181 protein-coding genes, 1 other RNA gene and 1 pseudogene (2 of these 183 running past the window's edge) are annotated in these 230,686 nt (G+C 59.2%); 94 read left to right on the top strand and 89 right to left on the bottom strand.

Going from position 1 to position 230,686, the window contains the following annotated elements; translation table 11 throughout:
* Both panB and coaBC read right to left on the bottom strand, forming a co-directional pair.
* On the bottom strand, window positions 1-19 hold the beginning of the coding sequence (panB, locus tag GSQ81_RS15275) for a 3-methyl-2-oxobutanoate hydroxymethyltransferase (protein WP_158911537.1). Its footprint begins 893 nt before the window's first position; only the first 19 of its 912 coding nucleotides appear in the window; its start codon is at window positions 17-19; the stop codon falls past the left edge of the window.
* Between the two features lie 302 nt (window positions 20-321).
* Window positions 322-1,557 (bottom strand): bifunctional phosphopantothenoylcysteine decarboxylase/phosphopantothenate--cysteine ligase CoaBC, encoded by a 1,236-nt coding sequence (gene coaBC, locus GSQ81_RS15280; protein WP_158912268.1) that lies wholly within the window; start codon window positions 1,555-1,557, stop codon window positions 322-324.
* 389 nt (window positions 1,558-1,946) lie between these two features.
* Between coaBC and GSQ81_RS15285 the strand changes: the two genes are divergently transcribed.
* The 4 genes from GSQ81_RS15285 to GSQ81_RS15300 all read left to right on the top strand — a co-directional run bounded on the left by GSQ81_RS15285 (window position 1,947) and on the right by GSQ81_RS15300 (window position 9,990).
* A complete protein-coding gene (locus GSQ81_RS15285; RefSeq protein WP_254060226.1) occupies window positions 1,947-4,601 on the top strand; it encodes a TonB-dependent receptor in 2,655 nt (884 codons plus the stop codon).
* A 303-nt stretch (window positions 4,602-4,904) separates the two neighbouring features.
* Complete coding sequence (locus tag GSQ81_RS15290) at window positions 4,905-8,240, top strand: TonB-dependent receptor (RefSeq protein ID WP_254060227.1); 3,336 nt, start codon at window positions 4,905-4,907, stop codon at window positions 8,238-8,240.
* Between the two features lie 127 nt (window positions 8,241-8,367).
* Window positions 8,368-8,964, top strand: coding sequence for a Holliday junction branch migration protein RuvA (ruvA, locus tag GSQ81_RS15295; protein WP_158911538.1), 597 nt, complete (start codon window positions 8,368-8,370; stop codon window positions 8,962-8,964).
* Window positions 8,965-9,024: 60 nt separating this feature from the next.
* Window positions 9,025-9,990 carry a VWA domain-containing protein gene (locus GSQ81_RS15300; protein WP_158911539.1) on the top strand — a complete coding sequence of 322 codons (966 nt, stop codon included), beginning with the start codon at window positions 9,025-9,027 and terminating at the stop codon, window positions 9,988-9,990.
* Between the two features lie 33 nt (window positions 9,991-10,023).
* Here the strand turns inward: GSQ81_RS15300 and GSQ81_RS15305 are convergent, their stop codons facing one another.
* Both GSQ81_RS15305 and rnpB read right to left on the bottom strand, forming a co-directional pair.
* Entirely contained in the window at window positions 10,024-10,725 is a 702-nt protein-coding gene (locus GSQ81_RS15305; RefSeq protein WP_158911540.1) for a TIGR03435 family protein, read from the bottom strand.
* Window positions 10,726-10,954: 229 nt separating this feature from the next.
* Window positions 10,955-11,406: RNase P RNA component class A (rnpB, locus tag GSQ81_RS15310), an RNA gene on the bottom strand.
* A gap of 205 nt (window positions 11,407-11,611) precedes the next feature.
* On the opposite strand from rnpB, the gene GSQ81_RS15315 reads away from it, so the two are divergent.
* Genes GSQ81_RS15315 through hpnI form a run of 3 tightly spaced genes read left to right on the top strand, consistent with a single transcriptional unit; the run spans window position 11,612 to window position 15,320 of the window.
* Window positions 11,612-12,835 (top strand): ABC transporter permease, encoded by a 1,224-nt coding sequence (locus tag GSQ81_RS15315; protein ID WP_158911541.1) that lies wholly within the window; start codon window positions 11,612-11,614, stop codon window positions 12,833-12,835.
* Window positions 12,836-12,856: 21 nt separating this feature from the next.
* Complete coding sequence (locus GSQ81_RS15320; RefSeq protein WP_158911542.1) at window positions 12,857-14,110, top strand: ABC transporter permease; 1,254 nt, start codon at window positions 12,857-12,859, stop codon at window positions 14,108-14,110.
* A 43-nt stretch (window positions 14,111-14,153) separates the two neighbouring features.
* Entirely contained in the window at window positions 14,154-15,320 is a 1,167-nt protein-coding gene (hpnI, locus tag GSQ81_RS15325) for a bacteriohopanetetrol glucosamine biosynthesis glycosyltransferase HpnI (RefSeq protein ID WP_158911543.1), read from the top strand.
* A gap of 28 nt (window positions 15,321-15,348) precedes the next feature.
* Here the strand turns inward: hpnI and GSQ81_RS15330 are convergent, their stop codons facing one another.
* A complete protein-coding gene (locus tag GSQ81_RS15330) occupies window positions 15,349-17,337 on the bottom strand; it encodes a phospholipid carrier-dependent glycosyltransferase (protein WP_318523800.1) in 1,989 nt (662 codons plus the stop codon).
* Between the two features lie 106 nt (window positions 17,338-17,443).
* Between GSQ81_RS15330 and GSQ81_RS15335 the strand changes: the two genes are divergently transcribed.
* Complete coding sequence (locus GSQ81_RS15335; RefSeq protein WP_158911544.1) at window positions 17,444-18,553, top strand: aromatic ring-hydroxylating dioxygenase subunit alpha; 1,110 nt, start codon at window positions 17,444-17,446, stop codon at window positions 18,551-18,553.
* Between the two features lie 135 nt (window positions 18,554-18,688).
* Here the strand turns inward: GSQ81_RS15335 and GSQ81_RS15340 are convergent, their stop codons facing one another.
* The 7 genes from GSQ81_RS15340 to GSQ81_RS15370 form a co-directional block, all read right to left on the bottom strand.
* Window positions 18,689-18,913, bottom strand: a complete 225-nt coding sequence (locus GSQ81_RS15340; RefSeq protein ID WP_158911545.1) for a hypothetical protein — start codon at window positions 18,911-18,913, stop codon at window positions 18,689-18,691.
* A gap of 74 nt (window positions 18,914-18,987) precedes the next feature.
* Window positions 18,988-19,635: a hypothetical protein gene (locus GSQ81_RS15345; RefSeq protein ID WP_158911546.1), complete on the bottom strand. Its 648-nt coding sequence runs from the start codon at window positions 19,633-19,635 to the stop codon at window positions 18,988-18,990.
* A gap of 230 nt (window positions 19,636-19,865) precedes the next feature.
* Window positions 19,866-21,362, bottom strand: coding sequence for a hypothetical protein (locus tag GSQ81_RS15350; RefSeq protein ID WP_158911547.1), 1,497 nt, complete (start codon window positions 21,360-21,362; stop codon window positions 19,866-19,868).
* A 269-nt stretch (window positions 21,363-21,631) separates the two neighbouring features.
* A complete protein-coding gene (locus tag GSQ81_RS15355) occupies window positions 21,632-22,894 on the bottom strand; it encodes a sorbosone dehydrogenase family protein (protein WP_216846446.1) in 1,263 nt (420 codons plus the stop codon).
* Window positions 22,895-22,944: 50 nt separating this feature from the next.
* Entirely contained in the window at window positions 22,945-24,237 is a 1,293-nt protein-coding gene (locus GSQ81_RS15360; RefSeq protein ID WP_158911548.1) for a DUF4010 domain-containing protein, read from the bottom strand.
* A gap of 202 nt (window positions 24,238-24,439) precedes the next feature.
* Window positions 24,440-26,986 (bottom strand): DUF3536 domain-containing protein, encoded by a 2,547-nt coding sequence (locus GSQ81_RS15365; protein WP_158911549.1) that lies wholly within the window; start codon window positions 26,984-26,986, stop codon window positions 24,440-24,442.
* A gap of 107 nt (window positions 26,987-27,093) precedes the next feature.
* On the bottom strand, window positions 27,094-27,804 hold the full coding sequence (locus GSQ81_RS15370) for a DNA-3-methyladenine glycosylase (RefSeq protein WP_158911550.1): 711 nt from the start codon (window positions 27,802-27,804) through the stop codon (window positions 27,094-27,096).
* A 435-nt stretch (window positions 27,805-28,239) separates the two neighbouring features.
* Between GSQ81_RS15370 and GSQ81_RS15375 the strand changes: the two genes are divergently transcribed.
* The 15 genes from GSQ81_RS15375 to GSQ81_RS15445 all read left to right on the top strand — a co-directional run bounded on the left by GSQ81_RS15375 (window position 28,240) and on the right by GSQ81_RS15445 (window position 48,949).
* Window positions 28,240-29,163, top strand: coding sequence for a cytochrome c3 family protein (locus GSQ81_RS15375; protein ID WP_158911551.1), 924 nt, complete (start codon window positions 28,240-28,242; stop codon window positions 29,161-29,163).
* A 59-nt stretch (window positions 29,164-29,222) separates the two neighbouring features.
* Window positions 29,223-32,396, top strand: coding sequence for a TAT-variant-translocated molybdopterin oxidoreductase (locus tag GSQ81_RS15380; RefSeq protein WP_254060228.1), 3,174 nt, complete (start codon window positions 29,223-29,225; stop codon window positions 32,394-32,396).
* A 2-nt stretch (window positions 32,397-32,398) separates the two neighbouring features.
* Entirely contained in the window at window positions 32,399-33,841 is a 1,443-nt protein-coding gene (gene nrfD / locus GSQ81_RS15385; protein WP_158911553.1) for an NrfD/PsrC family molybdoenzyme membrane anchor subunit, read from the top strand.
* Window positions 33,841-34,383 carry a DUF3341 domain-containing protein gene (locus GSQ81_RS15390; protein WP_158911554.1) on the top strand — a complete coding sequence of 181 codons (543 nt, stop codon included), beginning with the start codon at window positions 33,841-33,843 and terminating at the stop codon, window positions 34,381-34,383. Before nrfD ends, GSQ81_RS15390 begins: the two co-directional genes overlap by 1 nt.
* Window positions 34,384-34,474: 91 nt before the next feature.
* Window positions 34,475-35,221, top strand: a complete 747-nt coding sequence (locus GSQ81_RS15395; protein ID WP_254060229.1) for a cytochrome c — start codon at window positions 34,475-34,477, stop codon at window positions 35,219-35,221.
* A gap of 33 nt (window positions 35,222-35,254) precedes the next feature.
* The gene (locus tag GSQ81_RS15400; RefSeq protein WP_158911555.1) at window positions 35,255-36,607 is read left to right on the top strand and encodes a hypothetical protein; all 1,353 of its coding nucleotides are present in this window, start codon (window positions 35,255-35,257) and stop codon (window positions 36,605-36,607) included.
* The gene (locus GSQ81_RS15405; protein WP_158911556.1) at window positions 36,597-37,280 is read left to right on the top strand and encodes a hypothetical protein; all 684 of its coding nucleotides are present in this window, start codon (window positions 36,597-36,599) and stop codon (window positions 37,278-37,280) included. The genes GSQ81_RS15400 and GSQ81_RS15405 overlap by 11 nt, the downstream gene beginning before the upstream one ends.
* Before the next feature lie 51 nt (window positions 37,281-37,331).
* On the top strand, window positions 37,332-38,234 hold the full coding sequence (locus GSQ81_RS15410) for an SCO family protein (protein ID WP_254060230.1): 903 nt from the start codon (window positions 37,332-37,334) through the stop codon (window positions 38,232-38,234).
* A 9-nt stretch (window positions 38,235-38,243) separates the two neighbouring features.
* Window positions 38,244-39,287 (top strand): cytochrome c oxidase subunit II, encoded by a 1,044-nt coding sequence (gene coxB / locus GSQ81_RS15415; protein ID WP_158911557.1) that lies wholly within the window; start codon window positions 38,244-38,246, stop codon window positions 39,285-39,287.
* On the top strand, window positions 39,284-40,957 hold the full coding sequence (locus GSQ81_RS15420) for a cbb3-type cytochrome c oxidase subunit I (RefSeq protein WP_158911558.1): 1,674 nt from the start codon (window positions 39,284-39,286) through the stop codon (window positions 40,955-40,957). The genes coxB and GSQ81_RS15420 overlap by 4 nt, the downstream gene beginning before the upstream one ends.
* A complete protein-coding gene (locus tag GSQ81_RS15425) occupies window positions 40,950-41,711 on the top strand; it encodes a cytochrome c oxidase subunit 3 family protein (protein ID WP_158911559.1) in 762 nt (253 codons plus the stop codon). The genes GSQ81_RS15420 and GSQ81_RS15425 overlap by 8 nt, the downstream gene beginning before the upstream one ends.
* Window positions 41,712-41,755: 44 nt before the next feature.
* Window positions 41,756-42,097, top strand: a complete 342-nt coding sequence (locus GSQ81_RS15430) for a cytochrome C oxidase subunit IV family protein (protein WP_158911560.1) — start codon at window positions 41,756-41,758, stop codon at window positions 42,095-42,097.
* 129 nt (window positions 42,098-42,226) lie between these two features.
* Entirely contained in the window at window positions 42,227-43,669 is a 1,443-nt protein-coding gene (locus GSQ81_RS15435) for a deoxyribodipyrimidine photo-lyase (protein ID WP_158911561.1), read from the top strand.
* A 300-nt stretch (window positions 43,670-43,969) separates the two neighbouring features.
* A complete protein-coding gene (locus GSQ81_RS15440) occupies window positions 43,970-48,400 on the top strand; it encodes a choice-of-anchor D domain-containing protein (protein ID WP_254060231.1) in 4,431 nt (1,476 codons plus the stop codon).
* A gap of 90 nt (window positions 48,401-48,490) precedes the next feature.
* Entirely contained in the window at window positions 48,491-48,949 is a 459-nt protein-coding gene (locus GSQ81_RS15445; RefSeq protein WP_158911563.1) for a c-type cytochrome, read from the top strand.
* Window positions 48,950-49,151: 202 nt separating this feature from the next.
* Here GSQ81_RS15445 and GSQ81_RS15450 read toward each other — a convergent pair whose 3' ends face one another.
* Window positions 49,152-50,318, bottom strand: a complete 1,167-nt coding sequence (locus GSQ81_RS15450; RefSeq protein ID WP_158912275.1) for an NAD(P)/FAD-dependent oxidoreductase — start codon at window positions 50,316-50,318, stop codon at window positions 49,152-49,154.
* 137 nt (window positions 50,319-50,455) lie between these two features.
* On the opposite strand from GSQ81_RS15450, the gene GSQ81_RS15455 reads away from it, so the two are divergent.
* Both GSQ81_RS15455 and GSQ81_RS15460 read left to right on the top strand, forming a co-directional pair.
* Window positions 50,456-50,659, top strand: a complete 204-nt coding sequence (locus tag GSQ81_RS15455) for a hypothetical protein (protein ID WP_158911564.1) — start codon at window positions 50,456-50,458, stop codon at window positions 50,657-50,659.
* A gap of 132 nt (window positions 50,660-50,791) precedes the next feature.
* On the top strand, window positions 50,792-52,072 hold the full coding sequence (locus tag GSQ81_RS15460; protein WP_158911565.1) for a class I SAM-dependent rRNA methyltransferase: 1,281 nt from the start codon (window positions 50,792-50,794) through the stop codon (window positions 52,070-52,072).
* Between the two features lie 73 nt (window positions 52,073-52,145).
* Here the strand turns inward: GSQ81_RS15460 and hslU are convergent, their stop codons facing one another.
* From hslU to GSQ81_RS15475, 3 genes are read right to left on the bottom strand one after another with little or no spacing between them, the layout of a single operon-like run.
* Entirely contained in the window at window positions 52,146-53,735 is a 1,590-nt protein-coding gene (gene hslU / locus GSQ81_RS15465) for an ATP-dependent protease ATPase subunit HslU (protein ID WP_158911566.1), read from the bottom strand.
* A 9-nt stretch (window positions 53,736-53,744) separates the two neighbouring features.
* Window positions 53,745-54,377, bottom strand: coding sequence for an ATP-dependent protease subunit HslV (gene hslV / locus GSQ81_RS15470; RefSeq protein WP_371715338.1), 633 nt, complete (start codon window positions 54,375-54,377; stop codon window positions 53,745-53,747).
* A 32-nt stretch (window positions 54,378-54,409) separates the two neighbouring features.
* Window positions 54,410-55,798, bottom strand: a complete 1,389-nt coding sequence (locus tag GSQ81_RS15475) for an Nramp family divalent metal transporter (protein WP_158911567.1) — start codon at window positions 55,796-55,798, stop codon at window positions 54,410-54,412.
* Window positions 55,799-55,905: 107 nt separating this feature from the next.
* On the opposite strand from GSQ81_RS15475, the gene GSQ81_RS15480 reads away from it, so the two are divergent.
* The 4 genes from GSQ81_RS15480 to GSQ81_RS15495 all read left to right on the top strand — a co-directional run bounded on the left by GSQ81_RS15480 (window position 55,906) and on the right by GSQ81_RS15495 (window position 59,436).
* Complete coding sequence (locus GSQ81_RS15480) at window positions 55,906-56,601, top strand: metal-dependent transcriptional regulator (RefSeq protein ID WP_158911568.1); 696 nt, start codon at window positions 55,906-55,908, stop codon at window positions 56,599-56,601.
* Window positions 56,602-56,688: 87 nt separating this feature from the next.
* Window positions 56,689-57,966 carry a phosphoribosylamine--glycine ligase gene (gene purD, locus GSQ81_RS15485; protein ID WP_158911569.1) on the top strand — a complete coding sequence of 426 codons (1,278 nt, stop codon included), beginning with the start codon at window positions 56,689-56,691 and terminating at the stop codon, window positions 57,964-57,966.
* A gap of 6 nt (window positions 57,967-57,972) precedes the next feature.
* Window positions 57,973-58,464, top strand: a complete 492-nt coding sequence (locus GSQ81_RS15490) for a DinB family protein (protein ID WP_158911570.1) — start codon at window positions 57,973-57,975, stop codon at window positions 58,462-58,464.
* A 93-nt stretch (window positions 58,465-58,557) separates the two neighbouring features.
* A complete protein-coding gene (locus tag GSQ81_RS15495; protein ID WP_158911571.1) occupies window positions 58,558-59,436 on the top strand; it encodes a VOC family protein in 879 nt (292 codons plus the stop codon).
* A gap of 321 nt (window positions 59,437-59,757) precedes the next feature.
* Here the strand turns inward: GSQ81_RS15495 and purF are convergent, their stop codons facing one another.
* From purF to dut, 4 genes are all read right to left on the bottom strand, one after another.
* A complete protein-coding gene (gene purF / locus GSQ81_RS15500; protein ID WP_254060308.1) occupies window positions 59,758-61,203 on the bottom strand; it encodes an amidophosphoribosyltransferase in 1,446 nt (481 codons plus the stop codon).
* A gap of 41 nt (window positions 61,204-61,244) precedes the next feature.
* The gene (purL, locus tag GSQ81_RS15505) at window positions 61,245-63,581 is read right to left on the bottom strand and encodes a phosphoribosylformylglycinamidine synthase subunit PurL (protein ID WP_158911573.1); all 2,337 of its coding nucleotides are present in this window, start codon (window positions 63,579-63,581) and stop codon (window positions 61,245-61,247) included.
* A 66-nt stretch (window positions 63,582-63,647) separates the two neighbouring features.
* The gene (locus GSQ81_RS15510) at window positions 63,648-64,550 is read right to left on the bottom strand and encodes a DUF5996 family protein (protein WP_158911574.1); all 903 of its coding nucleotides are present in this window, start codon (window positions 64,548-64,550) and stop codon (window positions 63,648-63,650) included.
* Window positions 64,551-64,604: 54 nt separating this feature from the next.
* Complete coding sequence (gene dut, locus GSQ81_RS15515) at window positions 64,605-65,045, bottom strand: dUTP diphosphatase (protein WP_254060232.1); 441 nt, start codon at window positions 65,043-65,045, stop codon at window positions 64,605-64,607.
* Between the two features lie 128 nt (window positions 65,046-65,173).
* Here dut and GSQ81_RS15520 point away from each other — a divergent pair, with 128 nt between their 5' ends.
* Entirely contained in the window at window positions 65,174-66,139 is a 966-nt protein-coding gene (locus tag GSQ81_RS15520; protein ID WP_158911576.1) for a glycosyltransferase, read from the top strand.
* Here the strand turns inward: GSQ81_RS15520 and GSQ81_RS15525 are convergent.
* A complete protein-coding gene (locus tag GSQ81_RS15525) occupies window positions 66,136-66,966 on the bottom strand; it encodes a class I SAM-dependent methyltransferase (protein ID WP_158911577.1) in 831 nt (276 codons plus the stop codon). The two genes, GSQ81_RS15520 and GSQ81_RS15525, sit on opposite strands and share 4 nt — an antisense overlap.
* A gap of 472 nt (window positions 66,967-67,438) precedes the next feature.
* Between GSQ81_RS15525 and GSQ81_RS19830 the strand changes: the two genes are divergently transcribed.
* Entirely contained in the window at window positions 67,439-67,807 is a 369-nt protein-coding gene (locus GSQ81_RS19830) for a hypothetical protein (protein ID WP_216846447.1), read from the top strand.
* Window positions 67,808-67,937: 130 nt separating this feature from the next.
* Here GSQ81_RS19830 and GSQ81_RS15535 read toward each other — a convergent pair whose 3' ends face one another.
* The 3 genes from GSQ81_RS15535 to GSQ81_RS15545 form a co-directional block, all read right to left on the bottom strand.
* Entirely contained in the window at window positions 67,938-69,068 is a 1,131-nt protein-coding gene (locus GSQ81_RS15535) for an acyltransferase (protein WP_158911578.1), read from the bottom strand.
* 166 nt (window positions 69,069-69,234) lie between these two features.
* A complete protein-coding gene (locus GSQ81_RS15540) occupies window positions 69,235-70,905 on the bottom strand; it encodes a M28 family peptidase (RefSeq protein WP_158911579.1) in 1,671 nt (556 codons plus the stop codon).
* Window positions 70,906-70,916: 11 nt separating this feature from the next.
* A complete protein-coding gene (locus tag GSQ81_RS15545) occupies window positions 70,917-72,083 on the bottom strand; it encodes an A/G-specific adenine glycosylase (RefSeq protein ID WP_158911580.1) in 1,167 nt (388 codons plus the stop codon).
* 60 nt (window positions 72,084-72,143) lie between these two features.
* Between GSQ81_RS15545 and GSQ81_RS15550 the strand changes: the two genes are divergently transcribed.
* Both GSQ81_RS15550 and GSQ81_RS15555 read left to right on the top strand, forming a co-directional pair.
* The gene (locus tag GSQ81_RS15550; protein WP_158911581.1) at window positions 72,144-73,511 is read left to right on the top strand and encodes an alpha-L-rhamnosidase; all 1,368 of its coding nucleotides are present in this window, start codon (window positions 72,144-72,146) and stop codon (window positions 73,509-73,511) included.
* A 45-nt stretch (window positions 73,512-73,556) separates the two neighbouring features.
* Window positions 73,557-73,964 (top strand): helix-turn-helix transcriptional regulator, encoded by a 408-nt coding sequence (locus tag GSQ81_RS15555; RefSeq protein ID WP_158911582.1) that lies wholly within the window; start codon window positions 73,557-73,559, stop codon window positions 73,962-73,964.
* Between the two features lie 191 nt (window positions 73,965-74,155).
* Here GSQ81_RS15555 and GSQ81_RS15560 read toward each other — a convergent pair whose 3' ends face one another.
* The gene (locus tag GSQ81_RS15560; RefSeq protein ID WP_158911583.1) at window positions 74,156-75,928 is read right to left on the bottom strand and encodes a murein L,D-transpeptidase; all 1,773 of its coding nucleotides are present in this window, start codon (window positions 75,926-75,928) and stop codon (window positions 74,156-74,158) included.
* A 119-nt stretch (window positions 75,929-76,047) separates the two neighbouring features.
* A complete protein-coding gene (locus GSQ81_RS15565; RefSeq protein ID WP_158911584.1) occupies window positions 76,048-77,250 on the bottom strand; it encodes a hypothetical protein in 1,203 nt (400 codons plus the stop codon).
* A 122-nt stretch (window positions 77,251-77,372) separates the two neighbouring features.
* On the opposite strand from GSQ81_RS15565, the gene GSQ81_RS15570 reads away from it, so the two are divergent.
* The gene (locus tag GSQ81_RS15570) at window positions 77,373-77,810 is read left to right on the top strand and encodes a DUF2251 domain-containing protein (RefSeq protein WP_158911585.1); all 438 of its coding nucleotides are present in this window, start codon (window positions 77,373-77,375) and stop codon (window positions 77,808-77,810) included.
* A gap of 448 nt (window positions 77,811-78,258) precedes the next feature.
* Here the strand turns inward: GSQ81_RS15570 and GSQ81_RS15575 are convergent, their stop codons facing one another.
* Entirely contained in the window at window positions 78,259-78,801 is a 543-nt protein-coding gene (locus GSQ81_RS15575; RefSeq protein WP_254060233.1) for a GNAT family N-acetyltransferase, read from the bottom strand.
* Between the two features lie 143 nt (window positions 78,802-78,944).
* Between GSQ81_RS15575 and GSQ81_RS15580 the strand changes: the two genes are divergently transcribed.
* A complete protein-coding gene (locus GSQ81_RS15580) occupies window positions 78,945-79,871 on the top strand; it encodes a LysR substrate-binding domain-containing protein (RefSeq protein ID WP_158911586.1) in 927 nt (308 codons plus the stop codon).
* Window positions 79,872-80,019: 148 nt separating this feature from the next.
* Here GSQ81_RS15580 and GSQ81_RS15585 read toward each other — a convergent pair whose 3' ends face one another.
* Together GSQ81_RS15585 and GSQ81_RS15590 are read right to left on the bottom strand one after the other, a co-directional pair.
* A complete protein-coding gene (locus GSQ81_RS15585; protein WP_318523802.1) occupies window positions 80,020-80,547 on the bottom strand; it encodes a 5'-3'-deoxyribonucleotidase in 528 nt (175 codons plus the stop codon).
* Between the two features lie 39 nt (window positions 80,548-80,586).
* On the bottom strand, window positions 80,587-81,366 hold the full coding sequence (locus GSQ81_RS15590; protein ID WP_158911587.1) for a zinc ribbon domain-containing protein: 780 nt from the start codon (window positions 81,364-81,366) through the stop codon (window positions 80,587-80,589).
* Window positions 81,367-81,777: 411 nt separating this feature from the next.
* Here GSQ81_RS15590 and GSQ81_RS15595 point away from each other — a divergent pair, with 411 nt between their 5' ends.
* From GSQ81_RS15595 to GSQ81_RS15625, 7 genes are all read left to right on the top strand, one after another.
* The gene (locus GSQ81_RS15595; protein ID WP_158911588.1) at window positions 81,778-83,073 is read left to right on the top strand and encodes a protein kinase; all 1,296 of its coding nucleotides are present in this window, start codon (window positions 81,778-81,780) and stop codon (window positions 83,071-83,073) included.
* Window positions 83,074-83,147: 74 nt separating this feature from the next.
* Window positions 83,148-84,800 (top strand): DHA2 family efflux MFS transporter permease subunit, encoded by a 1,653-nt coding sequence (locus GSQ81_RS15600; RefSeq protein ID WP_158911589.1) that lies wholly within the window; start codon window positions 83,148-83,150, stop codon window positions 84,798-84,800.
* 149 nt (window positions 84,801-84,949) lie between these two features.
* Entirely contained in the window at window positions 84,950-85,807 is an 858-nt protein-coding gene (locus GSQ81_RS15605; RefSeq protein WP_158911590.1) for a VOC family protein, read from the top strand.
* Between the two features lie 59 nt (window positions 85,808-85,866).
* On the top strand, window positions 85,867-86,076 hold the full coding sequence (locus tag GSQ81_RS15610; protein ID WP_158911591.1) for a hypothetical protein: 210 nt from the start codon (window positions 85,867-85,869) through the stop codon (window positions 86,074-86,076).
* 63 nt (window positions 86,077-86,139) lie between these two features.
* A complete protein-coding gene (prmC, locus tag GSQ81_RS15615) occupies window positions 86,140-86,994 on the top strand; it encodes a peptide chain release factor N(5)-glutamine methyltransferase (RefSeq protein ID WP_158911592.1) in 855 nt (284 codons plus the stop codon).
* A gap of 156 nt (window positions 86,995-87,150) precedes the next feature.
* Complete coding sequence (locus tag GSQ81_RS15620; protein ID WP_158911593.1) at window positions 87,151-88,071, top strand: lysozyme inhibitor LprI family protein; 921 nt, start codon at window positions 87,151-87,153, stop codon at window positions 88,069-88,071.
* Between the two features lie 38 nt (window positions 88,072-88,109).
* Window positions 88,110-89,963, top strand: coding sequence for a beta-galactosidase family protein (locus tag GSQ81_RS15625; RefSeq protein ID WP_216846448.1), 1,854 nt, complete (start codon window positions 88,110-88,112; stop codon window positions 89,961-89,963).
* A gap of 31 nt (window positions 89,964-89,994) precedes the next feature.
* Here the strand turns inward: GSQ81_RS15625 and prfA are convergent, their stop codons facing one another.
* Window positions 89,995-91,071: a peptide chain release factor 1 gene (gene prfA / locus GSQ81_RS15630; protein ID WP_158911594.1), complete on the bottom strand. Its 1,077-nt coding sequence runs from the start codon at window positions 91,069-91,071 to the stop codon at window positions 89,995-89,997.
* 366 nt (window positions 91,072-91,437) lie between these two features.
* The gene (locus tag GSQ81_RS15635; protein ID WP_158911595.1) at window positions 91,438-91,992 is read right to left on the bottom strand and encodes a PEP-CTERM sorting domain-containing protein; all 555 of its coding nucleotides are present in this window, start codon (window positions 91,990-91,992) and stop codon (window positions 91,438-91,440) included.
* Between the two features lie 273 nt (window positions 91,993-92,265).
* Here GSQ81_RS15635 and GSQ81_RS15640 point away from each other — a divergent pair, with 273 nt between their 5' ends.
* Window positions 92,266-94,053, top strand: a complete 1,788-nt coding sequence (locus tag GSQ81_RS15640) for an ATP-dependent DNA ligase (RefSeq protein WP_158911596.1) — start codon at window positions 92,266-92,268, stop codon at window positions 94,051-94,053.
* Between the two features lie 63 nt (window positions 94,054-94,116).
* Here GSQ81_RS15640 and GSQ81_RS15645 read toward each other — a convergent pair whose 3' ends face one another.
* Window positions 94,117-94,635, bottom strand: a complete 519-nt coding sequence (locus GSQ81_RS15645; protein WP_158911597.1) for a PEP-CTERM sorting domain-containing protein — start codon at window positions 94,633-94,635, stop codon at window positions 94,117-94,119.
* Window positions 94,636-94,856: 221 nt separating this feature from the next.
* Here GSQ81_RS15645 and GSQ81_RS15650 point away from each other — a divergent pair, with 221 nt between their 5' ends.
* Window positions 94,857-95,891 carry an aldo/keto reductase gene (locus GSQ81_RS15650; RefSeq protein WP_158911598.1) on the top strand — a complete coding sequence of 345 codons (1,035 nt, stop codon included), beginning with the start codon at window positions 94,857-94,859 and terminating at the stop codon, window positions 95,889-95,891.
* Window positions 95,892-96,183: 292 nt separating this feature from the next.
* A complete protein-coding gene (locus tag GSQ81_RS15655) occupies window positions 96,184-96,534 on the top strand; it encodes a DUF4440 domain-containing protein (protein ID WP_158911599.1) in 351 nt (116 codons plus the stop codon).
* Here GSQ81_RS15655 and GSQ81_RS15660 read toward each other — a convergent pair.
* Window positions 96,513-98,222, bottom strand: coding sequence for an NAD(P)/FAD-dependent oxidoreductase (locus GSQ81_RS15660; RefSeq protein ID WP_158911600.1), 1,710 nt, complete (start codon window positions 98,220-98,222; stop codon window positions 96,513-96,515). The genes GSQ81_RS15655 and GSQ81_RS15660 overlap by 22 nt on opposite strands.
* A gap of 221 nt (window positions 98,223-98,443) precedes the next feature.
* Window positions 98,444-100,564 carry a radical SAM protein gene (locus GSQ81_RS15665; protein ID WP_158911601.1) on the bottom strand — a complete coding sequence of 707 codons (2,121 nt, stop codon included), beginning with the start codon at window positions 100,562-100,564 and terminating at the stop codon, window positions 98,444-98,446.
* Window positions 100,565-100,943: 379 nt separating this feature from the next.
* Between GSQ81_RS15665 and GSQ81_RS15670 the strand changes: the two genes are divergently transcribed.
* Window positions 100,944-102,167 (top strand): MFS transporter, encoded by a 1,224-nt coding sequence (locus GSQ81_RS15670; RefSeq protein ID WP_158911602.1) that lies wholly within the window; start codon window positions 100,944-100,946, stop codon window positions 102,165-102,167.
* A gap of 280 nt (window positions 102,168-102,447) precedes the next feature.
* Here GSQ81_RS15670 and clpB read toward each other — a convergent pair whose 3' ends face one another.
* The 5 genes from clpB to GSQ81_RS15695 all read right to left on the bottom strand — a co-directional run bounded on the left by clpB (window position 102,448) and on the right by GSQ81_RS15695 (window position 112,232).
* Window positions 102,448-105,123 carry an ATP-dependent chaperone ClpB gene (clpB, locus tag GSQ81_RS15675; protein WP_158911603.1) on the bottom strand — a complete coding sequence of 892 codons (2,676 nt, stop codon included), beginning with the start codon at window positions 105,121-105,123 and terminating at the stop codon, window positions 102,448-102,450.
* Window positions 105,124-105,360: 237 nt separating this feature from the next.
* Window positions 105,361-108,684, bottom strand: coding sequence for a carboxypeptidase-like regulatory domain-containing protein (locus GSQ81_RS15680; protein ID WP_158911604.1), 3,324 nt, complete (start codon window positions 108,682-108,684; stop codon window positions 105,361-105,363).
* Window positions 108,685-109,200: 516 nt separating this feature from the next.
* Window positions 109,201-110,193: a transaldolase gene (locus GSQ81_RS15685; RefSeq protein ID WP_158911605.1), complete on the bottom strand. Its 993-nt coding sequence runs from the start codon at window positions 110,191-110,193 to the stop codon at window positions 109,201-109,203.
* Between the two features lie 108 nt (window positions 110,194-110,301).
* Window positions 110,302-111,105: a fumarylacetoacetate hydrolase family protein gene (locus GSQ81_RS15690; RefSeq protein ID WP_158911606.1), complete on the bottom strand. Its 804-nt coding sequence runs from the start codon at window positions 111,103-111,105 to the stop codon at window positions 110,302-110,304.
* Window positions 111,106-111,107: 2 nt separating this feature from the next.
* Window positions 111,108-112,232 carry a fibronectin type III domain-containing protein gene (locus GSQ81_RS15695; protein WP_158911607.1) on the bottom strand — a complete coding sequence of 375 codons (1,125 nt, stop codon included), beginning with the start codon at window positions 112,230-112,232 and terminating at the stop codon, window positions 111,108-111,110.
* 156 nt (window positions 112,233-112,388) lie between these two features.
* On the opposite strand from GSQ81_RS15695, the gene GSQ81_RS15700 reads away from it, so the two are divergent.
* Together GSQ81_RS15700 and GSQ81_RS15705 are read left to right on the top strand one after the other, a co-directional pair.
* Window positions 112,389-113,168, top strand: coding sequence for a helix-turn-helix domain-containing protein (locus GSQ81_RS15700; RefSeq protein WP_158911608.1), 780 nt, complete (start codon window positions 112,389-112,391; stop codon window positions 113,166-113,168).
* 72 nt (window positions 113,169-113,240) lie between these two features.
* Window positions 113,241-114,593, top strand: coding sequence for a glycoside hydrolase family 27 protein (locus GSQ81_RS15705; RefSeq protein WP_216846449.1), 1,353 nt, complete (start codon window positions 113,241-113,243; stop codon window positions 114,591-114,593).
* 21 nt (window positions 114,594-114,614) lie between these two features.
* Here the strand turns inward: GSQ81_RS15705 and GSQ81_RS15710 are convergent, their stop codons facing one another.
* A complete protein-coding gene (locus GSQ81_RS15710; protein WP_158911609.1) occupies window positions 114,615-115,058 on the bottom strand; it encodes a hypothetical protein in 444 nt (147 codons plus the stop codon).
* Window positions 115,059-115,184: 126 nt separating this feature from the next.
* Here GSQ81_RS15710 and ruvB point away from each other — a divergent pair, with 126 nt between their 5' ends.
* Together ruvB and GSQ81_RS15720 are read left to right on the top strand one after the other, a co-directional pair.
* Window positions 115,185-116,243 carry a Holliday junction branch migration DNA helicase RuvB gene (gene ruvB / locus GSQ81_RS15715; RefSeq protein WP_371715348.1) on the top strand — a complete coding sequence of 353 codons (1,059 nt, stop codon included), beginning with the start codon at window positions 115,185-115,187 and terminating at the stop codon, window positions 116,241-116,243.
* A gap of 8 nt (window positions 116,244-116,251) precedes the next feature.
* Window positions 116,252-116,728 (top strand): DUF4265 domain-containing protein, encoded by a 477-nt coding sequence (locus GSQ81_RS15720; protein WP_158911611.1) that lies wholly within the window; start codon window positions 116,252-116,254, stop codon window positions 116,726-116,728.
* 133 nt (window positions 116,729-116,861) lie between these two features.
* On the opposite strand, the gene GSQ81_RS15725 is transcribed toward GSQ81_RS15720, so the two are convergent.
* The 3 genes from GSQ81_RS15725 to GSQ81_RS15735 all read right to left on the bottom strand — a co-directional run bounded on the left by GSQ81_RS15725 (window position 116,862) and on the right by GSQ81_RS15735 (window position 119,231).
* Complete coding sequence (locus GSQ81_RS15725) at window positions 116,862-117,857, bottom strand: aldo/keto reductase (protein ID WP_158911612.1); 996 nt, start codon at window positions 117,855-117,857, stop codon at window positions 116,862-116,864.
* A gap of 198 nt (window positions 117,858-118,055) precedes the next feature.
* Entirely contained in the window at window positions 118,056-118,205 is a 150-nt protein-coding gene (locus tag GSQ81_RS15730; protein ID WP_216846450.1) for a hypothetical protein, read from the bottom strand.
* A gap of 81 nt (window positions 118,206-118,286) precedes the next feature.
* On the bottom strand, window positions 118,287-119,231 hold the full coding sequence (locus tag GSQ81_RS15735) for a TIGR03435 family protein (protein ID WP_158911613.1): 945 nt from the start codon (window positions 119,229-119,231) through the stop codon (window positions 118,287-118,289).
* 215 nt (window positions 119,232-119,446) lie between these two features.
* On the opposite strand from GSQ81_RS15735, the gene GSQ81_RS15740 reads away from it, so the two are divergent.
* Window positions 119,447-120,949, top strand: a complete 1,503-nt coding sequence (locus GSQ81_RS15740) for an FAD-dependent monooxygenase (RefSeq protein WP_158911614.1) — start codon at window positions 119,447-119,449, stop codon at window positions 120,947-120,949.
* A gap of 28 nt (window positions 120,950-120,977) precedes the next feature.
* Here GSQ81_RS15740 and GSQ81_RS15745 read toward each other — a convergent pair whose 3' ends face one another.
* Window positions 120,978-122,153 carry a glycerophosphodiester phosphodiesterase family protein gene (locus GSQ81_RS15745; protein WP_158911615.1) on the bottom strand — a complete coding sequence of 392 codons (1,176 nt, stop codon included), beginning with the start codon at window positions 122,151-122,153 and terminating at the stop codon, window positions 120,978-120,980.
* 331 nt (window positions 122,154-122,484) lie between these two features.
* Window positions 122,485-123,372, bottom strand: coding sequence for an N-acetylmuramic acid 6-phosphate etherase (gene murQ, locus GSQ81_RS15750; protein ID WP_158911616.1), 888 nt, complete (start codon window positions 123,370-123,372; stop codon window positions 122,485-122,487).
* A gap of 183 nt (window positions 123,373-123,555) precedes the next feature.
* Here murQ and bamA point away from each other — a divergent pair, with 183 nt between their 5' ends.
* The 3 genes from bamA (at window position 123,556) to GSQ81_RS15765 (ending at window position 128,439) form a co-directional block, all read left to right on the top strand.
* Window positions 123,556-126,516, top strand: coding sequence for an outer membrane protein assembly factor BamA (gene bamA / locus GSQ81_RS15755; RefSeq protein ID WP_158911617.1), 2,961 nt, complete (start codon window positions 123,556-123,558; stop codon window positions 126,514-126,516).
* Window positions 126,517-126,709: 193 nt separating this feature from the next.
* The gene (locus GSQ81_RS15760; protein WP_158911618.1) at window positions 126,710-127,135 is read left to right on the top strand and encodes an OsmC family protein; all 426 of its coding nucleotides are present in this window, start codon (window positions 126,710-126,712) and stop codon (window positions 127,133-127,135) included.
* 140 nt (window positions 127,136-127,275) lie between these two features.
* Window positions 127,276-128,439, top strand: coding sequence for an esterase family protein (locus GSQ81_RS15765; RefSeq protein WP_158911619.1), 1,164 nt, complete (start codon window positions 127,276-127,278; stop codon window positions 128,437-128,439).
* 199 nt (window positions 128,440-128,638) lie between these two features.
* On the opposite strand, the gene GSQ81_RS15770 is transcribed toward GSQ81_RS15765, so the two are convergent.
* Both GSQ81_RS15770 and GSQ81_RS15775 read right to left on the bottom strand, forming a co-directional pair.
* A complete protein-coding gene (locus GSQ81_RS15770; RefSeq protein ID WP_158911620.1) occupies window positions 128,639-129,583 on the bottom strand; it encodes a cation diffusion facilitator family transporter in 945 nt (314 codons plus the stop codon).
* Between the two features lie 56 nt (window positions 129,584-129,639).
* Window positions 129,640-130,116, bottom strand: coding sequence for a hypothetical protein (locus GSQ81_RS15775; RefSeq protein WP_158911621.1), 477 nt, complete (start codon window positions 130,114-130,116; stop codon window positions 129,640-129,642).
* 268 nt (window positions 130,117-130,384) lie between these two features.
* On the opposite strand from GSQ81_RS15775, the gene frr reads away from it, so the two are divergent.
* From frr to GSQ81_RS15790, 3 genes are all read left to right on the top strand, one after another.
* Window positions 130,385-130,969: a ribosome recycling factor gene (frr, locus tag GSQ81_RS15780; RefSeq protein WP_158911622.1), complete on the top strand. Its 585-nt coding sequence runs from the start codon at window positions 130,385-130,387 to the stop codon at window positions 130,967-130,969.
* Between the two features lie 461 nt (window positions 130,970-131,430).
* Window positions 131,431-133,386 carry a CotH kinase family protein gene (locus tag GSQ81_RS15785; RefSeq protein WP_158911623.1) on the top strand — a complete coding sequence of 652 codons (1,956 nt, stop codon included), beginning with the start codon at window positions 131,431-131,433 and terminating at the stop codon, window positions 133,384-133,386.
* Window positions 133,387-133,682: 296 nt separating this feature from the next.
* On the top strand, window positions 133,683-134,492 hold the full coding sequence (locus GSQ81_RS15790; protein ID WP_158911624.1) for a hypothetical protein: 810 nt from the start codon (window positions 133,683-133,685) through the stop codon (window positions 134,490-134,492).
* A gap of 33 nt (window positions 134,493-134,525) precedes the next feature.
* On the opposite strand, the gene GSQ81_RS15795 is transcribed toward GSQ81_RS15790, so the two are convergent.
* A complete protein-coding gene (locus GSQ81_RS15795) occupies window positions 134,526-135,494 on the bottom strand; it encodes an MBL fold metallo-hydrolase (protein WP_158911625.1) in 969 nt (322 codons plus the stop codon).
* 109 nt (window positions 135,495-135,603) lie between these two features.
* Between GSQ81_RS15795 and GSQ81_RS15800 the strand changes: the two genes are divergently transcribed.
* On the top strand, window positions 135,604-136,632 hold the full coding sequence (locus tag GSQ81_RS15800; RefSeq protein ID WP_158911626.1) for a beta-propeller fold lactonase family protein: 1,029 nt from the start codon (window positions 135,604-135,606) through the stop codon (window positions 136,630-136,632).
* A 22-nt stretch (window positions 136,633-136,654) separates the two neighbouring features.
* Here the strand turns inward: GSQ81_RS15800 and GSQ81_RS15805 are convergent, their stop codons facing one another.
* The 3 genes from GSQ81_RS15805 to GSQ81_RS15815 form a co-directional block, all read right to left on the bottom strand.
* Window positions 136,655-137,038: a YciI family protein gene (locus GSQ81_RS15805; protein WP_158911627.1), complete on the bottom strand. Its 384-nt coding sequence runs from the start codon at window positions 137,036-137,038 to the stop codon at window positions 136,655-136,657.
* A 115-nt stretch (window positions 137,039-137,153) separates the two neighbouring features.
* Entirely contained in the window at window positions 137,154-137,624 is a 471-nt protein-coding gene (locus tag GSQ81_RS15810) for a DUF4440 domain-containing protein (RefSeq protein ID WP_158911628.1), read from the bottom strand.
* Window positions 137,625-137,713: 89 nt separating this feature from the next.
* Window positions 137,714-138,313: a TMEM175 family protein gene (locus tag GSQ81_RS15815; protein WP_158911629.1), complete on the bottom strand. Its 600-nt coding sequence runs from the start codon at window positions 138,311-138,313 to the stop codon at window positions 137,714-137,716.
* A 398-nt stretch (window positions 138,314-138,711) separates the two neighbouring features.
* Between GSQ81_RS15815 and GSQ81_RS15820 the strand changes: the two genes are divergently transcribed.
* Window positions 138,712-139,644, top strand: coding sequence for a hypothetical protein (locus GSQ81_RS15820; protein ID WP_158911630.1), 933 nt, complete (start codon window positions 138,712-138,714; stop codon window positions 139,642-139,644).
* 173 nt (window positions 139,645-139,817) lie between these two features.
* Here the strand turns inward: GSQ81_RS15820 and GSQ81_RS15825 are convergent, their stop codons facing one another.
* The 9 genes from GSQ81_RS15825 to dnaG all read right to left on the bottom strand — a co-directional run bounded on the left by GSQ81_RS15825 (window position 139,818) and on the right by dnaG (window position 149,791).
* Window positions 139,818-140,240 (bottom strand): NINE protein, encoded by a 423-nt coding sequence (locus tag GSQ81_RS15825; RefSeq protein ID WP_216846451.1) that lies wholly within the window; start codon window positions 140,238-140,240, stop codon window positions 139,818-139,820.
* 92 nt (window positions 140,241-140,332) lie between these two features.
* Complete coding sequence (locus GSQ81_RS15830; RefSeq protein ID WP_158911631.1) at window positions 140,333-141,484, bottom strand: glycosyltransferase family 2 protein; 1,152 nt, start codon at window positions 141,482-141,484, stop codon at window positions 140,333-140,335.
* Between the two features lie 44 nt (window positions 141,485-141,528).
* Window positions 141,529-143,370, bottom strand: coding sequence for a hypothetical protein (locus tag GSQ81_RS15835; RefSeq protein WP_158911632.1), 1,842 nt, complete (start codon window positions 143,368-143,370; stop codon window positions 141,529-141,531).
* A 180-nt stretch (window positions 143,371-143,550) separates the two neighbouring features.
* The gene (gene rpoD / locus GSQ81_RS15840; protein WP_158911633.1) at window positions 143,551-145,263 is read right to left on the bottom strand and encodes an RNA polymerase sigma factor RpoD; all 1,713 of its coding nucleotides are present in this window, start codon (window positions 145,261-145,263) and stop codon (window positions 143,551-143,553) included.
* Between the two features lie 204 nt (window positions 145,264-145,467).
* Window positions 145,468-145,722, bottom strand: coding sequence for a hypothetical protein (locus tag GSQ81_RS15845; RefSeq protein ID WP_158911634.1), 255 nt, complete (start codon window positions 145,720-145,722; stop codon window positions 145,468-145,470).
* 52 nt (window positions 145,723-145,774) lie between these two features.
* Window positions 145,775-146,167 (bottom strand): type II toxin-antitoxin system death-on-curing family toxin, encoded by a 393-nt coding sequence (locus GSQ81_RS15850; RefSeq protein ID WP_158911635.1) that lies wholly within the window; start codon window positions 146,165-146,167, stop codon window positions 145,775-145,777.
* The gene (locus GSQ81_RS15855; protein ID WP_158911636.1) at window positions 146,164-146,388 is read right to left on the bottom strand and encodes an AbrB/MazE/SpoVT family DNA-binding domain-containing protein; all 225 of its coding nucleotides are present in this window, start codon (window positions 146,386-146,388) and stop codon (window positions 146,164-146,166) included. Before GSQ81_RS15855 ends, GSQ81_RS15850 begins: the two co-directional genes overlap by 4 nt.
* Before the next feature lie 43 nt (window positions 146,389-146,431).
* Window positions 146,432-147,826, bottom strand: coding sequence for a lipopolysaccharide biosynthesis protein (locus GSQ81_RS15860; RefSeq protein WP_158911637.1), 1,395 nt, complete (start codon window positions 147,824-147,826; stop codon window positions 146,432-146,434).
* A gap of 162 nt (window positions 147,827-147,988) precedes the next feature.
* Window positions 147,989-149,791 (bottom strand): DNA primase, encoded by a 1,803-nt coding sequence (gene dnaG, locus GSQ81_RS15865; protein WP_158911638.1) that lies wholly within the window; start codon window positions 149,789-149,791, stop codon window positions 147,989-147,991.
* A gap of 133 nt (window positions 149,792-149,924) precedes the next feature.
* Here dnaG and GSQ81_RS15870 point away from each other — a divergent pair, with 133 nt between their 5' ends.
* From GSQ81_RS15870 to GSQ81_RS15905, 8 genes are all read left to right on the top strand, one after another.
* On the top strand, window positions 149,925-150,314 hold the full coding sequence (locus GSQ81_RS15870) for a nuclear transport factor 2 family protein (RefSeq protein ID WP_158911639.1): 390 nt from the start codon (window positions 149,925-149,927) through the stop codon (window positions 150,312-150,314).
* Between the two features lie 101 nt (window positions 150,315-150,415).
* Window positions 150,416-151,192 carry a helix-turn-helix domain-containing protein gene (locus tag GSQ81_RS15875; RefSeq protein WP_158911640.1) on the top strand — a complete coding sequence of 259 codons (777 nt, stop codon included), beginning with the start codon at window positions 150,416-150,418 and terminating at the stop codon, window positions 151,190-151,192.
* A 135-nt stretch (window positions 151,193-151,327) separates the two neighbouring features.
* Window positions 151,328-152,047 carry an esterase family protein gene (locus GSQ81_RS15880; RefSeq protein WP_158911641.1) on the top strand — a complete coding sequence of 240 codons (720 nt, stop codon included), beginning with the start codon at window positions 151,328-151,330 and terminating at the stop codon, window positions 152,045-152,047.
* Between the two features lie 286 nt (window positions 152,048-152,333).
* On the top strand, window positions 152,334-152,531 hold the full coding sequence (locus GSQ81_RS19835; protein WP_216846452.1) for a DNA-directed RNA polymerase subunit omega: 198 nt from the start codon (window positions 152,334-152,336) through the stop codon (window positions 152,529-152,531).
* A 67-nt stretch (window positions 152,532-152,598) separates the two neighbouring features.
* The gene (locus GSQ81_RS15890; protein WP_158911642.1) at window positions 152,599-153,411 is read left to right on the top strand and encodes a VCBS repeat-containing protein; all 813 of its coding nucleotides are present in this window, start codon (window positions 152,599-152,601) and stop codon (window positions 153,409-153,411) included.
* 113 nt (window positions 153,412-153,524) lie between these two features.
* The gene (locus GSQ81_RS15895; protein WP_158911643.1) at window positions 153,525-154,895 is read left to right on the top strand and encodes a DUF2252 domain-containing protein; all 1,371 of its coding nucleotides are present in this window, start codon (window positions 153,525-153,527) and stop codon (window positions 154,893-154,895) included.
* A 90-nt stretch (window positions 154,896-154,985) separates the two neighbouring features.
* Window positions 154,986-155,744 carry an RNA methyltransferase gene (locus tag GSQ81_RS15900; RefSeq protein ID WP_158911644.1) on the top strand — a complete coding sequence of 253 codons (759 nt, stop codon included), beginning with the start codon at window positions 154,986-154,988 and terminating at the stop codon, window positions 155,742-155,744.
* A gap of 16 nt (window positions 155,745-155,760) precedes the next feature.
* Window positions 155,761-158,148 (top strand): DPP IV N-terminal domain-containing protein, encoded by a 2,388-nt coding sequence (locus GSQ81_RS15905; protein ID WP_254060234.1) that lies wholly within the window; start codon window positions 155,761-155,763, stop codon window positions 158,146-158,148.
* 64 nt (window positions 158,149-158,212) lie between these two features.
* Here the strand turns inward: GSQ81_RS15905 and GSQ81_RS15910 are convergent, their stop codons facing one another.
* Window positions 158,213-158,869, bottom strand: coding sequence for a hypothetical protein (locus GSQ81_RS15910; protein ID WP_254060235.1), 657 nt, complete (start codon window positions 158,867-158,869; stop codon window positions 158,213-158,215).
* 133 nt (window positions 158,870-159,002) lie between these two features.
* Window positions 159,003-160,322: a DNA polymerase gene (locus GSQ81_RS15915; protein WP_158911645.1), complete on the bottom strand. Its 1,320-nt coding sequence runs from the start codon at window positions 160,320-160,322 to the stop codon at window positions 159,003-159,005.
* Window positions 160,323-160,453: 131 nt separating this feature from the next.
* Between GSQ81_RS15915 and GSQ81_RS15920 the strand changes: the two genes are divergently transcribed.
* On the top strand, window positions 160,454-162,106 hold the full coding sequence (locus GSQ81_RS15920; RefSeq protein WP_158911646.1) for an acyl-CoA carboxylase subunit beta: 1,653 nt from the start codon (window positions 160,454-160,456) through the stop codon (window positions 162,104-162,106).
* Complete coding sequence (locus tag GSQ81_RS15925; protein ID WP_158911647.1) at window positions 162,103-162,450, top strand: cupin domain-containing protein; 348 nt, start codon at window positions 162,103-162,105, stop codon at window positions 162,448-162,450. The genes GSQ81_RS15920 and GSQ81_RS15925 overlap by 4 nt, the downstream gene beginning before the upstream one ends.
* A 71-nt stretch (window positions 162,451-162,521) precedes the next feature.
* Here GSQ81_RS15925 and GSQ81_RS15930 read toward each other — a convergent pair whose 3' ends face one another.
* Window positions 162,522-162,902 (bottom strand): carboxypeptidase-like regulatory domain-containing protein, encoded by a 381-nt coding sequence (locus tag GSQ81_RS15930; protein ID WP_158911648.1) that lies wholly within the window; start codon window positions 162,900-162,902, stop codon window positions 162,522-162,524.
* 39 nt (window positions 162,903-162,941) lie between these two features.
* A complete protein-coding gene (locus GSQ81_RS15935; protein ID WP_158911649.1) occupies window positions 162,942-163,142 on the bottom strand; it encodes a hypothetical protein in 201 nt (66 codons plus the stop codon).
* 248 nt (window positions 163,143-163,390) lie between these two features.
* On the opposite strand from GSQ81_RS15935, the gene GSQ81_RS15940 reads away from it, so the two are divergent.
* Window positions 163,391-164,218, top strand: a complete 828-nt coding sequence (locus GSQ81_RS15940; protein ID WP_158911650.1) for a rhomboid family intramembrane serine protease — start codon at window positions 163,391-163,393, stop codon at window positions 164,216-164,218.
* Between the two features lie 65 nt (window positions 164,219-164,283).
* Here GSQ81_RS15940 and aspS read toward each other — a convergent pair whose 3' ends face one another.
* Together aspS and hisS are read right to left on the bottom strand one after the other, a co-directional pair.
* Entirely contained in the window at window positions 164,284-166,104 is a 1,821-nt protein-coding gene (aspS, locus tag GSQ81_RS15945; RefSeq protein ID WP_158911651.1) for an aspartate--tRNA ligase, read from the bottom strand.
* Window positions 166,105-166,185: 81 nt separating this feature from the next.
* Window positions 166,186-167,838, bottom strand: coding sequence for a histidine--tRNA ligase (gene hisS / locus GSQ81_RS20110; protein WP_254060236.1), 1,653 nt, complete (start codon window positions 167,836-167,838; stop codon window positions 166,186-166,188).
* Between the two features lie 336 nt (window positions 167,839-168,174).
* Between hisS and GSQ81_RS15960 the strand changes: the two genes are divergently transcribed.
* Window positions 168,175-168,927, top strand: a complete 753-nt coding sequence (locus tag GSQ81_RS15960) for a DUF899 domain-containing protein (protein WP_158911652.1) — start codon at window positions 168,175-168,177, stop codon at window positions 168,925-168,927.
* A 47-nt stretch (window positions 168,928-168,974) separates the two neighbouring features.
* Here the strand turns inward: GSQ81_RS15960 and GSQ81_RS15965 are convergent, their stop codons facing one another.
* The 3 genes from GSQ81_RS15965 to GSQ81_RS15975 form a co-directional block, all read right to left on the bottom strand.
* The gene (locus tag GSQ81_RS15965) at window positions 168,975-169,487 is read right to left on the bottom strand and encodes a gamma carbonic anhydrase family protein (protein WP_158911653.1); all 513 of its coding nucleotides are present in this window, start codon (window positions 169,485-169,487) and stop codon (window positions 168,975-168,977) included.
* 18 nt (window positions 169,488-169,505) lie between these two features.
* Window positions 169,506-170,276, bottom strand: coding sequence for an SGNH/GDSL hydrolase family protein (locus tag GSQ81_RS15970; RefSeq protein WP_158911654.1), 771 nt, complete (start codon window positions 170,274-170,276; stop codon window positions 169,506-169,508).
* 166 nt (window positions 170,277-170,442) lie between these two features.
* Window positions 170,443-171,198: a GDSL-type esterase/lipase family protein gene (locus tag GSQ81_RS15975; RefSeq protein WP_158911655.1), complete on the bottom strand. Its 756-nt coding sequence runs from the start codon at window positions 171,196-171,198 to the stop codon at window positions 170,443-170,445.
* A gap of 299 nt (window positions 171,199-171,497) precedes the next feature.
* Between GSQ81_RS15975 and GSQ81_RS15980 the strand changes: the two genes are divergently transcribed.
* The 10 genes from GSQ81_RS15980 to GSQ81_RS16025 all read left to right on the top strand — a co-directional run bounded on the left by GSQ81_RS15980 (window position 171,498) and on the right by GSQ81_RS16025 (window position 181,151).
* The gene (locus GSQ81_RS15980) at window positions 171,498-172,190 is read left to right on the top strand and encodes a PEP-CTERM sorting domain-containing protein (protein ID WP_158911656.1); all 693 of its coding nucleotides are present in this window, start codon (window positions 171,498-171,500) and stop codon (window positions 172,188-172,190) included.
* A gap of 246 nt (window positions 172,191-172,436) precedes the next feature.
* Window positions 172,437-173,267: a sugar phosphate isomerase/epimerase gene (locus GSQ81_RS15985; RefSeq protein ID WP_158911657.1), complete on the top strand. Its 831-nt coding sequence runs from the start codon at window positions 172,437-172,439 to the stop codon at window positions 173,265-173,267.
* 69 nt (window positions 173,268-173,336) lie between these two features.
* Window positions 173,337-174,221: a TIM barrel protein gene (locus GSQ81_RS15990; RefSeq protein WP_158911658.1), complete on the top strand. Its 885-nt coding sequence runs from the start codon at window positions 173,337-173,339 to the stop codon at window positions 174,219-174,221.
* A gap of 28 nt (window positions 174,222-174,249) precedes the next feature.
* Window positions 174,250-174,684 carry a hypothetical protein gene (locus GSQ81_RS15995; RefSeq protein WP_158911659.1) on the top strand — a complete coding sequence of 145 codons (435 nt, stop codon included), beginning with the start codon at window positions 174,250-174,252 and terminating at the stop codon, window positions 174,682-174,684.
* 1 nt (window position 174,685) lies between these two features.
* Window positions 174,686-175,732, top strand: a complete 1,047-nt coding sequence (locus GSQ81_RS16000) for a dipeptidase (RefSeq protein ID WP_158911660.1) — start codon at window positions 174,686-174,688, stop codon at window positions 175,730-175,732.
* A gap of 27 nt (window positions 175,733-175,759) precedes the next feature.
* The gene (locus tag GSQ81_RS16005; RefSeq protein WP_158911661.1) at window positions 175,760-177,253 is read left to right on the top strand and encodes an asparagine--tRNA ligase; all 1,494 of its coding nucleotides are present in this window, start codon (window positions 175,760-175,762) and stop codon (window positions 177,251-177,253) included.
* 75 nt (window positions 177,254-177,328) lie between these two features.
* A complete protein-coding gene (locus GSQ81_RS16010; protein WP_158911662.1) occupies window positions 177,329-178,756 on the top strand; it encodes an IPT/TIG domain-containing protein in 1,428 nt (475 codons plus the stop codon).
* A gap of 110 nt (window positions 178,757-178,866) precedes the next feature.
* Window positions 178,867-179,538 carry a Bax inhibitor-1 family protein gene (locus GSQ81_RS16015; protein ID WP_254060237.1) on the top strand — a complete coding sequence of 224 codons (672 nt, stop codon included), beginning with the start codon at window positions 178,867-178,869 and terminating at the stop codon, window positions 179,536-179,538.
* Between the two features lie 105 nt (window positions 179,539-179,643).
* On the top strand, window positions 179,644-179,829 hold the full coding sequence (locus tag GSQ81_RS16020) for a hypothetical protein (protein WP_158911663.1): 186 nt from the start codon (window positions 179,644-179,646) through the stop codon (window positions 179,827-179,829).
* Window positions 179,830-180,008: 179 nt separating this feature from the next.
* Window positions 180,009-181,151, top strand: coding sequence for a TIGR03435 family protein (locus tag GSQ81_RS16025; protein WP_254060238.1), 1,143 nt, complete (start codon window positions 180,009-180,011; stop codon window positions 181,149-181,151).
* 281 nt (window positions 181,152-181,432) lie between these two features.
* On the opposite strand, the gene GSQ81_RS19840 is transcribed toward GSQ81_RS16025, so the two are convergent.
* Together GSQ81_RS19840 and GSQ81_RS16035 are read right to left on the bottom strand one after the other, a co-directional pair.
* The gene (locus GSQ81_RS19840) at window positions 181,433-183,004 is read right to left on the bottom strand and encodes a YXWGXW repeat-containing protein (RefSeq protein WP_254060239.1); all 1,572 of its coding nucleotides are present in this window, start codon (window positions 183,002-183,004) and stop codon (window positions 181,433-181,435) included.
* Window positions 183,005-183,133: 129 nt separating this feature from the next.
* Entirely contained in the window at window positions 183,134-184,165 is a 1,032-nt protein-coding gene (locus GSQ81_RS16035; RefSeq protein ID WP_158911664.1) for a ComEC/Rec2 family competence protein, read from the bottom strand.
* Window positions 184,166-184,513: 348 nt separating this feature from the next.
* Between GSQ81_RS16035 and GSQ81_RS16040 the strand changes: the two genes are divergently transcribed.
* On the top strand, window positions 184,514-187,414 hold the full coding sequence (locus tag GSQ81_RS16040; protein WP_158911665.1) for an aconitate hydratase: 2,901 nt from the start codon (window positions 184,514-184,516) through the stop codon (window positions 187,412-187,414).
* Window positions 187,415-187,594: 180 nt separating this feature from the next.
* Complete coding sequence (locus tag GSQ81_RS16045) at window positions 187,595-188,704, top strand: D-alanine--D-alanine ligase family protein (RefSeq protein WP_158911666.1); 1,110 nt, start codon at window positions 187,595-187,597, stop codon at window positions 188,702-188,704.
* A 9-nt stretch (window positions 188,705-188,713) separates the two neighbouring features.
* On the opposite strand, the gene GSQ81_RS16050 is transcribed toward GSQ81_RS16045, so the two are convergent.
* The 7 genes from GSQ81_RS16050 to GSQ81_RS16080 all read right to left on the bottom strand — a co-directional run bounded on the left by GSQ81_RS16050 (window position 188,714) and on the right by GSQ81_RS16080 (window position 197,033).
* Entirely contained in the window at window positions 188,714-189,946 is a 1,233-nt protein-coding gene (locus tag GSQ81_RS16050; RefSeq protein WP_216846453.1) for a threonine ammonia-lyase, read from the bottom strand.
* A gap of 52 nt (window positions 189,947-189,998) precedes the next feature.
* Window positions 189,999-190,868 (bottom strand): prephenate dehydrogenase/arogenate dehydrogenase family protein, encoded by an 870-nt coding sequence (locus GSQ81_RS16055; protein ID WP_158911667.1) that lies wholly within the window; start codon window positions 190,866-190,868, stop codon window positions 189,999-190,001.
* Between the two features lie 2 nt (window positions 190,869-190,870).
* On the bottom strand, window positions 190,871-191,890 hold the full coding sequence (gene aroF, locus GSQ81_RS16060) for a 3-deoxy-7-phosphoheptulonate synthase (RefSeq protein WP_158911668.1): 1,020 nt from the start codon (window positions 191,888-191,890) through the stop codon (window positions 190,871-190,873).
* 74 nt (window positions 191,891-191,964) lie between these two features.
* The gene (gene pheA, locus GSQ81_RS16065) at window positions 191,965-192,228 is read right to left on the bottom strand and encodes a chorismate mutase (RefSeq protein WP_158911669.1); all 264 of its coding nucleotides are present in this window, start codon (window positions 192,226-192,228) and stop codon (window positions 191,965-191,967) included.
* A 133-nt stretch (window positions 192,229-192,361) separates the two neighbouring features.
* Window positions 192,362-193,123, bottom strand: a complete 762-nt coding sequence (trpA, locus tag GSQ81_RS16070; RefSeq protein WP_158911670.1) for a tryptophan synthase subunit alpha — start codon at window positions 193,121-193,123, stop codon at window positions 192,362-192,364.
* The gene (gene trpB, locus GSQ81_RS16075) at window positions 193,107-194,336 is read right to left on the bottom strand and encodes a tryptophan synthase subunit beta (protein ID WP_254060240.1); all 1,230 of its coding nucleotides are present in this window, start codon (window positions 194,334-194,336) and stop codon (window positions 193,107-193,109) included. Before trpB ends, trpA begins: the two co-directional genes overlap by 17 nt.
* A 231-nt stretch (window positions 194,337-194,567) precedes the next feature.
* The gene (locus GSQ81_RS16080; protein ID WP_158911672.1) at window positions 194,568-197,033 is read right to left on the bottom strand and encodes a bifunctional (p)ppGpp synthetase/guanosine-3',5'-bis(diphosphate) 3'-pyrophosphohydrolase; all 2,466 of its coding nucleotides are present in this window, start codon (window positions 197,031-197,033) and stop codon (window positions 194,568-194,570) included.
* Between the two features lie 145 nt (window positions 197,034-197,178).
* Here GSQ81_RS16080 and GSQ81_RS16085 point away from each other — a divergent pair, with 145 nt between their 5' ends.
* On the top strand, window positions 197,179-198,240 hold the full coding sequence (locus tag GSQ81_RS16085; RefSeq protein ID WP_158911673.1) for a family 43 glycosylhydrolase: 1,062 nt from the start codon (window positions 197,179-197,181) through the stop codon (window positions 198,238-198,240).
* An 86-nt stretch (window positions 198,241-198,326) separates the two neighbouring features.
* Window positions 198,327-198,674, top strand: a complete 348-nt coding sequence (locus GSQ81_RS16090; RefSeq protein WP_158911674.1) for a hypothetical protein — start codon at window positions 198,327-198,329, stop codon at window positions 198,672-198,674.
* Here the strand turns inward: GSQ81_RS16090 and GSQ81_RS16095 are convergent.
* Both GSQ81_RS16095 and GSQ81_RS16100 read right to left on the bottom strand, forming a co-directional pair.
* Window positions 198,640-199,176, bottom strand: a complete 537-nt coding sequence (locus GSQ81_RS16095) for a hypothetical protein (RefSeq protein ID WP_158911675.1) — start codon at window positions 199,174-199,176, stop codon at window positions 198,640-198,642. The two genes, GSQ81_RS16090 and GSQ81_RS16095, sit on opposite strands and share 35 nt — an antisense overlap.
* A gap of 253 nt (window positions 199,177-199,429) precedes the next feature.
* Window positions 199,430-199,804, bottom strand: a complete 375-nt coding sequence (locus GSQ81_RS16100; RefSeq protein WP_318523808.1) for an RNA-binding S4 domain-containing protein — start codon at window positions 199,802-199,804, stop codon at window positions 199,430-199,432.
* A gap of 154 nt (window positions 199,805-199,958) precedes the next feature.
* Between GSQ81_RS16100 and GSQ81_RS16105 the strand changes: the two genes are divergently transcribed.
* Window positions 199,959-200,714 (top strand): hypothetical protein, encoded by a 756-nt coding sequence (locus GSQ81_RS16105; protein WP_158911677.1) that lies wholly within the window; start codon window positions 199,959-199,961, stop codon window positions 200,712-200,714.
* Between the two features lie 10 nt (window positions 200,715-200,724).
* Here the strand turns inward: GSQ81_RS16105 and ychF are convergent, their stop codons facing one another.
* The gene (ychF, locus tag GSQ81_RS16110) at window positions 200,725-201,822 is read right to left on the bottom strand and encodes a redox-regulated ATPase YchF (protein WP_158911678.1); all 1,098 of its coding nucleotides are present in this window, start codon (window positions 201,820-201,822) and stop codon (window positions 200,725-200,727) included.
* Window positions 201,823-201,956: 134 nt separating this feature from the next.
* Window positions 201,957-203,513 carry a tannase/feruloyl esterase family alpha/beta hydrolase gene (locus GSQ81_RS16115; RefSeq protein ID WP_158911679.1) on the bottom strand — a complete coding sequence of 519 codons (1,557 nt, stop codon included), beginning with the start codon at window positions 203,511-203,513 and terminating at the stop codon, window positions 201,957-201,959.
* Window positions 203,514-203,941: 428 nt separating this feature from the next.
* Here GSQ81_RS16115 and GSQ81_RS16120 point away from each other — a divergent pair, with 428 nt between their 5' ends.
* The gene (locus GSQ81_RS16120) at window positions 203,942-204,508 is read left to right on the top strand and encodes a YbhB/YbcL family Raf kinase inhibitor-like protein (protein ID WP_158911680.1); all 567 of its coding nucleotides are present in this window, start codon (window positions 203,942-203,944) and stop codon (window positions 204,506-204,508) included.
* Between the two features lie 127 nt (window positions 204,509-204,635).
* On the opposite strand, the gene GSQ81_RS16125 is transcribed toward GSQ81_RS16120, so the two are convergent.
* From GSQ81_RS16125 to GSQ81_RS16145, 5 genes are all read right to left on the bottom strand, one after another.
* Window positions 204,636-206,345: a glycoside hydrolase family 28 protein gene (locus tag GSQ81_RS16125; RefSeq protein ID WP_158911681.1), complete on the bottom strand. Its 1,710-nt coding sequence runs from the start codon at window positions 206,343-206,345 to the stop codon at window positions 204,636-204,638.
* Window positions 206,346-206,515: 170 nt separating this feature from the next.
* The gene (locus tag GSQ81_RS16130; protein WP_158911682.1) at window positions 206,516-207,967 is read right to left on the bottom strand and encodes an efflux transporter outer membrane subunit; all 1,452 of its coding nucleotides are present in this window, start codon (window positions 207,965-207,967) and stop codon (window positions 206,516-206,518) included.
* Window positions 207,967-209,199 carry an efflux RND transporter periplasmic adaptor subunit gene (locus tag GSQ81_RS16135; RefSeq protein ID WP_158911683.1) on the bottom strand — a complete coding sequence of 411 codons (1,233 nt, stop codon included), beginning with the start codon at window positions 209,197-209,199 and terminating at the stop codon, window positions 207,967-207,969. The genes GSQ81_RS16130 and GSQ81_RS16135 overlap by 1 nt, the downstream gene beginning before the upstream one ends.
* Window positions 209,196-212,369: an efflux RND transporter permease subunit gene (locus GSQ81_RS16140; protein ID WP_158911684.1), complete on the bottom strand. Its 3,174-nt coding sequence runs from the start codon at window positions 212,367-212,369 to the stop codon at window positions 209,196-209,198. The genes GSQ81_RS16135 and GSQ81_RS16140 overlap by 4 nt, the downstream gene beginning before the upstream one ends.
* 220 nt (window positions 212,370-212,589) lie before the next feature.
* On the bottom strand, window positions 212,590-213,804 hold the full coding sequence (locus GSQ81_RS16145) for an acyltransferase (protein ID WP_256369680.1): 1,215 nt from the start codon (window positions 213,802-213,804) through the stop codon (window positions 212,590-212,592).
* A gap of 206 nt (window positions 213,805-214,010) precedes the next feature.
* Between GSQ81_RS16145 and gyrB the strand changes: the two genes are divergently transcribed.
* The 5 genes from gyrB to GSQ81_RS16170 all read left to right on the top strand — a co-directional run bounded on the left by gyrB (window position 214,011) and on the right by GSQ81_RS16170 (window position 225,662).
* Window positions 214,011-216,656, top strand: a complete 2,646-nt coding sequence (gene gyrB / locus GSQ81_RS16150; protein WP_158911686.1) for a DNA topoisomerase (ATP-hydrolyzing) subunit B — start codon at window positions 214,011-214,013, stop codon at window positions 216,654-216,656.
* Window positions 216,657-217,333: 677 nt separating this feature from the next.
* A complete protein-coding gene (locus tag GSQ81_RS16155; RefSeq protein ID WP_254060241.1) occupies window positions 217,334-218,608 on the top strand; it encodes a hypothetical protein in 1,275 nt (424 codons plus the stop codon).
* Window positions 218,609-218,861: 253 nt separating this feature from the next.
* Window positions 218,862-221,084, top strand: coding sequence for an alpha-N-acetylglucosaminidase (locus GSQ81_RS16160; protein WP_254060242.1), 2,223 nt, complete (start codon window positions 218,862-218,864; stop codon window positions 221,082-221,084).
* 19 nt (window positions 221,085-221,103) lie between these two features.
* Window positions 221,104-222,255: an acyltransferase family protein gene (locus GSQ81_RS16165; RefSeq protein WP_158911688.1), complete on the top strand. Its 1,152-nt coding sequence runs from the start codon at window positions 221,104-221,106 to the stop codon at window positions 222,253-222,255.
* Between the two features lie 80 nt (window positions 222,256-222,335).
* Complete coding sequence (locus GSQ81_RS16170) at window positions 222,336-225,662, top strand: TonB-dependent receptor (protein WP_158911689.1); 3,327 nt, start codon at window positions 222,336-222,338, stop codon at window positions 225,660-225,662.
* Between the two features lie 319 nt (window positions 225,663-225,981).
* On the opposite strand, the pseudogene GSQ81_RS16175 reads toward GSQ81_RS16170, so the two are convergent.
* Window positions 225,982-226,077, bottom strand: a pseudogene (locus GSQ81_RS16175) (IS6 family transposase); the annotation flags it as partial.
* Window positions 226,078-226,431: 354 nt separating this feature from the next.
* On the opposite strand from GSQ81_RS16175, the gene GSQ81_RS16180 reads away from it, so the two are divergent.
* Both GSQ81_RS16180 and GSQ81_RS16185 read left to right on the top strand, forming a co-directional pair.
* Window positions 226,432-228,621, top strand: a complete 2,190-nt coding sequence (locus tag GSQ81_RS16180) for a beta-galactosidase (protein WP_254060243.1) — start codon at window positions 226,432-226,434, stop codon at window positions 228,619-228,621.
* 91 nt (window positions 228,622-228,712) lie between these two features.
* Window positions 228,713-229,351 (top strand): hypothetical protein, encoded by a 639-nt coding sequence (locus GSQ81_RS16185; protein ID WP_158911690.1) that lies wholly within the window; start codon window positions 228,713-228,715, stop codon window positions 229,349-229,351.
* Window positions 229,352-229,621: 270 nt separating this feature from the next.
* Here GSQ81_RS16185 and htpG read toward each other — a convergent pair whose 3' ends face one another.
* Window positions 229,622-230,686, bottom strand: the 3' portion of a protein-coding gene (htpG, locus tag GSQ81_RS16190; RefSeq protein WP_158911691.1) for a molecular chaperone HtpG. The gene runs 807 nt beyond the window's last position; 1,065 of the gene's 1,872 nt are visible here — the last part of the coding sequence; the start codon falls outside the window, past its right edge; the stop codon is at window positions 229,622-229,624.

The following is a 230,686-nucleotide window of genomic DNA, read 5'->3' on the forward strand; positions in this document are numbered from 1 at the left end:
GAAACGTGGTCAGACTCATTGCAATCTCCAGTGCAGCTCCGCCGCTGCTGCGAAATGCAGCTTTGGCCGGATACCACCTGTCGCCGGGATTTCTCCGGCAGCACCTTAAGGGTACGCGCTGGGTAAGGGTGGTGGCAAGAGTGGGTGGTGGCTGGGGGTTAGAGATCGCGAAGGCGAAATACAGGGGTCTCTCCACTACGGCGTGCGATGAAGCTGCACGTCTTCGGTCGAGATGACGTGCGTTTTGTATGTGTCCGGCTTTTGATGGGTCGAAATGATGATCTTTTGTGGTGGGTTGTGTGCGGTGATGCGGTTCAGAGATTAAGAGGTAGGCAGGGTGCGCAGTCTTTTGATCTCGTCGAGGATTCGCTCGGCCATGGCGGCTTTAGTGGTGGGAGGGATTGCTACTTCGTGGTCTTTGGTCAGGATGGTGCCTGCATTGTTTTTGGAGTCGAAGCCGAGGTGGGGGGAGGAGACGTCGTTGACGACGATGGCGTCCACGCCTTTGCGCTCGAGCTTGGCGCGTCCGTTGGCGAGGATGTCTTCGGTCTCGGCGGCGAAGCCGATGACCAGCGTTCCGGGATTTCTGCGCGTGGAGATCTCGCGCAGGATATCGGCGGTGGGTTCGAGCTCGAGGGTGCGGGCTCCGTCGCGCTTCAGCTTTTGGGTTGCGTTCTTGACGGTGTAGTCGCTTACGGCCGCTGCCATGACGACGATGGTGGCTTCGTTGAGGCGCTGCAATGCGGCTGCCTGCATCTCGGCGGCGGAGGTGACGCAGATGACCTCGCAGCCTGCCGGGGGAGCGATGGTGGTGGGCGCTGCGATGAGGATGACGCGGGCACCGCGACGCTGCGCGGCTTCGGCGAGGGCGAAGCCCATGCGCCCGCTGGAGCGGTTGCCGATGAAGCGCACTGGGTCGATTGCCTCGCGGGTTCCTCCGGCGGTGACGATGACGGTTTCGCCTGTGAGGTCGTTGGTTGAAATGTTGGCTGAGGCGAGGACTGATTGCAGCGTTGCGAGGATTGCCGTGTTGTCGGCGAGGCGGCCGCCGCCGACCATGCCGCAGGCGAGATAGCCGCTGCCGGGCTCGATGAAGGTGACGCCGCGAGCGCGGAGGGTTTCTACGTTGGCGCGGGTGGCAGGGTGGTCCCACATGGTCACGTTCATCGCGGGAGCCATGATGACGGGGGCGGTGGTCGCGAGATACATGGTCGAGAGGAAGTCGTCGGCGAGGCCGTGGGCGAATTTGGCGAGCACATGCGCGGTGGCTGGTGCGACGATGAGCGCCTGCGTGGTTTGCGCCTCGTTGATGTGCTCGATGCCGGATTCGTCTGCTTCGGAGCCAACTCCGGCGTCTTCGCTCCAGAGGCTGGTGATGACCTTGTGGCCGGTGATGGCGGCGAAGGTCAGGGGACGCACGAACTCCTCGGCGGCGCGGGTCATGACGACATGGGGATCGTAGCCTGCGTCCTGCAGCAGACGCACCAACTCCACCGATTTATAAGCGGCGATGCCTCCCGAGACTCCGACTGTGACCTTCAGGCGCTGGGCGCACATACGCATTCACTCCCAAAAAGTTGCTAAGGGCGATGGTCTCATAGTCGTGCGTGGGCTTGCACTGGGGTTGAGGGCTGTGGGTGTATGCCGATGAAAGAACAGGCAAGGGCAACGGCGAAATACAGGGGTCTCTCCACTGCGCTGCGCTCCGGTCGAGATGACGTGCGGTTGTGCTGCTGCGGTCGAGACGACGTGGCTTTTGTGGTGGTTCAACCCATGTCCCAAAGCGGGACATGGGGCACCCGCCTTCGGTCGTGCGTTTGGGCTGCGGTTGCGTGGGGTTGAAAAGTAACACGGCTGCAACACGGTGTTCACTCTCTCGTCATGTGCTGCTCTCACACTCAGGACTTAGCAAATATTAATTTCCCTACCTAAGAGGCAACCTCCTGATGTCTTTGCCGCCACGACGCATGTGTACCCTGGCCTTCACCGCAGTTCTTTCCCTTCCCTGCTTCGCTCCCCTCCAGTCGAGCTCGCTGTTTGCTCAGGCTGTCTCGGGCGGAAGCACGATCACTGGAACCGTCGCCGATCCGGGCGGCAACATGCTGGCCGCCGCCACGGTTCTGCTGAAGAGCGATTCGAGCAACTTTACCCGCAAGGCCAACGCTGATTCCGGCGGACATTTTTCGATCAGCGATGTGCCGGCGGGTGTGTATACCGTGTCGGTCTCGGCCCCGGGATTTTCGATTGCGGTGCAGCAAGGAGTGCGGGTGCTGGCTGACCAGCCGAAGAGCCTCACGTTTTCCCTGAGCCTCGGCAATTTTTCGCAGCAGGTGACGGTCGATGCGGGCGGCACCAACTCCATCGCCGCGCAACTGGCGCCGATGGATGCGCCGCTCGACGAGCGCTCGGCGCGCACCGAGGTGAACACCAGCTTTATTCAGAACTACACCGCGCCGACTGCCGACTATAGCGAGCTGGTGGCGATGGTGCCGGGCACGGAGACGACCAACTCGAACGGCGTCGGCCTTGGCCAGAGCACGACCAACTTCCGCGGCTTTGCCGATGGCGACTACGACATCGACTTCGATGGGATTCCGTTCTACGACACCAACACGCCTTCGCACCACTCGTGGGCATTCTTCCCTTCGCAGTGGATCGGTGGGGTAGACTTCGACCGCAGTCCGGGAACGGCTTCGACCATTGGGCCTACGCCGTTCGGCGGCTCGATCCACCTTTTGTCGAAGCAGATGCCTTCGGAGCGTAACCTTCGCGGCGGCGTCTCCTATGGCTCGTTCAACACCTTCCTCTTCGACGGCAGCTTCAACTCGGGCGACTTCGGCGGGGCGAACAAAAAGTCGAATCTTTTTGTCGATGTGCACCACATGTCATCGGATGGCTACCAGACCCTGAACTATCAGACGCGAAACGCAGGGTCGTTGAAGTATCAGTACCGGCTGTCGGACAAGACGGTGCTGACGGGCTTTACCGGTGTGATCTGGCTGGATGCCAACTCGCCGAACCTTGCTTCGACGCGCGCGCAGATTCTGGCCAACGGCGATAACTACCTGCTGCAGAAGACCGACACCACGCAGGCGAACTATTACAAGTACAACTACTACCATGTGCCCACGGACTTCGAGTATGTCGGTATCAACTCGCAACTGGCGCATAGCTGGAGCCTCGACTTCAAGCCCTACACGTATAACTACGACAACTCGGAGTATTACGCGAAGCAACCCAAGAACGCTCCGATCAACCCGACTGTCTGCGGGACGCCGGTAAAGGGTATCAGTCCGTGCGCTGTCGATAAATACAACAGCTATCGCAAGTACGGCGAGACGCTGGCCGTCAGCCAGACCTCGAGCCATGGCATCTTCCGCACGGGCCTCTGGTATGAGTGGGCTGCGACCAACCGCCACCAGGCCCCTTCGAACCCCTTCACGCTGAAGGACGATGTGCTGCCTAACTTCAGCGAGAAGTTCTGGACCAACTCTTACCAGCCCTATGCCGAGTACCAGTGGATGGCCACCAAAAAGCTCAGCGTTACGGCTGGCCTCAAGTTCGCGTTCTACACCATGGACCTGCAACAGTTCGCCGACAACGGCGGCAAGATCGGCAGCACCAATCCGATTACGGGCCTGCCGTTTACTTCTGTCAGCAACTCGGTGAACTACCACTCGTGGCTGCCTTCGCTTGATGCTAATTATCGGATCAAGCCCAACTGGTCGGTGTATGGACAGGGTTCGACCGGTAGCGTCGTTCCTCCCAGCAGCGTCTATGACACGGCGGGAGCGCTGGTGGGCACGCCGCCCAAGCCGCAGACTTCGACGACTTACCAGACGGGGACGGTGCTGAAGCTCAAGCGCGTCACCTTCGATGCGGACTTCTATCACACCCGCTTCCAGAACGGGTATTCGTCGGCGACTGACAACGATCCCAACTCGGCGCTCTTTGGCGAGTCGATTCAGTATGTCTCACCCAGCTCGATTACTTTGGGTGGTGAGTTTGAGACCAGCGTCTACTTTGGACATGGGCTTAGCCTCTATCTGAACGGGACTCGCGGTAAGGCCACCTATGTCGGCACGCTGACGGCGTACAGTCCGAGCACCACGACTGACAATCCGCTGGTGGTCAAGGCCCCTTCGGGGCTGTGGGTCGCTCAGGCTCCGTCGGACACCGAGGCTGAGGGCGTCACTTATCAGGAGAAGGGGTGGAACGTCGGCGTCTTCAACAAGCGTATCGGCTCGAAGTGGGAGGACAACGGCGCGTACCATAACCAGTTGCGCGACGATCCCTACAACGTCAGCAATGCGTATATCAACTACACCATTCGCGGCGCATCGCACTTCGACCAGACCAAGATCCGGCTAAGCGTCAACAACCTGATGGGCTCGCACAACATTACCAGCGTGACGCCCGGAGGAGCGCTGGTAGCCTCTTCGCTCACCTCAGGCGGACTGACCTATACGAACCCGTTTGTCGGAGCGACGACTTCTTCTCCCGGATACACCGGAGGAGTGAACCTGGCCGACAACCCCAACCTTTTGCCGGGCCGCAGCATTATTCTGTCGGTGACCTTCGGCTTCTCGCCGGGCCGTTAGAGCGCAGCACTTTCCTCCGAAGCCTCTTCCTCGCAGTTTGTTGCGAGGAAGAGGCTTTTCTTTTTGTGGTTCCTGATGGCGCTGGTGTGGGTGTGATGGGGAGAAACCCATGTCCCAAAAGCGGGACATGGGGCACCCGCCTTGTACCCGTCTTCGGTTGAGATGAAATGTGCGGTTGTGGCAGGGGAAGGCTCAAGAGGTCCGGCCATTTTTGCGAATTTCGTTGACATGCCGAATTTGCGTCTTGTAAAGTTCAACCACGTACGAAAATGTTTATCCATTGAAATAACCATTAAGGAACCTATGCTCGTTCGCCGCCTCTCCCCTCCCTTCTTCTGCTCTCTCCTCGCTCTCGTTGTGCTGATGCTCTCCTGCGTATTCAGCCCCAGGCTTCAGGCGCAGTTGTCCACGACTGCGACCATTGCCGGGACTGTCACCGACGCTACCGGAGCCATTGTCGCGAATGCCAAGGTCACGGTGCGGAACGAGGGGACCAAGACGGACACGGCCATACAATCGAACGGCGACGGCAGCTTTATCGCTCCGGGGCTTGCGGTGGGGACCTATTCGGTCAGCATTACCAGCCCGGGCTTTCAGACCTATACGCTGACGGGCATTGTGCTGCATCCGGCGGCGACGGCGACGGTCAACGGCACGCTGCAGCCCGGCTCGGCGTCTACTTCCGTCACGGTGTTGGCCAATGCGGTGCAGGTGGAGACGGCGACGATTGAGAACTCGGCCTCGGTGGATGCGGCGCAGGTCTCGACGCTGCCGATCAATGGGCGCAATTATCAGGGGCTGGCTTCGCTGATGCCGGGCGTGCAGAACACCTCCGCCGGAGTGGCGTTGACGACCGGTGGTCGAGCCACCAACAATGCGCTTTCGGTGAACGGGCTGGCGCAGAGCGGCACTTTTTACGCGCTGGATGGCGTTTGGAATGAGGACACCGGCAACATGAACCAGACCTCGGTGATTCCGAACCCGGATTCGATTGAAGAGGTCCGCGTGCTGCAGAACAACTACAGCGCGCGCTACAGCCTGATGGGTGCTTCCGTCGTGCTGTTGCAGACCAAGAGCGGGACCAGCAGCTTTCATGGCGCTGCGTGGGAGTTCTTTCGCAACGATGCGCTGAACTCGAAGCCCTATTTTGCGTCTTCGGTGCTGCCTTACAAGCAGAACATCTTCGGCTATAACATCGGCGGCCCGCTGTTTATTCCGCATCTTTACAACACGAGCAAGCAGAAGACGTTCTTCTTCTGGAGCCAGCAGGGCGTGATTCTGCACCAGGTTCCGACCAACCTGACCGGTGTGACGCCGACCGCGAATCAGCGCGCCGGCATCTTCAACTCGCCGATCGTAGACCCCAACACGGGCGCGCCCGTTGCGAAGAACGGCGCTGGCCAATATGTGATTCCGTCGGGTGAGATCAACTCGAACTCCACGGCGTTTCTCAATGCGCTGTATCCGTTGCCTAATTTCGTCGGCAGCGGCAGCACGAACTACATCAATCCCAAGGGACAGGTGACGGTACAGCGCGACGATGAGATCAAGATCGACCACAACTTCAATGCGCGCTTCCACCTGCTGGGCGAGTATCTCGACGAGTATCAGAAGTATGCGCAGAACTCGCTGAACGGGTCGCAGGCGGGTGAGATCTTCGACACCAACGGCGAGACGGACTACACGCACAATAAGCTTGCGCAGCTTGCGCTGACACAGATTCTGACGCCGAACATGGTCAATACGACGAGCATGGCCATGAACATCTTCGATCTTGATTTGAACCTTACCGGTACTGCCTTCGTCGACCAGGTGCCCGGCTTCCAGACCTCTCTGCCCTATAACGGTTTTCTCTCCAACCGGCTTCCGCTGGTCACCTTCAGCGGAGGCATCGCGCCGCAGGGCATCGCTGCTGCCCGTCCGCTGACCCATGCCTCCGATCTCGATGACACGGTGGGCGACGACTGGAGCTGGCTGCATGGCCGCCACTTCTTCCAGGCTGGAATTACTGTGGTCTTCAATACCAAGCGGCAGAACCCCGGCAGCGCGACCAATGGCCAGTTCACCTTTACTGGAGCGGCCACTGCGCCGAAGTCCGGCGGGGTGACACAGGACGATGCGCTTGCGGACTTTCTGTTCGGCAAGGCGGCGACGTTTACGCAGACCAGCGACCAGCCTCGCGTGGCGGTACATGCGATGGAGATCTCCCCCTATGTGGAAGACCGCATCAACCTGACGCGGAACCTTACGCTGACGGCGGGCATTCGCCTGTTCCATATGCCGCTGCCCTATGGGCCCCCGCAGTCGGAGACGAACTTCATTCCTTCGGCGTTCAATCCGGCGAATGTTCCCATCGTCAACAACGATGCGACCATCACCGTGACACCGGCGTATAACCCGCTCAACGGCCTTGTGACCAATGGGACGAACGGGATACCGAACAACTTTTCGAACAACCACATCTGGTACGCCGGGCCGCTCGCCGGTTTTGCGTGGGATGTGTTCGGCGACGGCAAGACGTCGCTGCGCGGCGGCTACGGCATTACCTACACGCGCATCTTCACCAACCAGGACTGCTCGTTCAACTGCGCGATCAATCCTCCGCGGCTGCAGTCGGCGAACCTGCAGAATGCCAACTTCCCCGACCCTGTGGGCTCGGGAACGGCCAAGGCGGCGACCATCAGCGCGATTACGGCTGCCGACCAGAACATTCAGGCGACGCAGGTGCACACCTACAGCCTGAGTTTGCAGCACGAGTTTGCGCGCAACTGGATCGCCTCTGCGGCTGGAGCGTCGAGCCAGGCGCGGCACCTGGTGGGAACGTGGAACTATAACGCTGCGCCGCACACCGGGATCTACGACTTCGATCCCAGCATCAATACCGGCAAGATCACGCCGTATAAGTTCGCTCCGTATCAGGGCTATGCCGCGATCACGACCTACACCTCGCGGCAGAACCAGAACTGGAACGCGCTGGAGCTGAGCCTGCGCCATCCGGTGACGAACAACCTCTTCCTTACGGTTGCCTATACGTGGTCGCACGACCTTACCGACCACGTCAGCGGCACGTTCAGCGCCATCGATCCGTACAATCCTTCGCGTTACTACGGCAACGCCGAGGGGTTGAACTTCCCGCAGTCGCTTTCGATCACAGCCATCTACAATCTGCCGTTTCTGCGCGAGACGAAGGGCTTCAAGGGCGGTGTGCTGGGCGGCTGGAAGCTCTCGGACATTACGACGTTGCGCAGCGGCACCTCGCTGTCGCCCGGTCTCAGCACCACCAATCAGGGCAATGCGGTGCGACCAGACCGCGTCGCCGGTACCAGCATCCAGGGGCCGAAGACGAAGGCGGAGTGGTTCAACACGGCAGCCTTCATTGCTCCGCAGGCAGGCTTCTACGGTAATGGAGCGACGGGCAGCATTCAGGGGCCGGGGCTGGTCGACTTCGATATGTCGCTCTACAAGGAATTCCACTTCACCGAGTCGAACTTCTTCGAGTTCCGCTCGGAGGCGTTCAACATCTTCAACCATACGAACTTCACTACCATCGGCACGAGCTTCGGTTCGAGCACGTATGGGCAGGCCACCGCGGCTGCCGATCCGCGCATTCTGGAGTTTGCTCTGCGCTACCACTTCTAGACGGTTCCTCCTGATGTAGCAGGACGCGGCGTCTGAAACCCATGTCCCAGAAGCGGGACATGGGGCACCCGCTTGTGTGGCATCTCTTTGTTTTTGGGGTGGGCTTACCGGATACAATCAGCGAAGCATGATCGTCCATCTCCGAGGCCGTCTCCTCTCCAAAAGCCCGAACGAAGCTGTTATTGAATGCGCAGGCGTGGGCTATGGTGCCACGATCTCGGTCGCTACCTTCACCAGCCTTCCGGCGGAGGGTGTTGAGACCTCGCTCCACATCTATACGCATGTTCGCGAGGACCAGCTCGCGTTGTTCGGTTTTGCGGAGACGCAGGAGAAGCGGCTGTTCGAGAAGCTGCTGACGATCAGCGGCATCGGGCCGAAGCTGGCGATCACGGTGCTGAGCGGCATCGCCGCCGACCGGCTGGTGACGGCGATTCGCTCGGGCGACCACGCTACGCTGACGCGGATTCCGGGGATTGGGAAGAAGACGGCCGAGCGGGTGGTGCTGGAGCTGAAGGACAAGCTCGACGATATGGCGGTGCCAGTGGCTGCCTCTTCGGGCGCGCATCATGGCCCGGCGGGAGACGATGTGCTCTCGGCGCTGGTGAATCTTGGTTATCCTCGACCGATTGCGCAGAAGGCGATTGAGACCACTGCTGCGAAAGATGCTGAGGCAGCGCAGGACTTCGAGACGCTGTTCCGGGCGGCGATGGCGGCGATTCGGTAGGATCATCAGGTTCGGGTTATGGCTGTATAGAAATGCTGCAAAAGTGCGAGGCGATAGGGGATGCGCCGATCATGGATTATCTGCGGGCTAGTGATCTTTCCGCTCTTTGCTCTGGCGCGGCGCACTGACTCGCAGACAAATACCAGCGTGACGACCGCTCAAAGCGCGGGGAGTTATGACCTCAGCGTCGCTATCGATGAAGTCATCCTCAACTTCCACGCGGAAGATGCCCACGGCCTTCCTGTCAACGACCTGAAGCTCAGCGAATTGAGCCTTCTGGACAGGGGCAAGCCACCACGGAAGGTCCTTGCCTTCGAGTTGCTTCGGGACTATCCCATTCGCGCCGCTATTCTGGTGGATACAAGTTCGTCGATGCTCGAACATCTTGCTGCTGTTCGTGCGATCTCAAGTAAATACGCGCAATCGTTGCTGCGACAGCAAACGGACCAGGCTTTCGTTGTTGATTTTGGCGACCGATCGAAGATATTGCAGCCCTGGACGAGCGATCCGGTCGCGCTTACCACGGGCATACGCGGGGCCACGGCGAGCGAGGTGAGCCTGCTTGGCAGCACGACGGCCCTCTTCGATACGCTGTATGCAACGTGCCATTACGAGTTCGGCAAGATCAACTATGCGGCCAGCGCCAACTTCATCATGCTCTTTTCCGATGGCGAGGACGATAGCAGCCATGTCTCTCTGAAACAGGCTGTTGCCATGTGTCAGAGGGTTAATACAGCCGTCTATGCCTTTCGTGCGGTGGGCTCTGATTTTGGCTCCGAGGGAGAGAGGACGTTGACGGAATTAGCCTTAAAGACTGGTGGCCGTGCCTTCCGCGACAGCGATTCTCCGGCTGAAATATACGAGGACCTGCGTGTGATCGAGGCGGACCTTCGCAACCAATATCGCCTGATTTACACACCGCCAGAGGTGAAGCACGATGGCTCCTTTCACCGCATCGACCTGATGATGCCGGGTCGGGTAGACAGGCTTACGGTTCGTTCCGGGTACTATGCGCCGATGCATTAATTTAGTGTCCGCAAAGAAAATCCAACGAATGGGTCAGTTTTCGGTAGGTTGACGATTGATGTTGTCCACGACGACGATCTTCGATGGCACCTTGGCGCTCTGAAGCCGCAGCCCCAATTGCTCCCGCAGCGCGGTAGTTATGGAATCAGGAAGGTTATCGACATCGATTCCATGTCGCTTCCACTCGTCCGCTGTCGCATCGCTCTCCGGACGCCACATCAATTTGAAATCATAGCCACCGGACAGATGCGTTGCGTCCACAACGGGCCTTCCAAGTACCTTCCCCAGCGCCTCCGCAAACTCCGCCATCGACATATTGGTGCCGCCAATTAACCCCGGACCGGAGCTCGACCCACGACCTTTGAGCCGTTCCAGCAGGCTCGTAGACTGGACCAGGACTTTTTTGTCGGGAACCAGCTCGAAGCCGGACACATTCTGAAGCTCCTCGTGCCATTTCAATCCAAATCGCTCGATCAAGAGTGCCTTTAACATCTCGGGCTTAGGATCTTGGTTGGCAGGCAGTCTTGCATCCAGATCAAACCGGGAGGTATCGAGCCACGAGGGTGCCTTCAGGGCATAATCATTAACCGAGAGTGCCATCTCTACCCACTGCTTTAAGGGCACATTCACCATCCGAAACTGTCCCCCCGGTCCACCGTTCGAAGACGACGACTCTCCCAGTGGATGGCCGGCCGGCGCCTTGCCCGGCTTGATGACGGCCACTTCAAACTGCAAAGACTTTGCCTGCTGCGGCTGTGCGGTCGAGATATTCGCAGAAGGCCAAAATTGCCACGCTCACCGCGACGCAACTCGTTTGCAAGACCTGCCTCATGCTTCGGCTCCTCAACAATGATTAAAAGAGTCACTGCATCACGTCGGAATTGTCCGCAGCGCGAAGTGGCTTAACCGCGCACCAGCCTAACATAGCGGCCCCGGCGTCTTTTGTGACGGCCGGGGCCATGAGGTTTGCAGGCGGCCCGTAAGCCGAATTTTGTTTTAGACGATCATTCCTCTAGGCGACACATTACTGAGCCGCTCCAGCAACCTACCCGCAGGTTTCGGCTCTGGCATTGAACTTTCGCTCGCCGCCGGTCTCTTCGCCTGGGCGCATCGGGCCGATACGCTCGCCCGCCTGAAGAGGAGCGGTGCGATCCCTGCCTATTTGGTCTTGCTCCGTGTGGGGTTTACCTTGCCGCGTCCATTACTGGCCGCGCGGTGCGCTCTTACCGCACCTTTTCACCCTTACCTTCCCCGCTTGCGCGAGGCGGGCGGTATGTTCTCTGTTGCACTTGCCGTCCAGAGGTCTTGAAACCTCCGTCCCGGACGTTATCCGGCACACTGCCCTGCGGAGTTCGGACTTTCCTCCCCCGTCCGACACCTTGCGGCGCGGACGGCAGCGATCATCCAGCCGCCTGCAAGGTTGAGTGTACCGCAGGGGACAGGGTAGCTGCTTTTTCATGTCCGAAATTCCATGTCTCCAAATCCCATGTCCGAAAGTCCGGACATGGGCCACCCGGTGGCGAACTAACCGCAACCTGCTTTCGTATAAGACATTGCCGGGCCTCTCGCTTTGCTCTCGCTGGGCTGGTAGTCTCAATCGGAACCCCCGGAACGGATATCGATGGAATTCAAAGAGGCCGTCAAAATCGCGTTGCAATCGCTGTGGGCCAATAAGCTCCGGTCGATCCTGACCCTGCTGGGCGTCGTCATCGGCGTGGCCAGCGTCATCGCCGTGGTCACGCTGGTCAACGGCGCGAACACGTACGTCACGACGAAGTTCTCCAGCTACGGCGCGGATGTCTTTACGGTGTCGAAGATGCCGCAGATCATTACCAGCTCCGAGGACTACCAGCGGTATCAGAAGAGAAAGAATGTCCTTTATTCCGACTTCCTCTATGTCAAGGAAAATTGCAAGCGCTGCGTCGGCATTGGAGCCCAGCAGGCGACCACGGGCACGATTGTGCGTGGAACGCAGTCGGTCACCGATACTCAGATTCGCGGCTATACGTGGCAGATGCCGTCATTGCAGAATCTGAACATCGAACAGGGCCGCGGGTTTACCGAAGCGGACGAGGAACGTGCGTCGAATGTCGCCATCATCGGGACGGATATTCAGGATCACATGTTTCCCGGTCAGAATCCGCTGGGGCAGGAACTGCGCGTGGATGGGACGCCGTATACGATCATCGGCATCAGCGAGAAACAGGGCAGCACCTTTGGCCAAAGCCAGGATAACTGGGTCGGTGTGCCGCTGACCTCGTATCAAAAAAATTACGGAACTCAGAAGTCGGTCACGATCTACGTCAAGGCTGGTTCGGCAGGACTGATACTCGATGACGCGGCTGACGAGGTGCGAGTGCTGATGCGGTCGCAGCGGCACGATCTGCCAGGAGTGCCGGACTCCTTTGAGCTGGATACAAACAACACTCTGGTCGGCTTCTTCAGCACGATCACAAATTCCTTCGGCGCGGTCGCCGGCGGCATTGCGCTCATTTCACTGGTGGTCGGCGGCATTGTGATTATGAACATCATGCTGGTGAGCGTTACCGAACGGACGCGAGAGATCGGGATACGAAAGGCATTGGGTGCGCGACCGAAAGACATCCTGATGCAGTTCCTGATCGAGTCGGGAACGATGGCGCTGGTGGGCGGAGCCTTCGGCGTGATTGGCGGCATCATTGTGGCGCAGGTCATCACGGTGGTCGCTGGATTTCCCTCTACTGTCGCGTTCTGGAGCGTGCTTGCGGGCCTGTTCATGGCGACGTCAACGGGCATCTTCTTCGGGGTGTATCCGGCGCGGAAGGCTGCGCAACTGGATCCGATTGTGGCGTTACGGGCTGATTAGGAACTCGGGAAGGCAAGTTTTATGCGGATTGGCGATGTCAAGGAAACGGTAACGATGGCACTGGACACTCTGCGCATGAATAAGCTGCGCAGCGGTCTGACGATTCTTGGAATCGTCATCGGTGTCATGACGGTGATTATCATCTCGTCAGTCGTGAACGGGTTGAACAGCAGGGTTGAGGATCTGGTGAAGTCGCTGGGGTCGAACGTTCTCTTCGTCTTCCGTTTCCCGGTATTCGGCCAGCGGCCCACGACCGAGATGCTGACGCGTAAGCAGTTGACCTACGACGACGCGATGGCGATGCGTGAGTTGCCGCATGTGGTGGCGGTCTCGCCTGCGCTGCAGTACACCGATAACACCGCACCCGACCGTGCAGGAGTGACCTCCATCAAGGGCGGCGGCAAGAGCATGCAGGGCACCATCCTCGAAGGCGATACCCCGGCGCAGAAGGATGTGAGCGAACTCGACATGCGCGAGGGGCGGTTCTTCAACGAGGGCGATCAGGAGCGCGCCGCCGAGGTAACGGTGCTGGGCAGCGATACCGCAGATGAACTGTTTCCCGGCCAGAGCGCTGTGGGCAAAGAGGTGCAGGCGTCGGGAATGGTCTTCACTGTCGTCGGTGTGCTGGAAAAGCAGAAGCAGGCGTTTGGCGGAGGAAAGAATCCGCAGGATAACCACGCTTATTTTCCGATTACGACGTTCCACTACATGCATCCTGAGGAGTTGGATTACTGGATCACGTTGAAGTATGACGATCCGAAGAACCGGCCGCTGGTCGAGGATGAGCTGACTGAACTGTTGCGGCGGCGACGCAAGGTAGCCAATGCTGCGCCGGACAACTTCGCCATCTTCGGCACCGACTCGCTGACACGCTTGTGGAACAACATTACGAGCGGACTTTTTCTGTTGCTGGTTGCGCTGTCGAGCGTGGCACTGCTGGTGGGGGGCGTCGGCGTCATGAACATCATGCTGGTGAGCGTGACCGAGCGAACGCGTGAGATCGGTATACGCAAGGCGATTGGAGCGACCAAGCAGACCATTCTGACGCAGTTCACGCTCGAGGCGATGACACTGTGCGCCGTGGGCGGCGTCATTGGCCTCTGCGTGGGTAGCGCTCTTGCGTTGGGCGTGTCTTTTCTGTTCCCGGCGGCGCTGTCGGCTGTCTGGATGCTGGTGGCGTTTTTGAGTTCCTGCGGGATTGGGTTAGTGTTCGGAATCTATCCGGCGTGGAAGGCTGCGAACTTGAATCCGATTGAAGCGCTGCGGTACGAGTAAGCCAGCGTCCCGGTCCGACGTCCCGGTTCGATAGACTAACTTCATGGCCACAGCGATTGAGGCGATCACTACACTGTTGACGCTTGCCGGGTTGGCGTATCTGCTGCTGGCATTGTGGGGGACACGGGACTTCGCGCACTACTGGATGCGGCGACCGAAGACAGAGGGCTTTGCTCCTGACGTCAGCATTCTCAAGCCTGTGAAGGGCGTCGATCCGCAGATGTATGCCGGTCTGGTGAGCCATTGCCGCCAGCAGTACGCTGGCAACTTTGAGATTCTATTTGGCGTGAGCAGTATGGACGATCCGGCAGTCGAGGAGATAAGGCGTCTACAGACGGAGTTTCCTGACTGCGTGATTCGGCTGGTGGAATGCCGCGAGCGGCTGGGAACCTCGGGCAAGGTAAGCAACCTGGTGCAGATGCTGCGTGAGGCGCGATACGAGCATGTGCTGATCAATGACAGCGATATTTATGTCTCGCCGCTGTATCTCACCCGCGTGATGGCGTGTTTCGCGGATGCGTCGGTGGGCATGGTGACGGCTCCGTATATCGGCCGCACGGCTGAGACCGGTAGCGGACGAACATTGTGGTCGCGGCTGGAGGCGCTGGGCATCTCGACCGATTTTCTGCCCGGCGTTCTGACCGCGCGCAAGCTGGAGCATGGCATTCGGTTCGGCCTTGGTTCGACGCTGGCGATGAGCTGGAGGGCGCTGGCAAAGGCAGGCGGGCTGGAGCCGCTGACGGAGTATCTCGCCGACGACTATGAGATGGGCGCGCGCATTGCTGCTGCGGGCTATCGTGTCGAGTTATCAAACGAGGTGGTCGATACTACGGTTCCGGCGTATCGCTTTCGCGGCTTCTGTGATCATCAACTACGCTGGTCACGGTCGACGCGCGATTCGCGCAAGCTGGGTTACGTCGGCCTGGGAATTACCTATGCGCTGCCGTGGGCGCTGATGAACTGCGTTGCCAGCGGCTTTGCGCTGTGGAGCTTTTCGTTGCTGAGCGTCGTGGTGCTGGCGCGGGTCGCGGTGGCGCTTTCGGTCGGCGTCGGCATCCTGCGCGATGGGCAGGTGCTGCGCGATCTATGGTTGTTGCCGCTGCGGGATTTCTTCGGCCTCGGCTTCTGGGCGTGGAGCTTTGCCGACGATACGGTGGTGTGGCGCGGGGAGCGGTTTCATCTGCGTAATGGACGGATTACGCGGGCTTGAGCTTTGCTGGCGCGTGAAAGGCTTCGCTTCAGTACGACGCTGCCTGATTACTGAGGATCTCTTTGCCTCCGCTTTGTGCGATGAAGTAGGCCTTACCCGGCAGCGATGGCAGCGGATCGTCGAGGCTCTGCCAGAGGAAGATGCGGCGGACGCCGGTCCACTTGAGGGCGATGGAGGCGTTGTCCTCGAAGATGGGCGGCGCGTCGGGGAAGAAGGAGCCGTACCAGAGATTGGAGCTGCGGCCATTGAGGATGTGAATGTTGTTACGGTGGAGATAGAAGCCGAGGGTGCTGCCGCTCTCGTACTCGCCGTGGATGACGATCAGGTCGTCAGACTTTAGCTGCGGTGCGATTGTCTCCGCGAGTTTATAGGAAGTCAGGATGGGAGAGAAGACCTGCAGGCCGAGGTGCGCGGCCAGCAGGAAGCCGAAGGCTCCGGCAGCGAGCCAGAGGTTGGCGGCGTGGGGCTTGTAGTTGCGGCGCAGCAACCAGTTCAGCAGCGTTCCGCCGAAGAGCGCGATGGCGGTGATGATGAGCGGCGTGCGAAAGGCCCCCATCGCCCGGGTGTCGAGATCGAGGAAGTGGCCGAAGGAGAGTGCATAGTCGCCGGGGTTCTGGCTTAGCATCGTTGCGAGCTCGGTGTTGGGGCTGGGCGGTTGCGAGTGGAGGATGAAGAATCCTGCTGCCAGTGCGGCGATGGAGCCGAGCACAAGAAGGACGACCGAGATGCGTTGGCCCGCGACGGCGAGGCGGTTGGGCACGGTGAAGGACTCGGCCTCGTCCGCTTCGCTGGCCAGCCATGCGGCGATCAGCAGGGTGAGCGCGGGCAGCGTGGGCAGCACGTAGTACTCCTGCCGTGTGGAGAAGCTGAAGAAGAGCATGGGCAGCGCTGCCCAGATGCCTAGCAGAAGGAGCGTGCTTTGCGATGCGTCGAGTGCTTGGCGGCGCAGCGACTTGATCCAGGGGACTGTAGCAAGAGCTTTGAAGAGGTAGGCGCTCCAGGGCATCAGCCAGATGAGCAGCAGGCCCCAGAAGAGCGCGAGGGGAACGGTGTCGTAGTCGCGCGGCACGCGGAGGTTGAGGTAGCGGAGCACCTGCTCGTTGACGAAGTAGAACCAGAGCCAGCCATGGACGTTGCCGTCAGTCGGGCCCGGAACCGTCCAGTGGCCGTGGGCGAAGCTGAGGTTACCGGGATGGCCTTGGGTCGGGTTCGCAAGGGCAATGAAGACGTGCCACGGGATTGCGATAGCTAGAAAGAGGAGGACGCTCGATGCCGGAAAGAACTGGCGGATGCGAGTGATAGTTCCACGAACGCAGCGGGTCAGCAATAGATGCGCGAGCACGATGAGGACGGGGAAGACGATGCCGATGAGTCCCTTGGTGAGAACATCGAGGGCGCAGCAGGCGGCGAAGCCCCAGCAGAGCAGGCGGCTCGGCTGGTCCTGCTGCTCGGTAATCCAGTAGCAGAGCATTCCCAGCGTCAGCCAGAGACAGACGGCGACGTCGGGAATGGTGATGCGCGTGAAGATGAAGATGCCGAAGCTGGAGAGCAGGATGAGTGCGGAATATAGCCCGGCGCGAGCGGAGCCGAAGGCGCGGCGGCCGAAGACTTCCATGGCCAGAGCGAGCGCGAGAACGGTGAAGGCGAGCGGGAGCCTTGCGCTTGCGGTGTGGACGCCGAAGAGCTTGAAGCTGGTGGCGATGCTCCAGTAGAGCAGGGGTGCCTTTTCGAGATAGCGGATGCCATTGGCGTAGAGCGTGACCCAGTCGTGGCGGACCAGCATCTCGCGGGCGACCTCGGAGTGGACCGAATCGGCGTCGTCGAGCAGCGGCGGCGTCAGCAGCGTGAAGCTGGCGTAGAAGAAGAGCCACAGCGCGATGAGGACGAGGCGATTGCGGCGGGGAGCGGATGCGGCTGGCGCGGTGTCGGTGAGGGGAGGCACGTCTTTAGTGTATTTGCGGCGAGGGGTGAGATTGGTAGCGGCAACGGCGAAGGAGAAATACAGGGGTCTCTCCACTGCGCTTCGCTTCGGTCGAGATGACGTGCGTTTGTTGCTGGACTAATCGAGATGACGCGTGGATGAGTTGATTTGGCGTGATTTGTCGTAGACTCAGGCTGACTGCATGATGAATGATCTGGTTCAAGTTGGGAACACCGCTGCGCCGCCGACAGAGCTTATCTTCGGCGAGTGGTATCCGGCCCTGCGTGCTGCCGAGTTGCGCAAGGGCAAGACGAAGACGGCCATGCTGCTGGGCATTCCCTTGCTGATGGGGCGCAGGAACGACGGCAAAATCTTTGCCATGCGCGACCTTTGCCCGCATCGCGGCATTCCGCTTTCGGCGGGATGGTTCGACGGCGAGACGGTGCAGTGCAAATATCACGGCTGGCGCTTTGAGCCGTGCAGCGGGCAGTGTACGGAGATTCCGTCGTTGACCGGGCATGATGTGCTCGACGCAACGAAGATCTTTGCCAACTCCTTTCCCTGTGAGGAGCGCGATGGCTATGCGTGGGTCTATATTCCCGAGCCGGGAACGGGGCGGATTGGCGATGCGCTGCCGCCGGTGCCGGAGATGCCGAAGTTTTCTGAACGCTATCGCAGCGCGCATCTGACGGCTGATCTCCCGTGCAATGTCGATCACGGCATCATCGGCCTGATGGATCCGGCGCATGGTCCGTTTGTGCATCAGGCGTGGTGGTGGCGCAGCCGGGCGAGCATTCACGAGAAGACTAAACACTTCGAGCCATTGAAGGACGAAGAAAACAATGGAAGAAATGCCGGTTTTCGCATGTCGGCCCATGCGCCTTCAGGCAACAGCGCACCGTACAAATTATTGGGCGTGTATGGCGAGCCGATCACGACGATGATCGACTTTGTGCTGCCGAACCGGCGCTATGAGACGATCCGCTGCGGTGCGAAGTGGTTCTCCAGTTTGACCACGGTGACTCCGGTGACGGCTTCGACGTGCAGGATCGATGTGTATGCGGCGTGGAATGTCTTCTACCGTGTTCCATTTGTAACTTCCATCGCTACATTCTTCGGCGCGCGTTTTGTGCGGCAGGACCAGGAGACGATGGTGCAGCAGGCCGAGGGCTTGCGGTTCAACCCTGCGCTGATGCTGATCGATGACGCCGACAAGCCTGCGAAGTGGTACTTCGCGCTGAAGCAGGCGCGGTTGAAGGGGACGGGCGAGCATCCTCTGGCCGGGCCGATCACGCTGCACTGGCGAAGCTAATTTGTCCCTTTCATGGGACCCCCGGGGGGTGCTTTGGGCATAAGTCACATGAATGTAGGGAGATAGCTAGGTAATAGCATGCTTGACTGAGTGTAGAATGGGATTACAGTGACAGAGCAGTGCATTGGTAGGGATCTACTTTGAATCTTTGCGTAAGATCAGGCCGCCTGCGAGCGAAAGCACGCCGACGACGATTACTATTCGTTCATCCATAGACCAGTCGAGCGAGCCCTCTAGCTTATCTGGCTGACCAAATGCCTCGCCCCGCGTGTTGGTTATGATCTCCCCGCTGAAGCCGGTGATTCCGAAAGCGGCTAGTCCGCTGCCGAACAGGATGAGGAGAACCGCTACCTTTTTCATGTTGGCAATTTTCTCATAAGGTGCGCTGATAGCATGGCGGGATGCCGCTAGACCTTACAGGAACTCGGGCCAAGCTAGCTTGGGCGCACCACCACTTCAAAATCGTCGATGGTGAAATCACGGCATGGCTCAAGGGAAACCCTCACGAACTTGTCTTCCAATGCAATGAGCAGTGCACCAAATACTGGCTTAGGGCCAGCAGAGTTGGTGCAGTCCCAGACTTTCAAAGGTGGGGACTGATTATCGGCGACTGTGTCACCAACTTGAGGGACGCACTGGATCACCTGATTTTCGCCATTGCTGGACTTCCCACCAGTCCCAATCGCGACAAACGCGACAAGGCCGCTTTCATCATCACTAGCGACGTCGGAGAGTTCAAGAAGTGGGGTCGAGGAAAACTCGCCAGCGTTCCTGATCCCATAAAAGACTCCGTCTTTAGTTTTCAGCCCTTCAACCGTCGCTCTAATCCAAGAATGCCGTCTCTCTTGGGTATCTTGGCGGAACTTGCGAACGGGAACAAGCATAAGGTTCCTACTGTCGTTCTCACTGTCCCCTCCCTCATCGATGTAGAGTTCGTAAGTCAGAGTGGGGTGCGGCAACAATCCACCTTCGATATATACAAAGGGGATATTCAAGACGGAACTGTAGTGTGCATCTTCGAGGTTCCTAAACCCGATCCTCAGATCAAGCTTGTATCGAACAGTAGCTTCGTTCGATTTCATGTCGCTCTCAAGCACAAGCCTATCGAAGGAAACACAGCGCTCGATGCAGATAGGGCCGACTATCAGGGTCTCGTTCTGGATATCTTCAAAGAGGTCGAATTTGTTATCGACACATTGACTGAAATGGTGTGAGCGCACATCATACGTCGCACCAAACCGCATCCGTTGATGGCGAGGCGCCCACCTTCGCTGAGGATTGTCTTTGCGAAGATGGGAGTTGCTGCTTTCTTTTAGTCGATTATGAAGAGAATGGCGCTGGCCGCGGGGACGTTGAGCGTGCCGCCTTTTGTGCGTTCGCCGTTGGAGAGATGCGCTTCGTGTGCGGTGAGCGTTGGTGCGGTGAGACGGTAGAGCGTGCCTTTGCCGCGGCCTGGAAGGGTAATCTCGGTCGATTGCGTGGCGTCCTTGTTGATGATTGCGAAGAGAGAGCGCCCGTTGGGAAGCTTCGCGGCGTAGGCGGTGGCGTTGACCGGGCCGGGGTCGAAGTCGACGGGGATGATCGTCGCTCCGGCGAAGTGCTGGACGAACTGGAGGCCGAAGTAGACGGGTTCGGCGACGTACTTGCCGTCCATGTCGGCGACGGGGGTGTAGAACGGGCGCGGATGCGGAGCCTTAGGGTCGGGCATGAGGGCCTCGCCGGGGAGGGTGCCGCCGAGCGAGTCGGCGACTGCCTTGCCGCCGCCGCCGTGCAGGTTGATGCCGGAGTAGCCGAAGGAGGCGAGCGAGAGCGCGTAGTCGGCGGTCCAGAGCGCGGCACCGAAGACGTCGGAGAAGCCGGGCTTGCCGCCGCGATAGCAGCTGTTGCCCTCGGTCATGCGGTACTTTGCGCCGACCTTAGTCGCAGCTTCGCGGGTTGTCTCCGCCACTTTGCTGACGCGTGGGTCGGTCTTGAGAAGGTTGTCGAGAGTCGCCTTGGGATTGCTCGGCGGCCCGGTGAAGTAGTAGTGGTGGGTGACGGCGGCGACGTTGGGTCGGTCGCGCTCGGGCAGCGCGGCGATGCGGTCGGCGATGACGGTGGACCAGTGGGGATTGCCTGCGGTGTCGGGTAGGCCAAACTTTGCGCCGGGAACGCTGGCGCGGATGGCGTTGGCGGAGGCGAGCCACTCGTCGAAGTAGCGGTCGGCGGTCCAGGTGGCCTTGTCGCGGAAGCGGCGGGAGAAGCCGTCGGGCTCGTTGCCGACCTGGAAGAATTCGAGGCGCTGGCCGAGGGTTTTGGCGACGAAGACGGCCTCTTCGGCGGCGCGCTGCGGAGTGCTGGTTCCGAGGTTGATGCCGAACAGCGTGTTCCAGCCGGTGGCGTCGAGGAAGCCGCGCAGATTGCGAACCGCCTCAGGAGTGACGGCGTAGCTGAGGGCCATCGGCGATTGTTCACCCGGAGGGGTGCGCAGGATGACGTTGGGGGGCAGCGGCGGCTGTTTGGCGTCGGGCGTGGGCTTCCACCAGCCGACGTCGGAGGTGTTGCCGCCGAGGCGGAGGACGCCGTGTGGCGCGAGCGCGCGGAACTGGGCGATGAGGCCGTGGTTGGAGGGCGCGAAGAAGGTGGGGTCGGAGAGCTGCTGAATCTCATAGCTGAGACCGATGAAGTCTTCGGGGACGATGGGCCCGGGCTGGTCGTTGTGCAGCGTTAGCTTCGCCGTCGCGGTGGTTTGGGCAAAGGCGCGAAGATTTGGGGTCAGAGCGGCTGCTGCGGTTACGGCGACGAAACGGCGGCGATCGAGGGGAGACATTGTTCGAGGTTAGAACTTTGCTGTGACCGTAGCAAGGGATTTGTCTTGCGGAGTTTTGGCGGACGCGGGAATCGCAATGTGCAGTCGTTGCGGCTGCGCCTTCACTCCGGCCTTCGGCAGAGTGGAGGCCGCTTCGCGGCGGTTTGATTGAGACGCGAGGCTGAAGCCTCGCTGTACCTAGCTGCGAGGGCAACGACAACGACAGAGGCAACTGCAAGAACAACAGCAACAACACGAATCACTGCATCGGTTGAGACGATGGTTTTGGTTCAGCTCTTGGGGTGGATGGAGTAGATGACGCCGTTAACGTCGTCGGTCAGCAGGAAGGAATCGGGGCCGGTTTGGAAGATGCCACAGGGGCGTCCGATTACTTTGCCATTTACAAGGAAGCCGAGCATGAAGTTTTGCGGGTGGCGTGAGGCCGGGGTGAAGCGGACGACGCGATAGCCGGTGCCGATGTGGGGTTTGCCTGCTCCGTGCAGGGCGACGAGGAAGGTGTTGTTGAGAGTGTGGTTGGAGCCGTCGAAGAAGGCTACGCCGAGTGGGCTGCCGTGCGCCATGAAGGTGGTGTAGGCGGCGGGGACTTTGGTGCAGTCGAACTGTGGGGGCGTTGCGCCGATGGGAGGGAAGACGTTCTTGTTGAGGTCGGCGTGAGAGACGACGGGGTCGGGATGGACGACGCCGTGATCGAAGTAGCAGGTGGGCCAGCCGTAGTTGCTGTCGGCGGCGACGGGGTGAAGGTTGGAGTCGACCTCGAAGAAGGTGTCTTCGGGGGCTCGGTCGCCGAGATGGTCGTCGCCCATGTTGGTGGCGAAGAGAGCGCCGCCGTCGATGGAGGGGACGAAGGTCATGTCGACCGCGTTGCGAAGGCCGTGGGCGATGATCTGCTGATTTTTGCCGTCGGGGTCCATCACAGAGAGCGAGGCGCGGATGGGTTCTTTTTCGAGACAGGCGTTGCAACTGCTGCCGACGGTGACGTAGAGGCGGGTGTGCTCGTGCAGGTTGGCGAAGGCGACGGTGCGGGTGAGGTGCCAGCCGCCGTACTTGTAGTTGAGTCCGTAGTCGGGATAGTGCGCGAGCACTTCGGGCGCGCCCGTGGGGGCGTCGTCGCCTGCCTTGTATTTGTAGCGGAGCAGGCGGTCGGTGAGCGCGGTGTAGAGCCATGTCTGGCCCGAGGGATCGGTGTAGAAGGCGACGTTGTTGGGGTTGCGCAGGCCTTTGAGGTAGGTGGTTCGTGAGCCGAAGGTATGTGTCGCGGGGTTCCAACCGGTGAGGATGTAGATGGCTCCCTGGGTGTTGTCGGCCAGCGAGTCCATGTCGGTGGCGAAGATGCGATTGTCGGGGGACTGGGCCATGAAGCGAACGCGGTGCATGCCCTGGGAGGCGACGTTAATGTCGAAGGATGCGGGCAGCGAGAGGGTAATGTTCTTGCCGTTGGCAAGATGAAGGACGTGGGGCTTCAGCGCGGTCTGAGCATGGGCAACGAGGGTGATGGCCAGAAGGGTCAGGGAGAGCGTGCGGAGCTTCAGCATGGCTAGATGGTAGCGGATAGACGGTAGCTGATGCGCGAGGTATCGGCGGGTTACAAGGAGAAGCCCCTGTGGTGCAGAAAAAGTGCCTGACCAACCATAGCCGCAACGCCTACGGCGGTTTGCAGCGCTGTGGCGATGAAGATCTTGCGGACGATCTCCTTGTCTTTGACGTGGCGCCGGACGATGGGCAGGTTGGTGGCCTGGCTGGAGATCGAGGTCAGCACGGTGGCCATGGCCGCGCCCATGGCGGTGACGCTTCCGTGCTGCACCATATTGGCTGCGGCGGCGGTGGCGCTGGCGCTGGAGACGATGCCGCCGACGAAGCTGACGAGAAGGAAACCTCCATTGCCCAGCCAGCGAACGGCAGCAGTGCCGAGCACCTGAATGATGAGGAAGAGAGCACCGAAGCTGAGCACTTTTCTTAGCGATACGGGCGAGGACAGATGCAGCTCGACCTCTTCGACGTCGGCATCGGCTCCGCGCTCGCGCAATGCGAAGTAGCCTGCGATGAGGGCCATCAGGAAGAGCGGGAAGGCGGCAAATTTAACCGCGCTCCTGGCGAAGAGCCCGAGCAGGATGAGGTTGCGGGCGAACATCGCGACCGACGTGAACAGGACTGCGGGGAGAGTTTGTTTGACCAGTCCGGCCTTGGGGAGCGAGGAAGACAGCTCGCTGGTGGTCGCGGTGGAGTTGACCAGGCCGCCGAGGATCGCGGTCAGCGTGATGCCTTTCTTGCCGTAGAGGCGAAGCAGGACGTAGTTAACGAAGCCGATGCAGGCCACTACGATCACGGTGATCCACGCCTCGCGGGGCTGCAGCAGGTTCCAGGGATCGATGTAGCGGTTGGGCAGCAGCGGCCAGATGACGAAGCCGAAGAGCCCGAGCAGGATGGCGCTGCGTATCTCTTCGGAGCGGACGCCGCCTGCGAACTCTTTGAACTGGGGCTTGAGCGAGAGCAGCCATGTGATGACGATGGCGCAGGCGACCGAGGTGAAGAGATGGCCCGTGCCTACAAGAACGCCGAGCACAAAGGTGACGACCAGCGCGACCGAGGTGGTTCCTTCGACGGACTTCGTTGCGATGATGTCGCGGACGTTCAGCAGCACGGCGAACAGCATCGTCGCGGCCATGCCTGCGAGCATCATAGAAGGGGAGATGAGCGTGGTCAGCGCGCCGAGCAGGGCGGTGAGGCTGAAGGTGCGGACGCCGAAGTCCTTATGCGACCACTGGCGCTCGAAGCCGATGACCAGGCCGATGGCGATAGCGACGGCGAGCTTGACGGCGATGACCGTTGGAGGAAAGGCGGTTGAGCTGCCGTGAATGAGGTCGAGCCAACTGGTCATGTGTCATCCTCCCATATTTGGAGGGATGGACGCGCGGGAGAGATGTCTCTGTATTTGTAACTGTGGCGGGTTTGGAAAGAAAAACAGGCAATGGCAAAGGCGAAATACAGGGGTCTATCCGCTACGGCGTGCGATGAAGCCGCACGCCTTCGGTCGAGATGACGTGGTTTAGATTTCGATTTCAGCGAGCTTTGAAAGGCTCTTAGAAGGCGCTGACGCCAGCTTCGATGACCAGTTGATCGACGCAGATGTTCATGGCTTCGCCCAGCTTCTTGAAACCTTCTTTCCACTCCTCCGTCCAGTAGTTCTTGTCACTGCGGCGGAGCAGGTCGTTCCAGATGTTCTGGGCCTGCCAGAAGTTCACGTCGAACGGGATGTCGCGCAGGGAGTTCGCAATGGTGACGGCGCTGTGGATAGCACCCTCGGCGGAGAGGTCTCCTGCTGCTTCGGCTTCGAGGCGAATCATGGCCCGCTTCATGCGCTGGCCGGCGGTAAAGCCCAACAGGTGAATATCGAGCTCGATCTGATCGGTGTTGGCACGGGTGAGAAGGCGCTCGATCTCGACCGGGTCGAAGGGATCGGCCTCGATGGCGCGGCGCAGGCTGGCGTTGATGGCGAAGCTGGAGGCGAGGGCGAGGGCGGGAGGAGCGGCGATGCCGGATTCGATGAGGAAGTGCAACAGCGAGGCGTGGTCCTCGTAGATCTTGCGGAGGGAGTCCTCCATCTCGGAGAGAGTGCGATTGAGGATGGTGTTGAGGATGCGGTGCTGCTCGTCGGCAAAGAGCGAGGTGAGCGAGTAGGACATGTTGCCGAAGAAGCGGTCAATGAGGCGGATGACTTCGGGGAGGTTAGCGCGGCGCATGGCGTTGCCGATCTCGGCGGAGAACGTCGTGAAGGCTTCGAGTTGCTCCGGCTCCTCGGGGACGTAGGGCTTGATGGCGGCCGAGAGGTTCTGGTCGCCGAGATGGAGGACGGCGAAGCAGATGTCCTCGTTCTCCTCGGTGACGCGGGAGCGGACACGAGCGCGGCCCAGGGCGACGCGGCCGCGACCGGAGTTGAAGATCTCGTGGCTGTCGCGATGGACGTCGAAGCAGAACAATTCGCCGTCTTCGGGATAGGAGCGGAAGATGGAGCTGATGGCGTAGTGCGCGCCGACCTCTTCGAGACCGATGCGCATGTTGGTGACGTAGCGGCGGTAGACCTCGGCACCATTCTCCATCTCCGGAATGTTGCTCTTCGCTCGCTCAAGGATGTTGAGGAACTCCGTTTCGAGTGCAACGCCGGGTGCGCCGAATAGCTTGGCGGCGAGCTGGAGGACGCGGCCCGCGTAGGCGATGATCTGCACGGTCTCGATGCCGGAGATCTCGTCGAAGAACCAGCCGCAACTGGTGTACATGAGCTGGGTGTGGCGCTGCAATTCGAGCAGTTCGAGTGCGGCGATGCGTTCCGCTTCGCTGAGTTCGTGGGTCTGATGCTCGGCAAAGAAGTTGGCCGTGGAGGCGCGGGAGCGGTTGTTGATGAGTTGGATGTAGCCATCGCGGGCGGCCCAGAGATCTTTGAGCAGTGGCCGCGCAAACTCTTCGGAGAGCGGAGCGGTGGCGTCGCGCAAATGATCGAGCGCCTCGCGCAACGGCGCGCGCCACTCCTGGTTCCAGCCGGGCTTGCCGCCATTGCATCCGCAGTTGGAGCGCCAGCGCTCGATGCCGTGAGGACAGCTCCAGGAGGTGTCTTCTTCGACCTCGGCCTCCCATTGCGGCGGAAATTTTTCGAGAAACTCGCCGTAGTTGGTCAGGCGGGCTTGCTTTTCGTCCTCGATCCAGTGCATGGCGTAGGAGAGCGCCATCTCGCCGTGCCTGTGGTGATGGCCGTAGCTTTCGCCATCGGTGGCGACGTGCGAGAGCTGGGCCGGTTCGCTGCCGCCGGATGTAGGCCGGAACTCTTCGACCAGCCTCCGCCCGAAGGCTTCGCCACTGTTGAGCACACCTTCGAAGGCGATGGCGCGGGAGTTGGGGCCATCGTAAAAGAAGACGGCGATGCTGCGGCCCTCGTTAAGTGGGACGGTGTAGGGATGACGGGGATCGACGGTGGTGTCGGGCGTTCCCAGCCAGCCGTCGTTATTGGCCGCATCGGCTTTGCGGCGGACGCGGGCGCACTGGTGCGGTGCGAGGACGGTGAACTGGATGCCCTCCTGCGCCATGAGGTCGAGCACATTGCGGTTGACGGCGGTCTCGGCGAGCCACATGCCCTCGGGCCTGCGGCCAAAGCGCTGCTCGAAGTCGGCGATGCCCCAGCGGATCTGCGTGAGCGCGTCGCGCTGGTTCGCCAGTGGCATGATGATGTGGTTGTAGACCTGCGCGATGGCGGAGCCGTGGCCGCCGTAGCGCTCCGCACTGGCCTTGTCGGCGTCGAGAATCATGCGATAGGTGCGGGGCGCGCTGTCCTGGAGCCAGCTCAACAGGGTGGGGCCGAAGTTGAAGCTCATCCGCGCGTAGTTGTTCATGATGCGGATGATCTCGTCCTGCTTGTTGGTGATGCGCGAGGCACCGTTGGGCGCGTAGCACTCGGAGGTGATGCGGTCGTTCCAGTCGTGATACGGAGCGGCGGAGTCCTGCACCTCGATGCTTTCGAGCCAGGGGTTTTCGCGCGGCGGCTGGTAGAAGTGTCCGTGAACACAGACAAAACGAGTGTCCCCATCGATAGCGGGTGGTCGGGGAGAGGCGCTCTTAATGAAGGTTCTGGACTTTGCCATGATGATTGGATGTCAATCAGGGAGAACGGTAACGTGGAAATCGCGAAATGCCATGCAAGTTAGTATTCGTGCAACTTGCTGTTGCTGTTATTGATGCTGGATAGGATTCAGGGAAGCGGCGTGAGTTTGCCTGCGGCCAGATCGCAGGCGCGCCACAGGTACCAACTGGCCACCGAGGACCAGGGCTTCCATCGCACTCCGCGACGGTGCATGATGTCGGCTTTGGGAAGATCGGCGGGCGTGACCTTATCGGTGGGTTTGAGTTTGCCGAAGGTGAGGGCAAAGCCTTTGCGTACACCGTAGTCGTCGACGGGCAGCACATCGGGGCGGCCAAGGCGGAAGATGAGCAGCATCTCGACCGTCCAGCGGCCGATGCCACGCACCTGGGTGAGATGTTCGATGATGGCCTCATCGGACATGCGGCGGATACGGGCGAGCGTGGGCACGGTGCCGTCGATGGTTTTTGCAGCGAGATCGCGCAGGGCGAGGCTCTTGTTGTGAGAGAGTCCGGCGGCGCGCAGTTGCTCGTTGGGGCAGTCGAGAAGATGTTGGGGGCTGGGATGGCCGAGGCCGCTGACAGGCTCGAAGCTTTCGAGCAGGCGGCGATGAATGGTCGCGGCGGCTTTGCCGTGCAATTGCTGATAGATGATGCTCTCGACCAGCGCCTCGAAGGGCGATTGCGAGCTGGCGACGCGAAGGGTGAAGGGACCGGCGCGCTCGATCAGGCGGCCCAGCTTTGGATCGGCGGCGGCAAGCTCCTTGCAGGCTAGAGCGGAGTCGTAGCGGGGAGGGCGCGGATTGTTGAGTGGACGCGGCATAAGTTGACGTTATCGCAGGTGACGGCAGGATGTCTTTCGATGGCCATTGAAACTCGGACTAATTTGGTTCGCATTTACAAGGACAACACCTTTGCGGCACGGTAGATGTTGTGGTTCGATTCGCCATTAGAACGTCGATGCACGAGATGTTGTGCAAACGTTTGGCGGTGGCATTTATGTCACATTTCGATAATCGGATTTACATATGAAAAAATGGCCGGGAGCGGCCTGGAGTGGTTTCTAAGTGTGTTTTCGCGCTGCTATACTCGGGGCGTTAAATAAAAGCTATTTTGTTGGGGCTCAATCCGTCGCGGACGTCCCAGCCGCCGACTTTGTACAACTATCAGCAAAAGTATTGTCAGCAGCAAAATAAGGAATCGAAGGCATCTTCTCGACCTTAAAGACAAGTAAAGCAAAGGAAGCAGGAACGCACTCATGGCGCAAGTTTTTGACCGCAGTTCGAACGCGCTGGCTCGCTTGAGCCTGGTGTTGACGGGCATCATTGTCATCGCGCTCGGCGTCACGTTGAACGAGTTGCAGCGCTCGCCGTGGGTGACGCGGCAGGGCCAGCGGCCGGACCAGCCGATCCCGTTCAGCCACAAGCACCACGTCGAGGGCCTCGGGCTGCAGTGCCAGTACTGCCATACGTCGGTGGAGAAGTCGAGCTATGCCGGAATTCCGCCGACCAAGACCTGCATCAACTGCCACTCGCAGATCTGGACGGATGCGCAGCTTCTGGAGCCGGTACGGCAGAGCTGGGCAACCGGTGCGTCGATCCAGTGGATTCGTGTGCATGATCTTCCTGACTACGTTTATTTCAATCACGAAGTTCATGTGAATAAGGGCATCGGCTGCGCCAGTTGTCATGGACGCGTCGATGAGATGCCTTTGATGTATCAGCAGAACACCTTGCAGATGGAGTGGTGCCTGAACTGTCATCGCAATCCGGCCAGTAATCTGCGGCCCACCAGCGAGATCTACAACATGGCGTGGGCGGGCCCATCGACGGACAAGCCGGTGTGGTGCACCAGCGCCGTGAAGGATGGCCCGACATCGCAGGACGTAAGCTGCACGACGGCTGACCCCAGCAACAACGGCAATCCTGAGCTGGCGATGATGCAGTTGGAGCCGACGCATCCGGCGGGTCTTTCGAGCCCGCAGACCGGACCGAATATGCAGCCGCACATCGTGCATGGCGGCGAAGGCCAGACGGTAGGCAGTCCGCTGCCGCTGCAACTGGCGATGCCGGCGAGCTATCAGAAGTTCACCAGCCAGATGGAGCTGGGCAAATATCTGACCGCTCAGTACCACATCCGCGCGCCGGAACAACTCTCGAGCTGCGAGACGTGCCACCGATGAAGACGACCGGCAACAAAACGACTGGTATCAAAACGGCAGGGATTGGAACAGAGCAGACGATGGCTGAGACAAAGGCACCTGTACAAGCACAACCTGTAGTAGTCACCCAGATTGCTCCGGCAAAGCTGACGCTGGCCGAGGTCCAGGCCAAGCTGGACGGCAAGACCGGGCGGCGTTTCTGGAAGAACCTCGACGAGCTGGCCGAGACCCCGGCGTTCCATGAGCTGATGGCGGAGGAGTTTCCCCGTCAGTCCGGATCGACCGAGTGGGTCGATGCCGTCAGCCGCCGCGGCTTCCTCAAGGTGATGGGCGCGTCGCTGGCGCTGGCCGGAATGGCTGGTTGCACCAAGCAGCCCGACGAGCCGATCTATCCTTACGTGAAGCAGCCTGAGGATTTGATTCTGGGCAAGCCGATGTACTTTGCCACGGCGCATCCCTTCCCGACGGGCGCGATCCCGGTGCTGATCAAGTCCGATGCCTTCCGGCCCATCAAGGTGGACGGCAACCCGGAGCACCCGGTCTCGAAGGGCAAATCGGACGCGTTCACGCAGGCGACGCTGCTCGATCTGTACGATCCTGACCGTTCCCAGCATGTTCTCAATCGCGGACAGAACTCTTCGTTCGGCAGCTTTCAGCAGGCATTTTCCTCTGCGATCAAAAAGACCAGCGGCGGTCAGGGCGTCTACTTCCTGAGCGAGACGATCACTTCGCCTACGCTGGCCGGGCAGTGGAAGCAGGTGCAGACGGCCTATCCTTCCGCAAAATTAGTGCAGTGGGAGCCGGTCAACTCCGACTCATCGCGCGCGGCGTCGAAGGCGGCCTTTGGCAGCTATACCGATGCGCAGTACAAGCTTGAAAACGCCGACGTGATCCTGTCGCTCGATGCGGACTTCCTTGGCGGCATCGCCCATCCGGGCTTCCTGCCGCTGGCGGCAGCCTACTCGGAGCGACACCGCTACGAGGCGAGCAAGACGATGAACCGGATGTACGTCGTCGAGACCATGCCGACGGTCACCGGCTTTAAGGCCGAGCACAGGCTGGCGCTCAAGCCCAGCGACATCGCCGCCTTCGCGCAGGGACTGGTCAAGGGCGCGGCTCCTCAGGGACTCGATGCCGACCAGCAGAAGTTCTTCACGGCGCTGCTTGCCGATCTGCATCAGAGCGGTGGCAAGTGCGTCGTCATTCCGGGCGAGCAGGCATCCCCGGTAGTTCATGCGGCAGCCTATGCGCTGAATGCCTCGCTCGGAAATGTGAGCAAGACGGTGGTTTATACCGAGACCGTCAACCCGATTCCTTCTGAGCAGGTGGCAGACCTCAAGGCTCTGGTCGCCGACATCAACGCGGGCAAGGTGCAGTGGCTGGTGATGCTGGGCGTCAACCCGATCTATGCCGCTCCTGCCGATCTGAACTTCCTCGACGCCTTCAATAAAGTGCCGAACACGGTGCATCTCGGCAACCATGTGGATGAGACCGGGGCGATCTCGCTGTGGCACATCAACAAGTCGCATTATCTCGAGAGCTGGTCGGATGCGCGGGCGTATGACGGCACCATCTCCATCGTCCAGCCGATGATTGCTCCGTTGTATGACGGCAAGTCGGCGCATGACGTCTTCCAGGCGGTGCTCGCCAATCCGCAGCTTTCGGCCTACGACGTTGTTGTGGCCAACGCGAAGACCTATATCAAGGGCGATTTCGCGACGAGCTGGCGCAAGGCGCTGCACGATGGCTGGGTTGAAGGCACAGCGTTTACGCCAAAGACTGGTGCCCCGGCAGGAAATGCCATGGCATTTGTTCCACCGGCTGCGGCGAGCAGTGGCTACGAGATTTCCTTCCGGCCCGATCCGTCGCTCTACGACGGACGCTATGCCAACGTTGGCTGGCTGCAGGAGCTTCCCAAGCAGGTGACCAGCCTGAGCTGGGACAATGCGGCGCTGATGAGCATGGCTTCGATGGCCAATCTCAACGTCGAAGAGACCGACCTGATCGAGATTGAGCTGAACGGCCGCAAGGTGACCGCGCCGGTGCTGATGGCTCCGGGCCATCCCGATGGCGCAATCACGATCCACCTCGGCTTTGGACGGCAGGCCGAAGCTGGCCGCGTTGGAGCAGGCGTCGGCTTCGATGCCTACCGGCTGCGTACGGCGGACGCTCCTTATTACCTGGGCGGCGGAACGGCGAAGAAGGTCGGCAGCGATTACGACCTTTGCGTCACCAAGGTCCACAATGTCGAGCATCGCGGCAGCTTCGCGCAACACGACCTCGAAAAGAAGCTCTTCGACACCAGCGGGACGTACTCGCTGGCTGGCCACGAGGCGATGGAGCGCTCCATCATCCGCTACGCCACGGTCGCCGAGGTCGAGAAGAACCCCAACTTCGCGCATGACGAGATGGGTCGGGACTCGACCGGCACTCTGATCGGCAAAGTCGGCTACTCGCCGCAGGGCGAAAAGCCGGGCCGGGACGAGACCTTCTTCCCCGATACCTGGAACTACGAGAAGAAAGACCCATCAACGCTGAAGGTGCAGAACGCCTGGGGCATGGCGATCGACCTCAATAGCTGCATCGGCTGCAATGCCTGCATCGTAAGCTGCTACGCCGAGAACAACATCGCCGTCGTAGGCCGCGAGCAGGTCAAGATTGGCCGCAACATGCAGTGGCTGCGTATCGATACCTACTTTGAGGGCGACCTGCACGCTCCCAAGGCGCACTTTCAGCCGATGGCCTGCCAGCACTGCGAGAACGCCGGTTGCGAACAGGTCTGCCCGGTGGGAGCGACGGTGCATACGCCCGAAGGCCTCAACACGATGGTCTACAACCGTTGCGTCGGTACTCGCTACTGCTCGAACAATTGCGCGTACAAGGTGCGCCGGTTCAACTTCCTGCTCTACTCGGACTATGACACCGAGAGCCTGAAGTTCATGCGCAATCCTGACGTGACCGTGCGTTCGCGCGGCGTCATGGAAAAGTGCAGCTACTGCATCCAGCGCATCGAGGCGGCCAAGATCCAGGCCGACATCGAGAACCGCGAGATCGCCGACGGCGACATCGTCACGGCCTGCCAGCAGGCATGCCCGACCGATGCCATCGTCTTCGGCAATATCAACGACAAGGCCAGCAAGGTAGCGAAGCGCAAGGCTGAAGAGCGCGATTACCAGGTCCTTGCAGACCTCAACTATCGTCCGCGCACAACGTATACCGCTGGCGTCATCAACCCGAATCCGGAGCTTGCATAGGTATGGCAACCAAAGGACCAATTCACGATCCGGTCGTTGATCCAATGATCGACCCGCGTACCGGCGAGTACGCAGTCATCGCGCCCGGCCACAACTTCAAGTCGGTCACGCAGAAGATCTCCGAGATCGTTCTGACCTCGAACACGCCGCTGGGCTGGTTCTTCGGTCTGATGGTCGCAGGCGGCATCGCGACCGGCGTTGTGATCGGCATCACCTGGCTCTTCCTGAAGGGCGTCGGCATCTGGGGCGTCACCATCCCCGGGGCCTGGGGCTTCGCCATCATCAACTTCGTCTGGTGGATCGGTATCGGCCACGCCGGCACGCTGATCTCGGCGATCCTGCTGCTGTTCAAGCAGACGTGGCGCAACTCGATCAACCGCTTCGCCGAGGCGATGACCATCTTCGCGGTCTGCTGCGCCGGTATCTTCCCCCTGATTCACGTCGGCCGTCCGTGGCTGGCTTACTGGCTGTTCCCCTATCCCAACACGATGAACGTCTGGCCGCAGTTCCGCTCGCCGCTGGCGTGGGACGTGTTCGCGGTTTCGACTTACGCGACCATCTCCATCGTGTTCTGGTATGTCGGAATGATCCCCGACTTCGGCACCCTGCGCGACCGCGCGACGATGCCGCTGGCGAAATATTTCTACGGCATGTTGTCGCTGGGCTGGCGCGGTTCGACCCGGCACTGGATCCGGTATGAATCGGCATCGCTGCTGCTCGCGGGCCTCTCGACGCCGCTGGTGCTCTCGGTACACACCGTCATCAGCTTCGACTTTGCGGTCGCAGCCCTGGCGGGATGGCATACCACCATCTTCCCGCCCTACTTCGTCGCGGGTGCCATCTACTCCGGCTTCGCCATGGTCATCACGCTGGCGATTCCGATCCGCAAGTTCTACCACCTCGAAGACCTGGTGACGCTGCGCCACCTCGATAACATGGCCAAGGTCATGCTCGGCACCGGCGGTATCGTGGCCTACGGCTATGCCATGGAAGTCTTCATGTCGTGGTACTCGGCCAGCCACTGGGAGTTCTTCATGATGTGGAACCGCATGTTCGGGCCGATGGGCTGGGCATACTGGATCCTCATCCTGACCAACATCGCCATTCCGCTGACGACGCTGTGGTCGCGCAAGCTGCGGGTGAACGTGACCTATCTGTTCATCCTGTCGTTTGTTGTGAACATCGGCATGTGGTTCGAGCGCTTTGTCATCGTCGTAACCAGCCTCTACCGCGAATATCTCCCCTCAAGCTGGGGAACCTATGTTGCGACGCGCTGGGACTACATCATCTTTATCGGCACATGGGGAATGTTTACCTTCCTCTTCCTTGGATTCGTTCGCTTCCTGCCGATGATTCCGATGTCTGAGATTCGAATGATGCTTCCGCAGACCAAGGTGCGGCGCGGTGGGGCCGATGCTGAGACCGTAGTGGAGGAGACACTCTAATGCCGCCCAGAGAAGGAATTTACGGTTTACTCGCCGAGTTCAATACACCCAGCGAATTGGTGTATGCGACAGAGCAGGCGCGCGAGGCCGGTTATCGCCGGATGGAGTGCTACACGCCTTATCCTGTCGAAGAGGCCGCCGTTGCGCTGCACTTCCACAAAACCCGCGTTCCCCTGGTCTGCCTGCTTGGCGGCATCATGGGCGTGACGACGGCGTTTCTGATGGAGACCTGGATCGCAGTCTGGGCTTATCCGCTCAATATCGCAGGACGGCCGCTGTTCTCATGGCCAGCCTTCATCATTCCGGCGTATGAGTGGACGATCCTATTCTCGGGTTTGTCGGCCGCGTTCGGCATGATCATGCTGAACGGTATGCCTCAGCTCTACCATCCCGTCTTCAACGCGCCCAACTTCCGCAACGGCGCGACGACGGACAAGTTCTTCCTTTGCCTTGAGGCGGTGGACCCGAAGTTCTCGATCACCGAGACGCGGAGCTTCCTCGAGCAGTTCCCCGCGATCTCCGTGGTGGAGGTGGACCATTAATACGAGAATCACACTTCCAGGGATTAATACCCGAATCCCAAGCTTCCGAACAGCGGCTCCCCGGCTGGCCCTCGCCGCCGCATCCACGCTGTTGCTGTTTGCTGGCATCGGCTGCCGCCAGGACATGCACGACGAGCCGAAGTTCTTCCCTCAGCGAGGTACCGACTTCTACGCTGATGGCCGCTCCGCACGTCCTCAGGTAGAAAATACCGTGGCCCGCAACCAGCTCCACGCCGATACTTACTTCTATACAGGCTTCGTCAACGGCAAGGAGGGCGAGGGCCTGCCCTTTCCCGTCACCATGAAGGTGCTTGAGCGCGGACAGGAGCGCTACAACGTCTATTGCACGCCGTGTCACTCACGCGTGGGCAATGGCCGGGGCATGATCGTCGACCGGGGCTATGCGCACGCTGGTGATTACCACACGGCACGGCTCGAGACCGCGCCGCTGGGCCACTTTTTCAACGTCATCACGAACGGCTATGGAGCCATGCCGGACTATGCCGCGCAGATTGCGCCGGTCGATCGCTGGGCCATTGTGGCCTATATCAAGGCGCTGCAGTTGAGCCAGAAGGCGACCCAGGCCGATGTTCCCGCCGGTTCCCAGGTGCAGCCGCTCTCAAGCGTCGCCGAGAGCGAGGGACTGCCCGCGAACTTTGCCCAGCAGTGGACGCTGCCGCCGACCGCCGTCAACGGCACGCCTGACGACCAGCCCTTCGTTCTTCCTACGACACCGCCCAACGCAGCCTCCGGATCGGGAGCGCCTGTTGCCTCCCGCTCCGCCACAGTCAAGACTCCGGCCGCCGCGCCTGCCGGAAAAACCGCAGCAAAGCAGTAATCTCGGAAGCTTCCGAACGAAGGCTTGAAACGCATGTCATCTGGACACGAACATACCGGACACGAGCATCACGGAGAAGCCGGCGGACACCACGCCCATCATGGCCCGCTTCCGCTTCCTGCATCGCTTGCCACGCCGGAGATTGTCACCGCGTGGCGGACCCGGCTGCTGGTTATCGCGGTGGTTGCCACGCTGGTCTCCGTGCTCTTTGCCTTCACTCACGAAGGCCGCAACCACCTGCTGCGCGCCTACCTGATGGGCTTTATGACCTGCTTCGGCTTCGCTGGCGGCGGTCTGGTGGTGCTGATGCTGCAGCATGTGACCGGCGGCAAGTGGGGACTCCTGCTGCGGCGTCCGCTCGAGGCCATGAGCCGCACCCTGTGGCTGGTCGCGCTGATGTTCATTCCCATCGCCATCTTCATGAAGCACCTGTACCAGTGGGCCACCTATCCTAATCCCGCCGCCGTGGCCGATGCGTTGCAGCATCATTGGGTCACGCTCGAACAGGCGATGACGATCAACGACAAGCACGCTATGCTGAATCCGGTCAGTGTGATCGTCCAGACCATCATCATCTTCGGCATTTTGTTGACGCTCACCTACTTCATCAACAAGTGGTCGCTGCAATGCGATGCTGATCCTCTGCGCAATACCCAGGCGAGCTACGACCGCTGGCGCACCAAGTTCGAAAATCTCTGCGGCCCCGGCATCTTCATCTATGTCGTCCTGCTCACCGCGGGTTCGATTGACTGGATTAAGTCGCTCGACGTGACCTGGTACTCCTCGATCTACGGCCTCCAGTTCCTCGTCGGTCAGGGCTATGCTGTTCTCGCGCTGGGCGTGCTGACCGTCATCCTGCTCTCGAAGGTCGAGCCGATCAAGACCCTGCTGCGCGTGACCGAACAGCACGACCTGGGCAAGCTCATGCTCGCCTTCGTCATGTTGAACATCTATCTGAGCTTTGCCGAGTTCCTCATCATCTGGTCCGGCAACATCCCCGACGAGATTCCCTGGTATCTGCACCGCATCAATGGCGGCTGGTGGACGATCTGCACGCTCGACTTCATCGCCCACTGGCTGATTCCCTTCTGCCTGCTGCTCTCGCGCGATCTCAAGCGGAACAAGCGCAAGATGGTCTGGCTCTGCGGCTGGATGATCTTCGCGCGCTGCGTCGACATGTTCTGGCTGATTGAGCCGAATTTCGCCGACGCCGCCGGCAACCTGCACCTCCATAACAACATTGGAATTTTGGCTTACATTACGGTGCCGGTCGCGGTGCTTGCTGTCTGGGGAGCCTATTACCTGACGGCGTTGAAGGCCCGCCCCATCATGAACCTGAACGATCCGCACCTGGAAGAGATGCTGGAGCCCGAACATGCCCACTAACGACCACGATCTGCATCAACCCGGTGAGCCCGACATCAAGGGACACACCTCCGAATCGCCCGGCTACGAGACCACCGACGTTAATGTCAATGGCGTGCTCGTCTTCCTCGCTGGCCTCGGCGGGTTCCTCATCGTCTTCTTTGTCTTCTGCTTTGTCATGGGCCGGGTCATCAACGGCGCCATCCAGAAGGCCGACGGTCCAACGACCAAGTGGAACCATACCTCGGATTTCGCCGGTGCTGCGCTCAATGGCGGCAAGCGGCAGGACCTTACCAGCGATCCGGTGATGGAGCAGAAGCAGCTGCAGCAGTTGACGGCGACCTTCCCCACGCCCCGCCTCGATATCGACGATGGTGAACAGTCCACTGCCGATCTCCATGCTCGTGAGGACCTGCTGCTGAACTACTACAGCACCTCTCCTGGCGAGGGCAGCAACATTCGTATTCCCATCACGCGCGCTATGGAGCTGATCGCCCAGCGCGGACTTCCTGTTAATACCTCGACCGCGGCTACGGAGCCGCTGATGGCAGGCGACGAGAAGCCGGAGATTCAGGCACCGCTGACGACAGGATTCGCCCGCACCGGCTATGAGCTTGACACCATTGAAGCTCGCGCCGAAAAGATGGCGTACGGCAAGGCCGAGAGCGAAGCGCACCCTGATCGCGCCCACTAACTGGACCAGTACAAGGCATAGCATAGAAGTAGAAGAAGAATCGAAGACGACATGATGAACAGGCGGACAATACGAGGCGGTTGGCAGGCAGCGGTTCTTGGCTGCGTCCTGCTTGTGTGCGCGCCATTGTTCGCCCAGGTCTCCGGCTATGGCGACAAGCAGGAGGGCCAGAACGTCGGCGACGAGCTGCCCCAGGTGTTGCAGAAGGTCGGCATCGCCCAGCATCTCAATCAGCCGCTGCCGCTCGATGCGCAGTTTGTGGACGATACCGGTAAGACGGTTCGGCTGGGCGACTACTTCGGCAAAAAGCCTGCGGTTCTTTCGCTGGTCTACTACAACTGCCCCATGCTCTGCTCGGAAGAGCTGGACGGTTTGACCAGTGCGCTGATGATGGTGCATCTGACGCCGGGTAAAGACTTCAACGTCGTCGTGATCAGCATTGACCCGAGCGAGACGCCGCAGATCGCCGCGAAGAAGAAGGCGCTCTACGTCAAGCGCTATGGCCGTCCTGAGACTGCTGCGGGTTGGCACTTCCTGACCGGCGAACGACCAGCGATTGATGAGGTGAGCAAGGCGGTTGGCTTTGGCTATGTCCGTGTCCCAGGGCCGGACGGCAAGCTCACCCAGTTTGCCCACGCCAGCTCGATCCAGATTGTCACGACCAACGGCAAGCTCGCACAGTACTATCTCGGCGTCGAATATTCGCCCAAGGACATCCTCCTCGGGCTGATTGAGGCTTCCGGAAACAAGATTGGCTCGCCTGTCGCAAACATTCTGACCTACTGCTATCACTATGACCCGGAGCGGAACAAGCACTCGCTTATTGTTGCCCGCGTGGTGCAGTTGGGCGGCATGGTCACCGTGGCATGGCTGGGTGGCTTTATGTTCCTGATGTTTCGCAGAGATCTACGGCTTTCGCGCGACCACGACCTGACTAAGAAAGAGAATGGATAAAGGGTAACGATGCATATCAGTCCAGTCCTGTGGCAATTTTTGGTGAAATGGCTCAACGCTTCCGCGCTCTTTCCGCGCGAGGCGTCGACGATCGCCCCCTACGCCGACGCGCTCTACTTCTTCCTGCTGTTGATCACGGTCGTCGGCCTTACTGTTGTCGGCGTGCTCGTCTTCGGCTTCGCCATCCGCTACCGTAAGGAAAAGCATCCGGTGGCCGTCCAGGTAGAGGGCTCCACGCTGCTCGAAGCAACGTGGACCATCATTCCGCTGGCGCTGTTCCTTATCTGCTTCGTCTGGGGCGCGCTGCTCTACTTCCGTATCTATAATCCGCCGACCAATGCCATGAACATCTATGTCGTCGGCAAGCAGTGGATGTGGAAGGCCGAGCATCAGGGTGGACAGCACGAAATCAATGCGCTGCACGTTCCTATTGGGCGGCCCGTTCAGTTGACGATGATTTCGCAGGACGTCTTCCATAGCTTCTCCGTCCCCGACTTCCGCATCAAGCGCGAGGTCATCCCCGGGCGCTACTCGACGGTATGGTTTCAGGCAACCACGCCGGGCACCTATCACCTCTTCTGCACGCAGTATTGCGGCACCAACCACTCCCAGATGATCGGCGAAGTCACGGCGATGACTCCGGACGACTTCCAGAAGTGGCTGCAGGAATCGACCAGCGGCATGTCGCTTGCTCAAAACGGAGAACGCCTGTTTGCCAGCATGGGTTGCAACGCGTGCCATACCGGCACCGCAGGATCGCGCGGGCCAAATCTGGCCGGAGTCTACGGATCGAAGCTGCAACTCACCAATGGCTCCGAGGTGCTGGTTAACGATGCGTACCTGCGTGACGCCATCCTCAATCCGTCGGAGCACGTCACCGCCGGATACGCGCCGATCATGCCCACCTATCAGGGCCAGGTCAGTGAGGACGGCCTGATCGACCTCGTCGAATACATCAAGGGATTACAGAGCAACTACAGAATTCAGCAGACCCTGGTCACGTCACAGTCCGACCAGACGGCGCCGACAACGCCAGCAGGGGTGAAACCATGAGCGCAACCAGTTCGACAATTGTTAATCTGCCCGACCAGAAGACGGCAACCCTGCCGAAGCGGAACTACCTCAACAACGAGGACGGCCTGCTGAGCTGGCTGCTCACCGGCGACCATAAGCGCATCGCGATCATGTACCTGATCTCGATCACGTTCTTCTTCTTTATCGGCGGCGCCTTTGCCGGTCTCATCCGTCTGGAGTTGTTGACGCCGCAGCCTGACCTTGTTGCCTCGGACACGTACAACAAATTCTTCTCGATGCATGGCATCATCATGGTCTTCCTCTTCCTGGTACCTTCGGTACCGGCGACGCTGGGGAACTTCCTGATGCCCATCATGATCGGGGCCAAGGACCTTGCCTTTCCCAAGGTCAACCTGCTGAGCTGGTATCTCTACTGGATCGGCGGTCTCTTCACCCTCGCGGCGCTGGTGCTGGGCGGCGTCGATACCGGCTGGACCTTCACCACTCCGCTCTCGACGCATTACCTTAATACCCACGTCATCACAGCGGCGGTTGGTATCTTCATCATCGGGTTTTCGTCGATCTTCACCGGCTTGAACTTCATCGTCACCATTCACCGCATGCGCGCTCCGGGCATGACGTGGTTCCGCCTGCCGCTCTTTGTCTGGTCGAACTACGCTGCTTCGATCCTGATGGTGCTGGGCACGCCGGTTCTGGCCATCACCCTGGTCCTGGTCGCGCTCGAGCGCACCATCGGGATCGGCGTCTTCGATCCCACCAAGGGCGGCGACCCGTTGCTGTTCCAGCATCTCTTCTGGTTCTACTCACACCCTGCCGTGTACATCATGATTCTTCCCGGCATGGGCGTCATCTCCGAGGTCATCAGCACCTTCAGCCGCAAGCGCGTCTTTGGATACACGGCGGTTGCCTTCTCTTCGGTGGCCATCGCGCTGTTCGGGTTCTTCGTCTGGGCGCACCATATGTTCATCATGGGCGTGTCCAACTACTCGGCGCTGGTCTTCTCGCTGCTGACCATGCTGGTGGCCGTGCCTTCTGCCATCAAGATCTTCAACTGGGCTTTCACGCTGCAAAAGGGTTCGATCACCTTCGAGACGCCGATGCTCTACGCCTTCGGCTTCATGGGTCTGTTCACCATCGGCGGCATGACCGGCGTCTTCCTTGGTGCGCTCGGCATGGACATTCACCTTACCGAGACCTACTTCATTGTGGCGCACTTCCACTTCGTCATGGTCGGCGGCATGCTCATGGCCTTCCTCTCCGGCATCCACTTCTGGTGGCCGAAGATGACGGGCCGCATGTATCCGGAGTCGCTCTCGAAGCTCGCCGCGGTCACCACCTTCATCGGCTTCAATCTCACCTTCCTTCCGCAGTTCATCCTTGGCTATCTCGGGATGCCGCGCCGCTACCACGCGTATCCGCCGGAGTTCCAGGTACTCAACGTCCTCTCGACCGCGGGCGCGACGGTGCTCGGCGTAGGCTACATGCTTCCGTTGCTGTACCTTGGATGGTCGCTGAAGTACGGTGCCATCGCCGGCAACAATCCATGGCAGGCAACTGGCCTTGAATGGCAGATTCAATCGCCGCCGCTGACTGAAAACTTTATCGAAGTTCCTATCGTCGATCATGAGGCCTATGACTACGAGTGGCTCGCCCACAAGACGGAACAAGAGGTGACGACCGTTGGATAATGTGATCGTAGCGACCCATCCCCACACGCACGAGACGGCCCAGCCGGAGGAGCACGCGCACGTCGCGCTCCCCCAGCACCGCCATCACTTCGAGACACAGGAGCAGCAGCGCGAGGCCGGCACCTTCGGCATGTGGCTCTTCCTGCTGACCGAAATCATGTTTTTCGGCGGCCTGTTCTTCTCGTACCTGCTCTATCGCAACTGGTACTACGACGCGTTCGTCGTCGCTTCGAACCAGCTCAGCGTCCCGCTCGGCGGAGTCAACACGGCGATCCTCATTACCTCGGGATTCTTCATGGCGCTAGGCGTCTGGGCAGCCGAGGTCAAAAAGAAGGGCCTGCTCGTTCTCACTCTCATTCTCACCATGCTCTTCGGGATCGCCTTTATCGGAGTCAAGGCTGACGAGTACCACGAGAAGTGGGAGAAGCACCACATCCCCGGCGATCACTTCGATGTCTCCGAGTTCGTCAATCCTCACGCTTATGGACTCAAAGAAGAGCCGCTTCCGCCGGACCAGGCTGCGCATACGCAGATCTTCTTCTCGCTCTACTTCGCCATGACCGGACTGCACGCGCTGCACATGATCATCGGTCTCGGCATCCTCGTCTGGCTCACGATACGAGCGCATCGAGGTGACTTTACAGCAGGGTATGTCGCGCCTATAGAAAACTTCGCTTTATATTGGCACTTCGTCGATATTGTGTGGCTGTTTCTATTCCCGCTGCTCTATCTCATTAATCGACATCCCGTCTAATCGCGCCCCGCAGCCATCCATAACCTGACTGGCAGGAGATAAGAATGACCGACGAGCACTATCACGATCCATCGAACATCACCAACCCGGAGCATGCCGAGCATCACATCGTTACGCCTGTGACGTATACGATCGTGTTTGTCATCCTGTTGATCTTCACTGGTCTCACCGTTCTGGCGGCCTATATCGACATGGGCATCCTCAATCCGGTCGTGGCGTTGGCCATCGCCAGCATCAAGGCGGTCATCGTCATCCTGTTCTTCATGCACGTTAAATACCAGTCGAAGCTCATCAAGATGACGGTTGCTGCGGGTTTCTTCACCTTCGCTGCGTTGATCACCATGACGCTCAGCGACTACATCAGCCGGGCCTGGGGCCTCTGGTAAAAAGAGCATTCAAGCAAATAGTTTTAGATTTTGCTACACGGAAACGATTGATTTGACGAGAGTGCGGCCTGCGGGCCGCATTTTTTGTTCCCATCAATTCGCGCGAGAAGCTCCGGCTACACTCCTCCTATGGCTTCCCGCATCTCTGTGCTCGATGATGAACTTCAGACTCTCGCTTCCGATTCCCGCGTCACAGTAAGACGTCAGGGTGCGCCCGATCCTGACGGCAAATGTGTCGTCTACTGGATGCAGCGTGCACAGCGCGGCGTCGACAACCACGCTGTCGATGTCGCAGTGCAAGCGGCAAATCTGCTTGGCCTGCCGCTGGTGGTTTACTTCGCCGCCATCTCCAACTTTCCTCACGCCAATCTTCGCCGCTATGCCTTTCTCAATCAGGGGTTGCCTGATATCGAAGCAGATCTCGCTGCGCGCAATATCGCCTTCGTCATGCGCCGCGCACCTCACGAATCGCATGAGCAGCTTCTGGCCGATGTCCGCGCTGCTCTCTTAATCGGCGATGAAAATCCAATGCGCGAGCCGGAGCGCTGGCGCAAGCACCTCGCCTCGCGCCTCAGCATTCCTTTCTGGACGGTCGACACGGACGTGATCGTTCCTTCAAAGCTCATCGAGAAAGCGCAGTATGGCGCTTACACGCTACGTCCGCGCATCAACCGCTTGCTGCCCGACTTCCTGCATCCCTACGCAAACACCCACGCACAACACGCATGGAAGCGCCCGCGAAACTTCCACGCCGACCCGGTCGAAGAGGACATCACGCGCGGCTGGAAGGACTTCGACCGCAGCGTTCTGCCCGTCGATGCGTGGCAGGGGGGGACGCATGCGGCGCTCAAACGCCTCAAGCTCTTCGCCAGCCACATGCTCGATAGCTACGAGACCCAGCGCAACCGTCCAGAGACCGACGGCACTTCGTGCCTCTCGCCCTATCTGCACTTCGGCCATATCGGCCCGCTCACCATCGCGCTCGCCGTCAATGCCGAGGTAAAGAAGCGCCCGCATCTGAAGCAAGCCCGCGACAGCTACTTCAACGAACTGATCACCTGGCGCGAGCTGGCCGTCAACTTTGTCCGCTACACGCCTAACTACGACTCGCCCGACTGCGCCGAGCCGTGGGCAAAGACGACCATTGCGGAGCACGCCCGTGATGAACGCGAGTTCCTCTATAGCCTTGCGCAACTGGAGGGAGCGCAGACCCATGACGATCTTTGGAACGCCGCGCAGCTCCAGATGCTGCATCACGGCTGGATGCACAACCACATGCGCATGTACTGGGCGAAGAAGATTCTGGAGTGGAGCCCTGACATTCCGACTGCAATGAAGCGTGCCATCCATCTCAACGACAAATATTTCCTCGATGGCCGCGACCCTAACGGCTACGCCGGGGTGGCCTGGGCTATTCTTGGCAAGTTTGACCGCGCATGGAACGAGCGGCCCATCTTCGGCAAGATTCGCTACATGTCGGGCGCCTCCACCGGCAGAAAGTTCAACTCGAAGGAATACATCCGACAGAACTACAACTATCAGGAGATTGTTCCCGAGCTTCGCCTGCGATAGATTTTCCTGCATCGATACATTTCAAAAAACAGGGAGTCGCGCAGAGCCGTACATGAGATTTCGCTTATCCCGTTGCGGAACAATTAGAGATTCTTCATCTCATCAAGCGTTGACTTGTTGCTCATCCGCTTGCAGCATCGAAGACAGCCATCCGCATCTCCCCGAAGCAACGCTATGGGCCTGAGCGCAAATCCTCAATTCGCCTGTCGGCGCAGCACTCTCCCTGCCCGCGCTCCTTGCGTGCTGTTGCTTATCGCCTCCATATTTATCTGCATCAGCGCAGACGCGCAGCTCACATCTTTGTCGGCAAAACTTCCCAATGGCACTGTGGACGTACCCGCGCTGCGTACCCGAAACTTTCTCGGCGGACGCACGCTCTCGCAGCGTGTTGCAGCCGGGCAAGCGATGGCTGCCGCTCGTAGGCAGCAGGCTGCGATGATCACGGCACAGCAAGAGTCGTCGCAGATCTCCGGCCTGAATGCGATATGGCAACCTATCGGGCCTAACCAGGTTGCAAGCATCGCCTACGGCAACGTCACCGGACGTGTCACCGCCATCGCCATCGATCCAGACGATTCTTCGGGCAACACGGTTTACCTGGGCACTACCGGCGGAGGCGTCTGGAAGTCGACCAATGCCGCAGGCCTTGCCGCCAACGTTATCTTCACGCCACTCACCGACACGCTTCCTGTTTTTAGCGCCAACGCCGGAAGCTCGGTCATCCCCTCGCTCAGCATCGGTGCCATCAGCGTCCAGCAGGGTGTTGTGCTCGCCGGGACCGGTGACCCGAATGATGCTACGGACTCGTTTTATGGCAGCGGACTGCTTCGCTCCAACGACGGCGGCTCTACGTGGACGCTCATTCAGGATTCGCAGGACCAGACGGCCGGGCGGCACTCTTTTATTGGCCTTGGCTTCGCGGGCTTTGCCTGGAGCACTACCTCTCCCGGCACCGTGGTCGCGGCCATATCGCAGGCCGCGGAAGGCACGCTCGTCAACGCGACGGACACGACCAACAGTGTCATGGGGCTCTACTACTCCACCGACGCAGGGGCCACCTGGCAGATGTCTGTCCTGATGGATGGCAGCCAGATCGTGCAGCGCCCGCTGCCCAACAATCCCGAGCAGGGCGGTAACGCTGCAACGTCGGTGGTGTGGAATTCCATTCGGCAGCGCTTCTACGCCGCCGTCCGCTACCACGGCTACTACGAGTCTACCGACGGAGTGACCTGGACGCGGCTGGCACAGCAGCCCGGCAGCGGCCTGACGACTGCGGCCTGCCCGACCAACCCCGACAGCACCGGCAACCCATCCTGTCCCATCTTTCGCGGCGCGCTTGCCGTACAGCCCAACAGCGGCGATACCTTCGCGTTGACCGTCGATAGCAACAATCTCGACCAGGGATTGTGGCAGGATGTCTGCGGTCTTTCCGGGACAAACTGCACCAGCAACGACCTCACCTTCGCCAAGCGGCTCCCCTCCACGCCGCTCGAAACCGTCAACGCCAGCACGGTCATTCCACAGGCCGACTACAACCTTGCTCTGGCTGCGGTGCCGTCAGGTTCGGATACGGTTCTTTACGCCGGGACCATCGATCTCTATCGCTGCTCGCTCACCGCAGGCTGCAATCTGCGCAATACGACCAACGCCATCGACGGATGCGCCGCACCTGCCATGGTCGCTCCCGCGCAACATGCGATCGCGACGCTTGCCAATTCGACGCTGCTCTATCTCGGCAACGATGGAGGCTTGTGGCGCTCGACCGACGGCGTCAACCAGCAGGCAACTCCCTGCTCGGCTGACGATGCAACTCACTTCCAGAACCTCAACGGTGGTCTTGGATCGCTGGCCGAGGTCACCAGCTTTGCCGAGCATCCTACCGATCCGAACACGCTGCTCGTCGGCCTTGGCGCGAACGGGACTGCTGGTACATCTTCTGCCTTTATGCCGTGGCCGCAACTGGCTACCGGCGAAGGTGGCACCGTCGCCATCGACCAGACTGATCCGCAGCTCTGGTATATCTCCACCGGCGCGGGCGTCAGTATTCATGAGTGCTCCAGCGGGTCCGCCTGCACTGTCGCCGAGTTTGCCGGAACGCCCACCATCGGATCGGCGCAGACCGCCTCCGACTCCTCGCTGATCGACGCGCCGTGGCTGCTCGATCCCGCGCTCCCCGCTAACATCCTCGTCGGCACCTGTCGTGTATGGCGAGGTCCGGCGGCAAGCGGAGCATCGTGGTCTTCGGCTAACGCTGTCAGCCCATTGCTCGCTGGGCCGCAGAATGCATCCTGCGGCAGCACGAATCCGGTGCTGCGTTCTCTTGCAGCCGCAGGCCCGACCGATAGCGCGGCTGCGGCGCAAAACGCAGGCTCGCCTGTCCTCTACGCTGGCATGGCGGGAAGGCTCGATGGAGGCGGCACGTTTGGCGGCCATCTTTTTTCTACCGCTACGGCTGAGACCGACAGCAGCGCCAGCGTATGGAACGATCTCACTCTCTCGCCGGTCACCAACGACACGACACCGTTCAACCCTGGCGGCTTCGACATCTCCTCGCTCGCCGCCGATTCCCACGACCCCACAGGAAAGACACTCTACGCCACGGTAATGGGATTCGCGGGCAACGGTGTTAACGCTGCGCACCTCTATCGCACTGTGGATGCCGGAGCCCACTGGGCCAACATCAGCAACAATCTTCCCAACGCGCCTGCCAACAGTGTGCTCGTCGATCCCAATGACGCCAACACCGTCTACGTCGCGCTCGACACCGGCGTGTACGTCACCACCGAGATCGCCACCTGCGTCAACCCCATCAACAACTGCTGGAGCATCTACGGAACGAGCCTGCCCAACGCTCCCGTCTTTCAGTTGGCTGCAGCTCCCGGCCTGCCTACAGGAGACGGTCGCGTCGGCGAGCTGCGGGTCGCCACCTATGGCCGCGGCCTCTGGCAGATTCCCTTGCTCACTGCGCTTAATCCCGCGCAACCAGCCATCACTCTCGACCCCATTAGCCTTACTTACAACGATCAGGCAGTAGCTACTGCGAGCGCTCCGCAGACAATCACAGTTACAAATTCGGGCAACGCTCCGCTCACGGTCAGCAGCGTTACTATCACTGGTGATTTCAACGAGACCGACAACTGCGCCGCTACGACCATCGCCGTCGGCCTAACCTGCACTGTGCAGGTTCGATTTCTCCCGTCCACACCCGGAAGCCGCACCGGCTTGCTCACCGTCTACGGCAACGTCTCCGGCGGACAGGCCACGGCGACGCTCAGCGGCACTGGAACACCTCCGGCAACTGTCGTTCTTAACCCCATCTCATTGATCTTCGGTTCCACCAGCATCAACTCGACCAGCGCCGCGCAGAACATCACCATCTCCAACAATGGCGGCACCATCACGACGGTTCAAACTCCTACTGTCAGCGGCGGCGGCTTCAGCATCTCCAATAACACCTGCACCTCCGCGCTCATGCCCGACACTGGATGTACTGTCGCCATCACCTTTACGCCCACCGGCTCGGGCGTCAGCTCCGGAACCTTCACCATCACGGACGGCGTAGGCACTCAGGTCGCATCGCTGACGGGCACGGGGACCACGGCTGCTACCGATGCGCTCTCGACCTCGACGCTCGCCTTTGCGGCCCAGGAGCTTACCACCGCCAGCACACCGCAGCAGATCACGCTGACTAACGCAGGCGACGTTGCGCTCACCCTGATCTCCGCCCAAACCACCAGCACCGACTTCACGGTTACCAACGCCTGCGGCAACTCTCTCAATGCGCACTCGACTTGTGCGATGGATGTCGCCTTCCAGCCGCAGAGTCTTGGCCACCTCGCGGCGCAGATCACCATCGCCGACCAATACCGCACCCAGACCGTCGCTGTTACCGGAACCGGCATTGCTCCGCCGGGCGTCTCGCTCTCGCCGCTCTTCAACCTCGACTTCGCTGCGACCGGCGTCGGCCAGACCTCTTCTCCGCAGACCGTTACGCTTACCAACAACGGCGGCCTGCCGCTGAACCTCGACAGCACCGTCCTCACAGGAGACTTCAGCATCGTGCCGGGCAGCGATACCTGCGGTGTTACGCTCGCACCGGACAATGCCTGCACGCTGCAAATCGCCTTCACCCCTGCCGTCGGCGGCACGCGCACCGGTACCCTCACCATCACCGACAGTGCGCCCAACTCGCCGCAGGTGCTGCGCCTGAGCGGCACCGGTGTCGACTTTGCACTCAACCCGGACGGCAACACCACGGTTACTGTGAAAAGTGGCGACAATGCCGTCTTCCCGCTGCTGTTCACCTCTTCGACTTCGCTTCCTGTGAGCTTTACCTGTAGCGGCGCGCCGCTTAACGCGGTCTGCAACGTTAATCCATCGAGCGTTACAGGGGCCGCAACCACTACCGTATCGGTCACTGTCCTTACCGGCACCACCACTGCATCGCTCTTGCCGTCGCACTCTGGAGCGCATTCGATGGTGTGGCTGGCTGCGCTTCTGCCTCTCGGCCTTCTCACTCTTCGCCGAAGACGTTTTTTTAGTCTGCTTGTGCTCTGCTGTCTGTTGCTGCCTCTCGGCTGTGGGGCCGGACGCCAGTTGCCTTCGTCGGGCTCAACCGGCACTCCTCCTGGGCAGACCCCGGTTACACCGGCAGGAACCTATCCCATCGTCGTCAGCGCCAGCAGCGCCGGTCTTAGCCGCACCATCACGCTCACCCTGATTGTCCAATAGGCTGTCCGAAATAATTTATCTCTATCGCTCAGAAACTTCTGTACGATTCAGACGTAGACACGACAGACCACTTCAGAGGCCGACATCAATATGCTTCGCACGAATCTCTCCCGCGCACTGATCGCTGCATCGCTCCTCTTCTCGTCTGTCAGCCTTCTGGCGCAGGCTCCTCCGGCTGGCGAGACGCATCACGAGATGCCGAAGCCCACCAACCTGAAGGTGCTGCCGAAGAATATCTCCGGCGAGGACCTGATGGCGACCATGCATGGGTTTACCGGTGGTCTCGGCGTACACTGCAATTTCTGCCACGAAGAGGACAGCACGACCCACCACCTTAACTTCGCCTCTGACGCCAAGCCCGAGAAGACCTCGGCACGCCTCATGATGCGCATGACCCAGAACATCAATGGCAAATATCTGGCCAAGCTTTCTGACCACGGCGACATGCAGAAGGTCGGCTGCGGCACCTGCCATCGCGGCAACTCCACTCCCAAGGAGTTCGTCGCTCCGCCCGAGAAGCACGGCCCTCCACCCGCACCCGCAAAATAAGCGTCAGCAAGCCGACAAATTGGGTGCCCCATGTCCCGTTTCTGGGACATGGGTTTCCGCACGACCCAAACGTTCGGGTACCCTCAGCTTCGCGCACTCTGCGAAGGGTGGGAGAGTAAAACTCAACCCAGCCCATAAGCCATTGCGCGTTCCTGATCGGTGCAATCGGTGCGATCGGTGTTAAGCCGTCTTCCATCCCAATCTAAACTGCCCGCCCCGCGCTCACCCCGGAAGCCCAAGCCCACTGAAAGTTATATCCTCCCAGCCACCCGGTTACGTCTACCACCTCGCCGATGAAGTAGAGTCCCGGCACCTTCCTGCTCTCCATCGTCTTCGCGTCCAGCTCCGCCGTATCCACGCCGCCCGCCGTCACTTCGGCCTTGGCATAGCCCTCGGTTCCGGCGGGTACTACTCGCCACGTATGAACCTCCTGCTCCATCGCCGCCAGCGCGGTGTTGGTCCATCCCGCAGGTTCATGCAGCGCCACCCACCGCTCCGCCATCCGTCCCGGAAGCACTGTTCGTAGCGCCATCACCGCCGCGCCAGCGTCCCGGCGCGCATTCTTCACCAGCAATGGAGCAAAGACCTCCACCCCCGGAGCCAGATCGACCTCCACAGCCTCTCCCGCTCGCCAGTAAGACGACACCTGCAAGATCGCCGGGCCGCTCAGCCCGCGATGCGTCACCAGCATCTTCTCCTTGAAGCTGCCGCGTCGGCGCTTCGTCCCTGCCGCGGCGACTACCTCAGCCGACAGCCCGGTCAGATCGCACCACCGCGAGGCATCCTCCCCACCCATCACCAGCGGAACCAGCGCCGGACGGCACTCGATCACCCGCAGCCCGAACTGCTCGGCCACGCTGTATCCGAATCCTGTGGCCCCCATCTTCGGTATTGACAACCCTCCCGTAGCCACCACGACCGACTGCGCTTGAAACGTTCCCGCCGAAGTCTCCACCATGAACTTTTCATTTTGCTTTACTGAGAGCACCTTCGTCCCTGTCACCACGCGAACTCCTGCCTCCGCGCACTCCCGTTCGAGCATGGCCACCACGTCCATCGCCGACCGGTCGCAGAACAACTGCCCCAGCGTCTTCTCGTGGTAACGAATCCCATGCTTCTCTACCAGGGCGATGATGTCCGCAGGCGTAAACCGGGCCAGCGCCGACTTGGCGAAGTGCGGGTTCTCCGACAGAAAGTTTTCCGCCCGGCAATGAATGTTGGTGAAGTTGCACCGCCCTCCTCCGGAGATCAGGATCTTTTTGCCCACGCGTTCGGCATGGTCCAGCAGCACCACGCGACGACCCCGGCGCCCAGCTTCGACCGCGCACATCAACCCCGCCGCGCCCCCACCCAGCACCACTACATCCATCTCGTGCACAAAAAACTCCAGTCACCATCCAGTTTCGCACCCGCGACCTACCTGCCCTAATCTCCAATCGACTCCTACCAGCCGGGGTCTTACAGGAAGACATTCCCGTAAACCTCCGGTCGTGAGAGGATTTATCTATGAGCGATTTCATTCCTAAGGCAGGCAGCGTAAAGATTGGTGGATTGGGCCGGGCAGCGCAGAAGCGGCAGGCAGCCCTCGAAAAGGCAGCTCAGGTAAAGACTGGCGCCAAGCCATCCGCCGCGGCATCCGCAGCATCGTTCAAGGCGAAAGATTCCTTTGCCAACACCAAGAAGACGACCTTCCAGCGCAAGGCTGTGTAGGCAAGCCGCGACAGATAACCAATGTCCCAGCCATAATCGGGGTTCATGTTTCAATTTGAGACATGAATTTTGGCGAGGTTCCAAGACACTGGATCGGTCGCATCCTGCGGTCTTGCATGCGACCATAGAGTAATGCCGAAGCCACTCCCCGAATCGCGTCCCCTCAAAACCGTAGCACCCCAGCCCTACGGCCCGGCAGCTACCATCACGCGGCGCGCCGCAGACCGCCTCCGCGCAGGCCATCTCTGGGTCTACCGCTCCGACATCGAATCCCTCATTCCACCACTCGGAGCCACAGGCATCGCTCCGGGTGCGCTGGTCACTATCACCGACAGCCGCGGCATCCCGTTAGGCACAGCCCTCTACAGTGCAGCCTCTCAAATCACTCTTCGGCTCATCTCTTCCGAGGCGGCGCTGTCCCGCCCAGCCTATCTCGAGCAACTTCAAGAACGCGTCGCAGCGGCCCTCACCCTCCGGGAGCAACTCGCGCCTGAGTCGCCCGAAGACAACGCCTGCCGCCTCATCTTCTCCGAGGCTGACGACCTCCCCGGCATTATCGCCGACCGCTACAATGATCTCGTTATCCTTCAGCTACTTACGCAGGGCACTGCACAGGACGATGTCCGCCAAATCCTCACCGAGACCATTCGCGAGCGCCTCCACCCCGCCACCATCATCGAGCGCCCCGACCCCAAGGTTCGTGAACTCGAACAGCTAGCCCCACCCTCACCAGAACCGCTCCATACAAGCACCCCAGCCGCCCCAACCCTGACCACCATCTTCACCATCAACAATCTGCGCCTGCACTATGACGCTGCCTCCGGCCAGAAGACCGGGGCCTTTCTCGACCAGCGCCTTAACTACGCTGCTGCAGCACGTTACGCCCGTGGCCGAGCCCTCGATGTCTGTACCTATCAGGGCGGATTCGCGCTACACATGGCACAGCGCTGCGATCAGGTCACCGGCATCGACGCCAGCCGTGCCGCGTTGGAAGTAGCCGACCGCAACCTCGATCTCAACCCGCAGCTCAAAGCCAAGGTCGAATGGATCGAAGCCGATGCCTTCGAGTTTCTGCGCGATTATGAAGCTGCCGGGGAGAAGTTCGACACCATCGTTCTCGACCCGCCCGCCTTCGCCAAATCGAAACGCGCCGCCGAAGGCGCTCTCCGCGGCTATAAAGAGCTGAACCTTCGCGCCATGAAGATGCTGAATCCGGGCGGAACCCTTATTACCTGTTCCTGCTCCCACCACGTCTCGCCCGAAGAGTTTACGGCGGTGGTGGCCTCAGCCGCCTCCGACGCCGGACGCCGCGTGCAAGTCCTCGAAACCCGAGGCGCCGCTCCCGACCACCCGGCGATTCTGACACTGCCGGAGACGACTTATCTCAAGTGCCTGATCTGCCGGGTCAACTGAGCTGAGTGGCTAATTTCCGCATCTTCCACAATCCGCAATCGGGATGTGGAAAATGCGGCTGTGGTATTCGAAGCTACAAAATATAACGAGACAGGTCCTGGTCCTTCACAATCGAAGCGACTTGCTGCCGCACGTACTCCGGGTCTACCACAATGACCTTCTCCACGCCATTCGCCGTCTGGCGCTCGATCACAGGGAGCGGAGGAGCGGCCTTTTCGCCCTCTTTCAGCGGCGCCGAAGCCCCAATCTCGCCCACAACGCCCTCTTCTGTCACCTCGGTGCGAGGGCTCTTGAACAGGTCGGGGGCCTGGAAGCTGATCTCGTCCAGCACCCGCTCCAGAATCGTGTGTAGCCGCCGCGCGCCAATGTTTTCAGTCGTTTCGTTCACACGGAACGCGAATTGAGCCATCTCCGCAATGGCCTCCTTGGTGAACTCCAGCTTCAGGCCCTCTGTCTCCAGCAGTGCGGTGGCTTGTTTCACCAGCGACGACTTCGGCTCGGTCAGAATCCGCACAAAGTCATCTACCGTCAACGACTGTAGCTCTACCCGGATGGGAAAACGGCCTTGCAACTCAGGAATCAGGTCGCTGGGTTTGGAGACATGGAAAGCTCCAGCGGCAATGAACAAGATGTGGTCAGTCGAGACCATCCCATACTTGGTGTTGACCGTAGTTCCTTCAACGATGGGGAGAATGTCGCGCTGCACGCCCTCGCGGGATACATCCGGGCCGTGGCCGCCTTCGCGTCCAGCGATCTTGTCGATCTCATCGAGAAAGACCATTCCCGAATCCTCGACCCGCTCCACGGCCAGCCGGTTTACCTGATCCATGTCGATCAGCCGGTTCTCCTCCTCCTGCACCAGGTATTCAAATGCATCGGAGACCTTCATCTTGCGCTTCTTGGTCCGGTTGCCAAACAACCCCGGCAGCATGTCCTTCAGGTTGATGTCCATCTCTTCCGAGCCTTGATTGCTGAAGACCTCAAAGCTGGGCTGGTTGCGGTCGCGCACGTCGAGTTCGACCATGCGCTCGTCGAGCTTGCCCTCGCGGAACTGCTGGCGCAACTTCTCCCGCGTTCGCTGCTCGCGCTCGCCCGGCTTCTCGTCGTCATCGTCGTTCGTCGGAGTGGCCGCAGGCAACTGAATCACGTTGCTCCCGGCCTCGTGGGTCGCCGCAGCGGCGGTAGTAGCCGCAGGGGTAGGAGTAGGCGGCAGCAGCAGGTCGAGCAGGCGGTCTTCGGCTGCAAGCTCGGCCTTGTCTTCCACCTCGTCCATCTTCTCTTCGCGCACCATGTCGATGGCGATCTCCACCAGGTCGCGCACAATCGACTCGACGTCGCGGCCAACGTAGCCGACCTCGGTAAATTTGCTGGCTTCTACCTTCAAAAAGGGCGAATTCGTCAGCTTGGCCAGCCGACGCGCAATCTCGGTTTTGCCAACGCCGGTCGGCCCGATCATGATGATGTTCTTGGGCATGATCTCTTCGGCAAGCTCGGGTGGGAGCTTCTGTCGCCGCATCCGGTTCCGCAGCGCGATGGCCACGGCCCGCTTGGCCGCATGTTGCCCAACAACGTACTTGTCCAGCTCCGCGACGATCTCTCGCGGCGTCATCTCATCGAGCGCAAGCGCCTGATCGTCCGCAGTTCCCGGTAAAAAAATTGCCATAAACTTCCCTTACTCCGCCTTCAACTCTTCAATCGTCATCTGGTCGTTCGTGTAGATACAGATCTGACCGGCAATCTTTAGACTCTTGACCGCGATCTCTCGCGCCGACAGATCCGTATTTTCCATCAGCGCTCGCGCGCTCGCCAGCGCATAGCTGCCGCCGCTGCCGATGGTGGCAATGCCTTCATCGGGGTCGATTACATCGCCCGTCCCGCTCAGCAGAAATGTTTGCTTGGGATCGGCCACAATCAGCAGGGCCTCAAGCTGTCGCAGCATCTTGTCGGTGCGCCAGTCCTTGGCAAGCTCCACCGCGGCGCGGCCAAGATTTCCGGCGTACTGCTCCAGCTTGGTCTCGAATCGCGCAAACAGCGAGAAGGCATCCGCCGTCGATCCGGCGAAACCGGCCAGAACTTTATCCTGATAGAGACGGCGAATCTTCTTCGCCGAGCCCTTCATGATCGTGGATCCGAGCGACACCTGCCCATCGGCGGCCATGACGACCGAGTCGCCGCGCCGTACGCAGATCACAGTAGTCGAGCGGATACGCCGACCCTCACCCAGATCGAGCGGGTGGGCGAGCGGAGCAGAGGCAGCTTTCAGGCGGGTTTTCTCACGAATTGGGGACGAGGAAAGAGGCTTCATGGGCACTCCTCAGTATATCGTCAACCCGCTGCCTAGCCGCCGAAGGCGATCTGCTCCAGCAGCACGACATTCAGCGTAAGGATGATGCCAACTGCCACCCATCCTGCGATCTTCGTTCGCCTTGCGCTGACAAACGTCTTCATCACCGTCTGCCGGTTGGTCAGGATCAGCAGCGGAATCAGTGCAAACGGCAGCGTGAAGCTCAATACCACCTGCGAAAGGATCAGAATCTTCAACGGATCGAGCCCTACCCCGATCACCAGCAACGCTGGAATGATCGTAATCAGCCGCCGCAGAAAGATAGAGAACTTGATATCGAGAAACCCTTCGATAATCACCTGTCCAGCCATCACACCCACGGTCGAAGAGGAAAGTCCGGAGCACAGCAAGGCCACGGCGAACACTGTAGCCGAGACCGGCCCCAGCAGTGGACCCAGCGTCTCGTGCGCCTGCTCGATGGTCGTGACAGGATTAGCCAAGTGCGAAAACGCAACGGCCGCCATCAGGATCATCGCTGAATTAATGAGCCATGCTCCGTTCATCGCCACAAGCACATCAATCAACTCGAAGCGCAGATACTTGCGTCGGCGCGAAGACCCCGGCAGCATCGGCTTCTTCTTCAACTCCGCCACACGCGGCTGTACCAGCGCCGAGTGCAGATAGATCACATGCGGCATCACCGTCGCGCCGAGCATTCCCACAGCCACGTACAGACTGGTGTGAAGCTGTTTCGGATCGAGCGTCGGCAACAGCGTCCGGTACGCCGCCAGCTTCCAGTCCGGATGCACCAGGAAGACCTCGAAGCCGTAGCACAGCCCAATCACACCGACGAAGGCCATGATGCCCCACTCCAGCCACTGGTAGCCCGCGAGATCCAGCGCCAGAATCAAAAACACCGCCACCGCAGAGATCAACGCCGCTGCAAACATCGTCTCCGTGCGCGTCCATCCATGTGCCAGCATCGCCGGGCCGACCAGAAGGTAAAGCCCCAGAGCCGCTCCCAGGAACTCTGCGAGATCGGTCGCAATGGCCGAGACCTCTGCTGCCGCCCAGAGAAAGATCGTCATGGGCCGCGAAAAATGCTTGCGGCAGTTTTGCGGCAGCGTCAGCCCGGTCACAATCCCCAACTTGGCCGAAAGATACTGGATGAGAATGGCCATCGCATTCGACCACAACAGCACCCATAGCAGCCGATACCCAAACCGGCTGCCGCCTTCGATGTTGGTCGCGAAGTTTCCCGGATCGATATACGCTACCGAAGCCACAAACGCCGGCCCGAAGTACGTCCAAAGCTCGTTCCGCCGGAACTTGAAGCCGCGTGGAGCCGCCACCGATCCACTCGCCGCCGTCAGCGCAACCGCCGAGTCAGCAACCGGTTCCGTCTCCGTACCGGCAGACGGCGATGATCGAAGGTCTGCCATGTCACTCCAAAAAGAGATGTCAGGGAAGCGCCACCAATTTAGGCTTCCCTAATAATTAGGTATACCTAAATCATCGAAATGCGTCAAACTAATTCTGGAGTCAATGAATGTCACCCCGCCAACAGGCAAACCGCAACAGCGAATCTGTCGATAACTACCTCAAGGCCATTCTGTCGCTGGGCGGCGGGGAGCAGCGCCGCGTCACCAGCACCGCCCTTGCCGATCATCTTGGTGTAGCTCCAGCCTCGATCACCAACATGCTGCAAAAACTGGCCGCCGCCCCCACGCCGCTGGTCGAATACGAACGCCATCGCGGGGTGCAGCTATCCGCGGCGGGGAAGCGCCGAGCGCTCGAAGTGCTGCGCCACCATCGCCTCATCGAGACCTTTCTCTACGAAGTCCTTGACTACCCCATCGAAGAGATCCACGAAGAGGCCGAGCGACTGGAGCACTTCATCTCTGAGCGCTTTGAAGAGCGGATCGCCGCCAAGCTGGGGCATCCTCGCATTGATCCGCACGGTCACTCCATCCCCACCATGGAAGGCGAGATGACCGAACAGAATTCCATTTTGCTCACCGACGTTCAGCAGGAAGGGATCTTCGTCATCGACAGCATCTCCGACCGAGACGCCCATACTCTGCGGCAGTTCAAAACCAGCGGCATCAAGCCCGGAGCTAGGCTTCGCGTCAGAAAAAAAACCGCGATTGAGGGCTATTCTGTAAGTGTTGGCCGATCCTCTACGGCCTTCGACCTTTCACGCGAGGCTGCCGCCGACATCCGGCTCCTCCCTTGCGCGAAATAATCCAAAACCACACGGTTTGATCGCTGGTTTGACTCCGGGAACCGTGTTGCCTACGCTCAAAGTTAGAGAACGGAGATACATCTGCAAATGAAAGTTCTGGTAATCGGCGGCGGTGGCCGCGAGCACGCCCTTGTCTGGTCGCTCCTCAAATCGCTGCAGGTCAACGAGGTCGTTTGCGCTCCCGGCAATGGCGGCATCACGCAGATCGCCCGCTGTCTCCCTGTCGACGTCAATAGCCTTGCCTCCATGGTGGAGGCAGTCGAAGCCGAACGCCCTGACCTTACCGTCATCGGCCCGGAGGTTCCCCTCTCCCTCGGCATCGTCGACGAGCTGACTCGCCGCAATCTCCGTGTCTTTGGCCCGACGCAGGCTGCCGCCAAGCTCGAATCGAGCAAGGCCTTCGCTAAGGAATTTATGCAGCGCCATGGCATTCCTACTGCTGCCTACGCCGTCTGCACCACCCTAGATGAGGTGCGCGAGCAGCTCAATCATTTCACGCTGCCGGTTGTGGTCAAGGCCGACGGTCTGGCCGCAGGCAAAGGCGTGGTCATCTGCGAGACCCGCTTGCAGGCTGAATCCGCCGCCGCCGAGATGTTCAGCGGCGTGCTGCTCGGCACTCACGAGACCGAGATCGTGCTCGAAGAGTTCCTTACCGGCGAAGAGCTGTCGTTCTTTGCACTCTGCGACGGCAAACACGCTGCACCGATTGCCTCCGCTCAGGACCACAAGCGCGTCGGCGAGGGCGACACCGGCCCCAACACCGGCGGTATGGGAGCCTATTCGACCGATGGTCTTACCACGACGGCGATGCGCGAGTGGCTCACCAAAAACGTTGCGCAAAAGGTCGTCGACGGCATGGCGTCCGAGGGGCAGCCCTTCAAAGGCATTCTCTTCTGCGGCATCATGATGACTCCTCGCGGCCCGATGGTGCTCGAATTCAACACCCGCTTCGGCGATCCCGAGACCCAGGCCATCCTTCTCCGTATGCAGTCCAATATCGTCGACCTCTTTAACGCCTCGATCGATGGCACAGCTAACGCGCTCGACATCAGGATGCATCCCGGTGCCAGCGTCTGCGTCATCGCAGCCAGCGGAGGCTATCCCGGCAAGTATGCCTCGGGTAAGCCCATCCACGGCATTCCCGATCAGTCGGGCAAAGATGTAGTGATCTTTCACTCCGGCACCGCGATCAAGGACGGCCAGCTCGTCACCGCAGGAGGCCGCGTGCTGGCTATCACGGCGATGGCGCCTGACCTGCGCACTGCACTTGATCTTGCCTACGCCGAACTAGCGAAGATATCGTTCGAGGGGATGCAATTCCGCCGCGACATTGGCCACCGCGCATTGGCATTGGAACAGAGGTAAAGAAAAATGGTCGCGCTGACAGGCGAAGAGTTGCTGGCATGGAACGACAAGACCGCCGAGCAATGGCGAAAGCTGTTGGAAGCTCATCCACACCTGCTGGCCGTGCCCTGTGACGTGGCCGGGGTCAAGACTGTTGGCGAGTTGATGCAGCATATTGTTGCGGCGCAACTGCGCTACGCGGAACGGCTCACCGGATCGCCCGCAACGGCGTACGACGAGATTAGATACGGCACCGCGGCCGAGCTGTTTGCGACCCACGTACAAGCAATGGATCTGTACCGCAGGCTTCTCGCCGATCCGGCCTATGACTGGAATGAAGAGGTAGAGTTCGTCACGCGGCGTGCAGGCACTCTCGTGGCCACGCGCAAGACCTTCTTCATCCACGCCATGACCCACGGCATCCGCCACTATGCGCAGTTGGCCACGCTGGTGCGGCAACACGGCGTCGCGCCGGACTGGTCCATGGACTATCTGTTTATGGGGGCGCGGTGGGCTTGAGTTCCCGCCCCATTCCGCGAGGATCCACGTCCACAGTAAAAGGTACAACCTTTCATTGACATTCCTTCGGCACCACAATAAAGTGGCGCTGACATGAAAAAAGCCGCCGCTCTGCTTTTCTTTCTCGCGTCCTTCGCCTACGCGCAGAAGCGTCCCGCCATCACCGGCATCGCGTTCGTCCGCATGTATACGGCAGATCCAACGGCCTCCACTGCCTTTTACAAGGACAAACTGGGCTTCGACCGAAGCGAAAAAAACGGCATCGTCCACTATGCCGTCAATGACTCGCAATGGCTTGAGGTCGTTCCTCTGCCCACGCCCGCACCGCAGTCCCGAATTGCTGCCATCGCCTTCACTACTCGTAATGCCGCCGCGCTTGAGCAATATCTCAAGGCCCACGCAGTCGCCATCGACCAGCCTCTGCGCCACGGCAGTTTCGCGGTCCACGACCCTGAAGGCCAATTGGTCATCTTCGTCCAGCAGCGCCCGACCTCATCGAAGGCGGTGTCGCCCCAGGCCACGGCTCGCCGTGTAATCCACACTGGCTTCTGGGTCCACGACCGCGCCAAAGAGGACCACTTCTGGCGCGACATCCTCGGCTTCCGTCCGCTTTGGTTCGGCGGCCAGCACGATGGCGAGACCGACTACGTCAGCAGCCAGGTCCCTGATGGCACCGACTGGATTGAGTACATGCTCAACCGCGAGGCCAACCCCAACCCGCATTCGCTCGGCAGTATGAACCACTTCTCGCTCGGCGTAGCCCACATGAGCGACGCCGTGCAGGCGCTCGCCCGCAACGGCTGCTCTGGCCCCGAGTGCCGCAAAACCCAGATGGGACGCGACGGCAAGATTCAGCTCAACCTCTTCGATCCAGATCTTACCCGGGTGGAGTACATGGAGTTCAAGCCCTCCGGCCCCATCTGCTGCTCACCCTTCACCGGCCCTCCGCCTACCGAGACAGAGAACCGTTAGGGACCTTTTATAAGTCCTGGTTTTGAAGGGACGCGGCTTCAGCCGCGTCGTAAATCATTCTTATGGAAAGAGGCTTTAGCCTCTGAGGGAATCCTTGGAAATTTAATCAGGTTTTCCCTGGAGCGATGAGTCTGAAGAAGTATAGGACGGGCCTTCAGCCTTAGCTATTCTGCCGGAACATGACCCAGGGCGTTGCCATGGGCTGGTATAGCGCGGGCCTTAGGACCTTGCCAGTGAGACTTCCATACGAGAGCGGTTTTGCTTGGTTCTTGATCGGTGTCATCGGTGCAGATCGGTGTTAAGCCTCTGTGCAATCACGCATTAAACACTCACCGTAGCTGGCAAAATCTCCGAAACATCCACCCACTGCGTGGGATAGTTTCCGGTGTAGCAAGCCGTGCAATACGTGTTCGGCTCGGCATCGCCCTCGGTGCAGCAATGAACCAACCCATCCAGCGAGAGATAAGCCAGCGAGTCTGCCTCGATAAACTTGCGAATCTCTTCTACGGAGTTATTCGCAGCGATCAGGTCCTTTTTGCTTGGAGTATCCACTCCATAAAAACAAGGAGAAATCGTAGGCGGACACGAGATGCGCAGATGCACTTCCTTCGCTCCCGCAGCGCGAACCATGCGCACAATCTTCCGCGAAGTTGTTCCCCGGATGATCGAGTCGTCGATCAACACGACTCGTTTGCCTTCGAGCAGCGACCGCACCGGGTTCAGCTTCATCCTTACGCCAAAGTCTCGCACCCGCTGCTCGGGCTGAATGAAGGTGCGCCCAACATAATGGTTGCGGATCAGGCCAAGATTGAAAGGAATTCCTGACTCCTCCGCATAGCCAATCGCCGCGGTCACGCCGGAGTCCGGTACCGGAACGATCAGGTCAGCAGGAACACCCGAATCGCGCGCCAACTGCCGGCCCATCTCCGCCCGCGACTGCTGTACCCAGCGTCCAAAGATCTTCGAGTCAGGCCGCGCAAAATAAACATGCTCGAAGATGCAGCTCGCCTGTTTCGTCGTCGTGTCGAAGTAGCGGCTGGTCACGCCATCCTCCGACACCATAATCAATTCGCCCGGCTTTACCTCGCGCTCGTACTTGGCGTGCAGCAGATCGAAGGCACAGGTCTCCGAGGCAAATACAAACGTATCCGGAGCGCCGTTCTCGCCTGCAATCCTTCCCATCGCCAGCGGTCTGAATCCATGGGGATCGCGCGCCGCAAAGATGCGGTTGCGCGTCATCATCACAATCGAAAACGCGCCCTCGACCTGCGATAGCGAATCGGCGATGCAGTCCACCAAGGTGTTTTCTTTGGAGTGCGCGATCAACTGGATGATGATCTCCGAGTCCGATGTCGTCTGGAAGAGCGCGCCATCGCGCTCCAGCCGCTCCCGCGCCGTACCCAGGTTCACCAGGTTGCCGTTATGCGCAATGGCGATCAAACCCTTGGTGCTTTCGACCGAGATCGGCTGCGCGTTCAGCAGAGCCGAATCACCTGTCGTCGAGTAGCGCGTATGCCCAATCGCAATATGCCCAGGCAGCTTCGCGAGCACATCGTCGGTAAAGATCTCCGACACCAGGCCCATGCCCTTGATGTCGTTCACATTCTGCCCATCGGCTGAGGCGATGCCGCCGGACTCCTGCCCGCGATGCTGCAACGAATACAGGCCCCAGTAGGTCATCCGCGCCGCATCGGGATGGTTATAGATCGCCATCACGCCGCACTCTTCGCGCAGCTTATCGAACGGGGTACCGTCCTCTTCGTCCATCTCTTCTATTGGATTGTTCTGGAGTGCAAGCAAGTTATCCATTATGCCGTCACCACCTCATCCGCAAGCTGCGCGTCCAGCGCACCAGCCCAAACAGATTTCAATGCAGAGACCGAGTCTGAGATTGCAGAGCCCTTAGGGGTAAAGATGTCCAGTACGGGACCGCCCGTGGTACCGATGTCGCGGACAGTGATCGATCCGAACTGTCCGCAGACCTCCGTCAACCGCGCAAAAGCGGCATCGGTACAGGTCACCACAACCGCGCTGGCCTCTTCGTTGAAGAGTTCCGCCGCGATAACGTCTCCATTGAAATGATCGAGGCTGACTGCTGCTCCAACCCCTTTGGCAAAACTGGCTTTGGCCAGAGCAATCGCAATGCCGCCGTCAGAGATATCGCTCGCCGATGTAATCAGGCGTTCATCCGCCAGCGCGGCGAGGCACTTGTGAAGCTCTGCTTCCTTCGCGATCTCAAGTTGAGGCGGCGTGCCCCAGAAAGAGTTTAGAACCGTCTTCGCATAATCCGATGATCCAAAGGACTGAAGACCGTCCTGCGATCCATTGGCAGAAAGCAGAATTATCCGCTCGCCACCCTTGCGGAATCCGCTCGGGACAGACTTCGTTACATCTTCAATAATTCCGACGATCCCAAGTACCGGCGTCGGATAGATGCCCTCGCCCTTGGTCTCGTTGTAGAGCGAAACATTGCCGCCCGTAATCGGCGTACCCAGCGCGATACAGGCCTCGGCGATGCCATCAATCGCGTTGGAAAGCTGCGCCATAATCTCAGGCTTCTCCGGATTGCCAAAGTTCAGGCAGTTCGTGGCCGCTACCGGAGTTGCCCCGGTACAAGCCACCTTTCGAGCCGCCTCAGCCACAGCATGCATCGCACCCAGCTTCGGATCGAGATACGTCCATCGCCCGTTGCCCGCCAGCGCCATGGCCAGCCCGCGCTCGTGCCCGGCAGAGCCTGAATCCTTGATGCGCATCACGCCAGCTTCGCTGCCCGGTCCCTGCACGGTGTTGGTCTGCACCATCGAGTCGTACTGTTCATACACCCAGCGCTTGTCGCAGATATTCGCGCTCGCCAGCAGCTTCTTCAGGTCGGCGGTATAGTCACGAGGCTTCTTCAGCTCTTCCAGCGCCGCAGCCGGAGGATCGACTGGTACCGGAGCCTTCCACGTGCCTACCGGACGGTGGTACAGCGGAGCGTCGTCGGTGAGGCTCTTATTGGGAATATCGGCCATCAGTTCACCATGCTGCGTGATGACCATATTCGGCTTTGCCGTAACGGTGCCGACGATCGAAGCATCCAGACCCCACTTCTTGAAGACGTCGAGGACCTCTTGCGCGCGCGGCTTGTCGGCCACCAGCAGCATCCGCTCCTGCGACTCCGACAGCATAATCTCGTAGCTGGTCATCCCCGTCTCGCGCTGCGGCACCAGATCCAGCTCAACCGTCAATCCCAGTTCGCCGCGGCCGCCCATCTCGCAGGTAGAGCAGGTCAAGCCCGCCGCGCCCATGTCCTGAATGCCCAGCACCGCGCCGGTCGCCATCGCTTCGAGGCAGGCCTCCAGCAGCAGCTTCTCCATAAACGGATCGCCCATCTGCACGTTGGGGCGCTTCTGCTCGCTGCCTTCGGTGAACTCTTCGCTGGCCATCGTCGCGCCATGAATTCCGTCGCGCCCAGTCTTCGCGCCCACGTAAATCACCGGATTGCCCACGCCGGTCGCCTTGGCGTAGAAGATCTCGTCGCGCTTCACCAGCCCCAGCGCAAAGGCGTTCAGCAGCGGATTGCCCGAGTAGCAGGTCTCAAATCTTGTCTCGCCGCCAAGGTTCGGAACGCCAAAACAGTTCCCATATCCGGCCACGCCGTGCACGATGCCGGTCGCAACCTGATGGTTCTTCCGCCGTAGCGCCTCATCCGGCTCGGCCTCATCCAGTGGCCCAAATCGCAGCGAATCCATCACCGCCAGCGGTCTTGCGTTCATCGTAAAGATGTCGCGCAAAATGCCGCCAACGCCGGTTGCCGCGCCCTGATAAGGCTCGATATAGCTGGGGTGATTGTGCGACTCGATCTTAAAAGCGCAGGCCCAGCCGTCGCCCACGTCGATGATGCCGGCGTTCTCTCCCGGCCCTTGCACGACCAGCTTGCTCTCGGTCGGCAGCCGCTTCAGGTGTACCCGCGACGACTTGTAGGAGCAATGCTCCGACCACATCACGGAAAAGATTCCCAGCTCGGTCAGGCTGGGCGTACGTCCAAGCGCGGCTTCGATGCGCGTGTACTCGTCCGGCGTGATGCTGTGCTGCTTAAGCAGCGCCGGTGTAATGGTGGCGGGGGAGGGGGTCTGAACTGGGTGCTGAACTTGCGTATTGGGCATGGCTCGCTGTTAAGATTGTCGCACGTGCGGCAACCCCCTGCTGCCTCCCTGCGCCAGGCCCCGTCGTTACTGCCGTTCCAGCGCCTCCCGGTCCCACTTCGCAGCATCGGCCCCCGCCGTATAGCTGCTTTCTAAAAACTCCAGCAGCGACGCATCCGGCAAAGCTTCTGCCCGCAAGTCTTCATAGCGGAAGATGAACTCCCCCAACGTCTTATCCCATCCTGCCGCCTCCGGGCGAATCTTTGCCTCGGCTAATTTCTCCGGCACCGGGGCTGCGTAGCAATAGAAGGCTGCCGCTCCATAGCCTCCATTTCCGGGCCAGAATCCGGCGCTGATCACCTCGTGCGAGTAGGCCTCCCGCTGAATCGCGTCTGCCCCCGAGCGCGGAGGCGCCAGTCGCCCTGAAAATCGCGTCACGGCAAGATCAAAGCTGCCCCAGAAGAAATGAATCGGGCTGACTTTGCCGAGAAACTTTGTCCCAAACAGGCGGAATACTTTCTCTGCCTCCACCAGCACCTGCCAGAACCGTTGCACATACTCCTTGTCATAGGACTTGTGCTCCGTGTCCAGATCAAACCGGATCGGATGGGGCTGCTCGCACGGTATCGGGTCGATCTTCACCTTGACGCCAAGCGAAGCCAGACAGCCGAGATACTCCTTATAAAAGTCCGCCACCGTCTGCGCCCGCAGCTTCATTGCAAGTGTTTGCCCTGAGCCAAGCCGAAGGTGGAGTTCATGTGCGACAAAATCGAATTCGATATCGAGCACGTCGTTGCCATAGGGCATAGCCGAAGTACCCAGCCCCCGTGCCGTCACATACAACGGCACGTTCCACCAATGGTTCTGCAAGGGAGTCAACGCCAGCCGCGTCTTGCCTACGATCTGCGTCCACATATGCAGCGTGTCCGCCGTCGCCGCCCACTCATCCCACACCAGCGATGGCCACGCAGTCTTCACTCTCTCCGCCATAGCATCCTCCTTCAACAGTGAGGAAAAGCATACTCCGCCAAAACGACAGCAACGCTAAGCTCCCGTACTCCCAAACCCGCCAGCCCCGCGCGCCGCCTCGGCCAGTTCTGCCACCTCTTCAAACTGAGCCTCGATCCGCTGCACGATTCTGAGCTGCGCGATCCTCTCTCCGGCCTTCACCTCTACCGTCGCAGCGCTCAAATTCGTCACCACGATCTTCAACTCCCCGCGATAGCCCGGATCGATCACACCAGCCAGCGTGGTCACTCCGCGCACGGCCAGCCCCGACCGGTCCTCCACCAGCGCGCCGTGCGTTGAAGGAAACTCCATCGCAATTCCAGTTGGCACAGGAACGGTAGCTCCAGCGGCAATCGCCACGCCTTCTACCGCGTAAACGTCGGCAGCCAGATCGCCATAGGCTCCAGTATGCGCATACTTCGGTAGCTGCGCCGCCGGATGCAGCTTCAAAACCTTAATCTTCGGAGATTCGCTCACACTACACTGCAAACCCTCAACCTCAACCGTCGCAACAGAACCCATCAGTAATGCCCTCTCAGAACGAAAATGTTGTACGCCTCTCCATTTTCACGCATAGCCGCGTCCGTGTGCGTTAATAGTGAAATATGGCAGTCAGCGTCATCGCAACCGTCCTCAACGAAGTGGACGACATCTCTGGCCTCGTTGCCAGCCTCACCGACCAGACGCTCATCGCTGCCGAGATTGTCATCGTCGATGGAGGCTCCACCGACGGTACCTGGGAGTGGCTGCTCAACGCCAGATCGCAATATCCCGCCCTCGTTGCCATCCGCGACGAGAGCTGCAACCTCAAGCAGTCTCCCGGTCCTATCGCTCGCGGACGCAACGTCGCCATTGTGGCGGCTACGTCCGACATCATCGCCTGTGCCGATGCTGGATGCACCTATCGCCCCGACTGGCTCGCCAATCTCACGGCGGCGATCGTCGACGGTACAGCCGAGTACGCTCTTGGCGGCTCCTGCATCGATCCCGCCTCACCGACCGTATGGGACATCGCTTCGGCTCCCTTCTTCGGCGTCAAGCTCAATCCCAACGAGTTCACGAAGTCCTGCACGGCCCGTTCCATGGCCTTCCGCAAAGAGCTGTGGCAGAGTGTCGGCGGCTTTCCCGAGACCGTCCTTCTGGGCGAAGACACGCTCTTCGACGCCAAGGTCCGCAAGCGCGTCACGCCCAACTTCGCCGAGCGCGCCAAGGCTTTTTATCGTCCTCGCCATGCGCTTCGGTCGGCACTCCGCCAGCTTGCCAGCTATGCCGCAGCCGACGGCGCCCTTGGCATTCGTCCTGCGCGGCTCTTGCGCAATCTGGGCCGCTGCGTGATCGAGGTGCTGGTTCTGATTGCGCTGCGCTGGAGCCCTATCCCTCTGCTCCTTGTCCTCCTGCTTGAAAACTACTTCGCCTTCCACTTCGACTGGCGCAGCCTGCAGAGAGCCAGCTTTCGCACCTTGGCAGCGCGGCTCGCCTTTTCGATACTCGTTCCGTGGGTCGTCGCCTGGAACCAGATCAAAGGGAGTATCACTAAGGCCAACCAGCCCAACCGCCAGAACATTGCCTAACTAGCCGTCGGCTTCCGCAGCGTAAAGATCAAGAAGCTGTAGTCCAGATTGAACTGCTCCCACCGCACCGGGCGCTCGCTGCACTCCAGATCCACCTCGCCCGTACTCTCAAAACCAATCTGCTCTGCCAGCCGCAGAATCTCCTGAATCTCCGCCTTGGTAAAGACTTTGATTGCAGCACCATGTGCCATCCCACCCTCGGTGTCGATGGCGGTTGGGTAGTAGTCGGTTGAAGTAATCAACAATCCTCCCGGCTTCAATACCCGGTGCATCTCGCGGAAGTAGCCGTCGAGAGGAACGCCATGCTCAATCACGCTCATGCAGGCAACGGCATCGAAGTAGCCGTCAGCAAAGATGGTGCGGGTAATATCACCCGGCAGATAGCGGATAGGCCCTCTCCTAGCCTCCTCGGTAAATGAGAGGTTGATGCCATAAAGATTGCGATACCCATAAGCAAAAAGCGTTGGCAGCACATTGCTGTAAAACTCCGCACCAGCGTCCAGCACGCGTGCTGAGCTTGTCGTAGAGCCAAGAATGGCAAATGCCGCGGCAAGATGGTCCCAGTTCTTCTCTTCGCCACGATGCAGCGGAAGCCGTGCCGCCTTCGCCGCATCAAACGCCTGTTGCCACTCAGCGCGGCTCTTCAATACGCCGTTCGGCAGCGGCGACTCCGGTACCGCCGCAGGACGTCCGGTTCCAAACTTCAGCTTGAGGTAAAGCCGATAGACCGGCTCGGGTCGCAGGGCGCTGCTCTTGATTCGTCGAAACAATCTCCGCGACCATGGTGTTCGGGAGACCGGCTGGGGTGAAGGAATCGGCTCGGGCATCAGTTTTTACTATAAGTGGAACTGGCCGCGGACAGTATGGGATGGGTACGCATTGTCCGGCAATGGTGGTGAGCAGGCAACATCTGCGCTAGTCTCTCTTCATGCAACCCCTCCCTTCTTTGCAGACGGCGACCGAGCAAATCTCCGAAGTATGCCCGCTCGAAAGCGAGCATCATAGCCGGTTCTGCCCCAACTGCAGCTCGCGCCTCGAAGACAGCCGCTGTAAGCTCGTCTGCCGGACCTGCGGCTTCTTTCTAAGCTGCGCCGACTTCTACTAGTCCCTCCGAAGTATTGGGAAGAAAAAGCCTGGTCTGAAGAATTTTTTACCCAATAAATACAGCTAAAGCACGCAGTCGTCAGAATTGCGCTGCGGTGGCTAACGATTCTCGTGTTTCCGCTCGGAGGTGGGATATCTCCGCATCAGGTTTGCACATCCTACGCTGCCAGTACGTGCTCTTAAGGAGAACTCTCCATGAATCGTAAACAAGCACTCGCAACCCAACTGGCGCTGCTCGCCATGCTTTCACCGGGAGCCATTCTGGCTCAGGAACCGGCAGCGGCTCCCCCCGCCACGCAGGAACCGGCAACGCCTACGGCTCCAGCACCCCCAACGGCTCCCACAGCCCCAACAGAGCCCACAGCTCCAGCACCCCCGGAGACGCCACCAGCAACAGCACCGGAGACACCAGCCGCAACTTCTCCTGATACGCCAAAAGCGGCAGATCCGGCAACGACAACGCCAAGCGATAGCACCACAACCCCAAAGAAGACCCACAAGCATCACAAAGGCTCGACTCAGCCCAGCCCGACCACGCCTGATCAAACGGCCCCCCCGCAATAATGCAGGCCTGTAGCTCAATCCGCCGAAGTTGTTAAGGAGAAGACGCTGTGCGCGTGAATATACGCGCACAGCGTTTTACTTTTACTGCCACCGGTTGCCTGCTGCAATCGTCCTTAGGAGACGAGGGATGTTATTTCGATGCGAGAAGAGCGCCTTCTTCGTTCTTGTAGGCGTACCGCTTTTCCTTCCAGCGTGCGATCGGCCCCTCAAAGTATTTCCATGAGAGCGAAGCCAGTAGAAGCGAAGCTATCAGGCCAAGGAGTATTCCCGCGGCGCGACCAAAGTGGGCGATCATCAATTGCCGCAACGGATAGTGAATCAGGTAAAGGCAATAGCTGATCTTTCCCATATAGCGCAGGCCGCGATTGCGAAGCATCTTCGGCAGCCAGCGCGAAGAACCGCTATGCGTGATGGCGAGAAGAAGGATGAGCGAAAAGGCAATCCAAAGCACGGTGTACATCAGAGCGCTGTAAGTACGCTCGTGGAGATCTCCTGACACGTTATTAGGGAGACTCCCATAGAGCAGGTCTCCTCCAATCGCAGCCAAAAACAGAAGGCAGGCAGACGACAACATCGCTGTGTAGCTGCGCTTGCAGAACGCGAAGACCTGCGGGCCATAGCTCCTCATGCAGACAGCGATCAATGCGCCGGCGGCAAGCGAATCGGCACGCGCAAAAAACATCTGGCGCAATTCCGAGGCATGATCGGAATAAGCAAAAAATCGGATGACCGGCTCGACCAGCAGAATGGCGCCGAGCAATGGAAACAGGATGCGGTCCTTGCCTTTGACGAGAAAGACCAGCGGAGCCCAGGCCAGGTAAAAGAATTCTTCAATCGAAAGCGACCACATGACAGAGAAGCCGGGGCTGCTCCAATAAACCACCTGGGTGTGGTCGATGCCCATCCACGAATGCGGAAAGATTGCTTGTAAATATAGACCGTAAGTCGCGAGATACTGCCAGGGCAGAGGGCTGTGTGCCATCGCATTCCCAATGAAGTAGATGGCAAGACAAAGATAGTAGATGGGGAACAGGCGCAGCACGCGCCGCATGTAAAAGTGCCCCAGCCCTTCTTCGTTCTTTTCGGATTTAAGCAGAATCCCGGTAATCAGGAATCCGGACAGCACAAAGAACAGATCGACTCCGGCCCATCCCCAGCGTGGCCCAAGAATATTTGCATACTTGTAAAAGATGTAGTGATGGGCGACCACCATGCAGATCGCCGTCCCACGCAAGCCGTCCAACTCCGGGATGCGTTTCATTGTGCCCTCTGCCTTTATGAATAAATGATGACTCAGCGTGGCCGTGAGCAGAGCCTAGAAAAACGATATCACGGCCATATCAGGCAATTCATGCCTGTGTCGGCAATGCTGAACCTCTATCGTGCTCATCGTCATCAACTCTGTGTCGCAGGGCCTTCCACTTCAATTACTTCGATTGCAGGCTGGCCTTTCGTGCTGCCTCGAACTCATCGCCTGCATTCCAGCGAATCGTGGAAGGAGCAGAGAGGGCCTCCCAGCCAAGGTCCATGCCGAACCGTGCGAGTTTGGCATCGCCGCGAAAGTCCATGCTCGGCGAGTAGTTGTCGCTGAAGTTGTGATAGCGGTTCTCGTTGTAGTCCTTCTCCTCGGCCTCGCCCCATGCGTGGTCATGCCCTTCGTACAGGCTTCCTGTATCCACTGAAAACGCCGGAATACCCACGCGCGAAAGGCTGAAGTGGTCGGAGCGGTAGTAGCCGCCTGCCTCGGGCCGCGGGTCAGGAACGATGGTCAGATCGAAGCGCTTTGCCGTCGCCTGCACCACAGGATAGAAGCTCGTCCGCTGCGCGCCGTTAACATTGATCTCGCGCGGAATGCCAATCGGCAGAATCATGTCGTAGTTCACGTCCAGCGCAATCTGGCCTGCGGGAACCGGTGGATGCTGCCCGAGATATTCGCTGCCGAGCAGACCCTGTTCTTCCGCCGTCACTGCCGCGAAGATGATGTCGTGCGGCGGGCGCACCGGCATTGCTGCCCACGCACGCGCCATCTCCAGCAGAATGCCGGAGCCGGTCCCATTGTCTGCCGCACCGTTGTAAATATTGTCGCCCTTCATGCCAGGAACGAAACCGAGATGGTCATAGTGTGCCGTGTAGAGCACTGCCTGATCTTTGCCTGACTTCGTTCCCGGCACGATGCCTACTACGTTCGGTGACTGGAAGCGTCGCACCGTGCTCTCGATATGCGCCTTCAGTCGCACCGGCAGTTCTACCGCCTTGAAGCCCGGCTTACCGGCTGCCGTCATCTCAGTGTCGATGTTCAGGCCGCTGGCGGCGAAAAGTCTTCGTGCCACCTCAAGCTGAATCCAGCTCGCTGCTTCAAGTTGCGGCATCGTGTCATCGCGCAGGTACGTCTTCTCGCTGCTGTTCGAGTTACGCACAACATCCCAGCCATAGCTGGCAAGATCGGTGCGATGAATAATCAGCGCTCCCACCGCTCCCATCCGCGCCGCCTGCTCGAACTTGTAGGTCCAGCGCCCGTAGTAAGTCAACGCCTTGCCGCCAAAAAACTTCGGGTCATTCGACGGTGGATCGCCCACGATGCAAAGAATTACCTTCCCTTTGACATCGACACCCGCGTAGTCGTTCCAGTTGAACTCCGGCGCAGTAACGCCATAGCCTACAAAGACAATCGGCGCGTCGATATTCACGCTCGGCGTCAGCTTCTCATTCTGCACGGTGTAATCATTCGCGAACTTCAGATCGATCGCGTTGCCCTTCTCGGGGACGAGCGCAAACGCCGTCTGCTCCGGGACCACCTTCATGCCGACGAAGTTAATCCACTGTAGATAGGTGCCGTTATCGCCAGCCGGCTTCAAGCCGTCCAGCGCAAATTGTGTCGCAATATACTTTGCCGCAAGATCTCCGCCGCGTAGTCCGGGGTAACGTCCTTCCAGCAGATCGTCGGACAAAAACCGTACATGGGCGCGAATATTCTCCGCATCGATGGATGCCTCAGCCTTTTTCACCGCTGGAGGAACAACCTGCGCGAAAGCTCCCGCCGAGAGCGAGAACAAAAATATGCCAGCCGCCAGACCTGCACCAGTCTTCCCAATCTTCATCGATGACCACCTCAAAATCTTCCCTGCGAATCTTCTGCGATCGCTTCATCCGGCATCTGCAATGGCTGTACCGCCATCACGTCCAGGCGTTGAAGCACCTTGCGCGCCAGCCCGGTCAGCGGCACTGAACTTAATTTACTCGTCCGCGTCCAATGAAGATCGGTCTTCGCAGCAGGCACTGCCTTGCGCAGGCCACGGTCTTGCGGACCACGCGCTGCATACACTTGAACATAATAGTTCGTGTTCGTAATCGAATGGCGCAGGCGCAGGATCGGCTCGCGCGCTTCAAGCGCGTCTTGCGGCAGCGGAGGCAGCTCATACATCCCCGGCATCAGGCTCGCCTCTCGGTCCCGTTGCTCCAGCAGAACTTCGGTTGCCGTACCGCTCTTTCGCAAGCTCAGCAGGTAGGCCGCCGGGAGGCTGCGCTGCAATGCTCTTGGCTGGGTCAGATGCTCGCCGCGCGTCTTGCACATCGAGTAGACCGGACAAGGCAGGCAGAGTGGACCACGCGGCAGGCATATCGTAGCGCCTAACTCCATCATGGCCTGATTGTGGTCTCCCGCTGCGTTGTGTTGCTCTGCGACTCTTCGCCTCGGCACCAGCGCGTTGGCCTGCGCCAGCACGAACGCACGAGATGCAGCAGTGTTCTCTTCAGGCCGTCCCGTCAGACGCAGTAGCACACGCTCCACGTTGCCATCGACGACGGCGATACTTTCGCCAAAGGCAATGCTCGCAATCGCCGCGCAGGTGTATTCACCGATGCCCGGGAGCGTGCGCAGGGCAGTCGAAGTATTCGGCAGCACGCCCTCCAGCTCCGAAGTCACAAATTTTGCCGCACGGTGCAGCATCCGCGCGCGGCGATAGTAGCCCAGGCCCGACCACGCAGCCAGTACCTCCGGCTCCGGCGCCAGCGCCAGCGCCAGCATGGAGGGAAACCGCTGCAAAAATCTGTCGTAGTGTTCGATCACCGCTGCAACCCGCGTCTGTTGCAGCATCACCTCCGAAACCCATGTTCGATAAGGATCGTTGACGCCTCGCCATGGCAGAGTACGCGCGTGGCCGCGATACCAGTTCATCAACTTGCGACGAAAGAGGTTTACATCCAAATCCGATTCGCCTGCAGCCTCCGGCAGAGGCGCAGGGTCGTTTCCGCGTTCGGTATTCGAATGTTTCCGCATGGATGCCAGTCTATCGTCTGCTGTCACGGATCGACACTTAGGCTCTACACTTAAGTCACGATGCCGCAGCCAAAGCCCCCCCTCCAAAGAAGAGATTTCCTCAAGCTGACCGCGCTGGCCACGGGTGCAAGCATCGTGTCGCCATTCGCTCTTGCTGAAGCTGCCAAGCCCGCAGCCTCGTCCGCGCCTCCCGCCTTCCCGACGAGCGATCCGCGCTGGCAGCGCACCTGGGACGCCGCTATTGCCGCGCTTGCCGGCAACATTCACACGCTGCCTCGCTATCCGCGTCCCGTCCTCGTCGAAGGCAGCGTCTATCCCGGCATCTGGCAGGAGTGCGCTCCGCAGGAAGGCCTCGTTTATGGCACGCTGAGCCAGTACATCACTCCAGCCTCAAAGGATGAGGAGCCGTTAAAGGTGGCTCGGAACAACCACATGGCCTTCTTCGCGTTGCAGCGCTCCGATGGCCAGTTGCCCTCCTCGGTCAAGTTGTCCGACCCAATCGAAAACGCTGGTGGCTACGGCCAAATCCAGATGGTCGTCCCTATCGCCGCCACGGCGTGGGAGCTGTCGCAGCTCACCGGTGACGACGAGCTGCTGGTCTCGGCTTATATCGCGTGCAGCCGCTGGGACGCATGGCTCCGCGAATACCGCGACACGCGCAAGACCGGTCTCGTGGAAGGCTTCTGCACCTACGACACCGGCCACGATAATAGCCCGCGCTGGAAGGGCATTCCCAACCGCTGCCCCGACGCCGATGCGCGCAAGTATCCCGACCTGCCGACGATGCCGCGGCTCTGCCCCGACCTCTCAGCCACCGTCTACGGCGCCCGCATCGCGCTCGCCCAGATGGCGACCGCGCTCGCCAAGCATAACGAGGCCGACCGCTGGCTGGCCGACGCAGAGGCCATCCGTCGCCTCATCATCGATAAGCTCTACGACCCCAAGGATGCCGCCTTCTACGATCTTGACGCGCAGAACAACTTCGTTCGCGTACGCTCCGACGTCATCAGCCGTGTCCTCGGCGAACATGTGCTCAAACCCTCCGATCCGAAAGATGCCGCTATCTTCGATGCCGTCTGGACACGCCAGATCCACAACCCTAAGGCGTTCTGGGCACCGTATCCGCTCACGTCCATCGCCATGGACGACCCCAGCTTCGTGCGCCCTATCCCGCGCAACAGTTGGGGCGGAGCCACGCAGGCACTCACTGCTCTGCGCGCACCGCGCTGGATGAGCTTCTACGGCAAGCAGGCCGAGCTGAACCACCTGATGATGCAATGGTGCGAGGCCATCAGCCGCCACACCGAGTTCCGCCAGCAGATGGACCCCCTCAGCGGAGACTTCACCCAGGCCGATCCCAGCGGCTACTCGCCCGCCGCGCTCGTCTACCTCGACTTCATCCATCGGCTCGGCAAATCTGCCGTATGACCCAATAAAGTGCTAAAACTATAGGCCATGCCAACGACGAGCCAAATGCTGACACCGCGTGAAGCGGCAAGAATGCTAGGCATCAGTTATCCGACGATCAAGCAGTGGATACTGGGTGGTAAGTTGAAGACCGTTCAAACCCCCGGCGGTCATCATCGCATCGCCGAGACCACCCTGCGGCCATTTCTGGCCAAAGACAGCGCGAAGCCCGAGCTGAAGTCACGCGAGCGCTATCGGCGCGTCAGTGGAAGAAACCAGCTTTCGGGCAAGGTTGTCAGCATTCGCATCGAAGGATTGCTCGCCGAGGTCGTGCTTGCCGTTGGAGACTCGCATATAACGGCAATCATCACGGCAAATGCCGTGCGCGAGCTTCAGTTGAAGAAGGGTGACACCGCAGCCGCTCTTATCAAGTCAACCGACGTGATGATCGAGCGGCTCGATGAACTTCCATAGAATCCGCCTAAAACTCTAGCCTCATCTAAACCCAGACACCACGTCCTCTCGACCGAAGGGTCGCGCTCTTGCCATCACAAAAGCACGTCATCTCGACCGGAGCGAAGCGCAGTGGAGAGACCCCTGTATTTTGTCTTTGTTCCAACCACTGGTCTTCAAAAGAAGCGATCAGCCACCAGCGCTCCACAGCCTCAAACAGTATCTCCAGGCTTGGTCTTGGGGACCACCGGCTCCGGCTTCACCGGGTACGGTGGTCCCTTCTCGATCACCGTTTGCAGATCGGCGTCATAGCCATAGATGTCGTCGAAGAAGTGCACCTCGCCATCGTCTTCCACCTCAGCCGTGACATAAAAGATCACAATCGGAATCGGCGTCTTCAGTAACACGGTTCGATTGTTCTGTGTCTCGTCGCTGAACGCAGCCTGAACTTTGTCCATGTCCCAAGGCTGCTTGTCCTTGTCCGGCTGCTCGTTGAGCACCCACACTGCCAGATCGGCTGGCTTCTGCACACGAATGCAACCATGACTGAAGTCGCGCCGCGAGCGGTCGAACAGATATGGCGCAGGCGTCGAGTGCAGGTAGATGTCGTACTGGTTGGGGAACATGAACTTCACCAGTCCCAGCGAATTCTTCGGTCCCGGCTTCTCCCTCACCAGCACCCCACCCTGGCCCACCTGCTTGGCCGTGTAGTGCGTTAGCACCTCATGCTTGCCATTGGTTACCTCGAAGTTATGTTTGTCCAGATAGCCGGGGTCCGCTGCGACATGTGGAGCCAGCTCCTTCTTGGCGATATCCACCGGCACATTCCAGTAAGGCCGAAACACCAGATACCGCATCATGTGCGCAAAGACCGGCGTCTGGTGTTCGCCGACCACCTTGCCGACCACCACCTTCATCTTGAAGTCGAGCTTGTGATCGGGCGTATATCCGCGCAGCACAAATTCCGGCAGGTTCACCATCAGAGGAGCGTTCACATACTGGTCCGGCAGCCACCGCCAGCGCTCCAGCGCGTCCTGTAACTGCACCACGCGCTCACTCAGCGGAACGTTCAGCGACTTGACCGTCTGCGGCCCCAGCTTGCCGTTCTCTTCGATCCCATGCCGATGCTGATATTGCTTCACCGCCTCGGAAAGCTCAGCCGTAAAGACGTGTGGCACTGGCTTGTCATCAGAATTCGCTCTGCTATCAGAGTCGTCAACAGCGGCAACGTCACCCTCCAGTTGCAGCCGCTTCAGCAGCTCGGGAGCCGCGGCATAGTGTTCCCCAACCGTCACCGCCTTCTCCACCATCGGTAGCGGTTGCGCGTCGTCGGCCTGCTGCTGCTTTGCCAGATCGAGATAATGTCCCAGCGCCGCCTCAGTCTGCCGATACTGTTCCGAGTCCGGCTCGACTCCGGCAATCAGCTTCGGCACATCGGTCGCATCGACAACATGGTCGGAGACGAACTCCGCGAGGTTATATTTCTTCGATTGCACATTGATGTCGAAGTTGAAGTGCGAGGGGTTCACCCGGCCAATCCGCAGGTCGGAGATGTACCGCATCACATTCACGGTCATCGCAACATCAAACTCCGAGATTGCGTCCGCGGGCTTCCCTGACAGCTTCTGTACTCGTCCTGCCCACAGCGAAGCGTCGTAGTCCTCAGGGGCTAGCCCTTTACTCGCGGCATCTTTGAATTGCTCGATAAAGGCCAGTGCGGTCGCCGTCGGCTTGCCATCGCGCGTCCACGCCAGCTCATAGTTGCGATCGTCGTAGAACGTCGTTACCGCGGTTTGGTAGTCGGAGAAGTTCGGCCAGCGCAGGCTGGGCAGCTTCTTCGTCGCCACCAGCGCCTGCAGATTGCCCGCATAGTCCGTCGTATTTTCAACCGAAGTCGACTTGCGATGCCGACGGCATCCGCTTGCTAACAGCAAGGTACCAAGAACACATGCAGTACCCACCTTGCGAACCGAGACTCTCATCATTTGCGGCTGGACCATCCTTCAGGCAGCCACTTTGGGTGCCGACTTATTATGCAGGACTTTTCTCAAAACTTAGATGCAAAGTCCGTAATAATGTCAGGCTGCGTATTCCTGCTTTGGCGTTACTGCGCGATCCCCGGCAGCGCTGTCAGGCAGATCACCGCCTGCGTCAGCAACACCATGCCCGTAAGTCCAAGAAACATCTTCCGCTGCCGCGTCTCGAAGACATCGGAGAACACGCCGCCCAGAAACGTAAACAGAAACGGCAGCGCCCACAGCCACGGCATCGTCACCACCTGCGTCGTCACCAGCGGAAACAGCACCGCCGCGATCACCAGCGGAGCCGTATTGCCAAAGTAGCGGCAGCGTCGAATCCCCGCATACAACACCAGAGCCACGGCCGTCGCCACTACAATCGGCCCATTGGCCACACTGCCGAAGAACCGGCGCACCCGATCAAGCGAGAACCAGAACCGTCCTGCGCCCCCGGTAAATACATAGCTGAACGGCGCTGGTCGAAACGCATAAAACCCAAATAAAATCACCAGCGAGCCCACTGCGGCAAAGATCAAGATCTGCATCACGTAGCTGCGCCGCCGCTCGGCCAGATACAGCATCAGCACCAGCGAAGCCACAAAACCGAACATCATCGCCAGCAGATGGGCCGCCGCAGCCAGCCCCATCGCCGCTGTCAACAGCGCAATCCTCGGCCTCCACTTCCGCCGCGGTCCCTGCATGGCATGAGCAACGCCCATCGCCGTATACACCAGACCGTACAGCCCCCACATGGCCAGCACCTCATTATTCGGAGTCACCGAATAACGCACGATCTCCGGACAACAGCAGTACAGTCCCAACGCAAAAAATGCGCCTTCATTGCCAAACAATCGCCGCGTCACCCACCACAGCCCCACGCCCAGCCACATCGCAAAGAAGATGAACGGCAGGTGCAGCAGATACTTCACGCTGCCGATCTCGTGCCGCGCCTCCCACGTCGAGCCATTCAGCGAGCTGCCCGCATACAGCCGGTTCTCTGGGCTGCGAAGCTTGTCCACGCCCAGCAACGCCAGCCGCTGAGCCGTCAGCGGAAATCCTGCCACCCGGTAAGCGAACGTGCCGTCTCCGCCTAAATTTCCGCACGTCGTGAAGTATCCAGCCAGCGGCGAAGGCCGCTCCCACATCTCGCGCCCGCACCGGGCATAGCGATAGTCATGCTCCGAGAGCTCTTGATGGTGCACCACCCAAAGGCACTCCGCCAGAAAAAACAGCAGCAACAGCGCGGCAAGCCGCTGTGGCCGGCCAATCTGAATCTTCAAAAGCTTCATTTGCTGCGCACCAACCAAATACCTCCCAGCGATCCTGCTTCCAGATCGCTGTCTTTGATCCTGCTTAGAATCCTTGCCTTCGACTTTGCTATAAATCTCTTTCTTTATCGTATCGTGAGAGTATGCAGTCGCTTTCCTTTACCCCCGGTCGAGCCTTCCTCTCCGTCAACTCCCCCACTGTTCCGTGGACCGTCGTCTTCGAGGACGAGGGCGTTGCTGGCTACTTCTATGCCTGCGACCGTTCGCAGGAGAAGCACGAGCACAGCATCTTCGACGCCATGCTCATCTACAACGTCGCCGCCCTCGCCAAAAGCGACGCCGAGCTTCAGCGCCCCGAACCCGGGCGCATCGCCACCGTCGATTGGTCGCGCGATGGCCTCCAGGCGGTACTCTACCTTGACGGCACCGCCCAGGCGCTCTTCGACTTTCAGGCACGTTGTGGCTACTGCCGCATGGACTTTCCCAACTTCATCGCCGAGCAGGGCGACACTTGGCGCAAGTCCAGCCACGCCTGGTCCGAGGCCGCGCTGCAACGCTTCGAGTCTGCGCTCTACGTCTGAAAAAAGGCAATAAATACGTCGGCTAACCCAAGCCCGTAAGTATGTGATTTAGGTCTGAGCATGGCAGTTCTGGGTAACCTACCGGCTGGCGGGATTATTGGCGTAATATCCGGCTCGGTTCTAGAGGCTAGAATCGGGCCTTTCTGCGGTAGCATAGCTGGCATGAAGAAGAAGACAGTCCCACAACTGATTTGGGAAGTGTTCTCTGTCGGTATTGGCGCGGCTATTCTTCAGGCTATTGCCCGATGGATGCTCCACCGATCTAATGCAACGTGGTTTGCGTTTGGTCTGGGGTTGGCGACTTGAACGTTCGCCTCCGCCGTGGTATTCACGATTCTCTATCTAAGGTCAAGAAGATCAAAAAAACGCATGGGTTAGCAAACGTATTTATTGCCCAAAAGAGCGCCGACGTCTCCGTTGGCGCTCTCCCAGTGGATCTATTCCGGCATCAATCGCGTTTCTGTGTGAGCGAAAGTTCCATGAATACATTCGCTCTCACAAAAGGCGACGGCCTTGGCGGCAGATGCCGGAATCCTAATGACTCGTACAGATGCACCGCATTGGTGAGCTTGTCGCTGCTCTCCAGCGTAAGCAGCGTTGCCCCGGCGGCTCGTGCCTGTTCAATGACGTGGCTCAGCAGCTTGCGGCCGATCCCGCGCCCGCGATGCTGCTCATCGACCGCCATCTTGGCTATCTGATAGACGCCTGCTCCCTCCGGAATCAGCGCGCAACAACCAACCGCGCGTCCATGGACGCAGGCCATGTAGATAAATCCGCCCGGCTCGATGATGTGGCCGATGGGATTGCCCAGCATCTCGCGGTCCGGCTCTTCCAAGCCAAAGTATTTGTCGATCCACGCCTCGTTCAACGCACGAAAGGCTGCGGCATCGGCCAGCTTGAACGGGCGCAACTGAATCGTCTCGTCATGCATGGAAGTATTCTCTCTCGAAGCATGGTCAGGTATGTCGGCGAGGTCGATGGCGAACGGCATAATGAAGTCCCCTTAGCCATCAAGCTAAGTTTCCCCAACTCATATGTCCAATATCTTGTTTGTCCGGATTATGATATGAAAAGTCTTGATAAAGATCCCTTCTTCTAAGTTTTAAGTATTGATAGAGAAACTCCTTTCTTTCTATGGATAGCGATATCGAGCTGCGCCACCTTCGTTACTTCGTCGCCGTCGCCGAAGAGCTTCACTTCGGCCGCGCCGCCGTCCGGCTGCATCTCGCCCAGCCGCCACTGTCGCAGCAGATCCGCAAGCTCGAAGGGATTCTCGGTTATCCTCTCTTCGTGCGCACCTCGCGCACGGTCAAGCTCACCGCTGCCGGCGAAGTCTTTCTCGATCGCGCCCGGCGTACTCTGCGCAATGTGAAAGACGACATGGAAGAGGTCCGCAGCATCGGCCGCGGCGATGTCGGCTCTTTGCGCGTCGGCTTCATCGGCTCCAGTATGTTGACGCCTCTGCCTGCCATGCTGGGCCAGTACCGCAAACAGTATCCAAAGGTGCAGTTGCAACTGCGCGAGACCTACACCTCGGGCGTTGTGCAGTCACTCAGCAAGGGCACGTTGGACGCAGGGTTTCTACGCGACGGAGACCCCACCGAAGGCATCGTCACGGAGACGCTCTTCTCCGAGCCCTTCGTCGCCGTGCTTCCGCACACCCATCCGCTGGCCACGCGGACCGGCATCTCTGCGGCACAACTGTGCGACGAACCCTTCGTCTACTTCTCCCCCGTGGCTGGCACGCTCGCGTACGAAAAGTCGATCTCGCTCTGCGAAGCGCATGGCTTTCGGCCGCGCATCGTTCAGGAAGCGCCGCAGTGGCTTACGATTCTGCGTCTGGTCGGCGCGGGCCTTGGAGTCACCATCGCACCGGCCTGTGTCCGGCAGATCGCCGCGCCCAATATCGTCTGCCTTAACCTGCATGGCGCAAAGGTAAACAGCGACATCGAGCTCGCGTATCAGGCTAACGAGAGCCGCGCCATCGTCAAGGCCTTTGCAGCGATCGCCCGCGCCAGCTTCCGCGCCGCACGACATTCAAAAAACAAAGCACGCAGTTAGAGGCTGGTGAAAATTCGTTGCACTAAAGAGCATGGGCTTCAGCCGCGCCTTAGATCCAAATTTGTTTTTGCTTCTAGGTACGCCAAGCCTTTAGGCTTGGCCTCTATCGAAAGAACAAAACCGGGGCTTCAGCCCCTGGGGTATGCGCCTATCCCAGAAACAACTGCTCGACCTCGAGCCAGTTCTTTACCCGTTTAAACCCTGTCACCTTCGCATTATGCGGCGAACTATACAGAATCCCCGTACCTTCAAATCGCCTCAACTGCCGCGGGTTATCGTCGATCAGGTAGTCTGCCCGCAGAATCCCCTTGTCCCCGCAGTAGACAATCTGCGCAGGCGAGATAAAAGGAAAGTGCCTCTCCAGCCAGCGGTACTTCTGCGCAAACGAGGTAGGAATCTCCATCGCCGCCGTGGCGATAAACACCTCATATTTTTGCTGCAAACTCTCCAGCACACGCTGCGCATCCGGCATCACGGCAAGGTTTTCGAAGAAGTCCTCCGACCGCAGATATGCTTCGAGCGCATTGTGTCGGTCGCTCGATACCACCTGCCAAAGCCACTTGCCTTCGAGATCGGCAACCGTAAGCTGCTCATCGTAATCGCGGTTATAACGCAGCAGATGCTCGGCTATCGCATCCGCCATCACCTCATCCATGTCTACGCAAATCCGCTTCAAAACAAACTCACCCTCTGGCCCTAAGCCCTGGTCTCTAGTTTAAAGCGACCGCACAATCGAAGCCGCAATACTCTCCACCGGCACCGTCTTTCGCTGCGGAGCGTCCCTCGCCGGATCGTAATACAGCAGCCGCCCGCAGCTCTCGCACGTCATCATGTCGTCATCGTTGCTGCGGTCGCGCAGATCGTTCCATCGCTGCGGACGCAACATCATCTGGCAGGCCATACATTTCTGGTTCAGCGCCTCGGCCAACCCAGTTCCCTTGCCCTTGGAGATCCGGTCATAGTTCGAGAGCGACGACTCGCCAATCTCCGGACGCAACGCCACCCGCTTCTGATCAACTTCAGTCAACGCAATCTTATCTTTGGCGATCGTCTCGGCGGCCCGCAGCCGTTCGCGCTCCAGCGTCTTCGTCGCATCCTCCACCGCTTCATCGGCGACGGCCTTCTGCGCCTCTAACGCCTCGCTGCGTTCCATGCTCTCCAGCTCGGAGTCCTCCAACCGGCTCACCTCGGCCTCAGCAAAACCGATCTCGTGCTCAAAGGCTGTCACCTGCGCTGTCGTCGTCGCCATGTCCATCTGCTTGCGAACGCGGGCAGCCTTCGCCTGATGGTCCTTCACATCGGACTCCTGCCGCCGCCGCAGCACCTCTTCCTTGGCGATCAGGTTGAGCACCACCGCTCGCTGCCCTTCAATTGCCCTGGCCTTGGCCTCCAGCTCAGCGATGCGCTTCGGCAGAGCGGTCATCTCATCGCGCAGGCGCTTCGCCTCGACATCGAGTCCTTGCAGCACAATCAACTTCTCAAGATCCGGATGCATTCGCACTCCTTTGACTTATTAGAGCAGGTATATCGCACGAAGGAACAGGCAGGAGTAAAGACGAAATACAGGGGTCTCTCCACTGCGGCGGCAAGTACGCCGCCTTCGGTCGAGATGACGTAGATTTTAGGTGCTCCGCAAACCCACTACAAACCTACGTCATCTCGACCGGAGCGCAGCGCAGTGGAGAGACCCCTGTATTTCGTCTTTTACTGCGCTGGCAAGAACGATCCCTCTGGAAAATCCCCGCAAAAACACATGTGCTATCTTTCGCACCATATCCGTCAATTGAGCACACAACTCCGATGGAGGATAATAAGTCCTAATGAGCAGGCGCAATGCCAGCTCTTTGGCGTAAATTCCGCCGCTTGCCCCACTTGCCTGCCACAAATCCCCAGGACTGGAAGACAGATGCAACTTTGGAACGAATATGAAGGACGAATCGTCGCGGATCAATTCCCGCTGAAAAAGCTGCTTGAACCCGAAGGCAGAAGCGCTTTCTTTTCAACGACAAATGGCTCCGATGCCCCCGCCGTCATCCGCCTGATCGAGGCCCACTTCGACGAACCGGAGATCCTCGCTCGATGGAGTGAAGTCGCCAAAGTTGACCAGCCAAACCTCATCAAGCTCAAGAAGTTCGGCCAGACCACCCTCGACGAGACCGCGCTTCTCTATGCCGTCATGGAACCCGCTGACGCCAGCCTCGCCGACATCCTCAAAGAGCGCTCACTCACAACGCAGGAGGCCACGCAGCTAGCCACCAGCCTCGTCCCAGCGCTTGCGGCCCTGCACGCCCATAACCTCGTCCACGAACACCTCAACGCGGCCAACGTGCTCGCCATCGGCGAAGTCATCAAGCTGCGCAGCGACTGCATTCGCGAAGCCCCCGAGGGCGCGGAGGCCACCGAAGCCAAGGCCCGCGATGTGCGCGATCTCTCCACCCTCCTCATTCGCGCGCTCACCTTGCAGAACAGGTTCCCCGTCGGAACAACCCTGCCTGCACCCTTCCACGAGATCGTCACCAACGGCCTCAGCGGGGCCTGGGGACTTCCACAGATCGCCGCGGCGCTCGCACCCGCTACTCCTAAGCAGCCAGCACCATCGGTACCAGCTCCCCCAATCCAGAAGCCAAAGGCCGACCAGGAAGCGACGGTTCCCACGCCCGCGACGGTATCGGAGCCAAGACCTCGCATCGTCGCTCCCGTCTCCGCTGTGGATGAGGACCACCCGCGCCGCTTTCTCCCCTGGACCACCATCGCCGCGGCCGTCATTTTGGCGATATTTATAGGCTGGCACTTCCTGCACAAATCCCCTGTGCCGATCCCCAACCTGGCCACCATGCCATCGGGAACTACCCAGCCAGCCTCCAACGTTGCCGCCGCAACCGTGCCAACAGCTTCAAATGCAACAACTTCAACCGCATCCAGAGTCAGCGTTGCCCCGGCCAACGGCCCCCGCACCCAATGGAGGGTCGTAGCCTACACCTACAACCATCAAAATCAGGCGCAGGATAAGGCTGCCCAGATTCTCAGCAAGCACGCCGCGCTCAACCCGGAAGTCTTTGCACCCAAGGGACATGCGCCCTATCTGGTCACCGTCGGCGGCTCCATGAGCCACGATGAAGCGATATCATTCCGGCGCAAAGCCCGTTCCGAAGGTCTGCCGCGCGACACCTACGCGCAGAACTTTCCGGCAAACGCCCGCTAACATAAACAGTTTCATTGAGAAACAGGCGCGAATCTCTGAATCGTGCCTGTTTTTTCCTAATCCAATCTTCATTCATGGCTACGACCACACTCGACCTACCCAGCGCAAAATCTAAAGCGCCTCACGCCGACGGCCACTCCGGACATACGGAAGAGCGGCCCTGGCGGCCCAGCATCAATCCGTGGATCGTCGCCATGACGGTCACGCTCGCCACCTTCATGGAGGTGCTCGACTCCTCCATCGCCAACGTGGCGCTGCCACACATCGCTGGTGGCCTCGGCTCCACCCAGGACGAAGCCACCTGGGTGCTGACGGCCTATCTGGTCGCGAACGCCATCATCCTGCCTGCCGGCGCATACATGACCACCTTTATCGGGCGCAAGAAGTTCTACATGATCTGCGTCGCGCTCTTCGGCATCAGCTCCGCGCTCTGCGGACTGGCTCCCTCGCTGCCGATCCTCGTCTTCTGCCGCATCCTGCAAGGCGCTGGCGGCGGTGGTCTGGCTCCATCGGAACAGGCCATCCTGGCCGATACCTTTCCTCCTGAGAAGCGCGGTCAGGCCTTTGCCATGTATGGTCTCGCGGTCGTGGTCGCACCGGCCATCGGGCCTACGCTGGGCGGCTATATCACCGACCGCTTCGACTGGCGCTGGATCTTCTTCCTCAACATCCCCATCTGCATTCTGTCGCTGTTCCTCACGTCGCGCATCGTTGAAGACCCGCCTTATGTCAAGAAGCAGGTCGAAGAGTCGCAGCGCGGCGGCATCAAGCTCGACTTCCTCGGTTTCGGTCTGCTCGGCCTTACCTTCGGCTCGCTGGAGTTCCTGCTCGACAAGGGCCAGGAGGACGACTGGTTCTCCTCGCACCTCATCACCTTCTTCGCCATCGTCTGCGTGGTCGCCTTCGTCCTGATGATCTATTGGGAGCTGCGGCAGCTTCGCATCGGCCACCGTCCCATCCTCAACCTGACACTCTTCAAGCGGCGCAACTTCGCCATCAGCTTCCTGCTGATGTTCGTGCTCGGCTTCGCGCTCTACGGCACCACCGTGCTGATACCGCAGTTCGTGCAGACGCTGCTGGGCTATACCGCCGAGCTTGCCGGGCTAGTGCTGTCTCCCGCAGGCTTCATCATGATGGCCATGATGCCGATCGTCGGCTTCCTCTCCGGCAAGGTCGATGCGCGTAAACTCATCGCCTTCGGCTTCCTCATGCTTACCTCGGCTCTGATCGAGATGCATACGCTCAACCTCGGTGTCAGCTACAAATATCTGGCCTTCCTGCGTATCTTCCAGGCCTCGGGACTGGCGTTCCTCTTCATTCCCATCAACACCATCGCCTACATCGGCGTAAAGCAATCGGAGAACAACGACGTCTCCGGCCTGACCAACCTTGCCCGTAATATCGGCGGCTCCTGCGGTACGGCATTCATGGCGACCATGTTGCTGCGTCGCACGGCCACCCATGAAAACAACATGGTGCGGAACCTGACCACCGCCAATCCTGCCTTCAACGCGCAGGTCGACGCGCTCAAAGGTTCCTTCGGGCAAGGCTTTCAGGCTATTCATTCGGCGCAGGCTTACATCTATAACCAGCTTCACCGGCAGGCTGCGATGCTGGCTTACCTCGACATCATCCAGTACCTCGCGATCTTCTGCGCCTGTATGTTGCCGCTGTTGTTCCTCATCCCTCGCCCGCCAAAACATGCCAGCCCTTCCGCTGGCCATTAGAAACAGCAAGCAAAATGCCGGGGTCTCTGTGCTACGACCCCGGTCGAGAGCTCGTGCATTTGCGGTGCGGGATAATTTCCTCTGGTTCTTGGGAAAGGGCCTGAGGGCTGGATAGCATTCAGAAATAAATCCGGTAATAAAATCGATTCATGCTCAGGCAATCCCTCTCCCCTCGCGCCCGCTCTCTCGGATCTATCGCCTTGCTCGCCATCGTCAGCCTCCTCTTCATTGGGCCTTCCATGGCGCAATCGATCCAGCAAGCGCCGCCGCTCGACGGCATCGCCCATATCGCGATCCGCGTCCACAACCTCGATGCCGCGCGTGACTTCTACAAAAAGCTCGGCTTCGACGAAGCCTTCGCCCTGAGCAAAGACGGCGCGGTCTACCAGTCCTTCATCAAGCTGGACGACCGCCAGTTCATCGAGCTTTATCCCACCACTGCGAAGGACTCCGAGATCGGCTTCCTCCACCTGTGCTTCGAGAGCGACAACCTGCAGGCCGTCTACAACGATTACATCGCGCGCGGCGTCCATCCCAACTTCAAGATCCGCAAGGCCGGAGCGGGCAATCTGTTGTTCACGATGAAAGGCCCTCTGCAGGCGACCGGACCACAGAACATCGAGTACACGCAATATATGCCTGGCTCGCGCCACTATAGCGACCGCGGCCAGCACCTCGGCGCGGACCGCGTGGGAACCAAACTCGTCTCCGTCACCCTCGCCATGCAGGACCCCGTTGCCGCGCGGGAGTTCTACCTGAAGCAGCTTGAGTTCACTCCCGACGCCCACCGCCTCGGTGTCTTCGATCTGCCCGGAACCTCCGGCGAGCAGGTGGAGATCGTGCCGGTCGCGAGCCTCGGCAGCAAGGGCCGCATTACGCTTGCCACCGTCAGCCTGAAAGACTCTGCCCGGCTGCTGAAGCAGGCACATGTCGTCTTCAAAAAATCGAGGAGGTCGCTGACTGTTACTGATCCCGACGGCAACTTGATCGTCCTTGAAACGCGTTAGAAGCAACCCGGCATGGGGCACCTCCACTCCTAATGGAGCAAGTACCACGGAGGTGTCGTATGCAGGCAGTTCACGCGGGCCAGTGCGGCCTTTGTAGCCATTTTGGCGAGACCCACGCTCCCAACAAAGTTCTGGTAACAATTATGGCCAGCAAAAAGGCCGACGTATCCCTGCTCGACACCTGCGGCCACCCGAAGCACGCCACGCTCCACCTGAAGGTCACTCCTATCAGCGGATGCGACGGCTTCCACGAAGCGGCAAGAGCCTGATTTCGATAGCGAGTATTCCTTTCACGGCCTGACGCGAGACAATAGCTGCAAGCACCCAGCAAAATGACCTTACGTCAGGCCCTGACTCTCGCCACAGAACAGCTCGCATCCAATTCCTCGCTCGGCGACCACGCTCATCGCGACGCCGAGTTGTTGCTGTTGCATGTTCTTAAGCTGGATCGCGCCACATTGCTGGCCTATCCCACGCGCCCTCTTACCGAGCAGCAGCTTGCCTCCTACGAGGATGCGATCGCACGCCGCCTGCGCCACGAGCCTATCCAATACATCACCGGACAGCAGGAGTTCTTTGGCCTGCCGCTTAAGGTGACGTCAGCCACGCTTATCCCGCGCCCCGAAACGGAACACCTCGTCGAAGCGGTGCTTGCGCGTCTGCCTGTCGACCAGCCTGTCCGTATCCTCGATATCGGCACCGGGACGGGAGCCATTGCACTGGCGCTCGCCGATCAACTTCCGCAAGCCCAAGTCACCGCTGTTGACCTCTCTGCCGAAGCTCTGAAGGTGGCTCAGGAAAATGCCGTCACTCACCATCTGACTGGCCGCGTCCGGTTTCTTCTGTCCGACCTGCTCACCGCTCTCCCGCAAAATGAGCAGACCGCAGCCTTCGATGTTATTGTCAGCAACCCTCCTTACATCCCCGAAGGCGACCGTGCCGAACTCCATCCCCAGGTGCGCGACTATGAACCGCAGCAGGCACTCTTCGCGGGGGTTCTCGGCCTCGACATCTATCGTCGCCTCATCCCGCAGGCCCATGCCGCTCTCAAACCCGGCGGCCTCCTTGCCCTTGAGATCGGTTATGGCCAAAGCGAAGCTCTCGCCTCGCTTCTCGACGACTGGAAGGACATAAGCTTCGTTGCCGATCTCCAGCAGATTCCTCGCGTTGTCCTCGCGCGGAGATGACGGTTCTCCATAAATCCCGCAAATTTCCTTTTGTGGGATCTACGGGCACTCCTTCCCCAGTGCTACAAGACAAAACATATACAGAGCATCTCGGAGCCGATATCGGTCGCGTTCCTGCGCTACAATCGTCACACTCTTCCGACTGGAATCTACGAGATGCTTAGACTTTACTGGTCCTCTTGTCACTTCCGTCTTTTGCTGTTGCCATTCGTGTTGCTCATGTCTCTTGGCGCTCATGCACAAGGCGCGGCTGCTGCTCCAAGTTTTGACTGTACCAAGGCAAGTACTGAGGCAGAGCATCTGATTTGTAGAGACCCCACATTGGCTCTAAAAGAACGCACGATGGTCGATACATACCGCGCTGCGCTTCAACACCTGTCGCCCCAGCAGGCCAGGGCATTTCGCCAAGAACATTTTAAGTGGTTCGTGGAGTACAAGGGAGCATGCAATTCGCCTTCAATGATGGAAGACGGGCGCAGGGCTTGCATATCGTTTTATCTAGAGCAACATACAAAAGATCTACAGAAAGCACTTGCATCTTTGCCCGTTCGCAGCATTTCGTCCCAGTCCTCGGCAATTGGTTTTTTGGCTCAACTGAATCAACTTGGGGTCAAGTCAACGGTCCTAAAAGAGATTGAAGCTGACATGGACCAACGCGAGTCAATCGTCGGATATGTGGAGCTGGATTTCAAACGTAAAATTGTCTTCACGAATCGGCGCATTGTTTCGATTGCCAGTATCCCTTTAATGGGAATGAGCACCGAATGGGGCGATCACGGCAACATCGTTTTGCAAGGAGGCAATTTTCAGATGCGAGAGGACAAACTATCGTCTGTAGTCTTTGCCCCGACTCGCATTCGAAAATCATATGGGTCTGTAGACGGATACGAAGAGCTAACAGAAATTCTAAAGAAGTATGGGCCATCAGTCTCCAGGTCCATTTGGCCATATGAAATTCAGCTTCAGGCGCCCAACTCTCAAATTGCCAACAGGTTCTATGCCATTGAAAACTCTCAAGCTCACGAGATCGCTAAGCTGGCTGCAAAAGCTCATCTGAGAGTCTTCTTCACCAAGTAGATTGGCAACAATTGATCTTTCTCCATCGAGGTGTCACTGTGCGGTTGAAACTCTCTTTATTACTTTGCCTGCTGCTCTGTTCGCTCCCGGCCCTTCATGCGCAGTCTACGGCCGACCACACGCCGCACACCTTTACCGTGCAGGGCAACCACTTCGCGCTCGACGGCAAGCCCTTCCAGGTCATCTCCGGCGAGATGCACTATCCGCGCATCCCCCGCGCCGACTGGCGCGCGCGCTTCAAGATGGCGAAGGCAATGGGTCTGAACACCGTCACAGCGTATGTCTTCTGGAACGAGCATGAGACAAAGCCGGGTGTCTACGACTTCTCCGGCAACAACGACGTCGCAGAGTTTGTCCGCGAAGCCCAGCAGGAGGGCCTCTATGTCATCCTCCGTCCCGGCCCCTACGCCTGCGCGGAGTGGGAGTGGGGGGGCTATCCATCATGGCTGTTGAAAGACCATGGCATCGTGGTGCGCAGCAGCGATCCGAAGTTCATGATCCCGGCGAAGCAATGGATTGACCGCCTGGGCAAAGAACTCGCACCGCTACAGATCGGCAATGGCGGCCCGATTATCCTCACCCAGGTGGAAAACGAGTACGGCTCCTACGGCGACGACCACGCCTACATGGAGCAGATCCACAAGATGCTGGTGGACGCGGGATTCACCAAGTCACAGCTCTATACAGCGGACGGCCCGGAGCAGGTGCCGAACGGATCGCTGCCTGAGCTTCCGGTCGGTATCAACTTCGGAGGCTCCGAAGCGGGAGCGGCACAAAAGGCATTCACAGAGCTGAAGAAGTATCGTCCCAATGGCCCGTTCCTCAACAGCGAATTCTGGGCGGGCTGGTTCGATCACTGGGGCAGCAAGCACGCCCATACCAACGCGGCCAATGAGGCAGCCAATCTCGACTGGATGCTGCGCCAGGGTTACTCGGTCAGCATCTACATGTTCCACGGCGGCACCAGCTTCGGCTGGATGAACGGCGCCAACAGCGACGGCCACGGCAGCTATGAGCCGGACGTAACCAGCTACGACTACGACTCGCCGCTCGACGAGAGCGGACGCCCCACGCCGAAGTACTTTGCCTTCCGCGACACCATCGCCAAGGCCACCGGTGTGACTCCGTCAGCCGTCCCCGATGTTCCGGCGGCGATCACCACTCCGGCGGTCACGCTGGCTGAATCCGCCTCATTATGGAACAACCTGCCTGCGCCTGTTCACTCCGAGCAGGTGCAGAGCATGGAGGATGTGGACCAGGCCTATGGCTACATTCTTTACCGGACGCATCTGAAGAAATCGGCTGCCGGCGAACTGGCCATTGATGAGCTGCACAGTTACGCGCAGGTCTATCTCGACGGCAAACTGATCGGCACGGTCGACCGCCGGCTGAAGCAGAACACGCTGGCGCTTCCGGCGGTTAAGCGGAACGCCCGGCTCGACATCCTGGTCGAAAATACGGCCCGCGTGAACTTTGGGCACGCGATCACGGGAGAGCGTGCAGGCATCACCAAACAGGTCACGCTGAACGGGACGGCGCTGAAGGGGTGGGAGATCTATCCACTGCCGATGGCCGCAGTGGACAAGTTGCCCTTCTCCACCAAGCCCTGCGAGGGAGCATGTTTCTATCGCGGCAGCTTCGATCTTGCTGCCACGGGAGATACCTTTCTCGACACCGGGGAGTTCACCAAGGGCGAGCTATGGCTGAACGGCCAAGCCCTGGGCCGTATCTGGAACGTCGGGCCGCAGCGAACGCTCTATACGCCGCAGTCGTGGCTGGTGAAGGGGAAGAACGTGGTTGTTGTCTTCGACTTGCAAGGCAAGCCGGGTCACTCGGTTCGCGGACTGGATAAGCCTGTGCTTGATGCTTCAGGAGTTTCCACTCAGCATTGAGTTCGGCAAACAGGAAGTCGAAGAGCTTCTGTTAAGCTGCTTCGGCTTCCGCCTTCAGCTTTTCGGCAGTGTAGTGCGCGATCAGGGCATCGACCGTCGGCTGCAGCAGACCTTCCATCACCATGTTGAGCTGGTGGTTGGTCAGGCCGATGCGGTGGTCGGTGAGCCGGTTCTGTGGGAAGTTGTAGGTGCGGATCTTCTCGCTGCGGTCGCCGGAGCCTACCTGCTGCTTGCGGTCCTTGGCCTGAAGCTGGTGGATGCGCTCGGCCTCGACCTCGTACAGACGGGCGCGCAGCACGCGCATGCCCTTCTCGCGGTTCTTGATCTGCGATTTCTCGTCCTGGCAGCTCACGACCGTGTTGGTCGGGATATGCGTGATGCGCACGGCGGAGTAAGTCGTGTTGACCGACTGGCCGCCGGGGCCGGAGGAGCAGAAGGTATCGATACGCAGGTCCTTGGCTTCGATCTTGATGTCGACCTCTTCGGCCTCGGGCAGCACGGCCACGGTGATGGCCGAGGTGTGGACGCGGCCCTGCGTCTCCGTCGCCGGAACGCGCTGGACGCGGTGGACGCCGGACTCGTACTTCATCTGCGAGTAGACCTTATCGCCCTCGAAGATCGCGGTGACTTCCTTCATGCCGCCGCCGATGCCGGTCTCGGAGGTGGAGAGCACCTCGACCTTCCACCTGTGCTGCTCGGCAAAGCGTAGGTACATGCGGAACATCTCGGAGACGAAGATAGCAGCCTCGTCGCCGCCGGTCCCGGCGCGCAGTTCGATGATGATGTTTTTGTCGTCGTTGGGGTCTTTAGGCAGAAGAAGAACCTTCAGCTCTTCCTCCACCTGCGCGAGGCGGGGTTCGAGCGCAACCAGCTCTTCCTGCGCCATGGCGCGGAGGTCGGCGTCCGACTCGGCGAGCATGGCCTTGGCCTCGGCGACACCGTCCTTCACCTTGCGGTACTCGCGAAACTTTTCGACGGTCGGTTCGATATCGCGGTGCGCCTTGGCAACGGTCTGGAACTTCTTCTGGTCGTTGACCAGCGTGGGATCGGACATCTGCTGGCCGAGGTCTTCATAACGGGCTTCGAGTTGGTCGAGGCGATCGAACATAAAAAAAATCCTTATAGCAAAGTCTTTTGTAGTTGCAGTTGTTCTTGCCGTTGCAGTTGTTTTTTGGAGGCGTTACTGACAGGCTGGCGCAGCTAGGCAAAGTCGTGACGGTCTGGCGACGCGGTCACGCGGGGGGAGAGCACCGGATTTGCGGCTGCATTCATGTCCATTGGATCGATAGAACAACTACATCTCTGTCTATATTAGATGTTACTCCTGCCGCGCCGGGTTCGGGGAGGACATCGTGCTGCTGGGGTCGCAAAGACGTCCGCCTCGGAGGCGATTCAGCAGTCTCCGAGGCGGACATTTATCTCAATTGGATTCGGCGTCCGGGGGGCCACAGAGGCTTGCTCGGACGCCTTCCGGTCAGGCCGTAAGCCGGCGGCGAACGATGCCCACCATGCCGATCAGGCCAGTGCCGAGCAGAATCAGGCTTTCGGGCTCGGGAGTGACGGCCGAGGCGGATGATACGGCAATCTCGCCGCGACCACCCACACTGTCAGGAGAATAGACATAGAAGCCGAAGACATCGCCTGCTGCGAGATTGAGGTTCAGGGTCCCTGAGGTATTGTCCTGGCCTTGAACGCCAGAGTCCGTACTCAACTGCGTGTAGACGCCGTTAAGGACATATCCTGCCGGGTCCCATTCCGAGCCGCAGCAATCAAGAGTTGTGTAGGCCCAGGAAAAATCGACCGTCTCCGCCGCGGAGGTGGTCGTGGTGTATGTGGTGTAGTTCGCTAGCCCACCGTTGGGCCCTCCGTTGTCCGCTCCGAACAGTTGGAAGGTCGACGCTGAGCCGACGACGTACCCATCTCCTCCATTACTGTTCGACAGCGTGTAGGTATCGGCGTGTGCAACTACGGAAATACCTAGACTCAAAACGGCGAGCAGGCATAGTTTGGAGATCATGCGCAATTTCATAAAGACCACCTTTTTTTTTTAGTTTTTTACAGGAGCCTGAAGTTGAAGGTTGATTACAGGACTCTTAGCTGCATTTCAACGGCCACACTGTGAACAGCTGAAACGCCCCTAAAATGGAGAGCGAGGAAACTGAAGCCGCAATTTTTTGCACGTTAGCGGCAATTTAATTGCACTTCTTGATTCCACCTTGACGCGACAGTCTATGGCATCGAACGCTGCATGGCAGGCATCCCTCTGCATGGATGGAAAAGCAAATGAGCGAGGGCGAGATCGATGGCGTTGTTTCGTGAGATCGCAGAGTTGGCGGAGTATCTGGGCGGTGAGCCGGGGCGTTTAAAGAAGCGCGCTGCCATTGCCGACGCGATTGCGGCAATTCATGCGGCCGCGCCGGAGAGCGACGACGCCGGGTTGTTTGCGCTGTACCTGGCCGGAACTCCCTTTGCCGAGGCTGACCCGCGCAAACTGAATGCCGGGGGCGCGCTGTTGTCGAAGGCGCTTTTATCGGTGAGCGGAGCTGCGAATACTGCCCTTACCGCGGCGTATAAACGGCATGGCGATCTGGGCGCCGCGGCCTTCGATCTACTGCAGGAAAACGCGCTACACAAGCCTTCCCTGACGTTGCAGGAGGTGGCTGAGGCGTTTGCCGCGATGGCTGTAGCGAAGACGACGGCAATTCGAGCGGCGCTGGTGGAGGGCTTGCTGCGACGGTCTACGCCGCTCGAAGCAAAGTATCTGCTGAAGCTGATGTCCGGCGACATGCGCATCGGCGTGAAGCAGAGCCTGGTCGAAGAGGCGATTGCCGTTGCGGCATCCGCTCCTGTGGTTGCGGTGCGCCATGCGGTGATGCTCGAGGCGAACCTTGCTTCGGCGGTAGGGCGGGCCTTTGCGGGAACGCTGGCACAGGCGCGGATGCGGCTGTTCCATCCGCTCGGCTTCATGCTCGCCAGCCCGGTCGATTCGCCGGAAGCGGCCGTGGAGCGGTTCACCGGGAAGCAGGACGCCGCTGCGGTCGAAGCGTTTCTTGAAGACAAGTACGACGGCATGAGGGCGCAGGTGCACTGCGGCGACGCCGAGCAGCCGGGCCGCGTCGCTATCTATTCGCGCAACCGCGACGACGTAACCGAGAGCTTCCCTGATCTTGAAGAGGCGTTCGCCTCGGTGCAGGAGCCGTTGATCTTCGACGGAGAGATTCTCGGCTGGGACCTCAAGGCAGGCCGTGCTCTGCCGTTCGCCGTGCTGGGGCAGCGCATCGGAAGGAAGCGTGTCTCGAACGAATGGCGGCAGCAGGTTCCCGTCATTTTCATGGCGTTCGACCTGATGTACGCAGGCGGTGAGTTGACGCTGAGCCTGCCGTTGAGCGAGCGGCGAAACCGCCTTGAGGCTGCGGTGGAGCGGCTGGTCGAAACGGTGCGCTCTCCGCTGACCGTGGATGAGCGCAAAAATTCAGCCCAGTCCGTGATGTTTCAGCAGCCCGACGGCGACGGTGTAGAGCGGCTGATGATCTCGCCTGCGCGTCTGGTCCAATCGGCAGAAGATATCGAGCGTGCTTATGCAGACGCTCGCGCTCGCGCCAACGAGGGCGTCATGCTGAAGGCTGCTGCCTCGGAGTACCAGCCGGGACGGCGCGGTCTGGCCTGGGTGAAGCTGAAGCGCGAGCTGGCCACGCTCGATGTGGTGGTGACAGGCGCTGAGCTGGGCCACGGCAAACGCGCGGGCATCCTCAGCGACTACACCTTTGCCGTGCGCGGAGCCGACGGTGAGCTGCGTAATGTGGGCAAAGCCTACTCCGGCCTGACCGATGCCGAGATCGCCAGGATGAGCGCATGGATGATGGAGCACACGCTCGAAGACCAGGGCTACTTCCGAACCGTCGAACCGCTGATGGTGCTCGAAGTGGCCTTCAACAACATCATGCGGAGCAGCCGCCACGCCAGCGGGTTCGCGCTGCGCTTTCCGCGAATCGTCCGCATCCGGACGGATAAACCGGTCAGCGAGATCGACACGGTCGAGCGGGTCGAAGAGGTCTACCAGTCGCAGGTGGACAAGCCGATGGAGCAATAATCCAGCCACAGAAAAAGGCCGCCACGCGGGCGACCCTTTTCTGTGAAGCGGTTGAATCGCAGCTTACGCGAACAGCTTGCGACGTGTCGCGCCGGCAGCGGCAAGCAGGCCGGTGCCAAGCAGTACGAGGCTGGACGGCTCTGGCACAGGGCTGGGGTCGGAACCGGTAGGACCGTTGACCGTGCCGCAGAATTGACCATTGCTGTCGCTGATGAAGAAGTCGGCGAGGCCGGGAAGGGCAGCCGAGGTGATGGTGAGGGTCCCGATCGAGTAGGTATCGTTACGCGAGAAGGTTACGCCGAACACGGTTCCGACATAAACGTCAGTCGCGTCGAAGGCGATGCCGCCGAGGGGCTCGAAGACCTGTGCGAGTTTGCCCTGGAGCGTGGCGTCGGTGACACCGGAGAGGCCGTCGATCGAGAAGCCGCTGAGAAGAAACGCTGCTCCATGGTTATCGATCTGGAGGTCGTAGGTGTAGTTATCACCGACTTGTGAGACGAAGTTAATGGAGTCAGCTTTTGCCATAGGAGCAAAAGCAAAGGCAGAGGCAAGCAGTGCAACAACGAACAATTTGATCTTCAAAACGGGTCTCCCGAAATTTAAGTGATTACGGCTTTGTGATAAGCATGTGAATGTCCAAACTTTTAACCTTTTATTTTGTTGTATTTATAGGTGAGGTATGGGGCCTGCTCGCAAAAGATTGCACAGCATTTCACACGAATGAGGCAAAAAACGGTTCGGAGTGCGGATGAAAAAATGGCTTACCCCGCATCTCCTGGGGCGTGGTACCCGTCCAATGCACCATGGAATACAGATCACTTGGCAAATCAGGATTGAAGGTGCCGGAGCTTTGCTTCGGAGCGGGAACATTTGGCGCGAGCAACGAGTTTTTCAAGGCATGGTCGGAGACGACGCAGGCCGAGGCCGACCGCATCGTCGGCATCTGTATGGATGCGGGGCTGAACTTCTTCGACACCGCCGACATCTACTCCGATGGCGGTAGCGAGACGGCGCTGGGCAAGTCGCTGGCGCATCACCACCGCGAAGACGTGCTCATCTCCACCAAGGCCACCTTCCGTCTTGGCAAAGGTCCGAACGATGTCGGATCGAGCCGCTACCACCTCATCCAGTCGCTGGAGCGCAGCCTGAAGCGGCTCGGAACCGACTATGTGGACGTCTACCATCTGCATGGCTTCGACGCGACGACGCCGGTGGAGGAGACGCTAAACACGCTGGACAAGTTCGTGCGCGAAGGCAAGGTGCGTTATATCGCCTGCTCGAACTTCTCAGGCTGGCACCTGATGAAGTCGCTGAGCGTGAGCGAGCGCTACGGCTGGGCGCGTTATGTGGGCCAGCAGTGCTACTACTCGTTGGTCGGCCGCGACTACGAGTGGGAGCTGATGCCGCTGGCGCTCGATCAGGGTGTGGGCGCGCTGGTCTGGTCGCCGCTCGGCTGGGGTCGGCTCACCGGAAAGATCCGCCGCGAGACCGGCATCCCGAAGGACAGCCGCCTGAACGCCAAGGTCGTCGTCGATAATGGCCCGCAGGTTCCTGAGGAGTATCTCTACAAGGTCGTCGATGCCATTGACGAGGTCGCGAAGGAGACGGGCAAGACCGTTCCGCAGGTCGCCCTGAACTGGGTACTGGGGCGTCCGACCGTCTCGACCGTGATTATCGGTGCGCGCAACGAGGAGCAGTTGCGGGCGAACCTCGGCGCGGTCGGCTGGAAGCTCACCCCGGAACAGGTGCAGAAACTCGATGCAGCGAGCGAGGTTCCTCTGGCTTATCCGTACTGGCACCAGCGCCAGTTTGAGGAGCGCAACCCTAAACCCGTCTAGTATTTAGCGCTTTACGTGTTCCTCTGAAAACACAAAAGCACGTCATCTCGACCGAAGCAGCGCACAGTTTCATCGTGCGCTGCGCAGTGGAGAGACCCCTGTATTGCGCCGTTGCTTCTGCTTTTGCCTGTTCCTGATCGATGCAAACCGATCAGGACAGGAAGTTTTAAACAGACTCTCGGGAAGCGAGGCACGCAAGGCCTCGATTTCCCGGAATTGCACTGGTTTTTGCCTTAACTCTTTCGCGGGGCTGGCTGAAACTTACTTTTCGCGGTAACGTCATATTACTCATATGAACGCAGCACAACTACAGGAGCATCTCCACAAGCTTGAGGAACGGCTTTTCCACCCCAGCCGTGAGAAAAACCGTGCCGACCTTGTTCCATTGATTGCCCAGGACTTTCAGGAGTATTGCAGCTCGGGCCGCATCTACAGCCGCCAGCAGGCCATCGACGATCTCATGGCGAGCACGCCGCGCAACGCCACCATCAGCCACTTCTACGTCACCGTGCTTGCTCCGGACGCCGCGCTCGCCACCTACCATGCCACGACGACGCTGCACACCTCGCACCGGTCTTCGCTGTGGGTCTTCCGCGACAACCGCTGGCAGCTTCTCTTCCATCAGGGAACGATCGCCTCCTGATACTGTTCGTCCGGCGCCCTTTCTTCGTGGTGTTCCTGTTCGGTATTGATCTCCCACAGTGCAGCCTTGTCGAGATTCCCTGAGATGATTCCGTCGACTGCCATCATCGCGGTCAACATGCTGTGGTCCTGATTGTTGTACTTGTGCATTCCGTTTCTGCCCACCAGGAACAGGTTCTCGAATCCATCGGTGAACGAACGCAGCTCGTCGAACCGGTTGTAAGTCCCGAAGTAGGCCGGATAGGTCTTCGGCACTCGAACGACATGACCATCGGTAACGTCTTCGGCGTTGAGAATGCCGATCTTCGCGACCTCGGCGATGGCAAACTGCTTCAACTCTTCGTCCGGCATCTTCCACAGATCGTCCGTGTCATAGCAGAAGTATTCCAGCCCAATCCAGACCTTATCGGGGTCGGCTACAAGATAAGGGCTCCAATTATTGAAAATTTGTAACCGGCCCAGGAGCACATCCGGCTCTTGAATATAGATCCACGTGTCTTTGAGCAGGCCGCCGTCTGTTTCCCGCACCTTCAGCCGTTCCACCAGCAGGCCGACGGTAATAAAGTCGCGATACTGCAAGCCCTCGCTCACCTCGCGCACATTCTCCGGCACGGGAGCGTCGATGGCCTGCACCAGCTCGCGCATGGGCATGGTCGAAAAGAAATAGTCTCCGGCAAACGTGCGTCGCTCGCCCGCGTCGTTGATCGCATCGACAGAGACCACGCGGCTGCCCTCGCAATGAATGCCGCCCACTCGCCAGCCCATGTGGATCTCTCCGCCTCTCTCGCGAACGAGATCGGCCACATGCTCCCATAACTGACCCGGCCCGAGTTTCGGATACAGGAAACGCTCGATCAGGCTGGTGTCCGTTCCTTTCTGCGCGATATCTTCACTCTTCTTCTGGCCAAAAGTCTTCTTTGCAAAATGCTTCACCGCAGTCGTAAGGTTCAATCCCTTGATCCGCTGCGCTCCCCACTCTGCCGAGATCTCCTCGCAGGGAGTTCCCCACACCTTTTCCGTGTAGCTCTTGAAGAAGGTGAAGTAGAGCTGTCGCCCAAAACGATTGATAAGGAAATCCCTGAGGCTCTTTTCTGGCTTGATCTGGTTCACGCGCGAAAATATGTAACTGGTACCGACCTTAATCGTCCGTACCGCGCCGAGATTTCTCAGCGTCGTCCCAGTCAGCGTGATCGGATAGTCGAAGAACCTCCGCAGATAATAGATCCGGCTCTTCCGCGGGCGAATCAGCATCACGAGATCGGGATCGGCTGGAGCCGCCACGGTCATTACCGCTTCACCGTGGCCGCTCTCGTCGCAGGAAGCAACGTCAGCTTCGACGGCCTCCGTGATCAAAGGCCCGGCCCCGCGAAGGACGGGCTCCTCTGCCAAGCGGGCGGGCACAGCCACAACGCGCTGTCTCCCCCGATAGCTCACCGTATGTGCGCTCGAACTGTCGGCTTCGAGCGGCATCAGGTCGAGCCACCACTGCATGACCCGGTCGCTCTTCGAAAAGAAGCGGTGGCCGCCGATGTCCATCCGGTTGCCGTTGTAGCGGACGGTGCGCGAGAGGCCACCGATCTCATGGCTGGCCTCGAGCACAATTGGAGTCACATTGCTGCGCCGGAGAAATTCAAGCGCCGCCGTCAGCCCCGCTGGTCCCGCGCCGATGATAATCGCTCGTCTCTCCATCAAACCGCCATGCCGCCCATCTCTCCGGCCCTGAGTATATGAGGTTGGACGATCTCCGCCGAGAGGTTGTCACTGCATTGTCTTTTCGGGGTCACATTTTATGAGGCCGGGATTGGCTTCTGCGTTTCTGTAGAGCCTCTGACTTTCCGGCAAAAGGAAAGGCCGCCATCGCTGGCGGCCTCCTTTGTTTTGCGCGAAACGCGTCTGCTGGCTGCAATGCCTTAGTCGCCGGCAACGGTCTCTTCGATGCTGTTGACTACTTCGGCTTTAGACGGAGCTGGCTTGATGCCGCCGATGGAGTCGAGAGAGATGAAGCCCGGGACTTCCTGCTCGCCTAGCACTTCCTTGCGGTAGAGCTTGGCCATCTTCGCATTCTCGGCGTCCTGCTTGATCTTCGCGTCGCGCGCCCGGATCTTCTCTTCGCGGGCGTTCTTGGCGACACCGGACTTCTCGAAGGTGTCGTTGGCAGCCGCGTTGACGTGAGCATCGTTGAGCACGAGGTCGTAGCTCGACTCCTTCTCGAGACCCACCTTCTTGCCGCCGGCGAAGATCTCGTGACGGCCATGCTCCTCGTACCACTTTGTCAGGGTGGAGGTCATGTGCATCTTCTCGATGATGTTTCTCCAGCCGACGCCGGTGTTGTAGGCGCAGAAGCTGATCTCACCCTCTTGCGTGGCGTAGGGGATGATGCACTGCTCGGTACGGCGGAAGTCGTAGTTGAAGAGGTCCTGGAACCACATGCCGGCGATGAAGAGGAAGTTCCAGCGGTCGGAGCGGCGAAGGTTGATGTCTTCCATCGTGCGGTCTGCCGTGACCTTTCCGTAGTCCTTGCCGGTTGCGCCGAAGCTCTTGTCGAACTTTTGCAGCAGGTCCTTGATCTTGAAGTGGGTCGGTGCCGCCTCGGGCTTGTAGTTACGCAGCAGCGCGAGGGTAACGCCGATGATGGAGAGCCACTTGCCGCGGGAGGCGTCGTTGATCTGAGCGACATCCTTGGCGAGACGGTCTGCATTGATGAAGGCGGTGACGGGAACGGCTTCCTTGGTCTCCTTGTCGATCATGAGCGCCATTGAGATACCGCAGTTCGGGTGGCAACCGCAGGAGAGCTGGCCCCAGTCGCGGTCTGGTCCGTGAACCAAGTCGGCCCAGTCGGAGAAGGTGGACATGAAGGAGATGGGGAACCAGTCGCGGGTTGGCTCGCCGAGGCCGGTCTGGTTCTTGACGTCATGGGCGAGGTGCGACAGAGTGTAACGCTGTGCATGGCGGCGCTCGTCTGAGATGTCTTCGTCACGGCCGGTGAAGCTGACGGGCTGGAAGGAGAGGAAATTGATCTTCTTCGGATTGTCGAGGGCGAACTCGATGATACGGCCAACCTGCTCGTTGTTGATGCCGTTGATGATGCAGGTGACGGGAACGATGTCCACGCCAGCCTCATGAAGGTTGTGGATGGCCTGGAGCTTGACGTCGAACGCGTTGCCGACCTTGCGGTGCGAGTTTGGTGCGTTGCCGATACCGTCGAACTGGAGGTAGGCGTAGCGGAGGCCCGCATCGGCAGCAGCCTTGGCGAACTCCTTCGACTTGGCGAACTCGATGCCGTTGGTCGCTGCCTGAACGCTGGTGTAGCCGACCTTGCGGGCGTAGGACACAGCATCGAGGAAGTACGGCGACAGGGTGGGCTCGCCGCCCGAGAACTGCACGCTCATCTGCCGCCTGGGCTTGATGGTTACGGCGTTGTCGAGCATGGTCTTGATCTCGTCCCACGTCAGCTCGTGGACAAAGCCGACCTGGTTGGCGTCCATGAAGCAGGGGTCGCACATCATGTTGCAGCGGTTGGTCAGGTCGATCGTGAGCACCGAACCGCGGCCGTGCGTGACGGTTGACGTCCCGTGGTTGTGCAGCTTCTCGTCGTTGTGGGCGCGGATGTCGCGGCCCGGGAAGACCTCTTCGAGGTGCTTGAAGAAGGCGGTGTCGATGGACATGACATCTTCAAAGTGGCCGTGGATGGGGCAGTCCTTCACCATCAGGATCTGGCCGTCGCGCTCGATGATCTGCGCCTTGATCTCTCCGACCTTCTCGTTGAGCAGGATCTCGTGAGGCAGCTTGCCATCGACGATCTGCTGGCGGATCTCAGGGATGCACCGGGGGCAGAGGGAATCAGTCGTACGCGGCCAGCCGAGGGGCGGCTTCTCCTTCTGATAGCTCTTGAGCAGCGGCTTGTCACTCCACCTGGGGGTAAAGCTCTCATTGGGGCTGATTGCGTTCAGCTTGTTGAAGACTACCCAACCGGCTTTCGCTGCCTGCGTGAGAGATTTCTCAAAGAACTTCGATGGCTTCGTTTTTGACATTGAATGCTGTCTCCTGACAGTGTGGCCTGAAGCGGAAAAATATACGTCGCCTCTTCCAGCCTATCTAACTAATATTTCTTCCAGCCTACCTAACTCTTCTTTGGATGCGGAAGTACACATCCAGGTGCCCTTTTTGTGTCCCTTTTCCTAACGGGCACAATAGGTTACGACGCTTTCAAGAGTACGTTTTTACCGCCGGACTTTGAACAACTGAGCGCTGATTGGCAATAATTTACATTGAATGGCGAATTACAGCAGTGAAAGTGACCGTCGGGCAAAGCCTTTGAATCCAACTTCCGTCTAAATCGTATCTGTAAGTTCGAGATTTAGTAGTTCGAAATCGGGGTGGAAGCTGCCAAATCTTGTCGAGGCCCAGGAGTTGACGCCGCCCGTTCCTCCCGCGTGGGTGATAGGGCTGGCATGGCTTCCGTTTGGCATCGTTGTCGGCTTCACCATTACGGCGCTGCCGTTTCTGGTGACAAGGATGGGCGTCAGCCTCGATCGCGCAGCCGCCATGAGCGCCACGGTAATGACGCCGACCTTCTGGGCATTTCTGCTCAACCCTATCCTCGACGTTGGGCTGACGCGCAGAGCGTACTGCTGGCTGACAGCGCTGGTTGCCGCTGCCTGCATGGCGTCGGGGCTGTGGGTGCTTTCTCCTGCGAGGCTTGGAGCGGCAACTATATTACTGCTGCTGGGAGAGTTGTCGATTGTACTGTTCAGCTCGGCTCTCTTCGGATGGCAGACGGAGTTTGTGCCGGAACGGATGCGCGGCATGGTGGGGGGATGGACGAACGTCGCCAACCTGGGTGGCGGCGCGCTTGGCTCGCTGGTCGTCATGTCGCTGGCCTCTCATGTGGATGCCCGCTGGATCGGTCTGGGGCTGATGGGCGCGATCATCTTGGGGCTGGTGCCTGCGCTGTGGTTTCCTCTGCCGCACCAATCGAAGTTCAAGCTGAAGCAGATCTTTGCCGACGCCATGAAGGCCACATGGCAGGCCACGAAGCAGAGAGAGTGCCTCGTTGGCTTCGCGCTTTTTCTTGCCCCGGCCAGTTCCCTTGCCGCCATCAACCTGTTCTCCGGCATTGGCAGAGATTTTTATGCCAGCGATCATGTGGTGATTCTGGTGACGGGCGCGGGATGCGCGATCAGCGCGTCGATAGGCTCGCTGGTCGGGGGATGGGCGTCGCACCGGTTCAACCGCGGCTATGTCTACCTTCTCTCAGGCATTGTGGGGGCCTTGTGCGCTCTGGTCGTCGCGTTTCTGCCCCATGTACCGGCTAACTTCATCTGGCTGGCGCTGGCCTACAACGGCATCGCGGGTGTCAGCTATGCGGCGTTCACTTCGTTGTGCCTGCAACTGGTAGGGCATCGCAGTCCGGTGGCGAGCACGCAGCTTGGCCTGTTCTCGGCTTCGACTAATGGCGCGATCGTCTTTATGACGGCGATGGATGGGCTTGGCTACCGACACTTCGGCGTGCGCGGGTTGCTGCTGACCGATGGGCTGGCCAGCCTTGCGGCGGCGATACCGCTTCTATTTCTAGTACGGCGCTATCTGCGGCGAGCGACGGTAGAAGAGGTCGCGCTGGGGCATCCTGCGTAGAAGCTGTCCAGAAGCTCTAAAAAGCCTTCTATAGCTATCTCCTCTCAGGTGTAGCTTCCTTTGTTTGTCCTTGTTTGTCCTTGTTTGTCCTTCCCGAAGGGAATCTGCGTTTTGCCCGAATCACCAAACGACATCTGGAGAAGAACCGCTCTAAACTCAAAGACCCCTGTATCTCGTCTTTGCTCCCACCTGTTTCCAAGGTTAGAAATCCCCAAACAAAAAGGTCTCCTCCGAATGTCTTCGAAAGAGACCCAAAATCAGGACGCTATTCAAAGGCGACTTATACCGCTTCCGCCTTGCGGCCCTTGACCGTAAAGGTGAGACCATCTTTTCCGGCATCGACCACAACGTGGTCGCCGTGCAACACGCTGCCGTCGAGGATCTTGACGGCCAGCTTGTCCTGTACCATTCGCTGGATCGCCCTCTTCAAGGGGCGTGCCCCGTAGGCGCGGTCGTATCCCGCGGTGAAGATAGCGTGGCGTGCCTTGTCCGTCAGTTCTAGCGTAATCTTGCGGTCGGCCAGCAGCGCCTGCAAATCTTTCAGCCGCAGATCGACGATGTGGGTCAACTGTTCGTCGCCCAGCGGACGGAAGACGACGATATCGTCCACGCGGTTCAGGAACTCCGGACGGAAGTGTTGGCGCAGCGCATCCATCACGCGGCCCCTGGCCTCTTCAAAGCCCTCTTCTCCCGAGGCCCAGGCCGTCGACAACTGCGCCGCACCGACGTTCGAGGTCATGATGAGCACGGTGTTCTTGAAGTCGACCGTGCGCCCCTTCGAGTCGGTCAGCCTGCCGTCATCGAGCACTTGCAGCAGCACGTTGAACACATCCGGATGCGCCTTCTCGATCTCGTCGAAGAGCACGACGGCATATGGCCGCCGCCGCACGGCTTCGGTCAACTGGCCACCCTCGTCGTAGCCGACGTAGCCCGGAGGCGCGCCGATCAGACGAGCCACGGCGTGTTTCTCCATGTACTCGCTCATGTCGATGCGCACCATAGCTGCTTCGTCGTCGAAAAGGAATTCGGCCAGTGCACGGGCTGTCTCTGTCTTGCCGACGCCAGTTGGCCCTAGAAAAATAAAGGAGCCAATAGGCCGCTTTGGATCGCTCAATCCGGCGCGGCTGCGACGAATGGCGTTCGCCACTGCGCTCAGAGCCTCATCCTGTCCGACGACGCGCTCGCGCAAACGGTCTTCCATCTGCACCAGCTTCTGCATCTCGCCCTCAAGCATCTTGTTGATCGGAATGCCGGTCCACTTGGAGACCACCCGCGCAATGTCCTCTTCGTCTACCTCTTCTTTCAACATCCTCGGGATTTTTTTGTCATTCCGCGGGGCTTCTTTGTCATTTCGTAGCGAAGCGGAGGAATCTGCTTTTTCACTATCATCTGCTGCGTCCGTCAGCGTCTTCAGCTCGGCTTCCATCTTGGGAATCTCGCCATACTGAAGCTCGGCGGCGCGCTGAAGATTACCCTTGCGGGTCTCCTCGCCAGCCTGGAAGCGCAGCGACTCCAGCTTCTCTTTCAGCTCGGCGATGCGGCCAATGGCGCCGCGCTCGGTCTGCCAGCGCGCGCGCAGCCCGGCGGCCTTTTCTTTCACCTCGGCCAGCTCGCGCTCCACGATTTCGAGGCGCTCCTTGGAGCCGGGGTCGGTCTCGCGCTTCAGTGCTGCTCGCTCGATCTCGAGCGAAGTCCCGCGCCGCTCCAGATCGTCGATCTCAACCGGTACGGAGCCAATCTGGATCGCCAGCGCAGCAGCAGCTTCATCGACCAGATCGATGGCCTTGTCCGGCAGAAAGCGGTCAGAGATATAGCGATGCGACAGCGTCGCCGCCGCCACAATGGCCGAGTCCTTGATGCGCACCTTGTGATGCGCCTCGTACTTCTCCTTCAGGCCACGCAGAATGGCTATCGTGTCCTCGACGTTAGGCTCGCCGACGTAGACCACCTGAAAACGCCGCTCCAGCGCCGCATCCTTTTCAATGTACTTGCGATATTCGTTGAGCGTTGTCGCTCCAATGGCACGCAATCCGCCACGAGCCAGCGCCGGCTTCAGCATGTTTGAGGCGTCCATTGCGCCTTCAGCCGCACCCGCACCGACCAGCGTGTGCAACTCGTCAATGAACAGGATGACCTCGCCGTTCGACTCTTCGATCTCCTTGAGCACAGCCTTCAGGCGATCTTCGAATTCGCCGCGGAACTTTGCCCCGGCGATCATCGCTCCCAGATCGAGTGCACAGACACGCTTGTTCTTCAGAATTTCAGGAACGTCGCCGAGGAAGATCCTGCGTGCCAGCCCTTCTACAATCGCGGTTTTACCCACGCCCGGTTCGCCGATGAGCACAGGATTATTTTTCGTCCGGCGAGAGAGCACCTGCACGACGCGGCGAATCTCCTCGTCGCGGCCGATGACCGGGTCGAGCTTGCCGCGACGGGCCAGATCGGTAAGGTCTTTGGCATATTTTTCGAGAGCCTGAAACTTGCCTTCGGGGGTCTGGTCGGTGACTCGCTGCGAGCCGCGCACGGCACTCAAAGCCTTGAGGATTGCGTCATGCGTTCCTCCCAGAGCGGCCAACGCGGTCTGCACCGCGTCCCCCTTTTGCTGCGAGAGCGCAAGCAAAATATGCTCGGTGGAGACGTAGTCGTCCTTGAAATTTTCGGCCTCTTTGAAGGCCTGCTCCAGCACTTTTTGCAGCGCCGCGCTCATGCCCGGCTGCGCTCCGCCCTGTACCTTGGGCAGCTTCGCAATGGCGGAGTTGACGCCCGAGAGCAACTGCTCGACCGGCACGCCTACCTTTTCCAGCACCGGAATTACCACGCCTTCGCGGTCTTCGAGCAGCGCGGCCATCAGGTGCAGGGGCAGCACCTCGGGATTGCCGTTTTCCGCGGCGTGGCCGCTGGCCGCCTGCACGGCCTCCTGTGACTTGACCGTCAACCGGTCCCATTTGATTGCCATGCGCCAGCTCCTTGTGCCGAATTCACCTGTCCCTAAAAATACGCGCCCTCATGAAAGGATTGAAGGCCCACTCTATACCTGTCTTCGTTGTTAAAATTTAGACGCCGTCAGACGATAAAAGTTTCATATTATCTGATAACAATACACTCATATAAGGAGCCATCTTTCCTTCGGCCGAAGCAAAAAAAGACCGCGCCAGAGAGGGGCGCGGTCTTTTTACTATTGATACGGCTAGGGTTAGAAGATGATCTTCGCCCCGAACTGCATCTGACGGTTGGGATAGGCTCCGTTGAGACGACCGAAGGCCGCACCAGCGGTTGCCGTCGTGTTCAGGGAGCTATAGTTGGTGTGGTTCAGGACGTTGAAGACGTCGGCGTTGAGCTTGAAGTTCACATGCTCGCCAATGCCGAAGATCTTCGACAGGGTGGTATCAGCCTGTTGCAGGCTGGGCAGAACGACGCTGCCTACGCCCGCCGATCCAAAAGCTGCATTTGAGGCTGCGCCGAAGGCAGCCGGGTTGAGGTACTGTGCCTGGTGGCCGCTGAGAATAAAGCGGTTGCCCTTGGCGTACTGGCTGCCACCGAGATACTGCGCCCGGCGGCTGCCGGTCGAGGTATTGCCGGTGACGGTGTAGAAGGCTCCGCTCTGCACGCGGACGACAGCGCTGACCTGGATGCCGCCAAGTCCCTCGCGGAGGAAGACGTTGTGGTTGTGGAAGGTCGGAAGCGCCCAGACGACCGTGGAGATGAAGGCGTGCTTGCGGTCGATGTTGGTCTCGCCATAGTTGTAGCTGAGGTTCTGCCAGTTCTCCAGCGTCGCTCCGTTGCTCTGCGAATCGCCGAGCGCCTTGGCGAAGGTATAGCCGATGGTGAAGGTGACCTGGCCGGTACGCTTGGAGAGGTAAGCCTGCAGCGCGTTGTAGTTGGAGTTGGAGTCGCTGCGCGCCTGGGTGATCGCGCCGAATCCCTTATAGGGGTTGAAGTAGTTGGTGCTGTAGCTGGGGTTGGCAGCAACGGCAGCGAGGTTGGTGGGGAAGTTGATGTTAGGCTGCCGTACCTGGTGATGGCCTACATTGCCGACGTAGGTCGTCTCCAGCAACATGCCCTTGGGCAACTGCCGCTGCACGCCGAGGCTGAACTGCTCGATGTAAGGGTTCTTGAAGGCGGGGTCAATCGCGTTGATACCGCCCTGAAGGCTGGTGTTGTTGGGTGTGCCTGTGCCCAGCGTGCCGAGATTGCCGTTGTCGAACTCGGAGACGGACAGGAAGGGTTGGATGTTGACCTGACTGAACGTGATGTTTCCTTCAGGCCGGTAGTAGAAGATCCCGTAGCCTCCGCGAACGACGGTCTTGTCGTCGGCAGAGTAAGCGAAGCCAAGACGCGGCCCGAAGGCACCGTGAATCGTATAGAGTCCGCGGGGTGCGCCTGTGGGGATAAAGGGGAAGGCCGCGGTGTTGATGTTCGGAACGCGCTTGAGCTGATCGGCAGGTACACCATCGCCGGCGCGAACGAGACCGTTATAAGCGTTGCCGGAGCCGGGAACGACGGTTCCGTTGGTGTTGACGGTGATGGCCTTGGTCGGGTCATAGACCGAGGGAACGAAGTTCGCCATGTTATTGCCCTGGGTGTAGAGCGGAAGGATGTCCTGCCAGCGTACGCCGTACTCAAGGCTGAGATTGCGGGTGGCCTTCCAGGTGTCCTGGGCAAAGACCTCGGGCTGGGTGAAACGGAAGTGACCGGTGGGGTCGGCGCTGGCCTCCTGATAGCTGGAGAAGTTGCCGAGCAGGGCATCGGCAAAGGCATTGCCGGTGGTGTTCGGGTTTCCGCTGGCATTAAAGGAGATATTACCGGTGTAGTAGGGGCGGCCGTTCTGGTCGATACGGTCGCGGGCGACCATCGCTCCGAACTTGATCAGGTGGTTGCCCTTGACGACAGAGACGGTGTCTGACGCTTGAATGTCGGTCGTGGGCGAGTTGAGGGCAAAGTTCGGGCCCTGCACCCCCGCGTACGGTGTACCGGAGAAGGTCATCGCCGGAATGCCGTTGGGATAGGTTCCGCCATTGGGATAGAGACGGTTGTACTGGAAGCCGAAAGTTGAACGCTCCCAGTTAACGCCGACCGGAGGAATATGCTGCGAGGCGTAGCTGAAGTTGGCCTGCGACTGGTTGATGATGTTCGGCTTGATGGTCCAGGTCTCGGCGACGAGATAGCTCTGGCCGGGACGGCTGCGCTGGGTGGGTGTCGTAGGCAGAATGCCGGAGTTCGAGAAGGTGCCGAAGGGATCGATCAGGACGTTGTGGTCGCTGATCCAGCGGCCGTAGATGCTGTTGTTCTGGTTGATGCGGAAGTCGAGGCGAATGATATCTTCGCGGAAGTTGAGCGGATTGGAGGGAGCGACGATCAGGTTACCGGAAGCGCCGGTGACATCGTTGTATTGGCCCAACTTATTCTCGACGCTGAAGACATCGGCGATGGCGCGTCCATCTGGAGTGATCATGCCCGAGATGTCATTGTTCGGGATGGGGGTTTTTGTTCCTGGATAAAACAGTTGAGGCTGGCCGCTAAAGTTTCCGGCGAGCAGCGCGCTGCTAGGCGTCGTCAGCGAGGTGGGGGACTGCTGCTGGCGGAGCCGCTTCCACTCTTCACCACCGAAGAAGAAGAGCCGATCTTTAATAATGGGACCGCCGACGCCGTAGCCGAAGTCGTTGAAGACGAGCTGCGTCTTATTGGCCGAGAAGAAGGGCCGCGCGTCGAAGAGGTTATTGCGCACGTACTCGAAGACCGTCCCGTGGAACTGGTCGGTACCGCTCTTGGTGACGATGTTGAAGGCCGGGCCGGAGGTACGTCCGTACTCAGCCGAGAAGTTCGAGGTGTCGATCTTGACCTCTTGAATGAAGTCCGCGCCGACGTTGTTCATCAAGCTGCTGTTACTGCCCGCGACCATGTTGAAGGCACCGTCAACGGTGAGGTTGCCGGAGTCGGCGCGATTGCCGTTGATGGACTGGTTGTTGGCGGCGAGGCTGGTGGTGACGGAGAAGATGTCCGGGTTGGTGACGACCGCGCCAGGAATCAGCGTCATGAGCTGGGTGTAGTTACGGCCGTTGAGGGCGAGGTTCTGCACCTGCTTGGAGTCGATAACGTGGGAGAGCTCGCCGCTGGTGGTGTTGAGGGTCTCGCCCTGAACGGCGGAGACGGTGACGCTCTCCGTGGTGGAGCCAACCTGAAGCTCGAAGTTGGCGGTCAGATGCGAGTCGGCGCTGATATTGATGCCGGAACGGGTCTCACCGCGGAAGCCGCTCTGCGTGATGGCAACGGTGTAAGGCCCGATAGGAAGATTGGTCGCGATATAAAAGCCGCTGTTATCGGAGTTGACCGTGCGGGCAGCGTGGGTGTTGACGTTGGTGATGGTGATGGCCGCTCCGGGAACGACGCTGCCGGTCGAGTCCACAACGTTGCCGGCGATCTGGCCGAAGAAGTTCTGCGCGTGCAGCGATGCGGTCACACTGAGCGTCAGCAAGAGAGCGAGACTGAGCCCTATTGTTTTAAAAAGTCTGCGAAACATGTTGCCTCCTGAAGTTTTGGTTGCGTGGGGAGTCGATCTTTGAACGATTATGATTGGGGAGATTGTTTGAACTGCGAATTACCACCCACAGAACCATATATACCGTCTGTTTCGCTTGTCAATTGGAATGATTCGCTCGGGGATGTCGAGGAAGGAACATCGGTGCTCAAATGAAACCGTTCGCTTTTGGGAAAGAAGGGTGGGAGGTTAAAACAAGCAACGGCGAAATACAGGGGTCTCTCCACCGCGGTGGCAAAAGCGCCGCCTCCGGTCGAGATGACGCACTGTTGTGACGGGCTTCTCCATTACCACAGCAAAAACTGCTGTTCTTTCTTCCCAATCTCAAATGCACGTCATCTCGACCGGAGCGAAGCGTAGTGGAGAGACCCCTGTATTTCGCCGTCGTCCTGCTTACCCTTTGTCGGCTTGAAGGAGCCGACTGGTCTTAAACCAAAAAGCATTCCAGCTTCAACAAAGAAGCTGGAATGCTTTTGTATATATGAAGATAGATGCTGTTTAGGCGTTGACCGGCTGTTTCAATTCGCTGAGGTGCTTGGCGAGCAGCTCTTCGAGGCCTTCGAGCGCCTTGGAGAAGCCGTCGATGCCTTCCTTCAGCTTGTCATTGGCCATGCGGTCTTCGGCGTGCATCTTGTCGAAGGTGGCCTTGTCGATCGTGATCTTCTCGATCTTCAGGTCCTTGGCCTTGGCCGCGTCGAGCTTGCGGGGCAGATCGCCCTGCGTGCTCTCGAGCTCGCCGAGCAGCTTGGGAGCAATGGTCAGCAGGTCGCATCCGGCCAGCTCGGTAATCTCGCCGATGTTGCGGAAGCTCGCGCCCATGACCACGGTCTTGTAGCCGAAGTGCTTGTAATAGTTATAGATAGTGGTAACGGACTGGACGCCGGGGTCGTCGGCTCCGGTGTAGTCCTTGCCTGTGTCCTTCTTGTACCAGTCGAGGATGCGACCGACGAAGGGCGAGATCAGGGTGACCTTGGCTTCGGCGCTGGCGATGGCCTGGTGCAGGCCGAAGAGCAGCGTCATATTGCAGTGGATGCCCTCTTTTTCGAGGATCTCGGCGGCCTTGATGCCCTCCCAGGTGGAGGCGAGCTTGATGAGAACGCGCTCGCGGGAGACACCGGCCTTCTCGTACTGCGCGATGATGTCGCGGGCGGTGGTGACCGATTTGTCGGTGTCGTAGGAGAGGCGGGCGTCGACTTCGGTCGAGACGCGGCCGGGGACGATTTCGAGGATCTTGAGGCCGAAGGCCACGGCGAGGTTCTTGAAGGCGAGGGCGGCGACTTCCTTGTCGCTGGCCTTGTCACCTGCGTCCTTCTTCGCCTGCTGCAAAACGCTGTCCACGATGGACTGGTATTCGGGCTTTTCTGCCGCGGCTGCGATCAGCGAGGGATTCGTGGTTGCATCCTGCGGCTTGTACTGCTGAATCGAGTTGATGTCGCCGGTATCGGAGACGACGGTGGTCATGCCACGTAGCTGTTCGAGTAGAGAGGCCATTTTTATTGCTCCTTCGCTGTGTTATTAGATTTTATCAAGGTTGAAAGGGTTACGCGCTGTTTTCGGGATTCGCGAGAATTTCACGGGATGTGAGGGCCATGGGGAACTTTAGCCGGGCTGGAAGGTATTTTCGAGCACACCGAGGCCGTCTATCTCTACTTGGATGCGGTCTCCGGCGTTGACGGGGCCTACCCCGGCGGGAGTTCCGGTAGGAATCAGGTCGCCGGGTTCAAGCGTCATGGCAGCGGTGATGTAGCGCAGCAGGTGCGCGATGGGGAAGATGAGGTCGCTGGTGGTGCCCTGCTGCTTGATGGCTCCGTTCAGACGGGTGGTCAGGGTGACGGCGGCTCCTTCTACGGGGTCGATCTCGTCGGAGACGATGGGGCCGACCGGGCAGAAGGTGTCGAAGCCCTTGCCACGCGTCCATTGGCCGTCGCTCTTTTGCAGATCGCGGGCGGTGACGTCATTAACGATGGTGTAGCCGCGAATGTAGGCCCGCACATCTTCGTCAGGGCCGAGGTTGCGGCAACGGCGGCCGATGACGATGCCCAACTCGCCCTCGTAATCGACTCGTTTGGACAGCGCAGGCATGCGGATGATGCCATTGGGAGCGAGAAGCGACGAGGGTGGCTTGAGGAAGAGCAAAGGTTCTTTGGGAACTTCGTTGCCTAGCTCGGTGGCATGGTCGCGGTAGTTGCGTCCGATGCAGAGAATCTTGGACGGAGTGACGGGCGCAAGCAAATGAAGCTCTTTGAGCGGCATCGGCTCAAACGCGATCTGGGTGGAAGAGTTAACGGTACGGTCTTCTTCGGGAGCAGGCATGGTGCGGACGGCCCAGAGTTCACCATCGCGCTCTTCGACGATGGCGTAGAGAGGGCCGTGTTCGGAAGATAGAAATTTGCAATAGCGCATGGTTATGGATTCCTTCGAGATTCGCGGACTTCAGCGCTGGCGGGGCTCTGGTTCCCGACGCTGTCAACGGCGACGACGCGGTAGGAGTAAATCTGGCCGGGCTGGGCAGTGAGGTCGCTGAAGGCTGGCGCGGGGATGGGCGTAGGAGTCAGTTGGCTGGGCGCAGCGCTCAATGTGCCATCGGTGGCCACCGTTTGGCGATAGACGATGTATCCGGCAAGGTCGGGTTCGGTGTTGGGCTCCCACGAGAGGTCGATAGAATCGGTGCCCGGAACAGCGGCCAGACCCGAGGGAGTGGCAGGGGGGAAAGTATCGCGCATGAGCGTCGTGATGGTTGCAGACGGCGTGCTGCGTATCTCCAGCGCATGGCCGCCGAGGGTGATCGAGCGGACACGCTGGGCGAGGTAGCGGTAAGTCTCGCCTCTCTTTGCGATCGGGTCGATGGTTCCACCGGGGTCAGCGGATTTCTTGCCTGCCTGTAGATGGATCTCGGCGGGAGTGGATGGAGCTGAGAGCTGGCCCGGCTGTTTGCCGGAGCGCTTTTTGGGGGCGGTGGTTTGGACCAGCGTGCGGTCGAGGTCGATGAAAGCTGGCGTGGATTGCGATTGCCACTCGATCATGGCGCCATTACGGACAGGAGCGATGTGCAGGTGTTCGACAGGCGGCGGCGCAGCCCCTGCGGCGGCGAAGGCCGGGTTGGACAGGCCAGCGGAATGGCCGTTGGCGTTGAGAATCTTGACGCGGTAGGTAAGCAAGGCTGGAGGATCGGTGGTCAGGGTGCCGGGCAGGGTATCGGTCGCCTCAGAAGGGCCGGGGCGGGCGGGAACGCTCTTGACCGGCGCGCAGGCGGCGGGATGGGCGGCGAGCTGGCGGCAGATCTCGGCGGTCAGGGGAGGTTGGACCTTGAGGCCATCGGTCGTCTTTTCCGGCGTCGTCCAATGGAGGGCTACGCTGTCGCCGGTGCGCACGGCGGAGAGGTCGGTGACGAGACGAGGGAGATGCAGGGACGGTGGCCGAGCCGGACCGGGACTGGCGCAACCCGATAGCGACGCTGCAAGGGCGGCGGTAGCGAGCACCACGAACGGCTGGATGGTGCGGCGAGTGGCTGATGGGCCAGAGGACTTCATTGGTCTCAGGCTAGCATTTTGGCCGAGCGGCAGAAACCGGAGAGCGCGCTGGTAAAAAATCTGAAATCGTAGCCGGACATCTTTTGATGCAATTTCAACATCTGGTTACCTGACGAAACTTTCCTGAATGGGGTGAACGTGATGGCGACTTCAGCGATGGCAGTTAGTGCAGACGCGCCTCTTTTGAATGCTCCCCATGGAGGCGAAGACAAGATGGCCGACACGGAGAATGTTCAGGTAGATGGCGGGGTGGCGGAGTCCTTTATCGCCGAGAAGCGAATTGGCGAGCGCATCAAGCACCTGCGGCTGAAGAAGTCGATGGGGCTGGTGGAGTTGGGGCGTCATACCGGACTTTCGGCGAGCTTTCTGTCGCAACTCGAGACCGGGCGGGTGGTGCCGACGCTGCGCAACCTGGCACGCATCGCCATGGTCTTTTCAAAAGACCTGAGTTATTTCTTCGAGTCGGAGCCGCAGACCTTGTTTCGCGTGCATCGCCGAAAAGAGCGGGTGCGGATGCCGCAGACCGGCGCCGACGATCCGGCGTACTTCTTCGAAAGCCTTGGATACCTGGTTCCGGACCGCCAGCTCGACCCTTACTTTGCTGAGTTCCTTCCGATGAAGGCGGCCAGTGCTCCACGGGCGCATCAGCATGACGGTTGCGAGTTTCTCTATCTGGTGTCGGGCGTCCTGGAGGTGCGGCACGGAGAGACGGCGCACCGGATCGAAGTTGGCGATGCCATCTACTTCGACGCCAACACGAAGCACAGCTACGTGTGCCTGAGCAATGTTCCGGCGCAGGCGGTGATCGTCTCGCTGCAACATCCGTTGGCGACGCATTCTGCGGGGAGCAGTCCGCGATCTGCAAGCGCCGCAGATGGCCGGATTCGCGCGGCCGGGCCGGTGACCATGCAGCGCAAGGTTGCACGAACGGGCTAGAGCGAAGCTTTGTCAACCGCAGAACCCGCGGTTTCGGTATAGTGGGCGCATCCAAAATGGAGGCGCGGCGATATGCTGAAGAGTTTGTGGTGGGGTGTGGGGGCGGCGGTGCTCGCCGTCGGAATACAGACGGTAGCGCAACAGAAGATGCTGGCTCCAACGCCTCCAATGGGATGGAATAGCTGGGACTCCTACGGGTTGACCGTTAATGAGTCGCAGTTTCGCGCAAATGTAGACGCACTGACCAAGCGGCTGAAGCCGGCGGGCTATCAGTATGCCGTGGTCGATGAGGGATGGTATCTGGCCAACCCGCAGGATGCGTCGAAGCCCGAGACGCTCGAATACCGCATCGACGCCAATGGACGATACGAGCCAGCTCTGAACCGCTTCACCACCGCGAAGGGCGATGCCGGGTTCAAGCCTGTTGCCGACTATGTGCACGCGCAGGGGCTGAAGTTTGGCATTCACATTATTCGCGGGATCACCAAGAAGGCCGTAGCCGGAAACATGCCGATTGCAGACAGCGCGTTTCATGCCGTCGATGCGGTAGACACGACCGACAAGTGCCCGTGGAATCCCGACAACTTTGGCGCGAAGGACAACGCCGCAGGACAGGCTTGGTACGACGCGCTGCTGAAGCAGTACGCAAGCTGGGGCGTGGACTACATCAAGGTCGATTGCATTGCCTCGCATCCGTACAAGGGCGATGAAATTCGCATGATTCATCGCGCGATTGCAAAGACGGGACGGTCGATTGTGCTGAGCCTCTCGCCCGGCCCTGCGCCGCTGGCCGAGGCCGTGGAGCTGGGGCAGAATGCGCAGGTCTGGCGCATCTCGGACGACGTTTGGGACTTCTGGGAGAAGAAGGATGGCAAGGCGTTTCCGCAGAGCGTGAAGGGTCAGTTTGCGGTGATCGCAAGCTGGGCGAAGTCTGTGAAGCCGGGCAACTGGCCGGACGCGGACATGCTTCCGCTGGGCAGGCTAGAGCCGATACCCGGCGACGGCAAGCCACGCGCCACGCGGCTGACCCAGGACGAGCAGCGAACCATGGTGACGCTGTGGTCGATTGCGCGGTCGCCGCTGTTCTTCGGCGGCAACCTGACCGAGCTGGATGATTGGACGACGGCGCTGGTGACGAACCCGACGATCGTGGCGATGGATCAGCATGGACAGGGACAGCGTCTCGTCGGACAGGATGGCCCTGTTATCGCGTGGACCTCGCACGCTGGCGGCGCGGTGTATCTGGCGCTGTTCAACGTAGGAGATTCAGCGACCACGGTGAAGGCCGAATTTGCGAAGTACGGGCTGGCGGGCGGCAGATATTCGGCCCGCGATGTCTGGGGCGGAAAGAGCTTAGGCAAGGTCGCCGGAGTGGATACAACAGTGGCTCCGCACGGCGTTTTGCTGCTGGAGTTGCGGCAGTAGGATCCCTAAAGTTGGATGCTCTTACTTCAAGAGAAACTCATAGGTGATAACAAAGGCTAAACAGGTGATGAGGAGTGTGATTACAGAAAGCTTCAGCAGTCGAGGCCAGGAAATACTAGGGGGACTATCAACTGCATCGATCAAGACAAGTAGGTAATGATCTTCCCGGCGAAGTGTTTGAACCGCCTTTTTCCATGTATAAAATTCGTTCCGATCGTTTTTGCGAGCTTTGGCGCAGAGGTTGCGGATGAGTGCAGCAATCTTTTGTTCATATTGTGATTGATCATAATCACGGTCAAAGATATCGCTAGCCTCCGTTATGTCTGGCAGCGTCCAGCCCGTCTCGGAAAAATACAACATCTTCTGTTCAATATGCGATAGCGAAACACCCTCAAGTTGTGCCTCTGTGATGATTCTGCTGATTAGAAACTCTTTTGCATTGCGGGTGGTGGCGAATGTTTGCACGGTCCGATCATATCGTTCGACGGACGAATGTCAGAAAAACTAGAACGCTCCTCAAGATCGCGGAGATTTCTATTCAAGCCTAGTTGCTTCGCGGCGGTGTTCGCCTTACCATCGCCCTTAGTGAATATTGCTGCGAACAAGTCGAAGATCGATCTGAATAAGGCCTCTGCCGAAGCGGAGCGGCTGGTCTCGGCTGGACGCGTGGACGAAGACGCCGCCTTCGAGCTGAAGCTGCGACCCACGCGGCTGCGCGAGTTCGTCGGGCAGGAGAAGGCCAAGGAGCAGTTGGCGATTGCGCTCGAAGCGGCGAAGTCGCGCGGCGAGGCGCTGGACCATGTGCTGCTCTTCGGGCCGCCGGGACTGGGCAAGACGACGCTCGCCACCATCATCGCCAACGAGCTTGAGGTCGGCTATCAGCAAACTTCCGGCCCGGCGTTGCAGATTCAGGGAGACCTGACCGCGATCCTGACCAACCTGCGCGAGCGGCAGGTGCTCTTTCTCGATGAGATTCATCGCCTGCAGCCGGTGCTTGAAGAGAAGCTCTACACCGCGCTCGAGGACTACAAGCTCGACATCATGATCGGCCAGGGCCCGGCGGCGCGCACCCACGTCATGGACATCAAGCCCTTCACCTTTGTCGCTGCGACGACAAGGCCGGGGCTGCTCTCATCTCCGCTGCGGTCGCGTTTCGGCATTCTGCTGCGGCTGGAGTTCTACACCGATGACGAGCTGCGGTTTGTCGTCGAACGCAGCGCCGAGGTGATGGGCGTTCCCATCGACCGCGACGGCGCGGCTGAGATCGCGATGCGCTCGCGAGGAACACCGCGCATTGCAAACCGCCTGCTGCGGCGCGTGCGCGACTACGCGCAGGTACGAGCGCAGGGAATTATCGACCGTCCCGTGGCGCAGGCCGCGCTGACCATGCTGGAGGTCGATGCACACGGCTTCGACGAGCTCGACCGGCGGCTGCTCAGAACGATCATCGAGAAATACGACGGCGGCCCGGTCGGCCTGAACACGCTGGCTGCCGCGCTGGCCGAGGAGCAGGACGCACTCGAAGAGGTCTACGAGCCGTTCCTGATCCAGATCGGCTTTCTCGACCGCACCCCGCGCGGTCGAGTAGCGACGCGGCTGGCCTATGAGCATCTCGGCATCGAGATGCCGCGCAAGCTAAGCCTCTTTTAGGAGAAGTGTTGAACAACGATACTGCAGAAGAATTTGTAAAGATCGTAGTCAACCTGCCTGATGCTGAGGACGGTGTAAGCGGAGAAGGGCTCTGGGCAGTAAAGGTGGGGTCCGATTTATTTGAGGTACGAAACTCCCCGTGGCACACGCTGGAGATTAATTTCTGCGATGTAGTGAAAGCTATTGCACCTGATGAATCGAAGAAGCCAGTATTTGTAGAGGTCGTACGGCGTGGTGGTCATCGATCGATTCACATCATCTTCTTTGCAGAAGGCAGGGAAATGAAGGACCAGGTGCTCAGCCAGATAAATTCGCTTGGCGGGACCTATGAGGGAAACGGGGAACTCTTTGCAATTGATCTTAAGCCCGCAATAGATTTCGACATCCTTGCGGATTATCTTCTGGCATGCGAAGAAAAGGAATGGCTGAGCGTGAGGCATGCCCCACAACCACAGCCAAAAGGCACAGCCGAATTATTCAACTAGCTGTACACATCTCTCCATTTAATAGCTGACGCAACGTGGCTAATGCAGTTGGTCAAGACGCATCCTGCATCCTGTGTGAACATTGGCGATGATGAATATCGGTGACTGCTTCGACAAATGCGCGTGTCCTCGTCTAGCGATCGATCAACTTCTGGTGCGTTGCGGGGTAACGGTCGCCTTGAACCTTGACTGCGGATGAGGCTTCTTCGAGCGCGCGTACCTCTTCTTGGGTGAGCTCGATGGCTGCGCCGCCGAGATTTTCTTCGAGTCGCGAGAGCTTGGTTGTACCTGGGATCGGCACGATCCACGGCTTCTTTGCGAGCAGCCATGCGAGAGCGATCTGCGCAGGCGTGGCTTGCTTCTGCTGAGCAAACTCTGTCACCACGTCGACGAGGGCCTGGTTGGCTTTGCGATTTTCTTCGCTGAGGCGCGGGACGATGGCACGAAAGTCGGTACTGTCGAATTTGGTGGATGCGTCAATCTTGCCGGTGAGGAAGCCCTTGCCCAGCGGGCTGAACGGGACGAAGCCGACGCCGAGCTCTTCGAGTGTGGGCATAACCGACTCTTCGGGCTCGCGCCAGAAGAGAGAGTACTCACTCTGCAGGGCAGTGACGGGCTGCACGGCGTGAGCGCGGCGGATGGTCTTTGCACCTGCTTCGGACAGACCGAAGTGCTTGACCTTGCCGGCTTGAATCAGGTCTCTGACTGCGCCCGCGGTCTCTTCGATGGGCGTGTTGGGGTCGACGCGATGCTGGTAGAGGAGGTCGATGGTGTCGGTTTGGAGACGCTTGAGCGAAGCATCGACGACCTGCCTGATGTGGTCGGGGCGGCTGTTGAGGGCTGTCCATTTGCCGCTATCCTTGGCATTGGCTTCAAAGCCGAATTTGGTTGCTATGACGACGCCCTTGCGGAAGGGCGCGAGTGCTTCACCGACCACCTCTTCGTTCGTGTAGGGGCCGTAGACTTCGGCGGTGTCGAAAAAAGTGACGCCGCGCTCAACGGCAGCCCGGATGAGCTTGATAGCTTCTGACTTTTCCGTGGCGGGGCCGAGGCCGAAGCTCAGGCCCATGCAACCGAGGCCGAGTGCTGAAACGTTGAGACCGCTTTTTCCTAATGTGCGTTTTTGCATGATCTCTCCTGTGCGGCTGTATTCCGTCTGATGCAAATCCGGTCGGCAAAAGATTCTCGTCAGCGTGAGCTGATCTCCGCGAAGGCATCGGTCGGCAACGCTTGCCATTCCTCAATTATTCATCAATATGCGATTCTCCATCTTGCATCTGAAAATCGAGAGTCGCATGGCGGCCCATCGCTGTCGGCGTTGGATCGGTTAGGGCTGGCACAGCGCAGCAGGGACGAACTCGGTGCTCAGCATTTTGGGGCTGGCGGTTAGAGAGTAGGTCGGAATCTTGGGGAACTGCTCGTCGACCAGCTGCAGGGTGCGGAAGTCGAAGCTCTGTACCTCGGCGCGGCCCTCCATGTGGTTGCGCGTGATGATTCCGCACAGCGTTGTAACGAGGGGACGCGAGTCACAGGGCCGGTCAACAGGAGCAACTCTCCGTTACTCATTCTCCGCAGGCCGTTCCACATGATCGATCACCAGTGTCTCCACGCTATCCTTCGCTGATTCGAGCCTTAGTCCAAGCTGCTCCTGCACGATCGTAAAGATCGAGGGGGCCGAATTTTGTGTGTCATCTCCCGCGGGCAATTCCGCTTGTGTCGTCTCCAGCTTGATGTCGTATACGCCGGTCAATCCGGTCTTATCCACTACCGGCCGCCCGGCTTTGTTCGACAGCACGATCGCCAGCGTCTTCAATGGAACTCCATAAAGCTCCATGCTGCCGCCCGCCCCAGTCGCAAACATGCCGCCCCCAGGAATCGGCCCGACGTTTGGATGTTTTGCGAGGATCTCTGCTGGCGCAACGGTCTTGGCTTCCCGAAACTTCGGCCCATTCTTCCCCACCACCAGCGCATACACTGACTTGTCTCGCATCTCGCGATGCACGGCTAGCTTGCACCGTTCCGCCAGCAGAGATTGCATCATCCTATGCAGCATCTCCTTTTGCGTTGCTGGGTTTTGCCATGCAGACATATCAGCACTCTCAATACGCGCATCGATGTCATACCGCTCGGACTTCATCCAGTCCGGAGCGCCAACCGTTCGGCCGTCGGTTGAAAATCCGAAGGCGCTGCCGTCTGCTGGAACATACGCCATAAACAAGGCAGCGATCAGCGGACAGTTCGTCATGCGGAAACCATCGGCGGTTATGTAGAGATGCTCCGGATCGCACGACCCGGTCCCGGACACGTTTCTCCGCACCGAAGCCACGGTGAACGCCAGCGGCGTCGCATCGGCCCCGACCGCCGTCTCCTGCACGGCAGGACTTTGCGCCAGCACACCCAAAGGCATCGCAGCAGCCACCAACATCGCGGTAACGGACAGCAGACTTCTGCTCCACGCAGCACGCATGTTCCGAATACGCAGGACTGTAGACAGCGGTTCCATCCCCCCGCAAGCCGAGATGCGCTTATTTGTACAAAGCTTCGTGTCTTGCTCGTCCACAGCGGAAAAGCGAAAGGAGAGGTCCCCACTCATCCCCCCATTATCAAGATATAACGCACCCGGGGGCTTGCGGCAAGCCCCTCATCGTGCCGTAGATTCACACGAGTCGGCCAGACCCTATGGCCGAACTCAGAGCTTGCGGAAACGGGAGGCAATAAATGACTGAACATGCGGTAGTGATCGCCGGAGGAGGCCCCACCGGGATGATGTTGGCGGCCGAGTTGACGTTGGCGGGCGTCGACGTGGCAATTGTCGAGCGGCGCACGAGCGCAGAGCTGATCGGCTCGCGCGCGGGTGGTCTGAACGCCCGCACCATCGAGGTTCTCGATCAGCGTGGTATCGCCGATCGCTTCCTCGCCGAGGGCAAGCCAATGCAGAACACGGGGTTTGCCCACGTCTCGCTGGAGATCAGCGATCTTCCGGCCCGGCGCAACTACGGGCTCGCCCTGTGGCAGAAGCACTTCGAACGAATCCTGGCGGGCTGGATCGATGAGTTGGCCATGCCGATCTATCGCGGACGCAAGGTGACGGGCTTCGTGCAGGATGACGCTGGCGTCGACGTTCAGTTGTCCGACAGCCAGTCATTGCGGGCGCAATATCTCGTCGGCTGCGAAGGTGGACGCAGCGTGGTTCGAAAAGCAGCGGGCATCGCATTCACCGGCTCGGAGCCGACGATCAGCCACATGCTCGCCGAGGTCGAGTTGGCCGAGGAGCCGGAGTGGGGCATGCGGCTGAGCCTACACCGAGCTATTGGCTTGCTATCATCCTACGGCGCTGTCGGTCCGCATGCCCTGAGTAAGCTCGACGACAATGGGCTGGTGCGCGCCTTTGTCACTGACCCGCACGTCGTCCGCAACGTCGACCCTACCCTGCGCGATCTAAGCGAGGGACTCATCGCGGTGTATGGGACGGACTACGGCGTCCACAGCCCGGTCTGGATCACCCGGTTCACCGATGCGACGCGTCAGGCCGCCGCCTATCGCGACCGGCGAATTTTGCTGGCGGGCGACGCCGCGCATGTGCACTATCCGGCAGGCGGACAAGGTCTCAACCTCGGCGTTCAGGATGCTGTGAACCTGGGATGGAAGCTGGCTCAGGTAATTAAAGGAACGTCGCCCGAATCTCTGTTGGACACCTATCAGGCGGAGCGCTACCCGGTCGCCGCCCGGGTGCTGCAGAACACGATGGCGCAGGTCGCGCTGTTGCGCAGGGACGATCGTTCCAAAGCTGCATGGGAGGTCATCTCCGAATTGCTCAAGATGGATGAGCCGCGTAAACGGTATGCCGCTATGATGTCCGGCCTCGATATTCACTACGATCTCGGCGACCAACACCCACTGCTCGGCCGCCGCATGCCAGATCTCGACCTGACCACTGCCAGCGGCCCGCTGCGAGTCTTCACTCTGCTGCACAAGGCTCGGCCAGTGCTGCTCAACCTTGGTGAACCCGGCAGCTTCGACATTAGCCCGTGGACAGATCGCGTTCCGTTGCTCGACGCCAAATATGTGGGTCCGTGGGAGCTTCCGGCAATCGGGACGATCACGGCTCCCACGACCGTCTTGATTCGGCCAGACGGATACGTGGCCTGGGTGGGAGACCTAACCCAGGTAGGGCTCGCTGACGCGCTCACCACTTGGTTTGGACCGCCTGCTGCGGCGTAGTGTTACCGTCTGGCTGTATTTGAATGAATCAAGGCTGGCGCAGCGCAGCCGGTACGAACTCTGTATTCAACATCTTGGGGCTGGCGGTGAGGTAGTAGGTGGGGATCTTCGGGAACTGCTCTTCGACCAGTTGCAGGGTGCGGAAGTCGAAGCTTTGTACCTCGGAGCGGTCTTCCATGTGGTTGCGCGTGATGATGCCGCACAGCGTCGTGACGAAGGTCTGCGGATCGACGGTGTGGTTGGTGGTCGGCTCGCCGTTGGCGGCGGGCAGGGGCAGATTCGCGACCGATCGGCCCGGAGGGTCGTTGGGCAGCGGCAGGACTTTGGTCTCGATGTTGAAGCGGGCCTTGGCTGCGTTGGCGGCGCGGGCGGCGGCATCGGGGTTCGATTTGCCGGGGCCGGTGGTGTAGTACTTCACGTAGAAGGCGACGAAGTGATAAAGCTGCTCGATGTTGGTGGGGACGTAGGGGCTGATGAGGTGCTCGTGTTTGGCGAAGGCGACTGCGACCGGCGATAAAGCGAGGTCGTTGGTCTGTTTGGGGAACTGGGAGTGGAGCTTGTCGCAGATGAAGGTGCGCTGCGCCTCGGTGGAGGAGATGTCGCGGGTGTAGACGCGGTTTTCGAGCGTGTACGGCGTGCCGTCGGCGTGGCGGCAGGACTGCGGATTGAGGTACTGGTCGTGCCAGATCATGGAGACGTGGTCGGTGGTGACTCCGGTGTCGGTCTCAAGCGTGGTGGCGAGGTGGTCGAGGCCGTCTTCGAACGATGGCAGCGTATTTTCGGGGCGCAGGCCGCGACCTCCGCGATGGGCGGCGACGTCGAAGCTGGCGAAGTAGGCGGCGTCGGCTGGGTGGGCGGCCTTCTCTTCTTTGAGGACGTCCTGCAGCATGTCGGGGAAGTCAGTGATGATGCCGTCGACGCGCAGGTCGATCAGCGCGCGCATCTTGTCAGGAGTATCGGTCGTCCAGGGAACGACGCGGAAGCCTGCCTGATGGAGCTGCGCGACGTTGACCGGTGGATTGTCGCCGAGCAGCGTGGCATCGACGGGAGAGAGAACAGGAACGGGCGCGCCGTGGGCCTTCGCATGAGCGGCGGCGGCGGTCATAAGGCCGAGAAAGGGATTGGTGGGCATGGTGGGAGCCTGCTGGGCAACGAGAGAGGCGGATGCGAAGACGACGGCGGCGGCAAGGATAGAGGAACGCATGAGACCGCCATCATAGCGCACTCATATGGCAGGGAGCGCCTGTTTTATAAGCTGCCCGAAAGCGAGGCATGCTTCTGACTTCCTACCCTAAACCTACGTCATCTCGACCGAAGGCGGGGCTTTTGCCGCCGCAGTGGAGAGACCCCTGTATTCGTTTTTGCCGTTGCTTGTTTTTAGCTACGGACGAACGTCGAATGATGCAGATTTACAGACGGCGGATTGGATGGCGGACAAAGACAAATACAGGGGTCTCTCCACTCCGCTGCGCTCCGGTCGAGATGACGTGCAGTTGAAGAAGCTCTTGTAGAGGGCAGAGAGCCTCTTCGGGCAGCTACTGTAACGCCGCAGTCAATTTTCCTTTCGCCGCTGCGAGCTTCGCTTCGGCGGCCGCGCGGTCGAGTGAGAGCTTTTGCATGACGATGGCGGTCTTTACCGTTCCGGCCTCAGCGAGCAGCTTTGCCGCGGTGGGCTGGTCGACGCCGGTGGCGGCGGCAATAATCCTCTGGGCGCGATCTACTAGCTTTGCGTTGGTGGTCTGCACGTTGACCATGAGGTTGCCGTAGACGGCCCCGCCGCGGATCATGACTCCGGTGCTCAGCATGTTAAGAACTAATTTTGTGGCCGTCCCAGCTTTGAGGCGAGTGCTACCGGTCAGTACCTCGGGGCCGGTGACCGGCGCGATGGCGATGTCGGCGATGGCGGCCATTTCGGAGTCGGGGACGCAGGTAAGGGAGATCGTCAACGCACCGAGTTTTCGGGCATGGGCGAGCGCGCCGAGAACATAAGGGGTGCGTCCGCTGGCGGCGATGCCGATCAGGGCGTCTTTCCCAGTGAAGGCGCGGGAGACGAGGTCGGCTGCGCCTTGCTCGGGGGAGTCTTCGGATGCCTCGCTGGAGTTGCGCAGTGCACCATCGCCACCGGCGATAATGCCCTGAAAGAGCGTTGCCGGAACGGAGAAGGTGGGTGGGCACTCGGAGGCGTCGAGCACGCCGAGGCGTCCGCTGGTGCCTGCTCCTATATAGAAGAGACGGCCTCCCTGCTCGAAGCGGTCGGCGATGGCATCGACGGCGTTGGCGATGTGTGGAAGCTCGGTTGCGACGGCGGCGGCGACCCGGGCGTCCTCTTCGTTGATGACGCGCAGCATCTCGAGCGTAGGGAGCTGGTCGATGTGCTCGCTGGCGGGGTTACGGGCCTCCGTGGGCAGGGTGGAGAGATTCATGGTGCTTCCATCATGGGGGCTGCACAGCGAATGAGGCAATGATTGAGTTTCGAGGTTGTAGGATGGGTGGTGGCGATTTTGTCTGGAACCTTGTGGTGAACTCGCTAACAATCAGGCTGTCCCATATAATCAAGGCTTCGCTGTCATGTCCTGGCGGAGCGTTATTTCTAGAGCAGTGAGGGTGTGCGTATCTTTACCGTGAATCGAGAGAGCGGAAGCTCCCTGAAAAGTAAGACCAAGCCTGTGTGCACGCGCTCCAGCCGCTCCCGTATTGCCCAAGCCGTGCTCTTTTTCTCCCTTGCCGCCTTGACCGGGCCAGCGCTGATGGCGCAGACCAATGCTGCCACGACTCCCACCGCGGAGCAGGGAGTGCAGACGCTGTGCCAGCCGGAAGTGATCGGCAACCGGCGCATCCCCAAGGAATCGGTTCTGGCCCGGCTGTTCAGCCACCAGAACGACCTTTACGACCCAGCGGTCGTGGAGCGGGACTTCAACTCCCTGTGGAACACGGGGTACTTTGACAATATCCGGATCGAGCGGCAGGATACGCCGAAGTGCGTTCAGCTCATCATCTATGTCAAGGAAAAGCCGACCATCAAGGAGCTTCTCTACAAGGGCCTGAGTTCGGTCTCGCAGTCGGACGTGCTCGAGGCCTTCAAGAAGGCCAAGGTCGGTCTCTCGGTCGAGAGCCAGTATGACCCCACCAAGATCAAGCGGGCCGAGACCGTCATCAAGGAGATGCTGGCCGCGCATGGCCACCAGTTCGCCACCGTCACCGAGACCATCAAGACCATTCCGCCTGCGGGCGTCTCGGTCACCTTCAACGTGAAGGAAGGCCCGACCGTCAAGGTGGGCAAGATCGAGTTCACCGGCAACACCGCCCTGAACGACCGTACCCTGCGCCGGGCGATGAAGAACCTGAAGCCGATCGGGGTACCGCACTCCATCATCCTCGAAAACCTCTTTGCCCGGACCTTCGACGCCACCAAGCTCGACGAAGATACCGAGCGCGTTCGCCAGGCCTATCGCGACCGTGGCTACTTCAAGGCACTGACCTCCGAGCCCACGACCCATATTCGCAACGCGGGCGGGCTCAACCCCTTCACCCTGCGGCCCTCTAAGGGCAAGCGCGTCGACATCCTGATGCCGGTCGAAGAGGGTGAGCGCTACCGTCTGGGCGGCATTACCTTCTCCGGCAACAAGGCGGTGACCAATCTAAAGGTCCTGCGGGCGCAGTTTGTGCAGAAAGACGGCGAATGGTTTGACGCCACCAAGTTCCAGAAGGGCATCGACCAGTTGCGCAAGTCCTACGGCGAGCTGGGATACATCAACATGGTCGGATCGCCGGTCCCGCGTATGGACGAAGCCAAGAAGCTGATCTTCCTGGATATCGAGATCGACGAAGGCAAGCCCTTCTACGTGTCGCGCATCGAGTTCACCGGCAACACCATCACCCGTGACAAGGTCATCCGCCGCGAGCTGCTGCTCGAAGAGGGCCAGGTCTACAACTCCCGACTTTGGGACCTCTCCATCCTGCGCCTGAACCAGTTGAACTACTTCGACACGCTGAAGGCCGATCAGGACTCCGAGAGCCGCCAGAATGCGGATGACGGAACCGTCGATCTGCTGCTGAAGCTCAAAGAGAAGGGCAAGAACTCCATCGGTCTGAACGGCGGCATCAGCGGCCTGTCAGGGACCTTTATCGGGTTGAACTATTCAACCAACAACTTCCTTGGACTGGGCGAGACGCTCTCGGTGCAGGCGAACATCGGCGACCTGTCGCGCAACCTGAGCTTCGGCTTCACCGAGCCTTACCTGCACAACAAGCCGATCTCGCTGGGAGTACAGGTATTCACGCAGAAGTACGATTACAACCCTGCCAAGAGCTATGGCATTTCAAAGGGCCAGTCGGACAATCTGACCAACGCGCAGCAGTCCTTGTTGACGAACTACAACACCGCGACCACCGGCTTGACGGTGACGACGAGCGAACCGCTGCGGCATCTGTGGACGCGCACCGGCGTGACCCGCGTCGGCTTGTCCTACGCGCTGTCGCGGGCATCGGTCTCGACGTTCAACGACAACACGCGCAATGTGTTCCAGTCGCTGGCCTTCCGTTCCGGCGTTCAGGGGCCGAACCAGTTGAATGGCATCGTGACCTCGGTGGTGACGCCGAGCTTCACCTTCTCGAGCCTCGACCGCTCGGTCGGGCCGCATAGCGGCAAGGACTTCAACGTCGATATCTCGGTCGCGGGCATCGGCGGCAACGTCAAGTACTACTCCCCGGCGATGAGCTATCGCCAGTTCTTCCCGATGAAGGGTCTGAAGGTCAACCGCGAAGGCCACAATGTGCTCGGCTACCGCATCCAGTTCGCACATACGTCGGGCTTTGGCGGCGATGTTGCTCCGCCGACGAACCGCATCTATAGCGGCGGCGATCAGGACCTTCGCGGCTTCGACGTCCGCTCGGCCGGGCCGTATACCTTTATTCCCACGCGGGTGATGTTCAACCTGACCAACCCCGACGGCAATCCGGTTCCCATCGATCCGACCAACCCGACGCTGGGGACGATCAAAATCCCGCTGCCGGTGTACCGCATGGTCTCGATCGGCGGCGACACCAGCTTGACTAGCAACCTGGAGTACCGCATCCCGATCATCAGCCAGGTTTCGTTCGCGTTCTTCACCGACTTCAACCTGACCTTCGACGCGCAGGCGAACCAGTTGCGGCAGAGCGTTGCCGGCCAGTCGGTCATCTCCGGAGCGTCATACGGCTGCCCCACGTTCGTCAACGGCTCCTGCTTTGGCGGCCAGTCGGTGGCGTTCCCGGACAGGCTGCATGTGGTCCCGGGCACCAACTTCGTGCCGCGTATGTCGAACGGTGCTTACCTTCAGGTGGTTCTGCCGATTGTGAACGCGCCGTTCCAGATCTACTATGCGTACAATCCGCTGCGCCTCTACAAGACCGTACCGCAGCAGCTTGCGGTGCCGAACTCGGGTGCGGGCAACAAGTTCCAGAGCTTCTTCCCGAACTCGGACGCGGGCTTGTTCACCTACCAGCAGGCGGTGCAGTACTACGGGGCGGACTACCTCCTCCGCGAGCCGCGCAAGACCTTCCGCCTGACGGTCAGCACGAGCTTCTAGGCAAACCGAACACTGAATCGATTGTGAGGCCCGGCGTTTCTGCCGGGCCTTTTCCTTTCTGCCGCCATGTTCGCAGACCCAGACGCTGTGCTGGCCGAAATCCACAATGCAGGCATCTTCCTGTCATCGCAAACTTCTGTTGAAGCAAACGAAGGACAGTTGGTGTTCTACTCTTTCCATAAGGAGAAACACGATGGAACGCAGCGCAAGCGCAGTCTGGCATGGCAGTTTGAAAGAGGGCAAGGGGACCATCTCGACCCAGAGCGGCACCCTGAAGGAGACGCAGTACAGCTTCGCCACCCGGTTCGCCGAGGGCGTCGGAACCAACCCTGAAGAGTTGATCGCGGCGGCCCACGCTGGCTGCTTCAGCATGGCGCTGAGTGCGCAGTTGACCGAAGCCGGTCTCGTTCCCGACTCCATCGAGACGACCGCCCTGCTCACGCTCGACCTGCATGGCGAAGGGCCCACCATCACCAAAATTCACCTGACCACTAAGGCAAAAGTTCCCGGCGCCGACAAGGCGAAGTTCGACGAGCTGGCCAATAAGGCCAAGGCCGGATGCCCGGTCTCGAAGGTGCTGAAGGCGGCGGAGATTACGCTGGACGCGACCCTGGTCTAAGCTGTCAGCCTTGCGCACCGTCAATGCTCGGGTGCCCCATCCTTCGCAGCCTTATCGCGAAGGGTGGGATCGCAGCTCCAACCCTACAAGGTGCGCAGCCATTTCTAAGTTCAAGTTCTGAGACAAGAAAGAGCTCTCCCATGCTTCGTCTTCTGAGCATCGCATTTTTGAGCAGCCTGATGGTTGGCGCGGTTCCCGCAATGGCCCAATCTGTAACCCAGTCTGTGGCTCCGGCCTCACCCGCCGCGGCACATCCCGCGCGTCCCACTCCGCCTACCCGCGATCCACACACGCCGGGCTATGTCACAGCTAAAGAGCTGCCCGACGGCACGAACCCTCCCGCCGACACCGATGGAAACTTCATCATCGGGTCGACCCACAACCCCGCGCCGGAGATGTCGGTGCAGCCGGGCGTGCCGCAGGGAACGGTGTCCGAGTTCGTCATGCAATCGGCGGACAGTAAGCTCTACCCCGGCATCGCGCGTGAGCCTGACACCTTCGGCACGCCTGACCCCGCCGATCCGGCCAAGCTGATCATGACGACCAGCCATCCGGCTGCCTACACGCGCCGCGTGGAGGTCTATGTGCCCAAACAATATGTTCCCGGCACCGCGGCTCCCTTCATCGTCGGGACGGACGGCCCCGACCGCGCGCTCTTCACCGCGCTCGACAACCTGATCGCCGAGCACAAGGTTCCGGTGATGATCGCCATCTCCATCAGCAATGGCAGCGGCGACGCCCAGGGCAGCGAGCGCGGCCTGGAGTACGACACCATGTCGGGCCGGTACGCCGAGTTCGTCGAGAAGGAAGTGCTGCCTCTGGTCGAGACAAAGTTCCACGTGAAACTGACCGCCGATCCGGATGGCCGCGCGACCATGGGCGGAAGCTCCGGCGGCTCCTGCGCCCTCATCATGGCGTGGTATCACCCGGAGTGGTATCACCGCGTACTCACCTACTCGGGCACCTATGTGAACCAGCAATGGCCGCACAATGCCGAGAGCCCGCACGGCGCATGGGAGTTTCATGAGCACCTCATCCCCGACTCTCCCGCGAAGCCGCTGCGCCTCTGGATGGAGGTCGGCGACCGCGACCTCTTCAACCCCAACGTCATGCGCGACAACATGCACGACTGGGTGGTCGCCAATGAGGACATGGCAAAAGTGCTCGCAGCCAAGGGCTATCACTATCAGTTCGTCTTCGCCCGCAACGCAGGCCACACCGACCACGCGGTGAAACAGCAGACGCTGGCCGAGGCGCTCGAATATCTATGGCAGGGCTATCCCATCGCGGGGACAAAGCATTGATGCGAAATACAGGGTCTCTCCACTGCGCCGCGCGATGAAGCCGCATGGCTTCGGTCGAGATGACGTGCTTTTATGCGGTCCGTAACCAAGACAAACTCACGTCATCTCGACCGAAGGCGGCGCTTTTGCCGCCGTAGCGGAGAGACCCCTGTATTTTGTTCTTGTCGTTGCTTGTTCTCAGCTTTAGAGAGGCAGCTTCTCAGTGCGAGTGGCCGTGGTGGTGGTCGTGTGCGCCGACAGCTTCCAGCTCCGGCGGAGCGCTGCAGCCATGCGTGGTCTCGCAGCCCCGGGTCTCAAACTGAATCGTCGTATGGTGGATGTGGAAGCGGTCGCGCAGGGCGCAGTTGATGGCTTCGAGGATGCTGCTGCACTCCGACATCGGCATCTCCGGAATCGTCACATGGCTGGCCAGCGCGCGCGACTGCGAGCCGAGCGACCAGATATGCAGATCGTGGACGTTGACCACTCCCGGAACCGATTGCATGGCCTCGCGCACCGCGCCTAACTGAAGATTGCGCGGCGTGCCTTCGAGCAAAATATTCAGTGTCTCGCGGACGATGCCGACTGAACTCCACAGGATCATGGCGGCGATGATGATCGAGAGCACCGGGTCGATCCACGTCATGCCGGTAAACAGGATCGCCGCGCCGCCGACGATGACCGCGGCGGTCGAGAGCGTATCGCCCAGCATGTGCAGAAAGACACTGCGGATATTGACGTCGCCTGAGAAGCGCCACAGCAGCGTGGCCACCGTACCGTTCATCACTACACCCGCCGCCGCGACATACATCATCAGTCTCGGCTGCACCGCAACCGGCGTGCTGAGGCGGTGGATGGCGGCGATGGCGATCCATGCGGCGAGCACGATCAGCGTGAGCGCATTGACGAAGGCAGCGAGCACACCGGCGCGCTGGTAGCCAAAGGTCTTCTCTTCCGTAGCAGGCCGCGCCTGAAAGTAGACAGCGACAAACGAGAGGACGATGGCCAGCAGGTCGGAGACGTTGTGCCCGGCCTCAGAGATAAGGGCCAGCGAATGAGCGCGGATGCCGAAGACGAAGGTCGCGACGACATAAGCGAGGGTCAGCCCCATGGAAAACTGCAGGACGCGCTGCATCTTGCGGTTAGGGGTGGCGACCATGTGCATGGTTCAAGTGTAATCCTGCCCCGGACGCGGTTCAATGCGCACGAGCAAAACAGGAATCAAGCCATTTCGCGATCCTGCGCGTTGTGGTCATGGGGATGCGGACTAAGTCGGAGGCCGCTCCACGATTCCGAGACGATGATGCTGTTGCCGGGGTTATGCATGTCGTAGCGCACCTGGATGGGCAGGTCGGCGCGAACATCGCGGACATGCTCGGCGAGGCCGCTTACGTCCTGGGCGCACTCGTAGCTGACGCCCGCGATGCGGTAGTTGTAGACGATAATCAGCGGCCCGGAGTTCGAACCAGCTTGCCCATCCTGTTGAACCGGCGCGTCGGTGATGCTGCCGTCGGTGATGCGGCCGATGCTGGCGAGCAGCTCGCGGCGCTCCCGTTCAATCTCTTCCGCACTTCGCCGTGGCCGTCTCAGGGCGTACCAGGCAATGCCGGCGACGGCGGCGGCCCCAATCGCAACGGCGGCGGCGTTGCGCGGAGAACGGAGGTGGAGCGGCAGATGCAATGAAATCAAGGAAAGCACAGAGGGTCTCTGCCCAAAAGCATAGCCTATCGCCGGTGAGCAGACGATGATTCTGTGGCACGAATCGTGTCCGACAATATTCTGCTGCGTCAAAAGGGAACAGTCACTCCTCGCGGCAGGACGCTGCGCGGTTTCGGACTTCGGAGAAAGTAACGGAAAAATGCGGTATCAGCCGCTTTCGCTCCAAAAAGCGACCCCAGTCGTGCCGGGAGGCGGTCGATTTCCAGTAGAATTTGCTTTGGCGCATCCGCGCATGAGGACAAGGTTTATGGCATCGGCGATGGCGAATATCGAGGCACTCAAGGGAACGCACCAGGAATTGAAGACGCGGATGGAGAAGTCGGTCGAGGACTTCCGGGCGAACCTGCTCTCAGCGCGTACCGGGCGGGCGAATGTCCACATGCTCGACCAGATTCGGGTGGACTACTTCGGCACCGAAACCCCGATCGCCCAGATGGGCCAGGTCAGTACCCCGGAGCCGACGCTCATTCTGGTCTCGCCCTACGACATGGGCATGGTCTCGGCCATCGAGAAGGCCATCCGCACCTCGGGGACCGGTCTGAACCCGATGTCTGACGGCAAGGTGATCCGCGTTCCTGTGCCTCCCATGACCGAGGAGCGGCGCAAGGACGTGGTCAAGCAGTTGAACAAGACGCTCGAAGACCACAAGACCGCCATCCGCAGCATCCGGCGCGACGGCAACGACCAGATCAAGAAGGCAGCCAAGGACAAGCTCATCTCCGCCGACGACGAGAAGCGCGCCAACGAAGAGGTGCAGCAGTTGACCGACACCGAGATCAAGCGCATCGAGGAGCTGTTCAAGGCCAAAGAAAAAGAAGTCATGACCATCTGACCATTCGTCGGTATGACTGTCTGAGCTTCCGCAAAGGGCATCCGCATTAAGCATAAGAGGGCCGGGCATCCCGTCCGGCCCTCTCTCATGCGAATTTCCGGCGAAACGACACCGTCTGCGGGCTTCTACGGTTGCCGCTCATGCTCCGCGGAGCAGCTAAACCCCTATCCGCCGAAAGATCGAGCCCGATCTATTTTTCTAAATATGCGAAACTTATGCATAATTTTGACGTCTCTGAATTTGTCATGCCCAAAAACCCTCCCCGATTAAGAGGCCCCCAAGCAATCCTTAGAGCGCTCAGTGGAATAGTGCTTACAGTTTTTACCTTGGTCATCCTGTCCGGATGCGGCTCTGTAAATAATTCCTCAACAGGCTCCGGTTCAGGGACTGGCTCGCAAGGTTCGGGGTCAGACTCGGGGGATGGTTCAGGTTCAACGAGCAGCTCCGATACTGCTCTTACCGTGACACCCTCCATCAGCTCTCTGACCATTTATCCGGGTAGCACGCAAACCTTCAATGTAACGGTAGGAGGGAGCGGCACCGTACCGGTCGCAGTCAGCATTACCGGACTGCCTTCGGGCATTACTGTCACTTCCTCGCCTGCTACGGTGCTGCCCGGAGCTTCGATGACGCTTACGCTCAGCGCCAGCGTCAGCGCCGATGCGGCAGCCTTCCCCTCATCCGGTCCCGCGGATGCTAACTCCGCGAGCGCAAGCACGACCGTAAGCGCCGTTGCCGGAAGTCTGACCGCAACCGCACCTCTCACCGTGGTCGTCAGCCTGTCGAATCCGGCTTTCTCGCCGGCCGCCGGACAGATCAATCTCCCGATCCTCAATATCGATACAGGCAACGTCCCGGTCATCAGTACGTCAACGGATATCAGCGGCACCATCAGCATCACCTCCCCCGATGGCAGCACAAGCTATCTGCCGGGAAGCGGCGATACCGACAACACCGCGACGTTTCATGTGCACGGCAATACCACTGCGGTGATGCCAAAGCTACCCTACGAGATGAAGCTCGGGACCAGCGTCGATCTCCTGAACCTGCTGGGCGTGCAATGTGGGTATGTGACCAGCGGCGGCAAGGCCACCTGTGACAAGAGCAAGACCTACATTTTGTTGGCAAACTACGACGATAAGTCGCTGCTGCACGACTGGGCCGCATCCACTTTGGCCAACACCATTCCCTTTGGCGATGGCTCCAATGGATACCTCAGCGAAGCTGCCGGGTCTCCGAGTCCAAGCGGAACCTCGGCGCTGATGCCGTGGGCCCCGCACTCGATCTTCGTTGAGCTCTTCCTGAACGGACAGTATGAAGGCAACTATCAGTTGATCGAAAAGGTGAACGTCGACAGCCACCGCGTTAATATCCCCGAGTTGACCGAGAGCGATACCTCCGGCGATGTAAGCGGTGGCTATCTGATGGAGATCGACGAGCACAAAGACGAAGCCTATATCTTTACTACACCGCAGGGAGTGCCGATCGGGCTTCAGGATCCGGACTTCACGCCCGACCTGGAGGTCCCGGCCCAGACGCAATACATCAACCAGTATGTTGACACCGCCGAGAATGCCTTATACGGCCCTAATTTCGCCGATCCGACTTTGGGGTGGCGTGCCTACTTTGACGAAGCCTCGCTGGTGAACTTCTACATCGTCAACGACGTGATGGGCAATGTCGATGGCGGAGATTTTTATTCAAGCGTTTATCTTTACAAGACGGCCGACAACCCACTTTTGTATATGGGTCCGATCTGGGACTTCGATATCGCCGCCGGGAATGTCAACTATCAGCCAATCGTAAGCCCGACCGTGCCGTGGATGCAGGCGGCGGCGCCTTGGTACAAACAACTCTTCACCGATCCTGCTTTCGCCGCCGACGCTAAAACGCAGTGGAACACGTTGAAGAGCAACGGCGTCTTTACGAACTGGGTTGCGTCGATCCAGCAGCAAAGTACGGTGCTTTCGCAGTCAGCCCAGAACAACTTCACCCGGTGGCCGATGATCGGAGAGACGGTGTGGCCCAACCCTTCCGCCCAGGCTAACTACGCGGACTCGGTCTCTGCATTCACAGACTGGGTTAATCAGAGGATCGGTTACCTCGACGCGGTTCTCAATGGCGAGACCCAAAGCACGGTGCAGATCGTCAAGGGGCCCGCTACGGCGACCAGAGGCGATTCCGTGACATATACGATGCATGTTCAGGGTGCAGGCGACACTCCGTCCGGCAGTGTCAAGCTACTGCTGGCGGGCCATGTCGTGGGCACTGGCGATCTCGACGGAGCAGGAAACGTAATCATCACTGCAACTGCGCCCATTACCGGCAACCTATATCCTTTGGCTGTCTATGGCGGAGACCGGCACCACGCGATCGCGCAGGCATCCTCGCATGGGTCGGCGGTCGCGAACAACTGAAGCATGTCCTGTGTGAGCGAGAGTCCATCTTCAGCTTGGCGGAGATATCGTAGAGACTGGGTCGGCCTGCGGGGAAGCGCCTTCTGCTGTTGAAGCAGCGGGACGTTTATGAAAAAGCAGTTCGCTTGAACCGAAGAAATGGCTCACGCTGACCGGCTACCGCACTCTTCCGGAGGGCCAAATGCCCCCCAAAAAATGGCATTCCCCGCCACGCGTCCGTCGAATCCGCGAAAAATTAGTCGTAGACGTACCACTTTAGTGGTATTGTGGGTCCACTTTTTTAGGAGGCTCTCTATATGGTTAATAAATACCTGGTTGCCGCCTTTGCTCTTCTAGCAGCAGCTTCCATCCCCGCTCATGCCGACTCGGTCAATCTGCTGGTCGATGACGCATCCGGCGTACTTGGCTATGTGAATGTCGACACCGGGGCTGTTACCCTGCTCGGCAACTCCGGCGTTGGATTGACGGACATCGCCTTCTCGCCAACCGGCTCTCTTTATGGCGTCGATTTTTCAAACCTGTACAGCATCAACACGACCACCGGGCACGCATCCGAAATCGGGTCCCTCGGAGATGTCTCGAATGCCTTGGTCTTCTCTAGTTCGGGAACACTCTATTCAGCGGGGAACAACCTCGACACCGTAGACCCGGCTACCGGACACGCAACCATAATAGGGTCGCTCACCGAAACCTCTGCTGGAGACCTCGCTTTCGTCGGCGGCCAGCTCTATCTGGCGACTTCCTCAAACCAGTTGGCCATCTTGAATGCTGCAACGGGTGCGGAAACAATCGTTGGCAATACAGGCGTGGCCAACCTGTTCGGGTTAGCCAGCCCCGACGGGAAAACTTTGTACGGTGTCGCAGGTACGGATGTCTACCTCATTGATACGTCCACTGGGGCAGCCACCTTCCTGACCAACTATGGAGGCCATGGCCTTGGGCAGGCCAATGGGGAATCATTTTTGTCCGAAGCCCAAACTCCTCCTCCGTCAGCAGTAACTCCGGAGCCATCCACATGGGTGCTTCTCGCTTCAGGCTTGTTATTTTTGGTGATGATCGCAAGATCGAACACCGTAACAAAAATGACTACCAAAACTGTTAGTTAGGAGACGAGACCAGCGGCTTCTCTATAGCGATGCCTAGACTCCCTGATACACCAGCCGCGTAAACATCTCCGGACTGACGAAGCCGGTGTGCCACTTGGCATCGAACGATGCAGTAGGCTTGGCAGCGACGGCCTCGTCGATGGTGCGGCCCTGCTTCTTCAGTGTCGCTATCTTGTCGCGAAGGGCGATGAGCATGTCATGCGACTCCGAGAGCTGGTCCTTGTTGCCGATGTGGCCGTGGCCGGGGATAAGGATCGTAGAGTCGGTGCCCACGGCGAGGTTGCGTTCGGTGGCGCGAATCATGCCGTCGATGTGGCCTCCGGTCGAGTAGTCGATGAACGGATACGCCCCGCTGAACCAGGTATCGCCCGTGTGCAGAATGTCGGCGTCGGCAAACAGGACGGAGATGTCGGTGTCGGTATGTGCCGGGTCGTAGTGGCTGAGGATGATCGCCTTGCCGTTGATCTTCATGTTGTCGTCCTTGATGAAGGTCTTGGTGGGCAGCGCGCCGATGGGCGCAGGCGGAAAGTGCGCGTTGAAGATCTCGATGAACTGCGGCGTGCTCAGGCGCTGGCGAGTCTTGTCATGCGCGACGATGATCGCTCCCGCTGCGTGGACCCACTCGTTGCCGTCGGTGTGGTCGTAGTGCCAGTGCGTGTTGATGAGCCCCTCGATGGGATCGGGGCTGATGGCCTTCAGCGCAGCCGTGATCTGCGGGCGCGATGTCGAGATTCCGGCATCGACCAGCAGCTTGCCCTCCGGCCCCGGCAGAACCGCGATGTTGCCCCCCGAGCCCATCAGCACGCTGATGCCGCCGCGCAGCTTCTGCGTCGTGATCTTTGCGGTGGCCGCGTCCACGCGCGCCTGCGTGACCACAATCGGCTCGGCCTGATCCTGCTGCGCGAACAGAGAGCGGGGAGCGAGCCATGCGCCGGTGGCCGCGGCGGCGGTAGTGCCAAGAAAGCGGCGGCGCGAGAGATGATTGGTCGGATGGATGGTCATTGGGCCTCGTGAAGTCAGATTGCCTGGATGGAAAAAGGAGCCGGTTGACTCGTGTAGTTGATGGCGATTCTACCAAGTCATGCAGGCAGCACGATATACTTTGCGGTCTATGAAGAATTCGATCTTGTTGCGTACTGTAGTGGGCGGAGTCTGCGTCAGCTTGTTTTCCGGTGCCGGTCTGGCCCAGAACCGTCCCGGCGCTCCAGGCCACGCCGCGTTGATCGTAGTCAATCAGGGCGAAGCCAACGTCAGCATCGTCAATCCGGCTACCGGCTCGCAACTAGGCACCGTCGCCGAGAACACCCCCGGCATCCACGGCCACGAGGCAGCCACCTCACCCGATGGCCGGCTGGCCTATGTCCCCATCTACGGCAGCACCGGCGTCGGCAAGCCCGGGCTGAACGGCCGCTCCATGCTGGTCATCGACATCGCCAGCCGCAAGATCGTCAACAAGCTCGACTTCGGTCACGAGGTCAGGCCGCACTGCGCCGTCTACGATCCCAACACCGGCATGCTCTACGTCACCACTGAGCTCGACAAAGCCGTCACCGTCATCGACCCCAACACGCTCAAGATCGTCGGCAAAGTTCCCACCGGGCAGGAGCAGTCGCACATGCTGGCGCTGTCGAGCGACGGCAGCCGCGGCTACACCGCCAACGTCGGCCCCGGAACTGTCTCCGTGCTCGACATGAAGGCACGCAAGACGCTGGCCATTATCCCTATCTCGAAAGATACGCAGCGTATCTCGGTCTCGCGGGACGACTCCATGGTGTTCACCGCCGATCAGACGCAGCCCCGGCTAGCAGTCATCGACACGGCGTCCAATAAGGTTAAAAGCTGGATCACACTTCCCGCAGTCGGCTACGGAACTGCCTCCACGATGGACGGACGCTGGCTACTGGTAGCGATACCTTCAGCGAACAAGGTAGCTGTCGTCGATCTCAAGAGCATGAAGGTCGCTAAAACCATCGACGTGCCCAGCGCGCCGCAGGAGATCCTGATGCGCCCCGATGGCAAGGTCGCCTACGTCTCCTGCAATACGACTGGCCGCGTCGCCGCGATCGATCTGGTCGGCTGGAAGGTCGCGGACATCATCGCCACCGGCAAGGGCGCAGATGGGCTGGCGTGGGCTAAATAAGCTTAGAAGCTGTCTGAAATACTCAGGGCGGCAGTGTTGTCACTGCCCGCTCAGTTGTTTCCGTCGGGCTTCCAAACTGGCGCACCTCGACCGGCGCCCGACAGGCGACGACAGCCTTGCGTCCCCACGCCAGTGCCTCATCTAGATCAGCGGCTTCCAGCACCCAGAAACCGCCTATGTGCTCCTTGGTCTCCGTGTATGGCCCGTCGGTGACGAGCACCTTACCATTGGGCTGTGCTCGCAGCGACGTCGCGTTGCTGGCTGAGGAAAGGCCGCCAACGAAAACCCTGATACCCGCAGCCACCATCTCATCGTTGAGCTCGTCGATATCGCGGGACATCGCTTCGGTCTCGACGGATGGGTCGTAGTTGTCGGGATGGTAAATAGCAACCAAATACTGTGCCATGATTTTTCTCCTGTAACGGTCTTGGGATAGGCCGGTTGACCTGCCTTCGCTATATCGTCGAACGACCGGGCCCGAATTCGACAAATCGTCCAGGAAATTTTGCTTCTTCCGCGCTTTAGGTGGTGTGGTCGAGAACGATCTTCCACCCCTTGTCCGTCTTTTCCAGCACAACGCTGAAGACTCCTTCCGCGTTGCCGCCATCTTTCTTCCCGCGCTCCAGATGATACTTGCCCACCACGATCGCAAAGTTGGCATCGAGCGTCTTCGCCTCCAGCTCTGAGAAGGTGAGCGTGCCCATGGCTGCCTTGGTCGGGTAGTCGTGCTTGTACTCCTCCACCAGACCGGCAAAGCCATGCGAGATCTGGTGCGTCACCATCAACGTGTCGGGCGCGTCTTTGTAGGTCTGCACGAAGGCGTCGATATCACCATGGTTCCACGCCGCCTGCTGGGTCAGCAGTACTTTGACGACATCAAGCTGCTCCCGCGATGCGGTGGTAAGCGCCTGCAAATCTTGCGAGTGAGCGGCAGGCACCGCAAATAGCGCGGCGGCAACAAGAGCAAGGACAGCAACACGAGAGCGCGGCATAAGAGCACCTCAAAATTGTTACGGCCAATGTAGCAAATCCGGATTAAAGAAAAATCAGCCAATTGTCTTTTCTTTGAATTCAGCCGCAATCAGCGGTTGTCCTGCTCGCTTGTCTTCGTCCCTGCAGTAGGGACGATCCAGATCACAGTAACCAGCGCGATATCGGCCAGCGCCAGTGAAGGATGGTAGTAGGCCAGCGGCATCGCCAACCCATAGAAACCAAGGCTAAGCAGATGTTTGCGTTGAATGGCAGCGTCCAGCGGGTGAAAGGTGCCAGCCACGCGCATTCTGCGCTCGATGGCCAGCCGCAGCAGCAGAAAGCTGAACCCGGTCACCACCATCGACGCGGCATACAGCGCAATCGAAAACGAGTCGCTCTCCTTCTCCAGCACATACGACGTAAAGAACGGCAGCAGCGACAGGCAGAACAGGAAGCCGAGATTGGCGTAGAGCACGCGCTGGTCCGCCTGCTCGATGCGCTGCACAAGATGGTGATGATTGATCCAGTAGATCGCCGTAAAGCTGAATGAGATGAAGTAGACCACCAGCGTCGGCACGACAGAGAGCAGACCGGCAACGCCGCGCTGCGCCGGAACCTTCAGCTCCAGCACCATGATGGTGATGATGACCGCGATGACGCCATCGGAGAAGGCTTCGAGCCGAGATGTGGAAGAGAGTTGATCGTCCATAGCCGATGCAGCCTTTTATCCGCTCCCTAAAATCTCTGTCAAGCCCTCATAAATCGAAAGCATTCCGTAAATATAACTATATAAACAGGTTGCAGAAGAAAATAAATCCAGCAAACCTGCAAATTAGTTTCCCGCGATTCATTACAATTAAGGCATAAGAACAGCAGAAGAAAGAGTTCTAAAGAGCGGGGCAGGTAACGCCTGCCTAACTCGTTTCAATGCAATATTTTAGTTGTAACTTATTTGGATGCAATATTTTGCGCGGATATATCTGCTTATACTATTGCAACCATTGAGCTTATGGGCAAGGTACCCCCGGGGGGTGCCCCCTCTCAAAAACAGTCCTGCGGAGTCGTAAAATAGTCAGGATTGTCGAAAACAAAGGATGACACGGGCAGATGAGTATTGAAGCACAGACAGTATTGGCAGGACAGGTAGTTGCGGCGGCGCAGGCTGCCGGTCTGGTGGTAGTGTCGAGCGCCGAGGGCAAGGACTTCACCGGCGGTTCCACGACACGGTTTACGCTCGGCCTCGCCTCCGACAAATCGAAGACGCAGGTCCTCGAGCTAAGCTCTGCGTTCGACTTCAGCGGAACGGAATTGGCAGGCGTCGTAAAGGAATATCTCGCGGAGACGGCGAAGCGTCTCAAGAGCGCGCGCCCGGACTGTTATCTCACCCTTGGCGGTCTGCCGTTGAGCTTCAGCAAGTTTGCGTGGCCCTTCCACGAGTCAACCTCCGGTGCGGACACCTCGCTGGTGCACGGCGAGATCTGGCTGGAAGATGGAAACGAGCACCTACTGCACTCCAAGGTCGCCGCCTCCATGACCGTCACCTTCCGCGAGGTCGTCGCCGCCCCCGAGCAGCCCTTCGCCGAGAGTTTCATCTACAACGCCGTGCGCAAGACCATGGACCAGGGCCAGTTGGAGCTGGTCAAGAGCGGCAACCGCCAGCCGGTGCCGGTCACGACGCGCTACTACAACGCCAGGCGCAAGCAGTTCATCTTCAACGACACCACGGAGACACAGCAGAAGGATTTTCTTGCCGCCAAGGCCTACTGGATCTCGGGCGTGCTCGGCGGCGGAGCGCCGGTGTGGCTCATCGATCCGCGGGATGCGCAGTATCTGGATACGACATTGGACGAGTTGAAGAAGGTAGCGAAGGCGCTGGCCACGGAAGGGTTCATCCAGTTGGCGGCGGATGGCGAATACGCCACGCCCACCGCGACCCTGATGGCCCGCCATGAACAGTATGCCAGGGAACAGGCGGACGCAATCGCCTTCACCAAGCCAACTTTTAACGAAGACATGCGCGGCGGCCACACCAATATGTAACTGTCACAGAACTGCATTGCGCCAAAAAGCCCGCATGGCCGCCATGCGGGCTTGCTTATGAGAGATTAGCCGAAGGCGCAGCCCCCGACTTACGTCATCTCGACCGAAGCGCAGCGAAGTGGAGAGACCCCTGTATTTCGCTTTTGCTCTTGTATGGCCGGCAAGTTGAACATTCAGGCAGTTGCCTGTGGAGCGACAGAGCTTCCGCAGTGCGGACAGAAGGCCGCATCCGGTTCCGTCGCAATTCCGCAGGCGGCGCAACGCGAAGTAGCTGCGTTGTGGACCACAGGAATGCTGAGGATGTGGCCGGCAATGTAGGTAGCCTGCGTCGCGTTGTAGTCGCGCACTCGCCCCGGCATCAGGAAGCACTCGATGAAGCCGAGGATCGCGGTGATGCCTGTCCAGAAGAACAAGAGATAGAGCACCCCAAGTCCATTACGGCGAAGATAGAAGTGATGGAGCCCGAAGCATCCGAGGAAGAGCGCAAGCAGAACGCCGACGGCCTCGTCCTTGCGCGCTTGTTCGTACTCTGCATAGAACCACGCGCGTTGCTGCGGGTTCATGTTGGTGGTGTAGATCGAGTCGGTGATCAGCATGGCTGCATTTCTCCAAAACTTAGAGAGAATACGCGCAGATCGCTGTTGCGGTTCCATTGCCATCTTCGCGCGACACTGGAACCGCGTCTAACTTAGCGGCGATTCATCCCCAGCAGGCTGAGGAAGAAGCTGCCGAAGATGGCCTCGATCCCGAGCATGAAGCACGTAGCAGAGGGAAGCGTAAGCCGAAGCATCGATTGGGGCGAGAGGTCGCCGAATCCGCTGGCATGCCAGATATGCAGGGCATAGCCGAGAATGACAGCGCCTGCCAGCAGCAGCACGCAGCCCACGATGAGGCCGACTTCAAGATTGATGACCTTGAAGACGCGCTCGAACTTCGGATTCGGCGGCAGAAAACCCTCCTGCGTGCCGAAGACTTTGGCGCTGACCGCAAAGACAGAGATATGCGCTCCGATGAGCACAAGTCCGAGAGCGTAGGTTAGAGTATCCACGTCGAACGTCCAGCGCCCGATGGTCTGCGGTCCTGCAAGCAGAAACAACGAGATCACCAGGCCGACGATAAATGTGATGACGCCGGGATAGAAGAAGAGCCAGCGCGGACTGTAGAGCAGAAGAAAGCGCAGGTGACGCCAACCATCGCGCCAGGTACGAAGGTGCGGCGCGCGGGTGCGTCCATCGGGCGAAAGCGTCGTCGGCACCTCGGCCAGGCGAAGATTGGCGAGACTGGATCGAACCACCATCTCGCTGGCGAACTCCATCCCGGTGGTTTGCAGCCCAAGGCCCAGGATTGCATCGCGGCGCAAGGCACGGATGCCGCAGTGGAAGTCGCGGACGGGAATGCCGAAGAAGAGACGACCGATGAAGCTGAGAACAGGGTTGCCAAGATATTTATGCAGCGGAGGCATCGCTCCCGGCTTGATCTCGCCGCTGAAGCGATTGCCCATCACAAGGTCGTTGCCTTCTTCGAGCTTCGCGAGAAAGCGTGGCAGGTGGCCGAAGTCGTAACTCGCATCGGCATCCGCCATAAGCACGTACTTGCCGCGTGCGTTTTCGATGCCAGTCATCAACGCCGCTCCATAGCCGCGCACAGGAACGGCAACGACGCGCGCGCCCTCATCGACGGCGATCTGCTGCGAGCCGTCGGTGCTGCCGTTGTCGGCAATGAGCACCTCTCCGGCTACGTTGTTATCGCGCAAAGCCGCAACGGCCTGCCGCACGCAGAACGCAAGGGTCTCCGCTTCGTTGAGGCAGGGCATAAGAATGGTGACGGTGAGGTCGCTCATGTTTTGAATGCTATCAAATGAATTTGTTTGCATAGTTACTTTCGTCATGGCTGAGTGGCCTGCCCGGAGGTTTCGGACGGCAAATTAAGGGGAAGTTCATAGAGGTGCGAGTCGCCTAGTTCATGCCAGCCCGCCGACGCCGGGGTCGTTCCGGTCATGAGGCCCGGCTTGAAGTAGCCAACCATTACCTTTGCCCCTTGCTGGCGAACGACATCAATGGCCTGTTCGCGGTTCGGCATATTGGCAAGCGAAGAGTACAGCGGAGTGTCGATATAGATCTCGGTGAGGATGCGGACGCCCGTCAGTCTCGCCCAATAGTGATCGTAGACGCAGGCCCGTATTCCGATGCAGGCGATGATGTCTCCGGGACCTACTCCAAGTGCGTTAAGCGCATGGGCTGCCTCGAAGGTGTCGGCGTCATACCATCCTCCGGGAGAGGGGGCGATCGAGAGTTGACGGCGCATCTCGGCGATCGTCCGTGTAGACTCTCCCACGGCGAGCAGGGCCAGCAAAAGCACAAGCGCCGACGCTGCGAAGGTGTGAGAGCTGTTCGGCGTGGCCCGTTGGTGCGTGCCCGGCAGGTTGTGCAGCGCCGCGAAGAGCGGCAGCATGATGGCGAGATAGCCTATCGTGACATAGCGTTCTTCGATGTTCACCATGCCGTAGATAGCGAAGATGCCAACCCCGAGAAGCAGCGGCGCAAGCCAGAATGCGTTGGTGGAAGGTCGCCAGCCCAGACTCAGGCGCGCTCCCAGCAGGAGGATGACTGCTAACAGAAGCCATCCCTCCGGATGATTGATCAGATAGCGGACCAGGAGCACAAAGTCTCGCGAAACCGCATGGACCTCGCCGCGAAGGTTGGTGTGGGTTTTGATCTGATCATTCCAGAAACCGGGGTTGAACCAATCCGGATAGGTGCCATAGGGTAGCTGTTTGTAGCTCACAACCAGCGGCGACTGCATCAGCACTTTGTTGGGATGCTTGAGATGGACTTCGGACGTGCCAAAGAGGTTGGTTTCGTCGTTCTGCAGGTGCATCTTCTCGGTTCCGCCAACCATCCAGGCGTAGTTGAGCGTGCCGGAATCGCTGAAGTCCAGACGGCCTTTCTGATGCGAGAGCGCAGCGATATAAGGGCCAGCAACGATAGCAAAACACGCAGCAGCCAGAAGCGCAGCCGCAGCGATGCGCGCCGGTGCATGTTTCTGCCAGATCCAGCGGAAGGAGATGAGCGCAAGGATGCAGAGGAGCGTGAAGACGAAGGCGAAGGACTTGGTGAGGTACGCGAAGCCGAGAGCTACGCCCATCAGTGCGGCATAGCGCAGGTGGGCCGTGGACAGATGGTTCATCAGGGCCGCGAGAGCGAACAGCAGGCAGGCCTGTAGCAGAGCGTCGGGACGTACCTTGCCCATGCTCAGTTCACGCTGGCTGGCGATTACGAGCAGGGCGATGCCAAGATAGCGAAGCGTGTAGCGGTCCAGCAGAAAGCGCGCGGCTTCGCCAGCTTCGGTGGCGGCAGCTCGAACGTCACGAAACTGGATGATGGAGTCCGTGAAGGCGACGATGGCGAGCATCTCCAGAAGAAAGATGCCGAAGTTGACCATGTAATAGGCATGGAGTTCGGTGAAGCGCGTCGCATGAAAGAGGACGTGGCCAACAGAGAGCGCAGCCGGATAGAGCGGGTTCCAATAACCGTTGATGACACCGGCCCAGTGGTGAGAACGCATCAGGTCGCCGATGTCCATGTAGGCGACCGCATCGCCGTCGATCTGATAGGGGTCCCAAAGCGCGTAGCCGAAGGTGACCAGGGCCGCAAGCACACAGTATGCGGGCCAGAGACGGCGCATCCAGGATTGAAGCGGGGTAGATTCCGGGGAGGTATCTTTCATCGCGGTGGGTTCGTCCTTCTAGGGCGTTTTCATCATCATCGCAGAGATAAAGATTGAATCGGTATGAAATTAGCTGAGCAATAAGATGCTCGTTAAGCTGGGGAAAGCTGCGTAGCTTTGAGAAACAGCCAGCCCTCCGGGTGTGGAGGGCTGGCGATAAAGCAGTTGCGTTATTGCAGGCTAGATGTCCTTGACGCCGTCGACGAAGGCCTTCAGCTTGCGGCTGCGGCTGGGGTGACGGAGCTTGCGTAACGCCTTGGCTTCTATCTGGCGAATGCGCTCGCGTGTGACCTGGAAGGACTGGCCGACCTCTTCGAGGGTGTGCTCGGAGCCGTCTTCGAGGCCGAAGCGCATCTTGATGACGCGCTCTTCACGCGGCGTCAGGGTACGCAGCACCTGCGAGGTGTACTCCTTCAGGTTGACCGAGATGACAGCGTCGGATGGCGAGACAGCCATGCGGTCTTCGATGAAGTCGCCAAGGTGCGAATCTTCCTCTTCGCCGATGGGCGTTTCGAGCGAGATAGGCTCCTGCGCGATCTTGAGCACCTTGCGGACCTTCGCAACCGGGATGTCCATGCGGCGGGCAATCTCTTCTGAAGACGCTTCACGGCCAAGCTCCTGCACCAGTTGGCGCGAGGTGCGGATGAGCTTGTTGATGGTCTCGATCATGTGGACCGGGATACGAATCGTCCGGGCCTGATCGGCGATGGCGCGGGTGATGGCCTGACGAATCCACCACGTCGCGTAGGTCGAGAATTTGTAACCGCGACGGTACTCAAATTTGTCGACGGCCTTCATCAGGCCGATGTTGCCTTCCTGAATCAGGTCGAGGAACTGAAGTCCGCGGTTGGTGTACTTCTTGGCGATGGAGACGACGAGGCGAAGGTTGGCCTCGATGAGCTCGCGCTTGGCGCGCTCGGCGTCCATGTCGCCCTGAATCATCTCGCGCTGCGTGCGCTTGAGGTCGGCGATCAAGATGCCGGCGTCCTGCTCGACGCGCTCAAGATCGATGCGGCAGTTCTTCTGCTGGCGCTTGTACTCCTTGCGCAGCTCTTCGGACTTCGATGCCTCGTGCTTGGTATCGAGGGTCTTGATCTGGCGCTCGAGCGTGCGCATGGCATCGACGGTCTTGTTGACCTTGTCGAGCAGGCGCTTCTTCTCGCCGTTGGTGTACTTCAACTCGCGGACGATGCGGTTGATGTAGACGTGCTCGCGGCCAATCAGCCAGCGGGTCTTGCGCGCGTCCTTCGCCTTGGCCTTGGAGTCTTTGCCGACGGGCGCAGCAAGCTTTTCGTCAAGCGCGTGAATCTTCTTCTGGTGCTTGGTGATGACGTCGATGCGGCCGGCAGTGGCGCGAACGCGTGCGGCAAGAATCTCTTCGGTCAACTCTTCTTCGTCGAAGGTGACGACTTCCTTGATGTTGCGGACGCCGCGCTTGAGGTCTTCGCCGAGGCCGACGATCTCGCGGATGACGATGGGCGAGCGCGAGATGGCCTTCATGACGCGAAGCTGGCCGCGTTCGATGCGCTTGGCGATTTCGACTTCGCCCTCGCGGGTCAGCAGCGGAACGGTGCCCATCTCGCGCAGATACATGCGGACGGGGTCGTTGGTCTTCTCGAGCGTGCCAGGAGTCAGGTCAAGCTCGACGTCGTCGGACTCTTCACCGGCTTCGGGCTCATATTTATCGCGGTCGCTGCCGAACTTCGACTCGCCGGAGAGCACATCAATGCCCTGGGTATTAATGGTGGTGAGAAGATCGTCGAGGTCGTCGGGTGTGGTGATATCACCAGGCAAAAGGTCGTTGACCTCGCCATAGGTGAGGTAACCCTTTTCCTTACCTGTATCGATCATCTTGTCTATGTCTTCTTCGTACTTATCAAGTTCTTCGGCCACGGCTATGCGCACTCCTGCGAGAAATTCTGTAGATTGGGATGCCGCCGGTATACCTCATGGCGTTCAGACGGACTAATCCCTTGGTTGTGACTGGTGGGCAGGGAGTTGGTTGCGGTTTAGACCGCGTTGGCAAGCCCGGCGACCTCATGCGGTCAGGGCATTCAAAGGCACACGTCCCCAGCGAATCACAGAATACCACATCTTTTAGACGCTTTCGGAGGGAAAAAGACTCGGCGCGGGCTCGCGCAGGGTCTCTCCCCGCGCTCCGTCCTGATGGCGGGGACAGCGCCGGAGGTGGATATCTTTGCCTGCGGAGCCGTAATCGTGGCCGCAATGGCCGCAGCGAAGGTGATAGATCGTCTGTCCGGGAAAGGAATCCGAGGGGAATCCAGTTCGGGAGATGACGGTCTGGCCGTGTTTATTCTTGTATCCGGGGTCTGTGGTCTGAAATCGAGGCATAGTCTTGGGAGCAACGCATAGGTGAGAGCAGAGATTTATCCGTTATGGGAATTCAGACGGATTGCGAATTTTGTTGAAGCCACCCTGCTAACTCGGCTTCAGTCAAGTCACCTGCTGCGAGCGCATAAAAAGTGAGATACCGCATCTCCTGAGACGCGGCGAGAATGATTCCATTTTGCTTGAGAAAGCTCAGACAGACGACAAACGCGGTGCGCTTATTGCCATCTACGAACGCGTGATTTTTTGCCAGACCATAGGCATAAGAGGCGGCGAGCTGGTAGAGCGTAGCGGTCGGCTCTGAATAGGCAAAGAGATTTCTTGGCCGGTCCATTGCCGACTCGAAGAGGCCCTGATCGCGAATGCCGGTGGCGCCCCCGTGCTCGGCCAACTGAAGCTGATGGATGACGCGAGCCTCTTCGTTGTCGATCCAGATTGGCGCTTTCACTCAGCCAGCCGCCGCAGGACATCGCGATTTTCCTGCATGATGGACTTCGCTATCTCTATTTTTTCGGCAAAATCAGGTTGGTAAGGACTGAGCTCGAAGCCGGTGGGCGTCTCCGTAACGTAGAGCTGATCCCCCTTGGAGACGTGCAATTTTGCAAGAAGTTCTTTCGATAGAATGATTCCCGTTGAATTTCCGATCGTTGTAACTTTCACAATGGACATGAATAAGCCCTCGACCTAAGTATAACGCTTGTTATACACAGTGTCAGCTTTCGAGCCCCGGGGATGACCTTCGAATGCGGGCCAGCAGTGATGCGGGGCGGAGGAAGTTGGGATAGTGCAACATGCTGGCGGCAAATGCCGGGAACGTGTCCTGAGAGATGCGCAGGGAGGCCGGGACGACGTACAGGTTCATGACAATCTCGGAGACCAGCAGCGACGCGGCGGCCCCGTAAAGGCCGAACGCACGAGCGAGGAAGTAGCAGAGCGTGCAAGCGATGCTGGTTCCTGCGACGTAGAAGGTGGCGAGCCGCTGATGCTGATTGGTCGACGTCATCAGCACCGAACTGGTGGACCAGAGCGCGTAGAGAACCACGACCAGCAGAAGGATATCGAGCAGCATGCGGCTGGGAGGGACGTGGCCTCCGGTCCAATGGTGAAGGAACCATGGGCCGACGGTCATCATGCCCAGAACGACGATGAAGGCGACGATCAGTGCCAATTGGCAGGCGCGGCGCAGCAGGGAGCGGACGAGCGGATAGTTTCTTGCCCCATAAGCGATCGACATCTCGGGTTCGAAGGTGCTGTTGACCATCTGGACCATTTGTAGAGCGACGCGGGAGACGGTGCGTGCCGTGCCGAAGACGACGACGGCGGTGGGGCCAAGAGCGTATCCAACGGCCAGCAGGGTGCCTTGAAGGTTCAACGCGTTGCCGATGGGAAAGCCCATGAATGCAATGGCAGGACGGGCAAGGGCGCGGATCTCGGCGAAGCTGGCGTGCTTCCAGCCGTATTCGATCCAGGGGATATCTCGCCGGACGAGGACGCAGAGGATGATGGTGCCCGTGACATTGGCGCAGGCGAAGACAAAGGCAGCGATGCGCGGGCCTGCGTGGAAGACCACGGCGAGGATCATGCAGGTGAAGGCGGAGAGCGAGAAGACGCTCTTGATGAAGGAGCCGTAGGGATAGCGGCCGATGCAGCGATAAGCCGACTGCAAGAGCTGTTCGAACTGGCCCAGCATGACCGAGACGCCCAGGTAAAAGATGATCCATTTGGCGTCGGATGGGGTGATGTTGTGAATTTTTAGAAGGTAGGCGGCGGGAACGTAGTACAGAACGATGCTCAACAGGGCGATCACGGCGCTGCAGATCATGGCGATGAGCCACCAGCAGCTCTGGAAGACGCGCAGCGCGCCCTGACGGTCCTCGCGAGCGACCATCATAGTCATCTCGTTGCCGGCGACGCTGCCGAAGCCTATGTTGCTGAAACTAAGGTAGGAAGGGATGGAGCTGAGGATCATCCACTCGCCATAGACGGGTACGGCCCAGAAGTGAAGGAAGACCGGGACCTGGACGAGCTGAATGATGGTTGAAGCTAATCTGCTGATCCAGTTGGAGATAAACCCAAGGGTCAAGCGGCGTTTTACGGAACTATCCATGCGTCGTCGTTGGCCTCAGATGTCAGTTTACCGGGTGCGATATTTTTTGGGCTTCAAGGGATTGTTTAAAACGATGGAATTGGGTGCGCTACTGAACAAGCAACGACAAATACAGGGGTCTCTCCACTGCGCTTCGCTCCGGTCGAGATGACGTGTATTGGGTCAGCGCTGGCGGATGGTTCGGTCGATCTGGGCTCTTTCGGCGGCGAGCTTATTTGACATATCGTGATCGCCACGGCGGTCCGCTTCAGCCATGAGGGTGCGGACCTCGCGCTGACGACGTTCGAGGTATCTGGTTTCGAGAGTGTGGAGAGCGTGTTCGACCTGCTCGGTCATGGATTGGGCGTCGGATCGGGCGTCGGCCTCGGCGGGGTCTTCGTGGTGCTGAAGGGCGAGGGCCAGCAGAGTGTGGCTCTGCGGGTCCTGTGCGGCATCGAGCGGGTTGGGCGGAACGGGCGCGTTGGCCAGTGTCTCTATGAGGGCGGCAGCGGGAAGGTTCTCGTACCACTCGGGATGCTGCGAGAGCTGATCGGCGGCGAGGATGCGAGCGGGATCGTGCTCAGGAAGCACAAGGGCGCGGAGGAGAATGCGCTCGTTCTCGCTGGCCGGGTCGGCTTTGTGCGAGCGAACGCTTTCGACGCGCTGGGCGGCGGCCTGCTTGATCTCCTGCCGGAGAATCTGGGAGTCGATGCCTAGCTTCTGCGCGGCGTCGGCGGCGAACTCGTCGCGGTGGATGCGGTTGGGCATGCGACGAATGTGAGGCAGCAGGAAGTTGAGCGCCTTGACCTTGGCGTCGGCGGTGCGTGCGGGGAAGAGCTGGCGGGCGCGGTCGATGAGGTAGTCGGAATATCGCTTGGCTCCGCGCAACGCAGCCATGTAGGCCTGAACACCTTGTTCGCGGACGAAGCGATCGGGGTCGAGGCCGCCATCAAGGGTGACGACCTTCACCTCAAAGTCCTCTTCGGTGAGCAGAGCGATGGACTTTTCTGCGGCGGTCTGTCCGGCGCCGTCGGGGTCAAAATTAACGATGACCTTTTTGGTAAAGCGGCCGAGCAGGCGTACCTGCATCTCAGTGAACGCAGTGCCGGAGGTTGCGACGACGGGCTGCACGCCGGCCATGTAGACGGAGATACAGTCCATCTGGCCTTCGACCAGGACGGCAAAATCGCTGGTGCGGATAGCGGCCTTGGCCTTGTCGAGATTGAAGAGGACTTGGCCCTTGGTATAGAGCGGCGTCTCCGGCGAGTTCATGTACTTGGCGATGTCGCGGCCCTTTTCGTCCTGGCCATCGAGGGCGCGGGCGGTGAAGGCGATGGTCTTTCCCTGCTCGTTAGCGATGGGGAAGGTGATGCGCTTGCGAAAGCGGGCGTAGAGCTGGCCGTGGGAGCCGTCCGCCTGCTCCTTGGCGCTGAAGAGGCCGCTGGCACGCATGGCCTCTTCGTTGAAGTGCGGCTTGAGGCGGTCGCGCATGTCGTTGAAGTCATCGGGCGCGTAGCCGATGCGGAACTTGGCGATGGTCTCGGGGGTGACGCCGCGGCCGGTGAGGTACTCGCGGGCGCGGGCGGCTTCGGGAGATTTGAGCTGCGCCTCAAAATATTGGGTCGCGGCCTCGTGGATGTCCATGAGCTGACGGCGCAGTCCGGCTTCGCGTGCCTCTTCGGGCGAGTTGAACTCGCGCTTGGGCAGCGGGATGCCGCACTTGGCGGCGACGGTGCGGATGGCCTCGGGGAAGCTAACGTTTTCGAGCTTCATGACGAAGGTGAAGACATCGCCCTTCTCGTGGCAGCCGAAGCAGTAGAAGTAGCCGTGGTTCGCGTTGACGGAGAAGGAGCCGGTCTTCTCCTTGTGAAAGGGACATAGCCCGGTGTAGTTCTGCGCGCCGGTCTTGCGCAGCTTCACGTAGTCGCCAATGATCTTGACGATGTCGGCCTGCTGCTTGACGGTCTGGGCGAAGTTGTCGGACATGCTGGGTGGAAGTATCAGTTTAGATGAGAGGTGGTTTGGACGTGGACTTCGATTACCTTCGACGTAATTGCGGGTGATTCCGGGAGAGTCGATATTGAGAAGGTAACAACTCTGAATAGCGAGAGGAAAACTTATGACGACACTGACCATTACGAAGACCGCACCGCCGGAGTGGCTGCTGGCTTTCTGGAAAGAAATCGATGACAAAACCTTTGGCAAAGGCTTTGACTGTTTTGTGGAGGACGCTACCTGCCGCCTTGGCGTTGCGGAATGGAATGGCCGCGAGCAGATTCGCGAGAGCCTGCGCGCATTTATCGATACGGGCTTCACCGCACATCACGATGTGACCGAATACTGGGATGGCGGCTCGATCAAAATCTTTCGCGGCATCGTCACCATGAGACCCGATGACAGCAGCCAGAAGACGGTGAAGCCTGTGATGACGCATTTCTTTTACATGGACGAGGCAGATCCCTCGAAGGTCCGTAGCTGGGTTGGATCGGTAGGCCCTGTCCAGTTTTGAGGCGCAATGTCTGGTTTGCGCTGAATCCTGCGCTCTCGCTGTCGGGAGCCGATTTAGCGCAAACTAGAGATGCCAGTTATAAACGATGCGAACGGAGTTCGATGAATTCCTCAAACCAGATGACACAGCAGACAGAGCATGCGTTGGGGGAGCTGCTTCGCTACTGGAGACAGCAGCGAGGAAAGAGCCAGCTCGATCTATCGCTCGATGCCGGAGTTTCGCAACGCCATATCAGTTTTGTGGAAAGCGGCCGCAGTGTTCCCAGCAGGGAGTTGTTGTTGAGTCTGGCGAAGACGCTGGACGTTCCTCTTCGCGAACAGAACGCTCTTTTGCTTGCGTCTGGATACGCTCCGGTGTTCGTCGAAAGCAAGTGGGACGCGCCGGAGATGACCGTCGTCGCGAGGGCGATCGATCGCATGTTGGCGCAGCATGAACCGCACCCGGCCCTGTTGATGGATCGCTACTGGAACGTACTGAAGACGAACGAAGCCGCACCACGTTTTTTTGGTTCGTTCGTGGATCTGTCGGCTCGGAAAAGCCCGCGAAATATTCTTCATCTGATGTTCGATCCAGAGGGGATGCGGCCTTTTATCGAAGATTGGGAAGATCTGGCTTCGGGCCTGTTACAGCGGGTGCAACGAGAAGCTATAGGTCACGTCACCGATAGGAAAACGATCGAATTGCTGGACGCCTTGAAGAAATATCCCGGAGTGAAAGAACTGAGCGTGACCCGGAAGAGTCAAGCTCCGGTGTTGTCGATGACCTTCGTAAAAAACGGCAAGAGGTCTTCGTATTTTTCTATGGTCTCGACGATTGGCTTACCGCAAGATATTACGGCGCAGGAGTTTCGGTTGGAATGCTTGTTTCCTGTAGAGTGACGGTGCATCGCGAGGCCGGTAATGCGGACGCCGCAAACAGAGGCATTTATCTGGCGTCCCGATCATCTCATCTACAGTTTTTGCAGAGAGGGCGGCGGAACGGGTCGGCCAGAGTCGATGAATGAAGGCAATGCCATGAAGGAGCAAGTACGCAATCACGTCAACCGCAAGCTAAGTGAGTCCGACGGAGCGCCCGCCGAGCCCGCCGGGGCAGTCTCGGGAGAGTTTGTCACTGAGACGTTCGAGTACGACGGTGGACGGCAGGTCACGGTATACGTTCCACCGGACACGCCCGAAGCAATCGTCTTCGCCGCCGACGGTCAGGGAATCTCGAAGTGGGGCCGGTTGCTTGAGCAGGCCGACGTACCGTCCACAATGATCGTCGGTGTACATAGGCTGACCGATGAGACGCTGCGGCTCCATGAGTACTCCCCGGGGTTCGAGCCGGAGCGGTTCGCGGCACACGAGAAGTTCTTCGTCGAGGACGTTCGCCGCTGGACGGAGTCGCGGTTTGGCGTGGCGCTGCCCACTGAACGTACCGCAGTATTCGGCGTCTCGGCGGGTGCAGAGCTGGCCCTCGCTCTTGGGCTGCGGCATCCACATATCTACGGTGCGGTCTTCTGCGCCTCGCCTGGCGGCGGTTACAAGCCGCCCGGCGTTATGCCGAGTTCGCTTCCGCGCACATACCTTGTCGCTGGCACACAGGAGCCGTTCTTCCTCGAGAACGCAAGGAGGTGGGCGGACGCGCTGCGCGATGCAGATGCGGATGTCGTTATGAATGAGCGAGCTGGATCGCACGGTGGAGCATTCTGGAGAGAAGAGTTCCCGCTGATGGTGGCCTGGGCATTCGGGTGATGATGCATCCCGGTGTGGCTGACACAATGCGACCGGGACGTTGGCTTTGCCCTACGAATATCCTGCTTTTGAGGGAGCGCAGGGCGTAGACTGGTAACATCACTGAAAAATACCAGCTATTTAGAAGAAGAATGGCATGGTTTTGCCCTTCCTGCTGCGACGGAAAGTTGCGTTGAGCTGTACGATCGACCGCTCTGCAACGGTTTAAAGCGAACAAGATACTGCACTTCACCCGCGAATTCAGCAGAACATGAGCCTGAGGCGCCGCAAAGAATGGGAGATTCCCGTGCGCTCAGAACTAATTTTTCGTGCCAAAGAGACTGTTGCCAACAAGTACAAGCTCTGCCAGACAGCCTCCAAAGCCACCCGGCGGCTCCATATTTCCTCGCGAAACACACCGCACACGATCAACGATGCCTTTGTGCGGATCGCCGATGGCTCTGACCTTCCCCTCTCTGTCGAATTGATTCCATTGTCGTCGTAGTCTGCATTGGCAGATCAGGTAGCACCGTTCCGGCGTGCGAGTTATCCTTTCCACAGGAGGGAGCTCGATGTTCCGTACCGCCTTCAGGCATAGCTCAGGCGTCTTTTTGCTTGTGGCTATCGCTGCGGTTGCCGGGCTCGCGCCGACTCCTGCGTGGGCGGTGAAGCCAGCGAGCACCTTGCCTGCTGTGGCGCCGGCTGCCAGCGCTTCGACGCCAGCGCCGGATTCAGACGATGACGACCAAGTTTCACAACGGATGGTGATCGGCGACTTCAACCACGACGGCGTTGCCGATATGGCGGAAGCTGTTCCCGCTGCCACCGGAACGGCAGTTTTGACGATATCGCTGGGGCAGGCAGACGGCTCCTTCAAGCAGTTGGCGTCGATGCCTTTACCGGGGCGCAATCCTATGGATATCGTTGTCGGCGACTTCAACCAGGATGGCATTCCGGACCTGCTGGTAGGAGACGATGACGGAACGCTGACACTATTTCTGGGCGATGGGACGGGGAAGATGATCTCTGCTGGCGCAGTGGCGCATGTGGGCTCTGTGGTGTCGATTGCGGTGGGCGACTTCAACCACGATGGCATTCTGGATGTGGCCGTCTCGGACTGGCGCTCGAGTTCGGTAGCAATACTGCTTGGCATTGGAAAAGGTTCGCTACGGAGTGCAGGATCTTTTCCTCTGCGAATGGCGGGGAAGACTCCTCACGTAACAGTCGCGGACTTCAATGGAGACGGCATTCCTGACCTGGCAGTGGTGTACGACGATGACGATGGGGGCACCTACGACGTGATGCTGGGCAATGGAAGCGGCGCTTTTACGTTTGCGCCCAGTCTGAGCCTGGCGAGAGACCCGAACTCTCATTGCGTTACCTAGCCGCGCATTACCGATTAAGAACATGCTTGCTTGAAATCCTAACTCCCCTATTTTGATGGCGAATCGAATGCGCAAGCGGTAGGCTTGTGGCTGTTCAGGGAGCGGTGTTTTTTATGACGAAGACGCTTGAAGTAAAAGAGCGGTTTGCCCTGGGACAGGAGCGGCGCAAGCAGATGCGCCGTACCGTCCATGCGGAGTGGAAGGCCAGCGAGCGCAAGGAGCATCCGCTGAAGCTGCTGGCGGCGTCGATGCGCGGCAGGGTTCCGGCGCTGGTGACGCTGAAGTATCAGCGCATGGCGCTTTCTCCCTTTGGATACTTTCGCGGCGCAGTGCCGGTGATGGCGTATGACCTTTCGTTGGTGGGCAATACGGGGATACTGAGCCAACTGTGCGGCGACGCGCATGTGCGCAACCTGGGCGCGTATGCCGGACCGGACGGTCGGCTGGTCTTCGACATCAACGACTTTGACGAGTCGCTGGTGGGGCCGTTCGAGTGGGATGTAAAGCGGATGGCCACCAGCCTGATCCTGGCGGGACGCGAGGCGGGAGTGAAGGGCGTGCATTGCCGTGATGCGGCGGCGGTCTTTCTGGAGCGCTACCGGTATTGCATCACGGCGTTTGTACGGATGCCGTTGCTGGAGGTGGCACGTTATCAGGTGCATCGGCTGAAGAACGTGTCTCCGGTGGAGGGGATTCTGCGGCTGGCGGAGAGGGCGACGCCGATGCATACGCTGTCTGAGTTGACGGAGGTGGTGAAGGCTGCTGGTCAGCAGAAGAGCCGCGTGTTCAAGACCATCGCTCCAGTGCTGACGCGAGTGAAGGGACGAGAGGCGGAACGAGTTGTAGCTTCGCTGGAGCTGTATGCGGAGAGTCTGCTGCGCGAGCGGCGGCATCTCTTCTCGCAGTACAGGCCGGTCGATGTGGCGTTCAAGGTGGTGGGGACGGGATCGGTGGGGCTGCGCGACTACTGCGTTTACATGGAGGGCAATGGCGCGAAAGATCCACTGTTCATCCAGATCAAGGAAGAGGTGGCATCGGCCTATGCGCCTTACATCGGGAAGGTGAATGGGGGCAAGGGGCTATCGAACCATAGGGGGAAATATCACCAGGGCCGTCGCGCGGTGGAGGGTCAGCGCGCGATGCAGATGCAGTCCGATCCTTTTCTGGGATGGACGACGATCGATGGGCGCGAGTATATGGTGCGTCAGCTCAACGATCACAAGGCATCGATTCAGGTAGTGGATTTGAAGGCCGGGCTGCTGGAGTATGCGAACGTGTGTGGAGAGCTGCTGGCGCGGGGCCATGCGCGGTCGGGCGACTGCCTGATGCTGGGAGGATATCTTGGCAAGTCTTCGCGGTTCGATGAGGCCGTCGTAAAGTTTGCAGAGGCCTATGCGAATCAGACAGAGAAGGACTGGCATGAGCTGGTGCAATCGATGAAAAAGTCAGGGAAGAAAGCCGCGAGTGGAAAAGACGCTTCATAAGTAGCGATCAGGCACGGGCCTCGGCGCAGGAAGAGGCTGCGATGCGTCTGGGCTCACGGCAGGGTGGAGTTGCACCTAGAATGATGAGAGGTGCTGAGCCAACAACAACTCGACCAGGTATGCGTGGTGCTGGTGCGGGCGCGCAATCCAAATAACATTGGAGCGGTGGCGCGAGCGATGCACGACTTTGGATTTCGCCATCTGCGCGTGGTGAACGAGTACGCTGTGCCGTTTGCCACAGCGCGTTCCGCCATCGATGCCTCCGAAGTGCTGGCTGGCGCGAAAGAGTTTGGCAGCGTAGCCGAGGCAGTTGCCGACTGCACGCTGGTGGTGGGAACGACGGCGGTGGGTGAGCGGGCCTTGCTGCATCCGCTCCATGCGCCGCCTGAGGCCGCTGTGGAGATTGGTAATGCGCTGGCGAGCGAGGGACGGGTGGCGCTGTTGTTCGGCTCAGAGAAGACAGGGTTGAGCAACGACGAGTTGAGCCATTGTCACTGGCTGTTGACCATTCCCATGAAAGAACATGAGGACGTGCGGCACCCCTCTATGAATTTGGGCCACGCCGCAGCAGTCTGCCTGTATGAGCTGGTGCGCGAGACGGGAGTACATCGTGGAGTGGGCGTTTCGGTTGTGGCCGAGGCCGGGGAAGTAGAGCGGCTGACGGCGTTGCTGACCGAGGTGCTCGAGCAGACGGGCTATACGCGGAGGCATCCTGCGAATTGCGATGAGGCACAGATAAGACGGCTGGTTTTGCGCATGGGTGTGTCGGCGAACGATGTGCCGGTGTGGATGGGGATTCTGCGGCAGGTATTGTGGAAGGCGCGCGGTGCTGAGGCAGGCAAGGAATAGGTTGGGAGGTTGTTTGATGTTGACTGGCAAGGGTTGGCTGGTAGTCGTGGTTGGATGCTGTCTGTCGCTGAGTGCGGCGGCGCAGGGGAGACAGCTTACGACGGAAGACTATGCGCGCGCGGAAAAATTCATGGACTACAACGTCAATCCGCTGGTGCTCCACACGGTGGAGCATGTGAAGTTTATGGCGGATGGCCGCTTCTGGTATCGGGATCGCGGGGTGGAGGGTGCGGAGTTTGAAGTGGTCGATCCGGCACATGGGACGAAGGTTGCAGCATTCGATCGCGAAAAGCTTGCAGCAGCGATGTCGGCTGCGATGCAGGGAAAGATGGTGCTCGATGCACGCGCTCTGACGATTACTGATCTCGCATTGGAGGAGGGTGGACGCGTCGCGGTTGTGAATATCGATGGCGAGACGATGCGCTGCGAGTTGGGTGATACGGACAAGTGTGAAGTAGTTACAGTGCCGGTGAAGGATGCTGTGGCGGCAAGATTGTTTTCGGAAGGGCATGGTGTAGCCGAGGCCGATATCTCTCCGGATGGAGAGAAGATTGCGTTTATTCGCGACTACAACCTGTGGGTCCGCGATATGACCACGGGCAAAGAGACACAGTTGACCAGGGACGGCGTGAAGGACTTTGGCTACGCGACGGATAATGCGGGATGGCAGCAGACCGATAGCGCTATCGTGGCGTGGTCGCCGGACTCGAAGAAGATTGCGACGTTTCAGCAGGACCAGCGCAAGGACGGCGAGATGTATCTGGTGCCGGTGACGAATGGGCACCCGGTGTTGAGGGCGTGGAAGTATCCGCTGGTGGGCGACGCCGATGTGACGATGATCGAGCGCGTGATTATCGATGTGGGCAAGCGCAAGGTGATCCGGTTGAAGATGCCGCCGGACCAACACCGTTCTACCTTGTGCGATGACGTGAGCTGCGAGCCTACAAAGACCTGGGATGATGTGCAGTGGAGCCAGGACGGAAAGCATCTCGCGTTTGTCTCGACCTCGCGCGATCATAAGCAGGAGTGGCTGCGCGTGGCCGATGCAGAGAACGGCGATGTGCGCGATGTGATGCAGGAGACCGTGGCGACCTACTTCGAGAGCGGCAACGGCAAGGTCAACTGGAAGTATCTGCCACAGTCGAATGAGGTGCTGTGGTTCAGCGAACGCGACAACTGGGGCCAGATGTATCTGTACGACCTGACGACCGGCAAGCTGAAGAACCAGATCACGCATGGCGACGGCAACGTAACGCAGGTGCTGCATGTGGATGAGAAGGCGCGGAAGATTTATTTTCTCGCGGTCGGCAAAGAGACAGGACGCGATCCTTATTTTTCGAGCTACTACAGCATCAACTTTGATGGCACAGGACAGAAGCTATTGGCGCCGGAGGATGCAGACCATGCGGTGACTTCATCGCCCGATGGCCGCTATTTTGTCGATGTGTATTCGACGCCAACAAAGCCGCAGACAGCGGTAGTTCGAGACAGCAATGGCAAGATCATTAGCGAAGTAGCCAAGCAGGATATTTCGCAACTACTGGCTGCGGGTTGGGCTCCACCAACGCCGATTACGGTGAAGGCACGCGATGGCAAGGCCGATCTTTATGGCTTGATGTTCAAGCCGACGAACTTCGATGCAGCAAAAAAATATCCGATTGTGAATCATGTCTATCCGGGGCCGCAGACCGGCTCGTGCGGCAGCCGTAGCTTCGCTGCGGCGCACCACGACAACGAGTCATTGGCAGAGCTTGGGTTTGTGGTGGTGTGTATCGACGGCATGGGAACGCCGTGGCGGTCGAAGGCGTTTCACGATTTCTATGACGACAATCTTGGCGACGACACGATTCCCGATCAGATCGCGGGGATGAAGGAGCTTGCGACTAGATACTCGTTCATCGATATCGACCGCGCGGGCATCTATGGCCACTCGGGCGGCGGCAATGCGACGGTCTCTGCGATGTTTCACTATCCTGATTTCTTCAAGGTAGGCATCGCAGAGAGTGGCAACCATGACAATCGCGACTATGAAGATGACTGGGCAGAGAAGTGGGCGGGGCTTGAGGTAAAGCACAGCGATGGAAGCAGCAACTACGACAGTCAGGCCAATCAGAACTATGCGAAGAATCTGAAGGGGCATCTGCTGCTGGTGCATGGAACGATGGACAACAATGTGCCGATGAATAACACGCTGCTAGTGGTCGATGCGCTCATCAAGGCGAACAAGGATTTCGATCTGCTGTTGATTCCGAATGTGGCGCACGCCTATGACACGGCTAATCTTTATATGACGCGGCGGCGGTGGGATTATTTTGTGCGCTATCTTGCAGGCGATATTCCGCCGCATGAGTACGAGATGAAGCCATATGTTGCGGCGCAGGCGGCGCTTGCCCTTGGGCAGTGACGCGAGAGAACCAAGGCCCGGCAGAGTACGGACGAAACGTTCTCTGCCGGGTAATCTGATTTATTTATTCAACAATCTTGCCATCGGCAGGAGTCGCCGGATTCGAAGGATTCGGCTCCGCGCCTGTTACCTGCCAGCCGTTGCTGGTGTTGGTCAGGGTGGTGTGTCCGGTTTGTGGGCCGCTCACATCGGCGTGGAGTTGCGGGTAGGCGTTCTGGGTCTCGGCGGCAGTGGCCCAGGCGGGTGCGTCGGCCAGCGCGTAGTGATACGTGATCTGGGTGGTGGCGCCGACAGCAGAGGTGGTGGGTGTCGAGCTATCGATGCTGGTCACCTTGCGATGGCCATAGCAGAAGTTGCCGAAGCCGGGTTGCGTTACATCCACAGTCCAAACGGAGCGGCCATTACTGGAGAGATCGTAGTTGTTGACCTGCTTGCTCGAGATAATGAGCTTGGGCTTTTCAACCGTGGTGCGCGTGAGCAGGCCCTGATCGACGAGGGCGTCGTAGCCTGTGGTCTTGCTGGTGTCGGAGGTGTCGGCCTGGACGGGGAACTTCACCGAATCGGGCCACAGACAGGCGGGGTGCGCACTGTAGTAGGTGTCGACGGCGTTCTTGAAGTTCATGGTGTTATCGGCTTTCTTGTTGCAGCCGGTGGCCAGCAAAGCAACTGCGCCGCACAGGGCTGCAGTGTGCATCGTGGATCGAATGGTGCGCAAATTCATTGAACAGTCTCCTCTTGTCCCTACTTCTTGGGCTTCGTTTCTCTATGTGGGATGCAGAAGAGCGGTTGTGGGTCTTATGTCTCTGGGGTTGCCTGAGGACTGGCAGTTTCTTAGATAAGAAGGCCGATATTTCTTACATATAATCGACGCCGTACTGCACGGGAATCTGCGTAAAGGCGATGCGCGTCGGCGCGGATTCGCGGGCGGGAAGCATCCCCGCGAAGTGCAGCGTGGTGTGACCGTACTTGAGGTTGAGCTTGTCCATGGTGGCGGAGAGCTCGGCGCGGTTGTTGGGATCGGTGAAGAGTTCTGCCTGATATTCGCTCTCGGGAATGAGATTGCGCAGCGTGACCCCGACGAAGAATGGCCTTTGAAAATCTTCTCCCTGTGGACGCTGGCTCCAGATGCCGCGCAGCACTTCGAGCAGCGTCAGCGTGTCGCGGCAGTCGCGGAAGCGTGCCTCCATACCCCAGCCGGAGTGAGTGAGGCCGCTGAAGTGGCGTTTCGTCTTCATGCGTGCGGCTTGCTCCTTCGTCATGGCAAAGCGTATCGTCACAGCCATGGAGCCGGTGTAGAAGTTCTCCATGCGGAGGCGCATTGCGGCCTTGTGCAGCAGCTTGTGGGCGACGGCCCATGCGCCTTCCTGTGAGCGAAACTCTGGCGCCATGACGTGTGAGTGACCCAGCGATTTCTGCACGCCGGTGGAGACGGGAGCGCCGTCGTCGCCGCTCTCTGCTCCGCGCAGCCAGTGGTAGAGGCGATCGCCCCATATGCTGTCCCAGAGCTTGTGCATGCCGTTGCGGTCGAGCGCGAGCAACTGCTCCATGGTGTGGATGCCCTTGGTGTTGAGACGCACTTCGGTCCTTGCACCGACGCCGGGCAGGTCGCGCAGCTCGAGATGCGCGATGGCGCGGGGCAGTTGCGAGGGCAGCAGGCCGATGAGGCCGTCGGGTTTCTGCATGTCGCTTGCGATCTTGGCGAGGTAGCGGTTGGGAGCCATGCCGATGGAGCAGCGCAGGGCTTCGCCCACATTTTTGTAGATCGATTGCTTGATTTCGAGGGCGATCTTTCTCGCTCGCGGCGGCTCCTGCTCGCGCCCCATTAACTCGCAGGACATCTCATCAATCGAGGGTGTGTGTGCCACGGGACAGACCAACTCCACTGCCTTGGAGATGCGTGCCGAGTAGTCGGCATAGACCGCGTGATCGCCTTCGATCAGCACAATGTCCGGGCAGATTCGCTTGGCTTCGCCGACCTGAGTTCCGGTCTTGATCTTAAGTTCCTTCGCCTCGTAACTCGCGGCAATGCAGCAGGTCGTGTCCGCCATGGTAGGTACGACTGCCAACGGGCGGCCGCGATATTCGGGATGCAACTGCTGCTCGACCGACGCGAAGAAGCTGTTGAGATCGATGTGCAGGAAGGTGAACCGATCGGGTTGGGTAGGGAGCGACATAGGCGAATTCATCTCAATTATATTCGCTATATCTTCGCTATGAATTAAGTTTGCTTCAATCGGAGAATGGCTGGTTCGACGACTCGCCAGCGCTACTCATTGGGCCGAGCCGCTGCTAGAATCGCTCTTCTATGGGCCTTCCCGATCAGTCTGTCGTACCTGTTGCCAAACCTGCGCTGCACCAGTCAAAACTGGCTGAACTAGCGGTGCGCCATGCTATTGCCGAAGAGGGCGGAGGGCCGGAGCGACGCGAGCGCGAACGCAAGTCAGGCAAGCTCTCTGCGCGGGAGCGTGTGGAGTTTCTTTTAGACGAGGGCACGTTCGAAGAGACCGACAAGTTCGTCACCCATCGTGCGACCGACTTTGGCATGGATACGCAGCGCGTTCCCGGCGACGGCTTCATCACTGGCTATGGACGGGTGCAGGGGCGCGTGGTGTTCGTCTTCGCGCAGGACTTCACCGTCTTTGGTGGCTCGCTGTCGGAGGCGAACGCCGCGAAGATCGTCAAGATCATGGACATGGCCATGAAGGTAGGCGCGCCGATTGTGGGGCTGAACGACTCCGGCGGCGCGCGCATTCAGGAAGGAGTCGTCTCGCTGGCAGGCTACACGGACATCTTTCTGCGCAATACGCTGGCGAGCGGTGTGGTGCCGCAGATCTCAGCCATCCTCGGGCCGTGCGCAGGGGGAGCGGTGTATTCGCCTGCGATCACGGACTTCACCTTGATGACGGAGAAGACGAGCTACATGTTCGTCACCGGGCCGGACGTCATCAAGACCGTAACCCATGAAGACGTGACCAAAGACGCGCTGGGTGGCGCGGTGACGCACAATGAGATTTCGGGCGTGGCGCACTTCATGGCGCACGACGATCAGGAGTGCCTCGCGATGGTGCGCGAGTTGCTGGGTTTTCTGCCGTCGAACAATCTCGACGATCCCCCGCGCAAAGCCACGCAGGACGATCCTGCACGCGCCGATGCTGCGCTCGACAGCATTATTCCGGAGGAAAGCAATCAGCCTTATGACATGGTCGATGTCATCTCGCGCGTGGTCGATGATGGCTACTTCTTTCAGGTGCAGGAGCACTTTGCGCGAAACATCGTCGTCGGCTTCGCTCGCATGGCTGGGCGGCCAGTAGGCATTGTCGCCAATCAACCTGCGTTTCTTGCCGGTGTGCTCGACATCAACGCCAGCGTGAAAGGCGCGCGCTTTGTGCGATTCTGCGATGCCTTCAACATTCCGCTGATTACGTTTGAAGATGTGCCGGGCTTCATGCCGGGCATTCAGCAGGAGCATGGCGGCATCATTCGCCATGGCGCGAAGCTGCTCTACGCTTTTGCCGAGGCGACGGTGCCCAAGCTGACGGTGATCACGCGCAAGGCCTATGGCGGGGCGTATTGCGTGATGAGCTCCAAGCATCTTCGCACCGATCTGAACCTTGCGTGGCCGACGGCGGAGATCGCGGTGATGGGGCCGGAAGGCGCGGTGAACATCGTCTACAAGCGCGAGCTGGACGCTGTGCTGCGCCGCGCCGAGGCCATCATGCCGCAGGGCGTCTCCCTCAGCGAGGAGCAGAAACTGGAAGTTCTCGCCGAGGCGCGCAAAGAGAAGGTAGAGGAGTTCCGCGAACGGTTTGCCAACCCTTATGTCGCGGCGGAGCGCGGATATATCGATGCCGTGATTCGTCCCAGCGAGACGCGGCGGCGGCTGAACTCCGCGCTTGATATGCTGGCGACGAAACGGGACAAAAATCCTGCGAAAAAACACGGGAACATACCGCTGTGAAGCCGATCAGCACGGCGAATGCCGAGCACTATCTTTGGGGGGACGCTTGCGACGGCTGGCATCTCGTTCGTACGGACGAGCTAAATATCATCGAAGAAAAGATGCCGACGGGCACCTCCGAAAACCGTCATCTTCACGTTCGCGCACGCCAGTTTTTCTATGTGCTTGAAGGAGAGCTGACGATGGAGATCGAGCGCGAAGAGTTTGTGCTGCGTGTGGGAGATGGCGTCGAGATCGCTCCCGGAAAAGCACACCAGGCGTTCAACCGAAGTGAGAAGAGCACATGTTTTCTGGTGACCAGTCAGCCGCCAAGCCATGGTGATCGCGTGGAACAGGCCTATTGAGCCTGCTCCAGCGCGATAAAAGTGTGATGGAAAAAGCGTTGATCAGTTCAGCGCTCTTTTTCCGTTAACCTTCAGTCCACCTTGAGATTAAAGTGGAAGGCATTTCTGCTCTCGAAGGAGCTGATGTTCTTGGTTTTGCTCTTCTTGCCATTGATCTCGGCCCACAGCTCGTAGTCGGTGTTTTGCGAGAGCTGGCCGAAGCGATACGTGCCGTCGGCTCCGGTAATCTTGCTCATCACCGAGAGCGTGTGGTCATCCTTGAGATAGACGACAGCTCCTTTGAGCGGAGCCTCCGACTTGTCGAGGACTTTGCCGTCGATGGTACGCTGCGCAGGGCCGCGATTCTGCGCTACAGAGATTTGGGGCAGAACAAGGCAGCATGAAGCAGCCAGACAAATAGTCAGGGCCACCTTGCCAGCAAAGGAACGGAGCGAAAGACGGGTACGCTTCATAGGCTTCAGTATACGGCTTATCCTTTGATAGGGCTGCCGTTACTCATCTTCCTCTTCACTGACCGGCGTGGCATCTTCGTCGTCGTATCCAGAGACGTCGACGGGAGCAAGCTCCAGCGGATCGACCGACACAATCTCGAGATCAAGGCCGCATTCGTCGCATTGCAGGGTCTCGCCTTCTTCTGCCTCATCGGTATCGATGACAATCGGGTTATCGCATTCGGGACATACAACAGCCATGATAGGAGCCTCCGGGGGTTTGGGCCTGCTGCCCGCCTATAGGATGTAGGTACGGTGCTCGCAGACGCATCAATCTATCTATTTAGCGGTCATCCGGCGCGTTCGTCAAGCACACGTTTTTGCGGCGGTTTCCGACTGCGCATTTGATCGCCAATCGCACAGGTTTCGATTGCGGAAAGTCATGGTGCAATCGGTTAGACGATGGAAACGCTCTTGCGGTATTCGTGTTGAAATAGAGACAGATACACATGCCCCGTTCCGGCCCCATGTCGTTAGCGCTACCTCCCTTTGCAGGGGCGACGCGCCGCCTTGTCTTTGCCAACCTCATCGCGTTCTTCGGCTTTGCCTTATTCGGATGGGTGGCACCGCGCCCGGTCGGCATTCTGCTCGGGCATCTTGCCCTTGTTCCCGCTGCCGTGTTCCGTGGCGAGGTCTGGCAACTGATCACCTATGGCTTTATGCCGATGGGCATTCTGGGCACACTCTTCGCCATGCTGACGCTGTGGTTTATCGGCGCTTACCTCGAAGACATGCGCGGCTCTCGCTGGCTGATGGAGCTTTATCTTTTCTCCACCGCCGCCGGGGCGCTGCTCGCATCGCTGCTGACGCTGGTGCATCTCTTCGGGCTTCGGCCGGAGCTGATCGCGCTGGGCGCCTGGTCGCCGATCTTCGCGCTGATGGTGGCCTTCTCGGTCATCGCCGGCGATCAGGAGATATTGTTCTTCTTTTTTATCCGCATGAAGGCGAAGTACCTCGTCTGGATTTATATCGTCTTCTGCATCGCGATTCTCCTCAAAGGCGACGACCGCTTCGGCGCACTCACCGAGCTTTCGGGCGCGCTCATGGGCTATGTCTTTACAAGATTTGCACCGCGCCGGGGATTGGCTCTCGGGCTGAGTGAACGCTACTTCGGTGTGAGGAACGATTATTACCGTTGGAAGCGACGCCGGGCTGCGAAGAAGTTCCAGGTCTACATGCGCAAGCAGAACCGCGAGGTCCACTTCGACAAGGACGGCCGCTACGTCGATCCCGACGAGCTGCGCAAAGACCCTAACGATAAGCGCTGGATGAATTAATTTAGGCAACAGAAGAGAGGCCACCCGCGATGGAGTGGCCTCTTTTCTGTTGAAAGCGTTGCTTGCTAAGTGCGCGTAACCGTTCTCAGATGCAGTTCGCGCATCTGCTGGTCGCTCACTGGAGTCGGTGCATCGACCATCAGATCAATCGCCTTTGCCGTCTTCGGGAAGGCGATGACTTCGCGAAGGCTGCTTGCTCCGGCCAGGATCATCACGATGCGGTCGAGGCCAAGCGCGATGCCGCCGTGCGGAGGCGTGCCGTACTCCAGCGCGTCGAGGAAGAAACCGAACCGCTCTTTAGCTTCTGCATCTGACATGCCCAGCGAGCGGAAGATCTCCGCCTGCACATCCTGGCGATGGATACGGATCGAACCCGATCCAAGCTCCGTGCCGTTGAGCACGATGTCGTAAGCCAGCGCACGCACTGCGCCCTTGTCATTGGTCAGCCGTCCAGCTTTGATGTCCTCTTCGTGCGGCGAGGTGAACGGATGGTGCGCTGCGTTCCACACCTTCGCCTCCTCGTCCCACTCGTACATCGGGAAGTCGGTGACCCACGCAAACTTGTAGTCGGCCTCGGTACCAGTCTTCACGAAGCGGCCATGCTTGTCGGCGAACTTCTGCGCCAGTTGCAGCCGCAGCGCGCCGACACGCTTGTAGATCCATTGCGGATCGTGGTTCCACTTCGCCGGGGTTCCCAGCTTCGGCGTCACCACGACAAGCAGGTCATCCGGCGCAGCAGCCAGCTTTGTTTCAATCGTCGCAGCCAGCGGAGCGAACGTAGCATTCGTCTTCAACCGCACGACATCCAGCAGGTCGAGTCCGCTGTCGCCGAAGCCACCACGAACCTCCTCAAGCAGCCCCTTGCGTGCCGTGCCGCTCAACGCCCCAACGCCGGGAATCACAAATCCCAGCACGGGCAAAGCCTGTTCAATCTTCAACGTCTCGCGCAGTTCGGGCGTCAGCTCGTCGCTCAGCGAGATCATCGCAGGCAGCCGCATATCCGGCTTGTCGATGCCGTAGTTCTTGATCGCTTCGTCATACGTCATCTGCACAAACGGAGTCGTCAGCGCGATACCCGCAGCCTTGAATGCAGCGGTCAGAAATCCTTCGACCACATGAAAGATCGTCGCCTGCTGCGGAAACGTCATCTCCAGGTCGATCTGCGTGAACTCCGGCTGGCGGTCTGCGCGCAGGTCCTCGTCGCGGAAGCAGCGCGCAATCTGAAAGTATTTATCGAAGCCCGAGATCATCAGGATCTGCTTGAAGATCTGCGGCGACTGCGGCAGCGCATAGAAGCTGCCCGCATGAACGCGGCTGGGAACGAGATAATCGCGTGCGCCCTCAGGCGTGGAGCGCGTCATGAACGGCGTCTCGATCTCCAGAAATCCTTCGTCGGAGAGATAGTTGCGAACCGCCCGCGCCACATCGTGCCGCATCTTGAAGTTCTTCTGCATCTCCACCCGTCGCAGGTCGAGATAGCGATACTTCAGCCGCACCTCTTCGTTCGCAATCGCATCTTCCGCAGGAGAGAACGGAGGCGTCTTCGCCTCGTTCAGCAGCAGCAGCTCGTGCGCGACGACTTCAATGCCGCCCGTCGCCATATTCGGATTCTCAAGGCCAGCCTCGCGCCGCCGCACCTTTCCCTTTACCGCGACAACGTACTCCGACCGCGCCGCCTCAGCCTTGGCATGGGCCTCGCCCGAGATCTCTTTATCCAGAACCACCTGCGTGATGCCGGTGCGGTCGCGCACATCGAGAAAGATCAGGTTGCCATGGTCGCGCCGACGGTTCACCCATCCCATCAGGACAACGTCCTGGCCATCCTGCTCTACACGAAGCTCTCCGCACTTGTGCGTGCGCTGCAAATTCCCTAGAAAATCAAGCACTGTAATTTCCTTGCTAGTGATATCGGTGGCGGAACTCAGCTCACCGGATTTTTGTTATCTGCTCATTAAATCTGCCGCAATTTACCGGCGCAAAGCCTCAGCCAGTTCGCTGCGCGGAACCTTGGTCTGCTCGCCAGCCGCAAAGTCCTTCACTGTCAGAATACCGGACGCAACCTCGTCCTCGCCGAGAATGACCATCCGCCGCGCCAGTTTGTCCGCTGCCTCGAAGGACTTCTTCAGGCGAAACGTTCCATCGCCGACCTCGACCGAAAGCCCTGCTCGCCGCAGCTCCTGCGCCAGCCGCAGCGCCTCCGCATTCCGCTCCACGCCCATCGGAGCAATAAATACGTCGAGCTTCTTCTCCGCAGCAGCCTCAGCCTGGGCCTGCAGGGTCAAAATCAGCCGGTCTTCGCCGATGGCAAAGCCAATCCCCGGAGCCTTGGGGCCTCCCAGCATCTCGCTCAGGCCGTCGTAGCGGCCGCCGCCCAGCAGGGCATTCTGCGTGCCCAGACCGCTGCCATCGGGCACGGTGAACTCGAAGGTCGTACGCGTGTAGTAATCCAGCCCGCGCACCAGCCGCGGTTCGACGGTGTACGCCACGCCGCAGGCATCGAGCGCCGCCTTCACCTGCTCGAAGTGCTCCCGCGAAGCGTCGTCGAGGTAGTCCGCAATCTTCGGCAGCCCGTTGATAATCTCCTGATCGTTCGGGTCCTTCGAATCCAGCACCCGCAGCGGATTCGTCTCCGCACGCCGCTGATTGTCCTCGCACATCAGGTGCTTCACCGGAGCCAGCGCCTCACGCAGCGCCGCGACATACCTCGGCCTGTCCGTCGCAGAGCCCACAGAGTTCAAAGCCAGCCGCCAACCCTTTACTCCAAGCTCATCGAGAAAGGTAGCCAGCATCTCCAGCACTTCGGCATCGCGCAACGCGCTGTCCGAGCCAGACCACGCCGGTCCCAGCACCTCCGCGCCAATCTGCCAGAACTGCCGGTACCGCCCCCGCTGCGGACGCTCGCGCCGAAACTGCGGTCCTATATAGAAGAGCTTCTGCAGCATCCCGGTATCGGCCAGCTTGTGTTCGATATAAGCGCGAACAACGCCAGCCGTATTCTCAGGCCGCAGGGTCAGGCTCTGTGCGGATTTGAAGAAATCTCCCGCGAACTCCTCAATCTGAACTTCTCCTGTATTAAAGTGCGGCTTTGCAGAACCTGCGGGAACAACTAGTCGAAGCCCTGGCCCAAAGGGCCGAAAATAGTCGGCATCGGCAGAATGTTTGAAACGGCTATCTGTCTGAAGTGCCTGTTTTGCTTTCGTTAGAACTTCAATAGCTTCTGCAGTTACTTTGAAACGGAAGCATACGAATTCGAGCTTTGCCGGATCAACCCTTCCTAGGATTCGCTGTACACCTAGTTTGTTGAGATCGGGCATGAGAGTGTGAGCTTCTTCGAAATAAAGCTTCTTCTCTTCGAGTTGTACTTTGGCCCAGGCATTGATAAACGCCTTATCATCAAAGCGCTCCCCATCTTCCCATGTGTACATCTCCTTCGAGACGATATCCGTCTCCTCGCCTACGCCCCGCGCAAACAACTCCGTCGCCTCGAAGATCGGCGTCCGAATCTCACCGAATCCATAGCGAGCGAAGACCGCCCGCGCCGTAGCCTCCACCCGGTTCCACAACGCCGTCTCCGACGGCAACAGGTCCCGTGTCCCGCGCACTGCTTTCAAAATTGCCATTGTTCTTCAAGTGTAACCAATCCGTTACTTCCACGAGAGGGGGAGCGAATCTCCCCTTTAGCGAGTTTCGGCACTTATTTTTCCTCTTCCTGCGTCTTGACATATTCCCAAATGGGAATATATTAATTTGACGAAGGCTGGAACGGGCAAACTCATCGAACGTATTCGCTCAGCAGCCACGGAGTGAGCGGGAGGTAGTCATGTGTCCCTTTTGCATAAGCACAGCGGTATGGATTGCTGCGGGTGTTGTCTCGACGGGCGGCGTCTCTGCGCTCGCCGTAACGAAACGATGGAGCAAAAAAGCGCGTGAGCGCGAACAAGGAGAGGAAGGAAGCAATGACAAGGAATGAGCAGATCGCAGCGATGAAGAAGCCTCCGGTGGTATCGGCGGAGCAATGGCAGAAGGCGTGGCAGGAGATGCTGGTCAAAGAGAAGGCGCACACCCGTTTGGGCGATGCACTGGCGGCGGAACGGAGGCGGATGCCGTGGCTCGCGGTCGAGAAAGAATACGTCTTCGAAGGTCCGCAGGGGAAGGTCTCGCTGTTTGATCTCTTTGAAGGCCGGCGGCAGCTTGTGCTCTATCGCGCCTTCTACGATCCGGACGTATACGGCTGGCCCGACCATGCATGTGTCGGCTGCTCGCTTGGCGCAGATCAGGTCTCGCACCTTTCGCACCTGCACGCGCGGGACACAACCCTGGCCTACGCCTCACGCGGATCGCAGGAGAACATTACCCGTCTGAAACAACGCATGGGCTGGGAAAAAATCCCCTGGTATACCATCACCGACGACTTCGATAAGGACTTCGGCGTCGACTTGTGGCACGGGCACAACGTCTTCTTCCGCGACGAGAACGACAAGATCTTCCGCACGTACTTCATCAACAATCGTGGCGATGAAGCCATGGGCAGCGTGTGGAGCTACCTCGACGTCACGCCACTGGGACGGCAGGAAGACTGGGAGGACTCGCCGGAGGGCTATCGGCAGACGCCACGCTATAAGTGGTGGCATTGGCACGACGCCTACGGCAACGAGGATGCCGGGTTAGTCTCTGTGATCGAGCAAGGCATGGTGGCGCAGAACCTGTAATTGAGATGGGTGCTTCCCGTCTGGTGGGAGATTCGCCAGATGGGGAGCTATTTTTCGGCCAGATAAATGGCGGTGTAGTCGAGATAGTTCTGCGCGTACTTCAGGATCATCTTGCGGTCTTCATCCCCCAGCGTCCGGCGAATCTTTCCCGGCACGCCAGCCACCAATGAGTTCGGCGGAATCACCATCTGCTCCGGAATTACCGCGCCCGCAGCGATGATGCTGCCCTTGCCGATGTGAGCGTTATTCAGAATCGTCGCGCCAATCCCCACCAACACCGCATCTTCGAGCACGCACCCATGCACGGTGGCATTGTGGCCAATCGTCACCATCTCCCCCACAATCACCGGATACAGATTCCGCATCCCGTGAAGCACGGCGCAGTCCTGCACGTTGCTCTTCGCGCCGATGCGGATGGAGTTCACATCTCCCCGCACCACGGCGTTCATCCATATACTGGCCTGCTCGCCCAGCACCACGTCGCCAATCACCTGTGCCGAGGCATCGACATAGCAACTTCCCGGCACAACCGGCGTAACTCCCTGATAGCTCCGAATCATGCAGCCAATTTTACGCCGCTACTTCGTCTCCAGCGCCTTGTCGATTGCAGCCTGCGCCAGTGGAGCCATGATGGCATAGCCCTTCGCATTCGGATGCACGCCATCGAAGCTGATGCCCGGCTTCATGCCGCCTTCAGAATCAGTGAGCGACGTGTAGTAGTCCAGGTAGGTGTATCCATGCTGTCCGCAATAGTTCTTCAGCCACGCGTTGATGGCACGGATCTTCGGAGCAGGCTCCATCCCACGCTTCCACGGATAGTCAAACGCAGGCGTAATTGAGGCCAGAATTACCTTGATGCCGTTCGCGTGCGCCAGATCGGCCATCGAGCTAAAGTTGTCCTCGGTCATCTCCGGCGTCATCGGCCCGGTGTTTCCGGCAACGTCGTTCGTCCCTGCCAGAATCAGTACTACTGCTGGATGGAGGTCGATCACATCCTGGCGAAACCGCACCACCATCTGCGGCGTTGTTTGTCCGCTGATGCCGCGGTTAATATAAGGCTTGCCCGGAAAGAAGGTGCCCGTCTCCGGCCGCCGTCCCCAGCCATCGGTAATCGAGTCGCCATAGAACACCACACGTTGCTCGCCCGCAGCCACCGGAGCCAACGCAGCATTTTCATCCCGATACCGCGCAAGGTTAGGCCAGTCCTTCAGCTTCGCCTGCATGTCGGCGATCTGTTTCGCCGTCGCGTTGTCGACTGCGGGAGCTGCCACAACAGTTGTTTGAGCAAAAACATTCGCAGTCACAAACGGCACACAAGCCAGCAAAAGGGTACGGGCCAACATCTTCATTCCATCTCTCCACATGCCTGAATTTACGTTCCGAATTTCTATGAAGCTATCAAAAACTTACGTCATCTCGACCGAAGCGCGGCGCAGTGGAGAGACCCCTGTATTTTGCTCTTGCCCTGCATGATCTCTTCCCGGGCAAGCCTTAAAACCGCCGCCAAACAAACCATTACTTCCCACCAAGCGCCTGATCGATGGCCGCCTGCACCAGCGGAGCCATCAGCGCATAGCCTTCCTTATTTGGATGAACGCCATCAATCGTGAGGTCGGCCTTCATGCCGCCGTCTGCATTCGCCAGCGCCGGGAAGAAATCGACGTAAATCAACGAATGGCTGGCGGCATACTCCTTCAGCCACGCATTTCGCGTCCGAATGATCTCCGCCGGATGCATCCCGGGATTCCAGAGAAAATGGTCCGAAGGCGTAATCGAGGTAAGGATCATCTGAATCCCATTCGCCTTCGCCAGTTCCGCGATCGACTGGTAGTTGTCCTCCGACACCTGCGGCTCCATATTCTGGGAGATATCATTCGTGCTCTCCAAAAACACGACCGCCGCCGGATGCAGATGAATCACATCCTGCCGAAACCGCACCAGCATCTGCGACGACGTCTGCCCGCCGATGCCCCGGTTGAGATAGGGCTTCCCTGGAAAAAATGGGCCACCACGCGTTCCCCAATACTCTGCCACCGATGCTCCATAGATGATCACGCGCTGCTCGCCCGCCGCCACCGGCTGCAACGCCGCATTCGCTGCGCGATAGTGCTCCAACTGAGGCCAGTCCGCCAGTTTCGACCGCATCGTGGCAACTTCTTTCGCCATATCGGTTGCAGAAGGGGCCGTAGACGCGGGAGCTTGTCCCCAGAGCACAACCGGCAAAAGAACCACAACAGAAAATACTTTGGCGAGAATACGCGTAACAGTCATCAACCAGCTCCTCAGTTCCGTGAATGGCGAGGAAAATCAGTCTTGCCGCCGACAGTGCCTCTCTGCGTCGCTGCGTTAGAGAGCACCGTTTTGTCGAATTCTAATTGGACAAGGATTTCCTTAGGACCTTGCTCATTTCACGCAAAACCCTGCATAGAGTCATGCCGGAGGATATCCGTTTATCGCGGTAAGTGTCACGCAGCCGTCATTTAAAACTCAACAACCTCTGGCCAGGAACGTGCACTGTAAATCATCGCAACCCGGGCCCTGCGAAAAATCTTTCTGCCGGAGCTTCCCCTATGCGCATCGTGTCTCCCCGCCTCGTCCTTGGCCTCTTGCTATTAGCCGCTGTTCCCGCCGCCCTTGCAGATACAGTCACCTGGGCTACCTGGAATGAACCGACGATCATCAACCCTATCGCTGGAGTCGTATCCGGAAGCATCGGCAGCGTCAACGTCACGTATGTCGGCGAACTCCAGTTCGTCAACGCTTCGAATACCGGCAAGTTTAACTACTTTCAGCCCCTGTCCACCTACGTCGGCGGAGTCGTGGGCAACGCTCCCACGGATGGCGGCATGATCGGCATCGACGGCAACAACGCCACGACCGACACTTTCACCTTCTCTACTCCGGTCAGTGGCCTTGTCTTCTCTGTGGTGAGCCTCGGCCAGTCCAGCGTCGGCACGCAATACACCTTCGACGATGGCTTCAGTATCGTCGCCTGCGGCGGAAACATCGTCTACGGCGGCGGCTGCATCACCCAGAGTGGAGACACCATGATTGGCCATGAGGGAGACGGAACCATCGTCTTCTCTGGAGGGCCCATCACTTCGCTCTCTTTTACCTCTGCGAATCCCGAATACTGGAACGGCTTCACGATTGGCCTTCTACCGCAACAAACAACTCCAACACCCGAGCCTGGGACGATTACCCTTCTCGGAACCGGCGTTCTGGGTCTGATCGGCGTCGCCCGCCGCAAATTCCTGGCCTGATCCATCAATCGCGCATTAAAGAACTGACGGCTACAGTTTAGCGACTGTAGCCGTCGGTTCTTTGCAGGTAGGGCACACCTACCTTTGCATCGGCATAGTCGGCATTGCCACTGTAGCCGTCGGTTCTTTGCAGGTAGGCACACCACGTATGCGGTAGCCCTGACAGGCGCTCTCTTTAGGGATGGGGGTTCGATCTTCGGTACCCTGCATATCTTCAGGGCTCGCACTCTTGTATTTTGGAGAGTGATGCAACGCGGAATCTCTACACACGTTTTTCTTCAGCAACGCCTGCACTCCGGCCTGCTCGACGCCATGCAAAAAGGTGGCGCCCAGGCCATCGAAGTCTTCGCCGTCCGCCACCACTTCGACTATGCCGACCGCTCCATCGTCCGCGACCTCGCCGCCTGGTTTCGCTCGAACGATGTCGCCGCCACGCTGCACCAGCCTCTCTACGCCGATGCTGAGTGGAGCCGCCACGTCGCTCCCACGCTCAACCTCATCGATCCCGAAAAGTCGCGCCGCATCGACGCCATGGACGAGGTCAAGCGCGCCATCGAGTCAGCCGAGCAGATCCCCTTCCGCGCCATCACCCTTCACCTCGGCCTCAAGGACGAGCCGTGGAACAACCGCGCCCTCGAAAACTCCCTCACCGCCATCGAGCACCTCAAGGCATTCGCCCATCCTCTCGGCGTAAAGATCCTGCTCGAAAATCTGCAAAATGAAGTCACCACCCCCGAGCATTTGTTAGAGATCCTCCGCGTAGGCCACTTCGACAACATAGGCATCACCCTCGACGTAGGCCACGCACACCTGAGCGACGGCGGCATCGACGCAGCCTTCGAGCTGCTCAAGCCCCGCATCGCAGAGCTTCACCTGCACGACAATCAAGGCACCAAAGACGACCACCTCTGGCCCGGCTCCGGCAAGATCGACTGGAAGAACGTGGCCAAACATATCGCCACGCTGCCGCCGACTACATCAGGCATTCTCGAAATCGCCCACGATCTCGAAGAGACCGCCGAGAGCGTAACAAAGAAGGCGACTGACTCATGGAGACTTCTCGATCAGACGTTTTAGTCTTGGAATTAGCCACCTGATCTCTGGCATCATCTCTTCGATTCCCGTTCGCGGGTAAGATGGAAAGTCATGAACCGTCGCCAGTTTAGCCAATTGATTGCCGCAGCGGGTGTTGCGCAGGTGCTTCCTCGCTCTCAGGCCCAGGCCCCATCCTCTTCACAAGGGTTTCGCTTTTCTGTCCAGCTCTGGACCATCGAAAAGCAGGCCCCTTTCGATCGCTGTCTTGAAATCGTCGCTGCCGCCGGCTACGAAGGCGTCGAGTTGATCGGCGAATTTCGTAAGTGGTCCGCCGACGAAACTCGTCGCATCATGGCAAAGATGTCCTCGCTGCATCTCCACTTCGACATGATCAGTGGCGTCAAATCAGGATTTGCCGATCCAAACGGAACGAAGGATTTTCTCGCCGATTTGAAGACACAATTCGAATTTGCAAAAGCTCTTCAAAGCCCGCAGATCAACCTCAAGTCCGGCCCAAGCATCGACGGCCTGTCCCCTGAGGCTCAATACGCGGCGAGTGTCGAGAACCTGAAGCGTGCTGCCGATCTTGCCGCGGCCAACAACATTCAGTTCGTCCTCGAACCTATCGATCCCATCGAAAACCCAACGATGTATATGAAAAGCGTCAGCCAGGGATTTGCGATTGTTCGCGAGGTGGCAAGCCCGCACGTCAAAGTGTTGTACGACTTCTACCACGAGCAGCGCGCCGCCGGAAACCTCATCGAGAAGCTCGAGCAGAACATCGATCTCGTCGGCCTCGTCCACATCGCCGATGTGCCCAATCGCAACCAACCCGGTACAGGCGAGATCGACTACAACAATATCTACAAAAAACTCGCGCAGCTAAAGTACGACAAATTTATTGCGATGGAGTTCTTTCCGACAGGCGATCTCCTCACCATATTGAAGGCAGCGAGGCTACAGGCCTTGCAGGCGCAGGCTTCCATAACTAAATAAAGCTGAGCTTATTGCAAATGGAGAGTATATGAATTTCCTCGCTAAATTTGTGACTGCTGCAGCGCTTTTTACTCTTGTTCTGGGAACGAATGCACAGACACTTCGAGTAAAGATCATTAGCGGTAAGACTGGAAAACCTGTAGCTAACGAACACGTCAACTTTTTCAGAAATGGAGACTTTGCCGATCTGATGGGAAGCCACAACATTCGTGGATTTACAACGGATGGAAATGGCGTAATTACAGTGGCAGAGATTGCTGCGGATACTCAAACTGTCGGTGTTTCTGTTGATTGGCATCGTGCATGCTCCAAGCATTACCAATGGTTTTCGCTTCATCAGATATTTTTCACTGGCGTTGCTAGCGAAAACTCTTGTAAGTCGAGAATCAGACAAGAAGCGGCTCCCGGAACTCTCATCTTTTACGTCCGCCCTGAAACATTCTTCGAGAAAATGGCGCATTAAGATGCCGATCAAAATCTTCGACGGACACAACGACGTTGTTCAGCACCTCCGCGAGTACCGCCCGGACGGCATCGACTTTCTCGAGCGCTCCACCGGCCATCTCGATCTTCCTCGCGCCGAGGCTGGCGGCATGTTCGGCGGCTTCTTCGCGCTCGGTGTCTTTGCAAAATACAACGCCGAACAAGACCTCACCGTCACCGAAACCGGCTACGAAGTCCGCATGGCCGAGCCGCTCGACCGCTTAAGCACCTACAAAGAGATTGCTCTCCAACTCGCCGCGCTAAGATCTGTTGAACAGCGCTCCCTCGGCAAAATCCGCATCGCTACCACCGTCGACCAGATCGAGCAGGCCCGCCGCGAAGATGCCTTCGCCATCCTGCTCCACATGGAAGGCGCAGACGCCATCGGCCCCGAACTCGGCGAACTCAGCGAGCTCTATCGCTCCGGCCTGCGCTCGCTCGGCCTCGTCTGGAGCCGCCCCAACATCTTCGGCCACGGCGTCCCCTTTGCCTATCCGCGCTCGCCCGACACCGGTCCCGGCCTCACGCCTGCCGGAAAAAATCTAGTTCGCGAGTGCAACCGTCTCGGCATCATGCTCGACCTCGCCCATCTCAACGAGCGCGGCTTCTGGGACGTCGCCGCCCTCAGCACATCGCCGCTCGTCGTCACCCACACCTGCGTCCACGCCATCTGCCCCACGGCCCGCAACCTCACCGATCGCCAGATCGCCGCCATCCGCGCATCGAACGGTGTCGTCGGCATGAACTTCTCCGTCGGCGACGTCCGCCCCGACGGCCACCGCAATCCAGACACGCCGCTCACCCTCGTCGCCGAACACATCGCCTACCTCGTCGACCGTCTCGGCATCGACCGCGTCGCCATCGGCTCCGACTTCGACGGCGCCACCATCCCCGCGCCCATCGGCGACGCCAGCGGCCTCCCTCACCTCATCGACGCGCTGCGCCAGCATGGCTTCGACGACGCCTCCCTCGAAAAAATAGCCTCCGAAAACTGGATGCGCGTCCTCCGCCTCACCCTCCGCCAGTAGCCAGCAAGCGCGTAAACTGATAGCTCCATGGAACCGAATGCCACAACCCCGACCGTAGCCACCATCGCCTCTCTCTCGCAGCACGAAGGCCAGACCGTCACTCTGCGCGGCTGGCTCTACAACCTGCGCGCCTCGGGCAAGCTCCTCTTCCCCATCTTCCGCGACGGCACCGGAACCATCCAGGGCATCGTCCCCAGGGCCGCCGTTCCCGAAGAAGTCTTCGAGACGCTCAAGAATCTCACGCTCGAATCCAGCCTCACCGTCACCGGCAAAGTCCGCGCCGACAGCCGCGCCCCCTCGGGCTACGAGCTCGATGTCGAGAACGTCGAAGTCGTCCAGCGCGTCCCCGACGAAACCCCCTTCCCCATCTCGCTCAAAGAGCACGGCGTCGACTTCCTCATGGAGCACCGCCACCTCTGGCTGCGCACCCCGCGCCAGTCGGCCATCCTGCGCGTCCGCGCCACCATCATGCGCGCAGCTTCGGAATACTTCGACACCAACGGCTTCATCCGCACCGACCCACCGATTCTCACGCCGAACGCCTGCGAAGGCACCAGCGAATTATTCGAGATGGACTACTTCGACAACGGCAAGGCCTACCTCACCCAGTCCGGCCAGCTCTACATCGAAGCCACCGCGCTCGCTCTCGGCAAGGTCTACAGCTTCGGCCCGACGTTTCGCGCCGAAAAATCCAAGACCCGCCGCCACCTCACCGAGTTCTGGATGATCGAGCCCGAGGTAGCCTACGCCGGCCTCGACGACATCATGGACCTCGCCGAAGCCTTCATCACCCACATCGTCACCCGCGTGCTCGAGTCGCACCGCGCCGACCTCAAAGTCATAGGCCGCGACGTATCCAAACTCGAACCGATCATCGCCTCCTCTGAACACTCAACCAATCAAAATGCTGTCATTCTGAGCGAAGCGAAGAACCCCCGCATCTCGCCCGAAGCACCCCAAACATCAACCGCAGCCGAAGCGCCCATTCCCGCCCCAACTGGCGTCGAAGGCGCGTCCGCCGCCCGCAGCGCTTTCCCCCGCCTCAGCTACGACGAAGCCCACGCCATGCTCGAAAAAGCCTACGCGGAAGGCAAGCTCGAAAACCCGCACCAGTACGGCGACGATTTCGGCTCCCCCGACGAGACCTACATCTCCAGCCAGTTCGACCGCCCCGTCATGGTCCATCGCTACCCTGCCGCCATCAAGGCGTTCTATATGCAGCCCGACCCAGCCGATCCCACCAAGGCCCTCTGCGTCGACGTCCTCGCCCCCGAGGGCTACGGCGAAATCATCGGCGGCTCGCAGCGCGTCGACAGCTACGATCTATTGAAGTCCCGCATCGAAGAGCACAATCTCCCTCTCGCCGCCTTCCAGTGGTACCTCGACCTGCGCCAATACGGCAGCGTCCCACACGCCGGATTCGGCATGGGCATCGAGCGAGTCGTAGCCTGGCTCTGCGGCCTAGACCACGTCCGCGAAACCATCCCCTTCGCTCGGACCCTCAACCGAATTTACCCATAGATGACTAGGCAAATTTCGCTGCTTTTCGGCACGATACGATGCGATTTTCCTGCTCCTGTTATGATTCTGCACTGTATGCCTGGAGTATGGGAATTGCGTAAAGTCCTCTTTGTCTCTCTTTTCTTTTCTGCTTTGATAGGTTGCAGCGGGCCCCAGTTTCAAGGCTCTCTCTCTAATCGCGATGGCAATGGTGGCGGTCCTATTGCACCAGCAGGCCAACCGCAAGTCACGTCGGTAAGCCCTGCCACAGCCGTGGCGGGAGGCGGCTCCTTCACGCTTACTGTGACGGGACTGAACTTCGCTCCGACCACGGCGGTGCTCTGGGACGACAACACAAGCCTGACGACGACTTATGTCTCTCCCACCGTCTTGCGCGCGCTGGTTCCGGCTTCGTTGATCGGCCGTCCGGACACGGTCACCATCACGCCATCGCCCCTAGTTTCCATCAACTACAGCGCCAACTTCACCGTCACCTCTGCGCCTTTGACAGGTAATCCTTCCCTCTCCGCGGCCATGGTTCCGGTTCAGGCGAACGATATCGCGTGGAATCCGGCGAACCAGCAGTTCTATCTCTCGGTGGCAAGCGGAAACGGAAGCAATGCGAACACCATCACAGCTCTCGATGCTCAGACTGGCGGGCTCGGTGCCTCCGTCTCTACAGGCAGTCAGCCAGATACGCTTGCCATTTCTACCGATGGCACGTACCTCTACGCTGGCTTGAATGATGCAGGCAGTGTTCATCGGTACACACTGCCCGCTTTGCAATCTGACATCGACATCCCTCTAGGATCAGAGACCGACGGAAGCTACTATGCAATCGATGTGGCGGTTCTGCCGGGAAGTCCTCACTCTGTAGCGATTTCTCGCGGAATCCAGAGCGTCAATCCTCATGAACAGGGGGGTGTCCTCGTCTACGATGACGCAGTCGCGCGTGCCCAATCTGTTCCCGGGTATACCTTCGGAAAGGGTCCCATCGACTCACTTCTTTGGAACCCGAACGGACAGGGCCTTTATGGCATCGACACCGAGCTCGGGTCTGGTCTTTACGTCATGTCGGTCAATCCAGCGGGCGTCCAACTCCAGACGCAGATCAGCGCTGTCGGATCGGCGCTCGGCAACCATCTCCACTTCGATTCGACCACCGGGTATATTTACACCGACTCTGGCAAAGTCATCGATCCTGCGACGAATTCCATCGTCGGAACCTTTCCCCTCACTGCCGTTCAGGGAGTATTTAACGGATCCACCATCATGGTGCCGGATGGCAAACTGAATATCGCCTATTTTCTCGGTCAATCGATCAGCGGCGGAGGCTATGTCATCGAGGCTTTCGATCTCACCAACTTCACACTGCTCGGTTCAACCTCTGTAACGAACATCTCAGGAACCCCTTCCAGGATAATTCGATGGGGCAACAATGGGCTGGCGTTTTTGACCGGCAACGCGTCCGGCGCAGGCGTCTATCTGCTCAGCGGAGGCTTCGTCACCTCTCCCGCACCGTAGAGCTGTACCCAGTATGCCCGGCCGTCGAAACATGACAAACTACCCGGAAGAGCGTCTCATAGAGTTGGAGAAGTAATCCCCTCAACCTAAAACGCTCCGGAGCGAAACGCATGGCAATGAACGACTACAACCTGAGCAACACCTCCTACAACACCATCGACGTTCCCCGCGAGGAGACCGCCTCCCTGCTGGCCAAGGTGCTCGCCATCACCTCCGTCGGCTTCTTCATCACCTCCATCGGAGTCGCCACCGCGCCCCCCTGGGGAACGCTCGTCGGCTTCATCGTCGTCCTCGGGCTCGTCTTCGGCATCAGCTTCGCCCGCAAGGCCAGCCCCGGCCTCGCGCTCGGCATGTTTCTCGTCCTCACCTACTTCATGGGCTGGGAGATCGGCCCGCTCATCCAGCGCTACATCCACAACTTCGGCACCGGCCTCGTCTTCAACGCCGCCGCCACCACCGGATGCGGTATGGCCGTCATGGGCTGCGTCGCCTATCTCTTCAACATCAACTACCGCCGCATCTCCGGCATCGGCTTTGCCGCGCTGCTGCTGCTGATCATCGCCGGCGTCGCCAGCATGTTCTTCCACTTCCTCTCGCCGGACACTTACTCCTGGCTCACCCTCGGCATCTTCGCCCTGCTCACCGTAGGCGACTTCGCCCGCATCCGCGCCGGTGGAGACGGGCGCTCCGCCGTCTCGCTTTCGCTCTCCATCTATCTCGACGCCATCAACATCTTCATGGCCGTCCTGCAACTGATGGGTGGCCGCCGCAGCAGAACCTAAGCCTCGATACAACTCTCCTAACCAAAGTCGCCCCTCCAATCAGGGGCGGCTTCATTTAAATAAGAGCAAACAACCTCCGCCGCGCCCATCACCCTCTAAGTGGACATGGTAGACATCGACCTCATCGTCAATACGCTTCGCGCCCACGGCCACAAAGTTGAAGATGTGCACCACGTCCCACCCAACGCCGGAGAATACGAGATGATCATCGACGGAGAGGTCGTCAATCTCGAAGGAGCACGGCACGTTCTTGAGCTCGATGGCCCAGGGAAAAGTTCAGCTCAGCTATAGCCACCGGCGCTCCCACCCTCCAACTTGTGCCCCGTACGATTAGTGCGCCCCAAGCCAATCCCCACCAAAATTCATCCATAACTCCCGCCGTCTATTGATAGAATTGCCCGACTTCGCTTTGGGCCGTCACCGCGGTCTCTGCGATGCATCGTCCGTTCGCCCAATCGGGGAGACCGCATATGAAGAAGACACTGTTGTGGATGGTTGGGCTCACGTTGATCCTGTCCTGCTTCGGAGGCGCGCTGCGCGCCCATGCCCAGGCCAAAGAGACAGACGTCACCGGCAACTGGCAGGGAACGTTGCAAGCCGGTCAGGGCCTGCGCATTCTCATGAAGATCACCAAGGTCGATGGAAAGCTCAGGGGCATCTCCTACAGCATCGACCAGGGTGGACAGTCGATTCCGATCAATTCGATCACCGTGCAGGGCACTGCCTTCAATTTTGAGATTTCGGCGATCGACGTTACCTACGTTGGAACCCTGAGTGCCGACGGCAAGACCATCACCGGCAACCAGACCCAGGGCGGCCATAGCGCTGTCATGAACTTCCAGCACGTCACGCCTGAGGCCACCTGGGCCATTCCTGAGCCGCCAAAGGCGATGGCTCTCGATGCCGTGCCGAAGTTCGACGTGGTGACGGTAAAACCCAGCGACCCGAACCGTCCCGGCAAACTCTTCACCATTCAAGGGCGCCAGATCAAAACGATCAACACGACCATGAATGATCTGGTCACCTTTGCCTATAGCCTGCATGTCAAACAGATCGTAGGTGCGCCCGATTGGTTTGCCAGCGAGAAATTCGATCTTGACGGTGTACCCGACATCGAAGGTCGCCCCGACATTAAGCAGTTCAGGATGTTGATCCAGTCTGCACTCACACAGCGGTTCAAGTTCACCTTCCATCAAGACAAGAAAGAGCTCTCCGTCTACGCGCTGACGGTGGCAAAGGGTGGGCCCAAGATGACTGTAACCATTCACCAGCCGAACGACCCAAGGAATTTTCTCTTTAGGGGGCTAGGGCAGTTGATGGTGACGAACTCGACCATGAAGGATTTCTGCGACGGTATGCAGGGAGCAGTGATGGACCGCCCGGTCGTCGATCACACCGGCCTCACCGAGAGGTACGACTTTAACCTGAACTGGACGCCCGACGACTCGCAGTTTGCCTCATTTGGCCCCAGACCCCCGGCGAAAGACGATCCCAATGCGCCACCGAGTCTCTACACGGCGATACAGGAGCAGCTTGGGCTAAAGCTCGAGGCTACCAAGGCCAACGCCGAAGTCTTCGTCATCGACCATGTCGAGAAGCCCGCCGCGAATTAACAAACTTACGGCCTGTGGGTAACAAAACGCCGCAGGCCGTGGATCCCGTCCGGGCTCATGCCTTCGACCACACCGTTTTGCAGAGGCTATCGAGTCATCAAAAATGATTGCCCTTCTGACCCTGAGCGGAGCCGAAGGGGAAGAACCCCCGTATTTAGCCTTTGCTGTTGCTCGTTCTTTACCGCTCTACACTCTCTCCGAATTTGCTCTAACTCACACCGCAAGAACAAAGCCCCCTTCCATGGAGATGGAAGGGGGCTTTGTTCTTGCAACATAAATAATTAGCGGCGATCGCGGTTATCGTTGCCGTTTTGGCCCTGCGGCCGGGGAGCTTGAGGCCGAGCCTGTTGCGCAGGGCGAGCTTGAACAGCGGGCCTTTGCTGCTGAACCTGCCTCTGCGGTTGCTGCACTCTCTGCTGTTGCTGTTGCACTACGCGTTGCTGTTGTTGCACTCTCTGTTGTTGCTGCACCTGTTGTTGTCTCTGCTGTTGTTGTTGAACCTGCCTCTGCTGTTGTTGAACTTGCTGTTGCTGCTGTCGTTGCTGCTGCTGGACCTGCGGCTGTTGTCTCTGCACCTGTTGCTGCTGCTGGACACGCTGATTCTGCAACTGCTGTTCTTGCCGCTGTTGAGGTTGAACGTTCGGGCGAGTTTGTTGCGGCTGGTTCTGCCTGACTTCGGGCTGGTTGGGCCTTGCCTGCTGGGAGTTGGGCCGATTCTGGAACTGTCCCCGGTTCTGAGGAGTGTTTTGGTTCGGTTGTCCGGGACGGGCCTGGTTTGGCTGGCCTGGGCGCTGCTGCTGAACAGGCCGGGCGACCGGGCGTTGAATACCCTTATCGGCAACCAGAGGACGGGAGACGGCGGTGGCAGGGCGGCCGCGGTTCTGCGTGAAGAACTGTTGCCGGTTCTGTGACGCCTGACGCTGGTTCTGGACCTGCGCCGACATGGGCCGGACCTTCGGCCCGCGCATGGCTACCACCTCGGATCGGTTGGGCCTTACTTGCAGGCCACCCCGGCCGCCGTTATAGGCGATGCGGTTGTTGTGATTGACGATGACCGTGCGGTTGTAGACGTAGCTCGTTCGGCTTATGTTGATGCGGTTGACGGAGCGGTTGTAGTAGAAGTTGTTGCCGCGCCAGTAGCCGCCGTAGTAGCCGGTGCCGGTATAGCCGAAGCCGTAGTTGATACCGCCGTAGAAGCCGATGTACGAGCCCCAGTAGCCACGATAGAAGCGATAGTTGCCACCGTAGAAGCCCCAGTAGCCGGGGGTCCAGAGTGCGCCCTGGTACGGAGCTGAGACCCAGGCACCGGGAACCCAGTAGTAGCCGGCGGGAGCGTAGCCCCAGTAGCCGGGCGTCCAGAGGTAGTTGGGGCCGGGGGCTTCGGGTTGATCGTAGGTAGGCAGGGCGGGTGGCGGCTGGTCGGCCTCTTCAACAGCCTGCTGCCCGGCATCGACCTGATTGTCATAGTTCTGATCGTTGTTCTGATCGTTCTGGTCGGCGTAGTCCTGATCGTTGGCGTTCTGATCGTTGGCGTAAGACTGGTCCTGCTGCTCAGGCTGTTGAGCGGCAGGCGCGGCTGCGCCATTCTGCTGATATTGGGCCGCCTGCTGCTGGCTCTCATTCTGGATGGGTTGTCCCTGGGCAGGAGGCTGTGTCGCAGCCTGGGCTACGTTGTTGTCCACGGGAGCCATATTTGCATCGGCGGGATCAGGGCCAGCGTCGTTTGTAGTCTGCCCTGCGACAGCCTGCCGGTGGCACCCTGAAAAGCCTGCCATGCCTGCGACCATGGCGATCCCCACTGCGAACCCCAGGCAGCGGCTGCGACCTGATCTTTGTTTTATAGACGTAACCATCGCGCGCAATCTCCTTCTTACTTACTGCTACGGTCTTAACCCAAACTTTCTGAGTATGATGCGGTTTTTGGATCAGGCATATCGATGCTATTGCAAGGCATCCCCAATCTGCCGGATTGCATCGCCGGGCTATCGTGCAGGATACTCCACAGTTTCATTGGTGCGTGAGTTGGTGACCGCGAAGCTGCCGTTACGATGCACCGTAAGAACAAGATAATGAAAGGCATCGGGGCCGGGAAGATTGGCGATGCGAGAGTCATTGCTGTTGTGGGCGGCATCGGTGTGGATGGCGGTGTGGAGTTGCCAGAGGTCTTTGAGGCGGGGTGAGTGGTCAACGATGGCCCAGGCGTCGGCCTCGGCTCCCTTGGTGGCTCCGTTGTCCATGATGGCCACGCGAGGGGCGATGCCCTTGAGCAGCGCCGGGCTGGAGCTGCGGTTGAAGCCGTGATGCGAGACGATGTACACATCCACCTTGCCCAGCTTGTTGACCGGGCACATGAGCAGACGCTCCTTGTTCCAGGTAAGGTCGCCGAGGTCGGCGATGCGCAGCTTGGCAAAGGTAATGATCATGCCGACGGAGCGGTCGTTCTCGGTGTTCTCAGCGGGCTTCTCGATGCTGGCGGCGCAGGCGGAATTGACGGCTCCGGCTCCGGCACTGACATCGCTGAGCGGTTTTTCGATCACGTTGCCGTCGGCGCTGACGACTTCGACGTGTATGCCCGTTAGGGGAAGGATCTCGCCGGGCTTGGCCGTGAGATGGGCGTAGTGGCCGTTGGCCAGCAGCTTCTGGTAAGCCTGCCAGCCGGCAACGGTGGCCTTGTCGTCGGTCTCGCGGTTGATGCCGTGGTCGATAAACCGAACGACGGGAATGCGCGCGGCCAGCTCGGGAACGCCGCCGACGTGGTCGATGTGAAAGTGGGTGATGACGAGGTTGTCGATCTTGCTGACACCGGCGATCTTGGCGAGGGCGACGAGCTTGTCGGTGTTGGGGGTGCCGGGCCAGCCTGCGTCGACCAGAAGATTTTCGCCGCTGGGCGGCACGAAGAGCGTTGCCTGTCCGCCTTCGACGTCGGCAAAGTAGACCTTGAGGTCACCGGACTTTTTCTGGGCGAAGGCAAGGGGGGTTGCCATTAACAGGGCGGCGGCGAGTAAACGCTTCATTCGGTAGTTCTCCTGTGAATCGAAACTTGGCCAGGGGCTCCTGACCGGCACTGGAAATGATTGCACAAATGAGGCGCCCCGGAAGGATTAAAGTACGGTCTGCGATGCCACCTACCGCCCGAGGAGGGAATCGAAGTAAAATAGAGTCGATGGCTGGCTGTCTTCCATGCACGAAGCGCTTTCACCACGGTCGCCCTGACCGCGGGCGCTGCTAGATCGCTCAAGCTACCCCTTTCGCACAAATTTGATAGGCTTTCCCCGTTGCCGTTCGCGCTGACCTCCACGCGGCGGCCCTTACTTCGCGCTCCTTAATAAAGATAGAAGAAGCGCTTCTCTGGAGAAGAGACCATGCCGACCCAATCGCACCCTGATTCTTTCAAAAGCCAGTCAACCCTGAAGTCGGGTTCAACCAGCTACAGCATCTTTCGCCTGCGCGCGCTGGAAGATGTTGGCGTCAAGCTGACGCGGCTGCCGTTTTCGCTGCGTATCCTGCTGGAAAATTTATTGCGTCACGAAGACGGCCGCACCGTCACCGCCGACGACATTAAGTTCCTCGCCAACTGGGACGCCAGCGCCGAGCCTTCGCGCGAGATTGCCTACATGCCTGCCCGTGTGCTGATGCAGGATTTTACCGGCGTTCCTGCGATCGTCGATCTGGCAGCCATGCGCGATGCCATGCGCACGTTGGGTGGCGATCCGGAGAAGATCAATCCGCTGCAACCTGCGGAGCTGGTGATCGACCACTCGGTACAGGTGGATGAGTTCGGCACCGTGCGGGCCTATGACCTGAACGCCGCGATGGAGTTTCAGCGGAATCGCGAGCGCTATGCGTTTTTGAAGTGGGGCCAGACGGCGTTCCGCAACTTCTCGGCTGTGCCGCCGGGCATGGGTATCTGCCATCAGGTGAACCTGGAGTATCTGGCTCGCGTGGTGTTCACGACCCAGCCGGACACCGATGGAAAGGTTGCCGCCTATCCTGACACGCTGGTCGGCACGGACTCGCATACGACGATGATTAATGGCCTGGGCGTGCTGGGCTGGGGCGTCGGGGGTATCGAAGCCGAGGCGGCCATGCTGGGCCAGCCGGTATCGATGCTGGTGCCGCAGGTGGTGGGCTTTAAACTCACAGGCAAGTTGAAGGAAGGAACGACCGCAACCGATCTGGTGCTGACCGTGACCGAGCAGCTTCGCAAGCTTGGCGTTGTCGGCAAGTTCGTCGAGTTCTACGGCTCCGGCGTCTCGGAGCTGCCGCTGGCCAATCGCGCCACCATCGCGAACATGGCTCCTGAGTATGGAGCTACCTGCGGATTCTTCCCGGTGGATGTCGAGACGCTGAACTATCTTCGCCTGACCGGACGCACAGAAGAACAAATTGCGCTGGTGGAGGCTTATTACCGCGAGCAGGGCTTGTTCCACACGCCGGATGCACCCGAGGCAGAGTATTCGGTGACGACCTCGCTGGATCTGGGTACGGTGCGGCCAAGCGTGGCCGGGCCAAAGCGCCCGCAGGACCGCGTGCTGCTGCCCGAGGTGGGAGCGTCGTTTGCGCAGCAGCTTCCCTCGCTGCTGGGGCCGAAGGCGAGTGCCAATGGCATGCGGCAACTGGTTCGCTGGGAGGGCGAGGGCGGCCACCCAAGCGCTGGCGGCGATGTCAACAGTGCGAATGGCGCTCCAGCTCCTGTGGTTGAGGCTGCTACCGTCTCCGTGAATCAGGGTGGCGGCACCGCAGTGATCGAAGCGCCTTCGGTCTCTATCCAAAATCGCTTCGGTATCGATCCGGAGAAGTATCTTGATCACGGCTCGATTGTGATTGCTGCGATTACCTCGTGCACCAATACTTCGAATCCGTATGTGATGATCGCCGCTGGGTTGCTTGCGAAAAAAGCCGTGGAGAAAGGGCTTTCGACGCCTCCGTGGGTGAAGACTTCGCTGGCTCCCGGATCGCGCGTGGTCACGGATTACTTCGTGAAGGCTGGGCTGATGCCTTATCTCGACGCACTGCGTTTCCAGACCGTCGGATACGGCTGCACGACCTGCATCGGCAACTCGGGACCGCTGCCGACCGACGTCTCGAAGGCCATTGAAGATCATGGACTGGTGGCCGTGTCGGTGCTTTCGGGAAATCGCAACTTCGAGGGGCGCATCTCGCCTGAGGTTCGTGCCAACTACCTGATGAGTCCTCCTCTGGTGGTCGCGTATGCGCTGGCCGGGCACATCAAGCACAACTTCGATACCGAGCCGCTGGGTAAGGGCAAGGATGGCCAGCCTGTCTACCTGAAGGACATCTGGCCGACGCAGGAAGAGGTCGCGTCCACTGTTGCTTCGTCCATTGATTCGGAGATGTTCCGGCACCAGTACGGCACCGTCAGCGATGGCGACCAGAACTGGCAGCACCTGAAGTTTCCCGAGGGCAACACCTACGGATGGGAGGCGGACTCGACCTACATCCGCAAGGCCCCTTACTTCGACGGCATGGGCGCGCAGCCTGAGCCGGTGAAGGACATCCACGGTGCGCGCGTGCTCGCTGTGCTGGGCGACAGCGTGACGACTGACCATATCTCTCCGGCAGGCTCGATCAAGAAGGACGGCCCGGCTGGAAAGTATCTGACCGAGCATGGGGTGAAGCCTGCGGACTTCAACAGCTACGGCTCGCGGCGCGGCAACCATGAGGTGATGGTGCGCGGCACGTTTGCCAATGTGCGGCTGCGCAACAAGCTCGCTCCCGGAACCGAGGGCGGCGTGACGCGCTTTTTGCCGGACGATGTTCCGATGTCGATCTACGATGCGTCGGTGAAGTACGCCGAGCGCGGAACGCCGCTGGCCATCATTGCGGGCAAGGAGTACGGTTCGGGCTCGTCGCGTGACTGGGCTGCCAAGGGACCGCTGCTACTGGGCGTGCGGTTTGTGATTGCGGAGAGCTATGAGCGCATTCACCGCTCGAACCTGGTAGGCATGGGGATTCTTCCGCTGCAGTTTCTGCCGGGACAGAACGCCGAATCGCTGCACCTTACGGGCGAAGAGGTCTACGCGATCGGTGATGCTTCGGGAGCGTTGAAGGCCATGCTCGACGGGAAATTTGCCGACGGCAAAGAGGTCAGTGTCTTTGCGGAGTCGGACTTGGGCAAGACCATCGAGTTTACCGCCACGGTGCGCATCGATACGCCGCAGGAGATTCTCTACTACCAGAATGGTGGCATCCTGCAGTATGTTCTGCGCCAGTTGGCAGGCAAGAGCGCGGCCTCGGCATAACAGTAAAAATATTTTGGAAACAGAGCAGGTCCAGCGTTGCTGCTGGGCCTGTTCTGTCTCTGACGTTATTACGCAGATAGGAAGAAGAATACCCGTAGCAGCCGTGGTTCAAAGATGGATGAACCGTGGCACGGTGTGGCTATTCTGTCGCAGACTAGAGTAGGAAAATTAAAAGACGACATGAAGAAAAAACAACGCATTGGCATTCTCTTTGGCGGCCGCTCCGGCGAGCACGAAGTCTCCCTCCTCTCTGCTGCTTCGATCCTCAAGGCCATCGACAAAAAGAAGTACGATGTGCTGCCCATCGGGATTACGAAACATGGGCAATGGCTTAGCGCGGGCGAGGCGCAGGCTTTGCTGACAGGCGGCGAATCGAAACAGCCGCTGCAGCTCAGCGCGGGTGCGGACCTTGTTTATCAGAGCGGTAATCTTACGCAGACCGTCGATGTTATTTTTCCGGTGCTGCATGGAACGTTTGGCGAGGATGGCACGATCCAAGGGCTCTTTGAATTGGCTGACATTGCCTATGTTGGCTCCGGAGTGCTTGGCTCTGCCGCTGGCATGGACAAGGACGTGATGAAGAAGCTCTTCGCCGCCGCCGGGTTGCCGCAGACGCCTTATCTTGCGTTGACTCGCAGCGAATGGAAGGCTGACCCTAAACGTTGCACGCGCCAGATCGAGAAGGCTCTGCAATATCCGGTCTTCGTAAAGCCTGCAAACCTTGGTTCGAGCGTTGGTATCTCGAAGGTGCATGATCGCTCGGAGCTTGCGGCGGCGATGGATCTCGCTGCCGGCTTCGACCGCAAGCTCGTCATCGAGCAGGGAGTGGGTGGGCCGGGGGCAAAGCCCCGTGAGCTTGAGGTGGCAGTGCTGGGCAACGATTCGCCCGAGGCTTCGGTTGTCGGCGAGATCGTTCCGAACAAGGAGTTCTACGACTATGAGTCGAAGTACGCCGACTCGCCTGAGGATCCCAGCGTGCCGATTATTCCTGCCAAGCTGACGGCTGCCGAGGTCAAAGAGATTCGCGCGATGGCGGTTGCCGCCTTTCGGGCCTGCGACTGCGCCGGTCTGGCACGAGTCGACTTTTTGATGGAGCCGGCGCGGAAAGGTAAGAAGGCGCGCATCTATTTGAACGAGATCAATACGATGCCAGGGTTCACCAGCATCAGCATGTATCCCAAGCTGTGGGAGGCGAGTGGGCTGTCGTATAAGAAGCTGATCGACCGCCTGATTGCGTTGGCGGTCGAACGTCAAAAAGAAAAACAGCAGACCAGCTTCAGCCGCGATTAGCTCACGAAGCTAGATCACGCGGCTGTGTTTGTAGCCTTCGGCCGTCAGGGCTGCGAGCAGTTCTTCAACCTGTTCGCGGCCTCGGGTTTCCATCGTGATGTCGATGACCGTGTCGCCGAGGTTGACGCCATAGTAGGCGCGGTTGTGCAGCGTATCCACAATGTTGGCGCGGTGATCGGCGATCAAGCGCGTCAGCTCGGCCAGTGCTCCCGGCTTGTCCAGCAGATGGATGCGCAACCGGATGAGGCGGCCATCCTGCACGAGACCGCGCTCGATGATGCGTGAGAGCAGGGTGACGTCGATGTTGCCTGCGCTGACGATCACAGCGGTGTGCTCGGATTTGAGCGTCGTCTTCTTCTGGATTAATGCGGCCAGCGCCGTTGCTCCCGCGCCTTCGGCCAATGTCTTTTCGCGCTCCAAAAGCACCAGGATTGCGGAGGCGATCTCGTCCTCGTCGACGGTGACGATCTCATCGACATATTTTTCGATGACAGGGAAGGTCACCTCTCCGGCGCGGCGCACTGCGATGCCATCGGCGATGGTGGTTGCCGAATCGAGCGTGACTGGATGATGTTGGCGGACTGCTTCGGCCATGGAAGGCAGACGTGAGGTCTGCACGCCGATGACGCGAATGTCGGGACGCGACTCCTTGATGGCGCAGGCGATTCCGCCGATCAGGCCGCCGCCGCCGATGGGAACGACCACGGCTTGCAGCTCGGGCACCTGCTCCAGCAGCTCGAGGCCGATGGTTCCCTGACCGGCCATGACGGCGGGATCGTCGAAGGGGTGGATGAAGGTCATTCCCTCTGCCGCGCAGATGCGCGTTGCCTCTTCGTATGCCTCGTCGTAGTTGGCTCCGTGCAGCACAATGTGCGCGCCGAAGTTGCGTGTCGCGGTCACCTTGACCAGCGGCGTCGCCAGCGGCATGACGATGATGCTGCGGATTCCCCGCTTGGTGGCGTGGTAGGCAACACCCTGCGCATGGTTGCCTGCACTTGCCGCAATGACGCCGCGGGCGGCCTGCTCCGGCGTCAGCATCGCAATGCGGTTGAGCGCGCCGCGCTCCTTGAACGCGCCGGTCATCTGCAGGTTTTCGAGCTTGAGATAGATCTGCTGGCCGGTCAGCGCGGAGAGCATCTGCGAGTGCGGACAGGGAGAATAGTAGATGGATCCACGCAGCCGCTCGCGGGCTGCCTGCACGTCGGCAAGACTGATGCTGAGATTGTTGATGGCTTTGCTCACTCTGTACCGATGTTACCCGAACGGCAACGCGTCAGCCCAGTTTCTGAAGGCCTTAGCGGCGCTGGCGGAACTTGTTTGCCAAGGCGAACTCGTCGCGCAGCTCCGGGGTGCGGAGGTTCTCGCGGACGTGGGCCAATCGCTGCTCCAGCGCAAACAGCGTGTCGGCGATGGGGCCGGTGTTGGTCATGGCAACGTCGCGCCACATGCTGTAGGGGCTGGCTCCGAGGCGCGTCGTCTCGCGGAGAGCACGCGCACCAATCGCGCCAATCTCGGGAGCATCGCCGAACTTGTCTTCGAGCAACGCAGCCAGCGCGGTCGATAACATCTGCGGCAGATGGCTGACCCAGGCGCATAGCTCGTCGTGCCGTGCGGCATCCATATCGAGCGTGCGTGCGCCGAAGAAGCCAACCCAATCGCGCCACTCTTTTTCCATGGGCGTGGGCCCGGATGTGGCTGGGGTGAAAAGCCACATCGCGTTATTGAAGAGCCGCGCCTCAGCCAGCATGGCGCCCCCGGATTCTTTACCGGCCATCGGGTGGCCGGGCAGAAATGCCGGAGCATCGGGTGCCGCAAACAGCGTCTTTCCGAGTTCGGTGATCTCCAGCTTGGTGCTGCCTACGTCGGTAATCAACTGTCCGGCATGGACCACTGGCGCAAGACGCTGCATCCAGTCCTTGATGGCCAACACCGGCACGGCGAGCACGACCACATCGGCGGTGCGCGCCAGTTCCAGCGCATCTTCAGCGGTGGCGGCGGCAGCGTCGATGGCACCCATCTGCGCCGCTGCCGTCCGCTCCAGCGAACTTGTATCCCATCCGTCGATGCGCCCGGCAAACCCGGCAGCGCGCAGGGCCAGACCGGTGGATGCACCGATCAGGCCCGTACCGATGATGAGAACGCGTTCCATTGTTCCGGCAGGCATGGTTAGGCGATCTTTCGCCCAACGATTGGCGCGAGCTGACGCAACTGCGCCACCAGCTTCACCAACTGTTCAGGGTAGAGGCTCTGTGCGCCATCGCTCATCGCTTTGTCCGGGTTCGGGTGCATCTCCATCAGCAGGCCATCAGCCCCGGCAGCGACGCTGGCCAGCGCCATGGGGGGCACCAGGTCGCGGATACCGACGCCGTGCGAAGGATCGCCGAAGACGGGCAGGTGGGTCAGCTTCTTGAGCACGGGGATCGCCGAGATGTCCATGGTGTTGCGGGTATAGGTCTCGTAGGTGCGAATGCCGCGCTCGCAGAGGATGAGGTCGTAGTTGCCGCCGGAGAGGATGTACTCCGCGCTGAGCAGTACCTCTTCGATGGTTGCGGCGATGCCGCGCTTCAGCAGGCAGGGCTTGCGGACGTGGCCAAGCTCGCGCAGCAGGTTGAAGTTCTGCATGTTGCGCGCGCCGATCTGGAAGCAGTCGATGTAAGGCAGCATGACTTCGATCTGCGAGATCTCCATGACCTCGGTGATGACGAGAAGGCCGGTCTCATCGGCAACCTCGCGCAGCAGCTTCAGCCCTTCGACGCCCATACCTTGGAAGCTGTACGGCGAGCTGCGGGGCTTGTAGGCGCCGCCGCGCAGGAACTTTGCGCCTGCTGCCTTAACCTGCTTCGCGCTGGTGAGAATCTGCTCCCGCGATTCGACCGAACAGGGGCCGGACATGATGATGATCTCTTCGCCGCCGATGACGACGCCGTTGGAGAACTTTATCTTCGTGCCTTCGGGACGGAAGTTGCGGCCCGCCAGCTTGTAGGGCGACGAGATGCGATAGGCGTCGTGCACGCCGGGGAGCACCTTGAATTCGGCAACCTCGAAGTGTTCGGGCGTTCCAACGCCGGCCAGAATCGTCTGTGCTGCGCCTGTCGTGCGGTGAACATTGAAGCCGAGCTCGACCATCCGCTCGATCACACTTTGGATATTTTCCTCTGTTGCATGGTCCTGCATCGCTACGATCATTGTTTTCGCTTCGCTCTCTTTAGATAGATAACTGGATGATTTTTTTGTAACTTAATTCGGAACAAATAAGGCGTTTACTGGTCCCGTCGCTGCAAGGTGCGCATCACGTCGATAATGCGCTCGTAGACATGCTGTATCTCGGCGTCGGCCAGCGGGCCGGGGTTGGCGGCGCGAACGTGGTTGAAGACGTCCTGTTCGCGGTGAGGCTCGTAGACCGGCAGTTCCGCCGTCTTCTTAAGCTCGCCAATGGCCTTTGCGGCCTCGGCGCGCTGGCTGATGAGACGAACAATCTGTTCATCCAGTTCGTCGATCTTCTTTCGCCAGTCGGAGATATCCATGCATCAGCCTCACGTTGCAGCGGCGTTCGTCCAGACTTTGATCCTTCTGGCGTCATCCGCTGCGGAAAATTGTTGTACACATCATGATAAACGGGGGTGTCCACGCGAATTGATTTATCTGCGTTCAGGATGCTCATGCGCGCAACCCCGCAATGAACCGCCCGACGGCCGCCGGAGCCTCGGATGGGTCGCTTTTTTCGATCAGCGCCACCAGCGCGCTGCCAATGATTGCGGCATCGGCAAACTCGCCGACGGCCTTGACGTGCTCCGCGTTCGAGATGCCGAAACCTACGGCAATCGGCAGTTTTGTGAAGGTTCGCAGACGGGAGACCAACTCCGCGGCATCGCCTGCGATGGTTTGCTGCGTTCCGGTAATTCCGACGCGAGAGATGGCGTAGACAAAGCCCTGCGAGACATTGGCAATCGCCTTGAGCCGTGCATCGGGGCTGGTGGGCGCGGCCAGAAATACCGGGGCCAGCTTGTGCGCGTGCATCGCCTCCAGATACTCCCCTGCCTCTTCCACAATCATGTCGGTCAGCAGAACGCCGTCTGCGCCTGCCTCGGCAGCCTTCGCGCAGAAGGTCTTCATTCCCATTCGCACGACCGGATTGAGATAGGAGAACAACACCAGGCCCGCTGCCGGACGTGCTGCGCGCAGCTCCTTCGCCAATCCCAGAACGTCGGTCAGGGTGGTTCCACGGGCGACGGAGCGCTCGCTGGCGCGCTGAATCACCGGCCCGTCCGCAAGCGGATCGCTGAACGGCACGCCCAACTCGATCACGTCTGCGCCGTTATCAATCGCTGCCAGCGCAATGTCCCGCGTCGTCGCCAGGTCAGGATCGCCTGCTGTCAGATACGCAACGATCCCCGGCTTCTTCTTAAACTCGATCGACATTCGGCCCTGCTCCCTTCAAATCCAATTCCTTTGCCAGAATCCCCATGTCCTTATCACCTCGTCCGGAGAGGTTCACCATCAGCACATCCGTCTTCGCCATCGTCGGAGCGAGCCGGATGGCCTCGGCCACGGCATGGGCGCTCTCAAGCGCGGGAAGAATTCCTTCTGTTCGAGCGAGTGTTACCGTGGCCTTCAGTGCCGCATCGTCAGAGCAGGAGACGTAGCTTGCGCGGCCTGAGTCGTGCAGCATGGCGTGTTCCGGGCCTACGCTGGCGTAGTCCAGACCCGCGCTTACGCTGTGCGTCAGCGAGATCTGCCCAGCGTCATCCTGCAGGACGTAGCTGTAGGTTCCCTGCAAGACACCGGGGACACCGCCGCCAACCTTCTGGAAACGCGCTGCGTGTTGCCCGAGCGCGGTGCCGCGTCCGCCTGCCTCGACGCCGATCAACTGCACATTCGCATCGGGTAGGAATTCATAGAAGGCCCCGATCGCGTTCGAGCCACCGCCTACGCAGGCGACGATTGCGGTGGGCAGCTTGCCTTCCTGCTTCAATATCTGCGCCTTGGCTTCGAGGCTGATGACGCGATGGAAGTCGCGCACCATGGTTGGATAAGGATGCGCTCCCAGAGCGCTGCCGAGGATGTAGTATGTGGTGCGAACATTGGTGACCCAATCGCGCATCGCCTCGGAGATGGCGTCTTTCAGCGTGGCCGAGCCTGCGGAGACTCCGCGCACCTCTGCGCCCAGCAGACGCATGCGGTAGACGTTCAGCTCCTGCCGCCGCATGTCCTCTTCGCCCATGTAGATGACGCATTCGAGGCCAAAGAGAGCGCATACGGTCGCGGTGGCTACGCCGTGCTGTCCTGCCCCGGTCTCGGCGATGATGCGCTGCTTGCCCATGCGCCGCGCCAGCATACCCTGCCCCAGCGCGTTGTTAATCTTATGTGCGCCCGTATGCAGCAGGTCCTCGCGCTTCAGGTAGATCTTCGCCCCGCCAAGCTGCTCGGTCAGCCGCTTGGCGAAGTAGAGAGGGGTCGGACGGCCGCAATAGTTGTGCAGCAGATCGGCCAGCTCCGCCTGAAAGGCCGGATCGTCCTTTGCCTGCGCATAGGCCGCCTCCAGCTCTTCGAGCGCCGCCATCAGCGTCTCCGGAACATACCGGCCGCCATAGGCTCCAAACCGCCCCGCCACCGGATTCACTGCCGCACTCATGCTCATTGCTTCTCCTGTTTCCTACGCTAAAAAGCCGCAACCTCATCAGGTCGCGGCTCGTGTGGATATCGAATCAACTGAAACTCAGCAATCTCTCAGATGAAGCTACTCCGCCGATGCCGCTACCGTGTGCCAGTAGCGGAAGGTAAACCAAAATCGGCTGGAAAAGGTCGTCATCTTGCTATTGAACATACACTGCCATCCCATGCCATTGCAACTTCTTGTCGGGAACTAGATCTTCTGCACGCGATGCACGTCGCGCACGCCGGGGACCTTGCGCAGGTTCTGCACCAGCTTGTTGAGGTGGCGAACATCCACCGTCTCGACGACGAAGTCCACCACCATGGTTCCCTCGGGGGTGGGCTTTGTGTCCACGCTGCGAATGTTGGTTCCATCGTCCGCGATGATTGCCGTGAACTCCTTCAACAACCCGGGACGATCATCGCAAAGCAATGTCAGCTTTACAGGGTACGTCTGGGCTTTCGTCGTTCCGGGCTCTGTCGGCGAAGGAGCCCACTCCACCTGGATGCGCCGGTCCGACTCGTACAGCAGGTTCTGCACGTTGGGACAGCTTCGAGCATGAACTGCTACGCCCTTGCCCCGGGTGACGTAGCCAATAATCTCTTCACCACGAATCGGGTTACAACAGCGTGCGCGATAGACGAGCAGATCGTCCTGCCCTTCTACCTGAAGCGAGTCCGACCCCTTGCCGAAGAAGACCTTCTTCACGGCATCGGACATATGGCCGAGGGCGTTGCCGACCGTGCTTTCGGACGGCGCAGGCTCCGCGGCCATGGTCGATCCCGGCTCCAGCTTGTTTAGAACCTGTCGTGCGGAAAACTTGCCGAAGCCCACGCCTGCCAGCAACTCGGCCTGTGTCCCGAGTCCGTATTCGCCGGCGACCTTGTCGTAGTCGGCCTCATCGAACTTGCCCAGCGAGAGCTTGTACTTGCGTGCTTCGCGGTCCAGTAGTTTTCTACCGATCTCGATGGCACGTACCCGCTGCTGTTCGTTGAGCCAGTGCTTGATCTTGTTGCGAGCACGCGAGCTCTTGGTGAAGCTGAGCCAGTCGCGGCTGGGAGCGTGCCCCGTCTGCGTCGAAATCTCGACGATATCACCGTTGCGCAGCCGCGTCCGCAGCGGAACGATGCGCCCGTTCACCTTCGCGCCCACGGTTGTATTGCCTACCTCGGTATGGATCGTATAGGCAAAATCAATCGGGCTCGCATCCTTCGGCAGCACCACCACCTTGCCCTTCGGCGTAAAGGTGTAGACCTCCTCGGGGTACAGGTCGATCTTCAGCGTCGACATGAACTCGTTGGGGTCGGGCATCTCGCGCTGCCACTCCATCAACTGCCGCATCCACGCCAGCCGTTGCTCGTCCTTCGAGGTGACGTTGTCGGAGGCCTTGTACTTCCAGTGCGCCGCGATGCCCTCTTCGGCGACGCGGTGCATGTCTTCGGTGCGGATCTGCACCTCGAACTGGTGCCCGCCCGGTGCGATCAGCGTCGTATGCAGCGACTGATAGAGATTGGGCCGCGGCATGGCGATGAAGTCCTTGATGCGCCCCGGCACCGGACGCCAGGTGCTGTGCAGAAGGCCCAGCACCGCATAGCAGTCCTGCACCGTCTGGCAGATGACGCGCACCGCGAGCAGGTCATAGACCTGGTCCACGGGGATCTTCTGCGACTCCAGCTTCTGCTGAATGGAGTAGAGACGCTTGATGCGCCACTCCACGCGCCCCTGAATGTGGTGCTCGCGCAGCTTTTCTTCCAGCTCGGTGACGATCTTATGCAGAAACTCTTCGCCCGCCCCACGCAGCGCATTGACTTCGGACGAGACCTGCTCGTACGCAAAGGGATCGGTGTAGCGGAAGGCAAGGTCCTCAAGCTCTCCGCGCAGCTTACCCATGCCCAGACGGTGCGCCAGCGGAGCATAGATATCCAGCGTCTCGCGGGCAATCTTCTGCTGCCGCTCCGGCTTCAGGTGTTCCAGCGTCCGCATATTATGCAGACGGTCGGCCAGCTTGATGATGACGACGCGAACGTCCGTCACCATCGCCAGCAGCATCTTGCGGATATTTTCTGCCTGATGGTCTTCGCGGTTGGCAAACTTGATCTTGTCGAGCTTGGTGACCCCCTCGACGATATGCGCTACCTGATCGCCAAAGCGCTTGCCCAACTCGACTGAGGTGACATCGGTATCTTCGACGGCATCGTGCAGCAGACCGGCTGCAATCGCGGTCGAGTCCATCTTCAACTCTGCAAGTACCTGCCCGACTTCGAGCGGATGAATGATATACGGCTCGCCCGAGGCACGCTTCTGGCCCTCGTGCTGCGACATGGAGAACGCCCATGCCTTGCGAATAATATCGAGGTCATCGGCTGGGCGGTTGTGATGGACCGTCTCCAGCAGCTTTTGGAACTTTGCATCGACAGTCTCGATCTCCCCCGCCGCGACGCCGCTTAGGTGAGAGGCCGAAGACTCATCGAGGGCCGACGGTGCGACAGGCTCACCCTTCGCCGCATCGGCACGCAACTCCGCAGCAACCGGGGTATCCGCCGTAACTCCAACAGGAAGAGCAGTTTCCAGCTTCGTTCCTGTATCGGTATCCGGTATCTCCGATGGGTTCTTCGGTTCGTTTTGCGACCGCGACTGCGGATCAGCCTCCGAAGAGGCTGGATGGGCGCTGACCATAGGACATTATAGGCTGCGCCGTCAAGAGGGGCTTTCGGGCTGGCAGGATGGCCTCGAAGCAACCGCCGGAGATGAGATGATGCTATGTAAGCGAATACACCCCCGAGATCGCGTTCAATTTGCCAAGGATCTCCAGAGGACCGCCATGAAATTGCTCTCCGGATTGCTTCTACTCGCTACGGCTGCACTGCCGTTCTCTCAGCCGACGGCGCAGGGACAGACGACCGCGCAGGCCGCTGACACCTTCCATAATCCGCTGCTCCAGACCGGCCCCGATCCCTGGGTCGTCACGCATGACGGCTTTTATTACTACATGAACACGACCGGCCAGAACCTCACCATCTGGAAGACCCGCGACATCACTGACCTTGCCCACGCAGAGAAGAAGGTCGTGTGGACGCCACCGGCCACCGGCCCCTACTCGCACGACATCTGGGCGCCGGAGCTGCACTTCGTGGATGGCAAGTGGTACATCTACTTTGCCGCCGATGCAGGACAGAATGAGTCGCACCGCATCTATGTCGTCGAAAACGCGGCAGCCGATCCGCTCGATGGCAACTTCACCTTCAAGGGCAAGGTTGCGGACGTAACCGACAAGTGGGCCATCGATGCCTCCGTCTTCGAAAACAAGGGCCAGAAATATATCGTGTGGTCCGGCTGGGAGGGCGATAGCGACGGCGAGCAGCGCATCTACCTGGCGCACCTCAAAAATCCGTGGACCATCGACTCGAAGCGCGTCCTGCTCTCCTATCCCAAATATCCCTGGGAGCATGTCGGCGACTTGCTCAATCGCCCCGAGATGCCGCACGTCAATGTGAATGAAGGCCCGGAGATTCTGCAGCACGGACAGGACATCTTCCTCGTCTACTCCGGCTCCGCCTGCTGGACGGATTACTACGAATTGGGCGTGGTGAAGGCGAACGCCGACTCCAACCTGCTCGATACCGCCTCATGGTCGAAGTTCGATCATCCTTTTTTCAAGCAGGACCGTGGAGCAGGCGTCTTCGGCCCCGGCCACAACGGCTTCTTCAAGTCGCTGGATGGCAGAGAAGACTGGATCATCTATCACGCGAACCCAGGCTCGGGTGAGGGCTGCGGAGGCAAGCGCTCGCCGCGGATACAGCCCTTTACCTGGAACGCCGATGGCACGCCGAACTTCGGCAAACCGCTTTCGGCTGAAACAGCGATAAAAAAGCCTTCGAATTGAGGTTGCGCTAACCAATCCAGTTGCGTCCAACTTGAGGAATCATGCCGGGCTCAGAAGATTCCAGAGCGGACGGAGACCTGCATCCTATGGGACAAAAAATCCTAAAGCAGATTGTTCTCGGTGTGGATGGGTTTTATCCGGCCTTGTGGATGCTTCTTCTAATGAGCATCACCATGCCTGCTCAGCAAAACCCACTGAGCACCACTCTCCCCACCACCAAGTTGAGCGGCGGGTTCGAACTTCCCACGGTGACAAAGGCAGATAGGATCGTGCACGATATTCCACTCAGTCAGACTGAAGATCGCTATGTGCACGCCATTCCACTGAGTAAAACCCCGGACCATTATTTGCGGAATGTTTCGTCTATGATCCCTGGAAAAACGGGACGAACAACCGCCGTCAGTGAGAAGAAGGGGCAGCAACCGGCGAACTAGCTGGAGAAGGAGCAGATTTCTTTACCGGCTTGTTCACCCGTTTGCGCTTCTTCACCGGTGCCGGGGTCGGGCAGACAACCGGAGCAGCGGGTGGCGGCACCGCGCGAAGGGCAGTCTGCAAGCTATGCACCTGCTGCTCCTGCGCAAGCGCCGCGGAGTTGAGATGATCTCCGAGCGCGCGCCGGGCATCTTCAAGACTCGCTCTCGCGTGGTCGATCGCTGCACTTTGCTGGTTGGGAGCGGCAAGGTTGGCGACCTGGCCGACGCGGAGCAGCACATCGTAGAGCGCCTCAATATTGCGGTAGGCGGGCAAGAGTTGCGAGACAGAATTGGGTGCTGCGTCGGCGCCTGCGAGCAACTGCGGCAGCGCCGTTTCAATATCGCGATGAATGGAGCTGATGTTGGAGCTCGTCTCCTCGCGTATTGCATCCGAGGTCTTCCATTTGTCCGGTCGCAATCCTTCGAGCGACTGCGCGAGCGTATTAAGCGCGGGCTGCAGCATCGCAGAGGGCGTTTCTTGTGTTTGTGCTGTCGGCGGCGGCGCTGCGGCGGGTGGTTGTGCAGCCAATACAATGCACGGGCCGCAAAAAAACCCTAGAAAAACAGCCGAAAAAAGGTGGCGCGTAGCGTTAATTTTCACGAAAAGCCCTCGATTGAGCCCTATTCTCCACTCAGTCATTCAGGAAAGGAGATAGCGGCACTCAGTTGGATGCTGCTTTGGTTATGTTGCGACCTTGCGGGCTGCAAACGCAAACTTAGAAGCGGTGAATTCTGCCTCGCAGCCGCTTAAGCTCCTGACGGTCGCGCTTTGAGGGCTTCCCCTCGGTCACGGCCCCCATGCGCATCATCTCCTTACGCTCCTCGGCGGCCTTCAGACGGGCCTGCTGGCTCTCTTCGGTCTCACGGTACAGCGTTTGGGCAACCGCCGCCGGCCCGCGCATCTCGCTGAGAAGCAACACTTCTACCTCAAAGTCCCCGGCTTCGTTTTTGATGCGCAGCATGTTGCCGACGCGTACCTCGCGCGCCGCCTTGGATCGTTGGCCGTTCGATTCAATCCTGCCCAGCTCACATGCCTTCGACGCCAGCGCTCGCGTCTTGAAGAATCTGGCGGCCCAGAGCCACTTGTCCATTCGCACATCCATCATGGTTCATTTTCGTACATAAGCATTCCTGCGGCCTGAAAAATATCGCCGCCATAACGTCAAGCTAATTCTCTGGACAAATGCGGAGGAGGCCTTCTATGCTCCGCTGCACGGGCCCGGATAAGAGCGAGGATGGCTTTGGATGGGTGTGAAGCTGCTTAATGCCGGGTTGGGTGCCGCAGTGGGACTGGCGCTACTGGTGGGTGGGTGCGCAGCAAAGCATGAAGAGCCTAAACCTCCTGCTCCTCCCATGAAGGCGATGAAACCGGCACCGGCAACTCCGATTGCCATAAAGAAGATTGAGCTTGGCGAAGACGGCTGGGACCCTGCATGGGACAAGATCGTCGAAGAGGCGATTCCTGCGTCGATGCTGTCCTACCGGGTTCCGCATGATGTGCGGCAGTTCTGCCCGCGCTTTTATGGCATGGGCATGGCGGATAAGCGAGCCTTCTGGGCTTATTTTTTTCAGGCGTTGGCCGGTGCGGAGGCGGGCCTCAATCCCACAAGCCGGGTGCGTCATACCGAGCCGCAGGTCGCGGTGAAGGATGCAGTAACAGGAAGAATGGTTCGCAGCCAGGGATTGATGCAACTGACCTACGAAGACCAAAGGCGTTACGGCTGCGACTTTGACTGGGAGGCGGACCGGAAGCTGACGCCGGATGATCCGGAGAAGACAATCCTGCAGCCGAAGAACAACCTTGAGTGCGGTGTGAAGATTCTGGCACGGCAGATCATCGAGATGCACAAACCGCTGCTGTCGAGGACAGGCTATTGGTCGACGTTGCGACCGGGAAACCAGGATTACCGCATGTTCGCGAAGCAGATGACGAACCCGCCCTCTGCCTGCGGTTTACATGAGAGAACGGTGAAGCAGCGAAGGCTCGTTGCTAGACGTTGAATTTGAAGAACTAGACGTTGAACTTGAAGAAAAGAATGTCGCCGTCCTTGACCACATACTCCTTGCCTTCGGAGCGGAGCAGGCCCTTCTCTTTGACGGCCTGCTCGGTGCCATAGGTGAAGAGGTCGTCGGAGGCGTAGCAGTCGGCCTTGATGAAGCCCTTCTCAAAATCGGAGTGAATGACGCCTGCCGCGCCGGGGGCCTTCGTTCCGCGCTTGATGGTCCACGCACGAACCTCCTGCACGCCAGCGGTGAAGTAGGTAATGAGGTCGAGCAGGCGATAGGCGGAGTGGATGAGGCGGTTCAGACCGGGCTCGGAGAGGCCCATGTCCTTGAGAAATTCATCGCGCTCGGCAGGTTCGAGCTGGGCGATCTCGGATTCCATCGCTCCACAGATGCGGACGACCTGCGCGCCTTCCTCTGCGGCGCGCTTTTCGACAGCGGCGATATAGGCGTTGCTCTCGATGATGCCGGAATCATCGACGTTGGCGACGTAGAGCTGAGGCTTGGCGGTGATGAGGAACAACTCGCGCGCGATCAGCCTCTCTTCATCGGTGAGGTCGGCAGTGCGGGCAGGCTTGCCCGCATTCAGAGCGTCGAGCAGCTTCTTCATCGCGCTGGCTTCGGTCTTGATCTTGTGGTCGCTGGTATTTTTGGCCAGCTTTTCGACCTTGGTGTTGCGCTTCTCAACGGTATCGAGATCGGCGAGCAGAAGCTCGGTGTTAATGATGTCGATGTCGTGCAGCGGGTTGACGCCTCCGGCGACGTGGATGACCTCGGCGTCGTCGAAGCAGCGAACGACGTGGCAGATAGCGTCAGTTGCGCGGATGTGGCCGAGGAACTGGTTGCCGAGACCTTCGCCCTTGCTGGCGCCTTCAACCAGACCGGCGATATCGATGAACTCCATCGTCGTGGGGACGAGCGACTTGGGCTGAATCAGCGTGGAGATCTTGGAGAGGCGCTCATCGGGCACGGTGACGACGCCGGTGTTGGGGTCGATGGTGCAGAAGGGATAGTTGGCCGCCTGGGCCTTGGCCGAGGTGAGCGCGTTGAAGATGGTGCTTTTTCCGACGTTGGGCAGGCCAACGATTCCACAATTGAGAGGCATTTTTCTATGAGGTCCTTACTTCTATTGAAACATGCCGAGGTGCGGAGGGTGAGCAATCGCGGGTTTTCGTGGCGCTCTACCCCCACGTCCTCAAATGCCGGACGTGGGGCACCCCGTTGACTGCGGCTATGAAGTTACCTTGACGGCAGTTTGCAGGCAAAATTGTGCGCGTTGTTGGTGCTGCCTTTGCCGCTATAGACGGCCACCTGCGGATAGGGGCAGAGCGGACGCGTGCGGTCGATCTCGCCCTCGGTTGTGTGGAAGGCGATGATCTTCTCGGGTGCGACGCCGTTTTCTGCCCACTCTTCAAGCGCCGTAACTCCATCAAAATGGTTGGGACCGGGACCTCCGGTGCAGTGGTTCATGCCCGGCACCAGGAACAGGCGGAGGAACTGCGAAGTGTCCTTTCCAACCGTCGCCTGTACCTGGTTGTAGTAGTTGATGGTGTTGAGCGGCGAGATGTCGGGGTCGCTCCAGCCGTGATAGAGGATCAGCTTGCCGCCGCGCCGCTGCAAGGGCCGCAGGTCGGGATCGACCGCATCGAGCGAGCGGCCGGTCTTGGCCAGCGCCGTCTTCATGTCGGTGTCGTAGTTGAAGTTGAGCGCGTTGTAGTTGGGGTCTTCAAAGACCATGTTCTGGAAGAAGCCATCGGCGGCCTTCCAATGGGTTGCGGCGAAGGGCTTGTTGCCGGTGATCCAGCTCGGCCAGCCGCCCGTCCCGGCTTCGCCGCCTGGCAAAATGCCAGGATAGATAAGATTGCCGTGAGAGTCATGCGCTCCGCCCCAGATGTCCTTGATGGCCTTGACCTGTTTGCGAGTGAAGCAGGAGGACGAGGGCTCGCCTTCTTTACAGGTGAGCACCGCCGGGTCGAAGTGGCATTTGCGGGGGTCGTCGAGCACGCCGTCCGCGACTCCATCGATGGCGTCGCAGGCTGCGATGACGGCGTTGGCCAGCAGCGGAACTTTTGAGGCCGGAATGTAACTCTCCGGGTCTTTGAGGGTGGCGATGGAGTACCAGAGGTGCGCGCCTGCGTAGTGGCGCGTCCAGTTATTGGCGGGATCGCCTACAAGCAGGCCATCGTAGTCGTCGGGAAATCGCTGGGCTTCCATCAGGCCCTGTTCGCCGCCTTTGGAGCAGCCGACGTAGTACGAGTGCGCGGAGGCTTTGCCGTAGAAGGTCTGCGTGATCTGCTTGCCGTTGACCGTGGCAAGGTGCAGACCGCGGTAGCCGAAGTCGGCCACGAGCTCGGGGTGATGCAACGCCCAGGTCGAGTCGAAGCCGTTGCTGGGCGGGTTGTTGACGTGGCCGGTGTCGGTGCTGACGACCGCGTAGCCGCGTCTCAGCGCGGCAGCCATGGCGCGATAGCTGATGACGCCTGCGGTGCCGCCGTTGCCGACGCCCTGAAACTTACCGTTCCAGCTATGCAACGGCATCCAGACCTCGAACCGGATCGCTGGCTTTGTGGTTGCTGCGACTCGGCAGAATGCCGGGAGATTGCCGATCGTTGCGGTGGATTTGGGTACGGCGAAGTTGCCCGTCGAGACACTTGCGGCAGAGGTGATGACGGTTTCGGGAAGCTGGAGGTTGAGGAGGTCTTTGCAGGATTGCTGGGCAGCAAGCGGAGCCGCAAGGAGAAGCAGGGCGAGAATGGGCATGATTGAAGACGCGATGGAGGTCGGAAGGTTTCGCACGTTTCTCCTTATTGACTTGAATCGGGAGTCTGGTTCCCCCTCCTGGACTTAAAGTCCTAAAGTCTTAGAAAAATTAGGCTTGGGTTTAACGCCAAGTGTAGACAAGTCTAACCAGACCCAAACCTGTGGGGGCTTCAGAATAGCTGATTTGTCAGGCATGGAGCGGAATTTGATACTGCTTGAAGATTGGATTTGGTTAAGGGTTGGGCGCGAGTGTGGATAGATCGCTTACGAACATTGTCGACCGCCAGAGCAAATTCGGAGATGGTGTAGAGGGATAAAGAACGAGCAACAGACTGCCTGACAAAAAGAATCGAGTAATTTAAAGACGGTTCGCTGGGAACGCGAATGCTGCTTGCGATGTTGGTGTAAATTTAGCCAAAGCTGACAATCCACTTCAATTAGATTTCGAATTACGGGAGCGAAGAATGAAAAAGATCCTGATGTGTGCCGTGCTGATGTCGGCGTTCGTAGCGACTGCTCAGACTCCGGCTGCCCCGGCAGCCCCAAAGCCGGGCCTGACCCTGACTTCTTCCGCATTCGAGGATGGCGGGATTATTCCCGACAAGTACACGCGAGCGGTGGAAGCTCCTGTCTCTCCGAAGCTGACGTGGACACATGTGCCGGACGGCACGGTGAGCTTCGCGCTGATTCTGCACGATCCGGACACCTCGCTACAGAGGACGACGAACCAGGTGCTGCATTGGATGATCTTCAATATTCCGGGAAGCGCCAGCGAGCTACCGGAGAACGTGCCGACCGAGGCGACGTTAGCGGATGGGTCGATTCAGTCTGTGAACACAGGAAAGAAGATCGGCTATATGGGCATGGGTGCGGGTGCGGCCGGGCCTTATCACCACTACACGTTCGAGCTGTTTGCGCTCGATACCAAGCTGAGCCTTGGGCCGGATGCGACACAAGCCGATGTGCTGAAGGCGGTGGAAGGGCATATTTTAGGGAAGGGCATTCTGGTGGGGCGGTTTCATCGGCCTTAGAACCTGTCTAAAAAAACTATCAAGGTTTCTGGACAATTCCCTCAGAGGCTAAAGCCTCTTTGCATAAGAAGGGACGCGGCTGAAGCCGCGTCCCTTCAAAAGAATGACTTAATCAGAGGTTCCCTGGCTAGAGGGTCTTGTCGTCGGCGCTGTCCATCTGAGTGTCCTTTGCAGCGCGACTGAGAAGAATACGCAGGTCGGTGACCTTGTTCAGATGGAAGGCCGGTGGGTTGGTCGGCGCGGTCACGGCGATGAAGTCGGCGCGGTTGACCTCCTGAAGAGAGAACGATGGCCGCGGGTCTGCCTTCATCGGAGCGACTTCGACGTGGCTTAGCTCAAGATTGTCGACGTGGCGGAAGAAGAACCCCTGCGCAGGCATCGGCCCGAACATACCTGGGTCTGGATACTTCTCTACCTCTTCCGGCGGAACGATGTTGACCTGGCTTGCATAATCTCCGCCCTGATGCTGAATGAAGATGTTCGAGAGCTTGATGTCCTTGATGGCGTAGCCGGGAATGCCGCTGATGATGGAGCACACCCTGGAGTTGTTGTTGTAGCTGACGAAGTTGTCGACGAGGATGCGTTGTAGCGTGCCGACGACCGTGCTCTGGTTGCCCGTGCCTTTGGGGCCGCGCAACCGAGCGCCCAGGCGGAAGAAGATAGGCGACTCGTAGACGTCGCGCTGGGTGATGTTGGTAATCGTGATGTCTTCGCAGAGTGCGCCGTCTTCGGACTCGAGCGCGAGACCGTGGCAGCCCTCGAAGACGCAGTTCGAGATGGTGATGTTCTTGAAGCCGCCGTTCGACTCGGTGCCGCACTTGATGCGCCCGGTGCGATAGACGTTGTGGACGTCGTCCGGGAACTTCTTCCAGGTGCCGTCGAGCACGCTGCCGAGCTCATAGGTGCCGGTGACGTAGCAGTTGGTGATGGTGACGTTTTCGGTCGCGCGGTTGTAGCCCAGCGCGAAGCTCGACTTGGGGCAGATGCCGTCGTCCCACGGCGAGTTGACGGTGCAGTTGGAGACGCGGACGTTCTTGCAGCAGTCGATGTCCATGCCGTCGCGATCGGTGTCGATCTTGAGGTTTTCGATGGTCAGGTTATCGACGCCGGTGAGAAGAAGGCCGAAGTGGCCGCCCTTGAGGATAGAGAAGTCGCGCAGAATCACGTTGCGACAGTTCTTCAGCGCGATGGCCTTATTACCGACTCCGGGCTGCTCGGCCTGATACATGGGATAGTCGCCGCGAGAGGGACGAGCGAAGGGTTTGCCGGGTGCGCCCGCAGGTCTGGGAGGCGCACCGGGAGGACGTCCGGGGCCAGCGCCGAAGCTGAGTCCCTTACCGTAGATGAGTCCCGGACCGGTGATGCTGAAGTCGTGGAGGTCTTCGCCCCAGATCAGCGAGTTGTGCCAGTGATTGTGTCCGTAGTCCTGGAAGGCATCGTAGCTGGTCTTCGGCTCTGCTGCATCGTAAGTGCCGCCGTTGTAGCCCGTGCTCTGGCCGGGCAGCGGCGAGTCGGCAGCGAGGATGGTCGCGCCCTGCGAGAGAAAGAGATCGACGTAGTTCTTGAGGTGGATCGAGAAGCAGAGATACGTTCCGGCGGGAAAGAGAACCGTGCCTCCGCCCGCTGCTGCCGCGGCTTCGATCGTGCGGTTGATGGCAGGAGTGTCTACCGTTTTGCCGTCTCCCGTCGCTCCGAAGGCGCGAACGTCGAAGACGCCGGAGCTGCTGTGCAGCGCGGGTTTTGAAGAGGCGTAGGCGGGCAGGGTGGCGGCAGCGGCGGCCAATCCCATGCCGCCAAACTTGAGGAGGTCGCGACGGGCAGAGTTGAAGGAGTCCATAGGCCAGCAATGCTAGCAGAAAATTGGTCTGACCATAAAGGGGCTTCCCGGCGATTATCGAACATTTCAAGGGAATAGGGGCATGTAACCGGAAAAGCGAGCTATTACCGGTTACATGCCACCTGCTGTAACCGGGTAAATGCGCTTTTAGTGGTTACATGAATCTGCGACTAGAGTTTTGGCAGATTCGTCGTGTTCCAGCCGCCGCCGAGGGCCTTGATGAGCAGGACGCTGGCGTCCATCTGGCGGCGCATGATGTCGATGTCGTTGCGCTCGTTGATGAGCGCTGTCGTCTGTGCGGTGACGACCTGAAGATAGGTGTCGATGCCGCCGACGTAGCGGTTGTTGAAGATCTGTTGTGCCGATTGCGCCGATTGCGTGGCCTGATGCTGGTGCGCTGCTTCTGCATTGAGGACGCGCAGAGCGGTGAGGTTGTCTTCAACCTGCTGGAATGCGGTGAGTGAGGTCTGGCGATAGTTGGCGACGGTCTCGTCGTATCCGGCAAGGGCCTGCTGCGATGCGGAGCGGCGACGGCCTGCGTCGAAGAAGGTCTCGGAGAGCGTGGGGCCGACGGCCCAGAGGAAGCTGGAGCGGCTGAGGAGGTTCGACAGCGCGGTGGACTCGTAGCCTACAGCACCGTTGAGCGAGAGGGTGGGGAAGTAGGCGGCGCGGGCGATGCCGATGCGGTCGTTGGCCTCGGCGACGCGGCGTTCGGCGGCGGCGATGTCCGGACGGCGCTCCAGAAGTTCCGAGGGCAGACCGATGGGAATGGCGGGAGGGCGCGCGTCGAGCGGAGTTGCGGCCAGCATGAAGGTCGCTGGCGGTTGGCCGATGAGGACGGCGATGGCGTGCTCGTATTGAGCGCGGAGCAGAGTGACATCGCTGGCTTCGACGCGTGCGGCTTCGAGCTGGGTGCGGGCCTGATCGACGTCGGACTGCGGAGCGACGCCGCCTTCGAAGCGGTTGTTGGTGATGCGGTAGGCGTCTTCGTAGTCCTTGACGGTGTCGTTGAGGAGCTTCTCTTCGGCGTCTGCGCTGCGGGCCTCGAAGTAGTCCATCGCAAGCTCGGCCTGCAGGCTGAGCAGGGCCGTCTGCATGTCGGCGGAGCTGGCCTGGGCCTCTTCGCGAGCGGCGTTGACGCCGTGGCGGATGCGTCCCCAGAGGTCGATCTCGTAGTTGAGGTCGAGCGGGATCTGCGTGTCGGCTGTGCTGTTGCTGGTCGTGGTGAAGTAAGGGCGGTTGGCGGATTCGCGCTCGCCAACTGCTGAGGGCGACGTGCCGATGGTTGGGTAGAGATTGGAACGGTTGTACTGGATCAGCGCGCGTGCCTGGCGGAAGCGTGCTTCGGCTGCCTTGAGGCTCTGATTTTCGGCGGCTACCTTTGGCTCAAGCTGATTGAGCTGGGGATCGTTGAAGATCGTCCACCAATCGCCGCGCAGGACGGTGTCGGCAGGCTGTGCGGGATGCCAGTCGGCGTCTTCCTTGAAGTTGCTGGTGGCGGCGGTCGACTCTTTGTAGTTGGGCGCGAGCGGGACGTTCGGCTTGGTGTACTTGGGCCCGACCATGCAGCCGGAGAGCAGCAGCGCGGCGAGTGTGGAGGTCGCGATGAGGTAACGGCTCATTACTCACCCGCCTGTTTCTGCTGGCTTACTTGTGCGACGTGCACCTGCTGGCCCTCGATGAGAGAGTCGGAGGGATCGAGGATGACTTCGTCGCTGGTCTTTAGATCGGCGGCGGCGACCTCGACGACCTGACCGGCGTCGTGCGTGATGGTGATGGGAACAAGGATGACCTTGTCGTCACGAACGACGCCGACGCGAAGGCCCTCGCTGCGGAAGAGCAGCGTGTTCGAGGGAATGGTGAGGTTGGCGATGCGCTCGGGCACCTTGAAGTGAACGAAGACGTAGGCGCCGGGCAGGAGCTGTCCCTTGGGGTTGTCGACATCGACCTCAACATTCAACGTGCGAGAGGCGGCGTCGATCATGTTGGAGTTGCGGGCGATGGTTCCTTTGAAGATCTGGCCGGGGAATTGATCGAGTGTGAGGGTCGCGGTGCTGCCGTTCTTGATGTCGCCTGCGTAGGCTTCGGGCACGGGGACGAAGACGCGAATCTTTTCGATCGAGGCGAGGTGGAAGAGCTCCTTGGGAGTGGTGTTGGAGCCGGCGTCGATCAGAGCGCCGACGTCGACGTTACGCACGGTGACGATGCCGTCGAAGGGAGCGTAGATCTTCTCGAACGACTGCAACTGTTGCAGGCGGCGGACGTTGGCCATGGCCGCATCGACGGCAGCTTTCTTTGCGGCGGCGTCGCCGGTGGCCTGATCGGTCTCCTGCTTGGAGACGGAGTTGGTCTTGAGCAGATTGATGTAGCGGGCGGCGGTGGTGTTGGCGAGATCGAGATTGGCTTCGGTGCTCTTGAGGTCGGCCTCGGCGACTTGTAGCTGCTGGTCCAGCTCGGGTGTCTCGATGGTGGCCATCAACTGGCCTTTGCGGACGCGAGCGCCGATGTCGAAGTACCAGTGCTGGAGATAGCCGCTGGTGCGGGCGTAGATCGGTGTATCGATGTAGGCCTGAGTGTTGCCGGGCAGCGAGATCTCGGGCGTAAGCGGAGCGGCCGAGGGATGAATGACGTTGACCGAAAGAATCGCCGCAGCCTCGGTGTGCTTTTCGAGCGTGTGTTCGTCGGCGCTGCGAGAGAGGATGCCGAAGATGATGACGACCAGAAGGACGATGGCGACCACGGCCAGGGCGATCCAGACACCGGCGGAGAAGCCACGTCTTTCAGGCGCGGAGTTTGGCAAGTGCGACGGTGTGGTCGTGTCTGTATTCATTTCGGCGTTCGTCTGGCTGCTCATACTAGCTCCTGAAATTCTTGTCCGATGGGTGTCTCTGGGTTCCGTTGGCGGCGGCCATGAAGAAGGGCGAAGACTGCGGGAACGAAGACCAGCGTGGCGACGGTGGCGCAGGAGAGGCCGCCGATGACGGCGCGCCCTAGAGGCGCGTTCTGCTCGCCGCCATCGCCGAGGCCGAGGGCCATGGGGATCATGCCGATGATCATAGCGAGCGCGGTCATGATGACGGGACGGAAGCGCGTGGCACCGGCTTCGAGCGCGGCGGTGACGGCGTCGCCGTGCTGATCGAGGCGTTCTTTCGCGAAGGAGACGACGAGGATGCTGTTGGCCGTCGCCACGCCCATGCACATGATGGCTCCCATCAGCGCGGGAACGCTGAGCGTGGTGTGCGTGACGAAGAGGAAGAGAACGATTCCAGCCAGCGCAGCGGGAAGCGCGGTAATGATGATGAAGGGATCGAGCCACGACTGGAAGTTGACTACGATCAGAAGGTAGACGAGAACGATGGCGAAGCCGAGGCCGGAGAGCAGACCGATGTACGAGGTCCGCATGGTTTCGATCTGGCCGCGGACACGGATGAAGCTGCCACGGGGCAATGACTTTTTGCTGGAATCGACGATCTTGTCGATCTGGCGGGAGACGGAGCCGAGGTCGCGGTCCTGCACGTTGCCGTAGATGTCGAGCACGCGGCGGATGTTGTAGTGGTTGACGACGGCCATCTCCGTACCGCGATGGATATCGGCGACGTCGGCCAGGATCTCGGGCGTCTTCATGGTCGGCGAGGTGATAGGGATGTTGCGCAGATCGCTGAGCGACTGAATATCGTACTGCGGAGCCTGAGCGACGATGCTGTAGTTGACGCCGTTTCTCGTGTTGAGAAAGAACATGGGGCTTAGCTGCGAGCTGCCGCTGAGGATGTTGACGATGCTGCCGCCTACGTCGTGCTCGGTATAGCCGCCTTGCGAGGCCTTGGTGCGGTCGACGCTGATGTTGAGGGTGGGATAGTCGTCGGGCTGCTGGATGCGCAGATCGACGAGGCCGGGGACTTGGCGTAGCTGGCGGAGGATGTCGTTGGCGACTGTGCGATTGCCTGCGATGTTGGCGCCTTCGAGTTGCACGTCGATTGGGGAAGGCAGGCCGAAGTTGAGGATCTGGGTGACGATGTCGGACGGCAGGAAGTAAAAGATGGTTCCGGGAAACTCGCGCGCGAGCTTGTCGCGGAGGGCGTCAACGTATTTCTCGGTGGGGTGGTGGTCCTCTTTGAGGGAGACGAGGATGTCGGCGTCGCCTGCTCCGATGAGGCCGGAGGTGGCGTGCTGGAAGTTCAGCGGGCTGTAAGGGAGGCCGATGTTGTCGAGGATGTTGTCCAGCTCGGACGATGGCACGGTACGGCGGATGGACTGCTCGACGAGATCGCAGAGGCGGGCCGTCTCTTCAATGCGGGTGCCGCTCTTGGCGCGAACATGAAGGATGAACGAGCCGTTGTCGGTGTTGGGGAAGAAGTTCTGCCCAAGGAATGGGAGCAGGATGAAGGCGCAGAGGCAGAGCACGATGAAGATTGGAACGAAGATCAGGCGCACCTGAATCAGACGGTCGAGAATGCCCTGATAGGTGAGGCGGACGCGCTCGAAGCCTCGCTCGAAGCTGCGCTGGAAGCGGGCAAAGATGTTGCGCGAGGGCGCGGCGTGGCTGTCGTGCGCTTTGAGCAGATACATCGCCATGGTCGGCACCAGGGTTCGCGACAGGACGTAGGAGGCGAGCATGGCGAAGACGACGGCTTCGGCGAGCGGGACGAAGAGGTAGCGGGAGACGCCGCTGAGGAAGAACATCGGCAGGAAGACGATGCAGATGCAGAGGGTGGAGACGAGGGCGGGGATGGAGATTTGCGCCGCGCCGTTGAGGATGGCTTCGTGGAGGGCCTGCCCCTCTTCGAGATAGCGCTCGATATTTTCGATGGTGACGGTGGCGTCGTCGACGAGGATGCCGACGGCGAGGGCGAGGCCGCCCAGCGTCATGATGTTGATGGTTTCGCCAAGGAAGCTGAGGATGATGATCGAGGTAAGGATCGACAGCGGAATGGAGATGCCGATGATGACCGTGCTGCGCCAGCTTCCGAGGAAGAGCAGGATCATGAGGCCGGTGAGGACGGCGGCGATGATGGCTTCGCGGATGACGCCATCGATGGAGGCGCGGACGAAGAGGGACTGGTCGCCGAGGAGCCTGATATTGAGCTCAGGCGGAAGGGTGGTTTTAAGCTGCGGCAGCATGGCGCGGATTCCACCGACCACGCTAAGGGTGGACGCTTTGCCTGACTTCAAGACGCTGATGAGCACGCCGCGATGGCCGTCCTGCCGGACGACGTTGGTCTGCGGAATGCTGCCGTCGGTGACAGTGGCGACATCGCGAATGTAGACGGTAGCGCCGTTGATCTGGCGTACCGGGATATTGCTGATGCCTTCAACCGTGATCGGGGAGGAGTTGAGAACGACGTCGTACTCGTCCATACCGATCTTGGCGGTGCCGCCGGGCTGGACGACATTTTGCTGCGACATGGCATTGAGGACGTCAGTAGGCGATAACCCCTTAGACTGCAATAATTTGGGCTTAAGCTCGATCATGACGGAGCGCTGCTGGCCGCCATAGACGTTGGGCACGATGGCGCCGGGGATGGTGATGAGCTGGGGGCGGACGAAGTTGAGGCCAAGATCGTTCAACTGCTGCTCGGACAGGCCCTTTCCAGAGAGGCCGAGCTGGAGGATGGGAACGCTGGAGGCGCTGAAGTCGATGATCTCCGGCGGGAGGATGCCGGGGGGGAGCGACTTGAGCATGTACTGCGAAGTAGCGCTTACCTGGGCGTTGGCGGTATCGAGGCTGGCACCGGGCTGGAGATAGATCTTAACGACGACCCAACCGTTAACGGTGGTGGATTCGATGTGCTGAACGTTGTCGACCAGCGCGGTGACGGCCTTCTCGAACGGTGTGGTGACGCGGCCTTCGAGCTCTTCGGGGTTGAGGCCGGTATAGCTCCAGGCGCAGGAGACGACGGGGATATCGATGTTGGGAAAGATGTCGGTCGGCGTGCGCAGGATGACGACCGGGGCCGCGATGAGGATGAGGATCGCCAGCACGATGAAGGTGTAGGGCCGGTTAAGGGCTAGTTTTACGATCCACATTAAGGGAAGCCTCTTACGCTCGCAGGGGCAGCGCGTCACTTTAAATTAGAGTAAGCCAGCCTTCGACATATCTCATTAGACACAGGCGCGCGAGAAAAATATGCAGTTTGCGCGATAATCGAATTTATGGTGCGGATATCGTGATTTGCCAGTCCTCTCGGATCGTCACTGAAGAAGATTCGAGCGTATTGGCTATTGGTTGATTGCCAGGCGATACAGCCTATGCGGAGATGCTTTCGCGAGGCAGAAGCTGTTCAGAGGGCCCTGTTGGCTTTGGCTGGTTGTAGTCAAAGTAGCGTTTCATGCGCAGGAATTTCTTCTCGTAGAGGTGATAACTGAGATATGCGGCAGCTATACCGATGGCCAGCGAGATGAACCCCGCACCGATGACAGCCAGCAGCTTGTTATGCGTGACGGCCAGGATATGAATGCGGAAATAGTGAACGAAGAAGGGCAGAAAGATCACATGCAGCACGTAGATGCCATAGCTGTATTTTCCGAAGAAACGTAACGGCGCCAGTTCGAAGAACCAGAGGCCAACCGACCGGGGACGAAGGGCCCATGCGATCAGGCAGCTAAAGCCGAGTGCAAGGACGGTATAGCGGAGGCCTTCGACCCAGAAGATTCCGGATGGAGGCGCATGGGGGTCCAGGCCGAGGATGGAGACGGAGAGGATGACGATACCGGTCGCGGCGATAAAGCCAAGCGGTGCGAACTGGAGAGTCCGGGCCCAGTAGCGCGAACGGTAGATAAGCGCCAGCGCACCTCCCAACAGCAGCGAGTCAGCGCGGCAAAGGGTATTGACGTGGATGTCTATGGGCGGCGTACCGTGAGCGAGGAGGACGAGGCGAAGCAGAAGCGCTGTGGCGGAGATAAGCAGGGTGGTGTAGAAGAGCTTTCGCTTGTCGCGAATGAAAAAGACGACAGCCGGCCAGACGAGATAAAACTGCTCCTCTACAGCGAGCGACCAGAAGTGATAGATGCCGACCTGGGGGCTGGGTAGAAAGGTGGTAATCTGCGTCGGCCGAAGGTTCTGAAGATATCCGAGCAAAAGCCAGCCCATCCCGTTCCAGTGGAGGTGAAGGAGTGGGGTGAGCAGAAAAAGGACTATAAGGACGCCGTAGTAGAGCGGGAAAATTCTGAGAACCCGGCGGGCGTAAAACTTGGAGAAAAATCCCTGGTCAGCGGAGGTGTCGAATAGGATTCCGGTAATGAGGAAGCCCGAGAGGACGAAGAAGAGGTCTACGCCAAAAAAACCGTAGTAGAAGAGGCCTCCAATAAAGCGGACCAGAGGTCCCCCGGCCCGGGCGTTCGATTCAAAACCATGCGAAAAGAGCACCATGAGGATGGCAACTCCTCGAACACCATCGAGTGAGCGGAGATGACCTCGGCCAGCGTGCCGAACGTGCGGCGATTGGGGGGGAGGAGGAGGCATCGACACAAGAAAAAGGTAGCACAAGCGGGGGCGCGGCGTGGTTTCCCGGGGAGGCGCGGCGGTGCCTGCGCGTGGTATACTTGAGATATCGAAAACCACGTCCGGACGTGAGCAAAGTGCTGGATTGACGCGGCTTTTGCGAATATATGAGCAGCACCGTTCCGAGCGGTTTCCCGAGCATCTCAGCTACGGCTGCATGGAGTTACATGGCAACGACGGCTATCCCCACCGAGACCGAGCTTTCCGCACTTCAACCCGACACGGCAAACTCAGCGCCCCAAAAAGAGGGTGGCGGGTATTCTGCTGAAAACATTACGGTTCTGGAAGGCCTCGCGGCGGTACGCCTGCGTCCGGCGATGTATATCGGCTCGACCGGCGAGCAGGGACTGCATCACCTGGTCTATGAAGTGGTCGACAACTCGGTGGACGAGGCGCTGGGCGGCCATGCGACGCGGATCGATGTGACCATTCATGTCGATAACTCGATCACGGTGGTCGATGACGGGCGCGGTATTCCGGTGGACGACAAGGTCATCAACGGAGAGAAGATGCCTGCGGTGCAGGTGGTCCTGACCATGCTCCATGCCGGTGGCAAGTTTGATGCCTCCAACTACAAAGTTTCGGGTGGACTGCACGGCGTCGGCGTGAGCTGCGTGAATGCGCTGAGCGAAGAGTTCGATGTCGAGATCTGGCGCGATGGCCATGCCTGGGAGCAGGACTATTCGAAGGGCGCGCCGATCAGCACGCTGCGCAAGATGGGGCCGAGCAAGCGCAAGGGAACGAAGGTTCACTTCCTGCCGGACAAGAGCATCTTTACCGTCACGGAGTTCAGCTACGACACGCTGGCCCAGCGGCTGCGCGAGCTTGCCTTTCTGAACAAGGGCCTTGAGATTCACCTGACGGACGAGCGCACCACCGATGCGAAGACGGGCGAGAGCAAGCACCAGGAGTTCAAGTACGTCGGCGGCATTGCGGAGTTCATCAAGCTTCTGAACAAGGGCAAGGCGGTGCTGCACGAGAAGCCGATCTACATGGAGGCCGAGCGCGATAACGTGGCCATGGAGATTGGGCTGCAATATAACGACGCTTACTCCGAGACGGTCTTTACCTTTGCCAATAACATCAACACGGTTGACGGCGGAACGCACCTTTCGGGTTTCAAGACGGCGCTGACGAGGACGATCAATGCGGCTGGGCAGTCGCTTGGACTGTTCAAAGACGTGAAAGAAAATCTGAGCGGCGATGACGTGCGCGAAGGGCTTGTGGTCGTCATCAGCGTGAAGCTTTCGCAGCCTCAGTTTGAGGGACAGACCAAGGGCAAGCTGAACTCCGATATCGCGGGAACGGTGCAGGCGTTTGTGAACGAGCGGCTGGGTGGGTTCCTGGAACAGAATCCTTCGGTGGCGAAGAAGATCATCAACAAGGCGATTGACGCTGCCCGTGCGCGTGAGGCTGCGCGCAAGGCTCGCGACCTGACTCGGCGCAAGGGTGCGCTCGATGGTGGCGGATTGCCGGGCAAGCTGGCGGACTGCTCTGAGCGGCAGCCTGACCGCTGCGAACTCTACCTCGTCGAGGGAGAGAGCGCCGGTGGCACGGCCAAGCAGGGACGCGACCGTAAGTTTCAGGCGATCCTTCCGTTGAAGGGTAAGATCCTCAACGTCGAGAAGGCGCGGTACGACAAGATGCTGGGGCACGAAGAAATTCGCGCCATGATTACAGCGCTTGGCTGCGGCATCGGCAAGGACGACTTCGACGCCAGCAAGCTGCGCTACGGCAAGCTGATCCTGATGACCGATGCTGACGTCGACGGATCGCACATTCGTACGCTGCTGCTGACCTTCTTCTTCCGGCATATGACGGAGTTGATCAAGCGCGGTCATGTGTATATCGCGCAGCCACCCCTCTATCGCATCAAGAAGGGCAAGTTCGAGCAGTACATCAAGGACGACCGCGAGTATGTGAGTGTCATGGTCAAGCGCGCCTCCGACGGCATGGTGATTCGCTATGGCGAGGGCGGGGCGAGTCTTGAAGGCGCTGCGCTGACGAAGTTCATGACGCAGTTGAACGACTATCTCGGCTTCTTCGACAAGGTGCAGAAGCGGTTGCGCAATGAAGAAGTGACGCAGGCGTTTGCCGAGATCTTCGCGCAGGAGGGCAAGGACTCGGCGCGGCGCGTGGACTTTGAATCGCCGGAGAAGCTGAAGACGATGCAGCAGCGTCTGGAAGCCATGGCCAAGACCTACCAGTTCAAGCATGTGAGCGATGTGGTGTTCGATGAAGAGCATCGGATGTATTCGGTGAACTTCACCGACGCTCAGGGCGCAGTGCGGCCGATCGACTGGTCGCTGGCTTCTACCGCGGAGAGCCGCCAGATGCTGGGCAAGCACGCGCAGATTCGCGAAGAGCTGAAGGGGCCGTTCTTCATCGAGTACTCGGCGAAGACCAAGAAAGAAGCGGCGGCCGAAGAGGCTGAAGAGGCGGCGTCGGAAGAAGGTGTAGCGGAGACCGCAACTGCTCCTGGCACTGCGCTTGAGGCCAAGCCGGGCAAACGTGCGAGCAAGGCTTCGCACGATCCGGTGGAGAAGAAGACAGCGCGCGAGGTGTTCGAGTATGTCATCGAGCAGGGGCGCAAGGAGTACCAGGTACAGCGGTACAAGGGTCTGGGCGAGATGACGGCTCCGCAGCTTTGGGACACGACGATGGACCCGGAACGACGCACGCTGCTTCAGGTGAAGCTCGAAGATCTGGCTGCCTGTGAGGAGATCTTTACCACGCTGATGGGCGAAGACGTCGAGAGCCGCCGCAAGTTCATTGAAGAAAATGCGCTGGATGTGAAGAACCTCGATATTTAGAGATAGAGAATTTGTAGTCGGACAGAGGCATTGAGATTCTGGACACAGAACGTGGGATTTTTGGATAGAGAAGGCGCCCATAAGCCTCGGAGGTCCGGGAAGCGAGAGGTCGCCGCAATCGACCTGACCCCGGACCTCTCGATCATCTCTTGCTGATCGCTGCCTCGATCTTCAAGCGGCTAATGCCTGACTCTCTCCACACTTCTTCGATCGCAGGTTAATACACTGTCAATTCGAAGAGAGTCATCGTGTTCTGGGTCGGTTCCGGCATGATTCTGTCGTACTCCTCCTGGAGAAGGTCTGATTAAGTCCCCAATGATTCCCCTCAGAGGCTAAAGCCTCTTTGCATAAGAATGACTTACGACGCGGCTGAAGCCGCGTCTCTTCAAAACCGCCGCTGATCGTTTGCAGCATCTGAAGGCGGCGAACCTCATGAATGTATTGTTTGGTTGCATGGGCCCAGAGTTCTTCTCTGGCCCCCAGTATTTACATGGTTCTGCTCGTTCCGATAAGCATTTGTAAGCGCCATTTGAAAGGGGATGTGGGCTCAGATCGTAAAAGATTAGTTAGCTCGACTATTATCCTGATAGGAAGAAATTGTGATCAAGGCAAATTCCATACCTAGTCAAGACCCATCTCCGGCAGTCCAAGCACCCCTGCGGATGGTCGATGAGCGGATGGAACTTCTGCAACAGGTCTTATCTTCCCGCACCTTTGCTAAATCTGTGCGGCTCACCCGATTTCTCGAGTTCATCTGCTTACGCACGATTGAGGGCAACTCTCGCGAACTCAATGAGCAGCAGATCGGTATTCACGTCTTTGCGAGGTCGCCGGCGTATAGCGCTTCGGATGACAGCATTGTCCGGACGCAGGCCCGGCTGCTCCGCCAACGGTTGGAAGAGTTTTTCGAACATGAGTGCCCAGCTTGTCCGGTCGTGATCTCGATTCCGAAGGGTGGGTACGTTCCGGTCTTCGAGCCGCGAAGCAATACTTCCAAAGTGCCTGTCTACAGTGGGGGAGCGTCCACAAGGACAGACGATCCTCAAGTAAGCCGTTCTGTTCTGGAGAGCGGAGATGCTGACACGAGACATGGCCGGCGCCGAAAATACGGCGCCATTGTGGCCGGAGCAGCAGTAGTTCTTCTGGGACTGCTGGGTGCTTATTTCTGGTTCAGCAATCGGAGTCAGGGGCCATCGGAGGCGCTCTGGTCCAGCATCTTTAATAGTGGCCGTTCCGTCGTGATTGTTCCATCGGATGATGCCCTGGTCCTGTTTGAAGAGCTGACGCAGAGGGCAGTGCCACTGGACGAATATCTCAGCGGAAGCTACCTGGAGAAGTCAACCCTTCCACATGCTGGAACGGCACCTCTGACCTCCGACTGGTTCGCTGCGCATCAGTACACAAGCAGTGCAGATCTGAACCTCGCCATGCGACTCAGCCGGTTGCCCGAGGCCGGTAAGGTGAAAGTCGAGGCACGCAATGCGCGCGTCTTGCGCATCGACGATCTCAAGAGCAACAATGTGATTCTGATCGGTGGAATCGGAGCCAATCCCTGGATTGGACTGTTCTCTGATCGTCTGAACTTCGATGTCAATTATGACTGGAAGTCCTCGGAAGGGTATGTCTTAAATAAGCATCCCGCAAAAGGGGAGGCCTCGATCTATAAGGACGCAATTTCCGCGGATGGGACCCGGCGCAGCTATGGTGTGCTTGCCTACCTTCCGGGAATCGAAGATAACGGGCAGGCTGTGCTCTTCGAGGGAACTGGTATGGCAGGGACGGAAGCGGCTGCAGACTTTCCCTTCAATCCCATTTCATTTCGAAGTTTTGCTCAACAGATCGGAGCCACCTCTGGCAAGATGCCATACTTCGAGGCCCTGATTGAAACGACAAGTATTGCGGGTAACGCTCCCGAGGCGCGCCTGGTTGGCTACCGCTTGATCAAACCTTAATCCTCTGTGATTGGTTTTATCTCATTCCATTGATGGAGAGCTCGTCCTTTGTTAAGGATGTGCCTGATCCTATTTGTCTCTGATTAAGTGAAAGTCTGTGTAACAACATCGATTTGACGGTGAAAAGCGGGCTGGAAACGGTGAAATTGCTTAACAGTTCTGGATGAGCAGTGAATACTCGGCACATCGAGGCGCTCTTCCATCCGTGTGGACACGACGTAAATTTATCGAAGCTTCCTGCGCTGGCGTCGGAGTGGCACTAGCCACAGTCGACCTGGATGCGACGGCGCAAGAGTCTGCCAGCCGGGCACGCCCACGAACCACTCGCCCAACCTATTCTTCTCAGCAGACGGCAGTATCGTCTGCCCGGGGTGTACTTAGCCGTCAGCTTGGCGCGCGGGCGACCGAGTTCGACCTGGCATGGATTCCGCTCGCCGATGGTCGAGAGGTCTATGAGATCGAGGCAATCGCAGGCCGTGTAAAGGTCTCAGGGAGTAGCGGTAGTGCTCTCTGCCGGGGAGTGTATAGCTATCTCCGGGAAGCCTGCAATGCCATGATCACCTGGAGCGGATCCCATCTGGAACTTCCTTCCCCCCTGCCAGAGTTCGCTCATCGGCGTGTTGCCTGCCCGTACAAGTTCGTTCAATATCTGAATCCTTGCACCTATGGCTACACGATGGCGTTCTGGGACTGGGCGCGGTGGGAGCGCGAACTGGACTGGATGGCTTTGCACGGCATCAATATGCCGCTCGCCATGGAAGGTCAGGAGGCGATCTGGCAGAGAGTGTGGCTTTCGCTCGGACTCACTCAGGCGGAGATCAACCAGTTTTTTGTCGGTCCTGCTCATCTGCCATGGCACCGTATGGGCAATATCGACAACCTTGATGGTCCACTCCCGCAGAACTGGGTCGACGAAAAATGTGTGCTTCAGGGAAAGATTCTTGACCGGATGCGCGAGCTTGGAATGAAGCCAGTAGCCCCAGCCTTTGCTGGATTCGTCCCGCAGGGGTTCAAGCGACTCCATCCCGATGTTGAGACCTTTACGCTGCTCTGGTTGCCGGAGGAGTTCAAGACAATCCCTCGCAGCACCAGAACGTTCATTCTTCATCCCGGTGAGGCAGCTCTCTACCAACAGATCGGCAAGAAGTTTATTGAGGAGTACAAAGCCGAGTACGGCGAGGTCGAATACTACCTTGCAGATACCTTCAACGAGCTTGCCGTGCCTGTCAGCGAGGACCATCGTTATGAGGACCTCGAACGTTTCGGACGGACGATCTTCGAAGGCATACAGGCCGGTGATCCGAACGGCACATGGGTGATGCAGGGCTGGCTCTTTGTCTACGACTCCGCCTTCTGGGACAACCCCTCGGTCGAAGCTCTGCTGCGAGGCGTGCCGAACGATCGCATGTTGATCATCGATTACGCCAATGACCTCGCGCCTTCGGTACGAGGCAAGTACGCTCCGGGCCAATGGAAGCTGCAAAAGGCGTTTTTTGGCAAGCAATGGATCAACGGCATGGCTCATACCTTCGGTGGAAACAACAACATCAAGGGAAATCTGGCGCTCATGGCAACAGAGCCCGCAGCCGTATTGGCGAGCGAGCAGCGGGGAAATCTAGTCGGCTGGGGCATGTGCCCCGAAGGAATTGAGAACAATGAGGTCGTATATGAGTTGATGACCGACGCTGGATGGCGCAGCGAAGCGATCGACCTCAGCGTGTGGATTCCTCAATATTGTATGGCGCGTTATGGTGTTTCTCCTGCAGCCATGCATCAAGCCTGGACGTTGCTGCTTGAGAGTGCCTACAGCGCTCACATCTGGATGACAAAGCAGGCATGGCAGGCAGAGCCTAGCAATCACCCGGTTGCAGCCTCAGTCGATGCGGGGCCTGCATTTCAGAAGGCTGTAGAACTTTTTCTCTCCTGCGCGCCAGAGCTATCGCACAACGAACTCTATCGCAACGATCTTATCGAGCTGGTGGCTCAGGCCGTGGGCGGCCATGTCGACCAGGCGCTGGCGCTGGCAGTTCAGGCAGCCGATGCCAAACAGCACGCGGTCGCGGATGAGAATGCTGGGCGTGCCCTCTCATGGATGAACCGCATCGACGCCCTGATGAACCTGCGCCCCGACCGGCGCCTGGAATCATGGACAGAGGCCGCGCGCTCATGGGCCAAGAGCGACGACGAGGCTGCTTACTATGATGAAAATGCCCGTCAACTTATCACCACATGGGGATGGCCGGAGCTCTCGGACTATGCCTCCCGCGTCTGGTCCGGGCTTATCCGCGATTACTACGCCGCGCGCTGGTCGGCGTACTTCAAGAGCCGTCGCTTGGACAGCCGGTTCTCGCTCGATCTATGGCAGCAGACCTGGCTGTCGTCACCCTATCGTCCGAGCGATCCCATGCCGGTGCCAGATCTGATCGTCGAGTCGCAGAAGCTGCTCGAAGAATGTCGCTGCTACGTCGCATCGTAGGCAAGAAGAGGAGGTATCTATGTCGCCCGGCTCTGAAACACTGCATGTCGCACCCAAGCCATCATCGCGGCTTCTATCGATCGATGTTATGCGCGGCATCACCGTTGGGTTCATGATCCTCGTCAACAACAACGGCCAGAACAACCTGGCCTACCGTGCAATGAACCACTCCCCATGGAGCGGATTTACGCCCACCGATCTGGTCTTCCCCACGTTTTTATTCATTATGGGTGTCTCGATTGTGCTCTCCTTTGGCGCTCGCAAAGCGCAGTCCACACCGAAGAGTGAGCTACTGCTTCACATCCTGCGGCGTTTCGTTTTGCTGGTGCTGCTGGGGCTCGTAGTAAATGGATTCCCCTACTTTCATCTCCATACCTTACGAATCTATGGCGTATTACAACGCATTGCAGTCTGCTATCTCCTGGCGAGTCTGCTGCAGTTGCTGACTGATCGCGTTGCGCCTCGGATCGCACTTTTTGTGCTCGCGCTTGCAGGGTATTGGGTGCTGCTGCGCTGGGTCCCGGTACCCGGCCATGGCATGCCAGGTAGAGAATTTCCTCTACTCGATCCGGATATCAACCTCGTTGCCTATGTCGACCGGCATATCTTCCCTCATCGTCTCTTTGAAGGCACGCGTGACCCGGAGGGGCTGCTAAGCGATATTCCTTCGTTTGCCAGCACGCTATTGGGAATGATTGCCGGTTGGTGGCTGAAGAGTGTGCGCCCATCTTTCGACAAAGTTAAGGGGTTAGTGATCAGCGGAGTGCTGTTGCTCACAGCGGGACTGGTCTGGGCACAGAGTTTTCCAATCAACAAAAAACTCTGGACTAGTTCTTACGTTCTCTACGCTGGGGGCTGGAGTGCTCTGATCCTGGCCGCATGTTATTTCGCGTTGGAGATCAAGCAGTGGAAGGGGCGATGGACCTATCCGTGGGTGGTCTTCGGTACCAATGCGATCACCGCATACGTTCTCTCTGAACTACTGTCGTCCGCCGTCGCAGTCTTTCATGTCAACTCCAATCAGTCATTTCAACAGTTCGTATACTCCGGCTTCTTTTACTACATCGGAACGCCCGCGTTCGGTTCGCTCGTCTACTCGATCGTCTTCGCGGCGATCTGCTGGATCCCAGCGTGGCTACTTTATCGCAAGCGCATCTTCATCAAGCTTTAGTACTTAAAACCTGGCCGCTTTATGCATGAATTGCAAAACCAATCGAAGAACTTACACAAAGTTGGAAGGAGTTCTACTACATGACGAAACTTCTAAAGGTCCTATCTTTGATAGCAGTCGTTGTCTTTGGCGTTAGTCTGACGGCAACGGCTCAGAGCACATCTGCACAACTCACCGGCAAGATTACCGACTCGAGTGGCGCTGTGGTGCCTCATGCTCGAGTGACCGCAAAAAATACCGGCACAAATCTCACCAAGACTTCTGAGAGTGATGATGTTGGAGTCTATTCCCTCGTTTCGCTCCCGCCTGGTGAATATTCCTTGACCACGGAAGCTCAAGGGTTTGCCACTCGCATTCAGACAGGAATCGTACTCACCGTTGCGCAGTCTGCAACTCTGGATATTGCGCTCCAGATTGGAGGCACACAGGACACCATTACTGTCAACGGCGGAGCGGAGCTGATCAACACAACAACAGCAGAGATCAGTCAGGTGATCGGCGAAGACTCCATCAAGGACCTACCGCTTAATGGTCGAGATCCTTCGAGCCTTGTGAATCTTTCGGTCGGGGTTACCAACGAACTGGCCTCACAAGCATCGACCCTGCCGGGTTCTAATTCATTCCCCCTTGAATCTGGCGCTTCCGCGGGCGGCCAGCGTCAAGGCAGCACATGGTACCTTCTCGACGGCGTAGCCAATATGGATACGTTCGCCCTGCTTGCCGCACCTTTTCCAAACGCAGACGCGACACAGGAGTTCCGTGTCATCTCGAATAACTTCGATGCACGATATGGATTCGCACCTAGCGCGGTCGTAAGCATCCAGACCAAGTCGGGCACCAATCAGTTTCATGGCGGAGCATTCGAATTTATTCGCAACAACGACCTGAATGCATCGAACTGGTTTAGCGGCGCCGTCGATCCTCTCAAGCGCAATCAGTTCGGTGGTTATATCGGTGGCCCCATCTTCAAAGACAAGCTCTTCTTTTTTACGAACTATCAGGGAACGAGAAGTCACTATCAAGCTTCCACAAACTCGACCGACACTCCGACACAGGCCATGCTCAACGGAGACTTCAGCGCAGTCCCGGCTGGCGATATTGATGGTCCGCTTGCTGGAGTCTTTCAAACAGTGAATGGGAAGCCGAACCAGGTCAACCCCAACCTGTTCAGCACGGGTGCTCTTGCTATTGCGAAATCGTTGCCGCTTGGGCAAGACCCATCGACAGGTCTGACTAACTACGCCGCTCCTGCGCAAAAGTTTACCTACAACGAAAATACGACGCGCTTTGACTACACGATTAATCCTAATCAGCGCGTCTTCCTGCGTAGTTTTACTTATCTCTATAACCAACCGGGGGCATCAGTTCCGGGAGATATTCTCGCTGGCGTCAATGGCCAGAATGGAACGTATCTTAATCTGGTCGCTGGCCATACCTGGACGGTTACACCAAGTTTGCTGAATAGCGCGACGCTCTCCTGGGCGGAGATTGACTTCTCCACTGGCACCATCGAGAAAGATGCGGGCGGAAGCCCCATCTGCCTTTCCAGATACATCAATGTCTCGGACCCCGTGGGACAGTGCTATATCGGTGGCCTGTCGGCGTTTGATGGCAATGTACTTTATGGCGGGGGACTTGGCTTCAACGCCTTCACCGGCAACCCGAACGATACCCGTCGCCGCTATTGGTGGTTTACCGATACGGCAACCAAGACGATCGGCAAGCATACCCTCACCTTTGGAACAGACATCATGCACCGCTATGGCTTTGAGTTTTATGGCGGCAGCGTCAATCCTGCCGTCAGCTTCAACGGCCAATACACGGGCTTTCCATTGTCGGACTTTCTGCTGGGATATCTAAACAACATGAGTCAGGGAGCTGGAGAGAGCGGCAGTGAATCCGGCTACATGATCGGAATCTATGCGCAGGATCAGTTTAAACTGCTCCCGAACCTGACTTTCACGGCCGGTCTGCGCTGGGACCCAAACTTTCCGCTTCAGGTGAGCGGCGGTCGCGGTGCGGCCTTCGTTCCCGGACAGCAGAGCACGCGATATCCAAATGCTCCACTCGGGCTCGTTTTCCCAGGAGACCACGGTATCAACGATGGTCTTATGCCAACCACCTATGGCTACTTCGAGCCTCGTATCGGCCTTGCGTGGCAGGTACATCCCGACACGGTCCTCCGCGCTGGCTTTGGTCTCTTCACCACTCCCCTCGAAGATGCCTTCTACAATCACGTTTGGGATACGGCTCCCTTTGCGCCCTCATATGGGCTGAGTGGAGGCGGCACAACACCATTATCCTTTGACAATCCCTGGAGTAGCTTTACCTCTACAGGAGGCAAAAGTCCGTTCCCGCCATTTGCCTCGCCCTCGCAGCTTCCGCCTTCCAACGCTGCGTTCATTACACCTCTCGCCGTTCCCGCAGTCTTCGCCAGCAATTTCAAGCTGGGCATCACTCAAAGCTGGAATCTCTCGCTCGAACAGTCGTTCGGCAATCAGTTTGTTCTGCATCTGGCCTACGTGGGTTCAGAGTCCTTCCATCAGGCGACCACTGTGGACCAAAATCCTGGGGGCTTTGTGTGCCCCCCTGGTGTTGCTCCTAATCCCAATAACTGTGGCGATGTACGATCAACTTATACGAACTTCGCCCAGATTATTCAGGTACAGCCTGCAGCAACCTCGAGCTATAACGCGCTTCAAGCTGGTGTGGAGAAACGTTTCTCGCACGGTCTTCAGTTCCAGTCCAACTTCACCTGGTCCCATGACACGGACGTAGGCGGTTCGGGCGATCCATCGTTTGAATCCAGCGTTAGCGATCCACATAGTGTTGGTCACGACCGCGGACCGTCGAGCCTGAATTATCCCGTTGTCTCCGTGTCAAATCTGGTCTACAGGTTACCTCTGCTGGCCCACAAAAATGCTCTGATAAAAAACACCTTAGGTGGGTGGGAGATCTCCGGCCTCTATACCGCACAGTCTGGGCCTCCTTTCACCATCAACGGTGGACAAGGCAACAATAACTCCGGATTTCTTGTGGGTCAGGACCGCGCGGATGCTGTCTCCGGACAACCCCTTCAGGTTCGACAGGGTGGTAAGAGTCACTGGGTACACCAGTACCTCAATCCTGCTGCATTTACGAACAACGCATATGGCACGGCTGGAAACTCCAAAAAATTCTCGATTCAGGAGGCCCCAATCAGCACTGCTGATCTGGCAGTAATCAAGAACTGGAGCATCTATGACCGCTATAAGGTTCAATTCCGTTGGGAGGCCTTCAATGCATTGAACCATCCCAGCTTCGGCCAGCCGGATTCCAATCCAGGTGACTCAAACTTCGGCCAGATCACATCGATCGGATCCGTTGCACCACGCGTCATGCAGGGAGGAATAAAGTTCTCCTTCTGAAAATGGACAAAACAGTCCGCCACTACAGAATTCATATTTAGTTCTGTAGTGGCCAAGAAGGTTCAAGCGCCGTAGTTTTCCTTTAGAGATCATCCTGGTCGGTGCGTACGTTGGTACTGTTCGACGTCTTCACAATCGCCGCTTGATCAAAGAAGTTCTAGCCACACTGCATCAACAGAGCTAATGCAACAGGGCTGCGGGCACTTCATTCCAGATCGAAGGCGTAGCTTGGCCTTTGCGCCTCCGCCGGCCCAGGGCAAGCTGGTTCTTGTAAATACGACGGAGCGATTCAAGGGCGCCTATGGTGATGGCGACGGATCTTCAATTTTTTGAAGCCAAGCATCGGTCTGGTTCCGAACTTGATCTCACGATGGTCCTGTTCGATGAGGTCGTTGAGGTACTTGGAAGATCGAATTTTCGTGTGCTTAGATAGCTTCGCTATCGAGAAAATCTTCAAATCCTCGCTCTGGACCGGATGCACCTCCAGCACCTTCTGTCAGCGAACCGCTTCGGCGGCCACTACACGCGCACCGGCGTCGACGTACCACACGCGAGTTGCTCACCTTGAGAATGCTAGACTCGCTTGGCGGTTGCGAAGTGAAGATCAAGGCCATGTGGGCAACGACCGCGCATGGCTGATCGACGTCCTGACCCAGTGGCTGCCATTTATCGGCTATCCTCGTACGATCAATGCGTTGCGCGTCCTTAGCGAAGTTGCCGCGTTGTGAAGACTGCCAGTGCCGCGATGTTCAATCAGCAAGGAGACGTTATGAAAAGCCCACAGAGGACTGTACTGATGAGATCGAACCTCGCCCGGTTTTGCGTTGCAGCACTTCTGGGGCTGCCTTCTGCCATGTCGGCGCAACAACAAACGGCCCCGCCGCCTGGCGCGATCATGCCCAACGTGTTGTACGGCGCGGCCTACTACAACGAGTACATGCCGGCTGACCTGCAGCCAGGCCGACTTGAGAAAGATGTCGCGCTGATGAAAACAGCCGGCATCAGCGTTGTGCGCATGGGCGAATCCACATGGAGCCTGTGGGAACCGGCGGACGGACAATTTGAATACGCGTGGATGGACCGCATCGTCGATGCTATGGGCAAGGCCGGTATCAAAGTCATCATGGGAACGCCCACCTACTCCATCCCCACCTGGATGTGGAAGGCGCATCCCGAGATCCTCGCCCGACCTCTTGGCGGAGCCAGCGTCGGCTATGGCATGCGGCAGAACATGAACACTGACGACCCGAACTACCGTCGATCTGCCGAGCGCCTCATCGTCAACATGGTTAGCCACTACAAGGACAATCCCACTGTCATCGGCTGGCAGATCGATAACGAGACCAGCTCCTACGGCGCCTCAAACCCACAGGTATTCCAAGAGTTTGTCGAACGCCTTAAGAAGAAGTTCGGCACCACCGACGCGCTAAACAAGGCCTGGTTCCTAAACTACTGGGGGCAGGATGTGAATGACTGGAACGACATGCCCACCCGCGACAACGCCACCAGCACCAGCTACAAGCTCGAGTGGTCGCGCTTTGAGCAGGATCGCGTCACCAACTTTCTTGCATGGCAAGCCGCACTCGTACGCGCACATCGCAGGCCCGATCAGTTTGTTACCCAGGACTTCGGCTCCATGATGCGCCTCGACGTCAACGAGCCCGAGGTCGCGAAGGTGCTCGATGTCGTCGCGAATAATCCATACCATGGCACGCAAGACCATATGGACGGTGCGTGGCAGGCGTTGCAGGGCGACTTTTCCCGCTCACTTAAGCACCAGAACTTCCTCGTTACCGAGACCAACGCACAGACACTTGGATGGGACTCGACGATGCAGTTCCCGCCTTATGATGGGCAGCTCCGGTTGGATGTGTACACCGATATTTCCAGCGGCGCCAACATGGTCGAGTACTGGCACTGGCACTCAATTCACGCGGGGCAGGAGACCTACTGGAAGGGCGTGCTGGGCCACGATCTGGAGCCGAACCGGGCCTATGCCGAGGTAAGCCGTATCGCGCATGAACTGCAGGTGATCGGGCCGCAGATCGTGAACATGAAGATCCGCAATGACGTCGCAATCCTCTACAGTCCCGACTCCAGCAATGCGCTCGCCTTTATGCCTTACACTCATGCCGAGCTCAATTGGACGCCAGGTAAAGCGGCGGGCGCATATGGCGCCACGGTCCAACAACTACACAACGCTCTCTACAAGGCGAACGTGGGTGCGGATTTCGTCTTCCCCACGACGGCCGACTTTTCTCAGTACAAGCTGCTGATTGTTCCTTCGCTCTACGTCGCAGACGATGCCTTGCTCAAACGTATCTCGGATTACGTGCACGATGGCGGACACGTACTTATGACCTTCAAAAGCGGATTTACGAACGAGAATTCAGCCGTGCGTTGGGAGAAGGCGCCCGGTCCGCTACGCGATGCTGCCGGCTTCACTTACCAGGAGTTCTCCAATCTTGAGAAGCCGCTTCCTCTTCGCGGCAATCCCTTTCATGTGACTGAGGGAAACATGGTGAGCCAATGGGCGGAATTCCTTCAACCTACCACAGCGAAGGCGCTCGCCACCTATGATCACCCGTTCTTCGGACGTTGGCCCGCGATCACAGAAAACCAGTTCGGAACGGGCACGCTTATCTATGAGGGAACAACTCTCTCTGAGCAATTGCAGCAGGCGGTCGTGCAGCGGGCTCTACAGGATAGCGGTATACCTTTTGATGCGGAAGCCCCTGTATCCTCCATTCGCGTGAAAAGTGGATTGAACGCATCCGGAAAGGCCCTCACGTATATGCTCAACTACTCTTCCTCACCTGTCGCCGTGAAATATGCCGGAGCGCCCGCACATGATCTGCTGACGAAAAGAGCTTTGAGTCCAGGTCAGGTTCTGTCGATCCAGCCATGGGATCTGGTGATCGCCGAAAGTGACAGCGCTACAAGCAAATCCGACCGCTGACAAGAAGAGTTGATAACGATCAATTCCGCATAATCAAATATGGCATGAGCGACCCGTTTCTGATGTAATTTGCTGGATACTTAGTCAGACGATGTCTGAGGTAGTCGGTGAGGTGCACAAGATGAGCATGACTCCTCAACAGTACGATCGGATCATCAAATACCTGGACATCGTTCGTTCGGAATTTAGGCAACGGATCGAATTGAAGCAGCAGGTATTGACAGCGTATGTAGTTGGGTTAGCCGCTATTTTCGGTTTTGTGATTCAGGGGTTTCATTCCAATCCTCTAATTATTAATATTCTTTGGCTCATCCCTTTTATATCGTTGAGTGCAGCGGCCTTCTTTGGCGATCACATGCTAATTAGTATCGCGCTCTCCCGATACATCGAGAACAACCTGGAATGGCTGCTGAACGAAGATGGACTCTCTATCCCCTTCTGGGATCGAAATAGCGCCATCGATCCTGCCGCCAGCATCTTTGGGGTATTGAATTTGATTGAAGGGGCAATCATCTGCCTCCCCACTTGTGCAGTAATCTGCGTACTTCTTTGGCCCTCGCGCCGTGTCTACTGGATAGGAAAGAACTTCGAGATCCTTCTGACCATTTACGCAATTGCCTGCTTATGCCTTTCGGCCTGGCTCGTTACAAAGATGGCGAAGGAAGCACGCGATACGTTTCGCTCCACAAAGGGAAAAAGAGCAAAAACTCGTCCACACCCCGAAGGGTGAGGGCGAGTTGTCAATGCCCCGGTTCTCAACTTTGGAAACATCGCACCGCCATCACTGTGCCATAAGGCATCACATGAGATTTCGATCACAGAAGGTGGGTGGAATCTATTGCGGCTGGCCGTTTAGCTCTCTTGCTATCAATGCGCGATGTTCCACTTTATGTGTCAACCTACAAATTTTGATAGTCAGTTGATTGGCTTTTGTAATAAATGGGGCTGCGTATGTGCGCAGCCCCTTCTTATTTAATTTTGTTGATTTAATTTTCTTTTTTTAAATCGAGAGATTGAGAACGCGGTTGAGTCGTTGGACGAAGGCGGCGGGGTCTTGCAGGGGTACGCCTTCCATCAGCAGGGCCTGATCGAAGAGCATCCATGCGGCATCCTGGGTGACGGCGTCGTCGGAACGCGCAAGCAGTTTCTTGACGATCTCGTGATCGGGATTGATCTCGAGCGTGGGCTTGGGCGCAGGAATGTCTTTCTGGCCCATGGCACGCAGCATCTGCTGCATCTGCAGGGATGGCTCCTCTTCGTCGGAGACGATGCAGGAGGGGCTGTCGGCGAGCCGCACGGAGGCGCGCACATCCTTGACGCGGTCGCCCAGCGCGGCCTTCAGCTTGTCGAGGAGCGGCTTCAACGCTTCGGCCTTGTCTGCCTCGGGCTCGGCTTCGTCCTTCAGGTCGTCGCCGGTCGATGCCTTGTTGACGGCTTTGAGATCGATGTCGCCGTACTTGTCGATGCCGGAGAAGACAATCTCGTCGACATCGTCATCGAGGATGAGAACTTCAATATCTTTCTTCTTGTAGATCTCGAGAAGAGGCGAGGTGCGCAGCAAGGATTCGGAGCCGCCCGTGATGTAGTAGATGCTCTTCTGGCCTTCCTTCATGCGCGACTTTATGTCGGCGAGGCTGGTCAGGCCATCTACCTTGGTGGTCTTGAAGCGGATGAGGTCGAGCAGCGTCTCGCGATTGGCGAAGTCGCTGTAGAGCCCTTCTTTGAGTGGACGGTTGTACTGGGTGATGAACTCCAGATATTTTTCGGGCTGATTGGTTGCGATGTTCTTCAGCTCGGAGAGGATCTTTTTGACGCTGGCGGTGCGGATGCTCGTGAGCACGCGATTCTGCTGGAGAATCTCGCGGCTGACGTTGAGGGGAAGGTCTTCGCTGTCGATGATGCCGCGAACGAAGCGCAGGTACTGGGGGAGAAGCTCTTTGGCGTCATCCATGATGAAGACGCGCTTCACGTAGAGCTTTACGCCGACCTTGTATTCGGCCTGGTAGAGATCGAGCGGGGCCTTCGCGGGAATGTAGAACAGCGTGGTGTAGTCCAGCGTTCCCTC

This window comes from Granulicella sp. L56 (genome assembly GCF_009765835.1).
Classification (GTDB): Bacteria; Acidobacteriota; Terriglobia; order Terriglobales; family Acidobacteriaceae; genus Edaphobacter.

Coding starts and splice junctions, on each gene's coding strand:
- coaBC (WP_158912268.1), bottom strand. CDS start 1,557: ATGTGCGCCCAGCGCCTGAAGGTCACAGTCGGAGTCTCGGGAGGCATC.
- GSQ81_RS15285 (WP_254060226.1), top strand. CDS start 1,947: ATGTCTTTGCCGCCACGACGCATGTGTACCCTGGCCTTCACCGCAGTT.
- GSQ81_RS15290 (WP_254060227.1), top strand. CDS start 4,905: ATGCTCGTTCGCCGCCTCTCCCCTCCCTTCTTCTGCTCTCTCCTCGCT.
- ruvA (WP_158911538.1), top strand. CDS start 8,368: ATGATCGTCCATCTCCGAGGCCGTCTCCTCTCCAAAAGCCCGAACGAA.
- GSQ81_RS15300 (WP_158911539.1), top strand. CDS start 9,025: ATGCGCCGATCATGGATTATCTGCGGGCTAGTGATCTTTCCGCTCTTT.
- GSQ81_RS15315 (WP_158911541.1), top strand. CDS start 11,612: ATGGAATTCAAAGAGGCCGTCAAAATCGCGTTGCAATCGCTGTGGGCC.
- GSQ81_RS15320 (WP_158911542.1), top strand. CDS start 12,857: ATGCGGATTGGCGATGTCAAGGAAACGGTAACGATGGCACTGGACACT.
- hpnI (WP_158911543.1), top strand. CDS start 14,154: ATGGCCACAGCGATTGAGGCGATCACTACACTGTTGACGCTTGCCGGG.
- GSQ81_RS15335 (WP_158911544.1), top strand. CDS start 17,444: ATGATGAATGATCTGGTTCAAGTTGGGAACACCGCTGCGCCGCCGACA.
- GSQ81_RS15340 (WP_158911545.1), bottom strand. CDS start 18,913: ATGAAAAAGGTAGCGGTTCTCCTCATCCTGTTCGGCAGCGGACTAGCC.
- GSQ81_RS15345 (WP_158911546.1), bottom strand. CDS start 19,635: ATGAAATCGAACGAAGCTACTGTTCGATACAAGCTTGATCTGAGGATC.
- GSQ81_RS15350 (WP_158911547.1), bottom strand. CDS start 21,362: ATGTCTCCCCTCGATCGCCGCCGTTTCGTCGCCGTAACCGCAGCAGCC.
- GSQ81_RS15355 (WP_216846446.1), bottom strand. CDS start 22,894: ATGCTGAAGCTCCGCACGCTCTCCCTGACCCTTCTGGCCATCACCCTC.
- GSQ81_RS15360 (WP_158911548.1), bottom strand. CDS start 24,237: ATGACCAGTTGGCTCGACCTCATTCACGGCAGCTCAACCGCCTTTCCT.
- GSQ81_RS15365 (WP_158911549.1), bottom strand. CDS start 26,986: ATGGCAAAGTCCAGAACCTTCATTAAGAGCGCCTCTCCCCGACCACCC.
- GSQ81_RS15370 (WP_158911550.1), bottom strand. CDS start 27,804: ATGCCGCGTCCACTCAACAATCCGCGCCCTCCCCGCTACGACTCCGCT.
- GSQ81_RS15375 (WP_158911551.1), top strand. CDS start 28,240: ATGGCGCAAGTTTTTGACCGCAGTTCGAACGCGCTGGCTCGCTTGAGC.
- GSQ81_RS15380 (WP_254060228.1), top strand. CDS start 29,223: ATGGCTGAGACAAAGGCACCTGTACAAGCACAACCTGTAGTAGTCACC.
- nrfD (WP_158911553.1), top strand. CDS start 32,399: ATGGCAACCAAAGGACCAATTCACGATCCGGTCGTTGATCCAATGATC.
- GSQ81_RS15390 (WP_158911554.1), top strand. CDS start 33,841: ATGCCGCCCAGAGAAGGAATTTACGGTTTACTCGCCGAGTTCAATACA.
- GSQ81_RS15400 (WP_158911555.1), top strand. CDS start 35,255: ATGTCATCTGGACACGAACATACCGGACACGAGCATCACGGAGAAGCC.
- GSQ81_RS15405 (WP_158911556.1), top strand. CDS start 36,597: ATGCCCACTAACGACCACGATCTGCATCAACCCGGTGAGCCCGACATC.
- GSQ81_RS15410 (WP_254060230.1), top strand. CDS start 37,332: ATGATGAACAGGCGGACAATACGAGGCGGTTGGCAGGCAGCGGTTCTT.
- coxB (WP_158911557.1), top strand. CDS start 38,244: ATGCATATCAGTCCAGTCCTGTGGCAATTTTTGGTGAAATGGCTCAAC.
- GSQ81_RS15420 (WP_158911558.1), top strand. CDS start 39,284: ATGAGCGCAACCAGTTCGACAATTGTTAATCTGCCCGACCAGAAGACG.
- GSQ81_RS15430 (WP_158911560.1), top strand. CDS start 41,756: ATGACCGACGAGCACTATCACGATCCATCGAACATCACCAACCCGGAG.
- GSQ81_RS15435 (WP_158911561.1), top strand. CDS start 42,227: ATGGCTTCCCGCATCTCTGTGCTCGATGATGAACTTCAGACTCTCGCT.
- GSQ81_RS15445 (WP_158911563.1), top strand. CDS start 48,491: ATGCTTCGCACGAATCTCTCCCGCGCACTGATCGCTGCATCGCTCCTC.
- GSQ81_RS15450 (WP_158912275.1), bottom strand. CDS start 50,318: ATGGATGTAGTGGTGCTGGGTGGGGGCGCGGCGGGGTTGATGTGCGCG.
- GSQ81_RS15455 (WP_158911564.1), top strand. CDS start 50,456: ATGAGCGATTTCATTCCTAAGGCAGGCAGCGTAAAGATTGGTGGATTG.
- GSQ81_RS15460 (WP_158911565.1), top strand. CDS start 50,792: ATGCCGAAGCCACTCCCCGAATCGCGTCCCCTCAAAACCGTAGCACCC.
- hslU (WP_158911566.1), bottom strand. CDS start 53,735: ATGGCAATTTTTTTACCGGGAACTGCGGACGATCAGGCGCTTGCGCTC.
- hslV (WP_371715338.1), bottom strand. CDS start 54,377: ATGAAGCCTCTTTCCTCGTCCCCAATTCGTGAGAAAACCCGCCTGAAA.
- GSQ81_RS15475 (WP_158911567.1), bottom strand. CDS start 55,798: ATGGCAGACCTTCGATCATCGCCGTCTGCCGGTACGGAGACGGAACCG.
- GSQ81_RS15480 (WP_158911568.1), top strand. CDS start 55,906: ATGTCACCCCGCCAACAGGCAAACCGCAACAGCGAATCTGTCGATAAC.
- purD (WP_158911569.1), top strand. CDS start 56,689: ATGAAAGTTCTGGTAATCGGCGGCGGTGGCCGCGAGCACGCCCTTGTC.
- GSQ81_RS15490 (WP_158911570.1), top strand. CDS start 57,973: ATGGTCGCGCTGACAGGCGAAGAGTTGCTGGCATGGAACGACAAGACC.
- GSQ81_RS15495 (WP_158911571.1), top strand. CDS start 58,558: ATGAAAAAAGCCGCCGCTCTGCTTTTCTTTCTCGCGTCCTTCGCCTAC.
- purF (WP_254060308.1), bottom strand. CDS start 61,203: ATGGACGAAGAGGACGGTACCCCGTTCGATAAGCTGCGCGAAGAGTGC.
- purL (WP_158911573.1), bottom strand. CDS start 63,581: ATGCCCAATACGCAAGTTCAGCACCCAGTTCAGACCCCCTCCCCCGCC.
- GSQ81_RS15510 (WP_158911574.1), bottom strand. CDS start 64,550: ATGGCGGAGAGAGTGAAGACTGCGTGGCCATCGCTGGTGTGGGATGAG.
- GSQ81_RS15520 (WP_158911576.1), top strand. CDS start 65,174: ATGGCAGTCAGCGTCATCGCAACCGTCCTCAACGAAGTGGACGACATC.
- GSQ81_RS15525 (WP_158911577.1), bottom strand. CDS start 66,966: ATGCCCGAGCCGATTCCTTCACCCCAGCCGGTCTCCCGAACACCATGG.
- GSQ81_RS19830 (WP_216846447.1), top strand. CDS start 67,439: ATGAATCGTAAACAAGCACTCGCAACCCAACTGGCGCTGCTCGCCATG.
- GSQ81_RS15535 (WP_158911578.1), bottom strand. CDS start 69,068: ATGAAACGCATCCCGGAGTTGGACGGCTTGCGTGGGACGGCGATCTGC.
- GSQ81_RS15540 (WP_158911579.1), bottom strand. CDS start 70,905: ATGAAGATTGGGAAGACTGGTGCAGGTCTGGCGGCTGGCATATTTTTG.
- GSQ81_RS15545 (WP_158911580.1), bottom strand. CDS start 72,083: ATGCGGAAACATTCGAATACCGAACGCGGAAACGACCCTGCGCCTCTG.
- GSQ81_RS15550 (WP_158911581.1), top strand. CDS start 72,144: ATGCCGCAGCCAAAGCCCCCCCTCCAAAGAAGAGATTTCCTCAAGCTG.
- GSQ81_RS15555 (WP_158911582.1), top strand. CDS start 73,557: ATGCTGACACCGCGTGAAGCGGCAAGAATGCTAGGCATCAGTTATCCG.
- GSQ81_RS15560 (WP_158911583.1), bottom strand. CDS start 75,928: ATGATGAGAGTCTCGGTTCGCAAGGTGGGTACTGCATGTGTTCTTGGT.
- GSQ81_RS15565 (WP_158911584.1), bottom strand. CDS start 77,250: ATGAAGCTTTTGAAGATTCAGATTGGCCGGCCACAGCGGCTTGCCGCG.
- GSQ81_RS15570 (WP_158911585.1), top strand. CDS start 77,373: ATGCAGTCGCTTTCCTTTACCCCCGGTCGAGCCTTCCTCTCCGTCAAC.
- GSQ81_RS15575 (WP_254060233.1), bottom strand. CDS start 78,801: ATGCCGTTCGCCATCGACCTCGCCGACATACCTGACCATGCTTCGAGA.
- GSQ81_RS15580 (WP_158911586.1), top strand. CDS start 78,945: ATGGATAGCGATATCGAGCTGCGCCACCTTCGTTACTTCGTCGCCGTC.
- GSQ81_RS15590 (WP_158911587.1), bottom strand. CDS start 81,366: ATGCATCCGGATCTTGAGAAGTTGATTGTGCTGCAAGGACTCGATGTC.
- GSQ81_RS15595 (WP_158911588.1), top strand. CDS start 81,778: ATGCAACTTTGGAACGAATATGAAGGACGAATCGTCGCGGATCAATTC.
- GSQ81_RS15600 (WP_158911589.1), top strand. CDS start 83,148: ATGGCTACGACCACACTCGACCTACCCAGCGCAAAATCTAAAGCGCCT.
- GSQ81_RS15605 (WP_158911590.1), top strand. CDS start 84,950: ATGCTCAGGCAATCCCTCTCCCCTCGCGCCCGCTCTCTCGGATCTATC.
- GSQ81_RS15610 (WP_158911591.1), top strand. CDS start 85,867: ATGCAGGCAGTTCACGCGGGCCAGTGCGGCCTTTGTAGCCATTTTGGC.
- prmC (WP_158911592.1), top strand. CDS start 86,140: ATGACCTTACGTCAGGCCCTGACTCTCGCCACAGAACAGCTCGCATCC.
- GSQ81_RS15620 (WP_158911593.1), top strand. CDS start 87,151: ATGCTTAGACTTTACTGGTCCTCTTGTCACTTCCGTCTTTTGCTGTTG.
- prfA (WP_158911594.1), bottom strand. CDS start 91,071: ATGTTCGATCGCCTCGACCAACTCGAAGCCCGTTATGAAGACCTCGGC.
- GSQ81_RS15635 (WP_158911595.1), bottom strand. CDS start 91,992: ATGAAATTGCGCATGATCTCCAAACTATGCCTGCTCGCCGTTTTGAGT.
- GSQ81_RS15640 (WP_158911596.1), top strand. CDS start 92,266: ATGGCGTTGTTTCGTGAGATCGCAGAGTTGGCGGAGTATCTGGGCGGT.
- GSQ81_RS15650 (WP_158911598.1), top strand. CDS start 94,857: ATGGAATACAGATCACTTGGCAAATCAGGATTGAAGGTGCCGGAGCTT.
- GSQ81_RS15655 (WP_158911599.1), top strand. CDS start 96,184: ATGAACGCAGCACAACTACAGGAGCATCTCCACAAGCTTGAGGAACGG.
- GSQ81_RS15660 (WP_158911600.1), bottom strand. CDS start 98,222: ATGGAGAGACGAGCGATTATCATCGGCGCGGGACCAGCGGGGCTGACG.
- GSQ81_RS15665 (WP_158911601.1), bottom strand. CDS start 100,564: ATGTCAAAAACGAAGCCATCGAAGTTCTTTGAGAAATCTCTCACGCAG.
- clpB (WP_158911603.1), bottom strand. CDS start 105,123: ATGGCAATCAAATGGGACCGGTTGACGGTCAAGTCACAGGAGGCCGTG.
- GSQ81_RS15680 (WP_158911604.1), bottom strand. CDS start 108,684: ATGTTTCGCAGACTTTTTAAAACAATAGGGCTCAGTCTCGCTCTCTTG.
- GSQ81_RS15685 (WP_158911605.1), bottom strand. CDS start 110,193: ATGGCCTCTCTACTCGAACAGCTACGTGGCATGACCACCGTCGTCTCC.
- GSQ81_RS15690 (WP_158911606.1), bottom strand. CDS start 111,105: ATGCGCTATTGCAAATTTCTATCTTCCGAACACGGCCCTCTCTACGCC.
- GSQ81_RS15695 (WP_158911607.1), bottom strand. CDS start 112,232: ATGAAGTCCTCTGGCCCATCAGCCACTCGCCGCACCATCCAGCCGTTC.
- GSQ81_RS15700 (WP_158911608.1), top strand. CDS start 112,389: ATGGCAGTTAGTGCAGACGCGCCTCTTTTGAATGCTCCCCATGGAGGC.
- GSQ81_RS15705 (WP_216846449.1), top strand. CDS start 113,241: ATGCTGAAGAGTTTGTGGTGGGGTGTGGGGGCGGCGGTGCTCGCCGTC.
- GSQ81_RS15725 (WP_158911612.1), bottom strand. CDS start 117,857: ATGCAAAAACGCACATTAGGAAAAAGCGGTCTCAACGTTTCAGCACTC.
- GSQ81_RS15730 (WP_216846450.1), bottom strand. CDS start 118,205: ATGGAGGGCCGCGCCGAGGTACAGAGCTTCGACTTCCGCACCCTGCAG.
- GSQ81_RS15735 (WP_158911613.1), bottom strand. CDS start 119,231: ATGGAACCGCTGTCTACAGTCCTGCGTATTCGGAACATGCGTGCTGCG.
- GSQ81_RS15740 (WP_158911614.1), top strand. CDS start 119,447: ATGACTGAACATGCGGTAGTGATCGCCGGAGGAGGCCCCACCGGGATG.
- GSQ81_RS15745 (WP_158911615.1), bottom strand. CDS start 122,153: ATGCGTTCCTCTATCCTTGCCGCCGCCGTCGTCTTCGCATCCGCCTCT.
- murQ (WP_158911616.1), bottom strand. CDS start 123,372: ATGAATCTCTCCACCCTGCCCACGGAGGCCCGTAACCCCGCCAGCGAG.
- GSQ81_RS15760 (WP_158911618.1), top strand. CDS start 126,710: ATGGAACGCAGCGCAAGCGCAGTCTGGCATGGCAGTTTGAAAGAGGGC.
- GSQ81_RS15765 (WP_158911619.1), top strand. CDS start 127,276: ATGCTTCGTCTTCTGAGCATCGCATTTTTGAGCAGCCTGATGGTTGGC.
- GSQ81_RS15770 (WP_158911620.1), bottom strand. CDS start 129,583: ATGCACATGGTCGCCACCCCTAACCGCAAGATGCAGCGCGTCCTGCAG.
- frr (WP_158911622.1), top strand. CDS start 130,385: ATGGCATCGGCGATGGCGAATATCGAGGCACTCAAGGGAACGCACCAG.
- GSQ81_RS15790 (WP_158911624.1), top strand. CDS start 133,683: ATGGTTAATAAATACCTGGTTGCCGCCTTTGCTCTTCTAGCAGCAGCT.
- GSQ81_RS15795 (WP_158911625.1), bottom strand. CDS start 135,494: ATGACCATCCATCCGACCAATCATCTCTCGCGCCGCCGCTTTCTTGGC.
- GSQ81_RS15800 (WP_158911626.1), top strand. CDS start 135,604: ATGAAGAATTCGATCTTGTTGCGTACTGTAGTGGGCGGAGTCTGCGTC.
- GSQ81_RS15805 (WP_158911627.1), bottom strand. CDS start 137,038: ATGGCACAGTATTTGGTTGCTATTTACCATCCCGACAACTACGACCCA.
- GSQ81_RS15810 (WP_158911628.1), bottom strand. CDS start 137,624: ATGCCGCGCTCTCGTGTTGCTGTCCTTGCTCTTGTTGCCGCCGCGCTA.
- GSQ81_RS15815 (WP_158911629.1), bottom strand. CDS start 138,313: ATGGACGATCAACTCTCTTCCACATCTCGGCTCGAAGCCTTCTCCGAT.
- GSQ81_RS15820 (WP_158911630.1), top strand. CDS start 138,712: ATGAGTATTGAAGCACAGACAGTATTGGCAGGACAGGTAGTTGCGGCG.
- GSQ81_RS15825 (WP_216846451.1), bottom strand. CDS start 140,240: ATGCTGATCACCGACTCGATCTACACCACCAACATGAACCCGCAGCAA.
- GSQ81_RS15830 (WP_158911631.1), bottom strand. CDS start 141,484: ATGAGCGACCTCACCGTCACCATTCTTATGCCCTGCCTCAACGAAGCG.
- GSQ81_RS15835 (WP_158911632.1), bottom strand. CDS start 143,370: ATGAAAGATACCTCCCCGGAATCTACCCCGCTTCAATCCTGGATGCGC.
- GSQ81_RS15845 (WP_158911634.1), bottom strand. CDS start 145,722: ATGCCTCGATTTCAGACCACAGACCCCGGATACAAGAATAAACACGGC.
- GSQ81_RS15855 (WP_158911636.1), bottom strand. CDS start 146,388: ATGTCCATTGTGAAAGTTACAACGATCGGAAATTCAACGGGAATCATT.
- GSQ81_RS15860 (WP_158911637.1), bottom strand. CDS start 147,826: ATGGATAGTTCCGTAAAACGCCGCTTGACCCTTGGGTTTATCTCCAAC.
- dnaG (WP_158911638.1), bottom strand. CDS start 149,791: ATGTCCGACAACTTCGCCCAGACCGTCAAGCAGCAGGCCGACATCGTC.
- GSQ81_RS15870 (WP_158911639.1), top strand. CDS start 149,925: ATGACGACACTGACCATTACGAAGACCGCACCGCCGGAGTGGCTGCTG.
- GSQ81_RS15875 (WP_158911640.1), top strand. CDS start 150,416: ATGAATTCCTCAAACCAGATGACACAGCAGACAGAGCATGCGTTGGGG.
- GSQ81_RS15880 (WP_158911641.1), top strand. CDS start 151,328: ATGAAGGAGCAAGTACGCAATCACGTCAACCGCAAGCTAAGTGAGTCC.
- GSQ81_RS15890 (WP_158911642.1), top strand. CDS start 152,599: ATGTTCCGTACCGCCTTCAGGCATAGCTCAGGCGTCTTTTTGCTTGTG.
- GSQ81_RS15895 (WP_158911643.1), top strand. CDS start 153,525: ATGACGAAGACGCTTGAAGTAAAAGAGCGGTTTGCCCTGGGACAGGAG.
- GSQ81_RS15905 (WP_254060234.1), top strand. CDS start 155,761: ATGTTGACTGGCAAGGGTTGGCTGGTAGTCGTGGTTGGATGCTGTCTG.
- GSQ81_RS15910 (WP_254060235.1), bottom strand. CDS start 158,869: ATGAATTTGCGCACCATTCGATCCACGATGCACACTGCAGCCCTGTGC.
- GSQ81_RS15915 (WP_158911645.1), bottom strand. CDS start 160,322: ATGTCGCTCCCTACCCAACCCGATCGGTTCACCTTCCTGCACATCGAT.
- GSQ81_RS15920 (WP_158911646.1), top strand. CDS start 160,454: ATGGGCCTTCCCGATCAGTCTGTCGTACCTGTTGCCAAACCTGCGCTG.
- GSQ81_RS15930 (WP_158911648.1), bottom strand. CDS start 162,902: ATGAAGCGTACCCGTCTTTCGCTCCGTTCCTTTGCTGGCAAGGTGGCC.
- GSQ81_RS15935 (WP_158911649.1), bottom strand. CDS start 163,142: ATGGCTGTTGTATGTCCCGAATGCGATAACCCGATTGTCATCGATACC.
- GSQ81_RS15940 (WP_158911650.1), top strand. CDS start 163,391: ATGCCCCGTTCCGGCCCCATGTCGTTAGCGCTACCTCCCTTTGCAGGG.
- hisS (WP_254060236.1), bottom strand. CDS start 167,838: ATGGCAATTTTGAAAGCAGTGCGCGGGACACGGGACCTGTTGCCGTCG.
- GSQ81_RS15960 (WP_158911652.1), top strand. CDS start 168,175: ATGACAAGGAATGAGCAGATCGCAGCGATGAAGAAGCCTCCGGTGGTA.
- GSQ81_RS15965 (WP_158911653.1), bottom strand. CDS start 169,487: ATGATTCGGAGCTATCAGGGAGTTACGCCGGTTGTGCCGGGAAGTTGC.
- GSQ81_RS15970 (WP_158911654.1), bottom strand. CDS start 170,276: ATGAAGATGTTGGCCCGTACCCTTTTGCTGGCTTGTGTGCCGTTTGTG.
- GSQ81_RS15975 (WP_158911655.1), bottom strand. CDS start 171,198: ATGACTGTTACGCGTATTCTCGCCAAAGTATTTTCTGTTGTGGTTCTT.
- GSQ81_RS15980 (WP_158911656.1), top strand. CDS start 171,498: ATGCGCATCGTGTCTCCCCGCCTCGTCCTTGGCCTCTTGCTATTAGCC.
- GSQ81_RS15985 (WP_158911657.1), top strand. CDS start 172,437: ATGCAACGCGGAATCTCTACACACGTTTTTCTTCAGCAACGCCTGCAC.
- GSQ81_RS15990 (WP_158911658.1), top strand. CDS start 173,337: ATGAACCGTCGCCAGTTTAGCCAATTGATTGCCGCAGCGGGTGTTGCG.
- GSQ81_RS15995 (WP_158911659.1), top strand. CDS start 174,250: ATGAATTTCCTCGCTAAATTTGTGACTGCTGCAGCGCTTTTTACTCTT.
- GSQ81_RS16000 (WP_158911660.1), top strand. CDS start 174,686: ATGCCGATCAAAATCTTCGACGGACACAACGACGTTGTTCAGCACCTC.
- GSQ81_RS16005 (WP_158911661.1), top strand. CDS start 175,760: ATGGAACCGAATGCCACAACCCCGACCGTAGCCACCATCGCCTCTCTC.
- GSQ81_RS16010 (WP_158911662.1), top strand. CDS start 177,329: ATGCCTGGAGTATGGGAATTGCGTAAAGTCCTCTTTGTCTCTCTTTTC.
- GSQ81_RS16015 (WP_254060237.1), top strand. CDS start 178,867: ATGGCAATGAACGACTACAACCTGAGCAACACCTCCTACAACACCATC.
- GSQ81_RS16020 (WP_158911663.1), top strand. CDS start 179,644: ATGGTAGACATCGACCTCATCGTCAATACGCTTCGCGCCCACGGCCAC.
- GSQ81_RS16025 (WP_254060238.1), top strand. CDS start 180,009: ATGAAGAAGACACTGTTGTGGATGGTTGGGCTCACGTTGATCCTGTCC.
- GSQ81_RS19840 (WP_254060239.1), bottom strand. CDS start 183,004: ATGGTTACGTCTATAAAACAAAGATCAGGTCGCAGCCGCTGCCTGGGG.
- GSQ81_RS16035 (WP_158911664.1), bottom strand. CDS start 184,165: ATGAAGCGTTTACTCGCCGCCGCCCTGTTAATGGCAACCCCCCTTGCC.
- GSQ81_RS16040 (WP_158911665.1), top strand. CDS start 184,514: ATGCCGACCCAATCGCACCCTGATTCTTTCAAAAGCCAGTCAACCCTG.
- GSQ81_RS16045 (WP_158911666.1), top strand. CDS start 187,595: ATGAAGAAAAAACAACGCATTGGCATTCTCTTTGGCGGCCGCTCCGGC.
- GSQ81_RS16055 (WP_158911667.1), bottom strand. CDS start 190,868: ATGCCTGCCGGAACAATGGAACGCGTTCTCATCATCGGTACGGGCCTG.
- aroF (WP_158911668.1), bottom strand. CDS start 191,890: ATGATCGTAGCGATGCAGGACCATGCAACAGAGGAAAATATCCAAAGT.
- pheA (WP_158911669.1), bottom strand. CDS start 192,228: ATGGATATCTCCGACTGGCGAAAGAAGATCGACGAACTGGATGAACAG.
- trpA (WP_158911670.1), bottom strand. CDS start 193,123: ATGTCGATCGAGTTTAAGAAGAAGCCGGGGATCGTTGCGTATCTGACA.
- trpB (WP_254060240.1), bottom strand. CDS start 194,336: ATGAGTGCGGCAGTGAATCCGGTGGCGGGGCGGTTTGGAGCCTATGGC.
- GSQ81_RS16080 (WP_158911672.1), bottom strand. CDS start 197,033: ATGGTCAGCGCCCATCCAGCCTCTTCGGAGGCTGATCCGCAGTCGCGG.
- GSQ81_RS16085 (WP_158911673.1), top strand. CDS start 197,179: ATGAAATTGCTCTCCGGATTGCTTCTACTCGCTACGGCTGCACTGCCG.
- GSQ81_RS16090 (WP_158911674.1), top strand. CDS start 198,327: ATGGGACAAAAAATCCTAAAGCAGATTGTTCTCGGTGTGGATGGGTTT.
- GSQ81_RS16095 (WP_158911675.1), bottom strand. CDS start 199,176: ATGCTGCAGCCCGCGCTTAATACGCTCGCGCAGTCGCTCGAAGGATTG.
- GSQ81_RS16100 (WP_318523808.1), bottom strand. CDS start 199,804: ATGGACAAGTGGCTCTGGGCCGCCAGATTCTTCAAGACGCGAGCGCTG.
- GSQ81_RS16105 (WP_158911677.1), top strand. CDS start 199,959: ATGGGTGTGAAGCTGCTTAATGCCGGGTTGGGTGCCGCAGTGGGACTG.
- ychF (WP_158911678.1), bottom strand. CDS start 201,822: ATGCCTCTCAATTGTGGAATCGTTGGCCTGCCCAACGTCGGAAAAAGC.
- GSQ81_RS16120 (WP_158911680.1), top strand. CDS start 203,942: ATGAAAAAGATCCTGATGTGTGCCGTGCTGATGTCGGCGTTCGTAGCG.
- GSQ81_RS16125 (WP_158911681.1), bottom strand. CDS start 206,345: ATGGACTCCTTCAACTCTGCCCGTCGCGACCTCCTCAAGTTTGGCGGC.
- GSQ81_RS16130 (WP_158911682.1), bottom strand. CDS start 207,967: ATGAGCCGTTACCTCATCGCGACCTCCACACTCGCCGCGCTGCTGCTC.
- GSQ81_RS16135 (WP_158911683.1), bottom strand. CDS start 209,199: ATGAGCAGCCAGACGAACGCCGAAATGAATACAGACACGACCACACCG.
- GSQ81_RS16140 (WP_158911684.1), bottom strand. CDS start 212,369: ATGTGGATCGTAAAACTAGCCCTTAACCGGCCCTACACCTTCATCGTG.
- GSQ81_RS16145 (WP_256369680.1), bottom strand. CDS start 213,804: ATGCCTCCTCCTCCCCCCCAATCGCCGCACGTTCGGCACGCTGGCCGA.
- gyrB (WP_158911686.1), top strand. CDS start 214,011: ATGGCAACGACGGCTATCCCCACCGAGACCGAGCTTTCCGCACTTCAA.
- GSQ81_RS16155 (WP_254060241.1), top strand. CDS start 217,334: ATGGAACTTCTGCAACAGGTCTTATCTTCCCGCACCTTTGCTAAATCT.
- GSQ81_RS16165 (WP_158911688.1), top strand. CDS start 221,104: ATGTCGCCCGGCTCTGAAACACTGCATGTCGCACCCAAGCCATCATCG.
- GSQ81_RS16170 (WP_158911689.1), top strand. CDS start 222,336: ATGACGAAACTTCTAAAGGTCCTATCTTTGATAGCAGTCGTTGTCTTT.
- GSQ81_RS16180 (WP_254060243.1), top strand. CDS start 226,432: ATGAAAAGCCCACAGAGGACTGTACTGATGAGATCGAACCTCGCCCGG.
- GSQ81_RS16185 (WP_158911690.1), top strand. CDS start 228,713: ATGTCTGAGGTAGTCGGTGAGGTGCACAAGATGAGCATGACTCCTCAA.